At 59.3% G+C, this 230,686-nt stretch carries 173 protein-coding genes and 12 pseudogenes (2 of these 185 only partly in view); 63 read left to right on the forward strand and 122 right to left on the reverse strand.

All coding sequences use genetic code 11. From position 1 onward, the window contains the following. The 3 genes and pseudogenes from ACA054_RS15525 to ACA054_RS15535 form a co-directional block, all read right to left on the reverse strand. Positions 1 to 216, reverse strand: the start of a protein-coding gene (locus tag ACA054_RS15525) for a chromate resistance protein ChrB domain-containing protein (protein ID WP_497690173.1). It extends 237 nt beyond the left edge of the window; the window shows 216 of its 453 coding nt (coding positions 1-216); the start codon lies at positions 214 to 216; its stop codon lies off the left edge, out of view. An 82-nt stretch (positions 217 to 298) separates the two neighbouring features. After that, positions 299 to 1,657 carry a chromate efflux transporter gene (gene chrA / locus ACA054_RS15530; protein ID WP_497690174.1) on the reverse strand — a complete coding sequence of 453 codons (1,359 nt, stop codon included), beginning with the start codon at positions 1,655 to 1,657 and terminating at the stop codon, positions 299 to 301. Further along, positions 1,650 to 2,594 (reverse strand): annotated as a pseudogene (locus ACA054_RS15535) (chromate resistance protein ChrB domain-containing protein). The gene chrA and the pseudogene ACA054_RS15535 overlap by 8 nt, the downstream one beginning before the upstream one ends. 1,227 nt (positions 2,595 to 3,821) lie before the next feature. On the opposite strand from ACA054_RS15535, the pseudogene ACA054_RS15540 reads away from it, so the two are divergent. The 6 genes and pseudogenes from ACA054_RS15540 to ACA054_RS15565 all read left to right on the forward strand — a co-directional run. Continuing rightward, positions 3,822 to 4,049, forward strand: a pseudogene (locus tag ACA054_RS15540) (hypothetical protein); the annotation flags it as partial. Between the two features lie 73 nt (positions 4,050 to 4,122). Next, positions 4,123 to 4,557: pseudogene (locus ACA054_RS15545) on the forward strand (transposase); the annotation flags it as partial. A gap of 701 nt (positions 4,558 to 5,258) precedes the next feature. After that, positions 5,259 to 6,071: an ABC transporter substrate-binding protein gene (locus ACA054_RS15550; RefSeq protein ID WP_497690308.1), complete on the forward strand. Its 813-nt coding sequence runs from the start codon at positions 5,259 to 5,261 to the stop codon at positions 6,069 to 6,071. Then, the gene (locus ACA054_RS15555) at positions 6,068 to 6,913 is read left to right on the forward strand and encodes an amino acid ABC transporter permease (RefSeq protein WP_497690175.1); all 846 of its coding nucleotides are present in this window, start codon (positions 6,068 to 6,070) and stop codon (positions 6,911 to 6,913) included. Before ACA054_RS15550 ends, ACA054_RS15555 begins: the two co-directional genes overlap by 4 nt. Before the next feature lie 36 nt (positions 6,914 to 6,949). Next, positions 6,950 to 8,323, forward strand: coding sequence for an LLM class flavin-dependent oxidoreductase (locus ACA054_RS15560; protein WP_497690176.1), 1,374 nt, complete (start codon positions 6,950 to 6,952; stop codon positions 8,321 to 8,323). A gap of 53 nt (positions 8,324 to 8,376) precedes the next feature. Next, positions 8,377 to 9,171, forward strand: a complete 795-nt coding sequence (locus ACA054_RS15565; protein WP_497690177.1) for an HAD-IIB family hydrolase — start codon at positions 8,377 to 8,379, stop codon at positions 9,169 to 9,171. A 1,595-nt stretch (positions 9,172 to 10,766) separates the two neighbouring features. Here ACA054_RS15565 and ACA054_RS15570 read toward each other — a convergent pair. The 5 genes and pseudogenes from ACA054_RS15570 to ACA054_RS15590 form a co-directional block, all read right to left on the reverse strand. Beyond that, positions 10,767 to 11,555 carry an EAL domain-containing protein gene (locus ACA054_RS15570; RefSeq protein WP_497690178.1) on the reverse strand — a complete coding sequence of 263 codons (789 nt, stop codon included), beginning with the start codon at positions 11,553 to 11,555 and terminating at the stop codon, positions 10,767 to 10,769. Positions 11,556 to 11,626: 71 nt separating this feature from the next. Beyond that, positions 11,627 to 12,136 carry a methyl-accepting chemotaxis protein gene (locus tag ACA054_RS15575; protein WP_497690309.1) on the reverse strand — a complete coding sequence of 170 codons (510 nt, stop codon included), beginning with the start codon at positions 12,134 to 12,136 and terminating at the stop codon, positions 11,627 to 11,629. Positions 12,137 to 12,169: 33 nt separating this feature from the next. After that, positions 12,170 to 12,943, reverse strand: a pseudogene (locus tag ACA054_RS15580) (PAS domain-containing protein); the annotation flags it as partial. Positions 12,944 to 13,708: 765 nt separating this feature from the next. Then, positions 13,709 to 14,119: a hydroxyisourate hydrolase gene (gene uraH, locus ACA054_RS15585; protein ID WP_497690179.1), complete on the reverse strand. Its 411-nt coding sequence runs from the start codon at positions 14,117 to 14,119 to the stop codon at positions 13,709 to 13,711. 10 nt (positions 14,120 to 14,129) lie between these two features. Continuing rightward, complete coding sequence (locus ACA054_RS15590) at positions 14,130 to 14,633, reverse strand: GlcG/HbpS family heme-binding protein (RefSeq protein ID WP_497690180.1); 504 nt, start codon at positions 14,631 to 14,633, stop codon at positions 14,130 to 14,132. 146 nt (positions 14,634 to 14,779) lie between these two features. Between ACA054_RS15590 and ACA054_RS15595 the strand changes: the two genes are divergently transcribed. The 5 genes and pseudogenes from ACA054_RS15595 (at position 14,780) to ACA054_RS15615 (ending at position 17,987) form a co-directional block, all read left to right on the forward strand. Further along, a complete protein-coding gene (locus tag ACA054_RS15595; protein WP_497690181.1) occupies positions 14,780 to 15,451 on the forward strand; it encodes a heavy metal response regulator transcription factor in 672 nt (223 codons plus the stop codon). Continuing rightward, entirely contained in the window at positions 15,448 to 16,818 is a 1,371-nt protein-coding gene (locus ACA054_RS15600; protein ID WP_497690310.1) for a heavy metal sensor histidine kinase, read from the forward strand. Before ACA054_RS15595 ends, ACA054_RS15600 begins: the two co-directional genes overlap by 4 nt. Before the next feature lie 315 nt (positions 16,819 to 17,133). Next, positions 17,134 to 17,316: a DUF1289 domain-containing protein gene (locus ACA054_RS15605; protein WP_497690182.1), complete on the forward strand. Its 183-nt coding sequence runs from the start codon at positions 17,134 to 17,136 to the stop codon at positions 17,314 to 17,316. A gap of 284 nt (positions 17,317 to 17,600) precedes the next feature. Further along, a pseudogene (locus ACA054_RS15610) lies at positions 17,601 to 17,759 on the forward strand (helix-turn-helix transcriptional regulator); the annotation flags it as partial. A 99-nt stretch (positions 17,760 to 17,858) separates the two neighbouring features. Next, on the forward strand, positions 17,859 to 17,987 hold the full coding sequence (locus ACA054_RS15615) for a transposase (RefSeq protein ID WP_497690183.1): 129 nt from the start codon (positions 17,859 to 17,861) through the stop codon (positions 17,985 to 17,987). Positions 17,988 to 18,698: 711 nt separating this feature from the next. On the opposite strand, the gene ACA054_RS15620 is transcribed toward ACA054_RS15615, so the two are convergent. Further along, positions 18,699 to 19,628 carry a LysR family transcriptional regulator gene (locus ACA054_RS15620; protein WP_497690184.1) on the reverse strand — a complete coding sequence of 310 codons (930 nt, stop codon included), beginning with the start codon at positions 19,626 to 19,628 and terminating at the stop codon, positions 18,699 to 18,701. 179 nt (positions 19,629 to 19,807) lie between these two features. On the opposite strand from ACA054_RS15620, the gene ACA054_RS15625 reads away from it, so the two are divergent. The 5 genes from ACA054_RS15625 to ACA054_RS15645 all read left to right on the forward strand — a co-directional run bounded on the left by ACA054_RS15625 (position 19,808) and on the right by ACA054_RS15645 (position 23,673). Then, positions 19,808 to 20,836 (forward strand): alpha/beta hydrolase, encoded by a 1,029-nt coding sequence (locus ACA054_RS15625; RefSeq protein ID WP_497690185.1) that lies wholly within the window; start codon positions 19,808 to 19,810, stop codon positions 20,834 to 20,836. A 123-nt stretch (positions 20,837 to 20,959) separates the two neighbouring features. Then, complete coding sequence (locus tag ACA054_RS15630; RefSeq protein WP_497690311.1) at positions 20,960 to 22,090, forward strand: MFS transporter; 1,131 nt, start codon at positions 20,960 to 20,962, stop codon at positions 22,088 to 22,090. A gap of 24 nt (positions 22,091 to 22,114) precedes the next feature. Next, entirely contained in the window at positions 22,115 to 22,603 is a 489-nt protein-coding gene (locus ACA054_RS15635) for a cyclophilin-like fold protein (RefSeq protein ID WP_497690186.1), read from the forward strand. A gap of 79 nt (positions 22,604 to 22,682) precedes the next feature. Then, positions 22,683 to 23,180 carry a (R)-mandelonitrile lyase gene (locus ACA054_RS15640; RefSeq protein WP_497690187.1) on the forward strand — a complete coding sequence of 166 codons (498 nt, stop codon included), beginning with the start codon at positions 22,683 to 22,685 and terminating at the stop codon, positions 23,178 to 23,180. Continuing rightward, positions 23,158 to 23,673 carry a carboxymuconolactone decarboxylase family protein gene (locus tag ACA054_RS15645; protein WP_497690188.1) on the forward strand — a complete coding sequence of 172 codons (516 nt, stop codon included), beginning with the start codon at positions 23,158 to 23,160 and terminating at the stop codon, positions 23,671 to 23,673. The genes ACA054_RS15640 and ACA054_RS15645 overlap by 23 nt, the downstream gene beginning before the upstream one ends. Here ACA054_RS15645 and ACA054_RS15650 read toward each other — a convergent pair. The 3 genes and pseudogenes from ACA054_RS15650 to ACA054_RS15660 form a co-directional block, all read right to left on the reverse strand. Then, positions 23,609 to 24,133 (reverse strand): annotated as a pseudogene (locus ACA054_RS15650) (electron transfer flavoprotein subunit alpha/FixB family protein); the annotation flags it as partial. The gene ACA054_RS15645 and the pseudogene ACA054_RS15650 sit on opposite strands and share 65 nt — an antisense overlap. Continuing rightward, positions 24,134 to 24,883 (reverse strand): electron transfer flavoprotein subunit beta/FixA family protein, encoded by a 750-nt coding sequence (locus tag ACA054_RS15655; protein WP_497690189.1) that lies wholly within the window; start codon positions 24,881 to 24,883, stop codon positions 24,134 to 24,136. It abuts the pseudogene before it with no gap. 174 nt (positions 24,884 to 25,057) lie between these two features. Continuing rightward, positions 25,058 to 25,834 (reverse strand): enoyl-CoA hydratase, encoded by a 777-nt coding sequence (locus ACA054_RS15660; RefSeq protein ID WP_497690312.1) that lies wholly within the window; start codon positions 25,832 to 25,834, stop codon positions 25,058 to 25,060. 670 nt (positions 25,835 to 26,504) lie between these two features. On the opposite strand from ACA054_RS15660, the gene ACA054_RS15665 reads away from it, so the two are divergent. Then, entirely contained in the window at positions 26,505 to 27,650 is a 1,146-nt protein-coding gene (locus ACA054_RS15665) for an NAD(P)/FAD-dependent oxidoreductase (protein WP_497690190.1), read from the forward strand. 48 nt (positions 27,651 to 27,698) lie between these two features. Next, the gene (locus ACA054_RS15670; RefSeq protein ID WP_497690313.1) at positions 27,699 to 28,556 is read left to right on the forward strand and encodes a zinc-dependent alcohol dehydrogenase family protein; all 858 of its coding nucleotides are present in this window, start codon (positions 27,699 to 27,701) and stop codon (positions 28,554 to 28,556) included. Here ACA054_RS15670 and ACA054_RS15675 read toward each other — a convergent pair. The 5 genes and pseudogenes from ACA054_RS15675 to ACA054_RS15695 all read right to left on the reverse strand — a co-directional run. Continuing rightward, positions 28,469 to 28,763: pseudogene (locus tag ACA054_RS15675) on the reverse strand (acyl-CoA dehydrogenase family protein); the annotation flags it as partial. The gene ACA054_RS15670 and the pseudogene ACA054_RS15675 sit on opposite strands and share 88 nt — an antisense overlap. 48 nt (positions 28,764 to 28,811) lie before the next feature. Next, on the reverse strand, positions 28,812 to 29,870 hold the full coding sequence (locus tag ACA054_RS15680) for an enoyl-CoA hydratase/isomerase family protein (protein ID WP_497690191.1): 1,059 nt from the start codon (positions 29,868 to 29,870) through the stop codon (positions 28,812 to 28,814). Positions 29,871 to 29,872: 2 nt separating this feature from the next. After that, positions 29,873 to 30,763 carry a 3-hydroxyisobutyrate dehydrogenase gene (gene mmsB / locus ACA054_RS15685; RefSeq protein WP_497690314.1) on the reverse strand — a complete coding sequence of 297 codons (891 nt, stop codon included), beginning with the start codon at positions 30,761 to 30,763 and terminating at the stop codon, positions 29,873 to 29,875. A gap of 67 nt (positions 30,764 to 30,830) precedes the next feature. Then, positions 30,831 to 32,336: a CoA-acylating methylmalonate-semialdehyde dehydrogenase gene (locus ACA054_RS15690; protein ID WP_497690192.1), complete on the reverse strand. Its 1,506-nt coding sequence runs from the start codon at positions 32,334 to 32,336 to the stop codon at positions 30,831 to 30,833. 290 nt (positions 32,337 to 32,626) lie between these two features. Then, a pseudogene (locus ACA054_RS15695) lies at positions 32,627 to 33,285 on the reverse strand (N-methylproline demethylase); the annotation flags it as partial. On the opposite strand from ACA054_RS15695, the pseudogene ACA054_RS15700 reads away from it, so the two are divergent. Continuing rightward, positions 33,286 to 33,649: pseudogene (locus tag ACA054_RS15700) on the forward strand (MFS transporter); the annotation flags it as partial. It lies immediately after the preceding pseudogene. Between the two features lie 65 nt (positions 33,650 to 33,714). Here the strand turns inward: ACA054_RS15700 and ACA054_RS15705 are convergent. Both ACA054_RS15705 and ACA054_RS15710 read right to left on the reverse strand, forming a co-directional pair. Beyond that, positions 33,715 to 35,007, reverse strand: a complete 1,293-nt coding sequence (locus ACA054_RS15705; protein ID WP_497690193.1) for a tyrosine-type recombinase/integrase — start codon at positions 35,005 to 35,007, stop codon at positions 33,715 to 33,717. Positions 35,008 to 35,184: 177 nt separating this feature from the next. Then, entirely contained in the window at positions 35,185 to 36,414 is a 1,230-nt protein-coding gene (locus tag ACA054_RS15710) for a site-specific integrase (RefSeq protein ID WP_497690194.1), read from the reverse strand. A gap of 631 nt (positions 36,415 to 37,045) precedes the next feature. On the opposite strand from ACA054_RS15710, the gene ACA054_RS15715 reads away from it, so the two are divergent. From ACA054_RS15715 to ACA054_RS15725, 3 genes are all read left to right on the forward strand, one after another. Further along, positions 37,046 to 37,651, forward strand: a complete 606-nt coding sequence (locus tag ACA054_RS15715) for a class I SAM-dependent DNA methyltransferase (RefSeq protein WP_497690195.1) — start codon at positions 37,046 to 37,048, stop codon at positions 37,649 to 37,651. A 721-nt stretch (positions 37,652 to 38,372) separates the two neighbouring features. Continuing rightward, positions 38,373 to 38,891, forward strand: a complete 519-nt coding sequence (locus tag ACA054_RS15720) for an arsenate reductase (azurin) small subunit (RefSeq protein WP_497690196.1) — start codon at positions 38,373 to 38,375, stop codon at positions 38,889 to 38,891. Positions 38,892 to 38,905: 14 nt separating this feature from the next. After that, positions 38,906 to 41,401 carry an arsenate reductase (azurin) large subunit gene (locus ACA054_RS15725; protein ID WP_497690197.1) on the forward strand — a complete coding sequence of 832 codons (2,496 nt, stop codon included), beginning with the start codon at positions 38,906 to 38,908 and terminating at the stop codon, positions 41,399 to 41,401. A 172-nt stretch (positions 41,402 to 41,573) separates the two neighbouring features. Here the strand turns inward: ACA054_RS15725 and arsJ are convergent, their stop codons facing one another. The 10 genes from arsJ to ACA054_RS15775 form a co-directional block, all read right to left on the reverse strand. Further along, entirely contained in the window at positions 41,574 to 42,794 is a 1,221-nt protein-coding gene (gene arsJ, locus ACA054_RS15730; protein WP_497690198.1) for an organoarsenical effux MFS transporter ArsJ, read from the reverse strand. Positions 42,795 to 42,803: 9 nt separating this feature from the next. Continuing rightward, on the reverse strand, positions 42,804 to 43,808 hold the full coding sequence (locus tag ACA054_RS15735) for an ArsJ-associated glyceraldehyde-3-phosphate dehydrogenase (RefSeq protein ID WP_497690199.1): 1,005 nt from the start codon (positions 43,806 to 43,808) through the stop codon (positions 42,804 to 42,806). A gap of 23 nt (positions 43,809 to 43,831) precedes the next feature. Then, positions 43,832 to 44,344, reverse strand: coding sequence for a cyclin-dependent kinase inhibitor 3 family protein (locus ACA054_RS15740; protein WP_497690200.1), 513 nt, complete (start codon positions 44,342 to 44,344; stop codon positions 43,832 to 43,834). A gap of 10 nt (positions 44,345 to 44,354) precedes the next feature. Next, complete coding sequence (gene arsH / locus ACA054_RS15745; protein WP_497690201.1) at positions 44,355 to 45,071, reverse strand: arsenical resistance protein ArsH; 717 nt, start codon at positions 45,069 to 45,071, stop codon at positions 44,355 to 44,357. Continuing rightward, a complete protein-coding gene (arsB, locus tag ACA054_RS15750; protein WP_497690202.1) occupies positions 45,064 to 46,137 on the reverse strand; it encodes an ACR3 family arsenite efflux transporter in 1,074 nt (357 codons plus the stop codon). The genes arsH and arsB overlap by 8 nt, the downstream gene beginning before the upstream one ends. Positions 46,138 to 46,154: 17 nt before the next feature. Beyond that, on the reverse strand, positions 46,155 to 46,625 hold the full coding sequence (locus ACA054_RS15755; protein WP_497690203.1) for an arsenate reductase ArsC: 471 nt from the start codon (positions 46,623 to 46,625) through the stop codon (positions 46,155 to 46,157). Positions 46,626 to 46,660: 35 nt separating this feature from the next. After that, a complete protein-coding gene (locus ACA054_RS15760) occupies positions 46,661 to 47,023 on the reverse strand; it encodes a metalloregulator ArsR/SmtB family transcription factor (protein WP_030131004.1) in 363 nt (120 codons plus the stop codon). A gap of 8 nt (positions 47,024 to 47,031) precedes the next feature. Then, entirely contained in the window at positions 47,032 to 47,445 is a 414-nt protein-coding gene (locus ACA054_RS15765; protein ID WP_497690204.1) for an arsenate reductase ArsC, read from the reverse strand. A 345-nt stretch (positions 47,446 to 47,790) separates the two neighbouring features. Further along, positions 47,791 to 47,961 carry a hypothetical protein gene (locus tag ACA054_RS15770; protein WP_497690205.1) on the reverse strand — a complete coding sequence of 57 codons (171 nt, stop codon included), beginning with the start codon at positions 47,959 to 47,961 and terminating at the stop codon, positions 47,791 to 47,793. A gap of 188 nt (positions 47,962 to 48,149) precedes the next feature. Further along, positions 48,150 to 60,785 carry a peroxidase family protein gene (locus tag ACA054_RS15775; RefSeq protein WP_497690206.1) on the reverse strand — a complete coding sequence of 4,212 codons (12,636 nt, stop codon included), beginning with the start codon at positions 60,783 to 60,785 and terminating at the stop codon, positions 48,150 to 48,152. Between the two features lie 679 nt (positions 60,786 to 61,464). On the opposite strand from ACA054_RS15775, the gene ACA054_RS15780 reads away from it, so the two are divergent. From ACA054_RS15780 to ACA054_RS15800, 5 genes are all read left to right on the forward strand, one after another. After that, positions 61,465 to 63,201, forward strand: a complete 1,737-nt coding sequence (locus ACA054_RS15780; protein WP_497690207.1) for a type I secretion system permease/ATPase — start codon at positions 61,465 to 61,467, stop codon at positions 63,199 to 63,201. Between the two features lie 6 nt (positions 63,202 to 63,207). Further along, positions 63,208 to 64,548: an HlyD family type I secretion periplasmic adaptor subunit gene (locus ACA054_RS15785; RefSeq protein WP_497690208.1), complete on the forward strand. Its 1,341-nt coding sequence runs from the start codon at positions 63,208 to 63,210 to the stop codon at positions 64,546 to 64,548. A gap of 1 nt (position 64,549) precedes the next feature. After that, positions 64,550 to 65,878, forward strand: a complete 1,329-nt coding sequence (locus tag ACA054_RS15790) for a TolC family outer membrane protein (protein ID WP_497690209.1) — start codon at positions 64,550 to 64,552, stop codon at positions 65,876 to 65,878. A gap of 513 nt (positions 65,879 to 66,391) precedes the next feature. Then, positions 66,392 to 69,433 (forward strand): Ig-like domain-containing protein, encoded by a 3,042-nt coding sequence (locus ACA054_RS15795; protein ID WP_497690315.1) that lies wholly within the window; start codon positions 66,392 to 66,394, stop codon positions 69,431 to 69,433. 335 nt (positions 69,434 to 69,768) lie between these two features. Further along, positions 69,769 to 71,241 (forward strand): sensor histidine kinase, encoded by a 1,473-nt coding sequence (locus ACA054_RS15800; RefSeq protein WP_497690210.1) that lies wholly within the window; start codon positions 69,769 to 69,771, stop codon positions 71,239 to 71,241. A 17-nt stretch (positions 71,242 to 71,258) separates the two neighbouring features. Here the strand turns inward: ACA054_RS15800 and ACA054_RS15805 are convergent, their stop codons facing one another. After that, positions 71,259 to 72,140, reverse strand: a complete 882-nt coding sequence (locus ACA054_RS15805) for a DNA-binding protein (protein WP_497690211.1) — start codon at positions 72,138 to 72,140, stop codon at positions 71,259 to 71,261. 78 nt (positions 72,141 to 72,218) lie between these two features. Between ACA054_RS15805 and ACA054_RS15810 the strand changes: the two genes are divergently transcribed. The 6 genes from ACA054_RS15810 (at position 72,219) to ACA054_RS15835 (ending at position 78,786) form a co-directional block, all read left to right on the forward strand. Continuing rightward, the gene (locus ACA054_RS15810; protein ID WP_497690212.1) at positions 72,219 to 73,310 is read left to right on the forward strand and encodes a site-specific integrase; all 1,092 of its coding nucleotides are present in this window, start codon (positions 72,219 to 72,221) and stop codon (positions 73,308 to 73,310) included. Positions 73,311 to 73,562: 252 nt separating this feature from the next. Continuing rightward, a complete protein-coding gene (locus ACA054_RS15815) occupies positions 73,563 to 74,414 on the forward strand; it encodes a sugar phosphate isomerase/epimerase family protein (RefSeq protein WP_497690213.1) in 852 nt (283 codons plus the stop codon). 14 nt (positions 74,415 to 74,428) lie between these two features. After that, entirely contained in the window at positions 74,429 to 75,499 is a 1,071-nt protein-coding gene (locus ACA054_RS15820) for an isopenicillin N synthase family dioxygenase (protein WP_497690214.1), read from the forward strand. A gap of 45 nt (positions 75,500 to 75,544) precedes the next feature. Next, complete coding sequence (locus ACA054_RS15825; protein WP_497690215.1) at positions 75,545 to 76,339, forward strand: ABC transporter substrate-binding protein; 795 nt, start codon at positions 75,545 to 75,547, stop codon at positions 76,337 to 76,339. A 64-nt stretch (positions 76,340 to 76,403) separates the two neighbouring features. After that, entirely contained in the window at positions 76,404 to 77,951 is a 1,548-nt protein-coding gene (locus tag ACA054_RS15830; protein ID WP_497690216.1) for an amino acid ABC transporter permease/ATP-binding protein, read from the forward strand. 46 nt (positions 77,952 to 77,997) lie between these two features. Next, a complete protein-coding gene (locus tag ACA054_RS15835) occupies positions 77,998 to 78,786 on the forward strand; it encodes an SDR family oxidoreductase (protein ID WP_497690217.1) in 789 nt (262 codons plus the stop codon). A 159-nt stretch (positions 78,787 to 78,945) separates the two neighbouring features. Here ACA054_RS15835 and ACA054_RS15840 read toward each other — a convergent pair whose 3' ends face one another. Further along, entirely contained in the window at positions 78,946 to 81,132 is a 2,187-nt protein-coding gene (locus tag ACA054_RS15840) for a methyl-accepting chemotaxis protein (RefSeq protein ID WP_497690218.1), read from the reverse strand. Between the two features lie 304 nt (positions 81,133 to 81,436). Between ACA054_RS15840 and ACA054_RS15845 the strand changes: the two genes are divergently transcribed. After that, a complete protein-coding gene (locus ACA054_RS15845; RefSeq protein ID WP_497690219.1) occupies positions 81,437 to 82,117 on the forward strand; it encodes a Type 1 glutamine amidotransferase-like domain-containing protein in 681 nt (226 codons plus the stop codon). A gap of 483 nt (positions 82,118 to 82,600) precedes the next feature. Here the strand turns inward: ACA054_RS15845 and ACA054_RS15850 are convergent, their stop codons facing one another. Continuing rightward, a complete protein-coding gene (locus ACA054_RS15850) occupies positions 82,601 to 83,905 on the reverse strand; it encodes an IS4 family transposase (protein ID WP_497690236.1) in 1,305 nt (434 codons plus the stop codon). A gap of 1,149 nt (positions 83,906 to 85,054) precedes the next feature. On the opposite strand from ACA054_RS15850, the pseudogene ACA054_RS15855 reads away from it, so the two are divergent. The 5 genes and pseudogenes from ACA054_RS15855 to ACA054_RS15875 all read left to right on the forward strand — a co-directional run. Next, positions 85,055 to 85,366: pseudogene (locus tag ACA054_RS15855) on the forward strand (PAS domain-containing protein); the annotation flags it as partial. A 225-nt stretch (positions 85,367 to 85,591) separates the two neighbouring features. Then, positions 85,592 to 86,620 (forward strand): methyl-accepting chemotaxis protein, encoded by a 1,029-nt coding sequence (locus ACA054_RS15860; protein ID WP_497690316.1) that lies wholly within the window; start codon positions 85,592 to 85,594, stop codon positions 86,618 to 86,620. 314 nt (positions 86,621 to 86,934) lie between these two features. Further along, a complete protein-coding gene (locus ACA054_RS15865) occupies positions 86,935 to 87,615 on the forward strand; it encodes a class I SAM-dependent methyltransferase (protein WP_497685075.1) in 681 nt (226 codons plus the stop codon). A 951-nt stretch (positions 87,616 to 88,566) separates the two neighbouring features. Next, positions 88,567 to 89,001, forward strand: coding sequence for a hypothetical protein (locus ACA054_RS15870; protein ID WP_497685076.1), 435 nt, complete (start codon positions 88,567 to 88,569; stop codon positions 88,999 to 89,001). 158 nt (positions 89,002 to 89,159) lie between these two features. Next, entirely contained in the window at positions 89,160 to 90,356 is a 1,197-nt protein-coding gene (locus ACA054_RS15875; RefSeq protein WP_497685077.1) for a GAF domain-containing sensor histidine kinase, read from the forward strand. 36 nt (positions 90,357 to 90,392) lie between these two features. Here the strand turns inward: ACA054_RS15875 and cydB are convergent, their stop codons facing one another. Together cydB and ACA054_RS15885 are read right to left on the reverse strand one after the other, a co-directional pair. Continuing rightward, complete coding sequence (gene cydB, locus ACA054_RS15880) at positions 90,393 to 91,394, reverse strand: cytochrome d ubiquinol oxidase subunit II (protein WP_497685078.1); 1,002 nt, start codon at positions 91,392 to 91,394, stop codon at positions 90,393 to 90,395. 12 nt (positions 91,395 to 91,406) lie between these two features. Further along, positions 91,407 to 92,783, reverse strand: a complete 1,377-nt coding sequence (locus tag ACA054_RS15885) for a cytochrome ubiquinol oxidase subunit I (protein WP_497685079.1) — start codon at positions 92,781 to 92,783, stop codon at positions 91,407 to 91,409. A gap of 215 nt (positions 92,784 to 92,998) precedes the next feature. Here ACA054_RS15885 and ACA054_RS15890 point away from each other — a divergent pair, with 215 nt between their 5' ends. Then, entirely contained in the window at positions 92,999 to 94,222 is a 1,224-nt protein-coding gene (locus ACA054_RS15890; RefSeq protein ID WP_497685080.1) for a zinc-dependent alcohol dehydrogenase, read from the forward strand. A gap of 1,176 nt (positions 94,223 to 95,398) precedes the next feature. Here the strand turns inward: ACA054_RS15890 and ACA054_RS15895 are convergent. The 7 genes from ACA054_RS15895 to ACA054_RS15925 form a co-directional block, all read right to left on the reverse strand. Further along, positions 95,399 to 96,565, reverse strand: a complete 1,167-nt coding sequence (locus tag ACA054_RS15895; RefSeq protein ID WP_497690317.1) for a carboxylate-amine ligase — start codon at positions 96,563 to 96,565, stop codon at positions 95,399 to 95,401. 69 nt (positions 96,566 to 96,634) lie between these two features. Further along, positions 96,635 to 96,883, reverse strand: a complete 249-nt coding sequence (locus ACA054_RS15900) for a hypothetical protein (protein WP_497685081.1) — start codon at positions 96,881 to 96,883, stop codon at positions 96,635 to 96,637. A 110-nt stretch (positions 96,884 to 96,993) separates the two neighbouring features. Then, positions 96,994 to 97,851 (reverse strand): ZIP family metal transporter, encoded by an 858-nt coding sequence (locus ACA054_RS15905; RefSeq protein ID WP_497690318.1) that lies wholly within the window; start codon positions 97,849 to 97,851, stop codon positions 96,994 to 96,996. A 127-nt stretch (positions 97,852 to 97,978) separates the two neighbouring features. Then, complete coding sequence (locus ACA054_RS15910) at positions 97,979 to 98,863, reverse strand: manganese catalase family protein (RefSeq protein ID WP_497685082.1); 885 nt, start codon at positions 98,861 to 98,863, stop codon at positions 97,979 to 97,981. A gap of 1,364 nt (positions 98,864 to 100,227) precedes the next feature. Beyond that, entirely contained in the window at positions 100,228 to 101,049 is an 822-nt protein-coding gene (locus ACA054_RS15915) for a DUF3618 domain-containing protein (protein ID WP_497685083.1), read from the reverse strand. Continuing rightward, entirely contained in the window at positions 101,046 to 101,477 is a 432-nt protein-coding gene (locus ACA054_RS15920; protein ID WP_497685084.1) for a phage holin family protein, read from the reverse strand. The genes ACA054_RS15915 and ACA054_RS15920 overlap by 4 nt, the downstream gene beginning before the upstream one ends. Beyond that, complete coding sequence (locus tag ACA054_RS15925; protein WP_497685085.1) at positions 101,477 to 102,127, reverse strand: hypothetical protein; 651 nt, start codon at positions 102,125 to 102,127, stop codon at positions 101,477 to 101,479. Before ACA054_RS15925 ends, ACA054_RS15920 begins: the two co-directional genes overlap by 1 nt. A 233-nt stretch (positions 102,128 to 102,360) precedes the next feature. Between ACA054_RS15925 and glgX the strand changes: the two genes are divergently transcribed. Continuing rightward, on the forward strand, positions 102,361 to 104,541 hold the full coding sequence (glgX, locus tag ACA054_RS15930; protein ID WP_497685086.1) for a glycogen debranching protein GlgX: 2,181 nt from the start codon (positions 102,361 to 102,363) through the stop codon (positions 104,539 to 104,541). 141 nt (positions 104,542 to 104,682) lie between these two features. On the opposite strand, the gene ACA054_RS15935 is transcribed toward glgX, so the two are convergent. After that, the gene (locus ACA054_RS15935) at positions 104,683 to 105,513 is read right to left on the reverse strand and encodes a hypothetical protein (protein ID WP_497690319.1); all 831 of its coding nucleotides are present in this window, start codon (positions 105,511 to 105,513) and stop codon (positions 104,683 to 104,685) included. Between the two features lie 208 nt (positions 105,514 to 105,721). On the opposite strand from ACA054_RS15935, the gene ACA054_RS15940 reads away from it, so the two are divergent. Beyond that, the gene (locus ACA054_RS15940) at positions 105,722 to 106,855 is read left to right on the forward strand and encodes a saccharopine dehydrogenase family protein (RefSeq protein WP_497685087.1); all 1,134 of its coding nucleotides are present in this window, start codon (positions 105,722 to 105,724) and stop codon (positions 106,853 to 106,855) included. 56 nt (positions 106,856 to 106,911) lie between these two features. On the opposite strand, the gene ACA054_RS15945 is transcribed toward ACA054_RS15940, so the two are convergent. Together ACA054_RS15945 and ACA054_RS15950 are read right to left on the reverse strand one after the other, a co-directional pair. Next, positions 106,912 to 109,581, reverse strand: coding sequence for a helix-turn-helix transcriptional regulator (locus ACA054_RS15945; protein ID WP_497685088.1), 2,670 nt, complete (start codon positions 109,579 to 109,581; stop codon positions 106,912 to 106,914). A 120-nt stretch (positions 109,582 to 109,701) separates the two neighbouring features. Beyond that, positions 109,702 to 110,460, reverse strand: a complete 759-nt coding sequence (locus tag ACA054_RS15950) for an SDR family NAD(P)-dependent oxidoreductase (RefSeq protein ID WP_497685089.1) — start codon at positions 110,458 to 110,460, stop codon at positions 109,702 to 109,704. A 228-nt stretch (positions 110,461 to 110,688) separates the two neighbouring features. Here ACA054_RS15950 and ACA054_RS15955 point away from each other — a divergent pair, with 228 nt between their 5' ends. The 3 genes from ACA054_RS15955 to ACA054_RS15965 all read left to right on the forward strand — a co-directional run bounded on the left by ACA054_RS15955 (position 110,689) and on the right by ACA054_RS15965 (position 113,073). Then, the gene (locus ACA054_RS15955; protein ID WP_497685090.1) at positions 110,689 to 111,876 is read left to right on the forward strand and encodes a thiolase C-terminal domain-containing protein; all 1,188 of its coding nucleotides are present in this window, start codon (positions 110,689 to 110,691) and stop codon (positions 111,874 to 111,876) included. A gap of 41 nt (positions 111,877 to 111,917) precedes the next feature. Then, positions 111,918 to 112,172 carry a hypothetical protein gene (locus ACA054_RS15960; protein ID WP_497685091.1) on the forward strand — a complete coding sequence of 85 codons (255 nt, stop codon included), beginning with the start codon at positions 111,918 to 111,920 and terminating at the stop codon, positions 112,170 to 112,172. A gap of 94 nt (positions 112,173 to 112,266) precedes the next feature. Then, complete coding sequence (locus tag ACA054_RS15965; protein WP_497685092.1) at positions 112,267 to 113,073, forward strand: MBL fold metallo-hydrolase; 807 nt, start codon at positions 112,267 to 112,269, stop codon at positions 113,071 to 113,073. A gap of 26 nt (positions 113,074 to 113,099) precedes the next feature. Here the strand turns inward: ACA054_RS15965 and ACA054_RS15970 are convergent, their stop codons facing one another. After that, a complete protein-coding gene (locus ACA054_RS15970) occupies positions 113,100 to 114,242 on the reverse strand; it encodes an AraC family transcriptional regulator (RefSeq protein WP_497685093.1) in 1,143 nt (380 codons plus the stop codon). A 121-nt stretch (positions 114,243 to 114,363) separates the two neighbouring features. On the opposite strand from ACA054_RS15970, the gene ACA054_RS15975 reads away from it, so the two are divergent. The 7 genes from ACA054_RS15975 to ACA054_RS16005 all read left to right on the forward strand — a co-directional run bounded on the left by ACA054_RS15975 (position 114,364) and on the right by ACA054_RS16005 (position 124,212). Continuing rightward, the gene (locus ACA054_RS15975; RefSeq protein ID WP_497685094.1) at positions 114,364 to 115,368 is read left to right on the forward strand and encodes an AraC family transcriptional regulator; all 1,005 of its coding nucleotides are present in this window, start codon (positions 114,364 to 114,366) and stop codon (positions 115,366 to 115,368) included. Positions 115,369 to 115,485: 117 nt separating this feature from the next. Then, positions 115,486 to 117,012, forward strand: coding sequence for a DUF1254 domain-containing protein (locus ACA054_RS15980; protein ID WP_497685095.1), 1,527 nt, complete (start codon positions 115,486 to 115,488; stop codon positions 117,010 to 117,012). A 33-nt stretch (positions 117,013 to 117,045) separates the two neighbouring features. Then, on the forward strand, positions 117,046 to 118,539 hold the full coding sequence (locus tag ACA054_RS15985; RefSeq protein ID WP_497685096.1) for a DUF1254 domain-containing protein: 1,494 nt from the start codon (positions 117,046 to 117,048) through the stop codon (positions 118,537 to 118,539). A gap of 144 nt (positions 118,540 to 118,683) precedes the next feature. Continuing rightward, on the forward strand, positions 118,684 to 119,958 hold the full coding sequence (locus ACA054_RS15990; RefSeq protein WP_497685097.1) for an acyl-CoA dehydrogenase family protein: 1,275 nt from the start codon (positions 118,684 to 118,686) through the stop codon (positions 119,956 to 119,958). A 116-nt stretch (positions 119,959 to 120,074) separates the two neighbouring features. Beyond that, the gene (locus ACA054_RS15995; protein WP_497685098.1) at positions 120,075 to 121,643 is read left to right on the forward strand and encodes an AMP-binding protein; all 1,569 of its coding nucleotides are present in this window, start codon (positions 120,075 to 120,077) and stop codon (positions 121,641 to 121,643) included. A 229-nt stretch (positions 121,644 to 121,872) separates the two neighbouring features. Further along, positions 121,873 to 122,724: an SDR family NAD(P)-dependent oxidoreductase gene (locus tag ACA054_RS16000; protein WP_497685099.1), complete on the forward strand. Its 852-nt coding sequence runs from the start codon at positions 121,873 to 121,875 to the stop codon at positions 122,722 to 122,724. 39 nt (positions 122,725 to 122,763) lie between these two features. Further along, the gene (locus ACA054_RS16005; RefSeq protein ID WP_497685100.1) at positions 122,764 to 124,212 is read left to right on the forward strand and encodes an arylsulfatase; all 1,449 of its coding nucleotides are present in this window, start codon (positions 122,764 to 122,766) and stop codon (positions 124,210 to 124,212) included. On the opposite strand, the gene ACA054_RS16010 is transcribed toward ACA054_RS16005, so the two are convergent. The 9 genes from ACA054_RS16010 to ACA054_RS16050 form a co-directional block, all read right to left on the reverse strand. Beyond that, positions 124,187 to 125,878 (reverse strand): 3-(methylthio)propionyl-CoA ligase, encoded by a 1,692-nt coding sequence (locus ACA054_RS16010; protein ID WP_497685101.1) that lies wholly within the window; start codon positions 125,876 to 125,878, stop codon positions 124,187 to 124,189. The genes ACA054_RS16005 and ACA054_RS16010 overlap by 26 nt on opposite strands. Positions 125,879 to 125,919: 41 nt before the next feature. After that, on the reverse strand, positions 125,920 to 126,888 hold the full coding sequence (locus ACA054_RS16015) for a WD40/YVTN/BNR-like repeat-containing protein (protein WP_497685102.1): 969 nt from the start codon (positions 126,886 to 126,888) through the stop codon (positions 125,920 to 125,922). Positions 126,889 to 126,902: 14 nt separating this feature from the next. Further along, positions 126,903 to 129,263, reverse strand: coding sequence for an efflux RND transporter permease subunit (locus ACA054_RS16020; RefSeq protein ID WP_497685103.1), 2,361 nt, complete (start codon positions 129,261 to 129,263; stop codon positions 126,903 to 126,905). Positions 129,264 to 129,327: 64 nt separating this feature from the next. Continuing rightward, complete coding sequence (locus tag ACA054_RS16025) at positions 129,328 to 131,181, reverse strand: DUF1302 domain-containing protein (protein WP_497685104.1); 1,854 nt, start codon at positions 131,179 to 131,181, stop codon at positions 129,328 to 129,330. A gap of 30 nt (positions 131,182 to 131,211) precedes the next feature. Beyond that, the gene (locus ACA054_RS16030) at positions 131,212 to 132,576 is read right to left on the reverse strand and encodes a DUF1329 domain-containing protein (protein WP_497685105.1); all 1,365 of its coding nucleotides are present in this window, start codon (positions 132,574 to 132,576) and stop codon (positions 131,212 to 131,214) included. Between the two features lie 65 nt (positions 132,577 to 132,641). Continuing rightward, complete coding sequence (locus ACA054_RS16035; RefSeq protein ID WP_497685106.1) at positions 132,642 to 133,025, reverse strand: hypothetical protein; 384 nt, start codon at positions 133,023 to 133,025, stop codon at positions 132,642 to 132,644. A gap of 58 nt (positions 133,026 to 133,083) precedes the next feature. After that, positions 133,084 to 134,541 (reverse strand): flavin monoamine oxidase family protein, encoded by a 1,458-nt coding sequence (locus ACA054_RS16040; RefSeq protein ID WP_497685107.1) that lies wholly within the window; start codon positions 134,539 to 134,541, stop codon positions 133,084 to 133,086. 191 nt (positions 134,542 to 134,732) lie between these two features. Beyond that, a complete protein-coding gene (gene qhpR, locus ACA054_RS16045; RefSeq protein WP_497685108.1) occupies positions 134,733 to 135,818 on the reverse strand; it encodes an AraC-like transcriptional regulator QhpR in 1,086 nt (361 codons plus the stop codon). Between the two features lie 161 nt (positions 135,819 to 135,979). Then, positions 135,980 to 136,192: a hypothetical protein gene (locus tag ACA054_RS16050; RefSeq protein ID WP_497685109.1), complete on the reverse strand. Its 213-nt coding sequence runs from the start codon at positions 136,190 to 136,192 to the stop codon at positions 135,980 to 135,982. A gap of 45 nt (positions 136,193 to 136,237) precedes the next feature. Between ACA054_RS16050 and ACA054_RS16055 the strand changes: the two genes are divergently transcribed. Further along, positions 136,238 to 137,053 carry an acid phosphatase gene (locus tag ACA054_RS16055; RefSeq protein ID WP_497685110.1) on the forward strand — a complete coding sequence of 272 codons (816 nt, stop codon included), beginning with the start codon at positions 136,238 to 136,240 and terminating at the stop codon, positions 137,051 to 137,053. A 32-nt stretch (positions 137,054 to 137,085) separates the two neighbouring features. Here ACA054_RS16055 and ACA054_RS16060 read toward each other — a convergent pair whose 3' ends face one another. The 15 genes from ACA054_RS16060 to ACA054_RS16130 form a co-directional block, all read right to left on the reverse strand. After that, the gene (locus tag ACA054_RS16060; protein WP_497685111.1) at positions 137,086 to 137,346 is read right to left on the reverse strand and encodes a hypothetical protein; all 261 of its coding nucleotides are present in this window, start codon (positions 137,344 to 137,346) and stop codon (positions 137,086 to 137,088) included. 43 nt (positions 137,347 to 137,389) lie between these two features. Then, entirely contained in the window at positions 137,390 to 138,856 is a 1,467-nt protein-coding gene (gene tcuA / locus ACA054_RS16065) for an FAD-dependent tricarballylate dehydrogenase TcuA (protein ID WP_497685112.1), read from the reverse strand. 1,200 nt (positions 138,857 to 140,056) lie between these two features. Then, complete coding sequence (locus ACA054_RS16070) at positions 140,057 to 141,133, reverse strand: SMP-30/gluconolactonase/LRE family protein (RefSeq protein ID WP_497685113.1); 1,077 nt, start codon at positions 141,131 to 141,133, stop codon at positions 140,057 to 140,059. 99 nt (positions 141,134 to 141,232) lie between these two features. Continuing rightward, positions 141,233 to 142,078 (reverse strand): alpha/beta fold hydrolase, encoded by an 846-nt coding sequence (locus ACA054_RS16075; protein ID WP_497685114.1) that lies wholly within the window; start codon positions 142,076 to 142,078, stop codon positions 141,233 to 141,235. A gap of 368 nt (positions 142,079 to 142,446) precedes the next feature. Beyond that, the gene (gene dmpG, locus ACA054_RS16080; RefSeq protein ID WP_497685115.1) at positions 142,447 to 143,457 is read right to left on the reverse strand and encodes a 4-hydroxy-2-oxovalerate aldolase; all 1,011 of its coding nucleotides are present in this window, start codon (positions 143,455 to 143,457) and stop codon (positions 142,447 to 142,449) included. A 10-nt stretch (positions 143,458 to 143,467) separates the two neighbouring features. Then, positions 143,468 to 144,406, reverse strand: a complete 939-nt coding sequence (locus ACA054_RS16085; RefSeq protein ID WP_497685116.1) for an acetaldehyde dehydrogenase (acetylating) — start codon at positions 144,404 to 144,406, stop codon at positions 143,468 to 143,470. Between the two features lie 14 nt (positions 144,407 to 144,420). Continuing rightward, positions 144,421 to 145,209 carry a 2-oxopent-4-enoate hydratase gene (dmpE, locus tag ACA054_RS16090; RefSeq protein WP_497685117.1) on the reverse strand — a complete coding sequence of 263 codons (789 nt, stop codon included), beginning with the start codon at positions 145,207 to 145,209 and terminating at the stop codon, positions 144,421 to 144,423. A 27-nt stretch (positions 145,210 to 145,236) separates the two neighbouring features. Further along, the gene (locus tag ACA054_RS16095) at positions 145,237 to 145,692 is read right to left on the reverse strand and encodes a GlcG/HbpS family heme-binding protein (protein WP_497685118.1); all 456 of its coding nucleotides are present in this window, start codon (positions 145,690 to 145,692) and stop codon (positions 145,237 to 145,239) included. Further along, positions 145,689 to 148,109, reverse strand: coding sequence for an efflux RND transporter permease subunit (locus tag ACA054_RS16100; RefSeq protein ID WP_497685119.1), 2,421 nt, complete (start codon positions 148,107 to 148,109; stop codon positions 145,689 to 145,691). The genes ACA054_RS16095 and ACA054_RS16100 overlap by 4 nt, the downstream gene beginning before the upstream one ends. 30 nt (positions 148,110 to 148,139) lie before the next feature. Then, on the reverse strand, positions 148,140 to 149,201 hold the full coding sequence (locus ACA054_RS16105) for a WD40/YVTN/BNR-like repeat-containing protein (RefSeq protein ID WP_497685120.1): 1,062 nt from the start codon (positions 149,199 to 149,201) through the stop codon (positions 148,140 to 148,142). 58 nt (positions 149,202 to 149,259) lie between these two features. Then, on the reverse strand, positions 149,260 to 150,627 hold the full coding sequence (locus ACA054_RS16110) for a DUF1329 domain-containing protein (protein ID WP_497685121.1): 1,368 nt from the start codon (positions 150,625 to 150,627) through the stop codon (positions 149,260 to 149,262). A 9-nt stretch (positions 150,628 to 150,636) separates the two neighbouring features. After that, positions 150,637 to 152,313 carry a DUF1302 domain-containing protein gene (locus ACA054_RS16115; protein ID WP_497685122.1) on the reverse strand — a complete coding sequence of 559 codons (1,677 nt, stop codon included), beginning with the start codon at positions 152,311 to 152,313 and terminating at the stop codon, positions 150,637 to 150,639. Between the two features lie 105 nt (positions 152,314 to 152,418). After that, complete coding sequence (locus tag ACA054_RS16120; protein ID WP_497685123.1) at positions 152,419 to 153,639, reverse strand: acyl-CoA dehydrogenase family protein; 1,221 nt, start codon at positions 153,637 to 153,639, stop codon at positions 152,419 to 152,421. Positions 153,640 to 153,691: 52 nt separating this feature from the next. Beyond that, positions 153,692 to 154,228: a flavin reductase family protein gene (locus ACA054_RS16125; protein WP_497685124.1), complete on the reverse strand. Its 537-nt coding sequence runs from the start codon at positions 154,226 to 154,228 to the stop codon at positions 153,692 to 153,694. A gap of 28 nt (positions 154,229 to 154,256) precedes the next feature. After that, positions 154,257 to 155,147, reverse strand: coding sequence for a VOC family protein (locus ACA054_RS16130; protein ID WP_497685125.1), 891 nt, complete (start codon positions 155,145 to 155,147; stop codon positions 154,257 to 154,259). 416 nt (positions 155,148 to 155,563) lie between these two features. On the opposite strand from ACA054_RS16130, the gene ACA054_RS16135 reads away from it, so the two are divergent. Then, positions 155,564 to 157,423: a sigma 54-interacting transcriptional regulator gene (locus ACA054_RS16135; RefSeq protein ID WP_497685126.1), complete on the forward strand. Its 1,860-nt coding sequence runs from the start codon at positions 155,564 to 155,566 to the stop codon at positions 157,421 to 157,423. A gap of 85 nt (positions 157,424 to 157,508) precedes the next feature. Here the strand turns inward: ACA054_RS16135 and ACA054_RS16140 are convergent, their stop codons facing one another. From ACA054_RS16140 to ACA054_RS16150, 3 genes are read right to left on the reverse strand one after another with little or no spacing between them, the layout of a single operon-like run. Further along, on the reverse strand, positions 157,509 to 158,084 hold the full coding sequence (locus tag ACA054_RS16140) for a cysteine hydrolase family protein (RefSeq protein ID WP_497685127.1): 576 nt from the start codon (positions 158,082 to 158,084) through the stop codon (positions 157,509 to 157,511). A gap of 22 nt (positions 158,085 to 158,106) precedes the next feature. Next, on the reverse strand, positions 158,107 to 158,838 hold the full coding sequence (locus ACA054_RS16145; RefSeq protein ID WP_497685128.1) for an SDR family NAD(P)-dependent oxidoreductase: 732 nt from the start codon (positions 158,836 to 158,838) through the stop codon (positions 158,107 to 158,109). Continuing rightward, a complete protein-coding gene (locus tag ACA054_RS16150; RefSeq protein ID WP_497685129.1) occupies positions 158,835 to 160,289 on the reverse strand; it encodes an FAD-dependent oxidoreductase in 1,455 nt (484 codons plus the stop codon). Before ACA054_RS16150 ends, ACA054_RS16145 begins: the two co-directional genes overlap by 4 nt. Positions 160,290 to 160,386: 97 nt before the next feature. Here ACA054_RS16150 and ACA054_RS16155 point away from each other — a divergent pair, with 97 nt between their 5' ends. Next, positions 160,387 to 161,331: a LysR family transcriptional regulator gene (locus ACA054_RS16155; protein ID WP_497685130.1), complete on the forward strand. Its 945-nt coding sequence runs from the start codon at positions 160,387 to 160,389 to the stop codon at positions 161,329 to 161,331. A gap of 944 nt (positions 161,332 to 162,275) precedes the next feature. Here ACA054_RS16155 and ACA054_RS16160 read toward each other — a convergent pair. From ACA054_RS16160 to ACA054_RS16210, 11 genes and pseudogenes are all read right to left on the reverse strand, one after another. Next, positions 162,276 to 163,235 carry an electron transfer flavoprotein subunit alpha/FixB family protein gene (locus tag ACA054_RS16160; RefSeq protein WP_497685131.1) on the reverse strand — a complete coding sequence of 320 codons (960 nt, stop codon included), beginning with the start codon at positions 163,233 to 163,235 and terminating at the stop codon, positions 162,276 to 162,278. Further along, positions 163,232 to 164,020 (reverse strand): electron transfer flavoprotein subunit beta/FixA family protein, encoded by a 789-nt coding sequence (locus ACA054_RS16165; RefSeq protein ID WP_497685132.1) that lies wholly within the window; start codon positions 164,018 to 164,020, stop codon positions 163,232 to 163,234. Before ACA054_RS16165 ends, ACA054_RS16160 begins: the two co-directional genes overlap by 4 nt. Positions 164,021 to 164,022: 2 nt before the next feature. Then, positions 164,023 to 165,402, reverse strand: coding sequence for an FAD-dependent oxidoreductase (locus ACA054_RS16170; RefSeq protein ID WP_497685133.1), 1,380 nt, complete (start codon positions 165,400 to 165,402; stop codon positions 164,023 to 164,025). Then, positions 165,399 to 166,223 carry an aspartate/glutamate racemase family protein gene (locus ACA054_RS16175; RefSeq protein WP_497685134.1) on the reverse strand — a complete coding sequence of 275 codons (825 nt, stop codon included), beginning with the start codon at positions 166,221 to 166,223 and terminating at the stop codon, positions 165,399 to 165,401. Before ACA054_RS16175 ends, ACA054_RS16170 begins: the two co-directional genes overlap by 4 nt. Positions 166,224 to 167,361: 1,138 nt before the next feature. Then, positions 167,362 to 169,794: an efflux RND transporter permease subunit gene (locus ACA054_RS16180; RefSeq protein WP_497685135.1), complete on the reverse strand. Its 2,433-nt coding sequence runs from the start codon at positions 169,792 to 169,794 to the stop codon at positions 167,362 to 167,364. Positions 169,795 to 169,830: 36 nt separating this feature from the next. Further along, entirely contained in the window at positions 169,831 to 170,889 is a 1,059-nt protein-coding gene (locus tag ACA054_RS16185; protein ID WP_497685136.1) for a WD40/YVTN/BNR-like repeat-containing protein, read from the reverse strand. Between the two features lie 79 nt (positions 170,890 to 170,968). Then, a complete protein-coding gene (locus ACA054_RS16190) occupies positions 170,969 to 172,330 on the reverse strand; it encodes a DUF1329 domain-containing protein (RefSeq protein WP_497685137.1) in 1,362 nt (453 codons plus the stop codon). Positions 172,331 to 172,363: 33 nt separating this feature from the next. Continuing rightward, on the reverse strand, positions 172,364 to 174,193 hold the full coding sequence (locus ACA054_RS16195; RefSeq protein WP_497685138.1) for a DUF1302 domain-containing protein: 1,830 nt from the start codon (positions 174,191 to 174,193) through the stop codon (positions 172,364 to 172,366). Positions 174,194 to 174,261: 68 nt separating this feature from the next. Continuing rightward, the gene (locus ACA054_RS16200) at positions 174,262 to 175,401 is read right to left on the reverse strand and encodes a thiolase C-terminal domain-containing protein (RefSeq protein ID WP_497685139.1); all 1,140 of its coding nucleotides are present in this window, start codon (positions 175,399 to 175,401) and stop codon (positions 174,262 to 174,264) included. 261 nt (positions 175,402 to 175,662) lie between these two features. Next, a pseudogene (locus tag ACA054_RS16205) lies at positions 175,663 to 175,824 on the reverse strand (addiction module antidote protein); the annotation flags it as partial. A gap of 29 nt (positions 175,825 to 175,853) precedes the next feature. Next, positions 175,854 to 176,810 carry a threonine dehydratase gene (locus ACA054_RS16210; protein WP_497685140.1) on the reverse strand — a complete coding sequence of 319 codons (957 nt, stop codon included), beginning with the start codon at positions 176,808 to 176,810 and terminating at the stop codon, positions 175,854 to 175,856. 96 nt (positions 176,811 to 176,906) lie between these two features. Here ACA054_RS16210 and ACA054_RS16215 point away from each other — a divergent pair, with 96 nt between their 5' ends. After that, positions 176,907 to 177,743 (forward strand): helix-turn-helix transcriptional regulator, encoded by an 837-nt coding sequence (locus ACA054_RS16215; RefSeq protein ID WP_497690320.1) that lies wholly within the window; start codon positions 176,907 to 176,909, stop codon positions 177,741 to 177,743. 12 nt (positions 177,744 to 177,755) lie between these two features. On the opposite strand, the gene ACA054_RS16220 is transcribed toward ACA054_RS16215, so the two are convergent. Continuing rightward, positions 177,756 to 178,451 (reverse strand): tRNA (adenine(22)-N(1))-methyltransferase, encoded by a 696-nt coding sequence (locus tag ACA054_RS16220; protein WP_497685141.1) that lies wholly within the window; start codon positions 178,449 to 178,451, stop codon positions 177,756 to 177,758. 201 nt (positions 178,452 to 178,652) lie between these two features. On the opposite strand from ACA054_RS16220, the gene ACA054_RS16225 reads away from it, so the two are divergent. Further along, positions 178,653 to 178,952: a hypothetical protein gene (locus tag ACA054_RS16225; protein ID WP_497685142.1), complete on the forward strand. Its 300-nt coding sequence runs from the start codon at positions 178,653 to 178,655 to the stop codon at positions 178,950 to 178,952. Positions 178,953 to 179,365: 413 nt separating this feature from the next. Next, entirely contained in the window at positions 179,366 to 180,670 is a 1,305-nt protein-coding gene (locus tag ACA054_RS16230; protein ID WP_497690236.1) for an IS4 family transposase, read from the forward strand. Between the two features lie 870 nt (positions 180,671 to 181,540). On the opposite strand, the gene ACA054_RS16235 is transcribed toward ACA054_RS16230, so the two are convergent. Together ACA054_RS16235 and ACA054_RS16240 are read right to left on the reverse strand one after the other, a co-directional pair. Continuing rightward, entirely contained in the window at positions 181,541 to 183,097 is a 1,557-nt protein-coding gene (locus ACA054_RS16235; RefSeq protein WP_497685143.1) for a diguanylate cyclase domain-containing protein, read from the reverse strand. 151 nt (positions 183,098 to 183,248) lie between these two features. Then, positions 183,249 to 184,265: a M14 family metallopeptidase gene (locus tag ACA054_RS16240; protein ID WP_497690321.1), complete on the reverse strand. Its 1,017-nt coding sequence runs from the start codon at positions 184,263 to 184,265 to the stop codon at positions 183,249 to 183,251. 228 nt (positions 184,266 to 184,493) lie between these two features. On the opposite strand from ACA054_RS16240, the pseudogene ACA054_RS16245 reads away from it, so the two are divergent. Next, positions 184,494 to 184,922 (forward strand): annotated as a pseudogene (locus ACA054_RS16245) (TetR family transcriptional regulator C-terminal domain-containing protein); the annotation flags it as partial. Here the strand turns inward: ACA054_RS16245 and ACA054_RS16250 are convergent. The 5 genes from ACA054_RS16250 to ACA054_RS16270 form a co-directional block, all read right to left on the reverse strand. Then, entirely contained in the window at positions 184,878 to 185,888 is a 1,011-nt protein-coding gene (locus tag ACA054_RS16250) for a DMT family transporter (protein WP_497685144.1), read from the reverse strand. The pseudogene ACA054_RS16245 and the gene ACA054_RS16250 sit on opposite strands and share 45 nt — an antisense overlap. Beyond that, entirely contained in the window at positions 185,885 to 186,583 is a 699-nt protein-coding gene (locus ACA054_RS16255; protein WP_497685145.1) for an ABC transporter permease, read from the reverse strand. The genes ACA054_RS16250 and ACA054_RS16255 overlap by 4 nt, the downstream gene beginning before the upstream one ends. Positions 186,584 to 186,601: 18 nt before the next feature. Beyond that, positions 186,602 to 187,315: an ABC transporter permease gene (locus ACA054_RS16260; RefSeq protein WP_497685146.1), complete on the reverse strand. Its 714-nt coding sequence runs from the start codon at positions 187,313 to 187,315 to the stop codon at positions 186,602 to 186,604. A 129-nt stretch (positions 187,316 to 187,444) separates the two neighbouring features. Continuing rightward, positions 187,445 to 188,227, reverse strand: a complete 783-nt coding sequence (locus tag ACA054_RS16265; RefSeq protein ID WP_497685147.1) for a transporter substrate-binding domain-containing protein — start codon at positions 188,225 to 188,227, stop codon at positions 187,445 to 187,447. Between the two features lie 26 nt (positions 188,228 to 188,253). After that, entirely contained in the window at positions 188,254 to 190,257 is a 2,004-nt protein-coding gene (locus ACA054_RS16270; RefSeq protein WP_497685148.1) for an aminotransferase class I/II-fold pyridoxal phosphate-dependent enzyme, read from the reverse strand. A gap of 238 nt (positions 190,258 to 190,495) precedes the next feature. Between ACA054_RS16270 and ACA054_RS16275 the strand changes: the two genes are divergently transcribed. From ACA054_RS16275 to ACA054_RS16285, 3 genes are read left to right on the forward strand one after another with little or no spacing between them, the layout of a single operon-like run. Beyond that, the gene (locus ACA054_RS16275; RefSeq protein ID WP_497685149.1) at positions 190,496 to 192,052 is read left to right on the forward strand and encodes an efflux transporter outer membrane subunit; all 1,557 of its coding nucleotides are present in this window, start codon (positions 190,496 to 190,498) and stop codon (positions 192,050 to 192,052) included. Next, positions 192,045 to 193,166: an HlyD family secretion protein gene (locus ACA054_RS16280; protein ID WP_497685150.1), complete on the forward strand. Its 1,122-nt coding sequence runs from the start codon at positions 192,045 to 192,047 to the stop codon at positions 193,164 to 193,166. The genes ACA054_RS16275 and ACA054_RS16280 overlap by 8 nt, the downstream gene beginning before the upstream one ends. Further along, entirely contained in the window at positions 193,156 to 194,193 is a 1,038-nt protein-coding gene (locus tag ACA054_RS16285; RefSeq protein ID WP_497685151.1) for a DUF2955 domain-containing protein, read from the forward strand. Before ACA054_RS16280 ends, ACA054_RS16285 begins: the two co-directional genes overlap by 11 nt. A gap of 113 nt (positions 194,194 to 194,306) precedes the next feature. Here ACA054_RS16285 and ACA054_RS16290 read toward each other — a convergent pair whose 3' ends face one another. The 31 genes from ACA054_RS16290 to ACA054_RS16440 form a co-directional block, all read right to left on the reverse strand. Continuing rightward, positions 194,307 to 194,759 (reverse strand): hypothetical protein, encoded by a 453-nt coding sequence (locus tag ACA054_RS16290; protein WP_497685152.1) that lies wholly within the window; start codon positions 194,757 to 194,759, stop codon positions 194,307 to 194,309. A gap of 42 nt (positions 194,760 to 194,801) precedes the next feature. Next, entirely contained in the window at positions 194,802 to 195,149 is a 348-nt protein-coding gene (locus tag ACA054_RS16295) for a Rieske (2Fe-2S) protein (RefSeq protein WP_497685153.1), read from the reverse strand. A 2-nt stretch (positions 195,150 to 195,151) separates the two neighbouring features. Continuing rightward, entirely contained in the window at positions 195,152 to 195,463 is a 312-nt protein-coding gene (locus ACA054_RS16300) for a YciI family protein (protein WP_497634814.1), read from the reverse strand. Positions 195,464 to 195,466: 3 nt separating this feature from the next. Next, positions 195,467 to 196,339, reverse strand: a complete 873-nt coding sequence (locus ACA054_RS16305; protein ID WP_497685154.1) for a dioxygenase family protein — start codon at positions 196,337 to 196,339, stop codon at positions 195,467 to 195,469. A gap of 41 nt (positions 196,340 to 196,380) precedes the next feature. Continuing rightward, complete coding sequence (locus ACA054_RS16310) at positions 196,381 to 197,448, reverse strand: maleylacetate reductase (RefSeq protein ID WP_497685155.1); 1,068 nt, start codon at positions 197,446 to 197,448, stop codon at positions 196,381 to 196,383. Between the two features lie 8 nt (positions 197,449 to 197,456). Next, positions 197,457 to 198,920, reverse strand: a complete 1,464-nt coding sequence (locus tag ACA054_RS16315; protein ID WP_497685156.1) for an aldehyde dehydrogenase family protein — start codon at positions 198,918 to 198,920, stop codon at positions 197,457 to 197,459. Between the two features lie 102 nt (positions 198,921 to 199,022). Beyond that, positions 199,023 to 200,042, reverse strand: coding sequence for a hydroxyquinol 1,2-dioxygenase (locus ACA054_RS16320; protein WP_497685157.1), 1,020 nt, complete (start codon positions 200,040 to 200,042; stop codon positions 199,023 to 199,025). Positions 200,043 to 200,087: 45 nt separating this feature from the next. Beyond that, positions 200,088 to 200,582 carry a cupin domain-containing protein gene (locus tag ACA054_RS16325; RefSeq protein ID WP_497685158.1) on the reverse strand — a complete coding sequence of 165 codons (495 nt, stop codon included), beginning with the start codon at positions 200,580 to 200,582 and terminating at the stop codon, positions 200,088 to 200,090. Positions 200,583 to 200,827: 245 nt separating this feature from the next. Next, complete coding sequence (locus tag ACA054_RS16330) at positions 200,828 to 201,757, reverse strand: LysR family transcriptional regulator (RefSeq protein WP_497685159.1); 930 nt, start codon at positions 201,755 to 201,757, stop codon at positions 200,828 to 200,830. Positions 201,758 to 201,982: 225 nt separating this feature from the next. Further along, a complete protein-coding gene (locus tag ACA054_RS16335; protein WP_497685160.1) occupies positions 201,983 to 202,444 on the reverse strand; it encodes a nuclear transport factor 2 family protein in 462 nt (153 codons plus the stop codon). Between the two features lie 165 nt (positions 202,445 to 202,609). Further along, entirely contained in the window at positions 202,610 to 203,005 is a 396-nt protein-coding gene (locus ACA054_RS16340; protein ID WP_497685161.1) for a c-type cytochrome, read from the reverse strand. Positions 203,006 to 203,037: 32 nt separating this feature from the next. Further along, complete coding sequence (locus ACA054_RS16345) at positions 203,038 to 204,765, reverse strand: FAD-dependent oxidoreductase (protein WP_497685162.1); 1,728 nt, start codon at positions 204,763 to 204,765, stop codon at positions 203,038 to 203,040. A 49-nt stretch (positions 204,766 to 204,814) separates the two neighbouring features. Next, positions 204,815 to 205,726, reverse strand: a complete 912-nt coding sequence (locus ACA054_RS16350; RefSeq protein ID WP_497685163.1) for a transporter — start codon at positions 205,724 to 205,726, stop codon at positions 204,815 to 204,817. Positions 205,727 to 206,072: 346 nt separating this feature from the next. After that, complete coding sequence (locus ACA054_RS16355) at positions 206,073 to 206,783, reverse strand: NAD(P)H-dependent oxidoreductase (RefSeq protein WP_497685164.1); 711 nt, start codon at positions 206,781 to 206,783, stop codon at positions 206,073 to 206,075. A 9-nt stretch (positions 206,784 to 206,792) separates the two neighbouring features. Beyond that, positions 206,793 to 208,439 carry an ABC transporter ATP-binding protein gene (locus tag ACA054_RS16360; protein ID WP_497685165.1) on the reverse strand — a complete coding sequence of 549 codons (1,647 nt, stop codon included), beginning with the start codon at positions 208,437 to 208,439 and terminating at the stop codon, positions 206,793 to 206,795. A 2-nt stretch (positions 208,440 to 208,441) separates the two neighbouring features. Next, entirely contained in the window at positions 208,442 to 209,269 is an 828-nt protein-coding gene (locus ACA054_RS16365) for an ABC transporter permease (RefSeq protein WP_497685166.1), read from the reverse strand. 3 nt (positions 209,270 to 209,272) lie between these two features. Beyond that, a complete protein-coding gene (locus ACA054_RS16370; protein ID WP_497685167.1) occupies positions 209,273 to 210,232 on the reverse strand; it encodes an ABC transporter permease in 960 nt (319 codons plus the stop codon). 168 nt (positions 210,233 to 210,400) lie between these two features. Then, on the reverse strand, positions 210,401 to 212,002 hold the full coding sequence (locus ACA054_RS16375; RefSeq protein WP_497685168.1) for an ABC transporter substrate-binding protein: 1,602 nt from the start codon (positions 212,000 to 212,002) through the stop codon (positions 210,401 to 210,403). A 98-nt stretch (positions 212,003 to 212,100) separates the two neighbouring features. After that, positions 212,101 to 213,516: an aldehyde dehydrogenase family protein gene (locus ACA054_RS16380; protein WP_497685169.1), complete on the reverse strand. Its 1,416-nt coding sequence runs from the start codon at positions 213,514 to 213,516 to the stop codon at positions 212,101 to 212,103. Beyond that, positions 213,509 to 214,699: a pyridoxal phosphate-dependent aminotransferase gene (locus tag ACA054_RS16385; RefSeq protein WP_497685170.1), complete on the reverse strand. Its 1,191-nt coding sequence runs from the start codon at positions 214,697 to 214,699 to the stop codon at positions 213,509 to 213,511. Before ACA054_RS16385 ends, ACA054_RS16380 begins: the two co-directional genes overlap by 8 nt. Positions 214,700 to 214,729: 30 nt before the next feature. Then, a complete protein-coding gene (locus tag ACA054_RS16390; RefSeq protein WP_497685171.1) occupies positions 214,730 to 216,337 on the reverse strand; it encodes a 5-guanidino-2-oxopentanoate decarboxylase in 1,608 nt (535 codons plus the stop codon). A 10-nt stretch (positions 216,338 to 216,347) separates the two neighbouring features. Then, positions 216,348 to 218,447 (reverse strand): acetate--CoA ligase family protein, encoded by a 2,100-nt coding sequence (locus tag ACA054_RS16395; RefSeq protein ID WP_497685172.1) that lies wholly within the window; start codon positions 218,445 to 218,447, stop codon positions 216,348 to 216,350. An 18-nt stretch (positions 218,448 to 218,465) separates the two neighbouring features. Beyond that, positions 218,466 to 219,626: an acyl-CoA dehydrogenase family protein gene (locus ACA054_RS16400; RefSeq protein WP_497685173.1), complete on the reverse strand. Its 1,161-nt coding sequence runs from the start codon at positions 219,624 to 219,626 to the stop codon at positions 218,466 to 218,468. A 68-nt stretch (positions 219,627 to 219,694) separates the two neighbouring features. Further along, positions 219,695 to 220,486, reverse strand: a complete 792-nt coding sequence (locus ACA054_RS16405) for an enoyl-CoA hydratase/isomerase family protein (RefSeq protein WP_497685174.1) — start codon at positions 220,484 to 220,486, stop codon at positions 219,695 to 219,697. Between the two features lie 471 nt (positions 220,487 to 220,957). Beyond that, the gene (locus tag ACA054_RS16410) at positions 220,958 to 222,370 is read right to left on the reverse strand and encodes an amino acid permease (RefSeq protein ID WP_497685175.1); all 1,413 of its coding nucleotides are present in this window, start codon (positions 222,368 to 222,370) and stop codon (positions 220,958 to 220,960) included. Positions 222,371 to 222,578: 208 nt separating this feature from the next. Continuing rightward, a complete protein-coding gene (locus ACA054_RS16415) occupies positions 222,579 to 224,840 on the reverse strand; it encodes an ATP-binding protein (RefSeq protein WP_497685176.1) in 2,262 nt (753 codons plus the stop codon). Beyond that, positions 224,837 to 225,601, reverse strand: coding sequence for a substrate-binding periplasmic protein (locus ACA054_RS16420; RefSeq protein ID WP_497685177.1), 765 nt, complete (start codon positions 225,599 to 225,601; stop codon positions 224,837 to 224,839). The genes ACA054_RS16415 and ACA054_RS16420 overlap by 4 nt, the downstream gene beginning before the upstream one ends. Before the next feature lie 14 nt (positions 225,602 to 225,615). Further along, positions 225,616 to 226,332 carry a response regulator gene (locus ACA054_RS16425; RefSeq protein ID WP_459729166.1) on the reverse strand — a complete coding sequence of 239 codons (717 nt, stop codon included), beginning with the start codon at positions 226,330 to 226,332 and terminating at the stop codon, positions 225,616 to 225,618. 74 nt (positions 226,333 to 226,406) lie between these two features. Next, on the reverse strand, positions 226,407 to 227,054 hold the full coding sequence (locus ACA054_RS16430; protein WP_497685178.1) for a TetR family transcriptional regulator C-terminal domain-containing protein: 648 nt from the start codon (positions 227,052 to 227,054) through the stop codon (positions 226,407 to 226,409). Positions 227,055 to 227,266: 212 nt separating this feature from the next. Beyond that, entirely contained in the window at positions 227,267 to 228,058 is a 792-nt protein-coding gene (locus tag ACA054_RS16435) for a class II aldolase/adducin family protein (RefSeq protein WP_497685179.1), read from the reverse strand. A gap of 77 nt (positions 228,059 to 228,135) precedes the next feature. Next, complete coding sequence (locus ACA054_RS16440; protein WP_497685180.1) at positions 228,136 to 229,185, reverse strand: ABC transporter substrate-binding protein; 1,050 nt, start codon at positions 229,183 to 229,185, stop codon at positions 228,136 to 228,138. A 207-nt stretch (positions 229,186 to 229,392) separates the two neighbouring features. Here ACA054_RS16440 and ACA054_RS16445 point away from each other — a divergent pair, with 207 nt between their 5' ends. Continuing rightward, positions 229,393 to 230,686, forward strand: partial view of an oxidoreductase gene (locus tag ACA054_RS16445; RefSeq protein WP_497685181.1) — the 5' portion only. It continues 668 nt past the right edge of the window; the window shows 1,294 of its 1,962 coding nt (coding positions 1-1,294); the start codon lies at positions 229,393 to 229,395; the stop codon falls past the right edge of the window.

Here is a 230,686-nt window from a genome sequence, read left to right on the forward strand (position 1 = left end):
CTTCTTTAGAAACGCGTCAAAGCTGCACAACTCACCCTCGAGAGTCAGTTCAATACTGGGAATGTCGTAAGGTGCTGCGTCTTTCTCTGCTGCAATCCTCAGCACATCGGCGCTGGGCACGTATAAAAACTCGGGCTGGGGATCGATAAAGCGAGTGATCAGCCACGGGCAAGCGATGCGGTCGATCTTCGGTCGTTCACGGGTAATCCACCTCATGGAACACCTCCTGCCTAGCTCGGTAGGCTGGGTGATCTGGCGAGCCCAGCGCCCGCCAAAGACTGTTATCCAAATCGTGCTTTTACCGCAACAGATGCACTGCCAAGCCGACGAGTGCGCAGGCCATCAGCACCTGAATAACGCCCCGCTTGAAGCGGAACAAGGCAATTGCCGCCGCAATGGCGATCAGGGCTGAGGGCCAATCGAGGTTGCCGCTGAAGCCCTTCGGCCAAAGCACGTGATAGCCGAAGAAACACGCTAGATTTAGGATCACTCCAACCACTGCCGCTGTAATGGCAGTTAGCGGTGCAGTGAGCTTGAGTTCGTTGTGGGTCGACTCCACCAGCGGGCCACCCGCGAGGATGAACAGGAACGAGGGCAGGAAGGTGAACCAGGTCACCAGGGAGGCGGCGACAGCCCCAGCCAGAAACATTTGATCGTCACCGAACACCTGCGAGACATAGGCCCCGACAAAGCCGACGAAGGCCACTACCATGATCAGCGGCCCTGGTGTGGTTTCCCCTAGAGCCAGTCCGTCGATCATCTGTGTCGGAGTTAGCCAGCCATAGTGACCAACCGCGCCTTGATAGACATACGGGAGCACAGCGTAGGCTCCGCCAAAGGTCAGCAACGCGGCCTTGGTAAAGAACCAGCTCATTTGAGTCAGGGTGCCCTCCCAACCAAAGAGGACGGTCAAAATCCCCATCGGAAATGCCCATAACGCCGCGCCGATCAGTGTTAGTGACGCCCGTTTCAACCAGCTGAACCGGGCATGATCCGGGGATGGAGTGTCATCATCGATCAAGGCTGGGCCGAAAGACTTTTTGGCGGCGCTATGGCCCCCGGCTCGAAACATCTCGGGCGCCAGACGCCCTCCGACATACCCGATTATCGTGGCCCCCAGGACGATCAGCGGGAAAGGAACATTGAACGCAAAGATCGCGGTAAATGATGCCGCCGCTATTGCCCACAGCCAATTATTCTTCAACGCACGAGTGCCGATCCTGTGTGCCGCCTGCACTACGATGGCGGTCACGGCGGGTTTGATTCCATAGAAGAGCCCGGCCACCACGGGCACTTCGCCGAAGGCGATATACATCCACGACAAGGCGATCAAAATGAACAGCGAGGGCAGCACAAATAGTGCACCAGCAATGACGCCGCCCCAGGTTCGATGCATTAGCCAGCCGATGTAGGTAGCTAACTGCTGAGCTTCAGGCCCAGGCAGTAACATGCAGTAATTGAGGGCATGCAGAAATCGGCGCTCGGAAATCCAGCGCCGCCGTTCCACCAGCTCCTGGTGCATGAATGAGATCTGCCCCGCTGGCCCGCCGAAACTGATGAGTCCGAGCTTCAGCCAGAACCAGAATGCCTCACGCAAACTGATCGGTTCAGGCCTCGACAGATCCTCATCAACCACTGATGCCAAAACCTTACTCATTGGGTTGTTCCTCTTTCACAAAACCGGCGAGCAGGCCATCGAAGATGGCACTTGCAGCTGCCAACAGATGGTCGTCATGGGTAATGGTTTCGCTCAGTCCTGCCAGCACCCGCTCGATGCCAGCAGCCTCCGCTGGCTGAATGCCACCGATATCGAGGTAGTGCACCAGTGCAGCGATGCGGCCCAGCCCGGGTTCTTGAAGTTCAAAGCTCGCTTGCAGGGATTCGAAGGTCACGCGGTTGCCGACATGACTGAAGGTCGCATCATCGAAGTCAAAACCTAGCGCATCTACCGGACAGTCCTGTGGCGTGTTTAGCCAGAGAATCTGAGCTTGCGGGTCAATAAAACGTCGAATCAGCCAGGCAGATGCCAGACGGTCAACCCAAGGGCGCTTACGGGTTGCCCAGACTCGTCCCTGGTAGTCGTTAAGACTGAGGGCCGTGATTGGCTGGTCGCAGCTATGCGGTTCATCCGCAGACAAGGCTCTGCTGACAGCCGTCTCTAGCTCTAGCAAAGCCGAATCAATCTGCTGCTTCGGCTTACCTGGAAAGTAATCGATGTTGGTCAACTGATCGTAGGCTTTGCGCAGCTTGCGAATCTGTTTGGTCGTCGCCAGCGCATTTTCAGCGTTCAGCTTCCCACGGCATTCTTCGATCTCTGCACGAAGCTTGCTGTAGTCATCGCTACGGTCGAACAGCTCGATAAAGCGCTCACCGTTAGGATCGACGACGGGCAGGATAAAAGCGGTGCCATTGATGGCCAGGATGTCGCGTTCGACAGACGCCAACGCTTCACGACAAACACCGGTATCAGGCAGCAGATAGGCGCCATCGCGCAGAACCGCAGCACCTGAAGCTTTCAAGGCGCGCTAGGCTCGCATACGTTCGGTGGCGTAGGCGGTGGGTAATCCGAGAATCAGAGTCAGCCAATTATTCATGTAGAGATAGATATTTATTGTGTAGGTATTATTACATTGCTATTTATTTTGGCGTTTGGGAAGCCGCTCTTCAGAATTGAGGATTTGGCGAGAACAACCGTGGATTGGGGGAGCGCGCGAACAGGGTCAATAGGTGCTGTGCGATGCGAACAGTGTCAGAAAAGCATCTCTCATGCGCTTTAGACGTTAGCGCTGAAAGGCTGCTTTTATCCTTTAGATGCCTGTTACAGAGCACATCACACATGCTTTTTACGATGCAGCCAACCGTCTGGAGGCCCCTCGTGCTTCTCATCGGAAACTGACGACGGTCGCTTGCTATGGTGGCTTATAGCCGCTAAAGGTTAGTGAGTTCTTGGAGAGGGCGTGAAGATGATTTCGAGATTTGTAGTTGTCCCTGCAAACCCTACGGAAACGGGATCAATGCGTAATGGATCGCGCTTCCACTGCCAGACCTCACCTATAGGCTTCAACATCTATGACAACGAAGAAAAACTACGTCTGACGACTACCTATCAGACCCGAGAAGAAGCGGAGGTTGAGTGTCAGCGACTGAACATGGAGCGCCGTCAAATCGTACTTTCGGAACGAGATTCCATGACTGCGCGATAGGCACTTCTCACTCTCACAAAGGCAGCCGGTGCTTGGCGTTCCAAAACGAGTTGATCAAATGCTCAGGGACGTACGACCTACACCACTTTGACGCGGATGCTCGGCATTCAGGAGCGAACAAACAGCCTCTGCCTCTGTCCTGATTTTGAACACTCCGTGCTTGCTAGCTGAGCCGCCTTCTACGAGATCAACAACTCTGTATCGCTTGCTGCCATCGTCCAGTGTAGTGGTCTCAATCACTCTGAATCTTGCTTGCATGGTTGCTTTCCCTGCATGACATTCGTGACCTACAAGTACCGGCAAAACGAGACGATTTCAAGAACGGGACGGGCTTAAGCTGAGACAATTCATGACAGTGTAATGCGCTCGTTTTTGCAGGGAGGCCGGCTCAGCAGTAGGTGGCGTGTCGATGCATTTTGTTTAAAGTCGCTGCTTCGGGCCGGAGGGCCCGGCTGAGCCAGCTTGAATGACTTCGAAGTTTTCACGATTAAGGCACTGAGTAGCGACGGTAGTGCGGTGCCGTCATCGATCAAACCGTCCCAACCTTATGAGCAACTGCTAGTCGTATCCCGTCAAAATAAACACCAATCAAGAACTTGCTGAGGCGGAGAAATAGCGATGGAGTGTACTTTCACCCTGAAGTACCAATTGCCGTCTGACGACAACGATATGGACGCGCTTGTGGAACGCTTGGCTGAAGAAGGCTGTGATGATGCGTTGGTCGGGGTCGGACAACCAGGTCGCCTTGCGTTGGAGTTTGTCCGCGAAGCATCTTCTGCACATGACGCAATTGAGGGCGCCATAGAAGACGTGCGCCGCGCCGTACCTAACGCACGCTTGGTCGAGGCATGGCAGCTTTCGCTCCAGCCTGACTGAGGGCGCCTTTCATTGCGCAGTGCCGAGCATTAGGGCTTCCATGCGCAACGAGCAGTTGAATCCGCAGCAGGCCAGCTTGCTCGATGATCTGATCGATACCGATATCGCAGCGATTGAAGCTGAGCTTCAAGCCATGCAAACCGCTCCGACACCGACCGAGAAAAAGCAAAAGCCTAAACGCACTACGTTGCCGGCAGAGTTTCCACGCACGTTGATCCATCACGAACCGGGCAACACTCACTGCCCATGTTGCTGCGCACTCAAACGCATCGGTGAGGACGTCAGCGAGAAGCTGGAATATACGCCCGGCGTGTTAAGCCTCGAGTGTCATGTCCGGGACAAATGGGTCTGTGATGACTGCGAAACGCTGATCCAGGCGCCGGTTCCGGCGCAGGTCATCGACAAGGGCATCCCGACCGCTGGTTTGCTGGCCCACGTCATGATCGCCAAGTTTGCTGACCATCTGCCCCTTTATCGCTCAACGCTTCGAAGACACGACTGATCGAGTTTGGTCGTTTTGCTGCGAGAAATCGTAAGAAGCGAGGCTTGGGTAAACCGGAGACTTTTGTCTTCCAGAGCTTCACACACTGTTGTAGTACCAACAGAAGCGGTGGCTTTCAAATACTGCGGCTGACGGTCAAGAAGCGGATGCGTGCGACGCTGCTGGTCATTCAGGATGAGCTGAAACGCCGACGTCATGAGCCAGTTCGGGTCGTGTGTCAGTGGCTTAAGCGAGTGGTCAATGGGTACTCCAATTACCACGCAGTACCGGGAAATCTGATACGTATCGGCGGTTTTCGGTTGGCGGTATGCCGTCTATGGCTGCAAGCTCTCAAACGACGCAGCCAGCGTTACCGGCTCCGGTGGCCACGCTACGGACGCCTTTCCGACCTCTATATACCTAGACCTAGAAATGCACATCCTTACCCTGAGGATCGCTTCGCGTCACGTACCCAAGGCAGGAGCCGTATGCGGTAGTTCCGCACGTACGGATCTGTTTGGGGGGCGGCAGGTAACTGCCGTCCCTACCGCGACCCCTTTAGCCAACGTTCCGGCCATTGATTCGATATAGCCTGAAGCTAGCCTTTTATTCCATAAAACAAGTACAAACGTATTTTATAGTGCGTTTTAATCTATTAAGATTTTTTGAATTAATTGGAGTGTTTACTTTTGAAAACTATGGCGCTTCTACCTTATGGCTTGGCGTTACTGGCTACCTGCTCAACGGCTTTTGCTGGCCCTACTCTGGATCGGGTGACGAAAAAAGGGGAGCTGACCGGCGTCCTGATGGAAAACTATCCGCCGTTCTCTTTTCTGAATGAACAGAACCAGTTGGACGGGTTTGACGTGGATGTCGCCAAGGCTGTTGCGCAACGGCTTGGGGTAAAACTCAAGTTGGAAACACCGTCCTGGGATGTGATCGCTGCTGGCCGCTGGAGTGGGCGGTATGACATCTGCGTCTGCTCGATGACCCCGAGCAAGGCCCGCGCTAAAGTGTTCGATTTTCCGGTCGAGTATTACCAGTCACCAGCGGTCATCGTGGTGAATGCCAAGGACAAAGACATCACTGCGGGCAAAGACTTGTCCGGCAAAAAAGTCGGCGTGATCAGTGCGTCTACTTACGAAGCCTACTTGAACAAGGATCTTGTGATCGAGGGCGCCGAGGACAAGCCTTTGAGTTATCCATTCGATAATGTCCAAGTCGCGCCTTACGACAACGAAACGGTGGCCTTTCAGGATCTGGCACTGGGTACTGGCGTGCGTCTTGATGCCATGGTTACCAACCTCATCACCGCCCGAGAGCGTATTGCCCAGGATCCTCGCTTCAAAATTGCCGGCGACACGCTGTATGCCGAACCGAACGTAGTGGCGATTGAAAAGGGCGATCCGCAATGGAATGCCAAAGTCACTGAGATCATTACGCAACTCAAGACTGACGGTACGCTGAGTAAAATCTCCCAGAAGTGGATCGGCGCCGATATCAGCCAATGACAGCCCTCAATCCACACCCATCCAAGGCGACTGTCGCACCCAACACCGAGTCGCGTCGATTGAGCCAGCTCTTTGGCTTTCGCTCTCGCTTGTATCTGACGTGGGCCGGGCTGTTCGGATTGTGCGTCATGTTTTTCATGAGCTTTGATCTGAAGTTCTCGATCATTCTGGAGAAGTGGCCAAATCTGGTCGGCCTGCATTTGGGGCCAAACGGTTTCCTGCAAGGCGCCGCGCTGACGTTGTTTCTGTGCTTCTGTTCGATCTGGCTTTCACTGCTTCTTGGCTTCGTAACAGCGCTTGCACGCCTGTCACGTAGCGCAGTGGCGTTCGGTATCGCGAGTTTCTACGCATCTTTTTTTCGTGGTACTCCGCTGCTGATCCAGATCCTGCTGATCTACTTGGGCTTGCCGCAGTTGGGTGTCGTTCCAGGTGCAATCAGCGCTGGCATCATTGCCCTCTCACTCAATTACGGTGCCTATCTCAGCGAGATTTTTCGCGCGGGCATCCTCGCCGTAGCACCCGGGCAGCGCGAAGCAGCGATGGCTCTGGGACTTAGGCCCACAGCAACGTTTCTGCACATCGTTCTGCCGCAAGCCATGCGCACGATCATTCCCCCGACAACCAGTCAGTTCATTTCAATGCTCAAGGATTCATCGCTGATTTCGGTGATGGGTGTCTGGGAGGTGATGTTCCTGGCGCAGTCCTATGGGCGGTCTTCCTATCGCTATATCGAAATGCTCACCACCGCAGCCGTCATCTATTGGTTGCTGTCCATTGGACTCGAGTTGATACAGCACCGTCTTGAGCGCCACTACGGTAAAGGTTTCAAGAATCAGCGGTGACCCGCCCCGTTTAATGACTTTTTTACAGGAGCTACGATGTCCGATCCAAAACCTCTGTTGTTTGCGCTCTATGAGCAAGCTAGTGTGGGCTGTGGCGGTGCGCCAAGTCTGTGGACGCACCCGGCTGACGAGCGGCTGGCCATTAATTCTCTGGGTTACTGGTCGAACTTGGCGCGGATTGCCGATCAGGCTCACCTCGACATGCTGTTTTTTGGTGATGTACTGGGTTTCTACGACGTGTTTGGTGGCAACGCCGATGCAGCGATGAAATGGGCTGTGGAAGCACCGGCCAATGACCCACTGATGATCATCCCGGCATTGGCGGCAGTGACAGAAAACCTGGCCTTTGGCGTCACCGTGACTACCAGCTACGAACATCCTTTTACCCATGCCCGGCGCTTCAGTACGTTGGATCACCTCACCAATGGCCGGGTCGGCTGGAACATCGTCACCTCATACCTGTCCAGCGCCGCCCGCAACTTCGGCCTGGAGCAGATGATCAAGCACGATGATCGCTACGAGCGCGCTGAAGAGTTTCTCGATGTGGTCTACAAACTCTGGGAAGGCAGTTGGGCCGACGACGCCGTGGTCGCGGACAAGGCTCGCCAGCTCTACGCGCGGGGTGATCGTGTGCGGCCAATCAACCACGCTGGCGAACACTACCGAGTGGCCGGGCCGCACCTGACCTCGCCATCGCCCCAGCGTACACCTTTACTGATCCAGGCCGGCTGGTCTGGGCGTGGCCGTGAGTTCGCGGCCAAGCACGCTGAACTGATCTTCATCGCCAAATCGAACCCACTTGAAATTCGTCAGGGGCTGGAAGAAATCTGGGCCCAAGCCCAGGCACGTGGCCGTCAACCTGAGGATGTGAAGTCTCTGACGGTGCTGCGTATCGTCACGGCCAAGACCGAGATCGAAGCTCAGCGTAAATATGACGAACTGCAAAGCAACTATCACTTGCAGGCGCAACTGGTGAGTTACGCGGGCGACACCGGTATCGATATCAGCCGTTATGCCGACAGTGACGCGCTTTCGACCCACACTGAAGGCATGACCTCCTACGTGATGCGTCCTGATGGCAGTGGCAAACCCTTGACCGCCGGTGACGTGAAACAGCGCTTTGCCAATGTAACCCGAGGGAGCGACCTTATCCTTGTGGGTACCCCTCAACAGGTGGCCGAACGCATTGGGGAACACGCACGCATTTCTGGCACCAGCGGCTACATGCTCAATCCGCTGATCAGCCCTGGCAGTCTTGAAGACTTCGTCGAGCTGGTCATCCCAGAGCTGCAAAAACGTGGCCTATACCGCACCCGACCGCAAAGTGGCACCTTTCGTTCGCGGTTACGGGATGATGGTTCGAGCCATTTGCCAGCGTCAGCTTATGGCGCTTCATTCCGTTTCGACTGAGCCCTCCAGAGGGGGGCGGCTCGCCCCCTGCGGCCTATATGTATGGAAATCCAATGCACCCATTGATTGATCACGCTCCGAACGCATTCACCTCCATAGAATTCGTTCTGACTGATATGGATGAGACGCTGACTCACCATGGACGCTTGGCAGCTGCTACCTACGACGCGTTGGAGCGCCTACAATTTAGCGGCATTAAAGTAATTCCCGTGACTGCCGCGCCTGCCGGATGGTGTGATCAAATGGCGCGAATGTGGCCGGTGGATGGCGTAATCGGAGAAAACGGAGGACTGTTTTTTAGACGCGGTACCGATCCGCACAAGCTTGTGCGGGAATACTGGCATGAAGTCGATCAAGCCGCAGTCGCGCGACAAAAACGGAAGCAGCTCATTGAGTTTATCCAAGATCACCTGCCTTGGGCCCTTCTGGCCGCAGACCAGGATTTTCGGCAAACCAGCGTGGCTTTTGAACTACCCAGAGAGGAGGCTCGTCGCCAGGCTCTAAGCGATGCCTTGAGTAAAGCCGGCGCGGAACATACCTTCAACAACCTATGGGCGCTGGGCTGGTTTGGGGGCTACGACAAACTGGCTATGGCGCAACGCGTCCTGCACCAGGTATACGGACTCGGCGCAGAACAATCGTTAAATAAGGTCTTCTACAGCGGTGACTCTCTCAATGACGCCCCAATGTTTGAATTTTTTCGGCATACCTTGGGTGTCAGCACCATTCGAGACTGCCTGCATCAGTTACCGAAAGCACCGGCATGGATTAGCGCCGGGCCCGGAGGTGCGGGGTTTATCGAGGCAGTAGAGGCAATCTTAGCCAGTCAGCATTACTTGAAGAGATAGTAAAACGGCAGCGGATGGAATGGCTGCTTATCGATAACTATGCTGACGTTTGACGTAAATGGGGAGGTCGCTACTTCGGGCCACCGAGGGCCGGCTATGCTTGATCTGTAACGTGTCAACCGTGATGCCAAGCGGTCTGTTGTTTCTTGTTGACGAAAAAAAGCCCGCGATGGGGAGGGCGGGCGGGGAATCACAAAAGGAGCTAGATCTACCGTACGCCAAAGCATGTGAAAATATTGTGAGAGGTAGAAAGTTACTTCTCGGCACGAAAAATGGGGCTGGGTTGACGAATTTCATTTTGGAAGTTGCCTTCAGGCTGATCCTCTAGCTGAGGAAGGCTAGGCACAGTTCCTGGCCAATCGGGTGCAAGATTGAGCTCTACTGGAGAGGGAAAGATTTTTTCACGCATGTACTCAACCTGCTCTACCAGCCATTTTTTATATTTCACTACGACTATAGATAATTATGCAGGTGTGTTCGTACAGCTTGGAGAGTAGGGTAAATTAAAGGGCTCCGCCGCTCTGGCTCCCAGACACTCAATAGGTCGACAGGATAAGATCCTTTGCGCTGTCAGAGTTCAGGTGTCCCGGTTCGGCCATCAGGCGACCTGCAGTGCTCGAAATAGTCCAGGTTGTCCAGTCATTCAAGAGGGTGAGTGACCAGCCATCAGTCTCCACGTGCATGAGGCCGTGATAGATCTCCTGACATTACTGGATGGAGATTCGCATCATGATGTGTTTACCGAGCGCGACGTCCATCGCGGACTTCGCGGGCTGTGAGAGGTGAGGTTGAGTTCAAATCATTCTCCGCTCGAGTCATCGCTCGCCCGTAGAAGCGTCCACTGGATATGATAAGGACGAGAGTGGGAACGAAAGCTGTCATCGGTATGATCGATCAACTGGAGAGCGTAGTGCTCGTTTGAGTTTCGTCACGCACTCCACTCAGCCATAGACCCTTACGTTGTTGTAATCGCTTAATCGGGCAAGGCCCGGCTTAATGGTAGCGTTTTAACTACATCACTGATCGGCGCGACAAGCGTAATTGACCTCTCATGGGCGCCCTTCAGCTAGCCTCAAACCAGCCCGAGTTGGTGATTCAAAATCTGCTCGTGCAACTTAAACACTGACGAAGCACTCCAGCCATATGATCGCGTCACTGAAACCTGGGAGGGTGGAGATGAATCGGCCATCAAGACGCATGCGCAAACTGCTCAACTGCGTCGCCACCCACAATGAGGTTGCGGCGTTTTATGAGATGCGTGCTGCGGAGTAGCTCCAAATGAGTTGTTTCGCCGACGATTGCTCAACGTGATTCATCGGCTCAACCAGGACGCCTATGACTTGCGAATGGCGCGGGACGACATCCAGGGCGGAGCCATCAAGCTCGCGTGACTCGCGTCCAGCACTTTTAAACTGGTTAGCCCAAGCCACGCATTGGTGGCGCTATGAACAGCTTTGCCTCAAACCCGTTCGCTTGTGATGGTTGAAGAATTTTCAGGTGTATTTTACGTAGGTGTGATTATCGCTCTGCTTTCGGTGCCTATCCATTGAAATCAAATTAAGGCCTCGCTTTTTACCGGCGCGTCGCCTAGTTATTCAAGATGAGGACATCCTATGGCCAATGGTTGGGGTTGGCCAATTCACCTTTGGCAGCGTTTCATACTCGGGCTTTGCGAACAGATAGCCTTGAAAGAAGTTAATGCCGAGGGCTAGTAACTGCTGTAATTCAGCATTGGTCTCCACGCCCTCTGCAATCACTTCAATATTGAGCGCTTTGCACACACCGAGAATGCCCTGAACGATTGCCTGTCGCACCGGGTCAGTGCAGATGCAACGTACCAGGGCCATGTCCAGTTTGATGATGTCGGGTTGAAACTCTGCCAGCAAATTGAGCCCCGAGTACCCAGCACCGAAATCATCTATCGCTGTCTTGAAGCCTTTAAGGCGATATTCTTGAATGATGCTTTTTAGATGTGCTTTGTCCACCAGTTCTTCGTTTTCGGTGATCTCAAAAATCAGCCTTTCGGTGGGGAACCCAAATCTGCGTGCGGCTTCAAGCGTCGCACGAATGCACGTGGCGGCTTGATATACCGCATTGGGTAAGAAGTTGATGCTGACAAAGCAGGGGATTTGCAAGCGTGAAGCAAGCTCAACAGCCTTGACCCGGCAGGCTTGGTCAAAGGCATAACGGTTCTGTTCGTTCACCTTTCCAAGAATGGCTGCGGCTCCACTGCCATCGCAACCACGTACCAAAGCCTCGTAGGCATAAATACTGTTGTCGCGCAGATCGACGATTGGCTGGAACGCCATACTGAACTCAAAATCCAGTTCTTTACCCTCCCTGCAGGCACTACACGGAGGGACTGGTCGTGTTTTTCCGTTCATTCAATCCCTACTCTTCAATAACCACCAATGTGTCGATCAAGCCAAGATTTTGTGCATGCTAAAAGGCTGAATCATCGTGCTAATGTCGACGAGAAATTGCTGATCGCCTGTACGACTTGGCGAGCGCTATCCTGAATATCCAGGATCACTTGACCAGCCTCACCGGCTAATTTGACTCCTTGTTCTGCCTTGCCTTTACTCGCCTCCATCCTGGTCACTGCCCCCTTGGCCAATTTACGATTGTGCTGCACCACCTCGACAATCTTGATGGTGGCTTGGCTTGTGCGCGAAGCCAGATTGCGCACTTCGTCAGCGACCACCGCAAAACCTCGACCCTGCTCTCCGGCACGAGCCGCTTCGATGGCTGCGTTTAGCGCTAGAAGATTCGTTTGTTCGGCGATGCCACGGATGGTCTGCACTATGCTGCTGATTACTTCCGACTGCTGACTGACAGCATTGATACCTTCGGCTGCGTGATTCAATTCGCCAGCCAGGCTTTGCATGACATCCACTGTCTCCTGCACCACTCGGGCACCTTCGTGTGCTGTATCGTCGGTTTTCAGTGAAGTCTCATAGGCCATGCGTGCGGCTCGTGACTCAGCTTCCTGCTGGAGCACCTGAGCAGTGATATCGCTCGCAAACTTAACGACTTTGTAAAGGCTGCCGTTGGCGTCGAACACCGGATTGTAAGTCGCACGTAACCAGACGGTGTGTCCTTGGTTGTTGAGGCGTTTGAAGTTACCAGAGAAAAATTCGCCGTGATTCAGGCGCTCCCAGAACTGGCGATACTCGTTGGATTCACTTTCGCTACGCTCACAGAACAGACGATGGTGCTTGCCAACAATCTCATCGAGGCGGTAACCCATCACTGCAAGGAAGTTTTCGTTGGCGCTGATGACTTCTCCCTGCCGGTTGAACTCAATGGTTGCCATGGAACGGTTAATCGCTTTGATTTGGCTCTCCTGCTCTTGTTCCTTCAACACCCGGGCAGTGACATCAGTTGCAATTTTGACGACCTTGATCACCCGTCCGGAGGTGTCGCGAACAGGGTTATAACTGGCCTCCAGCCAGATCTCACGTCCCTGTTTGTCCAGGCGCAGGAAGCGGTCGTTTATGAACTCACCACTACTCAGGCGTGACCAAAAACCTTGATAAGCGGCGCTGTTGGCGTATGTCGGCGTACAGAATAAGCGGTGATGCCGGGAGTGAATTTCCTCAAGGCGATAGCCCATTAGTCTCAGGAAATGGTTATTGGCGCCGAGAATCGTGCCATCAGGTTGGAACTCAATCAGAGCCATGGAGCCACCTAATGCTGCGAGGGTGGCTTCGCAGTCAGTCAGGCGCTGCTGGCTGATGGTCAGTTCTTTTTTGATTTGCGAGTTGAACATACGTACCTCAGTGGATATGGACTGCTTGGCACTTTCATCAAGCTAACGCAAAACCTATACAGCGCGATAGTGATTGTACAAGAAAATTCGTGGTTGAACACGAGGGATGCATGTTGAACGCGGGTCATGCATTGATCGGGTAGGGGATTGAGCATCGGCAATTGACCATCGGTTTACGCAGCTGTCGCATAATCGGCAGAGCACTCGATAACCGACTGAAAAGGGCGCACAGATTGCGCCTCAAGTCATTTTAGTAGCCGAAATGCTTGAGGTTTGCAGCGCGCTAGCACCATGGCGCGGGTTCAAGCTCATCACAACGGACGCCGACAAATAACGGTTGGGACTGCTTGGCGCTTCTGCGCAGGACATTGATTTAGAGAGTGCAGAGCGGGCATTCATCGTCAAAGTAAAGCGTCACCGCCTTCTGATCAGTCTTATGCGTATGGCAGTATTTTGTATAGGTTTGTATCAAGTACGCCCAAGAATAGGCTGAGGATGGTCGCTATTCTTTGCGCCGTGAAATCGACCGTATGCCCTTGTCTCAGCATGGCCAATCGGGGGGGGATGAGCGGCACGCAAACCATGGTCAAGGATCAGAAAGGTGCTGTCACCGGCATCATCCCCTGTAACGAGAACCAGGCTAAGGAGTGAGCGTGGTCATCGCAGAAGGTTTTGATGCCGAAAAGTTAAGCGACAGTGCCGCCCTTTCGAGTTGGGGCGGCTGTCTTCACCTTCGGGTGGTATCCATTTGGTATCGCTTAACTATCAATTTCCTCGGTAGGTGGAGAAACCGTAGGGGCTGAGAAGCAACGGGATGTGGTAGTGCGGGACTGTACCGTCCACCTCAAATATGACGGGTACCTCCGGAAAGAAGCTGGACGTTTTGTGCGCCTTGAACCACTCACCGGTTTTGAAGGTGACACGGTAGGTACCTTTCTCCAGTTCCCGACCTTCCGGATACAGCCCGGTGATACGACCTTGCTCATTGGTTGCCGCGCTGTTGAGCATGTCCCAGTTTTTCCCATCCTGTTTTTCCAACGTGACATTGACTCCAGGGGAGGGCAGGCCATCCTGCAAGTTGAGTACATGCACGCTCAATGGATTTGCTGCCGCTGATGCAAGGAATGAAAGGGCACTCAATACAGCGCCAGCGAAGAAACTTTTCAAAACAGTCATGGTGATGTCCTTAATTTTTAACGGCAGGTAAAACTTTGTTGATAGCGACCTCTGCACAACCTTCATCGTTTGCAGCGCCCCCTGCACCGGCCACTCCGATGGCGCCGATGACCTGACCATCGAATTTCAATGGCACGCCTCCGCCCAGCAGCAACAACTCATCAAGTGTGTTGAGGTTTTCAGCATCCGGATTAGCGCGAGCACGTTCAGCTAACAAACGCGTCGAAGTCTTGGTCGAGAGGGCGGTATAGGCTTTGCGTTGCGCGGCTAACGTGTTGTGCGGGCCGACATTGTCATCGCGTTGCACGGCAACCAGATTGCCGCCACGGTCAACAACTGCTGCAACGGCTGTGCGGCCATCAGCGTGACAGGCTGTCAGCGCGGCATTTAGCAAATCGTTGGCCATTGCAAGTGACACGTCCTTGCGCTGCGCAACTTGATCCGGGGCTGCAACGGCGAATGCAGAGCTCATTGCGAGTGTGATCAGCAATGAAGTCGATAGGCTTGTACGCATGCTGTTTCCTTGATTGAGTCTGTCTGAGTCATTGCCAGACATCATGACCAGCGCACCCCGTCAGAATGATTGCCTCCGGATTACCAATATGTAATGTGAGAAATCAGCGAAGCGGGCTAGCCTGTGCTCCAGTCTTGGAGGAAAAAATGCGTATCCTGGTGGTTGAAGATGAAACGAAAATGGCGGATTACCTGCGCAAAGCCCTGACTGAATCGGGCTATGTCGTAGAGATCGCCCTTGATGGGCTGGATGGCCAGCATTTGGCACAGGAGAGTGAGTTCGATCTGATCATTCTGGATGTCATGCTGCCGCGATTGGATGGCTGGCAATTGCTGCAAATCATCCGGCATAAGTGGCAGACCCCAGTACTGTTTCTCACCGCACGCGATTCGGTTGATGATCGGGTCAAAGGGCTGGAGTTGGGGGCCGATGATTATCTGGTGAAACCCTTTTCCTATGCCGAGTTACTGGCACGCGTACGCACTTTGCTGCGCCGTGGCCCGCCTCGCGAGGTTGAGCATTTTGTGGCTGGTGATCTGAGCCTGGATTTGTTGCGACGCAGGGTAACGCGCAACGGCGAGCGTCTAACCCTGACCAACAAGGAGTTCGCCCTGCTGCATCTGCTGCTCAGTCGTGAAGGGGAGGTGCTATCGCGCTCGCTGATTGCCTCCCAGATCTGGCAGATGAACTTCGACAGTGACACCAATGTGGTGGATGTCGCTATCCGTCGACTGCGGGCCAAGGTTGACGATCCATACTCACTTAAGTTGATACACACAGTGCGTGGTATCGGTTACATGCTTGAGGTGCAATCCTGAATCTGTTTCCGCGCACCCTGAGCCTGCGCCTGGCGATCATGTTCGCATTGGTCAGCGCATTGTTACTGGGCTCCATTGGTTTTTATCTTTATCAATCGTTGCAGCGAGAGATTGCCTGGCGCGATGACCAGGCCCTGCTGGGGCGACTGGAGCGAATGCAAGCATTGATCAGCGATAGCGACAGCATCGAGCAACTGCGAGGTCGGCCCAAGCTCTACGAAAACATGTTGGGCAATCGCGACAATTTGCTATGGATCGTCGATGACACTGGCAAGGTGTTGATCGAAATCAACCCAGTGGGGATGACGTTTCCAAAGTTGCCGGCTGCACCCCATGCTCGCCTCGTTGACGATCACTCTTCCGAGCCAGTGCGGCTTGCCTGGCAGGATGTCATGCAGGGTGATCGCGGTTTGACCCTGATCGCTGGCAAGTTGTTGGCAGAGCGCGAGCAGATGATGGGGGTTTACCGGCTCAAGCTATGGCTGGCCATGTCCGTCGGTGCGCTGCTGGCTTTCGTATTCGGCTGGTGGGTTAGTCAACGAGGCTTGCACCCTGTGCGCCTGCTTGCCAAGCGCGCTGCCGCAATTGACGTGCAGCATCTGCATCTGCGGCTGGATGAGTTCAATGAACTGAATGAACTCAAACTGCTCTGTAGTGCCCTTAACCAGATGCTTGCACGCCTTGAGGACGGATTCGCCCAGCTTTCACGCTTCTCGGAAGACCTCGCCCATGAGATGCGAACCCCGCTCGGTAACCTGATGGGTCATACCCAGCAAGCCCTGAGGCGCAGTCGCTCGATCGAGGACTATCAGAACTTGCTGGTTTCCAATCAGGAAGAGTATGAAAGGCTGGCCCGAATGATCGACAGCATGCTGTTTCTGGCTCGCACCGAACAGCCAAACGCTTGCGTAAAAGTCGAGCAAATCAACCTGCACGATCTGATTGAGCAACTCTGTGAGTATTTCGACGGAGTGGCACAGGAGCGAGATGTGCAACTGCTTAACCAGACCCAGGATCAGTTGATGGGTGATTCAGGCTTGATCCGTCGAGCATTGGCAAACTTGCTGGCCAACGCATTGCGCTACGCAATTCCCGAATCTGCAGTGACGATCAGCAGCAGGGTTTCGCAGGACACACTCGAAATTACGGTGCACAACCACGGCGAGCCGATTGCAGCAGAACATTTACCGCGATTGTTTGAGCGCTTTTACCGGTGCGACCCTTCACGTAATCAGCCCGACGACTCTGGTGGTCTGGGATTGGCCATTGTGCGCTCAATCATGCAACTGCATGGTGGTTGTGTAACCGTTGATAGCACTGAAGCAGGTACGAGCTTTCACTTGGAGTTTCCCCTTAAAAATGCCTGAACTCGAACCGAAGGAATTGCACCTGACACAGTGGATGCCGGCAAAGTGCCCTAGAATGAATTTCGTTGCAGTGGTGACCACATAAGAAGCATGCAAATGGGGCTCGAAAAGTTTTTTTTCGGGCACATGCGAAATCTGTAGAGGCAGTGCTGAGGATGAATCCGAAAGCCTACTTCGCCATTTTTAGGGAGATGTATTCACATCAGCGAAGTGATGGCTCACCTGCACTTCGATAGTGAAGAGCAATGTCGGCGGGTGAACGCTGGTGACTGGCAGCAGCGCCTAGCGCGCAAACGCTTTGCGGGGAGTTGAAGCATGGCCAAGGATATCGAAAATCCCTGTATTTCTGTTTGCCAACTGAACAGCGAACTGTGCCTGAGCTGTGGTCGAACCAGGGACGACATCAAAAAATGGAAGCGCATGAAGCGCCCAGAAAAGATGGCCGCCGTGCAGCGTGCGATTCTGCGTCTGAAAAGCCTGCAAAAAAAGAACGCTTAAACCTCTTTGATTATGGTTAGGCGAGCTGATACTGCGAGTTACGCGTTGTGATTCGCGGTGACAAATAACGGTGACAGTGATGCAAAAAAGCAAAGCCCCGAAGGTTCGCGACTTCGGGGCTTCTATTTTCGCCTTCATCCCTTAATGATTGGCGAACGTGGCGGCGAGAATACCAGTGTTGAATCGGTGATTCACTACGGTAGGAGGAGAGTGCCTTCGGTCGGTAGGGCGTCGTACGAGTGAATGAAGCTAGTACCAATTTTTTACTGGTCTCTTATTAATAAATGCGCACATTGAGTATTCAGAAGGCACGAAGGGCCCGGCTGACATCTGACGAGAGCAACATAGACGCGCTTGTGGAACGCTTGGAGGAAGAAGGCTGCGATGATGCATTGGTCGGAGTAGGGCAGCCAGGCCAACTGGCTTTGGAGTTTATTCGTGAGTAAGCGTCCGGCAAACACGCCTTCCTGACGCCATCGCTTAAGGCGATGGTGTCCACCTATTTAAGTGGACACCATTGTTAGCCCCACAAGCGGATCACCATGCGCCAACGAACCTCTTATCCAAAGCTCTTCAAAAACCAAGTCGTCCAAGAATGCCTCCAACCGGGCGCCTCTGTTGCCAGTGTCGCGATGAATCACGGCATCAACGCTAACGTCGTGCGCAAATGATTGCCGCTTTACCGCGATCAAAAGCTCACTGACTTGCCCGCTTTTTTGCCGGTGAAGCTGGAACCAAACATTCAGAGCGAGAAGTCCGTCAGCATCGAGTTGTCATGCGGGCAAAGAACGATGACCGTGAAATGGCCGGCCTCCGATCCTGATGGCTGTGCCCGATTTGTTCGCGGACTAACGCAATAATCCGCATCGACTCCGTCTGGCTCGCCACCGAGCCCATGGACATGCGCGCCGTGATGAGCTACAGAAGCTGTCCGCAAAGCCTCTAATAGTCTCTAGGCAAGCGTTTCGCGGATCTCATGCAAAGACTGGGTGGAGCTTCGCATCATTATGCGTCTGCCCAGCGCGACGTCCGTCAGTGCTTGGTCGACCTTTAGTGCGGTAAGTGGATAGGTTGCGCTTGCTCAAAGCTAAGCTGTGGTGTGACGTAAATGCAGACGTTGTTATTTCGGGTCAATGGCCCCGGCTACAGATGAAAAAACCATCAGTGCATTCCCTCCATTGCAGAGTCAAAGCCTCATCTTGAACCCCTTCGCGTCGGAGTCCTGCGCACTGCCCTCGAAGCTTTGCTGATACCCCTTAGAAGCACTGAGCTTTCAGCACCTCAAGCGGGTTAACTAACCGCCGAGTTCGGCGAGAACGGCAATCTGTATGTGACCTTGCAAACGCTAGGCGTTTCTCCGGTGCTCGCCCGAATCGTCGCGGTCACACTTGCGTGGCAGTCAGGCTGTTATCTGGTGGCAAGCGATCCACCCGTAATGCATCAACGACCAGCGAAAATGCCTGGGAAGGTTGCCGGCGGCTGGGGTAGTAAAGGTGAAATCCGCCGAAAGGCTCACACCAGTCTTCGAGAACCCGAACCAGACGGCCTTGAGCCAGTTGTAAGGCAAACTCGTCCTCGGGCAGGTAAGCGATGCCCAGCCCGCTGGCCGCTGCATCGGCAATATGGGTCGTGGAGTTGAATACCAATTGGCCAGCTACCCGCACTTTCAGCTTCTTGCCCTGGCGCTCGAATTCCCACGCGTCCATGCCGTCATAAGTCGGGAAACGTATGTCGATGCAGCGATGTGCTGCCAGGTCGCGAGGGTGTTCAGGGACGGGGTTTTGGGCGAAATAGCTTGGCGCTGCCACGACCGCCATTCGTATAGCCGGGCCGATGGGCACGGCAATCATGTCTTGGGCCACCGTGTCGCTGAAGCGCACGCCGGCATCGAAGCGGTCGGCGACGATATCGCGAAAGCCATAGTTGATATCAAATTCCAGCTTGATATCCGGGTACATCTGCAGCAGTGGCGTGAGCTTGGGTAGCAGCGTGGTCTTGATGATGTTGTCACCGCAGGTGATCCGCACCGTGCCGGCCGGCTTGTCGCGCAGCTCGGTCAAGGCTTCCACTTCGGCCTCGATTTCATCGAAGCGATGGCCCACCGCTTCCAGCAGCCGCTCACCCGCTGTGGTCAGAGAAACGCTGCGCGTGGTGCGGGTAAGCAGGCGAATTTTTAGACGTGCCTCCAGGGCCGAAACCACCTGGCTAACTGCCGATTGGGTCACCCCCAGTTGCACCGCCGCGCGGGTAAAGCTGCCCACGCGAGCCACGGTCACAAAGGCCAGAAGATCGTTGAAGTTTTGTTTAGCCATCGCGATAGCACTCGGGCGATTGATTAGGCTTTCTTATATCCGCATTAAGCATTCATTAGCTAATCAAAATCCCGTTAGTCAGCAACAATAGCTGCAATCCCAGCCCCTGCGTGAAGAGGGTGCGAGCTCGGCACTTACGGCGAACGTCGTTGTTAGCTTTCCCCTGATAAGGACGCCTCATGAAAAAACTTCTCGTAATGCTCGGTTTTTTGCTCAGTTCATTTACCGCGTCAGGAGCCGATATGTCCAACGGTGCAGATAATTTCTTCAAAAGTGACAAGGTGACCGTGCAGAAGGTCAGCTTCAAAAATCAATACCAGCTCAATGTGGTGGGCAATCTGTTCATCCCTAAGGGTCTGGACAACGCCGCCCGCAGCCCGGCCATTATCGTTGGCCACCCCATGGGCGCGGTAAAGGAGCAAAGCTCCAACCTGTATGCGCAAAAACTCGCGGAACAGGGCTTCGTTACTCTGGCGCTGGATTTGTCGTTCTGGGGCGAAAGCGAAGGCAGCCCACGCAATGCGGTGCTGCCGGACATGTACGCCGAGGACTTCAGCGCCGCCGTGGATTATCTCGGCACGCGGCCCTTTATCGACCGTCAGCGCATCGGCGTGCTGGGTATCTGTGGCAGCGGTAGCTTTGTGATCAGCGCGGCCAAGATCGACCCGCGCATGAAAGCCATCGCCACTGTCAGCATGTACGACATGGGCGCGGCCAACCGCAACGGTCTCAAGCATTCGCAAACCCTTGAGCAGCGCAAGCAGGTCATCGCAACGGCGGCCGAGCAGCGTTATGTGGAGTTCACCGGCGGCAAGACCGAATACACCGGCGGCACCGTGCAGGAACTCAATGCCGACACCCACCCCATTCAGCGCGAGTTCTTTGACTTCTACCGCACCCCGCGCGGCGAATTCACGCCGGCCAGCTCCACGCCGCAACAAACCACCCGCCCGACGCTGAGCAGCAACACCAAGTTCATGAATTTCTACCCATTCGTAGATATCGAGAGTATTTCGCCCCGCCCGATGCTGTTTGTCGCAGGTGAAAACGCCCACTCCCGCGAGTTCAGCGAAGAGGCGTTTCGCCTGGCGGGTGAACCTAAAGAGTTGGTCATTGTGCCTAACGCCGGCCATGTCGATCTGTATGACCGGGTGAACCTGATCCCTTTCGCCAAGCTGACCCAGTTCTTCCAAACCCACCTGAAGTAACCGGCAAGCACCACAGAGGCTATTCAATCTACGATGAACAACACTTGCGCTGACACCCAATTGGGCGCTACCTCCGCCAGTGAAACAGGCACGCGTGCCAGTAGCTGGGGCGGCGTTTATGCGATGACATTGTGCGTGTTCGCGCTGATCGCATCGGAGTTCATGCCCGTCAGCCTGCTGACGCCGTTGGCAGCCGACCTGCAGGTGAGCCAGGGCTTGGCAGGCCAGGGGCTGGCCATCTCCGGCGCGTTTGCAGTGTTGGCCAGCCTGTCCATCAGTTGGATCGCCGGCAGCGTCAACAGAAAGACCCTGCTGTTGGCGCTGACCGGTTTGATGGCAGTGTCGGGCGCCGTTGTGGCACTTGCCCCGAACTACCTGACCTACATGGTCGGGCGCGCCCTGATTGGCATGGTGATCGGCGGCTTCTGGTCGATGTCGCCAGCCACCGCGATGCGCTTGGTTCCGGCCAGGCAGGTGCCCAGGGCGTTGGCGGTTTTCAACGGCGGCAACGCCCTGGCAACGGTGGTGGCGGCGCCACTGGGCAGTTATCTGGGATCGGTCGTAAGTTGGCGTGGTGCATTTCTCTGTCTGGTTCCGGTGGCGCTGATCGCCCTCGTCTGGCAATGGATCAGCCTGCCAAGTATGCCAACGCAGGAGCGCTCGCCGGGTGCTGGCAATGTTTTCAAGCTGCTGAAAAATCGTACGGTGGCGCTGGGAATGGCTGCCAGCGGCCTGTTTTTTATGGGCCAGTTTGCACTGTTCACTTACCTGCGGCCGTTTCTGGAAACAGTCACCCTGGTCAACGTGCCGACCCTTTCTCTGCTGCTTTTGGTGATCGGCATGGCTGGCTTTTGTGGCACGGCGATGATCGGCGGGGTGCTGAAACGCAACCTCTACGGCACCCTGAGTACCATCTCACTGCTCATGGCCGTGATTGCTTTGGCGCTGATTCCTTCCGGCACTTGGGTTATCGCCGTGGCGGTGCTGTTGGGGCTCTGGGGATTTATTGCGACGGCAGCGCCCGTGGGCTGGTGGAGTTGGATCGCGCACGCCTTGCCACATCACGCCGAGGCGGGCGGTGGACTGATGGTGGCAATCGTGCAGTTGGCCATCGCAGTGGGTTCCACCGTGGGTGGCGTACTGTTTGACACGCTCGGCTACCAGAGCACTTTTATCGCCAGCGCAGCGCTGCTGATGCTAGCCGCCTTATTGACGTTTCTAACCTCCCGTTCGCCGGTGTCGCACACCCGGTGACCATCCATTCGACGGAGCAAGGCCATGCATACGCGCAGTCTCGGCACCGATTACTCCCAAGGCTGGAAGGGCTTCTGGTTGGCGGCATTGATGCCATTGGCCCTATCGGTTTTACCCCTCGCAGCTGCGACGGATATCGCAGGCCCGTCAACAGGCATGGAGAACACCACGATGTGGATGACCGTCGGCCAACAGCGTTTCGGCATATCCCTTGAAGATAACCCGACCACTCGGGAGCTTGTCGCCCGATTGCCGCTCAGCCTGGACATGACCGAGCTGCACAGCAACGAAAAGTACGCCACCTTGGATCATCCACTCCCCACCCAAGCCTACCGGCCGGGAACCATCCACAACGGCGATTTGCTTTTGTACGGCACCGACACCTTGGTGGTCTTTTATCAAACCTTTACTTCGTCCTACGCCTATTCCCGTCTCGGCCGCATCGACAAGCCGGCAGGTCTTGCCAAGGCCCTGGGTCGCGACGATGTACGTGTGACATTTTCCGTTGATTAGGGTTGCCATGGTCAGCGCGACCTGCACTTCTCAAGCGCTGCACACCAGCCCCCACTAAAACGTGACACCGGAGTTTTCCATGACGCCCATACACTCAACCTCACCCCTAGCCGCACTGGCGCTGCTCGCTGCCACGTACTTCGCGCCAGTTGTCGCGGCAGAGCAGAACCCGAACAGCCAGCAAATCACTCGTGCGGGAGAGCAGGCCTCGGTGACGGGGCCTGCCGAATATTTCACTGGCCGCGTAAGGGTCGACCCCTTGACGGCTGCAACGGCCGAAATCAGCACCTCAACGCTCTACGTCACCTTTGAGCCTGGTGCGCGTTCGGCCTGGCACACGCACCCTGCTGGACAATATCTGGTGGTGACAGCGGGGGTAGGGCGTACTCAGGAATGGGGCAAGCCCGTGCAAGAATTACGTCCCGGTGATGTGGTTTGGTGCCCGCCGGGGGTTAAGCACTGGCATGGCGCCGCGCCGTCGACTGCCATGACGCATATGGCTATCACCGGCACGAAAAACGGTAACAACGTAAATTGGATGGAGAAAGTGAGCGATGAACAGTACCCCGCCAAGTAAGCGCTGCCATGTCCGGTTGGGGGCGCTGGGCTTCGTACTCCTAGCCACTTTTGCCTGGGCCCCGATCTCCAGCGCCAATACCTCCCATAAACCGGAGATACAAACAGTGCGAGAGAAGACTTTAACCGCCAAGCAACAGGCCATCGCCCCTATCGGCGCCAGCATGGCCGTCGGCGATATGCCCCGTTTGCAGGACGCGCTCAATCACGGTCTCGATGCCGGGCTGACGATTAGCGAGAGCAAGGAGATCCTGGTTCAACTCTATGCCTATGCTGGGTTCCCGCGCAGTCTCAATGCCCTGTCGCTGCTGATGAAAGTCCTGCAAGAACGTGCCGCACGGGGTATTCATGATGCGCCGGGACGCGATCCAGGCCCTGTTCCCTCGGGGCGCGCTTTGCTCGACCTGGGCACCGAACGCCTCACTGGCGCTGGTGAGGAGCCGCCGAACCGCCTTGCGCTGCAACCGGTTCGAAACCGGTGGCGCGTACGGTGATGACTTTGACCGAAGCGTTGGACTGTACGGTAGCGATGGCGTTACCGGCGTAGATTGGGCGCTTGAAGGTATCGGCGCTTTCCACCGAGATGATCTCGGAGATCTGGTCGACGTCCAGCGCTGCGGCAACGCGCGGCAGGATGTTTTTGCCGTTGGAAGTGGCAGGTGCCAAGACGTGGTTGTAAATAGTGCGCTGCTCGATCACCAGATCTGCTACTAACGGAGCGACGTTTTCCGGCAGCTGGTGAGCATAGGCGGCGTTGTCGGCCACCAGCACTTTAGCCACACCCGCGATTTTCGCAGCGGCTTCAGCGACAGCGCCAACATTTTGGCCCGCTACCAGTACGTGAATGTCGCCACCGATTTTGGTGGCAGCCGCCACGGTGTTCAGCGTGACCGGGGCCAGCACTTTGTTGTCTTGCTGGTCGGTTGAAAAGTCAGCAATAACCAGGATAGCCATTCAGATCACCTTCGCTTCGTTCTTGAGTTTTTCAACCAGTTCAGCCACCGACTTGACCTTGATACCCGCACTGCGTGCAACCGGCGCTTCGACTTTCAGGGTCTTGTGGGTGGAGGCGGTGGAAACGCCCAAAGCGTCCGCAGTCACTACTTCGAGAGGCTTCTTCTTGGCTTTCATGATGTTTGGTAGGGACGCGTAACGCGGCTCGTTCAAACGCAGGTCGGTGGTGACGATGGCCGGCAGTTTCAGGGAAACCGTCTGCGCGCCGCCGTCGATTTCGCGGGTCACGGCGACGGTGTCGCCGGACACTTCGACTTTCGAAGCGAACGTGCCCTGACCGTAGCCGCTCAATGCCGCGAGCATCTGGCCAGTCTGGTTGTTGTCGCTGTCGATGGCTTGTTTGCCAAGGATCACCAGCTGAGGCTGTTCCTTGTCGACAACAGCTTTCAACAGCTTGGCAACGGCCAGGGAAGTCAGATCTTCGGCGGATTCGACGAGGATGGCGCGGTCGGCACCCAGAGCCAGCGCGGTGCGCAGTTGCTCTTGAGTGGTGGACGGGCCGACGGAGACGACGACGATTTCAGTCGCAACACCTTGCTCTTTCAGGCGTACGGCTTCTTCCACGGCGATTTCGCAGAACGGGTTCATCGACATCTTGACGTTGGCGAGATCGACGCCGGAATTGTCCGCCTTGACGCGAACCTTGACGTTAAAGTCGACCACTCGTTTGACAGCTACAACGACCTTCATGGCGTTCTCTTTTTTATAGATAAGAAAAAGCAGACTTACTAGGAGGCTGCCCGTTTAAACTCAAAGGGAGTTTCGCTGGTACTCATGCTTGGACGTCTCGTCGGTATAGCTTGATGATGGTGGAAAAGTCCGGGATGTCGTGTCTTTTCACCTCGCGCATCCAGGAGAGGGCGGTTAGCGGTTTTTGAACGCCGGCTTGCGCTTTTCGCTGAATGCGGCCATGCCTTCCTTCTGGTCGTGTGTGGCAAAAGTGCTGTGGAACATCCGGCGCTCGAAGCGGATGCCTTCGGCCAAGGTAGTCTCATACGCACGGTTGACCGATTCCTTGGCCATCATCACGACCGGGGCGGACAGTTCGCTGATCCGTTCGGCCGCCTTCAGCGCCTCACTCAGCAGTTGCTCAGCTGGCACCAGGCGGCTAACCAGTCCGCAGCGTTCGGCTTCCTGAGCATCCATCATGCGGCCGGTCAGGACCATATCCATCGCCTTCGACTTGCCGATGAAACGAGTCAGCCGCTGAGTACCGCCGGCACCGGGAATAGTGCCGATGGTGATCTCCGGTTGACCGAACTTGGCGGTGTCGGCTGCAATGATGAAGTCGCACATCATCGCCAGCTCACAGCCTCCGCCGAGGGCGTAGCCGGCGACGGCGGCAATGCTCGGCTTGCGGAAGGTGGCGAGACCTTCCCAGGTGGCGGTGATGAAGTCAGCCTTGTAGACATCCATGTAGGACCAGTCTTTCATCACTTTGATGTCAGCACCGGCGGCAAAGGCTCGCTCGCTACCGGTCAGGACCACCGCGCCAACGTTATCGTCGGCTTCCAGACGTATGAGCAGGGCGCTCAGCTCGCTGGTTAGTTCCGGCGAGAGAGCGTTAAGCGCCTGCGGGCGGTTGAGGGTTACTAGCGCCACTTTGCCGTGCATTTCCAGCAACAGATTCTCATAGGTCATGATGTTGTCCATGGCTTTGGTCGCGATCTCGGAGGAGGCGCGGTAATCGCCTTGCTTGAATTTGATGGAGGTGTTGACGGAGCCACAACCTGGCTCATGGCCCGTAATCTCAACGATCAACGGGCTTGTGCGTCCGATCATTCTTCTGGCCCAGGACCAGGAAACAGCGGATCACAATGTCCCGCGATTCTGGTTGCCCGGGCTTCGTCCAAAATGACGATTTTTTGCATGGAGTGAAGGCGGGGCGCGTTTTTAGACCGTGCCTGCTGCGACCGATGCAGCGGTTAGTCATTTGCCCCGCAAGGTCTGGAAGGTAGAGAGGCTCTGGCGTGGCAGGCGGAATCGTCGTCTTCGACGACGAGTTTGGTAGCCATGAACGGTACGCTCTGGATCAACTGCTTGGGCGAACGATCCCATAGGCCGGATCACTTGGGCGCTGCAAAGTGCACGTACAAACGCACACTTTCCGTTTGCTCATTGATTGCCGCGTAGAAGCTGGCCGAGATTCTGCTCACCTTGAAGTTGGAATTTTGTGTGGCCAGCTTATTGCCATTGGAGCATACCGCCCGCAAGCGCTTCAGATGCACAAAGCCATCGGTCGATTGGCGAGAAGACAAAAAAAGGCCGAGGTCAAATCAATTTTCTATACAGCAGTGGATGAGGAACCGGTATGAGCTTTCAGTACGGCGGCACGAATAAGGCAGCAAAGCGCCGCGTCATTATATTTGGCGGCGGTGTCGCCGGTGCATTGCTTGCCAAGCAACTTTCGCGTAAAGCCAACGTGACCTTGGTTGACCCGCTGGACTATTTCGAGGTGCCGATGGCTGCGCCGCGCAATCTTGTGAAGCCTGGTTTTGCCGAACGCTCGATCCTTCCGTTCGCGTCCGCACTGCCGGAGGTGGAGCATATCCACGCAAAACTGGTGGAGCTCAGACCGGACGGCGGCCTTGTTGAGGATCGTGACGGTGTCCGGACATTGGTGTGCGGCGATGTATCGATTCTGGCGACAGGAAGCCATTTTGCTAACCCACTGATGCGTGCGGTCGCAGGTTCAGACGTCGACAGGAAAGCATTCTACAAACGTTTCAACGCTCGCCTGCTGGAGGCTCGGCGAGTGCTGATTATTGGTGGAGGTCCGATCGGTATCGAAGTCGCGGGCGAAATCAGCGAAAACTGGCCGGACAAGTCGGTGACCATTCTTGAAGCGGCCCCGCGCATACTGGGTGGTACTTCCGAGCGTGCTGCTGAACATGCTGCCGCCGTTCTCGGCAAGCGCGGTGTGAATATCATTACGGGTGACAAGCTCGACGGGCAGGCTCGTCCATCCGATTACATCTTTGCCGATGGCGGTGAGGCGATAACTGTCGCCAAGCGGCGCATCGCCTACGATCTTATTCTCTGGTGCACTGGCGGACGGCCAAACACCGCCTACATGCAAAGCCATTTTTCGGGTGTATTGGATTCTGCCGGGCGTATCAAGGTATCTCCGGATCTGAGAGTTCAGGGTCAGAACAACCTCTTCGCGCTTGGCGATATCACTGATCTGGCAGAGAACAAGATGGCACTGCATATCTTTGGCCAAGTGAATGTTGCCCACGCAAATGTTCGTGCCTTGCTCATGAACGGGAACGACCGAAAGCAAATGACTACCTACAGTCCACAGACCGGCAATCCAATGATGGCGATTACGCTAGGCAGCCGCACGGGTGTCGCGCACTTGCCATTCTTTGGCGTGGTCCGTTGGCCTTGGTTGAACCGTAAGGCAAAAGCTGAACAGATGCTCGTACCGAGATTTCGCAAGACGTTCGAGTTGTAACGGCTGTGCCAGATGGACTGACGAAAAGGAAACGAACTAAAAACTGTCATAACGCAAAAGCCCGGCGGCATTGACCGCCTGCAGGTGGTTGAACGAAACGTGCGTCGTCCCGGTCCTGGCGAGATTCTGTTGCGCGTGCGCGCCAGTTCGCTGAACTTTCACGACTACGCCGTCGTCACCGGTCGCCTCCCGACCGAAGACGGACGCATTCCGATGTCCGACGGCGCTGGAGAGGTGATCGAAGTGGGCGAGGGTGTCACGACCTTGGCCGTCGGCGATCGCGTCGTCGGTACCTTCTTTCCCGAATGGTTCGATGGCGAAGCACGACCCGAACTGCTCGGCGCCGTGCCCGGCGACTACGTCGACGGCTACGCCTGCGAATACGCCACGATGCCAGCCACGTCGTTTACGCTCATTCCATCGGGGTATTCCTACCTGGAAGCAGCGACTTTACCCTGCGCGGCACTCACTGCCTGGCGCGCCCTCGTGGTCAATGGTCAGGTTAAGCCGGGTGAGGTGGTGTTGGTGCAGGGCAGCGGCGGTGTATCACTGTTTGCGCTTCAGTTCGCCAAAGCCGCCGGCGCTACCGTGATCGCGACCTCTTCGTCCGATGCGAAGCTTGAGCGGCTGAAGGCACTGGGCGCTGATCATCTGATTAACTACCGCGAACAGCCGGAATGGGGACGCGTGGCGTTTGAGCTGAGTGGCGGCGTCGATCACGCCGTCGAAATCGGCGGTGCTGGCACGCTCGATCAGTCGGTCGCTGCCTGTCGCATCGGCGGCCACATCGCGTTGATCGGCGTGCTGGCGGGCCATTTCGGCCCACAACCCACAGAACTGTGGATACTCATGACTGCGCCTAACGCACCGTCACCTGCCGAAATTTCTTCGACCGCCAAGGCGTAGGCAACATAGTCGATGTAAGTGCCGCCCCATTGTTCAGGAACGACCATGCCGAGCAGGCCAAGTTCGCCCAAGTGCGCGATAGTTTGATCATCGATCCAGCCAGCCTTTTCCCAGGCTTGGGCCTTGGGTGCGACTTCGGCCCGGGCGAAGTCACGGGGCCATGTCGCGGATCATGCGTTGTTCTTCGGTCAATTCGATGTCGTGCATGGGGTGCTCTTTTGTATTCTTGTTTAGGAAGGTTCTGGTAGTCGCGGCTTATTTGAATCCAGCGAAGAATGCCTCGACGCGTTGCGGCGTCATCTCTACGAGGGTGGGAGGACTCCATTGCGGCCTCTTGTCCTTGTCGACCAGTAATGCCCTTACGCCTTCCATGAGGTCGCCTTTCTCGAACCACTGCCCGCTGAGGTGCTTCTCCAGCCTGAAGCAGTCGGCCAGCGACAGCGTCCGGCCTCTGCGTAACAATTCAAGGGTGACGCTCACCGCCAGGGGAGAGTGGTTGTTGATCAGTTTCAGCGTCTGTTCGGCCCAGTCCTGAAATGCGTAGCGCTCTTCGGTTTTGAGGGAATTACAGATTCCTTCGACTGTGTCGAACGAGAAATGCAAATCGATGGCTTCGGACATGGCCTTGAGTTCGGCGCCTAGCAGCTTCGTGGATGCCATCGATGCCAGCAGGCTGGTTAGGCAGTCCATGGCGGGCATGTTCCAGTCCAGGGTATTCATCTGGCGTTCAAACTCTGCGAACTGATCGCGCGGTAGGCACCAATCTGCCAGGCCGGTGAATAAGGCATCGGCCGGCCGGATGTGCAAACCGGTGATTCCCAGGTACGTTCCCAGCTCGCCAGGCAGGCGCGTCAGAAAGTGGCTGCCGCCGACATCCGGAAAGAAGCCGATGTTAGTTTCCGGCATGCCCATGCGCGTGTCATCGCTGATGACACGTAACTGCGCGCCTTGAACCAACCCCATGCCACCACCGAGGACGAAACCGTGTGTCAGTGCGAGGATGGGTTTGCTGTAGGCATGGATGTACTGATCCAGGTCGTATTCTTCTTCGAAAAATACGTTGTGCAGGTTTTCACCGGCTTTATGGCTGTCGTAGAGCAAGCGAATATCACCGCCTGCGCAGAAAGCTTTGTCGCCATTGCCACGCAGCACCACGGCGTATACATCTGGATCGTCAGCCCACCGATGAAGATATTTGTGCAGTAGACGAATCATGGGCAGGTTCAGCGCGTTGAGCCCCGTGGGGCGGTTGAGCGTCAGATAGCCCAGGTGATTGCTGACGTGCGCCAGTACCGGATCTTCTTGCTGGTTCATTCTCAAGTGTCCTTGCGATACGTGTCGATGATCGCTGAGAAGTCCAGTGCTCCATTGCCTTGGTTACTGAAGCTTTGATAAAGCTGCTGGGCGAGAGCACCAAGAATCACCGGTTGCCGGATCTGCCGGGCAGCTTCGGTTGCCAGGCCGAGGTCCTTGAGCATCAGGTCGGTACCAAACCCGCCGCTGTAGTCGCGTGACGCCGGTGATTTTTCCAGCACGCCGGGGAACGGGTTATTGACCTCCGAACTCCAGCAACGACCGCTCGAGGTATTGATGACGCCAGCCAATATGCTGGCATCCATACCTAGAGCGACACCGAAAGCCATGGCTTCTGAAACGCCGATCATGGAGATGCCCAGCAGCATGTTGTTGGCTACTTTAGCGACCTGGCCATTGCCTGAGTCACCACAGTGAACGATGTTCTTGCCCATCGCCGATAATATCGCTTGGGCCTGTTGGAAGCTTTCCAGAGTGCCTCCAACCATGAAGGTCAGGGTTGCGGCTGCTGCACCGACGGTTCCGCCTGAAACCGGGGCGTCGACCATCGGGTTACCATGTTTGAGAGCCGCGGCCGCTACTTCCCGAGCGCTCAGAGGATCAATGGTGGACGAGTCGATCAGCAGCACGCCAGTCGGTACATGGGCCAGTAGACCTTCATCACCCAGGTAGACCTGCTTGACGTGTGACGCCGCCGGCAGCATGGTGATAATGGCCTCCACACCGGAGGTAGCGATTGCCTCCGGAGAGTTTTTGGCGGTGGCGCCGGCCTTGACCAGATCCTCGACCGCAGTGGCGCTAAGGTCGAAGACGCTGACGCGATGGCCAGCCTTGAGCAGGTTGTGGGCCATTGGGCCGCCCATGTTGCCCAGCCCCAGAAAACCAATGTGCATGGTCGTATCCTTGTTCTTGTTATAGCCATCATGCAGCCGCTGTAACAGCGGCTGCATCCATGAATGCTTACTTCAACGTAATGGTGGTGTTGACTGGTCCACCGACTTCGTTCTCATCGAACCAGCGTTCAGTGATGGTCTTAGTCTGCGTGTAGAACTGCACAACCTGTTTGCCGTACGGGCCCAGGTCGCCCAGTTTGGAGGCGCGGGAGCCGGTGAAAGAGAACATCGGTACGGGCACCGGAATCGGAACATTAATGCCAACCTGGCCGATGTCGATCTCCTCTTTGAAATGCCGAGCGGCAGCGCCGGAGCGGGTGAACAGGGCGGTGCCGTTGCCGTTCGGATTGGCGTTGATGATCTCGATGGCTTCATCCAGCGATTCGGCCTGCAGGACACACAGCACCGGGCCGAAGATTTCTTCACGGTAGATGACCATGTCTTTGGTTACACCGGAGAAAATGGTCGGGCCAACGAAGTTGCCCTTGGCGTAGCCGCTAACCTCGGGGTTGCGTCCATCAAGTTCCAATGTCGCACCTTCCTCGATCCCCATGGCGATCAGACCGCTTATGCGGTCCAGGGCCGCACAGGAAACCACCGGACCGATGTCGGTACCCGCTTCAGCACCAGCGTTGATCTTCAGCGTTTTGGTTTTTTCGATCAGCTCCGGTAACCAACTGTGTGCTTCACCCACCAGGATGACGACGGGCAGTGCCATGCAGCGTTGGCCAGCGGCACCGAACGAGGCGCCGAGCAGGTTGTTCAGGGTCTGCTGTTTGTTCGCGTCTGGCAGGACGATCGCGTGGTTCTTGGCGCCCATCATGCACTGTGCACGTTTACCGTTCTGGGTCGCGCGGTTGTAGACGTGGGTACCCACCTTGGTCGAGCCGACGAAGGACACCGCTTTGATATCCGGGTGATCGCAGATCAGGTTGACCGCGTCCACACCACCGTGGATCACGTTCAGCACGCCTGGGGGCAAACCGGCCTCCATAGCCAGTTCGACCAGGCGCATGGTGACCATGGGATCCTGCTCCGACGGTTTGAGAACGAAGGTATTACCGGTGGCGATAGCCATTGGGAACATCCACAGAGGGATCATCGCGGGGAAGTTGAATGGGGTGATGCCGGCGCATACACCCAGCGGTTGCAGCAAGGTATAGGTGTCGACACCGCTGGCCACGTTGTTGGCCAGCTCACCCAACTGCAGGTTGCCGATGCTGGCTGCATGCTCGACCACTTCCAGGCCACGGAACACATCACCTTCCGCGTCCGGCAGGGTTTTACCCTGTTCGGCGGTGAGGATCGCCGCCAACTCCTTGATGTTCTCGCGGATCAGTTGCTGATACTTGAGGAAGATGCGCGCACGAGTGCCGATCGCCGTCTTGCGCCAGGTTTTGAAGGCCTCCTTGGCACTGGCAACGGCGGCGTTCATTTCCTCAGGAGTGGCGAAGGGGACGCGCGCGAGGACTTCTTGAGTGGCCGGGTTGACCACGTCGTGCCATTGCGTGGCAGTGGACTCGACCAGTTGGCCGCCGATCAGCAATTTGACGGTAGGGACTGCACTTGTCATGGGATCTCCAGCCTGTTTCAGGCCTCTTGTTCTTATGAACGATCTCGACGCGCGGGTCGCGTCGAGGCAACTGACGTGATCCTAGCAGCGCAAATTTGCTTGTTGTATCAGGATAAATGCAGGTCAAACCTGCATTTATGCATGTAAAATTTTCCGCGTGATGCAAAATCGGTGGATATACAGGCGAGTAACCATGTTTTTTAGACACCGTTTTTTTTGCGAAATTAATATTATCCAGGATGTAATTTCATCTTTTTGCATGGTGTTCTCCACCCCGGCAACGGGATCGTTTACAAGTCCTTGACCCGTATCAAGGCATCGTAGATAGCCGCGTGTGTATTGCGCGCAGCCACCGCATCGCCAATGAGAAACACATGGAATTTGCCGTCCGGGTTGATCAATTCGTTTTGTGGGTTGCCGACGATCAGGTCTTGATTTTCAACCACACCGCCATTGCTGGAGACGGTTTTCAGCTCGAAATACAGCTCGTCCAGCGGTCGGGTACCGTGGTTGACCACCACTTGATCGACGCGTCGGGTTTTGCGCGCGTTGCCGTAGTCACTGTCGATGGTTGCCAGTAGATTTTGGCCGTCGCATTCGACGGCGAGCAGCGGGAAGGTGACGGTGAACGTGGTGTCCAGGGCTTGCAACGAGCGCATAGGGCACCAAGTTCATCGCCATGACTTCCGGTGCGAAGGTTTGGTCTGGTGTCATGATTTCGATTTTTTGCGCCGCTTTTAGTGGTGAACTCGGAGGCTTGCAGGCTGGCGTGATCACCCGCATCGTCGAACAGCAGGACATTGCGCCCAGGTTTCACATCCCTGGAAATGATGTCCCAGGCCGAAGCCACCAGATCATTTCCGGCCGAGAGAATCTCGGTGTGGGGCAGGCCGCCTGTGGCGATGATCACCCCGTCCTGGGGTTCGTCGTGGACGGTGCAGGCCTTCGCCAGGTATTGAGCACTTTGCAAAGCGCCTGGGCCGTGGGTCGGGGCCTGGCGGTCGGGGTGTTCGCACTGATTTATTCCCTCGTGCCACAAGACATGGCCTGGCGGGTGATGTTTATCGTCGGCTTGCTTCCGTCGTTCCTGATCATCGGGGTGCGACGCAATGTAGAGGAACCCGACAGCTTCCAGCGTCTGTAAAAAAGAAAAAGCCATCCCGAAAAGCTTTTTTCAGATCCCTGGCCGGCATCTTCCGCCCGGAACTGCTCCGAGTGACGCTGTTCGGTGGTCTGTTGGGCCTGGGGCGCATGGTGGTTACCACGCGGTGATGACTTGGTTGCCGACGTTCCTCAAGACTGAGCGCAACCTCGTCGCTTGGCCCTGCGGTCGTGATACCACACTGGGAGAATGGGCATCGGTAACCTGCCCGGAATGCTACCTGCGCATTTTGAGTCCTTTGACTGAGCGAGCTCTTTGCTCATCAAGGCTGTTGTAGTAGGTGTTCTGTGTTGTGCTGAGACTGTTATGACGCAGATCCGCTTGGAGGTCTTTCATATCGCGAAGCGGCGCATCGAACGTCGCGGCTGTATGGCGTAGCCAGTGGAGCGAGGCAGAGCGGAGTTGGTCAATCTCATCCTCACTCCAACCTTCACTCTGCATACGTTGCAGTGCCCGATCAAACAACGCTTGAAGAAGCGATCTTACGTGTCGATCCGACAGCCCGCCGCGTCCTTTAAGCGTCGCGATCAACGGCGTTTTTTCTTGTGGTGAGGGCAGGGGAGACAGCTCCAGTGATCGGCGATAACGCACGAGATAGTCCTGGATATATTCGTCCCGCACACTGATTTTAGCCGCTTTGTTGCCTTTGCCGACGACGTGAAACCACCAGTTACCCGTCGTGTCTCGCCGTATATCTCCCATAGTTGGCCGCCAGTTGTCACGGCCGACCAGATCAGACACTCGGAGGTACATCGCGAAGAGCGTGGCCACGATAAACAACGTGCGCTCATGGCGAGCGTCTTCGTCAGCCATCTGTTCTGCCGTGTCGATTACAAAACTCCACTGCAGCTCAGTGAGCGATCGAGACGCGACGTCCAGTATGTTCCGCTGCTTATAAATCGACTTCTGCTTGATGGCGCGGAACGGGTTAGCCTCTGTAAGGCCTTCATCCATTGCATGCTGAAAGAAACTTCCGCAGACAGCGAAGACCTGAGCCACCGACCCTTGGGCCATATGGTAAGTACCTGAGGCGAGATCGCTCATCGTCTCAGTCGCCAGCTTGCGCTCACGTTTAGAAACGGTGCCACTGAATGGTCGCCAGTCAGGATTCACGACGTACTCATCTGATTCAAGCCGTTTTCGCCCACCGATGCGTTTGAACCGAGATTTGATCATGGGGCCGACCCAGTCCGCGGGCGGGTTAAGACAGAATTCCATAAATTGCTCCGCATCAGAGCGGCGCAGATCCAGCAACGGTTTACGCGCAACAATCAGCGACCAAAGCAACAGGCGCTCGACGTGCGTCCTGAAAGAATTGAAGGTTGATTGATTGCCGGCGTATGACTTTAGGAAACTACGCACAACCAGATAACTGTCAGCGGCGCGGCAACTGTCATCAAAGCTCTTGAGATATGCCTGAACAACAGGACGCTCAGTACTGAGCTGGAGAAAATTGAGCTCATGGAAACACTCGAAGGTGTCGAACAGCGGCTGGGGTAGGCGTGACATAAATGGGGCCAATGCGGGATTCGAATGGCCGTAGCATGTGTGCCCCACGCCTTTTATGCAATATCCGGGTCTGACAGTTATCGGATATTGCAGCTAAATCTTTCCAACCTGACTTGGTTGATCCTCTTAGAAAATGCTGGCCAAAAGAATGCTGCACATTTTGTCTACCCCGACAGGCTAGAGCCTTTGTATTCCTTTGCTGCAGTACCGGTCCAGCGTATACGCGAGTGACGCATGGCGGAGATCTCGTTGAAGGTGTCTAAGATCCCTAAACTCAGCAGCGTTCATTGCCCCAGTTTCCCGCAGCCAAGCTACAGAAGCAGCACGAAGGGAGATACATTGCTCATCGCTCGAGCCGCTTCGTACCATCTTCTCAAGCGTTAAATCAAAAATTTTCTGAACGATTTTTCTGATCTGGCGACCCGTTAATCCCGGTCTACCATGTACCGTTTCAAGCAGCGAACTACTGTCTTCAGGACTTGGTAAGGGCGGCAGATTCCGGCTTTCTCGATAGCGGATAAGATATGGAATAAATGCGGGGTCCACAGAAATTATCTGAGACTTGCTTCGTCCGGGTAGTTCAAACCACCAACAATCGTCGCGCTCAAAAAAAGAACTCATGCATGGTGTGGTTTCACTAGAGCAAGCGAGGTCAGCACCCCGCAGATATAAGTAATACGTTGCCATGATAATGAATAGCGATCGCTCATATCTAGCATTGCATCGCGCCATGGTTTCTGCAGTTTCTACAACCAGCGCCCATTGTTCGCGCGTTAATGATGGCCTATTTTTTTTAATAGAGTTCGATCTATCAGCGAATCTTTTACTTAGTAGAACTGCAGGATTCGATTTGCCAACGCCTATCTCGATCAAATAGTTATAAAATGAACTACATCTACTAATTAACTGGACCATGCAACTAGCAGACATGGCGAGCTGAGAAGCTGAGTTTTCCGCGCTCTCTCTATTAATATATTTTTCTTCCGGATTGGAGCGTCGATTACTTATTGGTCGCCAAGCGTCATTGAAGTCGACACATCCATCATTATCAATGAATCGCTGTCTCGGACAGCTTCCTACCCAATCGCTTGCAGGGCATTCGTTAAAATTAACAAAATCTTTGATTTCATTGACGCTCAAATCTAATGGTGATTTCTTCGCGTATATCCAACTCCAGAGAAGTAAGCGCTCAATGTAATTTCTGTAGTTGCCGAATGTATTAGGCTCTACGCAACGCGCTAATAAAAAGGCGCGCGCATAAACGTAATCTTGCTCGATATCAATATAAGACTGAAAGTTCTCAAAATATTTGCGAACCGACGGATGACTACCATAGAAGATCAATAATGGGGTTTCCAGGGACGCTTTATCATCGAAAATTGGGCGAGGTCGCAAGTAAATTTCCAATTTAACACTCCGCATCTATTGTGGAATGGGGCGCGCCGTAAATACGCTGAGGTTATACAACGCTCACAGACTCATTCAACGCTAAATGTCTCATTTCAATTAGTCAATTGATTGATGTCAATCTTAGGATGATTTTTGATATTTCCACCGATAATCGGTTACGCGTGAAAAACTATCAAGCGGACTGTCCCTACAAAGAAATCACCAATAACGTGGAGTTTCTTGCCGTTATTACGTACGTGGTGGATTTATTTATCAAAAAAAGTGGAATTAATGTGCGTTAATCGATGGAATTACTCGTTGTTAGGCGGAAAGAGAGGTCTAGGCAGGTGTATTCAACTGATAAATCTAAGTTCAATTCCGGCGATTAACGACCGAAGATGACTAATAAATCGGCAGCTACAATTATAACCGAATAAAAACGTTAGCTTTATCGCCAGCCGTTAGGATTCCATTTAATTGTGGTCGGTCACAGCTGCAGGTCGGCTGGATGCTTGTGTTACGTTTCCATATACTGCATTTAACATAATATACATTATGCGTACTAATAGGTATTCCACACAGGGCATCTCCCAGGTACATTTCAAAGCTCAACCACATCCCCCGACCACATTCCCCTGGATCCTCTCCCATGCATGAAGCAGCCCATCAAATCATCGATCTCTACGAACGCCACGCTCAAACATGGGATCGAGTTCGCTCTCGGCGCCTCGTTGAGCAATCATGGCTGGATCGTTTTCGTCAGGCCATGCCTGTCGCCGATGGTCATGTCCTCGACATCGGTTGTGGTTGCGCCGAACCCATGGCCAGTTACTTGATCGACGCAGGACATGCTGTGTGTGGGATTGATTCATCCATGGCGATGATCAGCTTGTGTCAGCAACGTTTCCCGCAGCACGATTGGCGTATTGCCGATATGCGCCAGTTGGCACTTGCTCAGCGTTACGCTGGCATTCTGGCGTGGGACAGTTTCTTTCACCTGACGCCTGAGGATCAGCGTCGAATGTTCCCGATTTTCCAGGCCCATGCCCAACCTGGTGCTGCATTGATGTTCACCAGTGGAACGGCCCATGGCATTGCGTTGGGCACCTTCGAAGGTGAAACGCTGTATCACGCGAGCCTGGACCATGATGAATATACCGCGTTGCTCAACGCCCATGGTTTCAGCGTCGTTGAGCAAACAACGGAAGATCCGGCTTGTGGTGGGCACACGATTTGGCTGGCTGTTTTCGGATAGAAACGTCACGCTGCCCTGCGCACTTATATAGATAAATCTTATAGCTCAACTAAACGGCTATTTAGTTGAGCTATTTTTCAACTGATCATGATCGTAATTCACCGCTTTATCGTTCTCTTAAACTTCGCCCTATAGATCTTGTTCATTTCGACAAGAGGTTTCCGGGAGAAACGAAGTAAACGAAATCCTGGCTTCCAGCGTGGGCTGCTTCGCGCGCAACCTTGGCTATATCGCCTTTTCCTCGTTTAACTCGCGGTTTTGTCTTCGCGGATTTTGATGGGTTTGGATTGTTAAAGTGCCTCATATCTCGCTTTTATAGGTTTCGTTATTGTCAATGTTAAGGCTGGTGATTTTAGAGTAGGCGTACTCTGTTTTCATTATGATGATCCTCTGTAAGCGAACCCGTTCTTGACCGCTATCGCGAGCACCTAACAATCTCGCCCCTACCCTCCAGAGCCTTGACCACAGGCTCAGGCTGGTCATACAGGTCGCAATGGGTAGCCCCTTCGACGACCTGCAGTGTCTTGTTAGTGGCGACAACAAGCAGATGACTCAGCAACCCGCCAGTCGGAAATATCGACGAAATCGTGCACGGATCACTCGATGTTCGACCCATTTCGCCACAGATTCGGGCGGTCAACTATGCTCAATGGGTTGAAGTAAAAGTCGCTTGCGACACAGCCAGGGCCGACTGCATCGCAAGTGTAATGCGGAGGCAGAGATGGCATCGATATCCAGAAGACTCTTCTTGAAAGTTGGAGGCGGGGTTGCTGCAAGCGTGGCGATAGGACTGCCCGAACTCACACAAGCTGCGACACCCAAGCCAACGGTAGAGGGACGAGTCAATCTCCCCTACCAAACGAAAGCGCTCACCAAAGCTCAAAAATTGCAGGTCAACACGCCAGTCCTGTTTTCCTATCCCGACGCGGCCTCACCTTGCGCATTGATCAAGATGGGCGCTCCCGTTCCGGGTGGTGTCGGCCCGGAACGCGACATTGTCGCCTACAGCACGCTATGCACTCACATGGGTTGCCCGGTCGCCTATGACGCGGGACAGAAGTTGTTCAAATGTCCCTGCCATTTCAGCATTTTCGACCCTGAGAATATTGGCCAAATGGTTTCCGGCCAAGCCACAGAGAACCTGCCGAGCATAGTGCTTGAGTACAACCCCAATGACGATTCGGTTCGTGCAGTTGCCGTCGAAGGGTTGATCTACGGACGTCAGTCCAACCTCCTTTGATAAGGAGATTAAAAATGGCAACCAACAAAGATCGTATGGCACTGCCTCCGACAGATGCCCAAAAGACCAACCTGACATGCCACTTTTGCATCGTGGGTTGTGGCTATCACGTGTACAAATGGCCGGAAAATCAGGAAGGTGGACGAGCACCCGATGAGAACGCGCTAGGGCTCGACTTTCGCAAACAATTACCCCCCATGGCCATCATCATGACGCCGGCAATGCAGAACACGATTACCGACAAGGACGGTAAGCGCTACAACATCATGATCGTGCCGGACAAACAATGCGAAGTTAATAAAGGACTCTCGTCCACGCGAGGGGGACAACTGGCCAAGGTCATGTACAACCCCGATGGCGTAGGCAAGGAGCGGTTACGCAGCCCACGCGTTTATGTGGCTGATCAGTGGGTGGATACCAGCTGGGATGATGCACTGGCGCTTTACGCCGCGGTGACTAAAAAGATTCTTGATAATGATGGGCCTGCCTCGCTCGCCTTCGACTGCTTCGATCACGGAGGCGCGGGAGGCGGATTCGAGAATACCTGGGGCACCGGCAAGCTGATGTTCACCGCACTGCAAACGCCATTGGTACGCATCCACAATCGCCCCGCCTATAACTCCGAATGCCACGCCACACGCGAGATGGGCATCGGAGAACTCAACAACAGTTATGAAGATGCCGAATTGGCCGACGTTATTGTTGCCATCGGTTGCAACTCATACGAAACCCAAACCAACTACTTCCTGGCGCACTGGCTGCCCAATTTGCAGGGGCAGACGCTCGACAAGCGTAAGCAGCGTTTTCCTGGAGAAACCGTTGCTCCAGCCAAGGTGATTTTTGTCGACCCTCGCAGGACACCGACCATCGCTATAGCGGAGCAAGCAGCCGGTAAGGACAACGTGCTGCACCTGGATATCGAACCGGGCACGGATATCGCTCTGTTCAATGGACTACTAACCTACGTAGTTGATCAAAAATGGCATGACGAGGAATTTATCGCGGCCCATACCAAAGCGTTTGACCAGGCACTTCAAGCCAATCGAATGTCGCTTGAAGAAACCAGTCGCGTTACCGGGGTCTCGGTGGACAAGCTCAAGCAAGCAGCCGAATGGGCTTACAAACCCAAGGCCTCTGGTCATCGCCCCCATGCCATGCACGCCTACGAAAAAGGGATCATCTGGGGCAATGACAACTACCTCATCCAGTCTGCTTTGGTCGACCTGGTGCTTGCCACCCACAACGTCGGGCGACGAGGTACGGGGGTGGTGCGCATGGGTGGGCATCAGGAGGGTTACACACGCCCCCCTTATCCAGGCAATACCAAGATCTATGTGGATCAGGAGATCATCAACGGCAAGGGAATGATGTACACGGCTTGGGGAGCCAACCCGTTCCAGACCACGTTGAATGCTGAGCAGCATCGTGCGGTCATCCTGAAACGCGCCAGCATTGTCAGGGAGGCCATGGCCAGCGTTCGCGGCGGTACAACCGCGCAGATGGTGGACGCGGTATACGACGCGGTAAAAAACAAAGGCGGGCTTTTCCTCGCCAATATCAACCTCTACCCCACCAAGCTGGCAGAAGCCGCCCATGTGATGCTGCCGGCAACCCATCCGGGTGAAATGAATCTCACCTCGATGAACGGGGAACGGCGGATGCGCCTTTCACAAAAATTCATGGATCCTCCCGGTTCGGCGAAAGCCGATTGCCTGATCGCAGCGGCTATCGCTAACACCCTTCGACAGATGTATACGGACGAAGGAAAACAGGACATGGCGGCGCGCTTTGCAGGGTTCGACTGGAATAGCGAGGAGGACGCCTTCAATGACGGCTTCCGTATGGCTGGCCAACCCGGCGCTGGCCCAATCGATAGTCAGGGCGGGACCACAGGCAATCTTGTCACCTACGAGCGGCTGAAAGCCATGGGCAACAATGGTGTCCAGTTACCCACAAAAGAATACCGAGACGGCAAACTGATCGGCACCGAAATGCTCTACACCGATTACAAATTCGACACGCCGGACGGCAAAGCAGAGTTCAAGCCAGCAACATGGCCCGGATTGCCGAAACCGGTGGCAGAACAGAAGGAAAAACACCAATTCTGGGTCAACAATGGACGTATCAACGAAGTGTGGCAAACGCTCTACCACGACCAATACAACGATTTTGTACAGCGGCGCGTGCCGATGGCTTATCTGGAGATCAATCCCGACGATGCCCAAGCGTTGGCTATTAAGTCCGGAGACGTGGTCGAGGTGTTCAACGATTACGGTTCGTCCTACGCACTGGCCTATCTGGAGCCTGACATCAAACGGAATCAAACCTTTATGCAGTTCGGCCATTTCAACGGTGTGATGGGAGATTTGACTACGCCATGGACCGACCGCAATGTGGTGCCCTATTACAAAGGGACATGGGCGAGTATCCGGCGAATTGGTCAGGTGGAGGAATTCAAAGAGACGATCAGCTTCAAGTCGCGCCGGTTTAACGTGATCGCGGTCGGTTAACAGCAAAATCGTTAACCAGATGCCGAGCCCCCTTCCCACCTGCATCGCGTGGGATGGGGCTGGGCGTTACGTCCACTTGAAGGCGTTCACCTTGCCCAAACACAGGTTGCTAGCACCAGGTGTGGATTCAACCAGTCGCTGGCTCTTGAAGTTGAGTAGCCTTCAAAAAGTATCACGAACCTTCGGCATGCCTGGGTAACCCGATAGAAATCAGTGCTGCGAGCAGGACAAAGGCGCTCGATATCCACAAGCACGCGCTCAACCCATACACCTGATAAACCCAGCCGGAGAGTACCGTGCCGATCAGTCGCCCCATGGCGTTCGACATGTAATAAAACCCCACGTCCAGCGACACGCCGTCTTCCTTGGCGTAGGAGACGATCAGGTAGCTGTGCAGCGACGAATTCACGGCGAACAGCGCGCCAAAGACCATTAATCCGCCGAGCAGTACCATCTGCTGCGACAAACCAGTGTTCAGCCCGAGCGCAATGGCCGCGGGCAACCCTGCCAGTGCTAGTGCCCACAAAAATGCCGCACGACCATCCGGTACGTGCCCACGTTTCTTGCCGGTGATGTTGGGCGCGAAGGATTGCACAATTCCGTAGCCAATCACCCAAGCCGCAAGGAAGCCGCCAACTTGCCAGAAGTCCCAGCCGAACACGCTGCTCAAGTAAACCGGCAAGGCCACCACAAACCAGACATCGCGAGCGCCGAACAGGAACATTCGGGCCGCTGAGAGGATATTGATCGCCCGGCTCTTGGACAGGATGTCGCGAAATTTAGGCTTGGCTTTGGCTTTGCCCAGGTCCTTCTTCAGCAGGATCAGGCTGCTGATCCAGATCAGCGCCAGAACACCCGCCATGGCCAGCAAGGCGCCTTTGAAGCCGATCAATGCCAGCAAGGCCCCACCAAGGAAGAAACCAACACCCTTGAGTGCGTTCTTCGAACCGGTGAGGACGGCCACCCACTGGTAGAGCTTGCCCTGCTGCCCATCAGGCACTAGAAGCTTGATGGAGCTTTTGGCACTCATCTTGTTCAGGTCCTTGGCAATCCCCGACAGCGCCTGAGCACCCATCACCCATGGGATGGTCAACAAGGCCGAGGGCACTGTCAGCATCAGCAGCGCTGCGACCTGCATGCCCAGCCCGATGTTCATGGTCCGGTTCAGGCCCAACCTCGCACCGAGATAACCACCCACCAGGTTAGTGATCACGCCAAAGAGTTCGTAGAACAGAAACAATGCCGCGATTTGCAGTGGGCTGTAGCCCAACGCGTGAAAGTGCAACACCACCAACATGCGCAAGGCGCCGTCGGTGAGGGTGAAGGCCCAGTAGTTGCCCGTGACGAGCAGGTACTGCCGCACTTGCGGAGCGAGGGCTGACAACGCTTTCATGACCGCTCCTTAGACTGCCAGACCGACCATTTTGGCCAGTTCGACAGTGCGGTTGGCATAGCCCCATTCGTTGTCGTACCAGGCATAGAGTTTGACCTGGGTACCGTTGATGACCATGGTCGACAGCGCATCGATGATTGATGAGCGTGGATCTGTGCGGTAGTCGATGGACACCAGTGGACGTTCCTCGAAGCCGAGGATGTCTTTCAGCTCGTTCTCGGAGGCGTCCTTGAGGAACTGATTCACCTCCTCGACAGTGGTTGCCCGCTCGACCTCGAAGACACAGTCGGTCAGCGAAGCGTTGGCCAGCGGCACGCGTACCGCGTGACCATTCAGACGCCCACGCAGCTCCGGAAAGATTTCGGCAATGGCGGTGGCCGAACCCGTACTGGTTGGGATCAGGCTCATGCCGGAGGCACGCGCACGGCGCAGATCCTTGTGTGGCTGATCGAGGATGCTTTGGGTATTGGTCAGGTCATGGATGGTGGTGATCGAACCGTGGCGAATACCCAGCTTTTCGTGGATGACTTTCACCACCGGCGCCAGACAGTTGGTGGTGCACGAAGCAGCGGTGACGATGCGATGTTCCGCCGCATTGAACAGCTGATGATTGACGCCCATGACGACGTTCAGCGCGCCTTTTTCCTTCACCGGAGCGCAGACCACCACACGCTTCACGCCTTGGTCGAGGTAAGCCTGCAACACCGCCACGGTTTTCATCTTGCCGCTGGCCTCGATCACCAGATCGCAACCCGACCAGTCGGTATCGGCAATCGCTTTGTTCGCGGTCACCTTGATGCGCTTGCCGCCAATCACCACCTGATCGCCTTCTGCGCTGGCTTCGTTGTACCAACGACCATGCACAGAGTCGAAGTTGATCAGGTGCGCATGGGTTACTGCATCGCCTGCCGGATCGTTGATCTGCACGAATTCAAACTCTGGCCAGCTCCAGGCTGCTCGCAGAGCGAGGCGACCAATCCGACCAAAACCATTGATGCCAACTTTGATAGCCATGTTGTTGTGCTCTGTATCTGTTGTCAGAGGGAGTTCGACTGAGGGTCGAACTGGCCGATGTATTCAATATGGGCAGGATGCTGAATGGCGCGTGGACGCAACGACTGAACATCGCGGATGGCATCGCTGAATGGCATACCGCTCTCGATCAACAGTTGAGCGGCGACCAAACCGGTACGGCCCGAGCCGCCCTTGCAATGAATGGCGATGGTTTTCCCTTCGGTCAGCAGCTGCTTGAGTCGTGGATGGTGCTGCTCCCATGCGGCTTTGAATGCTTCGCCAGGCGCTTGATCATCTTCTACGGGCAGGTGAAACCACTCGATGCCGAGCATCTGGCACTCTTCGGGCAACAGGTCGATCTCGTTCTGAAGCAACTCCTCGGTTGGCATCAGCGTCAGTAACGCCGACGCCCCTGCATCCTTGAGGGTTTGCAGCGCTTCGAAAGTTCGGGTGCCCTTCGTGCCTGGGCACGGGGTGAAGATCAATTGGCCATTGAACTGTGCCAGAGGCAGCACGGAATAAGGGTGTAGTTGCACGGTGAAATCCTCAGATGGAGCGCTGATTGACACGTTTCATGAGTTCTTCCGCCGACTCTTTGCGCTCGGAATAACGATCAACCAGATAGTCCTGACGGTCGCGAAGCAGCAGCGTGAATTTCACCAACTCTTCCATCACATCAACGACGCGGTCGTAGAACGGAGAAGGTTTCATCCGGCCGTTGTCGTCGAATTCCATATAGGCCTTTGGCACGGAGGATTGGTTGGGGATGGTGAACATCCGCATCCAACGCCCCAGCACTCGCAGCTGGTTGACCACGTTGAACGACTGCGAGCCACCGCACACCTGCATGACGGCGAGGGTTTTGCCCTGGGTCGGGCGTACTGCGCCCATCGCCAGTGGCACCCAGTCGATCTGCGCTTTGAACACTGCGCTCATGGCCCCGTGACGTTCTGGAGAGCACCAGACCTGTCCCTCGGACCACAACACCAAGTCACGCAGTTCCTTCACACGTGGGTGAACGTCGGGTGCGTCATCTGGCAGCGGCAAGCCTGACGGATTGAAGATTCGCGCCTCGGCGCCGAAGTGCTCCAGCAGTCGAGCGGCCTCCTCCACCATCAAGCGACTGAAGGAGCGTTCACGGGTCGACCCGTACAGCAGCAAAATGCGCGGCTTGTGGGTGCAGGTCTTTGCGATACCGAGCTTGTCTGTCGATGGGAGATCAATCAGTTCGGTATCGAGTTGGGGCATATGGTCATCAAACATAGTCTTTGTCCTGCGCAACGGCGCTCTTGGATTCATCGAACCAGCGGCGTTTCAGCCAAAGGGCTACACCGACCAGGGAAATCAGTACCGGCACTTCCACCAGGGGGCCGATCACCGTGGCGAAGGCGACCGGGGAAGCCAGACCGAAGGTGGCAATGGCCACGGCAATCGCCAGTTCGAAGTTGTTGCTCGCGGCTGTGAAAGCCAGTGCGGTGGTGCGTGGGTAATCAGCCTTGAGCAATTTGCCCATCCAGAAGCTGATGAAGAACATCACCACGAAGTAGATCGTCAGCGGAATCGCGATGCGCAATACATCCAATGGCAATTGCAGCACCACGTCGCCCTTGAGGCTAAACATGGCCACGATGGTCAACAGCAGTGCCACCAGCGTCAGCGGGCTGATCTTCGGAATGAAGCGCTCTTGGAACCAAGCTTCACCTTTACGGGCGATGAGGATCCTGCGGGTCAGGAAACCCGCCAGAAACGGCACACCCAGGTAGATCAGGACGGACTCGGCAATGCTGACAAAGCTGGTCTCAATCACACTGCCTTCCAACCCGAACAGCGGCGGCAGCAGACCGAGGAAGACCCAGGCATACACACTGAAAAACAGGATCTGGAAGATGCTGTTGAACGCCACCAATCCGGCGACGTACTGATTGTTGCCACCTGCGATCTGATTCCAGACCAGCACCATCGCGATGCAACGCGCCAAGCCGATCAGGATCAGGCCCGTCATGTATTCCGGTTGGTCTCGAAGGAAGATGATCGCCAGTGCGAACATCAACACCGGGCCGATGACCCAGTTCTGGAGCAAAGACAAAACGAGGATGCGCTTGTCCTTGAAGACCTCCGGCAGTTCCTCATAACGAACCTTGGCCAGAGGCGGATACATCATCACGATCAAGCCGATAGCGATGGGGACGTTGGTTGTGCCCACAGAAAGACTGTTGAGCCACTGCGGCCAGCCTTCGAACAGACTCCCCAGGCCGATGCCCAGGACCATGGCGAGAAAAATCCATAGCGTCAGGTAACGGTCCAGGAAGGAAAGGCGGCTTTTACTCATGATCATTGCTCTTGTGATTACAGCGTGCCAATCAGGGCCAGCTCTGCCTTGAGCTGTTCGGCACTCAGTTGGGATAGCGGTAAAGCCAGGAAGGCTTCGATACGGGTTTTGATCTGCTCCAAGGTGGCTTCAAAAGCCGCCTCGATTTCTTCTTGAGTCCCGTGGTATTCCGAAGGATCAGCCAGTCCCCAATGGGCCTTGGTGGCCGTCCCGAAAAATACCGGACAGGCCTGGCCGGCAGCCTTGTCGCACACCGTGATGACGAAATCAGGTGCCAAATTCACATGGACATCGCTGGACTTACTGAACAGCCCAAGCGTCGACATACCAGCGCTTTCCAAAGTCTTGAGACTCAGCGGATGCACTTTGCCTTTGGGTTGACTGCCAGCGCTGCAGGCTTTCATGCCTTGCGGTGCCAAGTGATTGAAGACCGCTTCACAAAGGATGCTGCGACAGCTATTGGCAGTGCAGAGGAACAGGATTTTCATCGAGCGATCTCGTAGTCGAAGGCGGAATCGGCGATTTAGCTTTCACAGCAGGCCAGTGCCCGTTCAGGACGGTCGCCCATTTCATCAAGGCGTTTGGCGTCAGGGCTCAACCAATGCTTGTTGCTTTCGAGCACAGTGGTGAGTACTTGATGGACCCAATCTGGGAGATTTGGGTGCAGTCGGTAATACACCCATTGGCCTTGCCGACGGTCCGACAGCAAACCGCAACTGCGCAACTGCGCCAGATGTCTGGAGACTTTTGGCTGACTCTCGTTCAACGCACAGGTCAGCTCGCAAACACATAGCTCCCCTTCACGGGTGATGAGCATCATCGTGCGGACCCGAGTATCGTCAGCCAGGCATTTGAAAACAGTGGTCGGTGTCAGATGGTCAGCCATATCGTTTCTCAGTGTTTGTTTTTGACCAAGACGAACATCTTGATGCGCTCATGAATTTCGTGAAGGGTGTGACGGAAGGCATCGGGTTTGGTGCTGGTGATCGGGTCCTCAAAACTCCAGGCCAATGCCTCACCGACTCCCGGTAAAGACAGGCATTGCGCTGCGGCTTTATCACACAAGGTGATGACGTAATCGAAACGCTCACCACGAAACTCGTCTATCGACTTGCTGCGTAATCCTTCGCTGCTCACACCGATGTGTGAGAGCGCCTCAAAGGTACGCGGATCTACCTGAGTCGGAGTTGTGCCGGCACTGAATGCCTCGAAATGCTCTGAGTCGGTATGTCTCAGCAACGCTTGAGCCAACTGGGAGCGTGCAGTGTTGGCGGTGCAGACGAACAGGACACGGGATTTGCTGGTCATTGTGAAGCCTCAGCTCATATGCGGCTTAACAAATATATGACTTTCCGTATGCGATGTAAAGATTCAACGACAGATTAACCATCACAGTGATTGGATTCCGCCGGCCACCTTCAATGAAGGCCCTGTATTTCAGCGCTAGGCACGTAAATCGCTTGCCGGGCCTCTTCAAATACCTGCGACATCGTATATATGGTTTTTGTAATGAATCTGCAACTCACGTGCTCCGCCTTCCCGTTGCGTTGGGTCAGGCTTTCATTGCCCGCCACGTGCAGACCTGCCAAAAAACCAAGGTTCGGACGAAACCCGGTCGGGAAAACCAAACTGTCCACGTCAGTGTGCTGCCCATCAGCCCAGTACAGCTGAGTTGGCAGCACCTATGACCACAACTCGTTGATCACTGAAGCCGTCGACATTTCGGTAATCAGCACTGTGTAAACGTTGCCCGCGAAAACTCCCCAGTCCCTGAATGAATGCAGGGATGAACGGCTGATTGAGTCCGCCAGTGCAAACGATCAATGCTTTTGAGCGGACAATACCGGCCTCTAGCGGATGACTATATGTGCAGATCTATGCACACGTCAGTTGTCCGAATGAACGTCAACACCAGATATCAAGTGCGCCTGATCAATGCATAAAAAAAGGGAGGACATCCAGTGTCCTCCCCTCCTCTGTCCATGCTCCTTGCGACAATATCGATCAGGACCTCAAGTAGCCAGAATGAAGTCTGTGGCAGTGACGGTTGTTGCGTCGGCCACACCTACCAGGCGGATGGTGTCAGCTCCTCCGAAGCTGACCATGGTATCCGCACCGACATCGGCGATAGTGACGCTGCCGGCAAAGGTTGCAGCAGTGATGTTGAAAGCGGAAATATCGAGCCGATCCTGGCCTCCCGCCGGGTTGGCATCGAAGCTGGTGATCTGATCGGTCCCGAAGCCCGCTGCAAACAGGAAGACATCGTTGCCAATGCTGGCAACCATCGTGTCGTTGCCGGCACCGCCTGTGACCGTGTCGTTGCCGGTACCGCCATCGATAAAGTCATTACCGATGCCACCCAACAATGTGTCGTTACCGATACCCCCGAGCAACGTGTCGTTGCCATCGCCACCCTGCAGCAGATCGTTGCCGGTACCGCCATCGAGGCTGTCATTACCCAGCCCGCCCAGCAGCGAATCGTTGCCTGTGTCACCATTCATTACGTCGTCCCCGTCACCGCCGTCGAGGCTGTCATCGCCAGTGCCACCGTTCAGGGTATCCGTGCCAATGCCACCCAACAGTTGGTCGTTACCGAGGTCGCCATTGAGCGTGTCGTTACCGCCGTTGCCGATGAGGATGTCATCGCCGCTCTCACCACTGAGGGTGTCATTACCTGCTCCTGCGGTGATGACGTTGTTCAACACGTTGCCGTTGCCAACGAAGTTGCCAACTCCGGTATAGGTCAGATTCTCGACATTGGCACCCAGCGTGGAGCTGGCCAGCGCCGTCTGTACGGTATCCGTACCGCCACCCGCCACCTCGACCACCACGTCGGCGGCTGCATCGACGACGTAGGTATCGTTACCGGCGCCCCCTACCAACCGGTCAGCACCCGCGCCGCCATTGAGGACGTCGTTACCGGCACCGCCGGTGAGGGTGTTGGCCAGCGCATTACCGGTACCGGTGAAGTTACCGGCACCGGTATAGGTCAGGTTCTCGACGTTGGCACCGAGCAGGTAGCTGGCCAGGCTGGTTTGCACCAGATCGGTACCGCCACCCAGCGCCTCGATGACCGTGTCACCGACGTTGTCGACCACAAAGGTGTCGTTGCCGGCACCGCCATTCATGACATCCGCGCCGAGCCCACCGTTGAGGACATCGTTGCCGTCGCCGCCATTGAGGACGTCGCTACCGACCCCGCCGGTGAGGGTGTTGGCCAGGGTATTGCCGGTACCGGTGAAGTTACCGGCGCCAATATAGGTCAGGTTCTCGACGTTGGCACCCAGGGTGTAGCTGGCCAGCGCCGTCTGCACGGTATCCGTACCGCCACCCGCCCCCTCGACCACCACGTCCGCGACTACATCGACGACGTAGGTGTCGTTGCCGGCTCCCCCCACCAACTGGTCAGCACCCGCACCGCCATTGAGGACGTCGTTACCACCCCCGCCGGTGATGGTGTTGGCCAGGGCATTACCGGTGCCAGTGAAGTTACCGGCACCGGTGTAGGTCAGGTTCTCCACGTTGGCAGCGAGCAGGTAGTTGGCCAGACTGGTTTGCACCAGGTCGGTACCGCCACCCACCGCCTCGATCACGGTGTCACCGACGTTGTCGACCACAAAGGTGTCGTTGCCAGCACCGCCATTCATGGCATCCGCGCCGAGCCCGCCGTTGAGGGTGTCGTTGCCGGCACCGCCACTGAGGACGTCGCTGCCGACCCCGCCGGTGATGGTGTTGTCCAGCGCATTACCGGTACCGGTGAAGTTACCGGCACCGATATAGGTCAGGTTCTCGACATCAGCACCCAGGGTGTAGCTGGCCAGCGACGTCTGCACGGTATCCGTACCGCCACCCGCCCCCTCGACCACCACGTCCGCGACTACATCGACGACGTAGGTGTCGTTGCCGGCTCCCCCCACCAACTGGTCAGCCCCCGCGCCGCCATTGAGGACGTCGTTACCGCCCCCGCCGGTGATGGTGTTGGCCAGGGCATTACCGGTGCCGGTGAAGTTACCGGCACCGGTATAGGTCAGGTTCTCCACGTTGGCAGCGAGCAGGTAGTTGGCCAGACTGGTTTGCACCAGATCGGTACCACCACCCACCGCTTCGGTGACGGTGTCACCGACGTTGTCGACCACAAAGGTGTCGTTGCCGGCACCGCCATTCATGGCATCCGCGCCGAGCCCGCCGTTGAGGATGTCGTTACCGACCCCGCCGGTAATGATGTTGTTTAGGGCATTACCGGTACCGGTGAAGTTACCGGCACCGGTATAGGTCAGGTTCTCGACATCAGCACCCAGGGTGTAGCTGGCCAGCGACGTCTGCACGGTATCCGTACCGCCACCCGCCACCTCGACCACCACGTCCGCGACTGCATCGACGACGTAGGTGTCGTTGCCAGCTCCCCCCACCAACTGGTCAGCACCCGCACCGCCATTGAGGACGTCGTTACCACCCCCGCCGGTGATGGTGTTGGCCAGCGCATTACCGGTACCGGTAAAGTTGCCGGCACCGGTATAGGTCAGGTTCTCGACGTTGGCACCGAGCACGTAGCTGGCCAGAGTGGTTTGCACCAGATCGGTACCGCCACCCACCGCCTCGGTCACGGTGTCACCGACGTTGTCGACCACAAAGGTGTCGTTGCCGGCACCGCCATTCATGGCATCCGCGCCGAGCCCGCCGTTGAGGATGTCGTTGCCGTCCCCGCCATTGAGGACGTCGCTGCCGACCCCGCCGGTGAGGGTGTTGGCCAGCGCATTACCGGTACCGGTGAAGTTACCGGCACCGGTATAGGTCAGGTTCTCCACGTTGGCACCGAGCACGTAGCTGGTCAGAGTGGTTTGCACCAGATCGGTACCGCCACCCACCGCCTCGGTGACGGTGTCACCGACGTTGTCGACCACAAAGGTGTCGTTGCCGGCACCGCCATTCATGACATCCGCGCCGGTTCCTCCGTTGAGGGTGTCGTTGCCGTCCTCGCCATTGAGGACGTCGTTGTCGGCTCCGCCGTTGAGAATGTCATTGCCAGTGCCGCCCAACAACAGGTCAGCACCCGCCAGGCCATTGAGCGTATCGTTCCCGCCCAGGCCATTGAGCACATCGTCACCCGTGCCGCCCGTGAGGGTGTTCGCCCCAGCGTCCCCCGTAAGTATCACGCCAGGCGGCACCAGCGCCGTCGCCGCAGAGGTCACCGACTCCAGCGTGCCGAAGCCATCGGTGTAGCGCACGATCACCCGCAGTTGCAGATTGCCCTGCGCGCCACCAGGGGTGAAAGTCGCAGCGGTCGCGCCGTTGATGTTGGTGAAGGAAGCGCCGGTACCTTGCTGCCATTGGTAGCTGAAGGTGCCCAGCCCATCCACATCGGCAATCCCGGCCGTCAGCGCGGTCAGCACCTGCCCTTGTTCCGGTGTCGTATCGCTGATCAGCAACGCGCCTGTCGGTGCATCGTTGACGTTGGCCACCGGGTCCGAAGGGTCGGACGCAACGCTTTCGGCCACACCGAAGCCATCCACGTAACTGACCACCACGCGCACCTGATCGCCGACCTGATCCTGAGTCAGCGTAAACGTGCTACCTGTAGCGCCGGCGATGTTGACGAAGCTGACCCCGTTGGTCGCCTGCCACTGATAGGTGAACTGCGGATTGCTCAGACCATCAGCATCGATGATGCTCGACGGGTCAGCGGTCAACACCTGGTTCTGCGCCAAAATCCCCATAACGGTCGGCCCTACTGTCGGTGCGCTGTTCCCCGCCGAGTCGACGATCTCCAGCGTGCCCTTGGCATCCTGATACACCGCCCGGACGCGGATGTTCAGGCCCGCCACATCGTCCGCCACCCGGTAGGTGGTGCCGGTCGCCCGCGAAGCTTCGCCGGCGTCGACAACGGTGATGTCTTCATAGATGCCCGTGCCAGGAATGTTTTCCACCTGCCAGTAGTAAGCCACCGCACCGGTTACCGCGCCGGTCAGATTGCCCCCGCTTACGTTGTCCGCGTCGTGTACCGCCCGATCGCTGACGCGCAGCAACTGGCCGGCCACAGGCGTATCGTCACGCAGACCGGTAGCATTATCGAGGATCGCCAGATGACCCGATGGGCCCTCGTTCAAGGCGGTGCCAACGCCGGACGACTGCGCCAGGTCAGAGAACTGCAGACGCTCGATGCCTGTCAGGCGATCGACACCATCACGCCCCGCCACCAGGTCGGTCACGATGACAGTATTGCCCTCGACAGAGACGAAGTACTCCGACGAATTACCGGAGTACACCGCGGTGTCGAAGCTGTCATTGCCGGTCAGAATCTCCCGCTTGATGATCAACTGACCCGGGTTGTACGTACCGTTGAGCATGAACGGAACCAGCGGCTCCATGCTGTCGAACGTGGCGATTTCCGGGCCGGTGCCATCAATGTTTGCCCGTACGCTGATGCGTACGTTCAGCCACTTGTCACCATCGATGATGTCGTCGCCACCGCGACCTTCAATCAGGTCGCTGCCGCTGCCACCGAGGATGATGTTGCCGCCGTCGAAGAACGTCGCTCCGGCCGGCAGCACATCCGCCAGGCCGTCGATCAGGTTGATGTTGGTCAGCACACTGCCGGTTGCACCCGCGCCAGGTAGCGATGCGGCATCTTCGTTGTCACCGCGCAGGAAGTCACCGTGCGCTGAACCCGACAGACCTTCCATGATGTCGAAACGCACCAGCGCCGAGGCCCCCGAGCCCGGTACCAGCGGTACATCGAAAAAGCGGTCGCTCATATCGATGCTCACGCCCTGGGCGAGATCCTTGAAGGTCGCCCAGTCATAGCCGGAGCCGCCGATATAGCGATCACCGAGGCCGAGACTGCCGACCATGATGTCGTCGCCGCCTTCACCGTTGAACTTGTCGTTCTCGCCACCGCCAATGTACACATCGTTGCCGATGATCGGGTCGTTGCCCAGCGGGTCGAAGTTATCGCCAGGTGCACCGTCGGACGTGCCCTTCTCGATCCAGTCGTCGCCTTCGTTACCCATGTCCTGTTCGTTGGCCTTGCTGCCCAGGATGAAGTCGTTGCCCTGGCCACCAATGGCTTCGGAGGCGTCCTCACCGGTCACGATGAAGTCATTGCCGAACCCGCCGATGATCAGGTTGACGCCGTTACCACCGTGCAGCACGTCGTTGCCGTCGCCACCCTGGATGTTATCGTCGCCGCCCATATCGCTGATGATGTCGTCACCGGCACCACCGCGCAGTTGGTCGTTGCCGTCACCGCCTTCGATGCGGTCGTTGCCGCCGTCACCCCAGACGGTGTCATCGCCTTCACTCGCGATGAGGATGTCTGCACTGTTGGTACCGCCCAGCACGATGTGCTCATCACCCGAGTACCGGATGTAGTTGCTGTCCGGCCCCGCCGTCAGCGGGTTGTCGCGGAACACGACCTGATGGCCGTTTTCGTCGAGCGGATCGGCATTGCCCAGGCCATCGTTGTACTGCTTGGACTTGTCCACTTCCAGATAGAAGCCCGGGTCCGAGAACACCAGGCCCGGCAGGTGCGTGGCCGAGGTGTTGGCCATGATCAGCTTGGCGAACGAGTTGCTTTCCAGCTCGGCATTCATCGACAGGCCAGAGGTACGCTCCAGATAGTAGAAGCGATCGCCGTCCTGCAGTTTCTCCATTTGATTCTCGAACACGAAGTTGAAGGTCGAACCGAGCATGCCACCAAACGGCGTTATCTGTTCGGCCAGGCCGCCGATCCATAGATCGATGGCGTCGACCCCGGTGATCGTCACACCCTTCAAGTCATCGGCAGTCCCGAGGACCCCATCCTTGCCCGCCCGCGTTACGTTGGCCCAGGTGCCGGTGCCGTTGAGGAAGTCCAGGCGATCAGATGGCTCGTTAACATTCCCATCGCCAAATACCAGCAACATCGCCGCGGCGCGCTTGGCTTCTAAAGTGGTTGCTGAGGTAATCGTGCCATGGGTGCCATAGGCCGCGATGAAGTTGATCAACGACTCCGGATGCTTGAGGTGCTGCACCAGGTCGACCCAGCTGCTGTACGGCTTGAGTTGGGTATCTCCGGTCTGGCTGTAGATGTCACGGCGAATCGCATTGAGCGAGGGAATGCCCACGTCGCGGCCACGGGCGATGTTGATCGCCGGCAGGTCGAGCGGCAGGCCCAGCAGGTTGTTGCGCAGCGCCTCGGTGACGAACTCGTCGATTTCGTTACCGGCTTGCCGAGTCACCCCACGCACGATCGCACTGGTCGCATCTTCTGGCGTCACGCCACTGGCGGCATAGGCCAACGGGTTGAGGAACGCCGCGATCAAGCCCAGTTGTTGATCGGGGTTAGTGCTGTTCGGATCGCCAATCACGTCGAAATTGACGTCGTAGCGATCGACGGTCTCGGTCAGCATCGAGTGGCCAAACCGGTACACGGTGTGGGCGAACTCGGCGACGATCGAGGCATCGAGGTCGACGTCATAGACCTGGGTCGGTGCGAAGAACAGGTCAACGCGGGGCTGGATGGTCCGCGCGAACTCCTCGAACACCAGGTGCTGGTACTGCATCTCGGTGCCGAACTTGGCCGCCTGGAACAGGCGCTCGCCGTTCCACACCAACGCATCGATCTCAGCCTGGTTCGCTGGCAAGGCAGCCACCGGCGTGAGCAGCCACTCGTTGAGGAAGGCTACGTCCCCTGAATCGAGCACGGTGTCCTTGGTCTGCGCGACCAGCCGGTTGTGCTCGGCGTGGAAGATCGCATGCACCGCGGTCAGGCCGATGTTCTCGTTGACCCGGCCGTCGCCGGCGATGTAGTGAGCGTCGAGCAGTTCGTTGTCGTAGGTCAGGTTGTTGCCGCGATCGCCAACGAGCTGCGCATTGCCGACATCGGCGTCACCATCCGCCTGCAGAACCCCGCCGGCGACCACCGGCACAGCGTTGTGGGCGATGTCGTTGAGGAAGGCATGGCCGGTGCGTACCGCGTTCGCGAGGCTGACCGGGTTGGCCGGATTGCCTTCGACAAGGGTCGTGACGTCGTCGGCGTTGCCGGCAATGCCGTCCAGCCCGTTGTTGAGCCGTATGACAACCTGCGGGAAGCCGTTCGGCCCCTTGATGAAGTTGCCATAGGCGTCCGTGGCCAGCAGCGGACCGCTGTCGATATCGGCGTCGGTGAGATTGATGCCCAGAACGTCACGCGCCTGCGCCTTGACCACCTTCCAGGTCGCCATGCCACCGATTTCAGTGTCGTCTGTGGTACCGAACTTGCCGTCCAGCCCCAGGTCACGGTTAGTGATCAGGTTGCCGGTCGCTTTAGGGCCGTCATCCGTCATCACGTATCCGCGCAGGAACACCTGGTGCGAGGGGTGCGAGCTGTACGTCTGGTTCTGGTCCACGAACGGCGTGGTGGTGTTGGTGTGCTCATGGATGTCGTCGGCCGTGCCGAGCACGCCATCCGCCCCTGGCTGGTTGGTCGCGCGGGTCAGTACCATGAAGTTGGTGTGGCCGCCTGGCACATACAGCGGATCGTCCGGTTGCAGCGGGATATAGATGGTGCCTGAACCGCCCTTGGTCACCAGGTCCAGGCCATGGTCGAAGAACTGCCCGAAGAAGGTCATCCAGGCGTTGAACGGCGCGGACAATCCCGCATCCGCCGCGGTGTTCTCGAACAGGTACACATCGTGGTCGTCGCTCGTACCGAACTGACCATCCATCCCAGGGCTGGCGACTATCCGTACGCCATCCTTGAGCACGTCGTCGTTACCGCTACCCACTACGCCGAAGTCGAGATGACCGTTCGCACCCGGGTCGTAAGCCGTGGCATAGGCCGCCGGGTTGTTCGACGTCTGGTCGACGATCAGGTTACTGATGGTGCGCGGCTGCGAGTCAAACACAGCGCCGCTGTTCTGTGCATACGACGTACCCGGAATGGCCGGCGAACCGGGGCCGAAGAAGCCGGCAGGCGCACCTTGCGCCGGATTAAAGACCGGATCGGACACGCGCGGGAAGGTGTTGTCGGCGGCACCATACTGGGTGTGGTTGTTGCCGTTGAGGTTCAGCAGGTTGTTGTTCGACCCGTCGACCGAACGCAGGCCCAATGGCGCACGGATGTTCGGGATCAGCGAGAGGATGTCCTGACCGGCCGCGTCAGCCTCGGCAATCCTGATCTGGTCAAGGATGAAGTTGAGGTCGGAGCGGACCATGTGAAGGCCCTCGCCACCCGCCGTGGCATCGGCCACGGGTGTTGGTGCCGTCGGCACGACCGGAGCGCCGGCAGCCACCACGGCAGTCGGCTGTGAGAACACCATTTCAGTCGTGCCATGACCATCCTGGTAGATCGCCTTGACCCGCAACGACAACCCGGCGAGGTCAGGAGAGACCTTGAACGAGGTGCCGTCGGCACTCTGGAACGCCAGGTCGCCAGCGGGCAAGAGGATGATGTCCTCGAAAACGCCGCTGCCTGGATCCGACTCGAATTGCCAGTAGTAGGACACCGAGGAGTTGTTGAGACTGCCCCCGATGTTATTGGCGTCGCTCACCCCGGCCACGCTGACGGTCAGCATGTCGCCCACCGTAATCGCGCCGCCGTTGCCATCGGCGATGGTCGGTCTGCCAACCGGTTGTGCATTGAGCCCCGAAAGCAGCACTTGCTGGCCATCGGCGAACTGCAGGCGTTCGATATGCAGCAGGGTATCGGTGCCGTCGCGACCCGCTTCGGTATCCGCCACCGTCCAGACATCGTCCGCCACGTTGAGCGTGCCACGGTCGTCGCGCGTCACCACATAATCGGCCTGGTTCCCGGAGAAGATCGCGGTATCGAAGGCCGCCCCGCCAGTAGAGGTACCGGGCAGGATTTCTCGCACGGCCTTGAGTTGACCCGGGTTATAGGTGCGGTCCAGCATGAACGGAATCATATCGACCATGCTGTCGAAGCTGGCGATCTCGGGACCGGTATGGTTGACATCACCCGGGGCATAAACGGCAATCCTGACGTTGAGCCATTTGTCGCCGTCGATCAGGTCATCGCCACCGCGGCCCTCGATCAAGTCACTGCCATTGCCACCAAGGATGATGTTGCCCGTGGCAAAGCCGGTGGTCGGCAGCCCGGCATCGGCAAGGAACTGCGCCAATCCGCGGATCAACGCCACATTGGTCAGCGCACTGCCCGTGGTACCGCCGTGGTTGATGATAGTGTCTGCATCAACATTATCGCCCTTGAGCACATCGGCGAATTTCGAACCGGACAAGCCTTCGACCTCGGCAAAACGGTCGAGAATCGAGGCCGGCGAGGCGCCGACCGGATTGAACACCCCGTTGTTCTGGTTTGGCGCATTGCCGTGTGGCTGTGCCAGCTCGGCCATGGTCAGGTCGACGGTCACGCCGACTCTGTCATTTTTGTGGGTCACCCAGTCGAAACCGGACATGCCGTCCATATTGTCCTGGGCATCGCTGCCGACAAAGATGTCATCGCCACCCTCGCCGATCATTTCGTCGAAGCCACCACCGCCGATAAAGATATCGTTGCCGATCACATCGTCATTGAGCAACGGCGAGGCGTTATCGCCAGGCGCGCCGTCCTGAGTGCCTTTTTCGATCCAGTCATCGCCTTCGTTGCCGGTAGCTGGCAGGTTGGTCTTGGCGCCGAGGATGAAATCATCACCCTGACCGCCGAAGGTGGTGCTGACGTCCTCGGTGGTGATGATGAAGTCCTGGCCATCGCCCCCCAGGATCAGGTTGCCGCCAGCCAGCATGCTACCGGCGATGATCACGTCGTTACCGGCATTACCTTCCAGACGGTTGTCGCCGAACGAGTCGGTGATGATGTCATCACCCGCGCCGCCCAGTACCGCATCGTTGCCGGCACCGCCTTCGAGGCGGTCGTTGCCGCCGTCGCCGTAAAGGGTGTCGTCACCGTCACCGGAAATGATGATGTCATTGCCGGCGGTGCCGCCCAGGACCACGTGGTCTTCACCGTTGTACCGCAGATAATTGCTGTCTGTGCCGGGGGTGTCGGGGTTGTTGCGGACCACCAGCTTGACGATTTCCACGCCGTCGATCATGAGGCCGCCGGTTGGATCGGCTTTGCCGTCCACACCAAGGTTGGTGAACTGATTGGCCTGATTCACTTCGAGGGTGAACGTCGGCGTCAGGAACACCGTGTTCGACAGGTGGGTGACATCGCTGTTGAGCATGATCAGCTTGGCGAAGGAGTTGTTCTCAAGCTCGGTGCCGAAGTTCAGGCCTGCGACGCGCGACAGGTAGTAGAAGCGGTCGCCGTTCTGCAACGCCTCCATTTGGGTTTCAAACACGAAATTGAACGTCGAGCCGAGCATCCCGCCAAACGGCATTTTCTGCTCGGCGAGGCCACCGACCCAGAAGTCGATGTCGTCCACGCCGGTGGTGGTGACGCCATTGACCATGGCGTAATTGCCTGAACTGTTAAGGAATGCCACGCGATCGGCCAGATTGGCGGTAAAGGTACGCTCATTGGCAGTACCTGCGTTGATCACCGCGCTGCCGCCGAACACCAGGGCCGCAGCGACCGCACGCATCTCGACCAGCGTATCCACATCGGCCGCGATCAATGCGCTGTGGGTGCCGAAAGCGGCGATGAAGTTGACCAGGGATTCAGGGTGCTTGAGGTGGTCCGCAAAGTCAGACCAACTGATGTACGGCGTGAGTTGGCTGTCGCCAGTGGCTGCGTACATCTCACGGCGCGCTTCATTCAACGTGGGGATGCCGGTGTCGCGACCGCGCGCCAGGTTCAGGGCCGGCAAATCGAGCGGCAGACCCAGCAGGTTGTTGCGCAACGCTTCGGTGACGAATTCGTCGATCTCATTGCCGACCTGGCGGGTCGCACCGCGAATGATCGCCCCTGCCGCTTCGTCCGAGGTCGCTCCGCTGCCGGCGAACGCCAGCGGGTTGAGGAAGGCCGCGATCAGCCCCATTTGCGAGTCCGGGTTGTTCGGGTCAGTAAGGAGCGGATTGAACTCGGGGTCGAAGCGATCGACGGTTTCGGTCAGCATCGAGTGACCGAAGCGGTACACCACGTGGGCGAACTCGGCAAGGATGGCCGGGTTGATCGAGGTGTCATAACCGTTGGGGGCAAGGAATTCGTCGACCTGCGGTTGAATGGTCCGCGCGAACTCCTCGAACACCAGGTGCTGGTACTGCATCTCGGTACCGAACTTGGCGGCCTGGAACAGGCGTTCGCCGTCCCACACCAACGCCGCGATCCCGGCGGGTGTAGTCGGTATCGCGGTCACGTCGACCACCAGCCACTCATTGAGGAAGGCCAGGTCGCCAGCGGCAAGGAGGGTGTCCTTGGTTTGCTGGACGAGGCGGTTGTGCTCGGCGTGGAACACATGGTGCACAGCGGTCAGGCCAATGTTCTCGTTCACCCGGCCGTCGCCGGCAATGTAGTGGGCATCGAGCAGTTCGTTGTCATAGGTCAGGTTGTTGCCGGCATTGCCAACGAGCTGCGCGTTGCCGACATCGGTGTCGCCATCCGCCTGCAGAACCCCGCCGACGACGACCGGCGCAGCATTGTGGGCGATGTCGTCGAGGAAGCCATGCCCAGTGCTCACGGCGTTGGCCAGGCTGATCGGAGTATCCCGGTTGCCTTCGACCAGTTGCGTGACGTCATCCGCCGTACCGGCAGTACCGTCAGCACCGTTGCTGACGCGCATCACCACCTGCGGCATGCCGCTCGGCCCTCGGATGAAGTTGCCATACGCATCGGTTGCCAGCAGCGGCACGCTGTGCACATCGGCGTCGGTCAGGTTGATGCCGAGGATGTCACGGGCCTGGGCCTTGACCACCGCCCAGGTCGCCATGCCGCCATTTTCGCCATTGCCATCATCGGAGGTGCCGAACTTGCCATCGGCGCCGAGATCGCGGTTGGTAATCAAGCGCCCCGTGGCAATCGGGTCGCCCGCCGCGTTGAGGGCGTACTCGCGCAGGAACACCTGATGCGAGGGGTGCGAGCTGTAGGTTTGGCTCTGGTCCACGAACGGCGAGGTGGTGTTGGTCTGGCCATCATCGGCAGTGCCGACTATTCCGTCCGCGCCGGCGGCACGCACTGCACGTGACAGCACCATGAAGTTGGTCGGGCTGCCCGGTACGAACAACGGATCGTCCGGCTGCAGCGGTACAAACACGATGTCGGTACTGCTCTTGGTGAGCAGGTCCAGGCCGTGGTCGAAAAACTGGCCGAAGAAGGTCATCCACGAGTTGAAGCTGGCAGTCAGGCCGACGTCCGGCGACTGGTTGGGGATGAAGAACACTTCCTTGTCGTCTTCCGTGCCAAACACGCCATCCAGCCCGGGACTGATCACCGGGGTGGCCCCGCCGTTCGCCGCAACCGCGGCCGGGTTATTGGCGGTCTGGTCCACGATCAGGTTGCTGATGATGCGTGGCTGCGGGTCGACCACATTCCCTGACGCGGCATAGGCCGCTCGATACTGGGCATCAAGCAGGCGCAGGAAGGAATTGTCCGCGGCGCCAAACTCGGTTTGCCCGGCGACCAGGTTGTTGTAGCTGCCATCGACGGTTCGCAGACCGAATGGCACCTGACTGTTAGGGAGCAAATCAATGAGGCTGGTGCCATTGGCATGCGCTTCTGCGATGAAGATTTGCTTGAGTATGAATTCCAGGTCCGACTTGTTGAAATTGGCCATTTTTTATCGTCCTCGTTCTCTCTGGGGGAAAGGCACGGGACGAGAAAATCCTCCCACGCCCAGTCAGGTGCTGGCTTGCGTAGTTCATTGGTTCAGTTGTATGGCGAGCGCAGGCGTGGGTTAGGCAAAGCCGTCCCCCGGCGCCCGGAAATGCGCGCCTGGAATTCGCGAAATGAATTGTTCGCTGAGCGATTAGGCAGAGCGATCCCTAGCCGGAGGTGGGCCATGGCATCTGGAAGTCGAAGCGAACTTCCTGAACAGCTCCGTGCAAGAGAACGAAATGATCGACATGTTTGCTCCTTCAGGACAATCACCGCGCCTTGCATTGCCAAAGTGTTGGCTGGCGTCCCGCGGGCGATCTCCCAACATGACTAAAGTTCCATAGCAAAAAACTGTCAATATTATGCCGCAAAAACAGACGACCGGCATTTGACCTGCCAACTAGCTGTTATTAAACGATATATAGATAATGCTAAGCACTAATAGAGCAAAATGTTATTTCAAAGTGTATCGCTAGAGAAACAAACGCCACCTACGCTGCTGCATGTGAATTGCCAAGATAACCACTGCCTGTGTCGAAGAGTTACTTGGGGAGCTACATCTACTTGATAGTCAATTACATTTACCGGTAGCTGGTGCGCCGCTAGGGCAACAGGCTTTTCGGTGAGGGAGGACTCAGATGCAAAAGCAGTCGAGCACCCGCTCAGAACTGGCCGACACGATATTTCGCCTGCGCCGCAGTTTTTACTCGCTGGCAGCGTTCAGTGGCGTTATCAACGTCATGATGTTGACGCCAGCGGTGTACATGCTGCAGGTCTATGATCGGGCCTTGGTCAGTCGCAACGTCACAACGTTGACGATGTTGACCTTGCTGGTGATCGGGCTGTTCTTGCTGATGTCCACGCTGGAAATGGTCCGCACCCGCGTATTGATCCGGGTCGGCAACTGCCTCGATATGGACCTCAACCGGCGTATCTTCACCGCCGCCTTCGAGCGCAACCTGAGCCGCGCCGGAGGCAATCCGGCCCAGGCCCTGCAAGATCTCTCGCAGGTTCGGCAGTTCCTCACCGGCAATGCCCTGTTCGCTTTCTTCGATGCACCGTGGACGCCGATCTACCTGCTGGTCGCCTATCTGATCCACCCGCTGCTGGGACTGCTCACGCTGATCGGTTCGCTGATCCTGGTGGGCCTGGCTTATCTCACCGAAAAGGCCACGCAAAAGCCGCTGGCCGAAGCCAATCAGGCCGCCCTCTCCTCCGCCACTTACGCCAACAACAACCTGCGCAACGCCGAGGTCATCGAGGCCATGGGCATGCTGCCGTCGATCAGCAAGCGCTGGTTCCAAAGCCATTTGCGCATACTGGAAATGCAGACCCTGGCCTCCGACCGCGCCGCCATCATCAGCAGCACCGGGCGCTTCGTGCGTATCACTTTGCAGTCGCTGATCCTCGGCGCCGGCGCACTGCTGGCGATCGAAGGCAAAATCACCCCGGGGATGATGATTGCCTGCTCGATCCTCACCGGCCGCGCACTGGGCCCGGTGGAACAGGTCATCGCGTCATGGAAGCAACTGCTCGGCTGCCGGTCGGCCTGGGGCCGGCTCAACGAGATGCTGCACGACTATCCGCGCCGGCCACCGAGCATGCCACTGCAGCGTCCGTTGGGCATGCTCGCGGTGGAGAATGTGTATGCCGGTGCCCCCGGTACCAACAACACGATTCTGCGCGGGGTGAGCTTCAGTCTTGTCCCCGGCGAAAGCCTTGGCGTTATCGGCCCATCCGCCTCGGGCAAATCCACCCTCGCCCGTCTGCTGGTTGGCGTCTGGCCGGCGCAGGCCGGCAAGGTGCGCCTGGACGGCGCGGACATATTCACTTGGAACAAGGGCGAACTTGGCCCCTGGCTCGGCTACCTGCCACAGGACGTGGAGCTGTTCGAGGGCAGCATCGCCGACAACATTGCGCGCTTTGGCGAAGTGGACAGCGATGCGGTCATTCGCGCCGCCAAGATCACTGGTGTGCACGAGATGATCCTGCGCTTTACGCAGGGTTATGACACCCGCCTGGGTACCGATGGCAGCCCGCTGTCTGGTGGTCAGAAGCAACGCATCGCCTTGGCCCGCGCGCTGTATGGCGAGCCCAATCTGATTGTGCTGGATGAGCCGAACGCCAACCTCGACGACCTCGGCGAAAAGGCCTTGGTCGATGCCCTGGCCGAACTCAAGGGTCGTGGTGCCACCGTCATTCTGATTTCCCACCGTCCCAACGTACTCTGTGCCGTCGACAAGGTGCTGATGCTGCGTGACGGCGGCGTGCAGATGCTCGGCACGCGCGATGAAGTATTCGCAGCGCTGCGCAAGGCCAGTGTGATGCCTGCAGGCGCGCCGACCCCGCTGGCCTCCGTCAAAGCACGGGAGTGACCGATCATGCAATTGAGCCAACACACCGAGATGATTCAAGCCGATCCCAGGAGCGTGGTAGACCTGGACGTCGGTAAACCCGCGCGTTGGGGCGTGTGGCTGGTGCTCGCCGGCTTCGGCGGCTTCCTCCTGTGGTCCTGGCTGGCGCCGCTGGATGCCGGGGTAGTAGCGACAGGCACGGTCAAAGTCACCAGCAATCGCAAAGCCGTGCAGCATCTGAGCGGTGGCACCGTGGAGGCCATACTCGTTCGCGAAGGCGATGTGGTGACAAAAGGCCAGGAAGTGGTCCGCCTCGACTCGTTACGTGCCGCTGCCGAACAGGGTGCGGTTGGCGCCCAGTACATCGTCAGCAAGACGGTGGAAAACCGACTGGAAGCGGAACGTGACGCCCGCGATGTGGTGGAATTCGATCCAGAGTTGCTCAAGCGCTTCGGCAATGACCAGCGCCTGGTGGCCGCCATGGACCTGCAACAGCGCCTGCTGGACACCCGGCGCGCCGGTCTCGCGGGTGAAATCAGCATCCTGGAGGAAAACCTGGCCGCGTCGACGGTGCAGCTCAAGGGCCTGCAGCAGGTCTATGGCGCCCGCGCCTCGCAAATCAACTTCCTCAACCAGGAACTGCAAGGCACCCGCGTTCTGGCGGCCGAAGGCTATGTGCCGCGCAACCGCTTGCTTGAGCTGGAACGCAGCAACGCCGACCTGTCTGCCGGCCAGGCCGAGAACCTCAACAACATCGCTCGCGTACGTAGCCAGGCCACCGAAATCAAGTTGCGCATCCTGCAGCGCCAGCACGATTACCTGAAGGAAGTCGAATCGCAGCTGACTGACACCGCCAAGGAAAACACCACCCTGGCCGACCGCTTGCGCGCGCTGGACTATGAAGTGACCCACACGGTGATTCGGTCGCCCATCGATGGCATGGTCCTGTCCCTGAGCATTGCCACAGTCGGGGGGATCATTCAGCCCGGCTTCAAGATCATGGAAATCGTTCCGGTCAACGAACCGCTGCAAGTCGACGCGATGATTCCCGTGCAGGCCATCGACAAGATGGTTCCCGGCCTGCCCGTGGACATTGCCTTCCCGGCCTTCAACCATGCCCAGACGCCAAACATTCCCGGCCGCGTGAAGACCATCTCCGCCGACCGCCTGCTCGACGAGGAAAGCAAGCAACCGTTCTATCTGGCCCAGGTGGAAGTCACATCCGATGGCATGAGATTGCTTGGCAGCAATCACATTCGCCCCGGTATGCCCGCCAGCGTCACCATCAAGACCGGCGAGCGCAACTTGATGAGCTATCTACTCAAACCGATGCTCGAGCGTGTGGACAGCTCCTTCAAGGAACAATGAAATGGACCGTCATTGCATACTCTTCTGCCTGCTGGGGCTGTCCCTGCCGGCCAGCGCCATGGACCTCAAACAAGCCTGGGATCTGTTGCAGTACCAAGGTCCTGTTTACCGCGCCGCCGTGCATGAAAAAGCGGCCGGCGAGGAAAACCGCGCCATCGGCATGGCCGGCCTGCTACCGCAGATCAATGCCTCGGCCTACGACAACAAGGTCAATGGCACCCAACGTCAGAACAGCATCGACAGGGATCTCGACTACGACTCCAAGGGCGCTAACGTGCGCCTGCGCCAGCCACTGTTCAACAAACAGAAGATGGCCGAGTACCGCCAGGGTAAGCAGCGTGCCGACTACAGCGTCGCGGTGTTCGATGCCAAGAGTCAGGACGCCGCGGTGCGCCTGGCCGAAAGCTATTTCGACGTGCTCCTGGCAAGCGAAACCATCATCCTGGCCAAGTCCAAGCTGAGCGCCTTCGATGAGCAACTCGCCTCGGCGAAACGGCGCATGGAGCTGGGGGCCGGCACCGTCACCGACATCGACGAGTCGGTCGCTCGCCGCGACCTCGCCGAGGCCGAACTGATCGAAGCGCAGGACAACCTGGTCAACGCGCGCCGCAAGCTGGAGGAATATATCGGTGAACCTCCCGAATCGCTGACCACCTTGCAGCCGGGCTTCGATACACCACCGCTGCTACCGAGCAACCTGCAGGACTGGCTGGTCAAAGCCCAGGCCGATAGCCCGCTGATCCTTGCGCGCCGTCATAGCAGCAACCTCGCCGAAGAAGAAGTAAAGCGCGCCAGGGCCGGCCACTGGCCAACTCTGGATTTCGTTGCCGGCTACACGGCGGGCGATAGCCAGTCAATCTCCGAGTTGAATCAACGCAACCGCTACAGCTCTATCGGGCTGGAAGTCAATGTCCCGCTATTCAGCGGTGGAGGCGTCAGCGCACTGACACGCCAGGCCAGTGCCAATAGCTACAAGGCCCAGGACGAACTCGACGCCACGCGCCAGGAGGTCATCTCCGGAACCACCCGTGAATATAACGGTGTACAGAGTGGCGCCAAACGTGTTCGCGCGCTGGAGAAGGCAGTAGTGTCCAACGAGCGCTCACTGATTTCGACGCGCAAGGGCTTCAAAGAGGGGGGCACCAGTACCAACTCGGACGTCCTCAACGCCGAAGAACTACTCTTCGTTGCGCGCCACGATCTGTTCGAGGCCAAGTTGCGCTATTTGATGTCGCGCCTGCGCCTGGCCTCTTCGGTGGGTAGTCTGGGCGACGACGATATCGACCAGATCAACAGATACCTCGGCCCGGAGCTATTGGTCCTCAACTAACTTTCTCCTGCCGGCCGGTCGCAAAATGATGGCTGACCGGCGCTCCACCCCGGGGCAACTTCTATTCAGATTTACCAAAATACGGCTCGCGGCCAGGTAATGGCTGATGCGCGATTCAATTTATTCCGTTCGCCGCCTCAATAAGGCCGAGTTTACCCATATCTGCTTGTGGGAGGCAGGTTCAACCAAAAAAGCGGTCGGTGAAACGGGGCCGCTACCATCTCCATTAATGGGGAACCACACCCACTCAGCGGGGAATTTTCCACCAAATATGAGGAATATCCCCCACTACCGTTTCTGCCATTTTTAACACTCAGAACAACTTGTTAATTAATTTGAACTTTTATTTCGCCCTGCTGCAGTGGCTCGTTAGTTGCTCCATCCCTGCTACCCGCACAACTATCGTCCCGGACTTGGAGACGGCGGGCATCACGCGAGGGGTGAACAATGAAACGCAAGACACCACCATGCAATTCCATCGACTTGTTGCGCAGGTCCAGCCTGCCCTGTGCAATGCTCCTCACCCTGACCACCGCCAATGCCGTGCCGCTCGACGATGTCAGTCAGCCGTCACCGACGGACCCTTCGGCGTATAGCAATCCTCCGGCCGACCCGGCGGCCGCGCTGGAAGCCATGAAAACAATGCCGTCGGCCAACCAGGGCGCGCTTGCCCTGCCCAACGGCGTGTACGGCGACCGCTACACCCCACGCGCCGGCAACGTGCTGCCGCCAAGTCTGCAGACATCATTCAAAATCCCCACCAACGGCAAACCCAGCCCGTTGTTCGGAGCCCAGCCCTACACCCAACAATTGCTGTTGTTCGAAGAATTCGGCACGGAAAAACTCGACCCGACCCTTCCGCCACCGCCGCTGACATTCCCTGTGCCCCTTGCCGGCCCGGCGCCACAGCAGGACCCGGACAGCATCGCTCGCAGCGGCCCGTCGAAGGCGGCACTGGAAGCCTTTATGCGCCAGCCCGGGCTTTACCCGTTTCCGTCTCAGTACTCCAACGTGCTGGACCGCAACCCTTGGAAATCGCAGATCGAAGCCTTCCTCAACCGCCATCCGGTAGGTTCGCCGGCTGAGGGTCGTCCGCCAGGAAAGGGTTGGTCGCATCAACGCTGGAACGAGTTCTACCCGCAGGTCGCCTTCAAGACCGTGCAAGCCGGCGCCAAACTCAACGGCGGCATGCGCGACCGCCGACAGTTGCACAACTACGCCGTCGGTGAGTTCGGGCCTGGCGGGCTCTACTACCAGACCTCGGACATCCCGGCCACGACGGGCACGACCAAAGGCATCGACACCCGCTTTCATCCCAACATGCCGATTCAGAACCACAAGGCGCTATGGACCTTCGACGGCACCTTTCCGACAAAACTGCTGATGGTGCGTTACGGCCAACCGGTGCTGATGCGTCACTATAACGCCCTGCCGATCGACCCGGCGGCCAACATGGGTTTCGGACTGCACACCCTCAGTACCCACGAACACAACGGTCACAACCCGGCCGAAAGCGACGGCTATACCAATGCGTTTTTCTTTCCGGGGCAGTACTACGACTATCGCTGGCCGATGCAACTGGCCGGCTACGACACCATCAACACCAAGGCTGAAGACCCGCGCGCGGCGTTCCCTTGCGCACCGGGCGAGACGCTGTTCGTCAACGACGCCAACCCGGGCCTGAAGACCTGCAACAACGGCAGCATCAAGATCCGTGGCGACTGGCGTGAAACCATGAGCACCCACTGGTTCCACGACCACATGCTCGATTTCACCGCACAGAACGTCTACAAGGGCAACGCGGTGATGATGAACTACTACAGCGCCCTGGACCGTGGCAACGAAGCGCTGCAGGACGGCGTCAACCTGCGGCTGCCCAGCGGCTCGGCGCTGCCATGGGGCAACCGCGACTACGACGTCAACCTGATGGTGGCCGACAAGGCCTGGGACAAGAACGGTCAACTCTGGTTCAACCCGTTCAACACCGATGGCTTCCTCGGCGATCAGATCCTGGTCAACTGGCAGTACCAGCCGCGCCTGAAAGTGCGGGCGCGCAGTTATCGTTTCCGCATTCTCAACGGCTCGGTGTCGCGCTACTTCAGGATCGCGCTGGTGCGTGAAATCGCCGGCACCGGTGGCGAATTTCCAGGGCCGACAGGTTCCGGCCTGTCTTATACCCGCGTACCGTTCCACCTGATCGGCAACGACGGCAACCTCATGCAACACGCCGTGCCGTTCGACGGCAGCATGGACCTCGATGGCGACGGCGATACACAGGACCACAACGCCATCCTGCCGACCCAGGGCATCGCCGAGCGTTTCGACATCATCGTCAACTTCGCGAAAAACGGAATCAAGACTGGCGACAAGCTGTACTTCGTCAACCTGATGGAGCACCAGAACGGCAAGGGGCCGGAAAATACACCGCTGAGCCTGGCCGATGTACTGTCCGGAAAATACAAGGCAGTGCTCAAGCTGGGCAGTAAAGGGTTGGAATGGGACAACGGCGACCCGGTGGTGGGCAAGTTCATGCAAATGATCGTGCAGTCTTATTCCGGCCAGGACGTGAGCATGAACCCGGCCGACTATGAACCCGCCAAACCGGGCAAGCCGGTCGGTAAAACCATGATCCCGCTGACCCTCGACCGTGATAACCCCACCGACATGGCCAAAATCAAAGTGGCGCGGCATCGCGAGTTCATTTTCGGCCGTTCCGACGGCACCGACGAAGAACCGTGGACCATCAAGACCGACGGCGGCTTCGGCTACAGCATGGACCCGCGCCGGCTCACCGCCGCTCCGCAACTGTCCACCGGCCCGACCGATGCTGGCTACAGCGGCGACAGCACCCTGGAGGTGTGGAAAATCAGGAACGGCGGCAACGGCTGGCACCACCCGGTGCACGTCCATTTCGAAGAAGGCATTGTCCTCAACCGCGACGGCAAGGCACCGCCGGAATGGGAAAAGTGGGCGCGCAAGGACGTTTATCGCATCGGTGAAGGCATCGACAGTTCGGTGGACGTGGAAATAGCCATCCGCTTCCGCGAATTCGCCGGGACCTACATGGAGCACTGCCACAACACCCAGCACGAGGACACATCAATGTTGCTGCGCTGGGACATCGAGAAGCCCGGCCAATTCCAGTTGATGCCAACACCCCTGCCCGGCTGGGACGGCGTTACCTACGTGAACTCTGCGGCGCTGCCGACCTTCCGCACTGGCGCTAAAGATGGCGAAGATGTAATCGAGAATAAAAAACCGATCGCCAAACCCGACAGCGCCATCAGCAACAACGGCCAGCCGGTGACCATCAACGTGTTGGCCAACGACACCGACCCGGACGGTCATGTGCCGCTGAAAGTAGTAGGTCTTGCGCAACCGGACTCCGGCAAGGGCACGGTCAGCACTGACGGCTTACGTGTGAGCTATACACCACCGACCACAGTCGCCGCGCCATTCACAGCGACCTTTACCTATCAAGCCAAAGATACCAAGGGCGCGGAGTCGCCAGCAGCGACGGTTTCCGTGGCGGTCTCGAAACCAGCAACCCGCTGACAAATGTCAGTAACGACCACCGTCGCCGGCCCGAGCCCGACGGTGGTCATCCTTCGCAATGCAGGATCTGCTAAACCTCCACGACGCCATCGCCTTCCCCATCACATGGGTATTGTCCCCAGTGTTGGCGGTATTTCCCCAGGCATGCGTGTTCTTTCGCGCTGGCGAATGCCGGAAAAATTCTATTTTTCTCCGTCTCAAGCCCTAAACAGTACGATTACTGATTGCCTGAATAACGTTATGTACGTCCTGAATTCTTGGCACAGAGAATGCTCGGTATTCATCCAGGATTCATTGAGTGGTTCGAGTAGCTGGAACTGCATAGGACGCTCCCCATGCAACTAACTTCATCTTCTTTCAGCCCTCTGCCTCCAAGGGGAGTAGCCGACCCAATTGCGCCGACAAAATCGCCCAGCCTCCTGCGGTGGTTTTCGATCGTCAGCTTCATCCTGATCAGCGTGATAGCTGTCGGGTTGGGGTCGGTGTCGACCCGTTTCCTGGTCATCGAGAGCCTGGAGCGCGACGCCCTGTTATCAGCACAATTTATCCAGACCATCGCCAAGGGTGAGATACGCCACCACGGTTTGGACGGGATGCGGATGGGCGACGTTTTGGCAGCCACCCAATATGGAATGTTGTCGCAAGAAATGGCGCAGAACAGGCACCGTGCCCGCTCCGAGTTCCTCGACCACCTTTCGCACCTCCCGGACTCACTCCTGATCAGCATCTACTCCCCTCTTCGGACAGTGATGTGGTCGACAAATCCGCAGCTTATTGGACAACGATTTCTCAACGACGAGGCGCTTGAAGCGGCATTCAGCTCGAAAGACCGGGTTTCCACCAAATACAGCAATGCTGATGAACGCCGGCCCGAACAGCAATTTTTGCTCGCTCCCAAAATGTTCTTCATCGAGAGCTACATCCCTCTGGTAGATGATCTGGGGAATACTCTGGCGGTGGTGGAGATTTATAAGGAACCGGCCGATCTGATCGAACGCCTCAACCGCGGCCATTGGATAATCTGGTTGTCCACCGCAGTGGGTGGGCTGCTCCTTTACGTCGGGCTGTATTGGATCGTTCGACGCGCATCGATTCAGCTGGCATCACAGGAGGCCCAACTCGTCGCCAACAAGACCTACGTTGGCCTGGTCGAGATGTCCACGGCGGTCTCTCATAGTCTGCGAAATCCCTTGGCCTGCATCCGCTCCAGCGCTGAACTGGCAAACGAAATGGACGACCAACCGGCCAGGAAGAATATCGACGATATTGTCAGCCAAGTGGATCGGATGTCGCAGTGGGTACATGAATTGTTGCTGTGCTTGCGACCGATCCATGGAGAAGCGGAAATGGTGGAACCGATGATCGTGGTACAGGCCACGTTGGCCGGCTTCAGCGCGCAACTGGCTCAATCAAAAATCCAGCTCGAGTTCAACAATGAGCCCACCGCTCGGGTCATCAGCAATCCACTTTTGCTGTCGCAAATTCTCAATAGCGTCATCGCCAATGCCATCGAGGCAATGCCGGGCGGCGGGAAGCTATCCATCCAGGCAAGTGTGGATGATACCCATCAATGGCTGCATCTGATCATTGCCGACACCGCGCAAGGGACGTCACGACAACAGGAAATGATGGCATTCAAGACCTTCTACACCACCAAGCAAGGCAAGCTGGGTATAGGGCTGATCATGGTGAAGCAGATCATGGAAAGTTTTGGTGGAGAAGCCACCCTGACGGACCACGAAGATCAGGGAACATCAGTGCGTTTGAGTTTCAGGGTGGTGGAAAGAAGAGCCAGTGGGTTGCGCTAGTCAACGCCTGCGATTGTTTAATGTTCTGAGGGGGCGCTCTTCGACGCCGTCGGTTTGCGACTGCGCGGTTTACGCTTGACGGCTGGAACCTGACGCACTTGTGTCAATTGTTGCTCCAGCGTTTCAGCACGGGCCTGCTGTGCCGCGGCACGTTGCTGGGTTTGACTGAGTTCGATCTGGATCGACTCCAGCCGCCGCTGCAACTGCTCCACGTGCCGACCGGCCTCTTTGAGCTGGGACGACATTGCCTTGCCCTCCTCCCGCGCGCGGTCGACCTCTCGGTGCGCACGATCTTCGACTCCGCGAACGTAGCTCTCCTGCGCGACGCGCTCCTGCTCGGCCTTGAGCCGCAGCGCTTGCAGATCTTCCTGTAACGACAGATTTTGCTGCTGGGCCTCCGCGCGCTCGCGCATCAAGACGTCACGCTGATGCTGCAAATCCTCGATCTGCATCTGGCGCTGGGATAACAGCAATTCCAGATCAGTTAAACGCAACTCGACAGCCTGACGGCCGGCCGCGGCTTCTGCTACCTGTTGGCGACCCTTTGCCACGTCCTGACGCGCCTGGTCTTCGACCGCCGCTATTCGTTCGCGCTCGGTAGCCAGCACCTCACGTTGTTGCGCCAAGGTCTGCTCGGCGACGCCCTGTGCGAGATGGATGGCCTGCTGCCACACCGCGACAAAAGCCTGCGAAACCTCGCCCGGCAGTGCCGGCAGGCGTGTTTCGCCGTTCAGGCGCTCCGCCAGACGCGACCACCATTGATCGAGCAGGCCGCCAACCCGTGCCGGACTGCCCCGACCGAGCTCCAGGCGCACACGCTCCACTGTTGGCCGCTCACCACGGGCCAAAACCGCATCCGCAGCGGCAAACACATCGTTTTCCGGCACCCCTACTGCCATGACTCACCTCCGGGTATATTAGGTCTGATAATGAAAGATTATCCGACGTTATTTTATGAATAATGGAATTATCATACGTTGAACGTATTAAATATTACAGATCAATTATCTTTGGTGGACGAAACCCCGCTAAACCCGCATTCCTTGGCGATTAACGCCCAGGAAGCGGCGGCGGCCTTTCTCGCTGCCGGCACCGCGGCGAATACCGTGCGCAGCTACCGCAGCGCCCTGACCTACTGGTCGGCCTGGTTGCAGTTGCGTTACGGCCAGGCCTTGGGCGACGCGCCACTGCCGACCACGGTGGCGATTCAGTTTGTCGTTGATCATTTGGCACGCCCCCTGGCCGATGGCGGCTGGACGCATCTGTTACCGCCCAGCATCGACGCGGCGCTGGTAAAGGCGCGAATCAAAAGCGAACCCGGAGCCCTGGCGTACAACACGGTCAGTCACCGCCTGGCCGTGCTGGGCAAATGGCACCGGATCAATGGCTGGGAGAGTCCGACCGAAGCGTCGGCGTTGAAGACCCTGTTGCGTGAGGCACGCAAGGCCCAGTCACGTCAGGGCATCTCGGTGCGCAAGAAAAACGCGATCGTGCTGGAACCGTTGCAGGCGCTGCTCGCCACCTGCACCGACGGCGCGCGCGGCGTTCGCGACCGCGCACTGCTCCTGCTCGCCTGGAGCGGTGGCGGCCGGCGCCGCTCGGAAGTGGTGGGCCTGCAAGTGGGCGATGTGCGCAAACTGGATGCCGACACCTGGCTTTACGCCCTGGGCGCGACCAAGACCGACACCGGCGGCGTGCGCCGTGAGAAGCCACTGCGCGGCCCCGCGGCGCAAGCACTGACGGCTTGGCTGAAGGCTGCCCCGGCGGAGTCGGGCCCGTTGTTTCGGCGCATGTATAAAGGCGGCAAGGTCGGGACAGCAGGCTTGTCGGCTGATCAAGTGGCACGCATTGTTCAGCGCCGAGCCAAGTTGGCGGACCTTGAGGGCGATTGGGCGGCGCACAGCCTGCGCTCGGGGTTTGTCACCGAGGCCGGACGCCAGGGGGTACCGCTCGGCGAAGTGATGGCCATGACCGAACACCGTAGCGTGACCACGGTAATGGGTTACTTCCAGGCGGGTTCACTGTTGAGCAGCCGAGCCACGTCACTGCTCGGGGATGGCGAGGAGTAATAGCGGGCCGAAAACAGAGCATCAGCGCCCAGCGTAGCTTGGGACTCTTCAAAATGATGTCGTAACAGTGGCGCCTCTCGCTAACACCCAACGTAGACGCCTACCCGCTCCTAAAATAGCGCTTGGAGAACATGATAAGTAGTGAGCTATTCGTTGATGAAAGTCTGAAGTATTGATTTGAATTTTCCGATTCTTTCACGCCGCCGCCTGTGCCTAACATCGGCTCCACAGCGAACTAGCCGAGGATCACCGATGAAGCTGGAAATTTTCCGCACGCTGTGGGGTTACACCGCCAGCAAGGCTCAGGCGCTCGATGAGTTGCTGCGGGCGGGCTTTGATGGCATGGAAGCACGCCTGCCTCTGGACGCCGGTGAACGGGCTGAGTTTGGCGCGTTTCTCCAGGCCAATCGCCTGGGCTATATCAGTACGGTATTCACCGCGTACGACGTGCTTCCAGAGCAGTCGGCGACGCCTGCCGTCCATCTTGATGACCTGGACCGAAAACTTGCCTGGGCCGCCGAACTCGGCCCACGCTTCGTCAACGTGCTGGCGGGCAACGACCGCTGGTCCTTGCCACAACAAGTGGAATTTTTTGGCCAGGCGTTAGATCTGGCGCGCAAACATGGTCAGGTCTGCAGCTTCGAAACCCACCGCTCGCGTTCGTTATTCAACCCCTGGATAACCCTGGAGTTGATCCGGCAACTGCCCGACCTGTTGTTCACCAGTGACATCAGCCATTGGGTAGTGACCTGCGAGCGCCTGTTGAATGACCCGGCCGATGATCTAAGCGCCTTCATCGAGCGGGTTCACCATATCCAGGCCCGGGTCGGCTATGACCAGGGCCCGCAGGTTCCTCACCCGGCGGCACCCGAATATGCAAAAGAGCTGGCTTTCCATCAGCAGCATTGGGAAAGCATCTGGCGCTCGCAGCAAGCCCGCGGTTACCAGGTCAGCACCCTGACCCCGGAATTCGGCGCCGACGGTTACCTGCATCATTTGCCCTTCACCAATGTCCCGGTGGCCGACCTGTGGTCATTGAACGTGTGGATGGGCCAGACCGAGCGCGAACACTTCGAGCGTTTCCACCACTCAAGCCATCCTTAGGGAGCCGATGCGTCATGCCTGACAATAAAAACAACAGCGCCAGCACTGACACACTCAAAGCCAACTTCAATAGCATCCCGGTGGTCAACATCGCCGGCCTGTTCAGCTTTGAACTGGAACACCGCCTGGCCGTGGCCGAACAGTTGGGGCGTGCCGCCAGCGAAGTCGGGTTCCTCTACATCACCGACCACGGTATCGACCCGCAACTGATCGCCAACCTGCGCAAGGCTGCCAAGGACTATTTCGACCAGCCCCTGGACGCCAAGATGCAGCACTACATCGGCACCTCGCAAACCCACAAGGGTTTTGTACCCGAGGGCGAAGAGGTCTATTCCAAAGGCAAGCCGGACCATAAGGAGGCCTTCGACGTCGGCTTCGAAGTCCCGGTCGATGACCCGCTGGTGCTGGCCAACACCCCGTTGCTGGGGCCCAACGACTGGCCGCAGCTGGCAGGTTTCAAGGCGTCGGTGCAGGCCTACTATGAAGCGATCTTCGCCTTGGGCCGGCGCCTGTTCGGCGGCTTTGCCCTGACCCTGGGCCTGGAAGAAAACTATTTCGACAGCCTGGTCACCCGTCCACCGTCCAAGCTGCGCCTGATCCACTACCCCTTCGACGGTGCCGCCCATGACGCACCGGGTCTTGGCGCCCATACTGATTACGAGTGCTTCACCATCCTCCTGGCCGACAAACCAGGCCTTGAGGTGATGAACAACCTTGGACAATGGATTGATGCACCACCGATTGCCGATGCCTTTGTGGTCAACATCGGCGACATGCTGGAAGTGATGACCGCAGGCGCATTCGTTGCCACTGCGCATCGGGTGCGCAGCGTGAAGGAGGAGCGTTACTCCTTCCCGTTGTTTTATGCCTGCGACTATCACACCCAGATCAAACCGCTGCCCGGATTCGCCCAGGCAGGCAACGACTACGAAGAAATCACGATCGGCGAACACATGTATGGCCAGGCCCTGCAGACCTATCAGTATCTGCGCCAGAGGGTGGCCAATGGGGACGTTCAACTGCCAGGCAAGGCACGCAAGCCCGCCAGTTTCGGACATCTGAAAAATCAGGCTCAACCGTCCTGATTGAAGTTTTCAGCTACACCCCTACCTACGCCGGAGTCAGTAAAAATGAAAAACAATAAAAAAAACCTGTTGGGCCTGGCTGTATTGGCAGCCGGTATGCTCGGTGCCTCGGTGAGCATGGCCGCGACAGACACGTTCAAGGTCGGCATGGAAATCACCTACCCGCCTTTCGAGTCCTATGACAAGGACAAAAACGTTGTGGGGTCGGACCCCGAAGTGGCAACGGCGCTGGCCAGGCACATGAACGCCAAGGTGGAGTTCGTCGACACCAAGTTCCCGAGCCTGATCCTTGGCTTGAACTCCGGCAAGTACGACGCGATCATTTCCGGCATGTACATCACGCCGGAGCGCCAGACACAGGCCCAGACCATCGCCTATGCCAACACCGGTGCCTCGGTCATGGTGCCCAAGGGCAGTGAGATCAACGCGAAAAAGCCTGAAGATCTGTGCGGGTTGAAACTGGGCCTGGAACAGGGCACTACCTGGGTCAAGGAATTCAGGAAGCTGTCCGATGACTACTGCGTGCCCAACAACAAAGGCGCCATCACCGTCAGCGAATACCCCTCGGCGCCGGAAGTGACCCAAGCCCTGTTGTCCAAAAACATCCAGGCCCAGGTTGAAATCGCCGGCGCCGCAAAAATGATCGCGGAAAAGACCAATGGCCGGGTAGTAATCACCACCGAGCACCCGATTTATCAACAAACCCTGGGCATCTTCGTCAAGAAAGGTAACGACGAAACCTTCCAGGCCGTGCAAAAGGCCTTCGAGGAAATCAAAAAGAGCGGTGAGTACGCCGCGATTCTAAAGAAATATGGCCTGGAAGAACCGACCGCAAACTAAGAACCTGTCCTTGTAGTCTGGTCATCTGCCTCCCCTGCACGGGGGCGGCAGATCGAGGTGCCCCATGCAATTCGATTGGTCGTATTTCTTCTCCCTGTTCTCCCTGCCAGACTTCTGGAATGCCTGCGTCACCGTGGTCCAGCTCAGCGCCCTGGCCTGGTTCATCGGCATGCTGCTGGGCTTTGTCCTGGCCACGGCCAAGCTCTCCCAGTCGCCTTTGCTGCGCATTCCTGCGGCGGTCTACATCTGGTTCTTCCGCAGCATCCCGTTGTTGGTGCTGGTGGTCTTCGTCTACAACTTGCCGCAATTGTTTCCCGGTAGCGGCCCGATTCTCTCCAACCCCTTCTATTCCGGCTTGCTCGCTCTGGTGGTCACGGAAGCGGCGTACATGGCGGAAATCCACCGGGGTGGACTGATCTCCGTGGCAAAGGGCCAAAAGGAAGCCGGGCGCGCGCTGGGTGTCGGCCTGCTCGGCATGCAGCGCTTGATCGTGATCCCCCAGGCTTTCCGTATCTCGCTGCCGACCTTGATCAATGAATACATCACGGTGGTCAAGCTGACGTCGCTGGTCTCGGTCATCTCCCTGACCGAAATCCTCACGGTCGGCCAACGCCTCTATGCCACCAACTTCCTGGTCATGGAAACCCTGGCGGCGGTAGGCGTCTACTACGTGTTGATCGTTACCGTGTTCGGCTTTTTCCTGCAGCGCCTGGAACGCTACCTGGACCTGAACTTTCGCAAGCCGCACACGCTCGATGACGCCGCTGTGGCCAAGTTCAAGGCCTGCGCCGAAGCCTTGCCCGACAGTGCGCGCAAAGCAGCCGGCAACAACGCGACACCCATCCTGCAACTGAAGAACATCCAGAAGAGCTACGGCACGCACAAAGTGCTGCTGGGTATCGACCTGAATGTCGACTACGGCCAGGTGGTCTCGATCATCGGGCCATCCGGCTCCGGCAAGACTTCGCTGATCCGCACGGTCAACGGCCTGGAAACCATCGATGCGGGCGACGTTCTGTTGTTCGGCGAAAAATTCATCGAAGCGTCGGACAAACCCAACAGCGCCCGCCTGCGCAAAGGCGTGCGGCACATCGGCATGGTGTTCCAGAACTTCAACCTGTTCCCGCACCGCACCATCCTCGACAACGTCACACTGGCACCGCGTTACCACGGCCAGCCGGGCGAGCTGAGTGAACATCGTGCTTATGCGCTACTGGACAAGGTCGGCCTGCTGGCCCATGCCCACAAGTACCCGCACCAGCTCTCCGGCGGGCAGCAACAGCGCGTGGCGATCGCTCGCGCCCTGGCAATGGAACCGCAGATCATGCTGTTCGACGAGCCGACCTCGGCCCTCGACCCGGAATTGGTCAACGACGTACTCAACGTGATCCGCGACTTGGCCAAGGAAGGCATGACCATGCTGATCGTGACCCACGAAATGGACTTTGCCATGTCGATCTCCGATCGGGTGATCTTCATGGAGAACGGCAATGTTCAACTCGATGCCGCACCTGAAACCATACTGTGCGAGGCCGAAGGAGAGAGAGTGCGGCGCTTCATGGGGATCGCTGCCCGATCGCCACACCTGTCTGCAACGGTAAATCATGCATGAATAGCCAACCACTTTCTTTGAGCTTCTTTCTTTCAGGAAAACCCGCATGAATCTTGGAATAGCAGGACGCTGGGCGCTGGTGTGCGCTGCCAGCAAAGGTCTGGGTAAAGCCTGCGCACAGGCACTCGTCAGCGAAGGCGTGAACGTGGTGATCACTGCCCGAGGCGAACAGACGCTGAATGAAACAGCCCGTCAGCTCAGAGCGATAAATCCTGAAGTGACTGTCATCGCCGTCGCCGGAGACATTTCAACGCCTGAGGGTCGTGCGGCAGCCCTCGCGGCCCATGAGCATTTCGATATCTTGATCAACAACGCGGGAGGCCCTCCTCCCGGGGATTTCCGCGAATGGAACCGCGACGCCTGGCTCAAGGCGCTGGATGCCAACATGCTCACCCCCATCGAGTTGATCAAGGCAACGGTTGACGGTATGGCTACACGCGGATTCGGCCGCATTATCAACATCACGTCGAGCGCGGTGAAATCCCCTATCGAAAGCCTGGGTCTGTCCAATGGCGCCCGCAGTGGTCTGACGGGGTTTATCGCAGGGCTTGCCCGGCAAGAAAACATTGCCAGCCGTAATGTGACGATCAACAACCTGCAACCTGGCTCATTCGACACCGATCGACTGCGTGACAACCTGGTCGCCGCTGCCGAAGAGTTGGGGCAAGACAGTGAGGCATTCCTCGGCGAATGCCGTAGCGAAATTCCTGCGAAACGCTTCGGCTCACCCGAGGAGTTCGGTGCGCTTTGCGCCTTCGTCTGCAGCCGTCATGCGGGCTACCTGACCGGGCAGAACCTGTTGATTGATGGAGGGGCCATTCGCTCCAGCCAATAGATACGGCAGGCACGATTGGGGCGGATGGCATGGATGATTTCGCCATTCGCCTCCTTTGTATCGCCGATACCATCCTGTTCCGATGCTCAGCCAAATATCCCATCAGGGTTGAACTGAAGGAAAGCACCGCTTCGGGGTTGAGTGCGGTATAGAACGGCCTCAAGCGACCGCCACTCGCTCGATGTTGCTACTCACCTCGAACTGCCCCACCAGCTTCTGCAGTTTATTGGCATTGAGCCTGACTGTTTCGGCACTGTTTTGCAGCACCACTACGGTCTGGCGCATTTCCGTGGAGCAGTGATCGACCTTCTTGATCGTCTTGCCGCAGTCGAGGCTGCGCTTGTTGAGCTGCTGAATGATCGCGAACATGCTTTCTACCGCTTGATGCAACTGCACGTTCTCCGAGGATGCATCTTCGGCCAGGCGCAGGCTGTTATCGACGTCCTTGACGCCCTCCTCCATGAAACTGACGGCCTTTTGCGTTTCGTTCTGCAAGCCCTCGACCATCTGCCGAATGTCGTCGGCAGCGCGTGATGTGCGTGAGGCGAGACTGCGTACCTCGTCGGCGACCACCGCAAAGCCTCGCCCATGTTCACCCGCACGGGCGGCCTCGATGGCCGCATTGAGCGCCAGCAGATTGGTCTGGTTGGTGATGTCACTGATCAGGCCGGTGATCTTGCCGATCTGCGTCATCCTGCTGTCGAGCAACTGCACGCTCGAAGAAGAACGCTCGACCACATCCCGAATGGACTGCGTTCCTTCCTGCACGGCGAGAAATTGCTCGCGAGCACGGGTGACCACTTCATCCATCGCCTGCTTCATTTGTTCCGCGCTGGCAGAGGCCTGCTGGATCTCGCCCAGTTGGTCTTCAACGATAATCATCATGCCATGCACCGCTTCGGCCACCTCGGTGGAAGTGATACTGGCCTCCTGGCTGCGGCCCAGCATCATTTGATTGGTGGTGCCGACGTTGCTGCTGGCCTTCACCACTTGCCCTACCACCGAGTCCAGATGGTCGATGAAACTGTTGATCCAGCGCCCCATGTCGCCGGTCTCATCGTTGGCCATGTGCTTGATGTCCAGGCGCTGACGCAGGTTGCCCTCGCCTTCGGCGATGGTCCTGATCACACCCGTCATCTCGTTCAACCTTGCCGCGAGACGTTTGGGCCCGAGCCGGCTGAACAGGAGCGTGGCGCATAACATGCTCACAACCTCGACGGTATCGATCACGCCCTGGGCCAGGCCGCTGTAATGCTGGACCATGTAGTTGCAGGCAAACAGTCCGCTCATGGTTGCGATGTAAGGCTTCATCAAGCCATGGCTGAGCGAGCGCCGGCGGTAGACTTCCTCCAGATCGGCCTCACACATCATGCCCCAGCGGTCCGGTGAACCTGGCAACTGGAAGGTAACGCCCTTGCCCACCACTGGAATGTGCCGGTAGTCCGAGTAACCGGGATACGTCACGAACAGGTTGGAGCCGGCGCGAATGGTCTCGCGTACGCCCGGGTGCAGTTGTTGCGTCGCCGGGTCGGTGAAGCGCAGCTCCAGTTCGGTATGGCGCTGGATCTGCACGGTCTTCCAGGGCGTGTGTACGCCACTTTTCAGATTTTCACCATGGGTGAACGTGCCGTCCTCGAAACGTGAGCGCGACAATGCGGTTCCGGGCTCGATGGCGGGATCAAAACGCGATTGCGCCATGAACAGATAGTTGTCGCCCGACTCGGCAAAAATGTGCCCGGCCTCACGCTGGATGAGATCGCCCAACACATCGTTGGGCACGCGACCGCAGAGGCAACCCAGGATTTTTCCATCGACCCGCAAGGGCTGATAGAACATCAGCGTGACTTCATCAAAGAAGCGCGAAGATGAGGGGCCGATCTGCAAGGTCAGTGGATCGCTGTAAGGGCCATGGAGAAACGGCGCCTTCAGTCCTTCTGCCAAAGCGCGGGTTTGCTCGAGCCGGGTGTTGCCGCGGCGACTCCAGGTCGAAACGATGACACTGCCGCTGGGGTCAACGACAAACAACTCCGAAAAGTCTTCTGCCTGGCTGAGCTTGTCCATCAATGAAGTGCTGTCGAGGTTGGCGAAATCACGACCCAGGTTTTCCGCCAGTTCCGCCAGGTGTTCCCACTGCTCGCGCGTCCAGTTCTGCAGCAACTGCGCCCGGGTTTCAGCGATGGCTTCGAAGGTTTGTTCAATCACCGGATAAGCCGACTGATTGAGCCAGCACGACCAGCCCATCATGATTTTTCCAGTTTTGCCGAACCAGGGTAGCCAGCGTTTCTCGCTGGCGGACAACGGCATGAAATTACTTGATAGCGACATCCACTTCATCCACTGCGACATTCAGGTGGCAATTTGATAGCAAATACCAAGCCAGCTCGGGATGGCGCTGAGCCAAAGGACTCTCAGCGATCAAAACCGCGGCTAGACCTGCGCCACGACAAGGGGAAACGCCCCATTTTGTGCATTCGACAAGCGCCTATCTTTTCCGGCCAAAAAAAGTGGAACCGGGCAAGTATTTTGTAGGAATCATCTCTCGCAATAAATGGAAAACGAACTGAAAAGTTAGGAACAAGCCTACTTAACAGCTCCTCAACTACCGTGGATGATAACCCCGTCTTATGGAACATGATGAGTGGTGATATAAATGAATAAAAATTTTGTTGTCATTGGTGGCGAGCCCACTGAAGAAATGAAGTGCATGACGCCAATTGATGAGTATATATGCTCATTAACAGATAGCGTGAACCCAACGATTCTTTATATCCCTACAGCCAATGGCGATGATCCAATTAAAATCATCGAATTCATTGGCAAATATGAAATCGCAGGTTTCACTGTCACCCAGTTGACATTTTTCACACCGCCTTCCCCACGTACAGAAGATATTTCCTCGCTGATTGACCAAGCTGACATCATCTATGTCGCTGGCGGCAATACGCGTGCGATGTTGGCTATTTGGCGCGAATTTGGCGTAACCAGTTTTTTGAAGGAGGCATGGGCAAAGGGCAAAGTCTTGTGTGGGGTCAGTGCCGGAGCTATTTGCTGGTTCGACTATGGCCACTCTGATTCAGGGGGAGTTTTCGCCTTGATCAGCGGCATGGGTTTACTCCCCGGAGCGCTGTGCCCTCACTTCAATTCAGAAGCAGGACGAGAGACATCCTTTGTTAAATTTATCTGCGATAAGGGTATTCACCCCGCCTACGCGGTAGACGACGGCATTGCACTGCATTTTAAGGATGGTCAATACCATAAGACGATTCATAACGACGTGCTATGTAGCGGTTACGAAGTCAATGCGGTGTCTCCACATGTAAAGTCATTGTGATCCGGAATGGGAACACGTTAAATGTTGAGATGATTAGCTTTGTTAAAGACTTGCCAAAAATCCTGCAGACTATGCAGGCAGGCACGCTTGAAAGAGCCATAAAAAGCTGTCGGACAATACCGAAACAGTTACTACACTTGACAACTTCAAACAAGCATTCAACGTAAGGACAAACTTACATTCGTACTCGCCCCCTTCATCGACGACGAGAAAGTTGAGAAAGCCATCAGCGAGCTTTGGTGTAACAGTTCGATGCATTCCACTCGCTCAACCCAAGGTTGCAGCTGCCTGCTTATTTTCGGGTCAGTCCACCAAATCCTTGGCACTGTATGCGAAGTCATATTGATCCTTGATCACCAACAGCCCGGTTACCAGGGCAATGCTGTTCACTTAATCTTGAGGTTGTATATAAGAACTGGATTGGGGGGATATCCATTGCTGCGGTAACGGCCACTTAGGGTTTCGCCCTTACGGCCATCCCTTTCAAGGTCTTTTGACTTTTGCGGCCTTGAGCACCCGATCCGTCGACACATGGGCATGCACTGCCTTACCTTCAAGCCACTCCTTGGGCTTGGGCACCTTGGGCCCGCGTGTGCTTTTGGCGACCTGTTTGGGCTTGATATTCCTGGCCAGCGCCAACAGGCGCTGTGCCGTAGTTTCTGAGCTCGATTGAAGTGATAAGTAATCTGCAGGCAACGCGATCTGCATGCCCTCATAACCGCTACGCACTTGCACGGTCAGGTGGAAGATCGAAGCCTCCCATCCCTCTGGCTGCGTTTGGCGATGAGCCTGCTCAACGCTGCGCTTAAGCACTGACAACACGTTGTAGGCCAACACCGCCGAAGCAAACCCGAGCAGGGCCGCCTTGGGGTTGCCCAAGGTTCCGAGTTCACTGTCCAGCACCGACTCCAGGCGCTGGAACATCCCTTCGATACTCCAGCGACGACGGTACAAATCGGCGATTTGCTCAGCGCTGATGGTCTCGGGCAAGTTGCTCCAGAACAACAACGTGGTGTCGCCTGATTCGGTAGCTTTTTGCAGATTCAGCTCGACACGCCGCCACTGACGTCCACCTTTCACTTCGATGATTTGCTCACGCACGCTTCCGGTCGCGACCGCGACAGGTTCCTGCCAGTCGCCTTCCTGAAACAGGCGCGGATGTTTACTCGGCTCACGAACAATGAAGGCAGCCCCGGCGTCTTCACAGGCCTCCATGACCGGGAGCGTGCAGTAGAGTCGATCGGCCATCCACAACTGGCCGGCACGGGCGTTTTCCAGCAACGGCAGCACACCGACACGCTCACTGGCATAAGCATCTTCACAGGGCTGGAGGTCGACGACCTGGTCCAGATCAGGGTCGTAAACCACGACCGAAAAACCAGGCCGCGCGGCACCTCGTTCACGGCGCAAAGCATCCAGACGTTTTTCACTGGCAGGCAGGTGGTTACCGTCAACGACCCGCAGTTGCCAGCCGGGCAAAATGGCAGAACAGCCCAACTCCTCAATCGTCGGCGTCAGGCGCTGCGCACTGCCGCTCACCAAGGCGCGCAGCAGCGCGGGCTCTGTGCGGCTGACCTTGTCGTAAAGCGCCGCCAAGCTGACGGGCAGATCATCCATCTGCCGTGCGGCGGCATGCAGCGAAGGGCGCAACCCCAGTGAAACAAGGGACATCAGCTCAACGATGGTCGAAAACAAAAGCTCGCGCGGGTACTGCCGTTGACGGTGTTCTTCGAACACCTGATCGACCCACTCAGCTGGAATGGCCTGCTCCAACACCAATTTGGCCATGACACTGGCCGGTGTTTTTTTCTCGAACCGCGCTAAAACCTCTGCCCACATCGTCTCGTCTTCCTGACCGGAGTTTTTGGAGGATTTTAACAAAGACCTTGAAAGGGGTGGCCCTTACGGCGAGTCCCTTTTTCAAACGCCGGAGTGCCGGCCCAGCAAAAAGGAACCAAAAGGCTTTGCCCCACCACTCGGTGCCTCGCTTAGGCTCGGCATGCCCTCACTCCGGCATTGCTCCGTGGGTCGCCGCGATGGGCCATCCCTGGCCCAGCGCGGCTAAACCGGCGTCCTGCCGGTTTACCCACTGCGCAATGCCTGCGTTCGGCCATCGTGGTTTAACGGGGCGCCCAAATCTAAAGCCAAAGCGAGGCGGCCTGACAGCCGACCTGACTTTTACGGCTGTACCTGACCCTCTGTGGGAGCGAGCCTGCTCGCGATGGACGTCAACGATTGCGCGCCCTGTCTGGATGATCGCGTTGTCTGGGCGTTTTTCGCGAGCAGGCTCGCTCCCACAGAGGGTCAGGTACAGCTGCAAAACCAGGTCGGCTGTCAGGCCGCCTCGCGTTGCTTTGGCTTTTGATTTTCTTGCCCCATCGAGAGGCCGAGTGGAGGTTCTGCGCAGTGGGTAAACCGGCATGGATGCCGGGTTAGCCGCGCTGGGCCAAGGATGGCCCATCGCGGCGGGCCCACGGAGCAGGACCGGAGCGAGGGCATGCCGAGCCTTAGCGAGGCACCGAACGTCAGGGGCAAGAGCCCTTGGTTACTTGGGGCTTTTCCAAGTGACTCGCTGTAAGAGCGAAACCGCCAGTGGCCGTTACCGCAGTAACGGATATTCACCCAAGCTAAATAGCAACACCAGCAAGTACAAAAAAATACAGCGGATTGAAGCCGGCTAGAATGAATCCACACACCACCAGATAGTTGGCGATCAACTGCAACGCGACCGCGCAGCCAACTCACCGATGTGGAATTGTGGTGATCCCATCGAGCAGCCCGAAAAAACTCAGGGCTTGTCTGCAGTTGTCATCAAATGAAAAGAAAGTGTCGTCAATTGCGGGTCGGCGATCACTGAATGCGCGTAGAACACGTCGCGTGTTGTTCTGAATTACATGCTCAAGACCATAATAATAATCCGTATAGGGATCGCATTTTATGCGTGTGAATTTGCCCGTAACCGACCATGAAAGATTGTTTCCCGCCGAACAACGTCTGATCTCCACAACCGATCTTGATAGTCGAATCACTTACTGCAATGACGCCTTTGTTGCCATCAGCGGTTTCACCTACGACGAACTGGTCGGTCAGACTCATAACCTGGTTCGACACCCCGATATGCCGCCTGGGGTATTCGTGCATATGTGGCACACCATCAAGCAAGGCAAGCCCTGGATGGGCATTGTGAAAAATCGCGCGAAGAATGGTGATTTCTATTGGGTCAGTGCCTACGTCACGCCCATCTATGAAAACGGCCGCATGAGTGGCTACGAGTCGGTTCGTTCGGTGCCCAGCCGCGACCAGGTCCGTCGGGCAGCCGCGCTCTATGCAAGGATGCGGGCCGGCAAGCCGATCGTTGCGCTGAGTGCGCGGATTTTCCGGCCACTGCAACAGGGTTGGCCATTACTGGCGGCAGGTGCGGTTTCACTGCTGGCTGATCAATGGCTGGCAAAAGCGGCGGCCCAGGGGGTCCTGATGGTGAGCCTGGGTATTGCCTGGTACCTGATCGTGTCCCGACAACGCAGCGCCATAAAGCGCACTCTGGACGAGCATCCGAAAGCGTTTACCGACCGCTTGGTAGCACTTACCTATAGCGACAATCATGGTCCTCAGGGTCAACTGGACATGGCCATGCTCAGTGAGGAAGCCCGCTTGCAGACCGCCTTGAGCCGGCTCGTGGATGCAGGAGTCAGTGTAAAGGCCAAGGCGGCGCAGTCATCCGAACTGTCCGGATTGCAAGCGCAGTCGCTTGATCGCCAGCGCAGCGAAACGGATCAGTCCGCCGCCGCCATCTCGCAAATGGCGGCAACCAACCAGCAAGTGACGCAAAACGTCATCAGTACAGCGCATGCCGCCTCCGAGGCTGACCAGTTGACGCGGGACGGCAGCGAGTTGGCCCGGCAAAGTCTGCGCGCCATGGAGGCCATGAACGCGGCGGTCAACGAAATCGGCCAGGCGGTCAACGCGTTGGCGAGCGAGATGCAATCGATCGGCAGTGTCGTGGATGTCATCACTTCAATTGCCGAACAGACCAACCTGCTGGCGCTCAATGCGGCGATCGAGGCGGCCCGGGCCGGTGAGCAAGGTCGCGGTTTTGCCGTGGTTGCCGACGAGGTGCGATCCCTTGCCCAGCGCACCCGCACATCCACCGAACAGATACACGGCATCATTGCTTCCCTGCACATGGGTGCCGATCGCGCAGTCTCAACGGCGACCCGGGGTGAGCAGATTTCCCGCGAGAGCATGCAGCGTGTCGAGGCGGTGCAGGCTGCCCTGATTGGTATCAGCCAGGCCGTCAGCCGGATCACCGATATGAGCCAGCAGATGGCGTCGGCGTCGGAAGAGCAAAGTCACGTGACTGAAGATATCAATCAACAGATCACGCGTATTGCTCAATTGTGCGATCACAGTGCCGGACAGGCCAAGCAAGGCGCCGCCATCAGCCAGGACCTTGAAGAGATGGCCGAGTATTTGCACAGCCTGGCGGAGCGCTTTAACCGATAACCCTTAGCTCAGCGACGGGCTGGCTCAGACCGTCGCTAGGGCCAGGTCTTGCGAAACAGGATTGACTCCGGCTACGCGAATCCAAGGAACGACAGGACCACCACGACGATCACAATCAGCCCGACGATGTAAATAATGTTGTTCATCAGTCCACCTCTCAATCTGAACAGGATTGCGAAACAAGGGTGCGACAACGCCCAGCTCATGCACCATTGCTTGTCACACCATTCGACAACGCACAGGGCGCATTGTCCCAATCAGGCGCACAGCACCTGTCCTATGCTTCTATCCAGCCAACCACTCCGGACACCGACATGCCCGCCGACGAAACCACCCTCCTGCAAAGCTGGCACCACAATGCCCGGGCCTGGATCGAAGCCGTGCGCAGCGGCGCCATTGAAAGCCGCCTCAAGGTCACGGACCAGGCAATCCTGCTGGCGATACTGGGCCGCCAGCCCGAGCGCGTGCTCGACCTCGGCTGTGGCGAAGGCTGGCTGTTGCGGGCACTGGCGGAACGTGGCATCGAGGCCGTCGGTGTGGATGGCGACGCGACGCTGGTCGAGGCGGCGCGGGCGGCGGGCGCCTCAAAGGTGTACCTGGCCAGTTATGAACAGCTGGTGGAGGCGAACGTGCAGATCGGCAGCGACTACAACCTGATCTGTGCCAACTTCGCCTTGCTGCACCAGGACATCATCCCTTTGCTCGCGGCCATGAACGCCCTGCTCGCCCCCGGCGGCGCGCTGGTGATCCAGACGCTGCATCCGTGGACCGTGGCCGCGGGCGACTATCAGGACGGCTGGCGGGAAGAGACCTTCGGCGGATTCGCGGGGCAGTGGCAACCCATGCCGTGGTACCTGCGAACCTTGTCCAGTTGGTTCAATGCGCTGGACATGGCCGGCTTTCGGCTGGCCGGCCTACAGGAGCCACAGCACCCGCAAAGCCCCGTGCCGCAGTCGTTGCTGTTGGTGGCCGAGCGGCGGGATGCTTCGATATAGAGCATTTCGTCCAGATTGATCGTGTGGCTGAGCCAAGCCCGCTCAGCCTACGCAATAGATGACGGGATTGGGTGTATATCCATTGCTGCGGTAACGGCCACCTATGGTTTCGCCCCTACAGGGCCCGCCGCGATGGGCCATCCTTGGCCCAGCGCGGCTAAACCGGCATCCATGCCGGGTTGCCCACTGCGCAGAACCGGAACGAAGCCTCTCGAGGGGCAAGAAAATCAAAAGCCAAAGCGAGGCGGCCTTAAAGTCGACTTGATTGCAGGTTTGTCCGCGATCCAACTGTGGGAGCGAGCCTGCTCGCGAAAAACGTCCGGCAAACGCGATCCTTCAGGCAGGGCGCGTTATCGTTGGCGTCCATCGCGAGCAAGCTCGCTCCCACAGGGGATCAGGTACAGCCGTAAAAATCAGGTCGGCTGTCAGGCCGCCTCGCTTTGGCTTTAGATCTGGGCGCCCCGTTAAACCACGATGGCCGAACGTAGGCATTGCGCAGTGGGGAAACCGGCAGGACGCCGGTTTAGCCGCGCTGGGCCAGGGATGGCCCATCGCGGCGACCCACGGAGCAATGCCGGAGTGAGGGCATGCCGAGCCTAGGCAAGGCACCGAGTGGTGGGGGCAAGAGCCTTTTGCTTACTTTTCGCTGGGCCGGCATTCCGGCGTTTGGAAAAGTGAGTCGCCGTAAGGGCGAAACCATAAGTCGCCGTTACCGCAGCAATGGATATCCCCCCAATCCAGTTCTGATATACAACCCCATGCTTAAGTGAACAACATTGCCCTCTAACCGCCCTTGGCGGTCTATCCGAAATATGGCAGCGCCATGAAAGGTGCGATCCGGGATTCGTCGAGCCAGGTACCCATCCCAGTTTGGTTTTTTCTTCATAGAGGCTATTGGCTTCCATGGATGAGCTACCATAGCTAAACCGTTTTTTTATTCAGGAGAAGATTATGCATCGATTGGTTAAGCCGTCGGATTATGTTCTTCAGACTGCAATGGACAAAATGGTCTACATTCTTCCCTGGGAGCGACGACAATGTCCCGGAAACCCTACGGATGAGCCCGAGCAAGGCGCCCTGCTCTATAACCAATACATCCTGAATTTCATCCATGGCGTGGCACCGCGGACACCCAGTGAACGAATCATCGAAATTGCCCAATGGTGCCTGGCGTTAGCCGGAGAACCTGCCAGGGCGTTGGCCGATGATTTGTCTGCGGCCTACCTCTGCCGATACAGCTTTGTGCTTGCCGACATTTCAAAATACGATGATGAATCGAAAGAGTTACGGGGGCACTTGGCGCTCTGGCCTGACGAAATCAAAAAAATGCCAGCGAATCTGGTGATGGCTTTGCGAGCAAGAGCTGCAGGGCTTTTGTTGCGCTGACGCCTTGGGGATAGCCAAATAATGGGGGCAGGGCTACAAATAAGTCGGGTGTTGACCTGCTCACCCCTCATTGGTCTTGGTTTGTCAGTCTTCGTGAAGTGGTCAGGCTGGGAGATTAGGGATAGTCTCTGAGCGAAATCATTTCGAACATCCGAGCCATGACCCGCGCAGAGTTTTCGCTAGACGTTGAAGCCATCCGCACCATCGATGCTGTTCCGGTCATCCTGAGCATGGTCAAGCATCTCACGGGGATGCGATTTGCCGCTGTAGCGAGAGTCACCGAAAGAAGCTGGGTGGCCTGCGCCGTCGATGATTCAATCGATTTCGGTTTGAAGCCCGGTGGCGAGCTGGTCCTCGAATCGACCATCTGCCACGAAATCCGGCAACACAGGAAGCCTGTCATCTTCGGCCACGCCAGTGCCCATCCGGTTTTTTCCTTGCATCACACCCCCAGGACCTATGGATTGGAGAGCTATATCTCCATCCCGATCATCAGGGCCAATGGCGATTTTTTCGGCACGCTATGTGCCATCGATTCCGTACCGGCGAATCTCGATGAGCCCGCTATCGCCAAGACACTCACCCTCTTCGCCCAACTGATTGCGATGAGTCTCGACGCCCACAGCAATCTGCAGGCGACGCAAGCCGCGCTGGTCAACGCCAATGAACACGCAAGGCTTCGCGAACAGTTCATCGCCGTCCTGGGACATGACCTGCGCACACCCCTGAGCGCCATCCGGATGAGCGCTGATCTGCTGGAAATCAAGACAACGGAAAAACGATCACTGAATCTGATTGCTGCGATCCGCAATAGCTCGACCCGGATGGGCGTCCTGATTGAAAACGTGCTGGATTTTGCGCGGGGAAGGATGGGTGGCGGGATTCCAGTCAAGCGACAGCTGGTCGATGACCTGGGGCGCACGCTCAGACTGACGCTGGATGAAATACAGGCCTCACACCCCGAAGCGAAATTTACCCATGAGCTGGATGTTCCGAGCGGCGTCTATTGCGACTCGCTGCGGATCAGCCAGTTGCTTTCAAACCTCTTGGGGAATGCAGTGACGCATGGCTCAACAGCGCAACCTATCAGTGTGCAGGCCTACTCCGAGGGTAATGAGATTGTTATATCGGTGAGCAATCAGGGCGCGCCCATTCCATCTCATTTGATGCCATTGCTTTTCGAGCCTTTTACCCGGTCAGAAGCTGGCCAGCGCGGCGAAGGCCTCGGATTGGGACTTTACATCGCCTCTCAGATCGCCACCGCGCACAACGGTAGCTTGAGCGTTACCTCGACGCTGGAAGCAGGAACTTGTTTCGTTGCGAGATTCCCGGCTGACTTCAAATGGATAAGTTGAAGTTTTTGCCAGGAGCTTATTCTGCAGCATGGACAATCAATCCCGAGCAGCACGTACCTTCCCGCTAAAGACGCTAAAGCCGTAGGTGTTGTAGATGAGCGTCACCGGTATCAGCACGGCGAAACCGATCAACATGAACATCTGACTGGTCGGACTGGAAGCAGCAGCTTGTAACGTCAGCTGCGGCGGGACAATCAGTGGATAAAGCGCTGCGATCATCAATGCGAAGGACAGGACAAAGATACCCAATGCGGCGAACAAGGGTAGATATTCCCGGTGGCTTCGAAATCCCGAAATGAAGCCGACCAGCAATGCGAAAAGCAGTATTGAAGCAGGCAACCAGACAAGAGGATCTGCAAGCCGCTGCGCATATCGAGTGTCCAGTGTCACTGTCCAGGTCACCAACACGGCCAATAGCACCAGCGTCATGAATGCCAGCGCCCTCGCCTGACGCGCTGCTCGCCGCTGGAGTTCTTCTTCAGTGCGCCAATACAGCCAGCAGGCACCCAGCCACGTGTAGCCAACTACCAGCACGGCGCCGCAATACAACGGAAACATGCCCAGCCACTCCCAGCCGTCACCGCTGTACTGCCTGCCATCATTGGGGATGCCTTGTACCAGCGTACCCAACACGATGCCCTGACAGGCGCCCGTGAGCAGTGAACCGCCCAGCAACAAGCCGTCGACCGCGCGCTTGATTCGGTCATTGGGCGAGTAGTCACGAAATTCCAGGGCCAGCGCTCGAAGAATCAACGCCAGGAACATCAGGATAAATGGCAGATAAAGTGCCGGAAGCAAGATCGCGTAGGCCAGCGGAAACAAGGCCAGCAAACCGCCGCCACCCAGTACGAGCCAGGTTTCATTGGCATCCCAGATCGGCAAGATGGTCACGGCCATGGTACGACGTTGCTGACTGCAACGGGTCAGGCCCATCAATACGCCAACGCCAAGATCAGTGCCGTCCAGTAGCACGTAATTCAACACCGAAAAGCCCAGGGCTGCGGCAGAAAGCACTGTAAGCCAGTCATTGTCCAACATGGTTTGATGCCCTCAGGGTTCACCCGTCTCGTCGGCCAACGTCGGTTGCGGCCCGGGTTCGCCCGCGTGAGGCGGCTCACGCAACAATCGCAGCAGCACCCACAGACCCACACCGAAGATCACCAGGTAAAACGCCAGGATTGTCCATGTCGCCCCTACCACCTGTTGTCGAGACACCGACGACAGGCTGTCAGCCGTGCGCAGCAATCCATAGACGGTGAAGGGTTGGCGACCGACCTCGGTCACTACCCAGCCACTGAGCATCGCAAGAAAGCCCGCCGGCGCCATCAACACGCCGAATCGGAGCATCCAGCGCGTTGCGTACAATCGTTGGCGCCATCGCAGTACCAGACTGATCATGCCCTGCCCCAACATCAGAAGGCCCAGGCCGACCATCAAACGAAAAGCAAAGAACACCGCTGGCACAGGGGGGATGTCCTGAGGTGGGAATTCGTCCAGGGCGGCAATCGTGCTACTCAGGTCATGCTTGAGGTACAACGAACCTATGCGTGGAATTGCCACTTCCCAATGGTTTTTTCGCTCAGTCATGTCTGGCAGGGCGAACAAGCGTAACGGCTCCCCTGCCCCTTGCGCCGGGCGAGTCCAGGAGCCTTCGATGGCGGCGACCTTCTGTGGCTGTACTTTGAGACTGTGCAGACCATGCAGATCTCCCACCACGATTTGCACAGGGGTGAGCACCACTATCGCCCACAGCGACATGGAGTAGACAAGCCGTGCCCGCGGGTTTTCAGGCGCACGCAACAGCTGCCAGGCGCTGACACCGGCCAGCAGCGTAGCGGTGCCGAGGAACGTGGCCAATGTCATGTGCGCAAGCCGATAAGGAAAGGAAGGATTGAAGATGATTGCCCACCAATCCTCGGCGATGAAGCGACCATCGATGCCAATGGCGTAACCGGCGGGTGTCTGCATCCAGGAATTGGCCGACAGGATCCAGAAAGCGCTCATGAGCGATCCGGTTGCTACGGCGCAAGTGGCAAAAAAATGCAGGCGCGGGCCGACCTTTTTCAAGCCGAACAGCATGATGCCAAGGAAGCCTGCCTCAAGAAAAAAGGCCGCGAGCACTTCGTAGAACATCAATGGACCGAGGATATCTCCCGCCTGGATCGACAACCGCGACCAGTTGAGCCCGAACTGGTACTCCAGAATCAGACCCGAGGCGGTGCCCACCGCCACGGTGAGCGCGAACACTTTTAGCCAATACCGGTAGACGTCCAGGTAGATCTTTTGCCCGCGCCACAGCCAAAGCGCTTCAAGCGCCATCAGGAAGTTGGCCAGGCCAATCGTCAGTGCGGCAAGAACTATATGAAAGCTGATGGTGATCGCAAACTGGGCGCGTGCAGCCATCAGCGCCGAATCAACCGCGTCCATGAGGACCACTCACCGTTAACCAACGCGGATAACCGAAGTTGCTGGAGGAAATAGGCATGACCCCGGTCCGATGCAGTATTTGTCGGTTGACTGTTTCCAGTGCCAATGATTCCGCAAGAAGACCGCTAGTCACGTCCTCCGCCATATCTCTGAACTAACCTCCTTCCTTGCTCCTCTCCCACTTACCATCAAGCTAATGAGAGGGGCAGCACGTCATGAGAGCACTCACCTATCACGGCGCGCATAGCGTAAAAGTCGACACAGTCCCCGATCCGGTCATTGAGGATAGCGACGACATCATTCTTCGGGTCACGGCCACTGCAATTTGTGGTTCGGACCTGCACCTGTATCGCGGGAAAATTCCGACCGTCGAGCACGGCGATATCTTCGGCCATGAGTTTATGGGAATCGTTGAAGAAGCGGGCTCGGCTGTCACTGCCGTGCAACCAGGCGACCGCGTGGTCATCCCTTTCGTTATCGCTTGCGGCAGCTGCTTTTTCTGCCTGATGGATTTGTTCGCCGCGTGTGAAACCACCAACACGGGTCGTGGAGCGATTTTGAACAAGAAAGCCATTCCATCGGGTGCCGCACTTTTTGGTTTCAGCCACATGTATGGCGGTATACCTGGCGGCCAGGCAGAGTACGTACGTGTTCCAAAAGCCAACACCGGGCCGTTCAAGGTGCCGGGCACCCTGTCAGACGAGAAGGTTCTGTTCCTCTCGGACATTTTGCCTACCGCCTTCCAGGCCGTGACCAACACCGGCATCGGCAACGGGTCAAGCATCGCCATCTATGGCGCTGGCCCTGTCGGGCTGTTGAGTGCGGCGTGCGCCAGGATGCTCGGTGCCGAGCAGGTTTTCATGGTCGATCACCACCCCTACCGCCTGGCTTACGCCCAGAAAACCTATGGCGTGATACCGATCAATTTCGATGAAGATGAGGATCCCGCAGACACGATCATTCGCCAGACCAAAGGCATGCGTGGTGTGGATGGCGTGGTGGACGCGGTGGGTTTTGAAGCCAAAGGCAGCACTACAGAGACATTGCTCGCCACGCTCAAGCTCGAAGGCAGCAGCGGCAAGGCATTACGTCAATGCATTGCGGCGGTCAGACGTGGTGGGGTCGTGAGCGTGCCGGGTGTGTATTCCGGATTCATTCATGGCTTCCTGTTCGGCGACGCCTTCGATAAAGGGCTGACCTTCAAGATGGGACAGACCCATGTGCAGCGTTATCTGCCAGAGCTTCTCGAACATATAGAGATGGGTCGCATGTCCCCCGAGGTCATCATCAGCCATCGAATGTCGCTGGAGCAGGCCGCTGAGGGATACAGGATTTTTGACAAGAAGGAAGACGATTGCAGGAAGGTCATCCTGACACCCGACGATAACCGGATTGCGTTGCCTGAGAGCGACGACGCCGCCATAGTCCTTGCCACTTGAAGTACTCTCCAGGAAAAAGGACGAGATGGATCTCGTCCTCTTCCACTCATTTTTGGCAGGCCTGAGAATCGCGGAGGATTACCGTAATGCTGCTCACTTAAGAATGGGCACTGGATAGGGGCGCATATCCATTACTGCGGTAACGGCCACTTAGGGTTTCGCCCTTACGGCGACTCACTTTTCCAAACGCCGGAATGCCGGCCCAGCGAAAAGTAAGCAAAAGGCTTTGCCCCACCACTCGGTGCCTCGCTTAGGCTCGGCATGCCCTCTCTCCGGCATTGCTCCGTGGGTCGCCGCGATGGGCCATCCTTGGCCCAGCGCGGCTAAACCGGCGTCCTGCCGGTTTACCCACTGCGCAATGCCTGCGTTCGGCCATCGTGGTTTAACGGGGCGCCCAAATCCAAAGCCAAAGCGAGGCGGCCTGACAGCCGACCTGATTGCAGGTCTGTCCGCGATCCCATTGTGGGAGCGAGCCTGCTCGCGATGGACGTCCAGACAACGCGATCCTCAAGACAGGGCGCGTTATCGTTGACGACCATCGCGAGCAGGCTCGCTCCCACAGGGATCAGGTACAGCCGTAAAAGTCAGGTCGGCTGTCAGGCCGCCTCGCATTGCTTTGGCTTTTGATTTTCTTGCCCCCTCGAGAGGCCGAGTGGAGGTTCTGCGCAGTGGGCAACCCGGCATGGATGCCGGGTTAGCCGCGCCGGGCCAAGGATGGCCCATCGCGGCGGGCCCTGTAGGAGCGAGCATGCTCCGGGCGGCGTTCCGACGAAAAACCTGAGAGCACCACGGGGAGTCAGGCGCCCCGCGTCATCGTTGACCTCCATCGCGAGCAGGCTCGCTCCTACAGGCCGGGCGGCGTTCCGTTTTTCCAAGTGACTCGCCGTAAGGGCGAAACCCTAAGTGGCCGTTACCGCAGCAACGGATATACACCCAATCCAAATATGCACCTGCAGCCCCCCAACCTAAAGTGATCAGCATTAGGGGATTACCGAGATTTTTCCATTGCGCTCAAGGATCGCAAATCGGAGTGCGCAGTTTTGTCGGTCATGTTTTCCGGCCGTGCACGACTCCGCCGTTGTGACCAGCAATGATTGCTCGCGCAGATATTGAACAGTGTCGTCGGCAATAGGCATGGCGCCTCCCAGGAACGCTTTGCGTCGCTCTAACGTTTGCTCATGACTCACACACCGCTCGTTGCAGGTCATCGCTTATGCAGGGATCTTGCGACGTTTCCATCAGCAACTGATCCACTACGTGCGACAGAGCGGCGTGAACATCCCCTGTGTTGCGCAGAACCCGCTCGAAGGCGCTTCGCTGTCGATCTGCACTGGTACCGTTGCGCAGAATTCGGCGGGCCTGAGAAAAGACGTCTTCCACTCGCAATTTGCGCGCCGCATCGCCAAGGATCTGCTGCGCCAGGAAAAGCCACTGCTCAGCGGAGAAAGGTCGGTCGTACCCTTCAACGATGAATGAGGCATGTATTCCACCCCGTTTCGCTCGCCAACGATTTTCCTTGAGGATCCAGCGAGACTCTTGCGAATAGGCCAATCCAGGTCGAGGTTGATCAATAGCGTGGGCAACCAGCAGTCGAAAAAACGATGCGATGCACAAGGCATCTTCCAGGCGTGGGCAGGCATCCGTCATGCGCAATTCCAGGGTCGGATACCGGGAAGCGGGGCGTAATCCCCACCAGCAGTCGCTGGCCTGCCTAATGGTGCCGGTACGCATCAGCAATGCGACGTAGGCGTCATAGGCAGGCTCATCCTGAAGGAACTCCGGAATGCCCATCCTCGGCCACTCGTCACAGGCCGTTTGCCGGTAGCTCATGAAGCCGCTGTCGGCGCCGTCCCAAAATGGCGAAGAGCTGCTCAGTGCGAGCAACAAAGGCGTCCACGGCAAGACTTCGTTCATCACCTGGACGCGGTCAAGGTGACTCGGAACTTCAACGTGTACGTGCAGGCCGGAGAGCAAGCTACGCCGAGCTACACTTTTGTAGTCTTCAAACAGTTGAAGAAAATGATCCTGCCCGGTGGCCTGTTGCATGCGCCAGTCAGCCAAAGGATGGCTTCCCGCACTGAGCAATCCCAGGCCATAAGGTTCCAGAGTACGACGCAGCCCTTTGCGCGCCGTCGCAAGGTAGTCCTGTGCTTGCGGCATGCAGGTGAAGATGGGTGAAGCCACTTCGATCTGGCCCTGGAACATCTCATACGCGAAACAATCGCCCAGCACCTCCTTGCACGCTTCAATCGAAGCGCTGGGCGGCTGCTCGGACATACGTCGAGTGTCCAGATCGGTGATGAAGTATTCCTCTTCAATTCCGAACCTCAGCTGTCTGTTCATCGATGCGCCCTCGGCTTGCACACTGCCCCTGGAGTTGCCCTCTCCTTCAACGCCCCTCACTCGGACCACTCAGTGATAATCCTCTCCCGCAACGGCGCGCAGATAAGCCTGATCCGCCTTTACGCGTAGATCTCGCCACTCCTGCCAGCTGACAAAACGCTGGCGATCCATCTCATCCGATTGTCGTAGCAGTTCTTCATGATAAGCATCGGGAGATTCCATGCGCAGCGCGATGTCATCGAGTGCTCGATGCCAGGCATCCAGTGCACACAATCTTCGTTCCTGGGCCGGCGTCAGCTGGTTTCTGAAGGAGTTCATGGCAGTGGAATCCCAGAGTTATTTCTGAATGGATCAACAGGGTTCGAGGTAGGTTCATGGGTGCCGACAAGAGGTGCTTCCCCAGCGCTGCCCACCCGCAGGAGACTCGTTCAGCCCAACGCTGTATCAAGAAACATCATGACGCCAAAACCCAGCATCAGCCCCAGTGTCGCGGGGGTTTGGTGCCCATTACGATGTGTCTCGGGGATGACTTCATGGGAGACGACAAAGATCATCGCCCCCGCGGCAAGACCTAACGCAACCGGGTAGCCCAAGGCAAAACTTGCGGAAATACCGAGGCCGACGACAGCCCCTAAAGGCTCCATCAGACCTGATCCAACGGCAACCAACGCTGCACGCAGTGCCGAAATACCGGTCACCCGCAGCGCCAATGCAACGGCAAGTCCCTCCGGGATATCCTGGATGGCAATCGCCGTTGTCAGCGGCAATCCCACCTTCATATCGCCATTGGCGAAGCTGACGCCGATGGCCATGCCCTCAGGCAAGTTGTGCAGGGTAATGGCCAGGACGAACAGCCAGACTCGATTGAAGCGCTGGGCCTCAGGCCCTTTGCGCCCACTCTGCAGATGCTCATGGGGTACGAACCGTTCCAGACCGATCATCAGCGCCACCCCCAATCCCAACCCCGACACCACCACGCACGCCGCCAACAGCTTGTTCTCGCAAATGGACTGGGCCGCTTCGATACCTGGCAGGATGAGCGAGAAGGAACTGGCAGCGAGCATCATGCCGGCGGCAAACCCAAGCATGGTGTCCTGGTTGCGTGCGGTGATGTCGCGCAAGGCCACTGCTACGACGGCACCGAGCGCAGTTGCGCCAAAGCCGCAGAGGCCGCCCAGAAATGCATAATGCAGGTTGAGCCGGTTTGCCCCGGTGAAAGCGCTGTACCCGCTGACTAGCAGCAGGACAGTGACCCCGACCAGGGTCGACCAAAAAAAGATGCTCATCCACCCGCCACTTTTTCCCGGGTCGAACCACGATGCTCTGGCAGGCGCGGACGGTTCGGACATGAGACCTCCTGTTTCCCGTTGCAATGAAAGCACCGCACGCCAGAGCGGCGTGCGGTGACCTCCATCAGGCTTCTTCACGTCCCTGGACACCCGCGCCCAGATCCGCACCCGTTATTGGATTGCTTTCGGGGTCAGACATCGTGCGGGCTTTGAGGTCCATCAGCAGTGAGTCTTCCTCAGCACTCAGCTCCACACTGGCTGTGCCGTCACCGCCATCGACTGCCGGCTGTGGATCTTCCACGTAATCCCAATCGTCACCCTGGTTCCACGGCCCTCGCGTGCTGCCTTCGCCCTGGGACAAGTTAAAGTACGCATTGGTAAACTCGGGCATGCCGGGCAGCTTGCCTTGCGGGAAGTTCGGCTGGATCGAGTGCAAGGCTTTTTCGAACGACAGTTGATGCGCGATTTCACGGGTCATCAGAAACCCCAGGGCCTCTTTCACACCGGGATCATCAGTGACGTTCATCAAACGTTCGTAGACAATCTTGGCGCGGGCCTCGGCAGCAATGTTGGAGCGCATATCCGCCGTGGGCTCACCGATGGTATCGACGTAGGCTGCCGACCATGGCACACCGGCGGAGTTGGTCAGGGGAGCACCGGCCCCATACAGCAGACAGGTGATGTGCGAGTCGTTACCGGCGCCGTTGATTGCGCGATACAGTTCGCCCTCCTCTTCCACGCCTTCTGCCAGGCGGCCCTTGGCACCCTTGTTGAGCATCACAATGATTGAACCGACGATCTCGAGGTGACTGAGCTCTTCGGTGGCAATGTCCATCAGCAGATCCTTTCTGCCTGGATCATCTTCAGCCAACGCCTGGGTGAAGTATCTGGACGCGGCGGCCAATTCCCCCTGTGCTCCGCCGAATTGCTCAAGTAAAAGGTTCGCCAAACCGGGATTGGGTTGGGCAACGCGCACCGTGTATTGAAGTCGTTTGTTATGCAGGAACATGACGAATCTCCTCAGGCCTGAAAGGCGTCGATACCCATTCGGTAATTGACCGAGTGCGGCGCCCACAGACATCTGAAGGTGATGCCCCTGGAAAAATTTTATATAGATTAATTGCTCGCGACGGGCGGCGTTTCGCGGAACCCATTACCCTGTTTTCTCGCCAGTCGTCGGTCACTGTTCAATCGATTAAAACTTTTCTTTGTTGCGCGATCTCAACCGTTGTCGCGGCAATGGGCAGGTTAAAAACTCAAGTAAAAAAAGGCTCTTCACGGAATCCCGGGAAACATAGACAACGCAATACCTGTAGGAGCCGGCCTGCTGCGGGCGGCGTTCCGACGATGGACTCAAGTGCGCCGCATTTAACCAGTTTCTCCCGCTTTATCGTTGACGACCATCGTCGGAACGCCGCCCGGAGCCGGCTCGCTCCTACAGGGGATCACGGACCAGCCTGCAATCAGGTCGGCGTACATATCCATTGCTGCGGTAACGACCACTTATGGTTTCGCCCTTACGGCGAGTCCCTTTTTCAAACGCCAAGAAGGAACCAAAAGGCTTTGCCCCACCACTCGGTGCCTCGCCTAGGCTCGGCATGCCCTCTCTCCGGCATTGCTCCGTGGGTCGCCGCGCTGGGCCATCCTTGGCCCAGCGCGGCTAAACCGGCATCCATGCCGGTTTACCCACTGCGCAATGCCTGCGTTCGGCCATCGTGGTTAACGGGGCGCCCAAATCTAAAGCCAAAGCGAGGCGGCCTGACAGCCGACCTGATTTTTGCAGATACCCCCAATCCCCTGTGGGAGCGAGCCTGCTCGCGATGGTCGTCAACGATAACGCGCCCTGTCTGGATGAACGCGTTGTCTGGACGTTCATCGCGAGCAGGCTCGCTCCCACAATTGTATCGCGGACAGACCTGCAGTCAGGTCGGCTGTCAGGCCGCCTTGCTTTGGCTTTGGCTTTTGATTTTCTTGCCACCTCGAGAGGCCGAGTGGAGGTTCTGCGCAGTGGGTAACCCGGCATGGATGCCGGGTTAGCCGCGCTGGGCCATGGATGGCCCAGCGCGGCGGGCCCACGGAGCAGGACCGGAGCGAGGGCATGCCGAGCATTAGCGAGGCACCGAACGCCAGGGGCAAGAGCCCTTGGTTACTTGGGGCTTTTCCAAGTGACTCGCCGTAAGGGCGAAACCATAGGTGGCCGTTACCGCAGGAATGGATATGTACTCGGTCAACAACATCCAAGTCGGCTGTCAGGACGCCATCGCCAGCAAGCCGGCTCCTACAAGTATCGCGTTATCTGTTTTCCCCAGGATTCCGTGAAGAACCAAAAAAAAGGGAGGCCGGCGTTCGACCTCCCGTCTTTCACACGATGCCTTACGACGTACCCAATCCACGAGAAAGATCGGATGCTTGACTGGATACCTCTGGACGATCCCCTTGTGGCTTCTCCACCTCCGTGTGCTCAGTGGTTTTAGTCACCGTATCGCGCACCGCTTCGAACCCCTCCCGCGCTTGCTGTTTTACCTTGTCGGCCAAGCCAGCGCTGGTCTTGCCCATGTAGCGCTGTTCGGTCGCTGTCGAGGGTAATGCCGCCCCCAGCATGGCGCCCAATGCAACGCCGGCAGCAGCAACCATCAGCGGCTGCTCCTTCAGCAATTGGCTCAATTGATTGCCCATCACCTGCGTGCTGCGTACCAGGCGATCGCTGGCGTCATGCATTGCATGGCTGATGTTTTCGCTGGCAGCGCCCAGGTTGTCACCCAGGTTCGACGCTTTGCCTTTCACACTCTGGTAGCCCTCCTTCAGGGTATCCGCCGTCTGGTGTAAATGCTCGCGCGCGCTGTCGAGGCCATCCGCCAGGCCATCGGTCCACTCCCCTACTTTGTTCTGCTGCGGGCCCGCTCGATAAACGGGACGAGGGCTCGGCGGACGGTTCTGGCTCATCATCAGCCACAACAGACCCACCGACGTCACCACCGCAGGAACGGGATTGTTGCGAACGCTCGTGCCAAGGTTGCTCAGGAACGTGGTGCCGTTGCTCTGCATGAAAGACAACGCCTGGTCGAAGACCTGTCCTGGGGTGAATTTGCTTTCCAGCGCGTCGACGATATTGCCAATGCTTGCACGCTGCGCATCGATTTCACGCTCGATGGCCTCGGGGCTTTTCTGCGACTCGATTTCGAATTCACTGTTCATGAGACTTTCCTCCGCAGCGCTTCCTGGTCTTTATTCAAGGCGTCCAGCGTGCGATCAGGCTTGAAGTGGGACGGCTCGAATTGTTTTTTTCCGGACTGCAGCATGGCGAACCCTATGATCATCACCACGACACCGACAATCAGCGCTGCCAACCACGGAGCCATGACCATGCTCAAGCCGTAGACGACGGACATCAACAGGATGATGAACCCCGCCAGCAGCACAATCGCACCACCGGCGACGCCGGCAATGCCTGCCTTGAGTGTTGTGAGGCTCTCCTGCAGCTCAGCCTTGGCCAATGCGAGTTCCTTGGTGAACAGCGCGGGCACTTCGCGCGATAACTGACGTAGGAGCCCGACGACTGACGCATCGGGTTCAGGCGTGGGCACCGGTCTTACACCCGGCAGATCTGGATTTTCTCTGTTCATCACAGCGCTCCTTTGTAGGATGTGGTACCAGGTGTCGAATTCGTCGCGAAGTCTGATGGATGATCCTGTTCATCCGACGAAGCCGGCGTGATGCCGGTGGCCAGGCCAGGGCCTTGATCGGTGCGAGATGGCACGGAGGTATCAAAGGGTCGTTGAGCACCAAAACCGCCTGATGGCGGCGTTGAATGGCCTGCTGCCGGATCGCCGGCATCGGTGAATGTTGCGGCAGGCGCGGCACCGGCCTTGAGAAAGCGCGACAGGCCGAAGCCCAGCGCAATGCTGCCCGCAATGAACAATGCCGGATTATTGCGCGCCAGCTCAGCTGCGTCGTGAAGCAGCTGCTCCGCACTTTTCCCGCGCAAATTCCCCGCCAGCCCGCTCATGGACTCCGCCATGTCTGAGAGGTAGTCGGACATGCCCAGCGTGTCCTTGTCTTCCAGTTCTGAAACGAAAGATTTTGCCCCTTGGGCCAGTGCCTCGATTTGTTCTGCTGCCGTGTCACGGTATTGGCCAAACTGCTCATCCGCCTGCTGTCTTGCGTCGCCAAGCGCCTCTGTCACGTTTTCCTTGAGGTGTTCAAAGTTCGGCCCTGGCCCTGCGGAGTTGGGCTTATCGGGCTGGCTGCCGGTCGTGCTGTCTGTAGTATTCATGTCATCCCTCGCCTTCTGAGTGAAGAAAAGCGTTATCAGGGTTCGCCACGAAATACCCGCAGCCCCCCTCATTGCAGATGACGGAGCAGTGTCACGGGGAGTTCCAATGGAATGATGAGTGATGCGTTCATCACATGAGGGCAGCAAATATCCGGAACTGTCAGGCGCCGTGAGCTTCTATCGATAGACCGCGTGGGTCATCCATCCCAGAACTAACTCCGGAGCGCTTGTTCATGACGGATCAACCAGTGAGCGACAGTGCGTCAAGCCAAGAACGACCAGCCAGCCGCGTCAGTGAGGGCCTGCCCTATCCATTAGGTGCGACCTGGGACGGTTCGGGCGTCAACTTCGCGATTTTTTCCGCGAATGCCACGAAAGTAGAACTGTGTCTGTTCGACGCCGATGGCCAGGAAGAAATCGAACGCATCGCCCTGCCGGAATTCACCAACGAAATCTGGCATGGATACCTTCCCGACGCCCGGCCGGGAACACTGTACGGCTATCGGGTGCATGGCCCGTATGATCCGGCAAACGGTCATCGCTTCAATCACAACAAATTGCTGATCGACCCTTACGCCAAGCAGATCTCGGGCGAATTGCAATGGGACGATGCGCTGTTCGGCTACACCGTCGGGCATGAAGACGGCGACTTGTCGTTTGATGAACGTGACAGCGCACCTTTCATGCCTCGCTGCAGGGTCATCGACCCGGCATTCACTTGGGGCAACACCGCAAAGCCCAACGTACCCTGGGAAAATACGGTGTTCTACGAAACCCATGTGCGCGGCTTCAGCAAGCGCCATCCTTCGGTGCCAGAGCCGGAACGTGGCACCTTCGCCGCCTTCCATCAGAACGATGTGGTGGAATACATCCGCTCACTCGGCGTGACATCCGTGGAACTGATGCCGGTGCACTACTTCCTTGATGACAACCACCTCCTGGAAAAAGGACTGCGCAATTACTGGGGCTACAACACCCTGGGCTTTTTTGCCCCGCATGCGCGCTACATGGCGGGACAGTCCATCGGCGAGTTCAAGATCATGGTCTCGCGCTTTCATAAAGCAGGGTTGGAGGTGATCCTCGATGTGGTCTACAACCACACTGCCGAAGGCAATGAGATGGGGCCAACCCTGTCGCTCAAAGGTATCGACAACGCCAGTTACTATCGACTGATGCCCGACGACGCGCGCTATTACATCAACGACACCGGTACGGGTAACACACTCAACATGAGCCACCCTTGCGTATTGCAGATGGTGACTGATTCCTTGAGGTACTGGTGTTCGGAGATGGGCGTGGACGGATTCAGGTTCGACTTGGCGACGATCCTTGGTCGCGAGCCTGAAGGATTCAGTGAGGGCGGTGGCTTTCTCGATGCCTGTCGCCAGGATCCGGTTCTGGCCAAGGCCAAGCTGGTGGCCGAGCCTTGGGACTGCGGCCCTGGCGGTTATCAAGTGGGTAACTTTCCACCAGGGTGGATGGAGTGGAACGACAAGTTCAGGGACATCTCCCGTGCCTTCTGGAAAGGCGACGATGAAATGCTGGGCGACTTCGCGAAGATTTTTCTCGGGTCGGGCGAGCAGTTCAATCGACGTGGCCGCAAGCCTGCTTCCTCGGTCAATTTCATCACCGCGCACGACGGGTTTACGCTCAATGACCTCGTCTCCTACAACGACAAGCACAACGAGGCCAACGGCGAAGACAACCGCGATGGCCACTCCGATAACAGGTCGTGGAACTGCGGTGTCGAGGGGCCTGCCGAAGACCCTGCCATCATCGACCTGCGCTATCGGCAAATGCGCAATCTTCTCGCCACGCTGTTCCTTTCACAAGGTACGCCCATGCTCCTGGCGGGTGACGAGTTTGCCCGTACCCAGGGTGGAAACAACAATGCCTACTGTCAGGACAGCGAGATCGGCTGGATAGATTGGAATGTCAGTGAAAAAAGTAGCGAGCTACAGGAGTTTGTCCGATACCTCATCGAGTTGCGCAATCGCCACCCATTGCTGCGCCGCAATCGCTTCTTCACTGGCGAATATGACGAAAGCCTGGGCGTCAAGGATGTGAGCTGGCTGCAGCCTGGTGGCGATGAAATGGGTGTGGAGCAGTGGCATGACGGCAGTAACCGTTGCATGGGAATATTGCTCGATGGACGCACGCAGACCAGCGGCATTCGCCGCGAAGGCGTCGATCGTTCACTGCTGATCATCGTCAACGCACATCACGACGTGGTGAATTTCACGCTGCCGGAAGTACCACAGGGCCAACAGTGGATTCTTCAGCTGGACACCAACCAGACGGAGCCCGATCCCGGCGAATCATTTTCCTTTGGCGATGAGTATCAGGTAACCGGACGTTCGATGCTGATGTTCGAACTGAAAAAACCTTCGACGAAAAAACGCAAGGCCAGCTAACGACGTAGACCTGTAGGCGCGAGCCTGCTCGCGAAAAACTTCAGAACACCGAGGTCATTCAGGCACCCCGCGTCATCGTTGACGACCATCGCGAGCAGGCTCGCTCCCACAAGGGATCTCTGGCGGCCGCAGTTCTGGCGTTCACTGAAGATCAAAACTGTGGGAGCGAGCCTGCTCGCGAAAAAACCTGAGAACACCGAGGTCATTCAGGCTGCCCGCGTCTTCATTGACCACCATCGCGAGCAGGCTCGCTCCCACAAGGGATCTCTGGCGGCCGCAGATCTGGCGTTCGCTGAAGATCAAAACTGTAGGAGCGAGCCTGCTCGCGAAAAACTTCAGGACACCGAGGTCATTCAGGCTGCCCGCGTCATCGTTGACCACCATCGCGAGCAAGCTCGCTCCCACAAGGGATCTCTGGCGGCCGCAGATCTGGCGTTCACTGAAGATCAAAACTGTGGGAGCGAGCCTGCTCGCGAAAAACTTCAGGACACCGAGGTCATTCAGGCTGCCCGCATCATCGTTGACCACCATCGCGAGCAAGCTCGCTCCCACAAGGGATCTCTGGCGGCCGCAGATCTGGCGGTAGCTGAAGATCAAAACTGAGGGAGCGAGCTTGCTCGCGAAAAACTTCAGAACATCGAGGTCATTCAGGCTGCCCGCGTCATCGTTGACCACCATCGCGAGCAGGCTCGCTCCCACAAGGGATCTCTGGCGGCCGCTGATCTGGCGGTAGCTGAAGATCAAAACTGTGGGAGCGAGCCTGCTCGCGAAAAACTTCAGGACACCGAGGTCATTCAGGCTGCCCGCGTCATCGTTGACCACCATCGCGAGCAAGCTCGCTCCCACAAGGGATCTCTGGCGGCCGCTGATCTGGCGGTAGCTGAAGATCAAAACTGTGGGAGCGAGCCTGCTCGCGAAAAACTTCAGGACACCGAGGTCATTCAGGCTGCCCGCGTCATCGTTGACCACCATCGCGAGCAAGCTCGCTCCCACAAGGGATCTCTGGCGGCTGCAGATTTGGCGTTCGCCGAAGATCAGATGCCCCCCGGTGTGGGGGGGCTAAAGGGTGTCGAACTCACTATTTTTGACTGGCGCAGGAAGCGGTGGCCTCTACCGCTTTGCCTGTATTGATGACTTGAAGTTACAGCCTCAATACCCAACAACATCTAGAGAATAAAAAATGGCTAAGTATCCCGTCGTTGTCTATGGCGCCAGTGGTTACACCGGCATGCTGATCATGGATTGGCTGATCGATCAGAACATTGCGTTTACCGCTGTGGCGCGCAGTGCCGGGCGCACGCAGGAAATGATGGCGCAGCGTGTAGTGCGACTGGAGTCTGCGACTTACGAAATCATCGAAGTCGATCACACCGTCGAATCGCTGACCCAGGCATTCAAAGGTGCCAAGGTCGTTTGCAATACCGTCGGCCCCTTCGCCAAATTCGGTCTTGTCACCGTTGAAGCCGCGCTCAATGCCGGCTGCCACTACCTGGATACCACTGGCGAACAGTCGTTTGTGCGCAATGTGCGCGACCAGTTTGGTGAGCGTTTCGCCCAGGCCGGCCTGCTGGTCTCGCCTTCACTGGCGTACATGAATACCTTCTCGGAGATTGCCGCCGAACTGGCGCTCGAACACCCCGGTATCGACTCCCTGGAAACCTCGGCGCTGTGCCGTGGCCAGCGCGGTATCGGTGCCGGCGTAACGGTCGGCTCCACTGCTTCGATTTTCGAGATGTACCGCGCCGAGCATTGTTACCTGTGGGACAAGAAACTGGTGTCACACCCGGTCGATGCTTCGTTCTTGATCCCTTCGCCCCACTTCATGCAACCCGTGTTCGCCTTGCCATGGGGCGGCACCTCGTTGCCGATCTATTTCGAGAATGATCCGCGCGTACGTTCCTGCGTGTCCTGCGTCGGCTTCTACGACAACGACGCGATGAAGATGGTGCATTCGCTGCACAAGAAGTGGGAAGCCGAATACAAGCATCTTCCGGCTGATGCTCAGGATGAGGTGCTCAAGGATATCGTCCAGGCGACGACCCCGGCGATGCCGCCACGCGAGCGCACAACGTTGATGCGTACAGTCGATACCGCGATCGGCCGCGGGCAGCTCTCGGCGGTGCGCGCCGAAGTACTCGGCACCACCGCCTACATTGCCACCGGTGCCTTGCAAGTCGCGGGCGTGATCAAGCTGCTCGCCGGCGATACCGCGAAAGTGGGCTTCGCGTCTGGTTCCAAGGCGTTCGGTCACCGCTACCTGCTGGGTTTCTGCGAAGAACGCGGTTTGGCTCGTGCTGTTGTCACCAAGCTCTGATCAGCAATGAAGGGTACTTCGCGCCAGCCTGCTGGCGCGATTCAGACGCGTCTCTCTCAACCAGACGTCTCGAGAATGCCCAGCATGTAGGCGCGGTCCACCACATGCTTGCGGGTGCCGGCATGAAATTTTCCGTAGAGGTTTTTCAGATGCCACTTCACGGTTTCATCGCCGACGTTCAGTGCCAGGGCTATCTGTTTGTTCGTCAGATTGCGTGCCAGCAACTGCAGCACTTCCCGCTCTTTGGGCGTCAACAGCCGGCTGGGCGAAACGCCGGTGGCGACTGGCTCCTGCCGGCGAGGCGCAATGATTGGGCTGGCTTGCTGCGCAGTCATCCGGGCATCCTTGTCGTGGACCTTCTGCACCCACGTCGCGAGATCGGGATGGGTGTCCTGCAGGACCCGCTGCAGGCCGTAGGTCTCGGCCAGGCTGACCGCTTCGAGCAGACAGGGCAGTCCATCCCCTCCTGAATCCTTGAGCGCCAATGCCTTTAGCAACTTGACCTGAACGATTTCGCGACCGCGCTGCAGACGCTCGGCAAGCTCGTTTGCCACGGCGAGCACGCTCAGCATGGCCTGCCAGTCGCGCTGGACGAGGCAAACGTAGGCGTTGCTCAACCCGGCTAACAGAGCCAGTTCCTGTCCCAGCAGGCCGTGCTGACGGCGAGCGACATCAGGCACCAGTGCATCCAGCCGCTTCCAGAGTGCCTGGCAGGAATCGCCTCGGCCACGCAGCGCATGCAGACGAATCTGTTCTCCCAGGGCCACCATGCAGAAACGTGCGATGCCCCGTTCTTCGCCGAGCGCGAACAATGCCGTCAGTAAGTCATGACCCCGATCTGGCTGTCCCTGCAATACGGCCAGGCGTGCCGCCGTGAGAAATCCCATTGCAATCGCATCCGGCGACGCCAACCGCTCGACGACATCCAGCCGGTTGGCGAGTACCGTCGTCGCCTCCTGGATCTCACCGCGTTCCAGTAGCACCGTGGCCAACCCACAGGCGAGCATCACCGCCACCGAGCTGCGCCTGCCGATATCCTGATCGGCACGCAGCAAACTTTTGCGAAAAGCGCCCTCGGCGGGCGGCATACGCCCTTCGTACAGGTAGGTCATGCCCACGACCCACTCACCATAGCCGCGGATGCCGTCGAGCCCAGGCGTCCACGTATAGTGCGGCGCGCGCTGAAAGATGCGCCGGGCTTTTTCCGGTTGTCCCTGGAACAGGGTTATGCGGGCCACCAGATTGGCAACGATGGCTTGCAGCTTGATCGAACCGCAAGACAGTTTGTCCATCCACGGAGCGAGCAGTGCCATGGATTCGTCTGGCCGGTCGGCAAAATAAGCGGCAGCGGCGGCTATCGCTGCTGCTTCGCAGCGCGTTTCGTCATCCGCGGCCGGATCCTGTTCGATGCAGGCGATCAACCTGGCCGCCTCGATATGTCGCTCGCTCATCGCCAGGGCCCAGGCCGCTGCCAGACACAGACGTGGACGGGACTCGACTTCCTCGGCAGGCAGCTCTTCGACCCATTCCAGCACCCGGCTGAACTGGCCGCGCAGCATGACCTCGTAAAGGCATTGTTCGATCATCAGGTAGCCTTGCGCGGCTTGGCCTGCCAGTAAGTATTGGCGCGCCGCCTCCTCGAAAAAGGCATTCGCTTCCAGCCAGCTCGCTGCCCGCTCATGGAGGACTTTTCGTTGCGTTTGCGGGACGACTTGAAAGCGGCTCTGCAAGAACTCCCTGGCCAGGGGATGGAAGCGCACCCAATCGCTGTCGACGCCTTCGGCGAAGATCGGCGTCGAGGCGCATAACTCATGCAGCATCTCCCCTGCCCGCTCACTGCCGGTCAGCGCGTCGCACAGTGAAGGATGAATCACTTCCAGCAAAGAAAGGCTGGTAATGAAATCGACCTGTTCGGGCGACAGGCGGGTGATCAGTCTGTCGACGAAATAACCCTGGATATCACCGGAACAGGCCGAGAGATCCTCGACGGCGGTTTGCAGATCGGCACTCTTCTCGATCGCCGCAATCGCCAGTTGCAACCCCAGTGGCCAACCTTCAGTGATTTCATGCAGGCGCAGGCACAGATCAGCGTCGATACGTGATCCGAAGCGATTGCTCAGTAGCGCGACAGTCTCTTCGGCATGGAATCGCAAGGCATCCACCGCGACCCGGACATAGAGCCCGCGGGCCACAAGGTCAGCGGTATTGAGGCTCAAGCGACGACGCGAAGACATGATGATGCGCAGGTTGGCCGGGGCGTTGTGCAGCAGGTAAGTCAGACAGTGGCGAACGGTAGCCTCCGGCAGTGCGTCCGCCTCGTCGAGAATCATCACCGTCTCGCCGCCGAGTTCGGCCACTTCCGCCAGCCAGTGGGTCAGCCCTTCCAGCTCATCGCGACCATGGCCGGACGTTCCATCGCTGGCACTGGTGAAGGACGGCCGGCCGCTGCCCAGGGCCATGGCGGCCGATAGCCCAAGGGCAAGACGGCTGCCATCGTCACGCGCATCCAGAGTCAGCCATGCAACCACGGCTCCGCGGGACAAAAATTCGCGTCGCCATTGCGCCAGCAGCATCGTCTTTCCGAAGCCGGCCGGCCCCTGCACGCTGATCGCCACCTTGTCCGCCAGTTCGGGAGTATCGATGCTCAGTCGATCGCGCAATTGCGCGCCCCTCTGGGTGCGCGGAGGGGTTGTCTTGAGCACCAGTTCAGGCTCTATGCGATCCACGTTGGCGATGCCTCTGTGCAGTCCCGTGCCCGGTGTCAGAGAGTCCGGGTGTCGATAAGACGATAGCCCCGGAACGGCTTGCGCGGCTTCGTTTTCGTCAGCTTGCTTGCGCCCTCGAGCTTACTCCGGCAGCGCAAACCCTGAGGTCAACCCCCCGTCCACAGTGTGGCACGAACCATTGATATAGGCAGCCTTGTCCGAAGCCAGCCATGTCACCAGGTTGGCGACATCCTCCGGGGTACCTGCACGGCCACCTTGCGGCACCATGGCTTCCAACATGGTCTGCTCGTTCTTGCTGAGGTTGTCCTCGGTCATGGCGGTGCGGATGTACCCGGGAGCGATGGCAACGCTGCGAATGTTCTGCCGCCCATGCTCCAGCGCACAGGCCTTGGTCAGCCCGACGACGCCATGCTTGGCGGCCGTGTAGTGCGGCAGTGTCGCCATGCCCACCAGGCCATCTACCGACGCCGTGTTGATGATCACCCCGCCGCCATTGGCCAGCATGGCCGGAATCGCCGCCCGGGCGCAGAAGAAGACGCCGTTCAGATTGATGTCGATGACACGGCGCCAGTCGGCCACGGACACTTCGCCCGTCCGTGCGCGAACCCCGCAGATGCCGGCATTGCTGAACAGCACGTCTACACGCCCGAATTTGCTGACCGCACTGTCCACCATGGCCTGGCAGGCGGCTTCATCCGCGACGTTGGTAGGAACAACGATCGCGTTATCGCCAATCACTTCAAGGGTCTCGCGCAACCCTTGTTCATCGACGTCCGCCAGCACCAGCTGCGCACCCAGGCGGGCAAACTGGATAGCTGAAGCACGACCAATGCCGTTGGCGGCGCCCGTTACGATGACAACCTTTCCGGTAAATTCCACGGTCAATCTCCTCACTCATGCCAGATGGCTTTTTTTGTTCACCGCCAAACTATCCCTCCTCCTGCCCCCGGGCTTGTCCTTGCAAGCACAAGTCTTGTCCCAGGCACGACGGCGCCGCGCAAGGTCGATTTGTCCCGGCGTGCCTGACTTGTTATCAGCTCGCTGCCCTTGCAATTACTAACGTCGAACATTGTGGATACTGGCCGCCACGTTGATGGAGGAGTCGCTATGAGTACCGATATTGTTATCGCCGGAGTTGGCATGGTGCCCTTCCGCAAACCGGGTCAGTCGGACAGTTACGATGTCATGGGGGAAAAAGCCCTGCGGGCGGCGCTCAAGGACGCCGGCATTGACTATGCGCTGATCGAGCAAGCCTTTTGTGGCTACGTCTACGGGGATAGCTGCGCAGGGCAGACCGCGCTCTATCGGGTGGATATCAGCGGCATTCCGATTTTCAACGTGAATAACAATTGCGCCAGTGGCTCTTCGGCGTTTGCCCTGGCGGTCCAGGCCGTCCGGGGGCAGCAGGTCGAATGCGCACTGGCGCTTGGATTCGAACAGATGCCCGCAGGCGCGATCGACATGGTCTTCCCTGACAAGGTCAGCCCCTTGGCGCGGCATTCGCAGGTGATCGCCAACCTCATGAACCTCAGCGACGAGGAGCGCGATACGCCACCGGCGGTCTGCATGTTCGGCGCTCAGGTCGACGCCATGCTGGAAATGGGCGTGACCGAACAGACCCTGGCCGAGGTGTGCGTCAGATCCCGCGAGCACGCTGCCCATAATGAAAACGCCATTTTTCGCACGCCGTTGACGGTCGAAGAGATCCTGGCGACGAAACCGATCTTTCGCGGGCTGCGCAAGAACTTCGCTTGCCCACCGAGTTGTGGTGCCGCCGCGGTGATTGTCTGCACGCCGGAGTTTGCCCGCGCCCATGGCATTCGCTCCGATGTGCGCCTCGCTGGTCAGGGCTGGTGCAGCGATCAGCGCAGCTTTTTCGAAGGCAGCGTCATGGATGTGATGTTTCAGGCGCTGAGCCGTACTGCGGCCAACAAGGCTTATGAAGATGCCGGTATCGGGCCGTCGGATGTCGACGTCATCGAGTTACACGACTGTTTTGCCAGCAATGAATTGGCCACTTACGTCGCGCTGGGCCTGTGCAAGCAGGAAGAGTTGAATGATTTTGTCGCGTCCAGGCGCGGTACCTATGGCGGGCAATGGGTGATCAACCCATCGGGCGGCCTGCTGGCGAAGGGACACCCGTTGGGTGCGACAGGGTTGGCGCAACTGACAGAACTGACCTGGCAATTACGCGGCCAGGCTGGCGCACGACAGGTTCCGGGGGCACGGGTCGCGTTGCAGCACAACGGCGGACTGGGCAGTGCGGGATTCGTGCACATTCTCAAGAAGTATTGAAACCCCGGTCGAGTGGCAAATTTCAAGAGGAACTCATTTTGATGGCACTACTGAAACTCCTGTGCATTGGCGTCTATGTTCTCGGCGTCGCAAGTGCCGTGGGCTTGCTGCCCGCTGCGTGGTCATTGTGGAAAGCCATTGCAGTGGTGCTGCTGGCCGCCCATCTGCTTGAGATCATCGTCATGTTCAAGTACGTCAAGCGCTACCGGGGCTCGTTGGGAGCAAGCCTGGTCCTGACGCTGCTCTTCGGTTTTCTGCACTGGAAACCCTTGATGCAAGCCAAAGAACGCGCCTGAGCATGGTCATCGGCTTGAGCTTGAAGAGGTACAGAGTGTGAGTTGCACGATTTCCACGCTTGATGGCAAGCGACGCAAGCTCGACGGGGGTGCCATGTTCGGCAGTATCCCGCGTGAGTCCTGGGCCAGCTGGGTCAAGCCCGATCACCACAATCAGGTGGAACTGGCCTCCCGTGGTTTATTGGTGCGTCAGGACGGGCGCAATATCCTCGTGCTGGCCGGTGCCGATGCCCTGCTCGCTCCACCGCCACGCACCTGTCGTTGCCAGCCGGGGAGCCCTGGCCTGCTGGATTCCCTGGGTCGCTATGGCCTGAATGAGCATGACATCCATGTGGTGCTGCTGACGCATCTTCATGCTCGATTGCCAGCCGATGTCAGCGCGCTGATCAAGGAAGGCGAGACACCTCGCCTGCTGTTTCCCGCGGCGCGCTACATCACCGGCAAGCGCCATTGGACACGGGCAAACCAACCCCATCCGCGTGACCGGGCGCTGTTCGTCCCGCAGATATTGCGACAACTGGAAAGCAGTGGTCGACTGGCGCTGATCGAAGGCCCCGAGTGCGAGGAACTCGGCGCTGGTTGGCGCTTCCATGTCAGCGATGGCTACACCCCAGGGCAAATTTTGCCGGAGATCGACATGCCAGGTGGTCCGGTGATCTTTGCCGGTGACCTGGTGCCGGGGAGGCAATGGCTACAACTGGACGTGACCAGCGCCTACGACCGCAACCCCGAATCCTTGATCGACGAGAAAGAAAGTCTGCTGGACCACCTGGTGGCCTGCGGAGGTCGGCTGATCATGTCGCGTGACCCCGAGGTCGCGATGGTCAGCGTCCTGCGTGACCGGCAATCGCGTTATGTGCCATTCGATCCGTATCAGGTGCTCAATGGTTTCGACACTTGATCCCGATTGCGTCCTGCCCTGCCCTGTCAGCGCTCCAGCCCGAGGCTCTGGCGATATTGGCTCGGTGCCATGCCGGTCCAGCGCTTGAAGGCACGAGTAAAATTGCTGACTTCGGAAAATCCCAGGGAAAAGGCTGCCTCCGTCACCGACACCGAGCTGCGCGACATGAAGGCGAGCGCATGGGTGCGCCGTGTATGGTCGAGGATTTCCTGAAAACTGGTGTCCCTGGCCGCAAGCTTCAATTGCAAGCCGCGGGTGCTGATGTGCAGGCGCTCAGCCACTCGATCCTTGTTCAGGGCGCGCGAGGACAATTCGCAGCTGACAATGGCCCGGACGCGATTGACGATATCACCCCGTTCAATGCGCTGAAGGTACTCCATCACCGTACGGTCATGGCTCAAGGCAAGCTCCTCGTTGGCACCCGGGAGCCGCTTGTCCACCAGGTCCAGATCCATCGCCATCACGATCTCGGGTCGGCCGAATTCGACGTCGCATTGGAAGTATTCGGTAAAGACCTGTGCCATACCTTCAGAGGCAGGTCGGATCAATTGCAGTGCGCTCAAACGGAACCGATTGCCGGAAATGGTCCGCAAAAGCGTAAAGATCAAGGCGATGTAGGCGTCGTGTGTTTCATGGCACACCTGCGCCCCCGCTACGTTTGAAGTGATGAGCAGGAATCGGTTGTTTCGCTCCTCCACGCGGATGTTGGCATTCTGCGAAATGACACGGTAGAGCGAACTCAAGCGTTGCGCGAAGTCCCGTATCGAAATGCTGGCCAGCAGGGCAAAACCCATCGCATGGAGATTGGCCGGACGCAAGGTTTCCCCGGCCCGCAGGCCGAAACACGGATCGCCTGTGGCCTGCACGGCCGCTGCATACAGTTTTGCAATGGTTTGATTATCGATGCGCAGCATCGGATCGGTGGTCGCGGGCAACATCACCCCGCACGAGCGAAAAACCTGATCGGCGCAAGCACCCTGATTTTCCAGCGCTTCGGCAATCGCAATGGCATAGGCGCCAATGATCGATGATCCACGGCTTGAATTGTCCGGCGCAAAGCCGTCTTTCGGCGACCGATGCGCTTCAAACGCTGCGCTGCACTCATTGCTTGTCGTCACGGGAAAAACCCTCTGATTGTCCAACTCGGCAAAAAGCGCTATCGCCTCCACCGACAAGGTCCATTTTAGGCCCCGGTGCAGATGTCAATTTTGTTAATGCACGCCAAACATTTGTGATTGAATGCCGCTTGTGGCAGCCACATGATCAAGGAGAAGTGGTATGACGCCATACATGCGCGGCTGGGTGCTGCAGGGCTTTGCGAACCTGATAGAAGAACTGGGTGGCGATGTCGCGGGTTACGAAAAACGCTTCCAACTGCCGCTGCAAGGGCTTGATAAAAGTGAAGTAGCGATTTCTGGCGCAGCGCTGATCCGCTTGATGGAAGCTTGCGCCGACGACCTGCAATGCCCGGATTTCGGTATTCGCCTCAGTACGGTGCAGGGTCGCGCGCCGCTCGGCCCGGTGATGCTGGCATTGACCCAATGCGCCACCGTAGGCGAGGCGATCGGCGCGGCGGCGCGCTTCATCAGCCTGCTGAACCCGGCCGTGGAACTCAAATGCGAAAGCATCGCCAACGGGCTGCGCCTGACCTATCAGATCAAAGTGCCCAGGGTTGGCATCGCGCGCCAGTTCGAACAATGGTGCCTCATGGCGGGCGTCAATGTTTTCCAGATACTGGCCGGTACCCATGCCCGGCCGCGGGCGATTTTCTTCACCCATGCACCCTTGCAAACCAAGGATTTCTATTCCCGTACCTTCGGTTGTCCGTCGAAGTTTTCGCAAGCGACTTTCGGGCTCGAATTTTCTGCAAGTGATACCACACGCCCGATGGATGGCAACGACCCGGAGATGAAGGCACTCGTCACAGACTATCTGGAGCGGATCGCCGATGCGTCAGGGCTAGACCTCGAGCACCAGATGGACGCGCTGATCCGAAAACTGCTGCCGACTGGCCGCTGCACGCTCGACACTATCGCCAGCCATTACTTCGTCAGTGTGCGTACCCTGCAGCGGCGCCTGGAAGATCAAGGGTTGGCATTCGAGACGCAGGTGGACGCTATTCGCCGCGAACGTGCGGCCTTATATCTCAGTGATCCGACGCTGCGCATCTCTCAAGTGGCGTTGTTACTCGGTTATGCCGAGCAAAGCTCATTGTCACACGCGTTCAAACGTTGGTATGGGATGTCGCCCAGTGCCTGGCGTCGCATCCATCCAGGCTCGCTTCAGGCCGTGTGACATCCAATCACAAATGTTTGTCGTGCATTAACAAACCATTGATGCGGTGCAGTTCCCAAAATAGGGCAACCAACATCGGCTGGATGACTTCGTCCGCATCAATGGAGAACAACAACAATGACATTGCCTCACACGAGCCATGCCGGCGTCATACGCAGACTTGAGTCTTCCCTCTGCATCGTGCTCGGTTTACTCATGGCTTCGACGGCAGTTGCCCAGTCCTACAAGACCGATATCCCGCCTTCGATCGTGACGCCCGACACCCTCGAGACACGGCTCGGCACCCTGCGCTTCACCGACGGTTTTCCCGATGAGGCGACGGTGCAGAAGGTCTACGACAACCTCGACTTCCAGCGCGGCGTGCAGGCGTTCCTCACGACCATTCCTGCGGCGTCGCAGGCGGCAATGCGCAGAGCCATCAGGACGCTCGGTCCAGACAATGGAACAGTGTTCATCGCCGAGACCCTGCTGGACTCCAGGTCACTGTTCCTGACGGGCAACAGCGAGAACGTCTACGCATCGGGCTGGATCGATCTGAAGAACGGGCCGGTGGTGATCGAAAGCCCGCCCAATACCCTCGGCGTTGTCGATGACTTCTGGTACCGCTACGTCACCGACCTGGGCAATGCCGGGCCCGACAAGGGCCAGGGCGGCAAATACCTGTTGCTCCCTCCAGACTACGAAGGGGATGCGCCGCAGGGTTACCACGTATTCAAGTCCCGCACCTTCAACAACTGGTTCGTCAGCCGTGGCTTTCTGGTAAACGGTGACACCAAACCTACGGTCGAAAACTTCAAGACGAAGCTGCGCATCTATCCCCTGGCGCAGGCCGCCAATCCACCGGCGACAACCTTCATCAACCTCTCCGGAAAAACCATCAACACCATCCACTCGATGGACTTCTCGTTCTTCGAGGAGGTCAACGAAGTGGTGCAGGAGGAGCCGAACGCGGCGCAAGATCCTGAGACGCTCGGATTGCTCGCCGCCATCGGTATCGAAAAAGGCAAGCCGTTCGCACCTGACGCGCGGATGAAGAAGATCCTCACCGAAGCAGCCGCGGTTGGCAGTGCCACGGCGCGCGCCAACGCCTACAAGGCCCGTTCGCCTGACGCGTATTTCTACCCGAACAGCGCGTGGCGCAGGCTGTTCTCCGGTGCTGACTATCAATTCCAGCGCGACGGTGTCCGCCAGCTGGACGCGCGCTCGTTGTACTTCTTCTACGCCACGGTCAATACCCCCGCGCTGGTCAAGAAGATGGTCGGCGTCGGTTCGCAATACGCGGCGGCATTTGTCGACGCGAAGGGTCAACCACTCGATGGCGCCAAGCACTACCGCCTGCATCTGCCGCCCAACATCCCGGCGAAGAACTTCTGGTCGATCGTGCTCTATGACAATCAGACGCGCTCGATGCTGCAGACCGACCAGCAGTTCCCGAGTATCGGCAGCCAGAGAAAAGGCATCGTGATCAACGATGACACTTCGGTAGACCTGTACTTCGGCCCCAAGCCGCCACCCGGCAAGGAAAGCAACTGGGTGCAGACCCTCCCCGGCAAAGGCTGGAACACCCTCTTCCGCCTCTACGGCCCGCTCGATGCCTGGTTCGACAAGACCTGGCAACCGGGTGAAATCGAAGAGATCAAGTGAGCCTTTGGCGCGGACAATGTAAGGAATAAATTGATGAACTCCAGACTTGCAATGCTGATGCTGCTCGGAGCCTCCACGGTGTCTTCGGCATTCGCCCAGACTTACAAGACGGACATCCCGCCTTCGATCGTGACCCCCGACACGCTCGAGACGCGGCTCGGCACCCTCAGGTTCACCGACGGTTTCCCGGACGAGGCGACGGTGCAGAAGGTCTACGACAACCTAGACTTCCAGCGCGGCGTGCAGGCTTTCCTCACGGCCATGCCGGCGGCTTCGCTGTCGGCAATACGCAAGGGCATCACCGGGTTCGGACCGGCCAACCAGACCGTTGCGCTGTTCGAAAACCTGATGGACCCCAGGTCGCTGTTCCTGACCGGCAACAGCGAGAACATTTACGGATGGGCCTGGATCGACCTCAAGGACGGGCCGATCGTCATTGAAAGCCCACCCAATTCACTCAGCATCGTCGATGACTTCTGGTTCCGCTATGTCGGCGACCTCGGCAACGCCGGACCGGACAAGGGCAAGGGTGGCAAGTACCTGCTGCTGCCACCGGGCTACGACGGCCCCGTGCCGGAAGGCTACTTCGTATTGAAGTCACCGACCTTCGGCAACGTGTTCCTCACTCGGGGTTTTCAGGTCGATGGCGACCCGAAACCGGGCGTCGAGAACATCAGGCAGCACCTGCGTATCTATCCGCTGGCCCAGGCCGCCAAACCACCGGCGACGACCTTCGTCAATGTCTCCGGCAAGGCGTTCAATACCACCCACGCCCTGGACATCACCTATTTCGACGAGGTCAACGAAGTGGTGCAGGAAGAACCGAACGCTGCGATGGACCCGGAAACGCTCGGCCTGCTGGCCGCCATCGGTATCGAAAAGGGCAAACCGTTCGCGCCTGACGCGCGGATGAAAAAGATCCTCACGGAGGCCGCAGCCGTCGGCAGCGCAACGGCGCGCACCCTCACCTACCGTACGCGCATCAAGGAGTCTTATTTCTACCCGGGTAGTGCCTGGGGTACGCCTTTCATCGGCGGCAGCCATCGTTTCGAGCATGACGGTATTCGCCTGTCCGACGCACGCACGTATTTCTACTTCTATGCCACCGGCAACACACCGGCGATGACCACCAAAATGGTCGGCGTCGGGTCGCAATACGCGACGGCATTCGTGGACGCCAAAGGGCAACCCTTCGACGGCGCCAAGACCTACCGGCTGCACCTGCCACCCAATATCCCGGCGAAGAACTTCTGGTCGGTCGTGCTCTACGACAATCAGACCCGCTCGATGCTGCAGACCGACCAGCAGTTCCCCAGTATCGGCAGCCAGCGCAAAGGTGTCGTGATGAACTCCGATACCTCGGTGGACCTGTACTTCGGCCCCACCGCGCCGCCCGGCAAGGAAAGCAACTGGGTACAAACCACGCCGGGCAAAGGCTGGAACACGCTGTTGCGTCTGTACGGCCCGCTTGAGCCGTGGTTCAACAAGACCTGGCGGCCGGGCGAGATTGAGGAGGTGAAACCGTAACCCCATCGTGTCGACCCCGGTCTATCGAGCCCTATCAAATGAGGGTCGCAGGGACAAGCGCTGTGCCCGATTCGATAAGCCGGGGTTTTCGTTACGGGATTACTCTCAATCAATCGGTTGGAACAATAACAAGAGGAATTATCGATGTTCGATCTGGAGAAAATTGTCGAGCCTGTGCTGGGTCTTAGCGGCCTGGAAAGTGACTTGACGGAAGAAGAACGGGCCATTCAGGAAGTGGCGCACAGCTTCGCCAAGAACGTCATGCGCCCGATCGGCGCTGAGCTGGACAAAATGACTGCCGAGGAAGTGGTCGCGCCCGGCTCTCCCCTGTTCGACTACATGCGTCAGGTGCACGAATCGGGGCTGCTCGATCTCGGCGCACTGGCGGCGATGGACAGCCAGCAGAAATCGCGCATCATGCCGATTATCTTTGAAGAGCTTGGCTGGGGCGATTCGGGGCTGGCCATCGCCACGTTGGCCTCCTCTTTCCCGGCCTATGCAGCGCACAACAGCGGCAACCCGCAAATCATCGAGCGATTCGGCGCGCTCCCTGGCTGCTGGCTCGCAACCCAGCCCGACCGTGGCAGCGACATCGTCGACATCGACGCCGACCTGGTCCAGCGTGGCAACAAGCAATCGCGTGGCAACCTTTACGCGCGGGTCGACGGCGATGAAGTGATCATTCAAGGCCAGTCCTCGGCGTGGGTTTCCTATGCGCCCCTGGCCCAGACTGCCTTGGCCTACATACCTTGCGACTACGGCAATGGCCTGGAACATGAAAATGGCGCTGGCCTGAATCACATCGCCATCCTCATCCCGCTCGACCTGCCGGGTGTCTCGAAAGGCAAGCCGCTGGAAAAACTCGGCCAGCGTGCCCTGCCCCAAGGTGAGATCTATTTCAATGAAGTGCGTGTGCCGAGGAAATATGCCCTCGCCGAGGGTGAAGCGGCCATCACCAGCTTTTTCGGCGCCCTGACGTTCGGCAACATGGAAATGGCGGCAACCTTCACCGGCGTGGCCCGCGCAGCCTTCGAGCACGCGCTGGCGTACGTGCACGAGCGCAAGCAAGGCGGTACACCGATCATCAACCATCAGAGCGTGCAGCTGCGCACCTTCGACCTGTGGCAGAAAGTCGAACTCTCGCGCGCCATTGCCCATCGCGTGTTCGCCTATAACTACAGCGAAAAAGGCCCGCACCTGCTGGCCTCGATCACCAGCAAGACCTATGTCACCGAGACTGCGTTCCAGGTGGCCAGTGAAGCGCTGCAATTGTTCGGCGGCAATGGTCTGACCAAGGAATACCCGATCGAGAAGCTCATGCGCGACGCCCGGGCATCGATGATCGAGGATGGCGAAACCAACGTGCTCAAGCTCAAGGGCATGCGCTGGCTGAGCCGCGCCTACCAACGCGCCAACTGATTCCCCTAAAGACCCAATCAACCACATTCCCGGGCTGCCACCTGTGCAGCCCGAGGATAACGCTGTGTCGAAAAAGCCAGTCGATGTGGAAACCTGTTTAATGGAGTGCATTTGCCATGCGGATCATCGATCACTTCGATAACGCCGTTCGTTTTTACCCGCACAATCTGGCCTTCGTCGACGTCGGCAACGATGCCAGCGCAGTGACCTATGCCCAGGCGGCGCCCGTGACGCAAGCCATTGCCGGCGCGATCGCCCACAACGGGTTCAGTGCCGGTGGCCATGTCGGCGTCTTGGCCCCCAATAGCACGGTCGCCTTCCTGGCGCTGCTGGGCGTGTTCCGCGCACGTTGCGTGTGGCTGCCGGTCAATCCGCGCAACACGGTGGCGGCCAATGTGGATTTGTTCAATGACTTCGAAGGCGAGTTGCTGCTGTTCCATAGCACCTACGCCAATGAGGCAGCTGAACTGAAGGCACGTTGCCCCGGCCTTCGCGAGCTTGTTTGCATCGACGGCGATTGCGGCGTGGGGACCTCCCTCGAGGCGTGGTCGCAAGGTGCACCGGCGAGCTATACCCCCGCCGTGGGAGCCGGCAGCCTGGACGACACCTTTGCCTTGTACCCCACCGGTGGCACGACCGGAAAGTCGAAGGGGGTGATGATTACCCATCGCAACATCCATACCTTCTTCAGCAACTTCTACGCGCACTTCGATTATCACGACAGCACCTGCCATCTGGTGGTGGCGCCAATGACCCACACCGCCGGTCTCACCGGATGCCTGCATTTCGCGCGCGGCGGGACCAACGCGATCATGGCGGGTGCCGTTCCTGAAGCGGTGGCCGATGCGATCGAAAAATACCAGGTCACCCATCTTTTTCTGCCGCCGACGGTGTTGTATATGCTGTTGGCGTTGCCCGACATCCGCCAGCGCGACTACCGCTCGCTCAAGCATTTCCTGGTCGGCGCTGCGCCGACGTCACTGGAGAAGCTGAAGGAAGCCGTGCAGGTGTTTGGCCCGGTCATGTCCGAGGCGTTTGGTCAGTCCGAAGCACCGGCGGCGATTACCGCGAAGGCGCCCTGGGACTACATCGGCGCGGACGGCACCATCAATGAAGCGCGCCTGCAATCCATTGGCCGGCCTTGTGTACTCAACACCGTCGCCATCCTCAATGACGAAGGCGAGGAAGTGGCGCGCGGTGACGCGGGGGAAATCTGCATTCGCGGCGATCTGGTGACGCCGGGCTATTTCAACAATCCCCAGGCAACTGCCGAAGTCCGTCAGCAAGGCTGGCACCACACCGGCGACGTCGGGGTCATGGCCGAGGACGGCTATATCACCATTGTCGACCGCAAGAAGGACATGATCATCACCGGCGGATTCAACGTTTATCCGAACGAGATCGAACAGGTACTCACCACCCATGACGCCGTTCAGGATTGCTCCGTGATCGGCATTCCTGACGACAAATGGGGCGAAGCGGTGAAGGCAATTGTCCAGCTCAAGCCTGGCAGGAGCTGCACGGGAGACGACCTGATTGCGCTGGTCAAGGAACGGCTGGGAAGCGTCAAGACTCCGAAGAGTGTGGACTTCACCGAACAATTGCCCCGCAGCCCGGCGGGCAAGGTGCTGAAAACCGAACTGCGTAAAGCCTATTGGCAGGGCAAGACCAGGGCTGTGCATTGAGCAATCTGTGGCGAGGGGATTCAGCGAAACGTCGCACCGCCCCGTTGGGTCGCGAAGCGGCCCCCAGCGTCCGTTCAGACCGACTGAGTTGATCTGATATACGACTGCTTCGCAGCCGAACGGGGATGAATCCCCTCGCCACAATAAATCCCCTCGCCACAAATGTGGGCATCGGCTCTACGGCTACCCCCGGCTAATTTCAGTAACGACAACGGCATTGCGAGCAATCATGAAACTCGAACAAAAATACCCGGCAAAACGTGCCTTCGTGACAGGCGCTGCCAGTGGTTTTGGCCTGGCCATCTGCATGCATCTGGCAAGCAGGGGCTGGAAACTGCTGATCGCCGACATCAACGCGACAAGACTGGAGCAGGCTGAGGCGCAGTTGCGCAAACAGGGTGCCGAGACCTTCAGCATGGTCTTGGACGTCACCCGGCAAGAGGCCTTGCAGGACGCCGCCAACACCGTCAAACAACTGTGGGGCGGCGTCGACCTGGTGTTCAACAATGCGGGCATTGCGTCTGCCGGCTTGATCGATGACCTTCCCCTGGAAGAGTGGGAAAAAGTCATCAATGTCGATCTGTGGAGCGTAATTTATGGTTGCCGCGCCTTCGTGCCTTTGCTCAAGGCTCAGGCCGGCGGCTGCATCATCAATACTGCGTCGAGCGCCGGTACCTTGTCCGGGCCTGAAATGTCGCCCTACAACGTGGCCAAGGCTGGCGTTGTGTCTCTATCGGAGACCCTCAAGTCCGAGCTCAGCGGCTATGACATCGGCGTCACCGTGGTGTGCCCGACCGTGTTCGCGACATCGCTGGGCGACTCGCTCACCAGCGAACGCGCCATGGAGAAACGCCTGCTGGCCCAACTGAAAAAGTCCCGATTCACCTCCCAGCACATTGTCGACGATGTGATTCGTGCACTGGAAAAGGACCGCCTCTACGTCATGACTCAACCGGATGCCAAATGGGCCTGGCGACTCAAACGCTGGATGCCGGAAACCTATTTCCGTTTGATCGCCTATCTGTACCGCAACCGCAAGTGGCTTTACGCCGAACAGGATGAAGCCAAGCGATTGGTTTGAAAAACTGTTAAGTCAGCGCGCACCCGCGGAGAGGAAACAATGCAACGTATCCGGCTACTGTCGTTCCTGATCGCATTCACGGGCTGCGCGCAGGCCCAGGACAAACCCAACGTCGTCGTCATGCTGGCCGACAACGTCGGATATGGTGACATTGGCGCCTATGGCGCGGGCGAGATCCGGGGTATGCCGACCCCGCGCATCGACCAGTTGGCCAGCGAAGGCGTGCGCTTTACCCAGTTCCTCGTGGAGCCCGGTTGCACGCCCTCCCGCGCCGCGCTGCAGACCGGACGCTATTCGCCACGTTCAGGCCTTGGCAGCATCATCGTCGCGGGCACGCCGAATACGCTCCAGGCCAATGAAGTGACACTGGGAGAACTGTTCAAAAGCCAGGGCTACGCCACCAGCTTCATCGGCAAATGGCATCTGGGGTCAAGCGAGCAAAGCTGGCCGACCCGCCAGGGCTTCGACCAGTACCGGGTTGGCGTTATCGAAACCAGCGATAGCACCCTGTATCGCGACGGCATGCAGCGCAGCGGGCTTGCCGAAGCGCTTATCTCGGCATCCGAGCCGGCGATCTGGGAGTCCGAGGCGAACGGAGTTCTGAACAAAGTCCGCCCTTATACGGTGGATTACCGCCGCCAGGTGGAGGCAGATATTGCCCATTCGGCGGTGCAATACATCCAGCGCCAGGCCAAGGAGAATGAGCCGTTCTTCCTCTTCGTCGGCTGGACGAATACCCATTATCCGTCCCTGGTCGCCCCCGAGTTTGTCGGCAAGTCGCGGATTGGTCCCTATGGTGACGCGATCATGGAGCTCGATCACCGCACCGGCCAGGTGTTGGACGCCATCAAGAGCGCCGGCGTCGAAGACAACACCATCGTGATCTGGCTATCGGACAATGGCGCTGCACCGACCGAAGGGCCGGCCGAGTTCCGCGGAGGCTCGAACGGCCCGTTCCGTGGCGAGCTCGGCGATGCGCTGGAAGGGTCATTGCGTGTGCCGGCCATGATCAAGTGGCCAGGCAGGATCGCGCCACGGGCGAGCAACGCGATGGTGTCCATCCATGATGTCTTTCCAACGCTGGCGAAGATCATTGGCGCCGCGGTTCCGGCGGATCGGCCAATCGACGGCGTCGACCAGAGCGATGTCGTTCTCGGCAGGCAGGCCGCTTCCAGGCGTGAAAGCTTGATCACCTTCATCGGTGACGAGATCGTTGCCGTGCGTTGGCGGCAGTTTCGCATCTATCCGAAACAGTTCATCAGCTCGGCCGGCAATCCAGCCATGGCGGGTGTAGGCGGCTACCGCGCCGAACTGACCGGTTATCCATCGATCTTCAATATCGAGCAGGACCCCCGTGAGGAGGTCAATACCGTCGCTGTGAATGCCTGGACCCTTGCTCCGTATATGAAGTTGATCGGCCAATACATGAAGTCACTCGAGCACTATCCCAATCCAAAAGCCGTCAATCTGACGAAATTTGGTGGTTGATGTCCGTGCACAATCCCCCCTCTGTAAGGCGATAGTCGCGAAACTGCTCGCGCAACTTCATTTTTTGCAGTTTGCCCGTTGCCGTATGCGGCAGTGCCTCGACGAAAGCGACATCGACCGGCAGCCACCACTTCGCTACCCGTGTTTCCAGGTATGCCAGCAGTTCTTCCTTGCTGGCGGCCTTGCCGGGCTTGATCACCACGATCAGCAGCGGGCGCTCCTGCCATTTGGCATGAGCAATACCAATGACGGCCGCCTCGGCCACCGCTGGATGGCCGACGGCGGCGTTCTCCAGGTCGATCGAGGAAATCCATTCGCCACCGGACTTGATGACATCCTTGGCGCGGTCGGTGATCTGCATGTAGCCATCGCAATCGATGGTGGCGATATCACCGGTGTCGAACCAGCCGGCATCATCGAGAATGCTCGCGCCCTCCCCCCGGAAATATTGCTTGGCGATCCACGGCCCCTTGACCAGCAGATGACCGGAGGCCTTGCCATCACGGGGCAACTCGGCGCCCTCCTCGTCGACGATCTTCATGGACACGCCGAACAGCGCTCGCCCCTGCTTGGCCTGCAGGTCAAGCAATTCAGCCGGCGACGCATCGCGATGTTTGGGCAGCGGGTTGCAGACAGTGCCCAGTGGCGACATTTCGGTCATGCCCCAGGCATGCAGCACCCGGGCACCGAAACGGGTTTCGAACGTCTCGACCTGGGTCCTCGGTGCCGCAGCGCCGCCAATCACCACCCGATTCAGGCACAGGTCCGCCACCGGGTCCAGGCCACGGGCTTCGACGTGTTGCTGCAACATCATCCACACCGTCGGCACACCCAGGGCCAGCGTCACCTGTTCGGTACGCATCAGCTCGTAAAGGCTCTCGCCGTCCAGCGCCGGGCCCGGTAGCACCAGCCTGGCGCCGCACATGGCCGCCGCGTAGGGCATGCCCCAGGCATTGACGTGGAACATGGGCACCACCAGCAGCGCCGAATCCGCCGACGACAGGCCAAAGCCCTCCGATGTGCACAGCCCCAGGGAATGCAAAATCGAGGAACGGTGCGAAAACAACACGCCTTTCGGATTGCCGGTGGTGCCCGAGGTGTAGCACATCGAGGAGGCCGCCCTTTCATCGAGCACAGGCCAGTCGAACACACTGCTCTGGCCGTCGATCAAGTCCTCGTAACACAGCAGATTGGGCACCTCGATGTCCGGCATCCGGCTGCGATCCGTCAGGGCGATGAAGGCTTTGACGGTCTTCATTCGCGGCGCGAGCTGCTCTACCAGCGCGGCGAACGAAAGGTCGAAAAACATGTACTGATCTTCAGCGTGGTTGGCAATGAATTCGATCTGCTCGGGAAACAGGCGCGGGTTGATGGTATGCAGCACTGCACCCATACCCGACACACCGAAATACAGCTCCATATGCCGGTAACCGTTCCAGGCCAGCGTGCCAATCCGTTCACCGGGTTGCACCTCAAGTGTGGTCAGGGCATTGGCCAGTTGTTTGGCACGCCGGCCGATATCGGCATAGGTGCAGTGATGCATCGGCCCTTCGATCGTGCGCGAGGCAATTTCGATCCTCGGATGCGCCGTGAGCGCGTGTTCGAGAACCGATGAAATCAGTAGCGGTTGATCTTGCATCAATCCCAGCATGGTTTCGTGCTCCATTCAGATTCTTGTTTGAGTGCGCCGGTCGGTGCCGACGCGGATTAATCGGTATCTGTCAGATCCTGGCTCAGCACACCCTGTGGGCCGAACAGCGCCAGTTGGCTATCGCCCAGCGGCGCGAGTGCGGCGAGGTTCTGCCGGTCGGCGCGGACCTGCGCCTGGAAGTGCTGCAGGCCCTGATCGGCAACGGCTACCAGCCCGCCATTGCCCACCAGCGCTACGCGACCGTCGCTGAGTTGGCCGACCGCAGTGATGGCTTCCTGGCTACCGCTGTCCCTGGCGTGCCAGGTATCGCCCAGGTCGTCGCTGACCAGCATCCGCCCGCTCATGCCTGCCAACAGAACGCGGCCATCGCGCAGGCTCGCGCCAGCCCACAACGAACCGCTGACGCCGGTATCCAGGGTTTCCCAGGTCGCTCCATTGTCAGGAGACCGGTAGGCGCTACCGCCCTCCCCGGCGATGAACAGGTGGCCATCGCGCCCGGCAAAGATCTGGTTGAGGTGGTAATCGTCGCCGTCACTGCTCACGCTCAGGCGCTGCCAGCTGCGACCACCATCGCGGGTTTCGCTGGCGTAGCCGTAGGCGCCGACGACAATGCCGTGCCGGGTGTTCTCGAACCAAACCGACAACAGCACGGGTTTACCTTCCAGGGGCGATTGCAATGACCAGGTGTCACCGCCGTCTTTGGTACGCAGCAACACCCCGCCATGCCCCACGGCCCAGCCGTTTTGCCCATCGGCGAAACTCAACGCCGTCAGCAGTCCATCCACCGGCACGGCCTTGGCCTGGTGCCAGTGCTTGCCATCGGCAGACAGCACCACCACACCGTGATCACCCAGGGCGACAAACCCCGAGCCCGCCTTGCTGACCGCCACCAGCGGCGCTAGTTGCGTCTGGGTCAGGCGCATGGCGGGTAGCTCGGCACCCTGGCCATGCAGTACCTGGCCTGCCAGGCCGAACAACGCAGCGATAGCTAACATGCGTGGCAGCGAAATCGTTTTGTTCGACATTTCACATCCCCCCATCAATGCGCAATCAGAGGCGCACGGACAGGCCCCCGTCGCGGAATCAGCACGTCCAGCATCACGGCGATGGCCGGCAGCAGGGTGATCGCCATCAGCATGTTGACCATGAACATGAAGGTCAGCAGCAACCCCATGTCGGCCTGGAATTTCAAGGCCGAGAACAACCAGGTCGCCACGCCGATGGACAAGGTGATGGCGGTGAATATAGTCGCCACCCCCACCTCGCGCAGGGCAAGCTTGAACGCCGTGACGATGTCCAGCCCTTCGGCCAGGTGCAGTTGCAGGCGGTTGTAGATGTAGAACGCGTAATCCACACCGATGCCCACGGCCAGCACCATCACCGGCAAGGTCGCGACCGTCAGGCCGATGTCCAGCGTCTTCATGAACCAATAGCCAAGGAAGGTCGCCAGGGTCAGCGGCACACAGCAGGCGACCATCGCCCGCCAGTCGCGGTAGACCAGCAACACCAACAGCACGATGGTCAGGTAGACGTAGAGCATCATCGGCAACTCGCAGGATTCGACGATTTCGTTGGTAGCCGCCTGCACCCCGGCGTTGCCACTGGCAAGCCGTACCGTGATGCCGTGCACGGGGTGTTGCGCCCGATACTGTTGCACCGCTGCGACCACGGTTTTCAGGGTGGTCGCCTTGTGGTCGACCAGGTACAGGTTGATCGGCAATACCGTACAATCGGCGTTGTACAGGCGCAGCACCTCGGGCACCTGGCGCACGGCTTCGCCGATACTCAGTTCATCGACCGGCAGCGCTGCCCATTTCGGGTTGCCCTCGTTGACACCCGAGGCCGAGAGCTTGGTCAGTGCCGGCAGCGATTGCGCCGACAACACCCCCGGCACGTTGGCCAGGAACCAGGTCAGGCGGTCGGCGTAAGCCATGACTTCATGCTGGTAGCAACCGTTTTTCGGCGTTTCCACCACCACGGTAAACAGGTCCAGCCCCAGGCCGAAATGACCGACCACGCTTTCTACGTCCCGGTTGTAGCGCGAGTCGCTGTGCAGTTCGGGCGCGCCCGGTAACACGTGGCCGACATGCCGGCCCTGGCTCTGCCAGACAGCGATGCCGAGCAGCACCAGGCACAACACCGAGCCGATCGCCGCATTGCGGGTCTCGGCCAGGCGCCCGAGTTTGCTCATGACGCCATCGCGCCAGGTTTGCAGGTGTTTGACCCGGTTGACGTAGGCCTGGTCGAAATGGAAGAAGCTGGCCAGCACCGGCAGCATGATCAGGTTGGTGACGATCTTGTAGGCGACCCCGACCGAGGCGGTAATCGCCAGTTCGCGAATCATTGGAATCGGTACCAGCACCAGGGTGGCAAAGCCAACGAAGGCGGTAATAAGCGCCAAGGTGCCGGGGATCAGCAAACCACTGAAACTGCGGCGAGCAGCGGTCATTGCATCGGCACCGTTGCACACTTCCTTGGAGATGAAGTTGACCTGTTGCACGCCATGGGACACGCCGACGGCGAACACCAGGAACGGCACCAGAATCGCCAGTGGGTCAAGGCCGAAGCCAAGCAAGGTGATGGTACCGAACTGCCAGACCACCGACACCAGCGAACAGCACAGCGGCAGAAAGGTCAGCACCCAGGAGCGGGTGTACCAGTACACCGCGGCCAGGGTCAGCAGGAAAGCCAGCGCAAAGAAACCCATGACGCTCGTCGCGCCGGCGCCGATGTCACCCATTTGCTTGGCGAAACCGATGATCTGCACGTCATAGGCGCTGTCTGCAAACTTGGCGCGGACATCGTCTTCCAGGCGTTTGCTGAATTCCAGGTAGTCCAGGCGTTTGCCGGTCTGCGGGTCCGGGTCGGCGAGCTCGGCCACCACCATGGCCCCCGAATAGTCGTTGGCCACCAGGCTGCCGACAAAGCCGCCGACGATGGTGCGATCACGGATGCCAACAATCGCCTGCTCATCAAGGGTGCCGACCGTGACGTCACCGCCGATCACATCTTCGGCCTTCATGCCCTCCTCGGTGATCTGCACCGCGCGGGTATTGGGGGTCCACAGCGAAGTGACCGTGCGCCGGTCGATGCCCGGCATGAAAAACAGCGTCTGGGTCAGGTCGTAGAGCCGGGTCATGGCCTGGGTGTTCCAGATGTCGCCGTTCTTGGCGTGCAGCACCACGATGACGCGGTTGGCACCGAACAGCACGTCCCGGTACTTGTTGAAGGTCTGAATGAATTCGTGCTGCTGGGGCAGCTGCTTGTCGAAACCGGCGGACATGCGCAGCTGCGAGGCGAAACCGGCCATGACCAGTGTGACCAGGGCCAGCACCGCCAGGGTCGACAGACGACGTCGAAAGAACAACCGCTCGAGACCGAGCACAAGAGAAGCCAGCATGATGAGCCTTCCTGAAAAACGCGAATAAGCTTCCCTCAGCCCATGGCCGAGGGAAGCCACGACGTCAGAACGAGTAGGAAATGTTGCCGCTCAAGAAGTCGCGGTCAGCCATCAGGTTGTTATCCCCGCCTCCCCAGTACTGCACCCATTGCAAACCACCCTTCCAGCGGTCGCGGTAGTTGAACAGCAACGAACTGGTGAGTGACTTGCGACCTTCGACGAAAGGCAGGGCATTTGGCGTGGTGCCGTGTACGTCGTGGGCGAAGTCCAGTTGCGGCGTCAGGGTAATCCCGCTGTCAAAAAGGTTCGGGTAGTTGATACCCAGCTCGGTGATGTAACCCCATGAGGTTTTATCCGGCAGCGAATAATCCGGCAGGAAGTAAGGCGTCTCACCCGAGGTATCCAGGTCCGGGTAATGGGTCACTACCGCCTCAGTCAGCAGGAAACCGTCGGAAGCACCCAGGCTGGTCGGGATAAACCCGAGCGGGTCGTTGGCCGAGAAGGTGTAGATAGCATTCACGTGAGCCTGCCATTTCTTCTCTTCGACAAAGCCTTTGTTGGTGCCAGTGTCGTACACACTGAACTTGTTGAACTCCCCGGTGAACGCCTGGCCAAAGGGCACCGTGGGGTCGATGCCGACGCTGTCGTTGGGCCGATAGGACAACTCCGCTCCAACGGCCACCGGACCGGCCATGGTATTGAGCGACAACCCGTACAGGTTCTTGTCTTCGCCGTAGTTCCAGAAGTAGTTGTCGACCACCAGCCCATCCGGGTTGGAAGTAGCGGTGTATCCCACGAAGGGCAGTTTGTCGTGATAGCGCTGGTAGAAGAAACCGAACTCGGTGGCGATCTCCTCCACCGTCCAGCGCAGGGCGACGCCATATTGGCCGCTGTTCTTGGCCGAGCGCTCGCCGGCAAACGGAACCGCCAGGCCATTGGCGACCAACGTGGCGTCGTCCAGGCCGCTGATCAACGGCTCGCCGCAACGACCGGTGGGTGTCAGCGAGGCACAGGTACCGGCGCCGAGAAGGCCGTCGAGTGTACTGGTCGAGTAGTAGATCGGCCGGTTGCCCTCACCCACCACGTCGGAGTTGGAATAGTAGGTGCCCACCGGGTCGATACCGTAGGCGTTCCACTTGAATTGGTAATAGGTCTCCAGGTTCAGGTTTTCACTCAATCCCAGGTTGAACGAGGCCATGGGGGCCGGGACGAAGACCTCCTTCAATTGGGTGCCGGGCGTATGGTATTTCGTCAGGTTGAGGGCATTGATCTGGTTGATGCCGCCGGTGACGAAAATCTCTTCGCCCCAGCTGATCACCTGGTTGCCGACCTTGACCTTGGCCGGCATCTCGCCCAAATCGAAGCTCTTGGCCACCCACAGGTCGAGCAGGTCGATGCGTTCGGTGGCTTCACGATCGGCATTGTCATCGAGCTCGGTACGCCGGGTGTTATCCATCTTGAAGTCTTTCGACCAACTGACCCGACCCAGAGCGCTCCAGCCATCACCGAACTTCAGGCTCAGCTCATGGGTGCCCTTCACCACCTCGGAGAACACATCGTGCTTGTTGTAGTTCAGATCGCCGTCGTCGGAGTTGGTGTAATTGATATCGGCATTGGCGTAGCCGTTGCCGCGGCTCAAGTTGTAGAACTCCCCCAACCCGGTATTGGTGCCGTCGTTGCAGCCGCCGCTGTCACCGCCGAGCAAATGGCAGTCAGGCGATTGCAGGCGCGTGGCGAAGCCGTATGACAGCGTGGAGTCGAAACTGCCGGAAATGCCGTCCTCTGAGCCAAAGCGCATGGCATGACTGGCATCCATCCACATCAGGCTTGAAGCGGCCATGACTGCCAGGGCCAGACTGTTTTTTGCGCGCGCGAAGCCCGGCGCGGCTTGGGCCGCGCCTTTTTTATTGTTGTTCATAGCTCTACCTTTACGCGAAGTGACTGCTGCTTAACGTTCGCCGCTGCGGCGCAGTTCGTTGGAGTTGAACAGTTTGTCGCTGACCCGGCCTTCGAGTCCGGCGGTCAGGTCGAGCACCTCGCCCTCTTGGGTGAAGCCGTCGGCGATGTAGCGTCGTGCCACGAGGTCGTAGCTCACGTACTCGAAGCCGGTGCAGGACTGGGTCTGCGGGTTGGCCCAGACGCTGCCTTCCTGCACGCGCCAGAGATTGCCCTTGGCGTCGTACATGTCCACGTGCAACAGCGCCCAGCTGTCTTCGTCGACGAAAAACACGCGCTTGGCGAATGAATGGCGCTTGTCCGCCTTCACCGTGGCTTCCACCACCCAGACCCGGTGCTGCTCATAACGTTGCGCATCGCGATTGAGGTAGTCCTGTCCCATCAGCTTCTCGTACGTGTTGCTCTTGTCGATCAGCTTGTAGGAGTTGTAAGGCACCATCATTTCCTTCTTGCCGATCAGCTTGAAGTCATAACGGTCCATCGCCCCGGTGAACATGTTGATCTGGTCGACGAAGTACAGGCTGTCGGTGCCGGCAATCGGATTGTCGTAAGCGAAGGATGGCGCACGGCGCACGCGGCGCTGGCCGGGGAAATAGATCCAGGAGTCCTGCGGTTTGTCGAGGTAGCCGTGCACCAGATACATTTCGCCAGCGCGCGATGGCGGTGTCAGCACGTCGTAGAGCATCTTCGCCTCGAAGTCGCCGGCATCGACCGGGCTTTTGACCGCCGCATCGTTGTAGGGGTAATACTCGCTGGCCCACTGCTTGAGCTCGGACAGCTCACCGCTCTTCTCGCGAAGCAGCATCGATACCTGGGCGCGGCGCCCCTTGGCCATGTAGCGCAGCTTGTAGTTCCACATCACCTCGATGCCACTTTGCGGTACCGGGAAAGGAATCGCAGCGCCGGCCGCTTGCTCCAGGTTCCAGCCGTCGCTGCCGATCTTGCTCTGTGCGGCGAATGCTTTGGTGCGCTGGGCAATTTCGGTCGGGAAGGTACAGCTGCGGTGCGTCGGGTAGACGTCCAGGCGGTAACCCGGATAGGCCTTGATCAGTTCCACCTGACCAGGAGGCAACTGTGCCTGATATTGCGCAAGGTTCTTGGCATCGATGGAGTACAGCCGCTTGTCAGCGCTGTAAGGGTCGCCGTGGCCGGGCTTCCAACCGGCCGGTGCCTGGGTGAGTCCGCCGCTCCAGGCTGGAATGCTGCCGCTGGCATTGCCGGCTTTTTCTGCACCGAACGGCGTCAGCTCGTTGCCTAACTTGCCCAGGTCGGCCGGGGTTGCCGCGTGGGCGCCGCAAGCGCTGAACAGTGCAACCAGGGCGCTGGCGAGCAAGGACTTGTTGAGTTGAATATTCATGTCACTCTCCCATTGTAATTATTGTGCAGGAGCGCCCGGCGCCTGACGCCGGGGTGAAACGTGGTTCAGGCGCAGACTGGCCTGGCGGCAACCCGGCTGGCGCACCAGCCGAAACCCAGGGCTGAACCCAGGTAGACCGCTGCCAGGCCCCAGCCGAGCGGGTTCATCGCACCCGCCGTGACTGCGTGAACGATGATGCCGGCGCACACAAGATCGGAGCCGATCAGCAACAGGGCGTCGCGGCGTGGCAGGTCTTCGAGACGGCGGATGAACCAGAAGCCCAGACCGACAGCAAGGTACGTAGCGCCGAGGAGACGGCCAAGGAGCATGCCGTCGGCCCCCAGTGGCATGCCCACCCATTGGAAGATCAGGCTTGGGTCGACCAGCAGCACCGCAGCGACAGCTACGGTCAGCACGCACTTGGGTTTGGTGTAGATCGTGATGCTCATGACGTGGGTCCTTGTTGACTGAGGAAACATGTAAGGGCCGGATTTGCGTAGCGGCCCTTCATCCCAGCAGCTTCCGGGTTCGCATGGCTGCCTTGCCGCCAGCGGCGATCGCTCCGTCAATGCAGCCGCGCCAGCCCTCACCGTGGTCGCCCTGGCCGAAGAAAATTCGGCCGCTGTCCTTCTGGAAGTGCGCGTAGTACTTCTCGAACCATTGCGATTTGTAGCTGGCGTAGGTGCCAAGGCTGTAAGGGTCGAGAGTCCATTCGTGGCCGTGGGTGCTTTCGACCTGGATGCCTGGAAAGAGCGGCTCCAGAATCGACTGGACGGCCTGGATGTCGTGGAAATCGACCTTGGCCGGATCGTTGCCGAAAGCGACGAACAGGGTGTGGTCGTCGCTCACGTAGTGCGCCATTACCAGGTTGACCGGGTAATTGGAGTCGGCCATGGCAGTGACTTTCGCCGACTTGGTATATCCGCCCCTGGCCTTGACGTAGAACTTGATCCCCTGGCCACTGTGTCTCTGCTTGCCCGCTTCGATCAGCTCAGGATCCAGCGCTGGGGAAAATTCCAGGTTTGGCAGGACGTTCATTGGCAGCGCGATGATGACGCTGGCAGCGATGATTTTTTCGCCTTTCTGAGTGGTCACCACGGTGTGGTCGCCCTTGTCTTCGATCTTTTTGACCGGGGTCGACAGGCGCACTTGCGGCTTGCCGTCTTCGATCATCTTGTCGATCAGGGCGACGGTGCCGTCCTTGAGTTTGTAACGCACGACAGCGTCGTTGAAACCCTGCAGGTTCCAGCCTGAGAGCGCCCAGTAACGCAGCATGTCGACGTAGGACACCTGATCCAATGGCGAATTGGCCGTTGCGCCGACGAAGCTGTCGATTGCCACCCGTTGGATCGGGGTGAGCTGGAGCTCATCCAGGCGTTGCCGGGCGGTCCGCTGGTCACGGCGGATGATTTCGTTCCAGGTGTATTGAGCGTCGTAAGGGCGGTCCCAGACCTGGCGCGCCTCGGTATAGAAGGCATCCAGGGCTTCATACAGCGGCAACAACTGCTCGCCGCTCAGCGTGTGGGTCGTGTCCCCGACCTTGACCACATACTCTTCTTTATCCAGCACCACGCCGCTGACCGGCGTCTCCAGCACCTCAAGGCCATAGCGTTCTTTCTCGGCCCAGACAAAGGGCTGCGTCTGGTGAATCCAGGTGCCACCCATCTCGACCTTGTGGCCGTCGAATTCGGAGGTGAAGGTGCGCCCGCCCAGGCGGTCGCGCGCCTCCAGCAACAGGGTTTTGTAGCCGTTCTTGCGGCTGTCGCGAGCCGCCGTGACACCGGCGAAGCCACCACCGATCACCACCACGTCGTAGTCGCAACCCGCGGTCTTGCAGTGATCGCCCGACGCTGCGGTGGCATGGGTCACGACCCCTGCCCCGGCGACAGCCACCGCGCCCACTCCGGCACCGTGCAAAAACTTGCGACGGCTGACGCCCTTGGCGCCGCTCTCATGCTCTGCCATTCACCCACACCTCGTGTTTTTGTTAGCGATGGAGGGCATGCAGCACAGCTGAAACGACCCCCGCCGAGCCAGACGAAGCCAGCCGGGACAGGTCATGCCCACCTCAGGGACAGAAGCTAACAGTGGAGGTGCGCAGGGGCTTGCCAGCGCGCGTCAAGGCGGTTGACATCTGACGTCAGCCGCAAAAAAAATTACGCGTGGCTGGCCTGGGCTTGCAGGCGATATTGCTGTGGAGAGAGTTGGGTCCAACGACGAAAGGCGCGGCTGAATGAGCTGCATTCGGCGTACCCGAGCAGCAAGGCGACTTCTGTCAGGCTGTATTGGGCCTGCGCCACATAGGCTTCGGCCAGCGAGCGGCGCACATCCTCGACCAGCAACCTGAATTCCACCTGGTGTTCGGCCAGACGCCGTTGCAGTGTGCGCGGTCCCAGGCCCATGCTCTGCGCCACCATTTCCAGGCTGGCCCCACCGCTGCTCAGGCTGCTGGCGATATGGCTTGCGAGTTGGGCGAGCAGATCGCTGACCGGTGCCCTGATCTGTCGCTGCTGTTCGAGGAAAGGTTCCAGTGCCTGGAACAGGCGTGGGTCGGAGGTGCGTACAGGCATGTCCAAAAGAGCAACCGGAAAATACAGGCGATTGTCCGGCTGTTTGAAGTGCAGCGGGCATGCAAGCACGTCTCGATGTAACGACAAATCGGCCGGCCTTTCATGCTCGAAGTCGGCCCGCTGCGGCGTCAATCGCGGGTTGTCGGTGATCTCGCGCAACAGGCTGAGGAAGAAGCCGATCGTGAACTCGGAGTCCTGGCGGCGCCGCACGATGCTCGGGTCGGTGCACTGGTAAGACAGGATGACCTGCCCGCCGTCGATTTCGAAATCCACCCGAATGGCATGAGCAAACACCACGGCAAAATGACTCATGCAACGCAGTGCCAGGAGCACGGTCGGCGCACTGCGTATCGTTTGACCATAGGCGCCAAGGGCGCTGCTGACGGTCTGGATGCCGATTTGCAAGCCGATCGACGCATCCACCCTGCGTCCGAGGATCTCCCAAAGCTCGACATAATTCGCCGCGGGAATCTCTACATCGGGGGCATGCAGAATACGTTCGTCCAGGCCCGCCTCGGCCAGGAACGGGGCGAACAGTTGTGCATTCACGCGGAAGAAGCTCTCGGCGAAGATGGTCTGGGCACTGTGTCTGGACATGCTGGATAACGCCGAGTGACGCCCTTTTCCGGGCAGGTAGTTCTTATAGGGCTCACCGCCCCGTCGCGATGACATGGCCGAACCTGAAGTCATCCTAAAGGCCATGAAACATTTTGCAAAGACTCTTCGGCCAGGCATCTATCAGGGATTTTGAGTCAATCGTCGCCCCCCCACCAAGGGGGGTGAAGTCGTTTTCAGCCTCGATAAAGTCAAGACACAACAGTACGTTCCATCACTCAGTGCTTTCGAGCAGGTGAACCGATGAAAATAATAATAATGCTGTGTGCCATCGCCTCATTAGCAGCAATGGTAGCTGTCGTCACCACACGTTTTAACGACGTTTCGCTGGAGTCGCTACGCCAGGCCCGGAATGAATGCCAGGCGGTGAATCCATACGCCTGCCTCAGACCTTCGGTGAATTTTGCCTCGCTGCATTGATCGTGCTCCAAGCATCTAATTCCAGGTTATTGCACACCCGATAAATGAGGTAGTCCGTGAATCACCGATCCTTTTGGCTGGGAACCAGTCTTGCACTTTGTGTAGCTGCTGCGTATGCCGATGCACCTGCCCAACCGGCAGCCGTACCAGAGTTGCGCCCCGGTCTGTTGACCGGGTATCTGTCGCCTGAATCCTTACCCAACAGCCGCGCACTGCTTCCGGCCCCTCCCGAGCAGAATTCCGCAGACATGGCGCGTGACCAGGCGATTTCTCGCGCCACCCTCGCCTTACGGGAGACACCGCGATGGGCGCTGGCAACCGCCGACAATGATTTGCGGTTTCCGCAGGCCGCCCAGACGTTCAGCTGTGCATTGAATGCCCCGGTCAGCAGCGAAGACACACCCTATCTGTATCAACTCTTGCGTCGCTCGCTGACGGACGCTGGATTGGCAACCTATGCAGCGAAGAACTTTTACGTTCGCACACGGCCCTTGGTGGTGAATCAGGCGCCTATCTGTGCCCCGGACGCGGAACCCTTGAAAAAAGACGGCTCCTACCCCTCCGGACACAGCGCCGTCGGCTGGGCATGGGCGCTGATCCTGTCCGAGATGGCGCCTGAACGTACCGATGCCCTTCTGGCACGGGGTTTTGCCTATGGACAAAGCCGGGTGGTTTGCAATGTGCACTGGCAGAGCGACGTCGACGCGGGGCGGCTCATCGGCGCGGCCGCAGTCGCCCGTCTGCACGCTGATCCGGTATTCCTCGCCGACCTGGATATCGCCAGGCGGGAACTCGCTGCGGTACGCGCGAAAGGTCTTAAGCCGCCAAGTGACTGCCAGGCAGAGGCACAGTCACTCGCCACTCACCCTTAGTGGCGCCCATCTCTACAACGGGAAACCAATGCTCAGTAACTATGCGGTAGCCATTGAGTCCCTGCCCATTGTTCAAACTGTTGAAGGTAGGCATCGGTGCTAACAATCTCCGCCGCGGGAGCAGGTTCAGATTCTGCTGTGTTTTCTTCAAGCAAGAACAAGTCGACCTCAAAGATCCACTGAGAGATTCGTCCGTCACTCACCTCAAAAAAAATCAGCATGAATACCGACAACATCCAGAAAAGCACACATCCGCCTGGCAGCCTGCGCCGCACCGTCAGGCGGGTGATCATTTGCCACCTTGGAAGGCGCATGGCCCAACGCACCATCTGTGCATCAACGGCATTGTGCAGCAGCCTCTGCGCCGGCGATGCGTCCCAGCACTGAACCTGATGTCAGGCCCGCCCCACCCGCGTATTTAACGTAGTAAAGGTTGCCCACCAGCTCACCCGCGGCATAAAGCCCGTCGATCGGTCGGTCCTCTTCGTCCAACACCTGGGCCTGGCTGTTGACCTTCAATCCACCGAACGTGAAGGTGATGCCGCAAGTCACCGCGTAGGCCACGAAGGGCGGTCGATCCAACGGGTTGGCCCAGTTTGACTTGGGCAGTTCCAGTCCTTGAGTCGAACGACCGTCACGAACGGCGGGATTGAACGGCACATCGAGCTGCACTGCTGCGTTGTAGGTTTCGAGGGTGTGCAGAACGGCGGGACCGTTGATGCCCTCCATCTGCTCGATCAGCCCCTGCAGGGTCGCAGCCTGGATCCGTGTCACCTGGCGCCCGCGATACTCATCGGGCAGCAGTTCGTGGCTGTGCTGGTCGAAGATCTGCCAGGCCACACCTCCAGGTTGCGCCATGACCTTGGCGCCCATGCTGGAGTAGGTGTAGTTGCGAAAATCCTGACCTTCGTCGATGAAACGCTTGCCGTCCGCATTGACCACGACGCCGAGGTGGAAGTAGTTTTTTTGCTGGTTGAGGCAATTCAAGTCGCCCATTTGCGGGGCGTTGACGTCATAGAAAACGGCATGGCAACCGGACCAGTTACCGTGTGCCACGGCGCCCGCCTCCAGGGCCATACGGATTCCGTCACCGGTGTTATAGCGCGACCCACGAACCTTGGCCAGGTCCCATCCGGGGCCCAGGTACTGGGTGCGCCATTGCAGGTTGGCATGGAAACCACCCGTTGCCAGGACCAGGGCCCGAGCGCAAAACTGGCTGCCGTCCGCACAGTGCAACTGCCACATGCCGTCAGGATCGCGGCTGATGCGTTGGGTCCGACAGCCGTAGAAAACCTCAACGGAGTCTTTTTCCACGCGGCGAAACAGGGCATCGACCAACCCCAGGCCGCCCCCGGAAACCTCGACGGTCAGGCCGCCCCAAAAGCGGAATTTGCCATCCACCTTGAAAGCCTGACGACCATAGATAGGCATGAAGCGCACCCCCTTGCCGGTCATCCACTGCAAGGTCTCCAGGCTCTGGGTCACTACAGTGTCCAACACCTGCGGGTCGGTGCGGTATTGGCTCATGGAGGCCAACTCAGCGAAAAAATCGTCCTGGGTATAAGCGCCGAAATCACTGCTCTGGATTTCACTCTCCAGCAAGTCCGGCATCAGGCATCGCAAGTCCTCAACGCCCCGATAAGCCACGCGAAACGCGCCCCCGGTGTGCGCTGAATTACCGCCCCGCTGATCTTTCGGTGCGCGTTCAAGCAAAGCCACTCGCGCCCCTTGTTCGCGAGCCGAGAGGGCTGCGCAAAGCCCGGCATTGCCGCTGCCCAGCACGATGACATCGTAAGGTTGCATACCCGCTCCTGATCGGTGAACTTCCCAGCCGATTATCAACAGACCCCAGCAGAAGAATTAGCCTGCCCGGCCAAATAGGCTTTTCACCAAATGCGCAAGGTGATGCGCTGCATCGAGTGCGTGGGGAGCAGCCGGGGCTGACCGGTCGCGATCTTTGATCTTGTTTTTTTAAAAGCAAAGTCAAACGATCGCAGCGTTTGCTTTGGCTTTGATCTTCTTGCCCCTCGAGAGGCCGAGCGCAGGTTCTGCGCATGCGGCCTGAGAGGGCCGTTTTTTTTGCTGGATTTTTTTGGCCTATATATCCATTGCTGCGGTAACGGCCACTTATGGTTTCGCCCTTACGGCGAGTCCCTTTTTCAAACACCAAAAAGGAACCAAAAGGCTTTGCCCCACCACTCGGTGCCTCGCCTAGGCTCGGCATGCCCTCACTCCGGCATTGCTCCGTGGGTCGCCGCGATGGGCCATCCCTGGCCCAGCGCGGCTAAACCGGCGTCCTGCCGGTTTACCCACTACGCAATGCCTGCGTTCGGCCATCGTGGTTTAACGGGGCGCCCAAATCCAAAGCCAAAGCGAGGCGGCCTGACAGCCGGCCTGACTTTTACGGCTGTACCTGATCCCCCTGTGGGAGCGAGCCTGCTCGCGATGGTCGCCAACGATAACGCGCCCTGTATGGATGAACGCGTTGTCCGGACGTTAATCGCGAGCAGGCTCGCTCCCACAGGGGGATGAGTACAGTTGCAAAAATCAGGTCGGCTGTCAGGCCGCCTCGCTTTGGCTTTTGATCTTCTTGCCACATCGAGAGGCCGAGTGCAGGTTCTGCGCAGTGGGTAAACCGGCATGGATGCCGGTTTAGCCGCGCTGGGCCATGAATGGCCCATCGCGGCGGGCCCACGGAGCAGGACCGGAGCGAGGGCATGGCGAGCCACAGCGAGGCACCGAACGTCAGGGGCAAGAGCCCTTGGTTACTTGGGGCTCTTCCAAGTGACTCGCCGTAAGGGCGAAACCATAAGCGGCCGTTACCGCAGGAATGGATATGTACTCCAGCCAACAAAATCCACGTTGGCCGTTAGGACGCCTTCGCCGGCAAGCCTGGCTCCTACAGTATTTCACTCGCCGTAAGGGCGAAACCTTAGGTGGCCGTTACCGCAGGAATGGATATGTACACCTGAAAGAAACGGTCGGCTGTCAGGAATACGGTATCTACAAAGCAGGTATCGCGTCGGGCAACAGCAACAGACGATCCCCGGCAAATGCCCCGACAAACACATCGCGATCGACCTGCAATGCGGTAGACGCGCCATACAACACCCCTTCCGCTGCCCGCAGCAATTCCCGACTGGAACCCTTGAGCGGATCAATCAACGCCACCACCGCAGCGCTGGGGCAAAACTCGTCGTGGCTGAGGAAACACCTGCGAAAGGTCTGCACATCCGGCACACCGGCCGTAAGCAGCTGACCACCCGCTGTCCAGCTCAGGTTGTCCGGCAAGAAGTCGAGGACGATCTTGCTGACGACTTTTTGCCGCTTGAAATCGTACTGCCAGACTCCGCTCCCCGGCCACGCAGCAAACCATACCGACTGACCGTCCGGGCTGACCTGAATGCCATTCGGTGCCGGAGCCTGGCTGTTGGGCAGGCGGCGCAATCCCTCGCTGGGGTGCCAGGCAAGCAAATGTCCGGTGGCACGGCCATCGAGCAGTTGTTCCAGGCGCGGATCGTCTTTCATTGCACTGAAGCTGAACATGGCCGTGACCACGAAGCCGCCGTCGGGCGTAGCGGCCACATCATTGAGCATCGTGCCGTCCTGGCTGTCGACGCAGCCGCGCCAGATGGCCTTCCAGCTGTTGCCGTCGATGACTGGCTCAAGAAACTCCACAGCTTCTCGACCGTTGTGGTTGACCACCAGCAATTGCGCTCGACCATCGGCACGTCTGGTTAAATGGATGCCGTGGGCACCTATGGCGCCTTGCGGCTCCTCGCACGAAGGTTCTCCCCAACCCGCTGTTGCCTGGCGCTCGATGACCATATCGGTGACGTTGCGGGAGGCCAGCTCCATGACTCGCAGACGACTTTGATGGCTGGCGGCCAGCCCCGGTGTGGTGCTCAGGAACAGGAAACCGCCATCCGGCGAAAGCTCCAGATCCTCGGGCGGCGCCATGCCGCAGATCGGTGTGTAAGCGCTTTGCGCCACGCAGGCGGGCACTTGTGATTGAGCGGCATAGGCAGCGGTGCTGATAGCCAGCGCCAGGGCAGCACTGGCCAAACATAAATTGTTCATGATCCAACCCCGGTTTTATTTTGGTTATGCGTCCATGTGCGGGGCACAAGCCAGCCGCAGGCCTCTCGCGCCATCGCAACGAGAGGGATGCGCCGGGGCTTAGTTGTCCAGGAAGTCGATGACCAGGCGGTTGAAGGCGTCCGCGTGCTCCCACTGAGCCCAGTGGCCACATTGGCTGAACACGTGCAAGCGCGCGTCCGGCAGGCCGTTGAGCAGCTTCAGGCTCCAGTCGATAGGCACGAAACGGTCATCGCGGCCCCAGGTGATCAGGGTTGGATGCTTGATGTCCGGTAGGTTGGTAGAGAAATCGCCCATCTGGAACTTGCTCAGGTCAATGCTCTTGAGGAAGTTTTCCAGGTGCTGAGGGTTTGCCAGGATGCTCTTGTGACGCAGGCCGATAAGCTCTTCGGTCAATGCGCTGGAGTCGTAGACAAACACATTCAGCATTTTCTTCAGGTTTTCCAGGCTCGGGTCCCGGTACACGCCAAAGAGCAACTTGATGCCTTCCATCGGTAAGGGTGTGAACAGGCTGGTACGCCCTACTCCGCCCGAGCCCATCAGGATCATTTTTTCCAGGCGCTCTGGATAGTCCACGGCAAAGCCCAGCGCGCTACCGCCGCCCATCGAGTTACCCACCAGGTGGGCCTTGTCGATGTCCAGGCCATCCATCAACGCCTTGATCGCCCGCGCGTTGATCACGAAGCGTGGCTCGGCGGTGACCAGCGGGTCCGACTTGCCGAAGCCTGGGCAGTCCATGAGGATTACCCGGTAGCCGGCATCCACGAATGCATCGACGTTGCGATGAAAGTTGGCCCAACCCGTGGCACCTGCACCTGAGCCGTGGACCATGATCACGGCAGGACCTTCTCCGGCCTCGTTGTAATGCATTTTCCACTCAGGGGTCTGCACGAATTTACTGGTGTTTTCTTGGGTGAAACGACTCATCTTTTTAGTCCTTGTTGTTATGGATATAAGGTCGAGAGCAACGACTGTGCCAGTCTTGTTAAAGTGATTGATAATTCAAATTAAATACTTAATAAACAACTAGTTATGCGTTTACCTCAGGATAGAAAAGACGCTGACTGGATGATCTGATCGATATCTCTTGTTCAGAACTTTTCAAAGATTCATGAAAATCGAGATGAAAAACATGAAGACGTTGAACGCATACCCTGTAGGAGCGAGCCGGCTCCGGGCGGCGTTCCGACGAAAAACGTCCAGACAACGCAATCATGCAGACAGGGCGCGTTATCGTTGACGTCCATCGTCGGAACGCCGCCCGGAGCAAGCTCGCTCCCACAGGTTGTCAGGCGTTAACGTTTGAGCAAATCCAGCGCGACGTCGACGATCATGTCTTCCTGGCCGCCGACCATGCGCCGTTTGCCCAGTTCGACGAGGATGTCGAGGGTCTTCAGGCCGTATTTCGCGGCAGCGATTTCGGCGTGGCGCAGGAAGCTCGAATAGACCCCGGCGTAACCCAGCGCCAAGGTCTCGCGGTCCACCCGCACCGCACGGTCCTGCAGCGGACGCACGATGTCATCGGCGGCGTCCATCAGCGTGTAAAGATCGGTGCCGTGGTTCCAGCCCAGGCGCTCGGCAGCGGCGATGAACACTTCCAGTGGTGCGTTACCGGCGCCAGCGCCCATGCCGGCGAGGCTGGCGTCGATGCGGTCGCAGCCTTCCTCGACCGCAGTGATGGAGTTGGCCACCCCCAGGCTCAAGTTGTGGTGAGCGTGCATGCCAGTCTCGGTTTCTGGCTTGAGCACCGCCTTGAACGCGCGGAAACGCTCGCGGATGTCCTGCATGTTCATCGCGCCACCGGAGTCGGCCATGTACACGCAAGTGGCGCCGTAGCTCTCCATCAGCTTTGCCTGGGCAGCCAGCTGCTCGGCCGGGATCATGTGGCTCATCATCAGGAAACCGACGGTGTCCATGCCCAGCTCGCGGGCATACTCGATGTGCTGCTTCGAGACATCCGCCTCGGTGCAATGGGTGGCGATGCGCACCACCCGGGCTCCGGCGTTATAGGCCGCTTTGAGGTCATGCACGGTGCCGATGCCGGGCAATAGCAAGGTGGTGATTTTCGCGTGGCTGATCACGTCGGCCGCCGCCTCGATCCATTCCAGATCGGTGTGCGCAGCGAAGCCATAATTGAAGCTCGAACCTTGCAGGCCGTCGCCGTGGGCCACTTCGATCGAGTCGACGCGGGCCTTGTCCAGGGCCCGGGCAATGTCCTGCACGTTCTGGATCGAGTACTGATGACGAACCGCATGGCTGCCATCGCGCAGCGTCACGTCGGAGATGTAGAGTTTTTTGCCGTTCATGTCGGTCTCCTCAGGCGTTAAGCATCGACTGCGCCATGCGCTCGGCGGTGGCCAAGGCTGCGGAGGTCATGATGTCGAGATTGCCGGCGTAGGCTGGCAGGTAATGGGCGGCGCCTTCGACTTCGAGGAACACCGAGGTCTTCAGCCCGGAAAATTTTCCGAGGCCAGGAATGTTCAGCGGCGCATCCTCCGGGATCACGTCGAACTGGACTTTTTGCTTCAGGCGATAGCCCGGCACATAGGCCTGCACGGCGGCGGCCATCTCGACAATCGAGGCTTCGACCAGCGCCTGATCCGCCGCCTCGGACAGCACAAACACCGTGTCGCGCATCATCAGCGGTGGCTCGGCCGGGTTCATCACAATCATCGCCTTGCCCTTGCTCGCCCCGCCAATCACCTCGATGGCCTTGGAGGTGGTCTCGGTGAACTCGTCGATGTTGGCACGGGTGCCGGGACCGGCGGATTTGCTGGCAATGGAGGCGACAATCTCGGCGTAGTGCACCGTGGCCACCCGCGACACTGCCGCGACCATGGGGATGGTCGCCTGACCACCGCAGGTGACCATGTTGACGTTGAGCTGATCCAGGTTCTGCTCGAGATTCACCACCGGCACGCAATACGGGCCGATGGCTGCCGGTGTCAGGTCGATCAGGCGGATGCCGGGCTTGATCGAGCGCAGGAACGCATCATTCTTGACGTGGGCGCCGGCCGAGGTGGCATCGAAGACAAAGTCGATGTCCTTGAACACCTCCATGCGGGTCAGGCCTTCAACGCCTTCATGGGTGGTGGCCACGCCCATGCGCTGGGCGCGGGCCAAACCGTCGGAGTCCGGGTCGATACCCACCATCACCGTCATTTCCAGGTGTTTGGCGTTGCGCAGGATCTTGATCATCAGGTCGGTGCCGATGTTGCCGGAACCGACGATGGCGACTTTCAATTTGTTGTTCATGATGTTGTGCAACCTCAGTCGAAACGCACCGAGCAACTGCCGATGCCGGCAATGCTCACTCGCAAATTATCCCCGGCCACCACTGGCACCATCGCCGATAGCGCACCGGACAGAATTACTTCACCCGCCTTGAGGCTCATACCTAGCCGGCCCAGGGTGTTGGCCAGCCACGCCACGGCGATAGCCGGCGAGCCCATGGTCGCGGCCCCGGCGCCGGTGCCGACGATCCGGCCGTTTTTCTCCAGCACCATGCCCGTTGTATACAGGTCCAGTTCACGAGGGCTGACCAGGCGATCACTGAGCACGAACACACCGCACGACGCGTTATCCGCCACCGTGTCCTGGATCTTGATTTTCCAGTCGCGGATGCGCGAATCAACGATCTCGAAACACGCCATCACCCCCTCCGTAGCCCGTAAAACGTCAGCGACGGTGATGCCGGGGCCTGACAGATCGTGCTTGAGGACAAAGGCAATTTCGCCCTCGGCCTTGGGCTGGATCAGCCCGGCCATGGCCACGCTGCCGCCCGGTGCGACGACCATGGCATCGGTCAACTGGCCGAAGTCCGGCTGGCGCACGCCGAGCATGTCCATCACCGCCTGACTGGTAACGCCGATTTTTTTGCCGATGAGCCGCTCACCGCTGCTGACGCGGCGGCCGATCAGGTGTTGCTGGATCTGGTAGGCCTGCTCCAGGGTCAAGTCCGGATGGCTTTCGGTCAGTGGCGCGATGGCCTGCGCTTCGATAAGGGCATTGAAAAGCTTGTCGCCCAGCTGTTGCGTGTCGACGCTTGAATGGTTCACGTAATGACTCCTGCCCTCTGGCGAAAATTATCGGTACATGTTTTGGGTGATGGCATCGACGCCCGCCATCGCACAGTCGCAGTCCTGCTCCTCACTGGCGCCGGACACGCCGATTGCGCCGACCAGGCGATCGCCCAGGTGCAAGGGCAATGCACCGCCCATGGGCACCAGGCGTGGCCGCAGAATCAAACACTGGCGGACATGCTCGGGGGCATCACGCAAGCGCTTGCCGACATCCGCGGTGGGCAAGGCGAAGGACACGGCGGTCAACGCCTTGTCCTGGGCCAGATCGATGGTATGCAGGGGCGCCTCGGCACTTCGACCGAAGGCCAGCAAATGCCCGCCACCGTCCAGCACCGCAACGCTGACCCGCCAACCATGCTGGCTGGCGTAGTGCAAAGCCGTGTCCAGCGCCAACCGGGCCGTGGCCATGCTCAGCGGATCGGCCAACCGGGTGTCGGCCAGGGGAATGTCCGGATTCATGCGCAGATTTCCTTGAGAGAGGTGGCGGGCTGTGCGACCGGTATGGCCGGACGCAGCAGATAGCAGGCCAATGCAGGCACCAGGACCAGCGCCACCAGCATGTTGCACAGGAACATGAAGGTGAGCAGAACGCCCATGTCGGCCTGGAATTTGATCGGTGAGAACACCCAGGTGACGACACCCAGGGACAACGTCAGGCCGGTGAATACCACCACTCGACCGGTAAACATCAACGCCTGCCGATAGGCCATCGCCAGGCTCTCGCCACGGCGCAACCAGAACAGCGTCACGCTGAGGATGTACAACGCGTAGTCGACGCCGATGCCCACGCCCAGCGCCACCACCGGCAAGGTCGCCACTTTCAGGCCCATATTGAGCTGGACCATCAGCGCCTCGGCCACCAGCGACGTGAGGATCAACGGCAGCACGGCACACAGCACCGCACGCCATGAACGAAAGGCAACGAAGCACAGCAGCGTCACCACCAGATACACCCCCAGCAGCATCCGGGTGTTGGCGCTTTTCACCACCATGTTGGTCGCGCTTTCAATCCCGGCATTGCCGGCGGCCATCAGGAATGTGGTCTGCTCGTCGTTGTATGTTTGCGCGAAGGCAGCCGTGGTCTCGACCACCGACGTCAGGGTGTCGGCCTTGTGATCCTTGAGGTAGGCGTAGATCGACAGCAGGCTACAGGTGCCGTTGAACAGCTCGCGCGGTGAGCGCATGGCCGCGGCATTGATCATCGATTGGTTGGGCGGCAACTCGTCCCATTTGAAGTTGCCCTCGTTCATCCCGACGTTGATTTTGCGTGACAGCCCGGCGATGGATTTGGTGGTTTCCACGCCCGGCAATTCACGCAGGCGCCATTCCAGTTCTTCAACCTTGCGCAGTGTTGAGTAGTCGACGCATTGTCCGGCCGGGGTTTCGACCATGATCACGAACACATCGCTGCTCGCCTGGTAATGCTCGATGATGAAGTGGTTGTCCTGGTTGTAGCGCGAATCGGCACGCAACTCTGGCGCTCCGGGGTCGAGGTCACCGACCTTCAGATCCTTGCCCATCCACACCGCGCCAAGCGCGATCAACAGCGCCACGCCAATCGCCAGCCGCGCCGAACGTTGACCGGTAAAGTGCTCGAACAGCCGCACCAGTAATGGCGGCGATTGCCCTTCAAGGAGGGTTTCGGGCTTTAGGCTACGGGCGGCAGCGACCGGTGAAACACCGGTGAAAGACAGCATGATCGGCAGCAGGGCCAGGTTGGTGAACACCAGGATGCCCACGCCCAGGCTGGCGATCAGCGCCAGTTCCTGGATGACGGGCACGTCGACGAGGGTCAGCACCGCGAAACCCACGACGTCCGCCAACAGTGCGGTGATGCCCGCGGCAAACAAGCGGCGAAAGGTGTAACGGGCGGCAATCAGCCTGTGGGTACCGCGCCCGACATCCTGCATGATGCCGTTCATTTTCTGCGCGCCGTGACTCACGCCAATGGCATAGACCAGAAACGGGACCAGGATCGAATAGGGATTGAGCTCATAACCCAGCAGCGGCAACAGGCCAAGCAGCCAGATCACCCCAACCAACGTGCAGCCCTGCACCACCAGCGTACTGCGAACGCAGCGGGTGAACTGGTAGAGGATCGCACTGGTGATCAACACCGCCACGGCAAAAAAAGCCAACACCGCGTACAGGCCATCGATCAGGTCGCCCATCACCTTGGCGAAACCGATGATGTGGACGTCGACGCCGCGCTGCGCATAGGTACTGCGCAGCGTTTCCAGACTGTCGGAGAGTTGCTTGTAGTCCAGCGCCTGGCCGGTCTTGGGGTCGATCTCCAACAGCGGCAAGTAAATGATGCTCGAACGCAGGTCACGCGCCACCAGTTGACCGGTTTCTCCCGAACGCTCGACGTTAGCGCGCAGGCTGTCCAGGCTTTCTGCGCCGCCATCGAAGCCATCCGGGACCACCGGGCCGCCATCAAAGCCTTCTTCAGTCACCCCCTGCCAGCGTGTCGCCGGGGTCCAGAGCGAACGCATGAAGGCGCGGTCTACACCGTTGACCAGGTACAACTCGTCGTTGAGCTGGCGCAGTGTTTCCATGTACCGGGCGTTGAAAATATCGCCCTCTTCACGCATCGACACCGCCACCCTTACCGCGTTGCCGGCACCCTTTAAATCGCGGGCGTGCTCCAGGTAGTTGAGGGTGAAGGGATGGTTCGCGGGGATGGTTTTCAGGTAACTGGCGTTGAGCCTTACCTGACTGGCCGCGATCGCGAGCAGCAGCGTGACAATCAGGCAGAAGCCGACCACCAGGAAACGGTGGTTGAACAACACGCGCTCCAGGCGATTGCCGGAAAATTTGTCGAACTCCGCCAGGGAGGCGATAGCGGTAAAGCCATCGGAATTGCTGATAGCCATGGTCAGTTTCCTTGTTCTATACGGGCCGACTTAGCGCAACGCGCTCGGCGGGAAACGAGTGATGCCCTGGGTGCCGACAGCCAGGCTGCCGCCATCGGGCAACGCCAGCAGAGCGATCAACGGGAATCGTTGTTCAGGCGCCACCGGACGAAAGCTGCGACCGTCATCACGGCTGAGCCAGCCCTGCCCCGACTCGTCCGCCAACAGCAACGCGCCGTCGCGCAACTCGATGGCTGCCGTCAGGCTTTTGCTCGATGCCAGGGTCACAGGCTGCCAATTGGCCCCCTGATCGACGGAGCGGAACACGTGCCCGCGCAAGCCGACCGCCAGCAGGCTGTTATTGCGCGTGGCCAACAGGCCAAAGAAGCTGCCCTCGTAGGGGCTCGCAAAACGGTTGAAGCCGCGCAAGTCATGGTCGACGCGCATCAACGCGCCCTGCTCCCCGGCCACATAAACCCGACCGCCCAGGACCTGTACCGCATTGAGGTGTTGTGACTCGCTGCCATCGAGCAACGCCAGCGCCGGCTGCCAGCCCTGACCGTCGTTTTGCGTGCTGAACGCCAGCCCGTAGGCCCCCAGGGCCAACACACGTCCATCGCCCATGCACTGCACGGTCAAAAACGGTTTGTCCGCGCCTTCGGCCACGAGGCGGCGCGCCTCGTCGATCCGGGCAGAACCCTGACGCGCCTGCAAAATCGACTGGGCGACTTGCCCGCCCTCCAGTTGCCGAGTCCAGTGGACGCCACCATCGCGGGTGGCGAGAATCACCCCGCGATGTCCCACGGCCCAGCCATAGGCGGCATCGGCGAAGCACACGCCGGTCAGGCTGACCGTGACCGGAACACTGGCTTGCTGCCAATGCTCGCCCTGATCGTCGGAGTAAAGAATGGTGCCGCGCATGCCGGCGACCACCAGGCGCTCACCCGCCATCGCGGCCGCATTGAATGCGAAACGGCTGGCGGATGCCGAGACTATGGCGCCCTGCTCCAGCGTATCGGCCACGTTTCTTGAACCGGCCTTGCTGGTTGGTACCAGTCCCGCGAGCAAGCTCAAGCCGAGCACACAAGCCAACGCATATTTATGTTTATTCACTGCATACCTCCGGTAAGACAGGCCAGCCCCTCCAGGAAGGAAGGGCTCACCACGAGCGTCAGCGTGCGCTCATCTTCGTCAGCGACTCCGGCGAGAAAAAGCTTTCACGTCGACGTTCGGTGATTGCGTATTGCTCGTTGCCCGCGTCGCCCAATGCACAGTTGTACATCCAGGCCTTGGTCCGATGGTCATGGAAGAAACCGGTGCAGTAGTTCACGGTGGCCGGGATGTCCGGGGCCACGAATGGCGTGCTCAGCGACGTGCGCCACAGGGTGCCTTCAGCGTCCCAGCCGTCGATGATGGCGTTACCCCAGGTGTCTTCGTCGTAGTAGAACTTGCGCTTGGGCACGGCATGACGCTTGCCGGCCTTGAGGGTCGCCTCGACCTCCCAGACACGATGCAGTTCCCAGCGCATGTAGTCCGGATTGACATGACGCTGGGCCATGACTTTTTCATCGGCGTTGGCCAGCAACTGATTGTTGTTGTAAGGGATGATCATTTCTTTCTTGCCGATCAGCTTCCAGTCGAAACGCTCCGGCGAACCGCTGCCACCGAAGTTCTCATCGACAAAGTTGACGCCGGAGGCCACCGAGTTGGGCGTGTCGAAGTTGATGCTCGGGGCACGACGCACCCGGCGCTGGCCCGACAGGTATTGCCACAAGGTGCGGCCCTGCACGTAGTTCGTCACGTTGTGCACCATCAGCGCTTCACCTGCGCGGAATGCCGGAGCGTAGGTCAGCTGGATGGCCATCATGAAGTTCGGCCCGGCGGTCTCCACCGAACCTTCCTTGTAGTAGTACGGGTATTGCGCGTCGTCCTCTGCGGCCGTGGCCAGGACACGCTGGCCGTCCGCCGTCGTGGTCCAGACCTTGTACTTGGTTTTGGTGGCCTCGCCACGCCACAGCAGCTGGTGGTTCCACTGCACTTCCATACCGGATTGTGGCAGCGGGAATGGCACACCTCCGTAAGCGCCCTTGACCACCAGCCCGTCCTCTTCGAGCGATGCGCGGGTGGCGTTTTTCAAGGTGTTGTCATACACCCACTGCGGTGCGGAAGACGTACGCCGCGTGGGGAACACGTCGATGCGGAACGTCTGCGGGTTGTCCTTGAACAGCTGGATGACGCCCTCGCTGAGCTTGTCCTGGTACTTGGCCAGATTGGCGGCGGTGATGGTGTACAGCGGCTTGTCCTGGGCGAACGGGTCGAACGCCCGATGGCCCTGCTGATAGCCCGCCGGTACCGTGGAGTAACCGCCGGTCCAGGCCGGGATACTGCCGTCGGCATTGCCGGCACGCACCGCGCCCATCGGCGTCAGCGTGGTGTTCAACACCTGAGCGTCAGCCGCGCTGACGGCCGCATGGGCGGACATGACCGACACGGACAGGGTGAAACAGGTCAACAGCTGAGTGATCTTATTGTTGTGCATGGCCAGTACTCAGAATGTATGGGAGACGCTGAAGGCCACGAAATCGCGGTCAGCATTGGTCTGCTTGAAGGTTTTGATCCCGTTGATGTTGATCGGCGCCGAGGGGCCGTAATAGCCGGTGTAGGCCAGGGTGAAGGTGACCGATTTCAGATAGTCCGCCGTGAGACCGATGTTGTAGTCGCCGCCCTTGGTCTGGCTGAATCCCCCCACTGCCGAGGAACGGCCGTCGATGCCGTAGCTGACACCCATCGGCACGGTGAGGTCGACGCCATCGATGACCTGGAAGTAAGTCGGAGAGAAGGCGACCCGGATCGCCGTGGCATCACGCGTGGCATTGGGGTCGAGGTTGTCCTGGTTTTTATCGACACTCAGCGTCCGGTTCCAGGCCAATTCGCCCAGCAAGGCGGCGGTGTCCCAGAACGTGGCGGTGGGCATGATGTAGATCATGTTGACCTGGGCGTGAGCGGTCCGGCCTACCGCATACAGCGGGTTACCGTCGTTGTCGCCGTTACCCGCCAGGTCGGTCATGGTCAGGCTGACCAAGGGGGCGTTGTCGCGGATCGAGGTTTCAAAACCGAAGTTGATGTCTCCAAATCCGCGGTTGGCACTGAAGCCGTAGGCGCGGATGTCCTCGGGGAACACCAGCATGTACTCGCCGATCTGGTCCGGGCGGGCACCCGCGCCAACCCCGGGACGCACCTGAACCTGGAAGTTCTTGTCGTGGTAGTTGATGGCGTACAGACCGAAGTCGGTGTCCAGTGCCTCGGAGCGGTAGCGCAGTTGCACGCCCCACTGGCCACTGTCTCGAGCCTCGATGTCTTTACCGCGATAGAACGACGCCGCGGGCACACCGTTCGGCAGGCGTCCCACGACAATCCGTTCACCGCCTTCGTCAAGCAGGTCGGCCGGGCTGAAATAGCTGCCCGCCCCGGGAATGCGCGTACGCTCCCACTCGAACTGGTAGTAACCGCCGACCGAAATCGTCGGCGTGATCTGCAGTTGCGTGGAGAACTGTTTGACCGGCAGCCCAAGCTCCTTGAACTGCGAGTTGGGTACGGTCAGCGCACGTACCGCATCGATCGGTTGCTGGCCGGCGGCGATGCCGTTGCCGCCGTAGAACAGGCTTTCACCGTAGAGCAACGAGTGCTGGCCAAGTCGCGATACGCCCCACATGTCCTCGCCCAAATCGTAGTTGGCGTACACAAACGCATCGCGGAACTCAGCGTCGCGCCCGTGCAGGTCGCGCGTGTCCTTGGTGAACTGGTCATAACGTACGCTGTAGGAGTTGACGGTGCCCGGTGAGGCGTTGTCGTTGCCCTTGTTGTACACATCGTCGTACCAGGCCGCACCAGTCACGCGCGCACCGACTTTCTGGTAAGAGATGTCGAACTCCGAAAACAGGTCCAGGCGATTGGAGATCATGCCTTTGTCGAAGTTACGGTCGCCATCGTCCAGGTTCGCGTCCGCGACCAGCTTGTCGTGTTGGTCTTTGACGCGCCAGGCATTGGAGTACTTGACGTTGGTATCGAAACGCAACTTCAGGTCGGTATTGCCGGTATCGAACTGCATTGCTTGCGCGCTGGACAACACTGAACAGCCGAGTAAAGCCGTTGCCAGGCGGGACAATCGTGGACACCGGGCAGCCGAACGGACACAACCGAGTTCTCGGTTCTGATGAATAGTCATTAAAAGACCTCTGCGACAGTAAGCCGTTTTTGTTTTTATGAGTGACCGCCATTAAGCGGTCATCAGGTCTTGCCGGGAGGAACAGCGCCCTCCCGGTCCAGCGACTCAGTCGTTGAGCGACACGGGCTCCAGGCCGAACAGCATCGGTGGCAATGTCTGCCCCAACAGATAAGCCCCGAGCATGCCCGCGGTGTCATCGGCATTCTGGGTAATGTGGTTGGATGCGGCGATGACATCGCGCAGGATTCGCTGCAGTGGATTGCTCAGGTAGATGCCACGGGCCGACGTGGCCTTGAACAACAGCATCACCGCCTCTTCGCAGTCGCGACCGACACGGGCGATGTCGAGCATGTAGTGCACGCGGTCAGAGACCGGCACCAGTTCGCGCCGCTCGACGTATTCGCTGCTCTCGGCCAGCATCTGCAGGAGCCGTGCACGGGCTGAACGCACGCGGACCACCGCATTGCCCAGGCGATCCTTGACGTACGGGCTCAGTGCAGCGCCCGCGCCGTCCGTGGTGTTGGTGCGCACACTCATCTGGCGCACGTACTCATCGATCCCGCCTTGGCCGATACCGACGATCAGCGCCGAGACGGCACCGAAGAAGATCTGGTTGAACGGATACAGGTAGTTCGCCGGACGCTCGCTGTAGGTGTACTGAATCAGGCTGTGGGCGCGGTGATGCGGTACGAACGCATGCTTGATCACCAGGCTCTTGCTGCCGGTACCGGCCAGGCCGAAGGTGTGCCAGTCGTCTTCGATGACCCATGCGGAGCTGGGTACCAGCATCGACATGCGATCAATCACCTGACCGCTGGCATCGCGCCGCAGTCCTCCGAGGAACGCCCATTGGCCGTGATCGCAACCGCTGGAGGTTTTCCAGGTGCCGCTGATGTTGAAACCGCCTTCGACTTCTTCGACCTTGCCGAACGGCGGGTAGGACGAGGCGGTGATCACCGCGTTGTTTTCGCCCCAGGCATCCAGGCAAGCCTGCTCTGGCAAGGAGCCGTATTCCCACTGGTGGATGCCCAGGATCATCATGTTCCAGGCGCTGCTGCCGCAGCCACGACCCAACTCCATCAGAACTTTGTAGAACACCGCAGGGTTCATCTCCCAGCCGCCATATTCCTTTGGCTGGAGGATCTTGAAAAAACCGGCTTCAACGAACGCCGCGATGGTCTGGCTGGACACCATCCGGTTGTTTTCCACCGACTCGGCTTTTTCCAACAGCATCGGGATCAACCCACGCGCGCGCTCCAGCAATTGCGCTTCGGTTGGAATCGCCTGGGCATCCACAGTCTCGGTTGGCGTGACGAAGTTGTTCATGGTCTGTGATCTCTTATTTATTGTTGTGTGTGCATGTCGCTAGTCGTCAGGGTCACTTGAGTGCGGCGAACCTGCTGTTGAAGTACACCAGGGGGCCGTCCTGCTCCTGCAGGCCTCGAACGCCAACGACTTCACCGATGAACATGTCGTGGGTGCTGGCCGGTATCACTTGCTCCAATCGGCACTCAAAGCTCACCAGCGCGTCTTCGAGCAACGGCACGCCGGTAACCCCCGACTCCCAGCAACCTTCGGCAAATCGCGCCTCGCCGCTGACGCCCTCGACCATCCCGGCAAAGCGTTTGGCAATGAACTCCTGGTCATGGGCCAGCACGTTGATGCTGAAAGCGCCGGCGCGCTGAATCACTTCATGGGCACGAACATTGCGGTTCACGCAGATCAGCAGGCGCGGCGGGTCAGCGGTGATCGAACACACCGCCGTGGCTGTCAGTCCGGCCCTTTCGCTGTCGCTGCCACTAGCGATCACCACACAGGCGCCGGCCAGGTGCCGCATGCCTTTACAGAAATCAGCGGTCGCGACCGTCGGCGCAATCACTGCTGGCGTACTGCTCGATTGAATGGCGTTTAACATCTGGAAAACCTCACTGTGTCGCTACGGATCAGAGAACGACGTTGCGTTTGTGACCCCAGTCGCTCATTTTGTTGAACGCCTTCACTTCCCAAAGCTGATCGTCAATGACGACGCCACCCCAACCCATTTCAAAGTTGAAACCCGATGGGGTCTGGGCGTAGAAGGAAAAGGTCTTGTCGTTCGGGTGATGACCGAGTTCGAGAATGATCGGGATGCCCGCCTTGACGCAGCGGTCGTAGGCCAGGCCGACGTCGTCCATGTTCTGCACCTGGACCATGAAGTGGTTGAGCACCTTGGGGCTGGGTGCCTGCGCGGTGGCAATGGAATGGTGGCGACCCGTGGCGGTATGGAAAAACGTGGCGTCCACCACCATGCCCGGCTGCACTTCCTCGCGGATGTAATCGCTGACTCGCAACTTCAGGACATCCTTGTAGAAACTCACCGTTTCCGGCCCGTTCTTGGCAAACGGCAAGAGGTGGCCGATGCCAAGATCGCCGGTAACGAAACTGCCCTTGAGCACTTTTGAACGAAACGCGTCGTTGAGCCCGGCTTCGCTGTGGCCGAAGAAAAACTCGTGGGTAAAACCGTTCGGGTCCTGGCAGCTGTAGGCCTTCTCGACCTTGCGTCGCTGCAGCACGTCCCGGGAAAGCACTTCGACTGGCACGCCTTTTTCACGCAGTTCACTGACGTAGTTCTCAAGCTCCAGCTCGCTGCGAAACTGCCAGCCGGCCACCAAAATGTCGTCGATCGGATTTTTTTCCAGGAAGAAACGCTGGGCGTATTCATCCATGCGCAACGTCAGTCCCTGCTCGTCGCGATGGGCCACCTGCATGCCGATAATATCGGTGGCCAGCCACTGCCATTTATCAAGGTCGCTTACACCGAATCCTGCGTAGGCCAACGAGTGAATTTCTGCCACTTGCCTGCACCTCATCTTGTTTTTGTTGTTTTGTTCTTTTTGGGAAAGCCCTGGAAGAACAACTGTTGAAAGGACAAGAGCAAGCGCTGTGCCAGCATTTTGAAGCCACAGAAACAAAAGTTTTATTACTTAATAATCATATAGTTACGAAATACCTGCGGCGACTTTAGCGCCTTGATCAGTCTTCGCACGCCGGCAGGAAGATTTCAGAAAATTCGAACTTTGCGAATTTCATTCAAGGATTTTCGCGAATACCAGGCTGGGGAAAAAATATTGCCCGAATGCAGAGAATGGATAGCGTACCCATCGCGCCTTATGTTTCAGTGCGATCAGCCCGCTTGAGCGCTGCTGGTGTTTGCAACAGGCGCCTGGCATCGGTTTTGCCTTCAATAAGTAAAAAAACACAGGCTCATTTGATGACGACTCTCCCTATCGATGATGAAGCGCATTCGCGACAGTCGCGCAATCGCAACGGCATTAACATCATCACCGACCTGCGCTTCCCGGACATGCAGGACCTGGTCGACCGGCTGTATTTCAACCCCAAGGAGGGACTGATCTGGCTGGGTGACAAACGCATGATGCTGATGCATGTCGAGGCGTTTGGCGCGTTGCGCCAGGAGCTTCTGGAAAGCAACGGCGTGGAGTTCACCCGCGGCGTGCTGACCCGTGTCGGCTACATGACTGGCCAACGCGATGCCGACCTGGCAATCAAGGCCCGTGGGACCGGTAACGAACTGGACATTGCCGCGGCCGGGGGACAATTGCACGCCTTGTCCGGCATCGTCGAAGTCGCACCGGTATGCATCGAGTTCGACCATGCCAAGGGCTTCAAGTACGGCGAATTCACCTGGAAGCGCTCTGTCGAAAGTGACGTGCATATCGCCGCCAACGGCGTCAGTACCGACCCTATCTGCTGGATGGAAGTGGGCTATAGCTCCGGCTTCATGAGCCGCCTGATGGGTCGTCGATTACTGGCCAGGGAGACCCAATGCCAAGGCTGCGGACATGATCTGTGCCGGGTCATCGTCAAACCGGTCGAGGACTGGGACAATACCGAAGAAGACCTCAAGTACTTCCAGCCGCGGGTCACCGACCACCGCCGGGCACAGCCGCTCAAGCCTGTGAAAAACACCCCCGTCAAGGCGGCGCCCTCGCCGTTCGGACTCGAAGAGAGCCAGCCATCGGTGACCGAACTCGGCCGGCCGGTGGGCAGCTCCGCCGCCTACCACATCACCATGCACAAGATTCTGCGGGTGGCTGGCACCAATGCCACCGTCCTGCTGCTGGGTGAGAGCGGTGTCGGCAAAACCATGTTCGCCCACGAATTGCATTCCAACAGCCTGCGGGCCAACACGCCTTTCGTTGAAATCAACTGCGCAGCGATCCCTGAGCAACTGATCGAGTCAGAACTGTTCGGCGTGCAGCGCGGTGCTTATTCGGGTGCGACTGACCCGCGTCCCGGGCGTTTTGAAATTGCCCATGGCGGTACGATCTTCCTCGACGAAATTGCCACCTTGAGCATGACCGCCCAGGGTAAACTGCTGCGTGTGTTGCAAAGCGGCGACCTGGAACGACTAGGCAGCAACAAGACCATCAAGGTGGATGTGCGGGTCATCGCCGCGACCAACGAAGACTTGGCCAAGGCGGTCAAGGCCGGACGCTTTCGCAGCGACCTGTTTTATCGGCTGAACGTGTTTCCGATCACCATCGCACCCTTGCGCGAACGCAAGGACGACTTGCCATTGTTGCTCGACACGGTGATGCACAAGTTGTGCGCGCTGCACGGTCGGCACTTGACGGGTGTTGCGCCGAGGGCCCTGCAAGTGATTCTGGATTACCACTGGCCGGGCAACATTCGCGAGTTCGAAAATGTCATCGAGCGGGCCATCATCCTCTCCGACGACGGTGACATGCTCGATCTTCGTCATCTTTCGGGGCTGGATGCCTTGGGCGGGCAACTCGAACGCATCGGTACTGTCAGCTGGGACAGCGGCCCGGCCATCGGTATCCGCATGCCTGACGTCGAGACCCCGAGCGTAGGCATGGCGCAACAGGACAATGCCAGCCGTGAACAACTGCTCGCGGTCGCGCAACGTGCGCTGCAACGTGGGCCGGTACGCCTCAGTCAAATCGAGGAGGTGTATATCGAAGTGGCGATGCAACAAAGCGAAAACAACATCTCACGCGCGGCCACGTTACTGGGGCTGAGCCGTGCACAACTGGATTACCGGCTGAAGAAAATGTCCTCGGACGATGCCAGCGTTACCCCCTGAAAGACCGGGTGACCACACCTTTGCAAATCGCGGACAAGAAAAAACCGGGATCGCCGCTGTGGCGAATCCCGGTGGATTTCATCGATTAGTCGAAAGCGATGGCTGAGTTAACGCTGGTGCAAAAACGCGCGATGCTGGCCATGGAGTTTGCATGCTCTTGTGCCGACGGCGATGCGCAGCAGTCTTCCAGTACCATCACTTCAAAATCACGATCGTGGGCGTCACGTACGGTGGCCTGGACCACCGCTTGAGTACTCACACCGCTGCAGTAGATGCGTTCGATACCTTCGCGACGCAAGAGCACCTCAAGCGAGGTGCCATAGAAGGGTGAAACCCGGTGCTTGACGATGTTCCACTCGTTAGCCAGCGGTGTCAGATCATCATGTACAGCGCCGCCCCAGGCGTCCTTTTTCAAGATGCCATTCCGGGCGATCGGGCCGAACACTTGAGAGTCGGGATTAGCTTCACGATGGTCATCGGAAAACGCGACCCGCACATAAGCCACCGCTATCCCTTTGCTGCGTGCCTTGGCAATGGCCGCTGCCGTGCGCGCGATCACTTCGCGGCTGCGTACCTGCTCGCCCAGCGGGCCTTTGCCACTGGCACCGTCGGGGTGAACCAGATCGTTTTGCATGTCCAGAACCAGATAAATACTTTTCATCATGCTTTTCCCTTGGTTTGAATCAGTCGCACCACAGTGCACCGTTGATATCGAGGATTTCCCCGCTGATAAATCCTGCTTTGTCCGACAGCATGAAGCTGACCGCCGCCGCCACTTCGTCGGCTCGGCCCATGCGCCCCAGTGGGATCAGTGCGCGCAAATTGTCCGGGAAGGAAGTGGTCATTTCAGTGGCGATCGGGCCTGGCGCCACGGCGTTGACCCGAACCCCGGCACTCGCCAGTTCCTTGGCCAGGAACAGGGTCATGGTGTGGACCGCCGACTTGGACATGCCGTAAGCGACGCCACCGGCCCGCATCTGTTCATTCGCATCCAGCCAAGGGCGGGCATTGCCGCCGTTCTTGCCGACCACTGAACCAATGTTGACGATGCTGCCCTGCTTGCGCTCGGCCATCAGTTGACCAATCAACTGGCAAGGAATGAGCGTGCCCTGCACGTTGACCCGCATCACCCGTTCAAACTCCGAGACCTTCAGGTCCAGCGCGCTGCCGGTGGACAGAACACCCGCGACATTGACCAGAGCAGTGATGGGGCCCATCTCTTCTTCGATCTGCTCGACCACATCGCGCACGGCGATGCGCGAAGCCACATCGCAAGAATAAAAGCGCATGTTCAGGCCCAGCAGCCGGGGTTCGGCCAAGTCCAGCGCCGCGACCTGGTAACCTTCACTGCAAAGCTGCTTGCACACTGCACTGCCAATGGCGCCGCCGGCCCCGGTCACGACCGCGACGTTCATTGCGCACCCAGCTGTTGCACCGCGGCCCGCCCCGCCAAGCGACCGAACACCAGGCCTTTGAGCACTGAAGTGCCGCCTGCGTAGTTGCCAAAGTACAAGCCCACCGTTTCACCGGCGGCGTAGAGGTTGCCAATCGGCTGACCGTCGGCGTTGATCACCTGGGCGTGCTCATCCACTTTGAGGCCACCGAAGGTGAATACATTGGCGGAAATAATCGGGTAGGCGAAAAACGGGCCGGCATTCAACGGCAGCGCCCAATTGCTTTTAGGCGGCTGCAGGCCCACGGTGGCTACGCCATCGAGCTGCAACGGCTGGTAATCCCCGGGACGACAGGCTGCGTTATAGCTGCTCACTGTTTCTTGCAAGGTGGTGGGGCAAACACCCAGTGTGGCGGCGAGCTCGGCCAGGGTCGCTCCTTCGATCGCGGCCTGATCGGTGCGGATCGCCAGGCGGTAGTTGGGTACATCCTTGACCTTCTGATCGAGAATGACCCAGGCAATGCCTTCGTCCTGCTGATAGATCTGCCGAGTCACCCGTTCGTACCAGGCATCAACCGTACCCGGTGCTTCGTCAGTGAAGCGCAAGCCCTGTTTGTTGATCAGGATGCCATAAGGAAAAACGAAAATTGATGGCTCGGAAATGCCCGAGCGCGGGTCCACGGGTTCGGCGTGATAGCTGCCGTAATCGCCGCTGGCCGCGGCGCCCACGTCCAGTGCCATCTGGATACCCTCACCACGGTTGTAATAGGCGCCCTTGCACACCGGGCGTAAATACACTGAGCGCGGCCCAAGGTAGCGGCTGAGCATTTCGGTATTGCCTTCAAAGCCACCGCTGGCCAAAACCACGGCACCGCGAAAGACCAGATCGCCCTGCAGACGTGAAAGTGCCCGAATGCCGAGAACCTTCGCATACCCTTCGGTCAATAATTCACGCCCGGCGGTTTCATAGAAAAACTCCGCGCCCAAGGCCTCGGCCTTTGCCGCCAGGGCTTCGACGATGGCCTCGCCGCCGCCGACCGGCAACAACCGCGGCTGGGTGCTGGTCAGGAACTGGGTGGGCAGGAAGTCGAACTTCACGCCGTTGTGCTTCAACCATGCGATGGTGCCTGGAACCTGCTCGGCAAAGGCGCCGATCACACTGGCATCGACGGAACCCAGCGCGCGCGTCTGTGCGGACCAGTCAGCGCGATCAGCGAGGGTTTCGGCGACGAAATCCGGGTCCTGGTAATACCCGGAATGCTCGGCCAGGAACACGTCGAAGTCGTCGGTCACCTCGGTATGGCTCTTCATACGCAGATAGGCTTCGGTGAAGCGGCTCTGCCCTCCCCGCTGTTCACGACTGGCGCGTTCCAGAACCGCCACGCGCAGTCCACGTTCGGCGCCCGCCACTGCCGCCGATAAACCGGCAACACCGCAGCCCACCACAATCAGATCGAAGTTTAATTCAGCCATGGGTAGTTCCTCTCTTGGTGGCTGGTACTATAGAAATCGCTGACCCAGGGTTCGAGCATGACGCGGCTAATGGGCTATTAGAAAAAGGTGAAAACCAATGGACAGACTCTGGGCAATGCAGGTGTTCGTGCGCGTGGTGGAATGTGGCAGTTTCAGCCGCGCCGCCGAGTCGCTGGACATCGCCAATGCCACCGTGACCTCCAGCGTGCGCAAGCTGGAAGACTACCTGGGGGTGACATTGTTATCGCGCAACACCCGCTCGTTGCGCTTGACCGACGACGGCGAAGGTTACTTCGAGCAGTGCAACCAGGTGCTGCGGCAGATCGCCGATATGGAAGCCCAGATTCGTCAGAAGAAAGGCGAGATCAGCGGACAGCTGTGCATAGAGTCGCCAGCGGCGTTCGCGCGTGCCTTGCTGTGTCCGGCGCTACCGGCATTCACTGCGCAGCATCCCGGTTTGTCCGTGGCTTTGCGCCAGACAGACCATGCTGAAGACCTGATCGCCACGGGCACCGACGTGGCCATTCGCATCGACTCGGTCAATGACTCCGACCTGGTCGCCCGACCGCTGTATCAAGCGCACTACGTGGCTTGCGCCGCGCCCGGATTGCTCCAGCGGATCGGTACTCCCGAACAGCCGCAGGATCTGCAGCCCAAGCACTGCCTGGGGATTTTCGGCGCAGGTCGCTACACCGTATCGGACTGGACTTTTGCCTGCGAAGGCGAGCAACACCAACTGACGCCGCGTGGCGACCTGCACTTCAACAGCACTGACGCGCTGATCCAGGCCGCCTTGGCCGAGCAAGGCGTCATCTATGTCCTGGACGTGTTCGTCAATGGGCTGATCCGCAGCGGCGAACTGGTGGAACTGTTTCCCGACTGGAGCACCGGTAGCCGCAGCTTTTACACGGTGACGCCCAAGGCGCGCTTTATCGCACCGCGAACTCGGGCGTTCATCGATTTCATCCTGGCAACCCTGGATGCGCAGCGCCGCCCGGCTTCGGGGGCAAGCATCGCGATAAAGCAAGGACGACGCGGGTAATGCTGTTCACTTAAGCATGGGGTTGAATTTAAGAACTGGATTGGGGGGATATCCGTTGCTGCGGTAACGGCCACTTGGGGTTTCGCCCTTACGGCGAGTCCCTTTTTCAAACGCCGGAGTGCCGGCCCAGCAAAAAGGAACCAAAAGGCTTTGCCCCACCACTCGGTGCCTCGCCTAGGCTCGGCATGCCCTCTCTCCGGCATTGCTCCGTGGGTCGCCGCGATGGGCCATCCTTGGCCCAGCGCGGCTAAACCGGCGTCCTGCCGGTTTACCCACTGCGCAATGCCTGCGTTCGGCCATCGTGGTTTAACGGGGCGCCCAAATCTAAAGCCAAAGCGAGGCGGCCTGACAGCCGACCTGATTTCAAGTGAACACGTTTCCCTGTAGGAGCGATGCTTGCTCGCGATGGACGTCAACGATAACGCGCCCTGTCTGGATGATCGCGTTGTCTAGGCGTTCTTCGCGAGCAAGCATCGCTCCTACAGGGGGACGAGTACAGCTGCAAAAATCAGGTCGGCTGTCAGGCCACCTCGATTTGTTTTGGCTTTTGATTTTTTTGCCCTATATCGAGAGGCCGTGCGCAGGTTCTGCGCAGTGGGCAACCCGGCATGGATGCCGGGTTAGCCGCGCTGGGCCCTGTAGGAGCGAGCATGCTCGCGAAAAACCTGAGAGCACCGCGGGGTGTCAGGCTCCCCGCGTCATCGTTGACCTCCACCGCGAGCAGGCTCGCTCCTACAGGCTCTTCCAAGTGACTCGCTGTAAAAGCGAAACCATAGCTGGCCGTTACCGCAGGAATGGATATACACCCAATCCAAATATGCACCTGCAACCCCCAAGCTAAATGAACAGCATTAGGGACGACGCGGGCACGCTTAGATCCCTCGTCCCCATAAAAAATGCCAGTCACTTGCCTGGACTGGCATGTGTTTTACGGTGCCCCGGGTTTATCGCAACTCATCCAGCAACGCAGGCAGCAGCGTTTCCCAAGGGGCAACGATGCCCAGGCTTGCGACCTTGAAAATATCCGCCTCGGGATCCTGGTTTATGGCCACGATACAGCTGTCCAGGCTGACCCCGGCCAAATGCTGCAGGGTGCCGGAGATACCCACCGCCATATAGATCTGCGGGCTGACGAACTTGCCTGACACACCCACCTGACGCAGCACCGGCACCATACCCGCATCCACGGCAGGCAAACTGCCGCCCAGGGTGCCTCCCAAGCCCAACGCCAATTCCTCAAGCAACGCAAAGCCTTGCTCATTGACCCCTCTTCCACCGGATACCACCAGCCTTGCGCCCTCCAGAGGCGGCAGGCGTTGGCCGCTTTCGCGTTTTTCCAGGGTCAGCGCCCTGGGCAAGTGGCCGTGTAACTCGATCGTGAAAATATCGGCGTCGACTGGCGCATTGAACAGTGCACGTCCTGCCCGCAAACAGGCGAACGCTGGCCCTCTGCTGATCTGCAGGCACAGGCGCATGCGCCCACCCCATGCCGCACGTTCGGCCAGCAACTCATCGCCCGCAAAGCGCAGTGCGACACAACGCCCCAACGCCTGACCATCGAGATCGTCAGCCAACAGTGCGGCAAGCTCTTCACCTTGAGGGCCGGGTGGCAGCAACACCAATGGCACCTCACCGCCCAGCCGGGGAATCGCCCGCAGTGCTTCGCTGACCGCCGCGACCAGAACCTGCGGCTCGTCACACTCACCTAAAGCCGCATGCACGGACTGATACACCTGGCGTGCCCCAGCCCGCGTCGCCCACTCGGCATCCTGCGCACTGGGCTGGCTGCTGATCAGCACCGCGGCAAAATCTTCGCCGGCACTGACCTGTTGCGCCGCACCGAGTGCCGCCTCAAGCGCCTGCGCGCCCCAGGCTTGGGGAATGACCGTTAGCACTCTGCTCATGAATTGACCCCTTGCTCTTTCAACCAGCAGGCCAAGGCTTTGGCCTGCTCTGCGACGTCCCCGCTCAACAGCCGACACTGCCCGAGACGAGGGATCAGCGGCGCGGCTTGTAGCTGTGACAAGGTCATCCCCGCACGCACAGGGGCCGAGGCAGCGACATGGGAAAATGTCATGCGTTTGGCCTGCATGACGTTTTTCATCAGGGGGTGTCGCAGCTTGTTGCGCCGATCATTGGTCACACTCGCCAACAAGGGCTGATCAACCCTGAGCCACTCTTCACAGGTGCCGCGCTCGCGCATCAGCCACAGTTGCTCGCCTTGCCACTGGCCGGACTGGGCCATGGAAAACTGCAATCTGCCCAGCCTGCGTGCCAGCAATACCGCGATGCTGCCTTCGTCCACATCACCCATTTCACGCCCCACCAGCACCAGTTCGTGCCCGCAGTAATCGCGCTGGATCAGCCCGGCAATCTGCGCGGCAGTCTGACGGGCATCCCACAGTTGCAAGGGTTTGAGCTGCAGGCATTGCAATGAGTCGGGACGAAATGCCGCGACGCTACGCAGCAGGTTTTCACTGTTAGGGCCGTCCAGCAGCAACACATCGACCTGCGTTGCAGTGCTCGCGTCACGCAGTTTCAATGCGACTTCCAATGCAGCCTCATCAAATGGGCTGAGCACACGCCGGGGCGATCCTTGCTCATCGATCGTCGCCTGGCTACTTAAACTGATGGGGTGCAACGGGAAGCGGATATCTGCCACTCCCGCCAACAGGACAAGAATCTTCATGTTCAGACCTCGCTCGCATTGCCGGTCCGGGCGCCGGCCAAACGTCCGAATACGGCCGCCTTGCCAAGCGCCGAACCCGTCATATAGGCGGCACCGTGAAAGCCACCGATCATCTCACCCGCCGCCAGCAACCCTTCGATGGGCTCTCCAAACACATCGAGTACGCGCAAACGCGTGTCGACGATCACCCCGCAGTAGGTGCCGAAAACCGCAGCCGTCGATGGGTAGGCATAAAAAGGCGGGCGCTCGATAGTGCGCAATTGGCCGTGATTGTGAACCAGATGCCGGCGGCCGAACGCCGGTGGCTGCCCCTGGCGTACGGCATCGTTGTAAGCGGCAACTTCGCCAAGCAATACGTCTTCAGGTACCTCGATCAGGCGCGCCAGCTGTTCCAGCGTCTGCGCCTCGACGAACAGCCCCTCTTCCAGCCGCCTTGTGAAGTCGAGGATACGCACCTGGTTGTCACCACTGTCCAGAATGTCCCGGTCAAGGATCTGGTAGCCCACGCCGAATGTCTGTTGCATCACCGCATCGCCGAGCAACTTGTAGGACTGCGACTCGTCGACAAATCGCCGACCGTCCTGGTTCACCGCAATGGCGCCTTTGTAGACGGCCAGGCAGGCGTGATGGTTGTGCTCGTCCATCGGGTGTTTGCCAAACGTGCCCTTGATGTATGGCAGGTCACGCACATCCGCGCCCAAGGCCCAGGCCATGCGCAGACCGTCGCCTTCATTGCCTTCGCCACCGATGAATACTGCATTGTCGTATTGCGGGACAAAGCGGTGAATCAACTCACGGTCCTGAACAAAGCCACCGCTGGCCAACAACACGGCACTGCGGGCCATGACTTGCTCCTGCTCACCGTTACGCTCGACACAGGCCCCTACCACCCGGCCACCGTCGTTGCGCAACAAGCGCCGGGCACGGCTGTGCAGCCACACTTCGACCTTGTTGGTTGCGAGCGCGGCCAGTTGCAGTTGACGCACCATGTCGGCCGGGTCCACGTTGTGCACCCGTGGTACCGACTGCCCTGAGGCGGTCTCGATGACATCGGCAAACACAACCCCGTTGTCCTTGAGCCACTGATAGGTCTCCAGTTGGTGGTCTGTGTACAGCTTGACCAGGGATTCGTCGCATTCACCCTTGCCGACATCGACCAGGTCATCAAAGAGCAGTTGCGGCGAATCCTCAATGCCGTGAGAGCGCTGTAGATCGGTGCCGGCGAATGCCAGGCAACCGCCGCTCATAGCCGACGAGCCACCGGTTTGCGCGGTTTTTTCCAGCAGTACCACATGCAAACCCGCTTGGGCTGCCGTCAGGGCTGCGCAAAAACCCGCCAGCCCGCCACCGATGACCAGCAGGTCGCATTCGTAACGATTCATACCTGCTCTCCAGTCTGCAAAAACGAGGCTAAGCCATAAAACTCGAAAATCTCCCGAACCCGGTCAGGCGCTGGTTGAGCCGAAAAATAGCCACGATTACAAGTCTTGGTTCCATTGGCGCGGCGCAAGTCCACCATGGCTTCCGCTTGCTTGACCCATGCGCCGAGCGAATCGAGTACCGGCACACCGTCGACATCGTTGATGCCATGGGTAGCCAGCAACACGTTAAGCGGAGCCTCTCCGGGAATGATCACCTCGGCACCTTGCGCGATCAGGCCGCGTGCCGCACTGCGAAAGCGCTCGATCAGGACACCCGGGTCGGTGAAGGCTGCCAGCACATCGGCAAAGTGGAAGCCGACATGCCGCACCCCGGTCAACCGCCCGGAGAGACCATGGCGCGCAGCATTTTCAGTGATCTGCTCAGCCAGTTCGTTGATAAAGACCAGGACCCCGAAGGTGCGACCCAACATGCACGCGGTCAGCATCGCCGATTCGCCATAGCCCACCACCGGAATATCCAGCAGGCTGCGGGTCTCCCTGAGCGCAGGTTCTGGCAGCGTGCTGATCGCGTAGGCATCGAAGCCCTGATTCTGGGCATTGATACCCGCCGCCATGAACTGAATGCCATGCAAGTACTGAAGCGCCGAATACTTGATGTCATCGCCTGGATAGTGGTTGCGGTACGTGCCAGGGAGCATCCCGTGCATATGGATCTCGGTGCCTGGGCGGGCAACCTTGCGAAAATGTGCGCGCAACGCGTCGTCGTAAGCACCCAGGTCGCTTAGAACAGTGAAACTTTGATGCCAGATACGGATGCTCATAGGTGTCCTCATTCAAGAGCCAGGTCCTGGATGCGCTAGCCTTGCGGCCAGCTCACCGAGCTACCATGGCGGATATTTGATGAGGAATTATTAGCGGTGGGTCGCGGGGCTGAGTAGGCGCTGACGTTGAACGGGCCTTTCAAAAAAACTGCAAGATCGGAAAGTAACGAGGCTCGAATTGGCAGTTTTTCTTACTGCCCGCCCTTCGGGGGTTGTATACAAGCACTGGATAGGGTGCATATCCATTGCTGCGGTAACGGCCGCCTATGGTTTCGCCCTTACGGCGAGTCCCTTTTTCAAACGCCGGAGTGCCGGCCCAGCAAAAAGGAACCAAAAGGCTTTGCCCCACCACTCGGTGCCTCGCTGTGGCTCGGCATGCCCTCTCTCCGGCATTGCTCCGTGGGTCGCCGCGATGGGCCATCCCTGGCCCAGCGCGGCTAAACCGGCGTCCTGCCGGTTTACCCACTGCGCAATGCCTGCGTTCGGCCATCGTGGTTTAACGGGGCGCCCAAATCTAAAGCCAAAGCGAGGCGGCCTGACAACCGACCTGGCTATGGATGCTTGCGCTGTGATCGTTCCCATGCTCTGCGTGGGAATGCATCCCGTGACGCTCCGCGTCACCATTGCGCAGGACTCAAGCCCTGCGTCGTAAGCGGAACGCGGAGCGTCCCCGGCGGCATTCCCACGCAGAGCATGGGAACGATCACATCACGGACAGACCTTCAATCAGGTCGGCTGTCAGGCCGCCTCGCTTTGGCTGTTGCTGTTGCTGTAGCTTTTGATTTTCTTGCCCCATCGAGAGGCCGAGTGGAGGTTTTGCGCAGTGGGTAAACCGGCATGGATGCCGGTTTAGCCGCGCTGGGCCAAGGATGGCCCATCGCGGCGGGCCCTGTAGGAGCGAGCATGCTCCGGGCGGCGTTCCGACGAAAAACCTGAGAGCACCGCGGAGTGTCAGGCTCCCCGCGTCATCGTTGACCTCCATCGCGAGCATGCTCGCTCCTACAGTAAAAGCGAAACCCTAAGTGGCCGTTACCGCAGCAACGGATATACACCCAATCCAAATATGCACCTGCAGCCCCCCAACCTAAAGTCAACAGCATTACGGCAGCGTACCGGGCTTGGTTTCTCGCGACTTCAGCTACGCGCGTCGCAGCAGGAAATGCGACAAAGCAGGAATCAGAACCAACGCCCCTATCATGTTCCAGATGAACATGAAGGTCAGCAGGATGCCCATATCCGCCTGGAACTTGATCGGCGACCAGGCCCAGGTAATGACACCTGCTGCCAGGGTGATGCCCACCAGCGCCACGACCTTGCCGGTGAACGCGACCGAGTTTTTATAAGCCTCGGTCAGCGACAGACCGGCACGTTGTTGGGCCAGCTGGACGCTGAGCAGGTACAGCGCGTAGTCGACGCCAATGCCGACGCCCAGGGCGATCACCGGCAAGGTGGCGACCTTTACGCCCATGCCCAGCCAGACCATCAACGCTTCGCAGAGAATCGAGGTCAGCATCAATGGAACGACCGCCACCACCACGGCGCGCCAGCTGCGGAAGGTGATGAAACACAGCACGATCACCGCGCCATACACGTAAAAGAGCATGGTGCGGTTGGCGTCGCGCACGACGATGTTGGTCGCGGCTTCGATCCCGGCGCTACCCGCGGCGAGCATGAACTGGCGTTCGCCGTTGCTGTGTTCGCGGGCGAACTGATCGGCCATCTTCACCACATGATCGAGGGTTTCAGCCTTGTGGTCCGAGAGGTACGCGATCACCGGCATCATCGAGCAATCGTTGTCGAACAGTTCAGGGTTGTTCACCGAGGCCTGTTGCGCGCCGTAGTTCAGTACGTTCTGGTTGCGCGCGATGGTCAGCATTTTCGGGTTGCCTTCATAGGAACCCGCCGTGATCTGTCGCACCGCATTGACCAGCGATACGGTGGTCTGCACGCCTGGTTGCTGCTGCAGCAACCAGCCCAGGCGGTCCGCTTCGACCAGGGTTTCGTACTTCAGGCAGCCTTCGCTGGCGGTCTTGACCATCACCGCGAACTGGTCGCTGGACAGTGAGTAGTTGTCGGTGATGTAGGCGTTGTCGCGGTTGTAGCGCGAATCCGCACGTAGCTCAGGCGCACCCGGATCGAGGTCACCGATCTTCAAGTGCGTGCTGACCACAAAACCACCCACCGCCATCAACCCCGCAACCACCACCGCCACCGTCGCCCAGCGGCGCTCGGTAAAACGGTCGAGCAGGTTCCACAGACTGCCGAGCCCTTTGCCTTTGAGCTCGTTGTTTTCCTGGCGCAAGCTGCGCGCCGCCGCTTTCGGACTGACACCCCAATAGGACAGCAGCACCGGCAACAGCACCAGGTTGGTGAAGATCAGCACCGCCACGCCAATGCTCGCGGTAACGGCCAGATCCTGGATGACTGGAATGTCGATCAGCATCAACACCGCAAAGCCCACGGCATCGGCCAACAGCGCGGTCAGCCCGGCGAGGAACAACCGGCGGAAGGTATAACGCGCGGCGATCAACTGATGGGTGCCGCGTCCGACGTCCTGCATGATCCCGTTCATTTTCTGCGCGCCGTGGGACACACCGATGGCGAACACCAGGAACGGCACCAGAATCGAAAACGGGTCGAGCGCGTAGCCGAACAAAGTGATCAGGCCCAGCTGCCAGACCACGGCCACCACCGAGCACAGAATCACCAGCGCGGTGCTGCGCACGCAACGGGTGAAGGCATAGATGATCGCGGTGGCGATCAGCGCCGCTGCGCCAAAGTACATCATGATCAGCATCAGGCCATCGATCAGGTCGCCCACCAGTTTGGCGAATCCGATCACGCGGATCTTGATCGGGCCCTTGCCCTCTTCACCCGCCTTGTGAATCGCGCCGCTGCCGGCAAACTCGAACTTGTCACGCAGTTGTTCTTCGAGCATCCGCGAAAAACGGTGATAGTCGATGGCGGCGCCCGTGACCGGGTCCTTCTCCAGCAGCGGCACCACAATCATGGTGGATTTGAAGTTGTTGCCAACCAGACTGCCGATGATGCCGGAGCGGGCAATGTTCAAGCGCAGCTGCTCGACGCCACTGCCCGAGCCGTCGTAGGAGTCCGGCATGACCGGGCCGCCACGGAAGCCCTCCTCCGTGACCTCAGTCCAGCGCACGGCGGGGGTCCACAACGACTTCATCCAGGCCCGGTCCACACCCGGCGTGAGGAACAACGTGTCATTGACCTGCTTGAGCACCTCCAGGTATTTCGGGTCATAGATGTCGCCATCGGTGTTTTCCACCACCACCCGAACCGTATTGCCCAATCCGCGTAGCGATTGGCGATTCTCAAGATAGTTTTTGATGTACGGCTGGCTCTGCGGAATCATCTTTTCGAAGCTTGCGTTGAGCGTCAGCCGAGTGGCCGCGAAATAGCTCAGCAATATCGTCACGATCAGGCAGGTCAGCACCACCAGCAGGCGGTTATTGAAGATCAGGCGTTCAAGAAAATTGCCGGAGCGCGCATCGAAGCCCTTGAGCTCCCGGATCACCGGCATCGTATCGAGGTTGTAGTTACCCATGACGTGGCTCGTCTCTTTTTATTCTGTGAAGTGGGCTCATTCGACAGGCAACTGGCGCAAGCCCTGTGCACCCGCGATCACCACGGAACCTGACCCGACGGCCTGCGCCGCAGCGGCAGGTCCCAAGCGCTCTTGTGGCTTTTGCGTGAAACTTGCGCCTTCATCAGTGCTGACAAGGACATGTCCGGCCTGGCTGACCAGAATGATTCGGCCATCGGCCGTGACCGTGCTTGCGGTGATGCTCGAGGACAGGCCCAGTTCAACCTTGGCCCAGTTCGCACCGTGATCGGCGCTGCGATACACATTGCCCCGCAGGCCATAAATGAGCACGGCGCCCGGCGTGCCGGTGATGCCGAAATAGCTGCCGCTGTAGGGAGTAGGCACATTGACGAAACGCTGGGTTGCCGGGTCCAGTTTCAGCACCAGGCCTTGCTCGCCGACAATCAACAAGTCGTCGCCGATTGCACGCATTGCATAGAAGTTCAGGGCGCCCGGGTTGTCGGTACGCTCCATCAACGGAACCCAGGTCTGGCCGCCATCGTCGGTGCGAAAAATCAGGTTGAATGCGCCGACGACGTAGCCGGTTTTCTCATCAGCGAACCACACGTCCAGAAAGGGCTTGTCCGCCCCGTCGTCGATCATTCGCTGGGCTTCGGCTAATAAGGCGTCATCCGGCGCCTCTTGCCGCTGATAGTGTTCGAGCATGATCTGCCCGACCTGACGGCCATCGAGCTGACGTTTCCAGGTTTCGCCATTGTCATCGCTGTGCAGCACGACGCCGTCATGCCCGACGGCCCAGCCCTGCTTTGGGCTCGGGAACTGCACGGCTACAAGATCGGAGCTCACCGGCACTTCTGCCTGGCGCCAGCGGACGCCGCTGTCATCGGAATAAAAAATATGCCCGCGCTGGCCCACGGCGACCAGGCGTTTACCGGCACTGGTCAACCCGGTAAACATTGCGTTAATGGCTTTTTCACTCTGAAGCGCCGGACTCGACAGCGTGTCGACAAAATCCGCGGCGACCACGGCCCTGGTAAAGGGCACGGCCAAGGCCACGGCTAGCGCAGTGAGCGTTATCCATCTAAATGTATTCATGAGGTTTTACTCGGCAAAAAAGGCCGCCGAACAGTGCAAGACGCACTGCCGGCGACCAAAAAACACCTGCGTTTATGGCTTAGCGAATACCCGTGCCGGCCAGTGACTCAGGTGCCCACTGCGCTTTCGAAAGCGGGTCGATGTACTTGATGCCGCCGTACGGGCCGTAGATGCCGGTGATGTTGTAGCTGCCCGAGACAAAGTCATAAATCATGTGGTTGTCGCTATTCGGTGCCTGCACGTCATAGCTGTAGGCCAAGTGTGCAAAGGAGCCGCGGTACAGCTTGCCGCTGGCGTCGTATTCATCCGAAGCCAGGGCGATCCAGCTGTCTTCGTCGAGGTAGAAGGTGCGCTTGCTGTAGATGTGGCGTTTGCCCGGTTTCAGCGTTGCCTCGACTACCCACACACGGTGCAACTCCCAGCGCACCAAGTCCGGATTGACGTGATGCGCCGTGGTGATATCCGCCGCTTCCTTGTGATAGTTCAGCTTGTAGGTGTTGTAAGGAACGATCATTTCCTTCTTGCCGACCAGCTTGAAGTCGTAGCGATCCATTGCGCCGTTGAACACCCAGGCATCGTCGTAGGTCGAGGCACCGGCCGAACCAGGGTTTGGCGTGTCGTAGGCGATGTCCGGCGCAAGTTTCACGCGGCGCTGACCTGGCAGGTATTGCCAGCCACGACGCTCCATTTTCAGCGGATTGACGGCATCCTGCACCAGGATGGCCTCACCCGCGCGGCGGGCCGGGGCCTGGTAGTAGAGTTTGGTCTTGAAGAACAGGTCGCTCTCTTTGGCCGCGTCGGTACGTTTCGGATCGTAGAGCGGGTATTCCAGATAGGCGTTACCGGTCGTGGCCAGAATCGCCCTGCCGGAGCCGTCGACGTTCCAGGAGTCGTATTTGAAGTTGGTGGCGTAACCCTGATAGCGCAGCAGGTGGTTCCACATGGCCTCATAGCCATCTTTGGGGATCGGGAACGGAATGCCCGGCAGCGCGTTTTCCAGTGCGACACCGCTCTCCAGGGTTTTGGTGCCGACGGCGTTTTTCGCGGTGTTATCCAGCAATCGCTGCGGCAGCGCGACGCTACGATGGGTCGGGAAGACATCGACCCGGAACGTCGGGTAACGCTTGAGCAATTCCTGGGTGCTGGCGGTCAGTTTACCGGCGTACTGAGCGATGTTTTTGCCATCGATAACGGCACGCGGCTTGTCGGCCTCGAAAGGGTCCGGGCGAAACGAGCTGCCCGACTGGTAGCTGGCGGGCGGTGTGGTGATGCCGCCGGTGTAGGCCGGAATGGTGCTGTCGGCATTGCCGGCCTTTTCCGCGCCAACGGCGGTCAGGCTGGTCCCCAGTTTTGCAGCTTCGTCCGGAGAAACTGCCGCGTGAGACGCGCCTGCGATGGTAACGGTCAAGGCAGTGAACAATAGAGAATTTACGAACTTCATGGAGTGACTCCTGCTATCAAGCAAAGACTTCGATCAAATGGTCGTTTTGAACGTCAACGTGACCATGCCCCGATCCTTGAGCTGAGGCTGAGTACCGCCAAAGGCAGTGGTCTGCCCCGGTACGCAGTTGTACTGCCCGTTGGCACCTGGTGCGGCGCCCTGGCCCTGTGCGCCCGCACCGCCTGCTGAGTCGCAGGTGTCGAACGGACCAAAGTTGTCTACGTATTTCAGGTCAAAGCGATACTGGTTGTGGACGTCCATGCCGACCCCCACCGAGTAACTGCCGGAGTCTTCATTACCGCCTAACTGGATGGCGGAATTGCCGTTGAGGCCAACGTTGTAGGTCATCGGCATGAACATATCGATGCCGGGGAACACCTGATACCAGGTCGGGTTGAAGTTGACGCCGACGATGTAGTTGTCCTTGGTGACCTTGTCGACACCGCGATACCAGTCTTCGCCCTTGAACAGTTGTTTGTTGTCGGTGACGTCCAGCCAGCGGCTGTAGGCGAGCTCAACCAGCAAGGACGAGCTGTCCCAGACCGGTGTGTCGCCAAAAGTGGTCAGGCCGTTGAGCACCGCATGCACGGTATTGCCTCGGGCTACGCCGTTTTCACCGTCAAAGCTGCTGATGAACCCTGGCAGACCGGCAGCCCCGGCGGCTGGGTTGACGGTTGCCGCGACGCTGGCCAACGGCATGTTGTGGCGATAGTTCAAGTCGAATCCGACGCTGACGCCACCGAGGCTTTTCGACAGGCTGATGCCATAGATATCGATGTCATCGACGTAGAACTGGTTGTAGCCGCCGATGTTGCCGGAGATCAGTTGCGCAGGACCTACAGCGGTTGGCTGCAGGGCCAGGTTCGGCAAAATGTCGGAGGTTTTGCGGTAGTAGACACCCAGGGTGCCTTGCAGCCAGTCCGGGCTCCACTTGGCCATCAAACCGAAGTCGCCGCGCTTGTCCGGCTTGTAGGTGTGGCCGTTGTTGAGCCGCAGAAATTGATTGGCACCCAATGGGCCGGGCGTACCAAAGCGCGGGTTCTGTGCGCCGATCAGGGACAGGTTGTGCCCACCACTCTGGATGCCGTCGTTGAAACCCAGGTAGGTGCCCGATTCCGGCAGCCGTGCGGCGTCCCAATCCAGAAAGTACTGCGCACCAAGGGTCAGTTCCGGGTTGAGGGTGAAGCTCGCGGACAACTGATTGCGCGGGATGAACAACTCTTTGGCTTCGGTTCCGGGTACCGCCAGCGCCTTGGACAGATCGAGCCCTGACTGCCCGTAACTGTTGCCGTGAGCAAACGCCAGAAGGCTCTCGCCCCAGTAAAGGGTGTGTTTGCCTGCCTTGCCGCTGAGCAGGGACTCTTCGCCTACTTCCATGCTGCCAAAGACGAAGGCATCAAGGATTTCGGAGGAAGGACCGTTGTAATAACGATCGGCGTAACCGCTCTGGTGCCGGGAGTCCGGTACACCGTGATTGAGCTGGTTGGTCGACGCATTGTCGCTGCCGACATCATCGTAGGCATGGTCGTACCAGGTATTGGCACTGACGCGAAAACCCGCCTTCTGTTTGTAAGTCACGTCCAGTTCGGACAGCACATCCATACGCTGGGACACGGGACTGCCAGAGGAGAAGTTGCGATTGCCGTCGTTGTTGTTCCACGAATTGGCCAACTTGCTGTTGGCTGATTCCACCCGCTGCGCGTAGTTGAGCTTCACCGTGTTGTCGAAGCGAACCGCCAGGTCTTCGTTCCCTGTGTCGATTTCCAGTGCGTGTGCCGGTGTAATGCCCAGACCCGCCAGGATGGCTGAAGTCAGCAACCCCTTGCGGAGGTTTGCATGGCAGATCTTATTATTTTTGTTCATCTAACTTGCCACCTGCTCTTTGGTTTACGAAAAACTTGGGTTGAATTCACAGCTCGCGACACCTGCGATCAAGTGCGCTGCAAAAGCGTGACCGACACGGATCGACCCAGTGCGGCACTGTGCTGGAGTGCCGTGCGGGCACCTGCGATTTGCCTGCCCTTGGCCGTGCCACGCAGTTGCCACACCAGCTCGACCAATTGCGCCAAACCGGTGGCACCCGGGGCGTGACCACGTCCCAGCAGACCACCCGACGGGTTCACTGCATTCATCTGTCCTTTGAGGCGATGTCCTTGCTGCACAAAACGGTCGATCTCTTCCTCTGGGCAAAAGCCCAGCGCCGCGCTGTTGACCATGAAGTCACCAACGCTTTGGTCGTGCAGCTCCACCACATCGATGTCTTCCGGTCCCAGGCCAGCCTGCTGATAGGCGTGTTGCGCCACGCGCCGGGTGGTCGCCCGTCCCAGCACATCAAGCACGCAGCCCGATTCCTGTTCCGACGTGCAGTCGCTGCCCCTGGCACTCGCCAGAACGCTTACGTCAGCGCGAGCACCAAAACGCAATGCGAAGGTCGGGGAACAGATCAATCCTGCCGCCGCACCACAGGCCGGCGGGCAAAGGTACGGAGGGAGCCAGCCATCACGATCAGGAGCCCGGTGCAATAACGCGTTGGGATTGATCGCGGCTTGAGCCCGCGCCCGACCGAGCACGTCCTCGAATCGACGTTCGGCGATGCCCATACGGGTCAATAGCCAACTGGTTTGAGCCGCAAAAAGCACAGCCGGATGCTGTCGACGCTCGAGCAATGAGTCCCTGAACTGCCCATGAACCGGATCCTTCAATCCAAAAAACTCACGATTGGAAATCCGTGCGCGCATGCACTCGACACCCACCACCAATACACACTCGGCTTCACCGCAAAGCACACTGTGGCGAGCCAGCTGAAAGGCACTGCTGGCCGACGCACATCCATCGCTTAGGCTGTAAATCGGCACGCCCGAATAGCCGATCCCGGACAGCATCCGGTCTGCGATACTGGCGTCACCCTGCACACACGAGGTAAAGACCTGATCGACCAGGTCATAGTCGATTCGTGCATCCTCCAGCGTCGAGCGAATGGCCTGCCCCGCCAGTGAACCGTGATTGTCACAGCCACCCAGCGGCCGAAATGGCGCCATACCCACGCCGGCGATCAGCACTCTTTCAGTCATAAATCCTGCTCCCGCCAGCCGATACGCAACGACCCGTTTGTTGGGTCCAGACTATTGCGCAGCCGATTAGCCACCCCCCCAGCGTCGGGGGGGGCCAGGAATCAGGTGAAACAGGGCAAAGGGTTATCCGAATGGAGTTTCAAGGATCGGGCGCGGAGAATCGCCAAGGATGCGCTCCGCACGGGACTCCGTTCGCCGCGACGGTGATGCTGTCACGACGAGCCGGGGTCGCGAGGGAGACCAGCGGTGTGGTCGGGGGGGTTACAGCGGGGATACGTGCGGTCGAGTGGTCATGTCGATGCCCAGGGCTCGCATAACGACCAACATGGTTTTAAGCGTGGGATTCCCTTCTTCGCTGAATGAGCGATAAAGCTGCTCACGGGAAAGGCCTGTTTCGCGTGCCAGCTCAGTCAACGCCCTGGCCTACCGGCGACACGTCACCCAACAAACCGTCACCCAATCACTCGCGCATACACCGATCTGTCGATATTTCCCCCGGACAGAATCACACCCACCCTTTTGCCCCGCATTGTTTCACGCTCCTGAATGAGCGCTGCCAGGGCTGCCGCGCCGGCCCCTTCAGCGAGATTGTGGGTATCGGTGTAATACACGCACATGGCCTCGGCAATCTGCGCCTCACTGACCGACACAATCCGCGCCGCACCTGCCGCGTAGATGGCAAAGGCTTCAGCAATGGGCTTGCGCACGGCAAGTCCATCGGCAAAGGTATCGGCCGAGGCGGTTTCACGTAGGGCGCCAGCGTCAAACGATAACTTCGCTGCCGCCGCCTCAGTGGAAACCACGCCCACTACCCGGGTTTTCAGACCCAACGCGTCGCGGGCGGCGATGACCGCGCAGATCCCCGAGCCACAGCCAATCGGCACATAGACGGTATCCAGGTCCGGCGCGGCATTGAACAGCTCGAGCGCATAGGTGGCCACGCCTTTGACCAACTCAGTGTGGAACGGCGGCACCAGGTAGAGGCCATGGGCGTGCGCCAGGCGTGCGGCCTCTTCACGGGCCTCATCGAAGTCGCGGCCATGCTCGACCACATCGCCGCCAAAGCCGCGCATGGCATTGTTCTTTTCCAGCGAATTTCCTTGCGGCACGACAATCAGCGACTTCAAACCCAGCGCGCTTGCCGCCAACGCCAGGCTCTGACCATGGTTGCCGCGGGTAGCGGTGACAATGCCCCGCGCGTCCGGGTGCATGCGCTTGAGCCAGTGCATGAAGGTAATGCCGCCACGCACCTTGAATGCACCCGTAGGCGTGTGGTTTTCGTGCTTGACCCACACCGTGCAACCCAGCCGCTCGGCCAGCAAGGGCCAAGGGTACTGCGCGGTGGCAGGCATCACCTGGTAAACGAGGCGTGCAGCGTGTTCGATATCGTCGCGAGTCAGTGTGTACATGAGTTTGCTCCCTGAGGTGTTGCCCAGTCTAGGCACGGGCGCCACCGGCCGGCTTTCAGAAAACTGACCTGACTTTTGGGCTCCCACTTCACTACTATGGTGTTCATGAATCCTCATAACCGCCTGCAACCGCCATTCCCGCCTGAACCGGTGCGCCTTGTCGAGGCCGGGCCATGGGCGATCGAACTGCTACCCGGCTGCGCCTACGCGACCCGATATGTAGCGAGCCAGGCGGCGATTGGCTTTGCCTTCGACAGCCAGCACGGCCTGCACGCCATCGGCAGCGATCGGGTGCAGCCCTTCGTTGCCGTGCCTAACGGCCTGGCGTTCGTCCCCGCGGGGTGTGACGTGTTGTCCGAATCGCCCAAGGGCGGTGAATACCTGCGGGTGATGCGCACCGACGGGTTGGCGCTGCCGGGGGATCGTGCTTTCAACAATCGCATCGATGCGCAAGCGACCGCCCTCGCCCTGCGAATGCGTGGCGCGCTGTTGCAGGACAGGCTCTTGCTGGACAAAGTGACGGACGATTGGGAGGCCTGGGCACTCGCATTGGCTGAACGAGCCCAAGGTAACGAAGCGTTGTCGGCACCGCTGCATGGCTCGATAACCGCCAGCCGGATGCGCTTGCTCGATGAGTTTATCGACGCCGGCCTCGACGGCCCGCTGGGTGTGCAGGCGATGGCGCAGTTGCTCGGATTGTCCGAAGGCTATTTCATGCGCGCATTCAAGCACACGACGGGCAAAAGCCCGCACAGTTACCTGATCGACCGCCGCCTCGCCAAGGCGCGTGCCCTGATGCGCGATTCGACAGCGAGGCTGGCGGAGATCGCCCACGCCTGTGGTTTTAACTCCCAGGCGCACATGACGACCGTGTTCAAGCAGCGCCTTGGCGTGAGTCCAGCGCAGTTGCGTGATTGTTCGAGGTTCTGGTAGTGCCAGGCCCCGTTAAGTCAGCAGCTCGGTGATCCACCGGGCCTGTCGGGCGATGTCCTGCACCTTATCCTCGGGCACGGCCTGCCGCGCCTGGGAGAAATGGCTCAGGGTCTTGTGCTTCACGCGCAGCATTCGCTGCCACTTGGCCAGGAACGCCGGGCTGCGGGCCTGCATCTGCAGTGGGCCGAAGTACAACTCCTGGGCGGTATACACCACCGGCCCGGCGCGTTCGGCGACGATGATTTCGTAATCGAAGCGATTTTCCCGCAGCAGTTCCTCGCAGAGGATGCGGTAGCCATTTTCCATCAGCCATTGGCGCAGTGGCTGTTCGCCGCCGTTGGGCTGCAGGATCAGGCGCTCATACGCGCTCAGGCGTGCCTTGCCGCTGTCGAGGATATCGCGGATCGTCTCGCCGCCCATGCCGCAGAGGCTGATCGCCGTGATCCCGTCTCCCGGCTCGATCGCCGCCAGGCCATTGGCCAGGCGTACCGTGATCCGCAGGTCCTGGCCGCTCTCGCGCACGGTGCGTTCGGCCGCGCGGAACGGCGTCAACGCCACCTCGCCGGCCACCGCCGCCGTAATGACGCCACGGCGCATCAGCGCCACCGGCAGATAGCCGTGATCCGAGCCGATATCGGCCAGGCGCGCACCGGCTGGCACATGCGCCGCCACGCGCTCCAGGCGCATGGACAATGTCTGTTCGTTCAACTGCAGCCCCTTTTGACCCCGAACATGCGGCACCTTTGGCCCAATCGGGGGGGCGATTCTGTCGAGTAACGCGCTGCATTTCAAATTTATGCGACAAGGGTGCCATGACTGTTGATCGGCCGCACGCTCACCAGGGCCCAGGCCGTCTAGACTGAACAGGCATGACACCGGTTGCCAGCCGCTTGAGCCAGGGGAAACGCGATGACCGCGATTACAGTGCGCCAATGCTCGTCATGGGTCCTGCCCTCTCTTATCGCCATCAACCTGGTGCTGACAGGGGGATGTTCGGGCAAGTCCGCCACGGCTCGCTACTCAGCCTCGAACATGGGCTCAAGCTGCTATGCCAAAGCGCTGCCCAGCGCCGGCGAGGGCGGCCTCGCCTTTGGCTCCACCTTGAGCATCGCGCGGCAGAAGTCCCTGAACAACTGCATCCGCTATGCTGGCCGCTCGGGTGGCACGCCCAGTACCTGCCAGGTGGTTTTGTCGGAGTGCAAGCATTGATCGGACGGCAGCGAGGTGAGTCAGGTTTCCCGCGTCATCGTTGACGTCCATCGCGAGCAAGCATCGCTCCTACAGGGGGCGCGTTCACGTGAGATCAGGTCGGCCGGTCGGCCGCCTCGCTTTGGCTTTGGTTTTTGATTTTCTTGCCCCCTCACGCCCTGAGCCTGTCCGTCAACCTGTGACGACCGCCATCGGCGCCTCTACCAAAGTTGATCCATGCCGCGTCGAAGCCTCTGGGAGATTGTTGTCGGAGTACATATCCATTGCTGCGGTAACGACCACTTAGGGTTTCGCCCTTACGGCCACCCCTTTCAAGGTCTTTGTTAAAATCCTCCAAAAACTCCGGTCAGGAAGACGAGACGATGTGGGCAGAGGTTTTAGCGCGGTTCGAGAAAAAAACACCGGCCAGTGTCATGGCCAAATTGGTGTTGGAGCAGGCCATTCCAGCTGAGTGGGTCGATCAGGTGTTCGAAGAACACCGTCAACGGCAGTACCCGCGCGAGCTTTTGTTTTCGACCATCGTTGAGCTGATGTCCCTTGTTTCACTGGGGTTGCGCCCTTCGCTGCATGCCGCCGCACGGCAGATGGATGATCTGCCCGTCAGCTTGGCGGCGCTTTACGACAAGGTCAGCCGCACAGAGCCCGCGCTGCTGCGCGCCTTGGTGAGCGGCAGTGCGCAGCGCCTGACGCCGACGATTGAGGAGTTGGGCTGTTCTGCCATTTTGCCCGGCTGGCAACTGCGGGTCGTTGACGGTAACCACCTGCCTGCCAGTGAAAAACGTCTGGATGCTTTGCGCCGTGAACGAGGTGCCGCGCGGCCTGGTTTTTCGGTCGTGGTTTACGACCCTGATCTGGACCAGGTCGTCGACCTCCAGCCCTGTGAAGATGCTTATGCCAGTGAGCGTGTCGGTGTGCTGCCGTTGCTGGAAAACGCCCGTGCCGGCCAGTTGTGGATGGCCGATCGACTCTACTGCACGCTCCCGGTCATGGAGGCCTGTGAAGACGCCGGGGCTGCCTTCATTGTTCGTGAGCCGAGTAAACATCCGCGCCTGTTTCAGGAAGGCGACTGGCAGGAACCTGTCGCGGTCGCGACCGGAAGCGTGCGTGAGCAAATCATCGAAGTGAAAGGTGGACGTCAGTGGCGGCGTGTCGAGCTGAATCTGCAAAAAGCTACCGAATCAGGCGACACCACGTTGTTGTTCTGGAGCAACTTGCCCGAGACCATCAGCGCTGAGCAAATCGCCGATTTGTACCGTCGTCGCTGGAGTATCGAAGGGATGTTCCAGCGCCTGGAGTCGGTGCTGGACAGTGAACTCGGAACCTTGGGCAACCCCAAGGCGGCCCTGCTCGGGTTTGCTTCGGCGGTGTTGGCCTACAACGTGTTGTCAGTGCTTAAGCGCAGCGTTGAGCAGGCTCATCGCCAAACGCAGCCAGAGGGATGGGAGGCTTCGATCTTCCACCTGACCGTGCAAGTGCGTAGCGGTTATGAGGGCATGCAGATCGCGTTGCCTGCAGATTACTTATCACTTCAATCGAGCTCAGAAACTACGGCACAGCGCCTGTTGGCGCTGGCCAGGAATATCAAGCCCAAACAGGTCGCCAAAAGCACACGCGGGCCCAAGGTGCCCAAGCCCAAGGAGTGGCTTGAAGGTAAGGCAGTGCATGCCCATGTGTCGACGGATCGGGTGCTCAAGGCCGCAAAAGTCAAAAGACCTTGAAAGGGATGGCCCTTACGGCGACTCACTTTTCCAAACGCCGGAATGCCGGCCCAGCGAAAAGTAAGCAAAAGGCTCTTGCCCCACCACTCGGTGCCTCGCTGTGGCTCGGCATGCCCTCACTCCGGCATTGCTCCGTGGGTCGCCGCGATGGGCCATCCCTGGCCCAGCGCGGCTAAACCGGCGTCCTGCCGGTTTACCCACTGCGCAATGCCTGCGTTCGGCCATCGTGGTTTAACGGGGCGCCCAAATCTGAAGCCAAAGCGAGGCGGCCTGACAGCCGACCTGACTTTTGCAGCTGTACCTGATCCCATTGTGGGAGCGAGCCTGCTCGCGATGGACGTCAACGATAACGCGTGCTGTCTGAAGGATCGCGTTGTCCGGACGTTTTTCGCGAGCAGGCTCGCTCCCACAATGGGATCGCGGACAAGCCTGCAATCAGGTCGGCTATAAGGCCGCCTCGCATTTGTTTTTGATCTGGTTTTTGATTTTCTTGCCCCCTCGAGAGGCCGAGTGGAGGTTCTGCGCAGTGGGCAAACCGGCATGGATGCCGGTTTAGCCGCCGCCGGCCATGAATGGCCGATGGCGGCGGGCCCACGGAGCAGGACCGGAGCGAGGGCATGCCGAGCCACAGCGAGGCACCGAACGCCAGGGGCAAGAGCCCTTGGTTACTTGGGGCTTTTCCAAGTGACTCGCCGTAAGGGCGAAACCATAAGCGGCCGTTACCGCAGGAATGGATATGTACTGAGTCAACAAAAGACAGGTCGGCTGTCAGGCCGCCTTCGCGAGCAGGCTCGCTCCCACAGTTTGATCGGAGTGCATCTGCGGGAGATGGGTCGGCTATAAGGCCGCCTTCGCCGGCAAGCCTGGCTCCTACAGGGCCTTGGTCATGGCAATGCCCTTGCGCCCCAGCTGCTTGACCCCATACATCGCCTGGTCAGCAGCCTTGAGCAAGGTATCGAGCGTCTGCCCATGCAGCGGACACAGGGCAATGCCGATACTGCACGAGAGTGAGATCTCCCCCGCGCTGGTAATAATTGACTGGCCGATCGCCTCAAGCATCTTCGAAGCCTTGATCTCGGCGTTTTCAGGGTCAGCCAGGTCGGTAACCAGCACCACGAACTCATCGCCCCCGTAACGGGCAACGGTGTCCCCCGCACGCGTGGCCCCCAGCATGCGACTGGCCAGCGCGCGCAGGACCTGGTCGCCGACCTCATGGCCGTAGTGGTCGTTGATGTCCTTGAAATGATCCAGGTCGATCAACAGCACGGCAAACGGAACCCGCTCAAGCTTCCAATGGGACAATGCCTGTTCGAAGCGATCGGCAAACAGATAGCGGTTGGGCAGATCGGTGAGCACATCGTGGGTGGCCAGATAGGTTGAACGCTGATGCTCGACTTCTGCCCGCTCCAGCGCTTTGAAATGCCGGATCAGCAGCAACGGAATCAGTACAAACGCCGCGCCCAGTAGCACCAGGAGCATCAAGGTCTGCCCGCTCAGGACGTCTGCCAGACGCAACTGCCGTTCAAACAACAACGTCATCGGCTGGGAAGCACTGCGAATCTCGACCCGCTCTTCGAGCAATGGCAGGAAAAAACGATCGACGTAACCGGCCTGCCCGGTCCCCGTCGCAAATACATGGCTTTCAGACCCGGCAGCGGTCTGCAGCACAGCGCGGATGTGCACTCGCGGGTCCACGTTCGCATGAATCACCGCATCCAGCAGCGACCCCGTCCTGACTAGCAGCAAGGCGACCATGGTGCTGCCGAAGAAATTCGGCCGGGAGCTCTCGCGCACCCGTTCAGGCCGGCTGACCGATTGCATCAGAATGAACGCATCGCCGCCCTCGTACATCGAGAACACCGGCGATACGACCGGCTTGGGATTGTTGTAGGTTCGGGCCAGGGCATGGGACAGGTAGTCGACGGTTTCCAGCCTGACGCCGTAGATCGCATTGGCCTCCGAGAGCACCGGATACATGAAAAGCACCGGCCAGGTCTCTCGCATAAAGGCCTGGTACCGGGCAGGTTGCCGGGTAAGGGCAGGAAAATCCTTGAGCGTGAAGTCCGGTCGCCAGGTGCGGCGCAGCAGCGCTTCGAAGGCTGACTGTTCGGCCACGGGCACCGCGCGTGCCGCTTCGAGCATGTACAGATGCGGGTAAGCCGACATCACCGCGGCGGCATAGCGCGCCGCCGCTTCGGTGTCGCTCTGGTCGACCGCCTGGAGAAATGCCGAGAAGCCGGCCAATACCGCTTCGTTGGTATCGAGCTGATTGCGCACGATACCGGAAATATTCTGCACGTATTCGTAGAAGCGCGTTTCCCGGCGCTGTGTTTCGGACTTGAGCAGCAACAGCGCAGACATGCCCATCAAGCCTACGGCCAAGAGAATGAAGCCTGCAAAAGAACGGTGGCGTTTCGTCAATTTCATTCAGGTTTTCCGCCGCAAACCGTTACAAGGCTCTGGACAGGGGTCCGTTTCGCAGCGTAGTTCAGCAATGAGCGGTTGTCAGATATCCGCAACCGGCGTTCGCCATGAACGCCGGTTTTGCGCGGTGATCGGCCATTATTGCGGCGTCGACTCAATTGGGGTCCAGCAACCCGCCGCTCCAGTGACGCGACAGGCGACTGCCGGTGAATTTCGCCACCCCCATCCCCTGGGCGATCAAGCGATCGCGATAACGTGTGACCAGGCGCCCGGTCTGCTCTGCATACAGCACCACTTCGGAGGACGGATCGCCGGGGCGGCGCAGGATACGCGCGAAGCGCTGCCCCTGCTCGACGAGATCGCCCAGTTCCTTCTCGAAGATCAGCACTCCGGGCTGCGGTGCGAGAATGGTCTCCATGTGGCCCATCTCCACAGCCTCGACGGGCCAGTCGGCAGGCGACAGCTCCTCGTCGATCACCCCATAGCCACAGAGCCAGGCGTAAAGCCCCTGTGCATCCTGCTCGGCGAAACGGTCGCTGACGTCACCCTGCCCGCGCAACTCCAGGGTCGCGGCCATGCGTTGCCCGGTCGTGCCGTCGCGCAGCCAGGGCGCAATGATGGTTTCCTCGAAAGAGCCATCGCCACCGTCATCCCAGATGATCGCCACGTCCATCTGCAGCGCCGCCGCCAGTTCACGACCACGCGGCCAGAAACTGCGGTGCACGTAAAGGTAGGGAAGCGCTTCGTCATCCGTGTGCAGATCCAGCATCACATCCGCCGGGGCCGCCAGTTGCACCAGTTTCTGTTGCCACTCCTGGACATTGGTCGAAGGCCGCTGCATCGCGGCCGACTGATCGAAGCCACGGTTGAAGTTATGTCCGGTCGCATCGTGATAGCGCCCCAGGATCCGCCCCTGGCGATACTGGCCGATGCCCAGCGGATTGGCCTGTGGCACCACGGTCACGCTGCCTTTGAGCCGGCCCTGGGACTCAGCCACTTCAAGGCGTTGCATCAACAGATGCAGCACCAGCATTCCGGCGATTTCATCGGCATGCACCCCGGCCTGCAGGTGTACCTTCGGCCCACCGCTGGCGCCTTCGAAGCGCCAGGCACCAACCTGAACCGCATCGCCATTGTTGTTGCGAACATTGAACGAAATATCCTGCGCCATACGCTTGCCCTCGCCGTCATGCCCGTTAAAAACCGTAGCGCCGTCGCGGCCGAGACTGGTGATTGAACACACGTTCAACTAAGCTCGCCAGCGTGGACCACCGCCAAGGACTTCTTTGTGACCACCATCGCCCCGAAAAACCGCCGCGCCGAACCCGACGAGCGCCGCGAACTGTTGGTTGCTGCCACCCTGCGTTGCCTGGTCCGCGATGGCCACGCCGGGATTTCCGTGCGGCGCATCGCCACCGAAGCCGGGGTGTCCGTCGGCCTGCTAAATCATCATTTCGGCAGCATCGATGCGTTGATTGCCGATACTTACCAGAAGCTCGCCAGCGAACTGACCAGCGCCCTGCTCCACGAGATCCGGCAGGCTGCTACGCCGGCAGAAAAAATCGACGCATTCCTCGTTGGCTCATTTTCGCCGCGGGTCATGGACCCGAAACTGCTGGGTGCCTGGGTGGTGTTCTGGAGCCTGATCCGTCATTCGGAACACGTCAGCCAGTCCCATGAAAAAAGCTACGGCGCCTACCTCGATCTGCTGCGCCAGCTACTGGATGAGCTGGCGGCCAGCGAAGGCTTCGTGATCCACGACACCCGCCTGGCCGCCATCGGTTTATCGGCGATGCTCGACGGTCTCTGGATCGAGTGGTGCCTGAACCCCGAGACCTTCAGCCCCGCCAACGGTCTCCATATCTGTCGCTGCTGGATAAAGGGGCTGCGACACGGAGCATTCAGCACCGACGACGTCCTGTGACGGGTGCCGACCGAAAATCATCGCCAGGGTGCCGCTGACCGCGATCAACCCGGCGCCGATCATCAACGACACATCCATCAGCGTGCCCCAGATCAGGCTCGACAGCAGGAACGCCCAGATCAGCCCGGTGTACTCGAACGGCGCCAGCACGGTCGCGGTGGCACGCTGGAAACTGGCGAACAGCAGGAACTGACCGATGCCGCCCATCAGCCCTGCGCCGAGCATGCCCAGCCAGGCCGGGACCGGTGCCGGGGTGTGGGTCCAGGGCAACGCCAGCGCCATGCAAATGACAAACACCACATTGGTGATCAGCATCTGTTCCAGCACCGAGGTCTGCTCATCCACCTGGCGCAACTGGATATAGGTGAACGCCCAGCACATCGCGGCCAACAGCGTCAGGACAATCGGCAACGGATCGGCCATGTTGCTGGGGCGACAGGCGATCACCACCCCGATAAAGCCGATGATCAGGGTGAACCACTGCCAACCGTTGACGCGCTCCTTGAGAATCGCCGTCGCCAGCACCGTGACCATGATCGGCGCCGAGAAATACAGGGTGGTCATCTCCGCCAGGGTCAGGTCGCGGGCCGCCGTGTAGTACAGCAGCCAGGCAGCGATCGACAGCAAGCCGCGCACCACCAGCAGCCGCCGGCTGGACGAACGCCAGGCACGCCGCACCAGTTGCAAGCGCCCGATCAGCAAACAGGCGAGCACCACCACCAGGGCGCGCCAGAACAAGATGGTGAACACCGAATAATCGGCCACCAGCCACTTGATGCCGGCATCCTGCAAGGACAGGAACGCATAGCCCAGGGTGCATAGGCCAATGCCTTGCAAGGAGCGGTCAACCAATGGCGTGTTCTTCATCATGCGGACCTGCGTACCGGGGTGCCACGGCGCTCGGCGAAGGCGAAAAGTGCCTCGATCACGAACGTCAGGCACACGTAGACACCGGCCACCAGCAGCAACGGCTCATACACTTGCAGGGTTTGCGCGCGCACCACGTTGGCTGCGCCCAATAGATCGATCACCGCAATGGTCGAGGCCAGGGCCGTGGATTTGAGCAGCATCACGGTTTCCCCGGCCAGGGTCGGCAACAGCAAGCGCAGCGCCCGGGGCAAACGCACCCGCAACAGGGCCTGGCGCGGGGTCATGCCAAACGCCGAAGCCGCTTCCATTTCACCTTTGGGCACCGCCAGCAGGCCGCCGCGGATCACTTCGCCGACATAGGCCCCCACCGACACCACCAGGGCGAACACGATGTACCAGTAGCCATCACGCAGGTACGGCCAGAGGAAACTGCCGCGAATCAGCGGAAACTGCGCGAAAAGGCTGCCCAGGCCGTAGTAGAAAATGTAGATCTGGATCAGCAAGGGCGTGCCGCGGGTCACGCTGGTGTAGAACAGGCTGACCTTGGCGATCACTTTGTTCTTCGAGATCCGCGCCAGCGCCACCAGCACCGCCAGGACAAAACCGAACACACTGGAAATCAACAGGATCGCAATGGTCGTTTGCAGCCCTCGGACCAACAGCGATGCGTATTCAACTATCCACGCTGGAATCATTTCATTCTCTCTGCCGGTTTAGTCAACAAGAGGCATCCAGCGACGAATGCGTCGCTCCAACCGTCCCGATAGGTAGTTGGACACCAGCGTCACCGCGTAATACAGCGCCGCGGCCGTGAGGTAGAACAACAGATAATGACGCGTCGAACCCGCCCCTTGTCTGGCGGTGTACAGCAGTTCGTTGGTGCCGACCACGCTGATCAGGGCGCTGTCCTTGATCAGGTTGATCCACAGGTTGGCCATCCCCGCCATCGCGTAGGGCGCCATGATCGGCAGCGTGACGCGGCGGAACAGGCCGAAACCGTGCAGGCCGAAGGCTTTCGCCGCTTCGATCTGGCCGAAGGGAATGGCCTGGATCGCCGCCCGGAAAATCTCCGACGCGTAGGCGCCCTGCACCAGGCCCAGCACCACGATCGCCGCCAACGGTCCGCTGACATTCACCGCGCCGTAACCCAGCGATGTCATCAGTGAGTTGAGCAGCATGGAGCCGACGTAGTACAGCAACAGGATCAGCAACAGCTCCGGAACCGCCCGGAACAACGTCGTGTAACCGCGAGCCAGCGCCGCAATCGGTCTTGGCCCACCCAACTTGAGGCAGGCCACCACCAGGCCGATGGCCAGCCCGAGCACGAAGGCTCCGGCGGATATCTGCAGGGTCATCCACAGTCCCTTGAGCAGCGCTGCGCCCCATCCTTGCTCGCTGAAATTGATCAAATCGAACATTGCTGGCATTTCAGTCTCCAAATCACCACCGTCCCCTGTAGGAGCGAGGCTTGCCCGCGAAGGGGCCCTTGAAGCCGCCAAAAGCTTCGCGGGCAAGCCTCGCTCCTACAGGGGGTATGTGTTGGCTACAGGCTCCGGTCAGAACGCCGGCTTCACGCTGGTCCCGAAGTAGCTCTGGGACAGGTCGTCATAGTCCTTGCTCGCCAGCAACTCCTGGATGGCCTTGTCGAGTTTGGCCTTGAGTTCGGTGTCGTCCTTGCGCAGGCCAGCGCCCACGCCCTTGCCGAAGATCGGGTCGTACGGCACGGCGCCCAGGTAGGCCAGGTCCTTGGCATCGGGGGTCTTGACGAAGGCCGCCATGGCCGTGCCGTCGGCCATCATCAGGTCGAGGCGCCCGGCAATCAGGTCGGCGTTGGCCGAGTCCTGGGTGTCGTAATACTTCACGTCGGCGATTTTTTCGTAGTAGGTCTTCAGGTAGCTGGCGCTCACCGTGGAGTTCTGCACGCCGATGGTCTTGCCCTTAAGGTCATCCGGGTACTTTTTCACCGAAGCGTCCTTGGGCCCGACGACAGCGATCACCGAGTCGTAGTACGCCTTGCTGAAGGCAATCTGTTTTTCCCGCTCTTGCGTGACCGACATCGAGGAAAAGATCACGTCGATCTTCTTCGCCAGCAGCGACGGAATGATCCCGTCCCACGCCACTTCCTTGATCTCGCACTCGGCTTTCATTTCGCTGCACAGCTTGTGGATCAGGTCCACTTCAAAGCCTTTCCATTCGCCGTTGGCCTGTTTCTCGGTGTACGGCGGATAGGGTTCGGCGGCGACCGCGAAGCGGATCGGCTGCGCCTGTGCGGTACTCATGGCGGCCAGTAACAAACAGCCTGCACCGGTCAACCAGTGTGCAAAACGTCGATTTCCCATGTTGTTTTCCCGTCTTTTTATTGGTGTTAGCGAGTTTGATGAGCGTTGACGAATTGCCGGCAACGCTCGCTGCGTGGGTGTACGAACACTTCGTCCGGCGTACCGGTTTCCTCGATCAGCCCTTGATGCAAAAAGGCGACTTTGGAAGAGACATCGCGGGCGAAGGCCATTTCATGGGTCACCAGGATCATGGTCCGGCCTTCTTCGGCGAGAGAGCGGATCACCCGCAGCACTTCCCCGACCAGTTCCGGGTCGAGTGCCGAGGTGGGTTCATCGAACAGCATGACCTTGGGCCGCATGGCCAGGGCCCGGGCGATGGCCACCCGTTGTTGCTGGCCCCCGGAGAGAAACGCCGGGTACTCGTTGCGCTTGGCCGCCAGCCCCACGCGCTCGAGCAAGGCTTCGGCGCGCTCGGTCGCCTCCGCCCGGCTTTCACGCAGGACCTGGGTCGGCGCTTCGATGAGGTTTTCCAGCACCGTGCGATGGGGCCAGAGGTTGAAGTTCTGGAACACCATGCCCAGGCTCGACCTGATGCGCACCAGCTGCCTGGCATCGGACACTAGCGGCGCGCCGGGGCGGGTGTGGTTCAAGTGAATGCTTTCGCCGTCCACCAGGATCCGTCCCTGGTCCGGGACTTCGAGCATGTTGATGCAGCGCAGCAAGGTGCTTTTGCCCGAGCCGCTGGCGCCGATCAGCGAGATCACCTCGCCTTCGCGGGCCGCCAGGGACACGCCCTTGAGCACCTCGATGTTGCCGAAGCGCTTGTGCAGGCGATCGACTTCGATCATGGTCCTGGCCGCAATCGGTTCGACCGCCGGCTCAGTGGCCACGCTGGTGATGACCGGTCTTGGCGCTTCACCTTTGAGTACCAGGACAAACTTGCGAATGCGCTGACAGGCTTCGGCCAGGCGCTCTTCACCGAGGGTGAACGACAGCCGCACAAAACCCTGTGCCGGCTCACCGAAGGCCGCCGCGTCCAGCACCGACACCCGCGCCTCGCGCAACAGCCGCCAGGCGAATTCCAGCGACGTCAGGCCGGTGGCGCGCACGTCCACCAGCACGAACATGCCGGCATCGGGCTTGAGCACGGCAATCCCCGGACAATCAGACAGACCCGAGACCACCAAGTCGCGACGACGACGGTAGATATCACGCATGCCGTGGGTCACTTCGTCGTGGGCCTCCACGGCTTTCAGCGCGGCCTCCATGACAAACCCCGGCAAGCCGTAGAGCATGCTCAACACCAGGGTTTCGGCATGCGCGACCAAGGCGGGATTGGCGACGATCCAGCCGATGCGCCAACCGGTCATGGCGTGGGATTTCGACAGGCTACCGATCACCACGCAACGCTCGGCCATGCCCGGCAACGCCGCCAGGCTCAGGTGGTCACGCTCGAACGCGAGGCTTTCATAGACCTCGTCGACCACCACCCACAGGTCATGGGCAACGGCGAGTTCGGCGATAGCTTGCAGCTCTTCGCGATTGAGCATTACGCCGGTGGGATTGTTCGGGTTGGACAGGAAAATCGCCTTGGTGCGCGGGGTGATGGCCTTGGCCAGCACCGCCGCATCGACACGGAAATCATCGTCCGCCGAGCACGGCACCCGCACCAGCGTGGCACCGGAGGCCTTGAGCGTCGCCTCGTAGGTCACGTACATCGGATCGAGGGCGATCACCTCGTCGCCGGCACTGAGCAGGCACATCGAGGTGACGAACAAGGCGTTCTGCGCCCCGGCCACGGTGATCACGTTGGCGGCTTGAACCTCGCGGTCGAACAATTTGCCATAGCGCGCGGCAATGGCTTCGCGCAACGCCAGGCGACCGGCAATTTCGGTGTAGTGAGTGTCACCTTCGCGCAGCGCCTGGATGGCGGCGTCGGTGATGAAATCGGGGGTGGGGAAATCCGGGTCGCCGACACTGAGAATGATGACATCCTCGCCCCGGCGCCGCGCTTCGAATGCCGCGTAGTGAATATCCCAAGCGGCTACGCCTTGGCCCGAGATCCGCTCAACAAAGGGTGAAAACCGCATGCCAGTGCCTCGTTCGAAATGAAGAAACGCAAGCCCGCAACCAGCCGGGAGAGAAGGTGGAACGAACATAGTCCAAGCTGAACACTCGTTCAACAGAAAACTGACGAAGGTTCGCGTTCAGCGTAAACAGGTCGTTTTTACGACAGTCGAGACGTTTTCGCGTATTGACCGTACAGGCCATGCAGAAGGCATCTGGACGACTATGCTGCTGTGATGTCCTTTGGTTGGAAAACACCCAATGCAATCAGGTACATCCACGCGGATGCGGCGCCGCCAGCTACTGCTGTTCGGCGTAGTGGTCCTCGGCGGTTGCGTACGGCTGGGGCCGGACTTCCAGCCGCCCGGCGAAGCCTGGGTCGATCACTGGAACACCCCGTCCCTGGAGCACGCCAGCCAACGTACCCTGCACCCGGACATGCGCCAGTGGTGGCAAATCTTCAACGACCCGGTGCTCGACCGGTTGATCGCCGAGTCGGATGCGCACAACTCCAGCCTGAAGATCGCCGGTTTGCGCGTGATGGAGGCCCGCGCGCAATTGGGCATTGCGCAAAGCGGGCGCTACCCGCAACTGCAACAGATCAGCGCCGACAGCGTCTACATCAACCGCCATCAATCCGGCGGAGATAACCCGGTGGACAGCCACCTGTGGCAACACAGCGCCGGCTTCGATGTGGGTTGGGAACTGGATTTCTGGGGACGCTTCAGCCGCGCCATCGAGGCCGCCGATGCCAGCTACTTCGCGGCTGAGGCCAACTATGACGACGTGCTGGTCCTGTTGCGGGCGCAGGTTGCCGACAGTTATTTTTTCCTGCGCACCACCGAGGCGCGCTTGCGGGTCGCCAACGAAAACGCCCGGCAACAGCATCGCAACTTCGAAATCACCGAAAGATTGTTCAATAGTGGTCAGACCGCCGAACTCGACTTGCAACAAGCCAGGACTCAATACCTGGGCACGTTAAGCACCATCCCCGTTCTGGAAGATCAGCTTTCTCGCACCCGCAATGCGTTGACTGTGTTGATTGGCCAGCCACCCGGTGCGCTGCCACTGGTGGTCGACAACACCCAACTGATCCCGTTGGTGGATCGCGCCGTGCTGCAGGATGTCCCGGCCAACCTGCTGCTGCGCCGGCCCGATGTGCGTGCGGCCGAGTTGAATGTCGCGGCACAGTCGGCGCTGATCGGCGTAGCCGAAACCGATTTCTACCCGGCCCTGACCTTGCTGGGCAGCATCGTCTGGTCGACCGATACCTTGAGCGGAACGTCCCGCAGCCTCGACCTGATTGGCGGTCCGAGTCTGCGCTGGAACGTGTTCGACTACGGCCGCATCAGCAACAACGTGCGCGTGCAGGATGCGCGCTTGCAGCAGTTGATCGAAGCCTATCGCGACAAGGTCCGCCAAGCCGCACGCGAGGCGGATGACGCCGCCAACGGTCTGACCTTTTCCCTGCAACGCGAACGCATCCTGCGCGAGGCCGAAAGCGCCGCGAAACGCTCGCTGGCACTGGCCAACACGCTCTACCGCGAAGGTTACTCGGACTTCCAGCGAGTACTGGATGCCCAGCGAGCGCTGCTCGAACTGCAGGACAGCTACCTGCTCAGCCGTGGCGATGCCGTGAGCAACGTGATTGCCCTGTACAAGGCGCTGGGCGGCGGATGGTACAGCGCCCAGCCCAAGGTCGATCGCGCCACGCGCCAGCAGATGGAACACCGCACCGACTGGGGCGACTTGCTCGCCGAGCCCCCGGCTGATCGACCCGCCTTCCCTTTGCCCAATCAGGTGAAAGACCATGACTGAAGCCGCGCCCTCCCCTCAGCCAGCGCAGCCTGCCACCGACCCGGCGAAAAAAGGCATCAAGTGGGTATTGCTGCTGATTGTCCTGAGCTTGGCCTGGTACCTGCTGGCTGACCGCTTCACCCCTTATACCCAGCAGGCACGGGTGGGCGCGTTTGTGATTCCGGTGGCGGCCGAAGTCGCCGGCCGGGTGATTCGCGTCAACGTGCGCAATAACCAGGATGTAAAAGCCGGCGAGGTGATTTTCGAAATTGACCCGCAGCCCTACCAGATCGCCGTTGATCGGGCACGCGCCGACCTTGAATCCACCCGCCGACAGATCGGCGCCAGCACCGCCGGTATCGCCTCGGCGCAAGCCAGTCTACGCGCGGCGCAGGCCAACGAACTCAAGGCGCGGCAGGACAATCAGCGCCTTGAGGGCTTGTACCGCGAAGACCCCGGGACCATTTCCGTACGCCTGCTGGAGGTGTCCCGCGCCAACCGCGAGGCGGCCGTCAGCCAGGTCGCCGCGGCCCGCGCCGAAGTGCAGCGCGCCCGCGAGCAGGAAGGCGGCAGCGAGGAAGACAACGCCCTGTTGCGCAGTGCCGCCACCGCCCTGTCGAAAGCTGAACTGGATCTTTCCAACACACAGATTCGCGCCCGTTCGGCCGGGTTGATCACCGACCTGCGCACCGATGTCGGCCAATTCGCCGCGGCCGGCAACCCGGTGATGACCCTGATTGCGATCCACGATGTATGGATCAGCGCCGACATGACCGAGAACAACCTCGCGCTGGTCCGGCCCGAAACCCCGGTGTCGATTGCCCTTGATGCGCTGCCCGGCGAAGTGTTCGCGGGCCGCGTGCGCAGTGTCGGCTACGGCGTCAGTGTGGGGCAGCCGACCGCGCCCGGCAGCCTGCCCACGGTGCAGAACAGCCGTGACTGGCTGCGCCCGGCCCAGCGTTTTCCGGTGGTCATCGAGTTTTCCCCCGAGTCACTGAGCATGCTCAAGGACAACCGCGCCATCCGTTCCGGTGGCCAGGCCGAAGTCATGGCCTTCCCTGCCGAAGGCAACGTGCTCAACCCGCTGGGCCGCTTGTTCCTGTGGCTGATGAGCTGGCTGTCGTATGCCTACTAAGCACACGCCGAGGGTGCAGCGCGCGCTGCGCCTGGCCTCTGGCACTGCGTTGTGCCTGGCCACCAGTTTTGGCCTGGGGTTGCCGATCCCCTTCCTGGCGCCGGTGCTGGGGGCATTGTTGCTGGTCAGCCTCAATCGCCCGTTGTCGTTCAAGGCCACCCTGGTGTTGGCGTTGACCGCGATGCTAACCACCGGCATCGGCCTGCTGTTGATCCCGCTGCTGCGTTACTACGCCTTCAGCGGCGTGCTGTTGATCGGCCTCGGCCTGCTGATGGTGTTTCGCTTTGGCCAGCGCGGTGGCAACAATCTGGTGGTGACCTTCCTGGTGATCGGCCTGACCATGATACCGGCAGCCGGGGTCGCCGACTTCGGGCTGGCGGCAATGGTGATCAAGGCGTTGATCAGCGGCTTGCTCCTGGCAATCATGATCGGCAGGTTAAGTCACTGGCTATTCCCCGAACCGGACAATGCCCCAACGCCCCCGCCCGCCCCGGCACTGTCGGCGGCAGACGTCGACCGAGTAGCGTTGCGGGCAACCCTGATCGTGATGCCGACGTTCCTGCTGGCACTGATCGACCCCGCCAGCTACATGCCCATCGTCCTGAAGGCCGTGGGCCTGGGACAGCAGAGTTCCAGCACCAACGCGCGCGACGCCGCACGCGAGCTGATTGGCTCGACCTTGCTTGGCGGCCTGTTGGCGATTCTGTTCTGGAGCGCCCTGACTGTGTTTGTGCACCTGTGGATGTTCTTCCTGTGGATGCTGCTGTTCGGCCTGATCCTGGCGCGCAAGCTCTATGGCCTGAGCCCGGGCCAGTTGAGTCCGGGCTTCTGGCTCAACACCTTGATCACCCTGATCATTCTTTTAGGCCAGTCGGTCCAGGACAGCCTGGCCGGCAAGGACGTATACACCGCCTTCGCGGTGCGCATGGGGCTGTTCATTGCGGTGACGCTGTATGCGTGCCTGATGGTTCGTTTGCTGGATCAGCGGCAAAAAAACCAGGTGCTGGGGCCAATGCCGATCAGGTAATGCTTTGAACACCGCGATCCTTGTGGGAGCGAGCTTGCTCGCGATAGCGGACTATCAGGTAACACAGTGTTGACTGTGCCACCGTCATCGCGAGCAAGCTCGCTCCCACAGGTTCAGGGATTGACCTGATACCCTTTGCCCTGCAAGCAACTGGTATACGCCGTAGCAGTGTTCGCTGTGTTGGTCTTCTCCTGCGCCCGGCGCTCCTGACGCTGGCGCGAGCCGCCGACCACGGCACCCGCCACAGCCGTTTCCTTGGCACGGTTCTGCCGGTAGTCCTGCTTGGTATCGTCATCGACACGATCATAGAACTCATCATGCTGGCGGCCGCGCACCTGGGCCCCTGCCGCACCGGCAGCCGCGCCCGCTGCGGCGCCTTTCAGCCGTCCACCAGAGGGTGTCGACGTCGTTGATGCACTGCTGGCGGCGATGCTGTTGCATTCGTTGATATCCAGTTGAGTCTGTTGCGAAGTCTGGCCCTTCATCGGTACTACCGTCTGGGCCCATCCCTGGGCACTGAAAAACGACAATGCGACGCACAGGCCGATGGGCGACAACCTTTTCATGATGATCTCCTAATGGCGTGATTCACCCTGAAAGAGTGTAGTTCAGCCCTCCCCGCCCACCTCCATGACCAGACGGTTTTCCACCCAGCGCACCGGCACAGATTCCAGCCTCGCGCCTTTGCACGGTCCATCGATGCAGTGCCCGTCGTCGAAACGAAACATCGCACTGTGATGCGCGCACATCAGCACCTGGCCGCGATAGGTGCAGAATTCCTGCGGGCGATAGTCCAGCGGCACGGAAAAATGCGGGCAGCGGTTGATGTACACCCACACCTGCTCGCCCTGGCGCACTGCAACGAGGCCGGCGGGATGCAGTTGCTGATGCTGCGGCAGGCCCAGGGCGCCGCCGTCGGCGATGTCTTCGCGTTGGCACAAGGTGATGAGGGTCATGGTCAGCCACGCAGTTCCGGGTTGCCGAGACTCCAGTGCCAGGGGCGAATCTGGATGCTCGCAAACAGCCCGGCCTGGACATAGGGATCGTCCTCGATGAAGGCTTCCACTTCCGCCAGGCTGCCGGCTTCGATCACCAGCAGCGTGCCATTCATCGCGGTGCCGACATCATCGAGGGTCGGGCCTCCCAAGCGCACGACCACGCGGTGCGTATCGGTCGCACGCAAATGCGCCTGGTGACTGGGCCGCAGGCGCTGGCGCAAGGCCAGGGAATCCGGGTGGTCTGTGGCGAATACCGCAAAAAACTGGCCCATGATTCACTCGACTTCCATGACGAATTCGTAACACGCACGCTTGAACGGCAATGGCATACACAGCCGTGCGGACACGTCATCGTGGGTGATGCGGTCTTCATAGATCACCTGCAGCGACTGCTTCACGCCGAACACCGCATCGGACGCCAGGTACGGATCGTCGTGATTGAACAGGTGGGTCACCAGTTTGCGATGCCCCGGCACCTCGATCATGAAATGCAGGTGCGCCGGCCGCCAGGGATGCCGGTTGGCGGCGTTGAGCATGCGCCCCACCGGGCCATCGGTCGGTATCGGATAACACACCGGGACAATCGTGCGGATCGCAAAACAACCGTCGGCGTCGGTGCGATAGCGACCGCGCAGATTGCCGAACGGCTGTTCGCTGTCCTGGCCCGAGTACATGCCGTTTTCGGCGGTCTGCCAGACGTCCAGCACGGCGCCGGCCAGGGCATTGCCCTGGGTATCGACCACGCGTCCGCGCACCAGCGCCGTCTCGCCTGGGGTGAAGGCCATGTTCTCGCCGAACGCGCGCTCGGGCATGCCTTCGATGTAGAACGGCCCGAACACCGTGGTCTCGGTGGCGGTGGCGCTGTGTCGATGATTGATCGCGTCGACCAGCATCGACACACCCAGGGTGTCCGACAGCAGAATGAATTCCTGGCGCACCAGGCCATCGCACATGTGGCCGGTTTCGGTCAGGAAACGTATCCCTTCAAACCATTCCTGTTCGGTCAACTCGACTTCGCTGACAAACGCGTGCATGTGCCGGACCAGGCTTTGCATGATCTGTTTGTAACGCGCATTGGGTGCATCGCCGAAGCTGTTCACTGCCTGCTCGGAGATCAGTTTTTCTATGGCTTTATCTTGATCGGTCATTGTTTTTATTCCGACATGTGCTGACTGCACGGCATGGTTAGTCAGGCTGGCGCCAGGCCTTGCATCGCGCGGGTCAGCAGCGCTTCGATCGGGCCTTGTTCGAACGGCCGTGGATTGTAATAAGGGCTGGCACAGGCGATTCGTGCCGCCTCGGCCGGGCCGTTTTCTGGCAGGCCGATGTCGGCCAGTGCCAATGGAATACCCAGTTTCTGGTTGAGTGCATACAACAAGGCGCCCACCTCACTGGCCTCGCTACCACCCAGGGCGCGCGCGGCACGTTGCAACGGCCCGGCGGCGGCTTCGCGGTTGTAATGCGCGGCATGCGGCAGAACGATGGCGTGGGCCTGGGCGTGGGGCAGATTGAACGTCCCGCCCAGGGTGTGGCAGAGCTTGTGGTGCAAGGCCATGCCGACCGAGCCCAGGCAAATGCCCGCCAGCCACGCGCCATACAACGCCTGGCTGCGAGCTTCAGGATCATTGGGGTCATTGACCACCCCCGGCAACGCCTGCGCCAGTGAGCGGATCGATTCCTCGGCCATGAAGCCGATGATCGGGTTGGCGTCCTCGGCGTACAACGCTTCCACCGCGTGGGCCATGGCGTTCATGCCCGAACAGGCGGAGATCTGCACCGGAAGGGTCAGGGTCAATTGCGGATCGTAGATCACGGTCTTGGGCAAAACCCGAGGATCACGCCCGGTTTTCTTCAGGCGATTTTCGGTAAGCCCGTAGATCGGCGTCATCTCCGAGCCAGCGTAAGTGGTCGGCACGGCTACTATGGGCAGCCCCGAGTCCATGGCAATTGCCTTGCCCAGACCAATGGTCGAGCCACCGCCAATGGCAACACAGCAATCGGCATCCAGACGCGCCGCTTCAACGCGCGCCGCTTGCGCCACTTCCAGCGGCACGTGCATCACGGCGTGCGGGTACACACCCGCCGCGCGATCACCGAGCAACGCCGCGACGCGTTCGCCGAGGCCGTGTTGTTCCGGCGTGGTGAGGATCAGCGCCCGTCGGGCACCCAATCGCTCGATTTCTTCAGCCAGCGCCGAGAGCTTGCCCCAGCCGAACACCACACGGGTCGGCAGGCTTTGGTAAACAAAAGGATTCATGGCCGGCCTCAGCGCTTGAAGTGTGGTGGGATTTTCGCGTCGACGTTGACCCACACCGAACGGGCTTCGGTGTAATCGTGGATCGCTTCGAAGCCCATTTCACGGCCATAACCGGATTGACCGACTCCGCCGAACGGGCTGCCAGGGCTGACGCGTTTGTAGCAGTTGATCCAGCACATGCCGGCATGAATGGCGTCGGCCATTTTATGCGCACGGCTAAGGTTCTGCGTCCACAGGCCGCTGCCCAATCCGTACTCCGAGCCGTTGGCGATGGCCAGCGCTTCCTCGTCGGTGCTGAAGCGCACGACGGTGACGAAGGGACCAAAGACTTCTTCCTGGCAGACACGGTCACCCGGCTTGGCCTCGACCACGGTGGGTTCGACATAGAAACCCTTGGCCAAGGCCTTGTCGTCCGGTGCCTTGCCGCCGGCGAGGATCTTGCCGCCCTGCTCGATGGCGATATCGATGTAGGCCATCACACGGTCGCGGTGCAGTGCAGAGGTCAGCGGGCCCATTTCGGTCTCCGGGTCCATCGGATCACCGAGGCGGATGGACTTGGCCAGGGCGATGAAGCGCTCCAGGAACTGGTCAGCAATGTCTTTATGCAGAATCAGCCGCGAACCGGCGATACACGCCTGGCCCTGGTTATGGAAGATCGCCCAGGCTGCACCGTTGACCGCTGCTTCCAGATTGGCGTCTTCAAACACAATGTTCGCACCCTTGCCGCCCAGCTCCAGCTGAATGCGCTTGAGGTTGCTCTTGGACGCTTCAACAATCCGCCGACCGGTCGCGGTCGAGCCGGTAAAGGCAATCTTGCCGACGTCCAGGTGTTCCGCCAGCGCCTGGCCCGCGGTATGGCCGTAACCCGGCACCACGTTGACCACGCCTCTCGGGAAGCCGACTTCGGTCATCAGCTCGACAATGCGCAAGGTCGACAGCGGCGTGATTTCCGAGGGCTTGATGACGATGGTGTTGCCCGCCGCCAGCGCCGGGCCCATCTTCCAACTAGTGAACATCAGCGGAAAGTTCCAGGGCACGATCTGCCCGACCACGCCGATCGGCTTGCGCTGCACGTAATTGAGGAACCCGGCTTCAACCGGAATCACTGAGCCTTCGATCTTGTCGGCCATGCCGCCGAAGTAGCGAAAGCACGCGGCGGTGCGCGGTACATCGAGGCCACGGGAGTCACGGATCGGGTGCCCGGTGTTTAGGGATTCCAGCTGCGCCAGTTCTTCAGTGCATTCTTCGATCCTGTCCGCCAGTTTGAGCAGCAGGCGTCCGCGCTCGGCAGCGCCGAGGGCCGACCAGGCCGGAAACGCACGTTTGGCGGCGGCCACGGCGAGGTCGATGTCAGCGGCTTCGGCGGCGGCGATGCGGGTGATCAACGAATCGTCATGGGGCGACACGACGTCGATGGTGCCGCCGGCGACCGCATCCACGAAGCGGCCATCGATATAGAGCTGATTTTGCATAATGGTTTCCTCGCACCGCGCCTGAGGCGCAGTGTCTGACTTGATGGCTGAGAGCATGGCTCAGAGAATGGCCTGGGGCGATGCCGGGCAAGACACGCGGTCTTAGAACTCGATCGGATACGGAGCCAGCTCGCCGCTTTCATAGCGTTGCGGCAGGTTCGGCGTGGCGTTTTCCCAGACCAGCAGCATCGAGCGCTTGGTCGAATAGCCCTGGTGGCGAATGTCGGCCGGCATGGCGCAAATGTCGCCGGCACGCATGGTGATACGCGCACGCGGGTTGCCGTCGTCCTTGTCTCCGACATCCCAGATGATCTCGTCCGAGAGCTGCAGGAACCACTCGATCCGGTCATTGCCATGGAACACCGGCAGGATGAATTCTTCGGTGGTCGGGCAAAACAGGCTGGCCTTGCACACCGAGGTCACCGACGGGTTCCAGGTCACGTCGGAGCGCGACAGGTACTTGTGCAGGTTGAACCCATGCAACTCACCTTCGAAACCTTCTGCAGCGTGGATTTCCGGCTCGTCCTGAGGCACATCGATGAACTGGCGATTGACCGGCAGATCGTTGCGCAGCGGTGAATCATCCGGCAGGCCGGGCATGCGCTTGGTGGCGATACGGAAGCGTTCGATGGCTTCGATGTTGTTGCCGTTCTTGCGACCGAATGCGCTGCCGGTTTCTTCCGGCGCGGCGAACGGGTCGAAGGTGGCGTTGGTCCAGTCGCGCAGGATCGCCTTGAATGTCGCCATGATCAGCGGCGTTTCGAAATTTTCGGTGTAGTTGACCCCTGCCGCCTTGAGCGTGCCATTGAAGGTGCCGGCGTACAGGTCGACTTTACCGTAGTAGTTGCGGGTGCCGATGACGTGGTCGAAGTTGACCCAGCCGTAGAAAAAGCCCCAGGCCACGTCGCGCATTAAGGCGCGCAAAAAGGCATCAGCCGGAATCAAGTGCGAACGGGTCTGACCTTTGGCGGGCCAGGTGATGCGGGCGAAATACTCGTCGCGCGACAGTTCGAACGCGCCGAGTTGAAATGAGCAGTAGCCGGTGACCGCGTGGGGCGAGCTGATCTTGACTTCGTCGTCGGCAAACAGTGGACTTTCGGCAGCGGTTTCAAGCATGGCCATGATGGAATTCCTCTTGTTTTAGTTGGCGGGGGTCAGCTGGGCAGATCACTTGAAGCAGATGTCGGCCCACTTCTCGACCGACAACGGCCCTTTGATCGTCTGCTGCAGGATCACGCCCGGGCGACTGGCTTCGAAGCGATACGCGGTGCCCACCGGCAACAGGCACTGGTGACCGCGCTTGAGCAGGACGTAGCCCATTGGTTTGCCCTCCGGCACTTCACCTGCCAGTTGCGTGCCCTCGCCTGCTTTCAATGGCGCATCGAGCTTGAGGAAATCCACCCGCACTTCACCGTCCATGACGATGGCGAATTCGTCGTGCGCGGCCGTGTACCAGGGTGATTGGCCTTCGGCGCGCAGGGTTTCAATGACGTAGCCGAGGTTGAGGCCAACGACGACTTTTTCGTAAGGGAGGGATTTTTCCGCCACCTCGAATACGTTGGAAAAGGCGTAGTGACTGGCCTGGCCGCTGATGATTTCAACCGAGCCCTTGGTGTACTTGTCCAGCGAGCCGAAGACCGTTTCGATTGCCGCGCTACTCATGGTTTTCACCGTTTTGTTGTTGTAGTAACAGTGAGCCAACAGTACGTCGCACCAGACCCGGGAACAATTAGAGGACCGGCGACAACAGTGTTTGCGAAACGCAAACACTGGGGTCACTGCGATCCTTGTGGGAGCGAGCCTGCTCGCGAAGGCGGTTGTCAGCCAACATCCCTGCCGGATGTAAAACCGCATTCGTCGGAACGCCGCCCGGAGCCGGCTCGCTCCCACAGGTTTGGTGTATTGACTCAGCGAACCCAGCCCCGCTCCAGCAAGGGTTTATCCCAGCATGGTTCATCGCCGAAGTTCTCCACCAGAAAGTCGATCAACGTACGGACTTTCAAGGCCCGGCGCTGGGTCGCGGGATACACCGCGGAGAAATTGAAGGATGACAACGCGTACTCCGGCAGCACCGGAATCAACCGCCCGCTGAGCAGGTCGTCACTGGCCACCAGCGTCGGCAGGCAGACAATACAAACGCCGGTCTGCGCGTAATCACGCAACAGATGCACCGAGTTCGAGCGCACCTGACCCGGCAGGCTCAGTTCCACCTGCTCGTCTTCGCGGTTGAACAGCCAGCGGTTGCGCGACGGATAACCCTCGTACAGGGCGATCTTGTGTTGCAGCAATTCCTGGGGATGGGTCGGCACGCCGAACTCGCTGGCGTACTCGGGGGACATGCAGAACAACCGCCGAACGCTGAACAATTTGCGCTCGATCAGGGTTTCCGCCATGGGCGGGAACATCTGGAACGCCACGTCAAAGCCTTCTTCGATCGGGTCCACCACCCGGTCGTTGACGATGACGTCCACTTCAATGTCCGGGTACAGCCGCGTGAACTCGGCCAGCATGCGGCCGAAGTGCCCGATGGCAAAACCGGGCAGCATTTGCACCCGGAGTTTGCCGGTGGGTTTGGCGCGCAGTTCGCGCATGTGCTCGGTCAGCGAGTTGAAACTCGCGACCATGTCCGCGCACTCCTTGTAGTACGTCTCCCCGACCTCGGAGAGCCGCACATGGCGCGTGCTGCGATGGAACAGCGGCGCATTGATGAACTGCTCCAGCTGTTGGATGCGATGGGTAATGACCGAGCGGGTCACGCCAAGTTGCTGGGCCGCCCTGGCGAAGTTGCCGGTTTCGGCAACCCGCACGAAGGCTTCGACACTGAGTAAACGATCCATGGGGCAGGTTCTCTGGATGTTTTTGTTCTTATAGAAATACCAGGTTAGCCTTTCGGCACCTCGCACTCCACATCCCGGACGAGAACTTGTCCTGAACTCAAATGGGAAACCACTGTAGGAGCGAGCATGCTCGCGATGAACTCAAGAGCGCCGCTGGGTGTCAGGTTCCCCGCGTTATCGTTAACGACCATCGCGAGCATGCTCGCTCCTACAGGGGGTCAGCGGTTACCGATTGAGCCAAGGATAGCGCGCGGTGTCCTGGCTGCCGTAGTCAGGGTCCAGGTAGATGAAGCAGCGCTGGATCTTGAAGTCACGGATCTCGAACACGTCGGCCCAGTAACCGGCACCGGCCGGTGAAGGGACGCCTGCACGCCAGTGGCCGTCGACGTGTTCACCAAAACTGGTGCCTTCGCAGACCAGCGTGTCGGTGCCCGTGAGAATCCAGTTGAAGTGCGCGTAGTCGTGGGTAATCGATTTCAGGCGGCTGCCCAGGTCGCCGAACATCTGGCCGATCTGGTCCCGGCCGGTGGCCAGTCCCCACTTTGGAAAGAGGACCTGCGCATCATCGGCGAACAGCTCGAGGATGCTGCCGCCAGTGGAGGTGATACCGCCGTTGTCGAATGCCTTGAGGTATTCCAGGGCGACCGATTTGCGTTGCTCGTCGGTCATTGTCAGGGTACTGATCATGCTGTCTCCGAACTGCTTTTGGGATGATGGAAAACCGATACACATCCCTGTAGGAGCTGCCGCAGGCTGCGATCTTTTGATCTTGATTTTGTGGCGATCTCAAGTCCGCCGAAGATCAAAAGATCGCAGCCTGCGGCAGCTCCTACAGGGGAATTGCGGTGATTTTTACTGCAGGGACTTGATGTAGGTGATGATCTTCTGCCGCTTGGCCGGGTCGTCCTGGGAATAAACCATGGCACTGCCCGGCGCCACGCTCTGGGCATCGGTCAGCCAGGCGTCGAGCATCGGCTCATCCCAGACCTTGCCGGACATGGCTTTGGCGTAGCCGTCGCTGTACGTGAAGTTGGATTCGCTGGCGGCCTTGCGACCCAGCAGCCCGAACAGGTTCGGTCCCTGCCCCGGCGGCCCGCCCTTGTCGAAGGTGTGGCAGACCGCGCAATGGTTGTTCGCCAGTTTCTGTGCCACCGCCAGGTCATCAGCCTGAGCGATGCCGGACAGGCCAAAACTGGCTGCCAGCACCAACAGCGCTGGGGCCCGCCGGAAGAAGTTGAAGTGCGTCATATCGTCGATCTCATGCAGTCATGGGGCTTGATTCAGCTTCGGCTCGGTTCTTTGTGCGCCTGGTTCGCGGCGCGATAGGCAAAGGCGATGATCGGGCCAAGCGTCGAACCGCCGGCCCAATAGGCGCGACCGGATGCCGACGCCACGCAGTTGCCGACGCCGTACAGGCCCGGGATCGGTGCATCGGCGTTGTTCAATACCTGGCCGACGGAATTGGTTTTCGGGCCGCCCTTGGTGTCGAGGTTGCCGCCCGTGATCAACGCCGCGTAGTACGGACCTTTCGCTGCCAATGGGTACATCGTCAGGTTGCCGGTGCGGTCAGGTTTGACTGGGCCGGTGAACACGCCCTGGATCACCAGTTCGCCGCGATGGAAGTCCAGATCCTTGCCCTTCTTCGCCAACTCGTTAAAGCGCTTGAGCGTGGCTTTCAAGTTGAGATTGAAATCCGCGCCGAGCTTCATCCCGCCAATATCGGCGGCGTGTTTATCCAGCCGTTCGGCGATGTTCTTCGCCAGCTCTTCCAGGGTTTCTCCCTTGACCACATGGCGGTCGTTGCCGCCCTTGGGCACGATCGGCGAGCCGTATTCGTCGCTGCTGCAGAAGTCCTGGGCGCGCTGGTCCCAGATTGAGAACATCACCAGGTTCGGGTATTCGGCTTTATCGCCGTCCCACTGGAAGAAGGTCGGGACCAGTTCGTTGTAGACGGTTTTTTCGTTGACGACGCGCTTGCCGTACTTGTTCACCATCAACATCGAGTCGCCGTTCATGGTGAAGATGCCGGACATCGAACCGTCCTTGGCCAGGGCTTTTTCCAAGAGGATCGGGCACGACCACGCGTAGTTCATGTTGCGCAATTGCACACCCAGTTCACTGGAGATGCGGATGAAATCGCCCTCGTTGGTCAAGGCCGCGCAGCCACCGTAGACCGGGGCGTTGAGGAAGTTGCGACGCAGTTCCGGATCGTGGGTAAAACCACCCGTGGCGAAGATCACCGCTTTGCGCGCCTTGACCCGTTGCCGCGTGCCCTCTTCGGTTTCGACTTCGACACCGATCGCTTCGCCTGTGCCGTTGAGGATCACTTTCACCACGCGCTCGCCGGTACGGATCTGCACGCCGTCACGCTTGGCGGCGGCGGTCAGCGTACGAATCGCCACGCGACCGCCGTCCGACATGCTGGGCCGGGCGTCCTTGGGCACCAATACGCGACCTTTCTTGGCTTTGTCTTCGGACAACTCTGCCCAGTAGTCCGGCACGTCCGGGCAATGGCGATAAGGCAGTGCGTCGCGTTCGGCCAACAGTTCGGCAGCAGGCGAGGCGCTCTCGTAGATCGCTTCGCACATCTCGTATTCCCAATCCGACAGGCCGAGTTTGGGCAACGAGGCGTCGTAGGATTGCGGGCGTGTCAGACGGGCGACATAGCGCAGGTAGTCGGCTTTGTCATCGACGATGCCGGCGTCACGCATCGGCTTGTTGTTCGGTACCCAGTACCAGAACGCCGCTTTCGCTGCGGTGCCACCAGGGCTGCCGGCTTTTTCCAGGATGACCACGTCATTGCCCAGCCAACGGGAGAACAACGCGGTCGGCAAACCGCTGCCGCCACCGCCGACCACGACAATGTCGTGCTCTCTGTCGAAGGGCAGCTCGTCGCTGGCCATCGCACGTGCGGCCACACCCGACAAGGCGGCGACAGCCGTACCGGCGGCACCGGCCTTGATGAAGCTGCGACGTGACAGTGCAAGTTTCTGGTTTTCTTCGTTCACTTTTTATTCTCCGGAATGAGTAGCGGCGACGCAGGCAGGCGTCGGTGTTTCACCAGTAATGCCAGAGCTGCACAAACAAGCCGTCGGTGACGGTGGTGTTGCGCCCTTCCACGCCTTTGGAATAGTGGATGGATACCTGATCCCACATTTTCTGGGCGAACACCTTCTGCACGCCGGGCTTGAGCTGGAACAGCACGCCGGCGCCGAGCGCGGTTTCGTTGGATTCAGAGAATTCGATGTAATTGTTGTTGCGATCATCGGAGCCGAAGGTTTTCTGGTAATCGGCACTGACGAAGGGCGTGACCTGGTAGGTCGGGCGATCGACGATGTTGTAACCCAGGCGCAGGTTGGCGTGGCCTGTATTGCCAGGTTCAGTGTGGTGCGGGCCATCGCCACGAAGGATCGCGCCGACCAAGAGGTCGATGTTCACTTTGCCCAGCCATTCGTTGTAGAACAGCGAAGGCCACAAGGCGTAGGTGTCGCTGCTGACCGAGTCCGCACCGGTCGGCAGCTGCACATAGGCTTGTGCACCGATGGTGCGTAGCGGTGTCGGGTTGTACCAGACCAGGCCGCCGACCAACGGATCGCCAAGCCCGCTGACCCGCGTGCCGTTGCCGCGCACCGCGATCTCCGGGAGGGTGATACTGGCGATAAAGCCGGTATTGGGCAGACCGTCCATCTTCCAGTAGTGCAACAACGAAGTCAGGCCAACGTAAGTCTCGGTCTTGCTGCCGGCGACCTTGTTGCCGTGATCGTCGAAGCGTTTGCGGTCGTCGTTGTATTCAAACTCCTGACCGACCGAGTTGTAGGGCTCAGTGAAGTCCGAACTGAACTGAAAGCTTTGCGGCCTGTTACTGGCATAGGGGATGCCCGATGCTTGCGCCATCGCGGGAAACAAAATGCCAGCCCCCAGAACGGGAGCGAACAGGGTCGCAGCGCAACCCCATGCACGAATACTCATACCTGCCTTCCTTATTTTTATTAGGCGCCAATCCCCCGAAGGGGCGTAAGGCCGAAAGCAAGGTATGACGTCTTGATGAGCCCTGGCTGGGGCTCCACTGGATCGTTGGCGGATCCTGGTGTTCGGCGTGATGGAGGCTACAAGCCCGCCACTACACCAACAATTCCAATCTCGGCGACTTCAGTGTTTGCGTATTCAGAACAATGCTGCGGGGATTCGAACGCGCTGAAGATCAAACTGTAGGAGCGAGGCTTGCCCGCGAAGGCGTCAGGACAGTCGGCATCGATGTTGGATGTGCCGCCCTCATCGCGGGCAAGCCCGCTCCCACAGGGTTTTGGGGTGTCTATCAGGCGTTCGTAAGCAGCGGATAGAGCTGTTCGTCGAACTGCGACAGTTTCGGAAACACCAAGGGCTGGTCGTCGCTCAGGTGTTGCAATCGCTGACCGTAATCGACCAGAAATTGCTGCCGAGCCTCATCGCTGATGTACGGCACATGCCAGGCCACGAACGGTTCCAGCACGTCGAAGCCAACATACGCCAGCGTACCGCGCAAAATCGGCCGCAACATATCCTCCAACGGACCATGGATCGCGTCTTCGCCAAACATATGTTCGCGCCCGCCTAACGTCACTGTCACCAGAGCCTTCTTCCCGCTCAAGCCACCCTGATCGTAGAAACGCTTGCCGCCGTAGCAGATGCCCGACACCAGCACCCGGTCGATCCAGCCCTTGAGCATGGCCGGGGTGGAGAACCAGAAGATCGGGAAGTTGAGGATCAGCAGGTCGGCCCACAGCAGCTTGTCCAGTTCAGCCTGGATGTCCGCCGCCAGCGACTGGCTTTTCACGCCGAGGCGTTGTTCCAGCGCATAGACCAGGTACTCGGGATTCTCCCGCGACGAGAAGTCATCGGCGCTGGCCACCGGGTTCCAGTTCATCTGGTACAGGTCGCTGACCTGCACTTCGTGACCCTGGGCTTCAAGCGTCGCAACGGCCTGGTCGCGCAAGGCAGCGGTGAAGGATTGTGGCTCTGGATGAGCGTGGACGATCAGTACTTTCATGGGAATTCCTTAGACTTTTTCCAACATAGGGTTTGAATTCGGGGTAGCGCGGCTGGCCAGCAAGCGGTCGAGCCAGTCGGGGTCCATTTGTGGTTCGGAGGAAAACAGCAGTCCGGTGTAGTCCTGGTGCGGTGGCGTGAAAATAGCACTGCGCGAGCCATGATCCACCACCCTGCCCCGTTGCATCACCAGCACTTCGTCGGCGATCGCCCGCACGGTGGCGACGTCATGGGTGATGAACAGGTACGCGACGCCGAGCTGTTGTTGAATGCGGTTGAGCAACTTGAGCACGCCTTCGGCTACCAGTTGATCGAGGGCCGAGGTGACTTCGTCGCAGATGATCAGTTGCGGATCGGCGGCCAGTGCCCGGGCGATGCAGACCCGCTGTTTCTGGCCACCGGACAGCTCGCGGGGCTGACGCTCCATGAAGGTCGCAGGGTCCAGTTCGATCATCTCCAGCAGCTCGGCTACCCGAGCACGCATGGCCTTGCCCTTGAGTCCCAGATAGAACGTCAGCGGCCGGCCGATGATGTCGACGATGCGCTGGCGCGGGTTCAGCGCCGTATCGGGGATTTGGTAGATCATCTGCACGCGCCGCAGTTGCTCCTTGCTGCGCTGGCGAAAGTCCGCTGGCAGCGGTTTGCCGTCATACAGCACTTGCCCATGAGTCGGTGGCAACAAACCGGTGATCAGCCGCGCCGTGGAGCTTTTACCGCTGCCGGATTCGCCGATCACCGCCAGGGTCTGGCCGCGATACAATTTCAAGGAAACATCATGCAGCACCGGTTGCTGCCCGTAGCTGGCGCAGCTGTTGCGCAGTTCCAGCAGCGGTTTTTCCTGCTGCGGGCAGGGTTTGGGCTCGGTGCGGAAACTGCGCACCGCCCACAACGACTTGGTGTAGTCCTCCTGCGGATCGCCGAGCATCTTGCGGGTCTCGGCCTCCTCCACCAGTTTGCCGTGGCGCAGCACCATGATACGGTCGGCCATCTGCGCCACTACTGCCAGGTCGTGGCTGATGTAGATCGCCGCGCTGCCGTAAGTCTTCACCGCATCGCGAATCGCCGCCAGCACTTCGATCTGGGTGGTGACGTCCAGTGCGGTGGTCGGTTCGTCGAAGATGATCAGGTCCGGGTGGCAGGCCATCGCCATGGCGGTCATGACCCGTTGCAGCTGCCCGCCGGAGACCTGGTGCGGGTAACGCTGGCCGATCTGTTCGGGATTGGGCAAGCGCAGCACGCGATACAACTCCACAGCCTCGGCCATGGCTTGGGTTCTGCTCATGCCACCGTTCTTCACCGCTGTTTCCACGTGCTGATCGATCAAGCGATGGGCCGGGTTGAAGGAGGCGGCCGCACTCTGCGCGACGTAGGCGATGCGCAGGCCGCGCAACTTGCGCAAGGCTTCGGGCTTGGCCTTGAGCAGGTCGATGCCGTCGAAATGCACCGTGCCGCCGGTGATTTTGCAGCCGTCGCGGGTATAACCCATGGCGGACAAGCCCAAGGTCGATTTGCCCGCCCCGGATTCACCGATCAGCCCCAGCACCTCACCGCGTTGCAGGGTCAGGTCGATGCCCTTGATCAGCGGATGCCAGGCATCCTCGTAATGGCCTTCGATGTGCAGGTTGCGGATTTCCAGCAAAGGTTTGGATGTCGTCATGTTCAGCATTCCTTGAGGCCGCTGGATTTGTGCAGCATCCAGTCGACGACGAAATTGACGCTGACCGTGATCAAGGCCACGGCCAGGGCGGGCAGTAATGGACTGATGTCGCCGAAGGTGATCAGCACGGCGTTGTCGCGCACCATGCTGCCCCAGTCGGCGGTGGGCGGCTGGATGCCCAGGCCGAGGAACGACAGCGCACTGATGAACAGGAACACGAAGCAGAAACGCAGGCCGAATTCGGCAATCAGCGGCGCCGCTGCGTTGGGCAGTACTTCGCGGGTGACCAGCCAACCCAGGCCTTCACCGCGCAGGCGCGCGGCTTCGACGAAGTCCTGCACTACCACGTTCATTGCCACGGCGCGCGACAGACGAAACACCCGGGTCGCATCCAGCAGCGCGATCACCAGCACCAGCGACGTGGCCGTGGTGCCGACAACACTGAGAATCAGCAAGGCAAAGATCAATTGCGGAATGGCCATCAGGATGTCCACGACCCGCGACAGGCCCTGATCGATCGCACCGCCCTTGATCGCCGCAACCAGGCCGCAGGTCCCCCCGAGCAAGAACGCCAGAACCGTGGTCAGGAAGGCGATGCCCAGCGTGTTGCGCGCGCCATAGACCAGGCGGCTGAACATGTCGCGCCCCAGGTTATCGGTGCCCAACAGGAACTGCCCGCCCCACGGCGCGAAGCCCTCGCCCACCACCTGGGTCTCGCCAAACGGCGCCAGTACCGGGGCGAACAGCGCCACCAGAATGTACACAACGATCACCAGCAATCCGAACTTCGCACTCAGCGGCGCCCGGACCAATTGTTTAAGCAAGCTCATGGTCTACCCCTTTGGATGCATCAGGCGTGGGTTGCTGGCAATCGACAGCACGTCGGCACTGGTATTGAGCAGGATGTAGGTCGCGGCAAAGATCAGGCTGCAGGCCTGCACCACCGGGATGTCGCGCTTGGCTACAGAGTCCACCAGCAACTGGCCGAGGCCCGGATAGACAAACACCACTTCGACCACCACCACGCCGACCACCAGGTACGCCAGGTTCAGCGCCACCACGTTGACGATCGGCGCCAGCGCGTTGGGCAAAGCGTGACGGAAGATGATGCGCGACTGGCTGATGCCCTTGAGCCGGGCCATTTCAATGTACGGGCTGGCCAGCAGATTGATCAGCGAGGCGCGGGTCATGCGCATCATCTGCGCGATCACCACCAGGCTCAGGGTCGCCACCGGCAGCACCGAGCGTTCCAATACCTCACCCAGCGTGGCGTTCGGCGAGAGATTGGAAATGCTCGGGAACCAATTGAGCTTCACCGCGAACACCAGGATCAGGATGTAGGCGACGAAGAACTCTGGGAACGACACCGCACTCAGGGCCGAGGTGTTGAGCAGGCGGTCGAACCAGCTGTTGCGGTACAACGCCGCGAGCATGCCCAGCAACAACGCCAAAGGCACTGACACCAGTGCCGCCAATAGCGCCAGGCTGAAGGTGTTGCCCAGGCGGGTGCCGACCAGTTCGGCGATCGGCCGCTGGTTGGCCAGCGACACGCCAAGATCACCGTGCAGCAACTGCCAGATCCAGTGGCCGAAACGGGTCAGGGGTGGCAGGTCCAGGCCCAGTTGCGCGCGGTAGGCCGCCACGGTTTCCGGGGTGGCGGACTGGCCGAGCATGGCCTGGGCGATGTCGCCCGGGAGCAGGCCGACTGCGAGAAAAATGATGACTGATACCGCGAACAGCGAAAGCAGGCCTAAAGCCAGACGCTGCCCTAACAACTTGAAAATACTTCTCATCGCGCAGTTCCTTGAATTGGGCACGCTAGTGAAGACCACACACATAACCTGTGGGAGCGAGCCTGCTCGCGAAAGCGGTGTGTCAGTCACCATAAATGTGAGCTGACAGGGCCTCTTCGCGAGCAGGCTCGCTCCCACAGTTGATCTCCACCGTTCAGATTTTCCGGGTTATGCCTGCCACCAGCGCTCGATTACGCGCAAGCCGTCGAGTTCACCGTATGGCGCAGTCTGCCCGCCGTGAGCCACCCGGTTGGAACGCGCCGCTACGGAGCTGGCGAACAACGGCACGATCGCCCCGCCCTCGTCCCGGCACAGCGCCTGCATTTCGTTGTACATCTCGCGGCGCAGCGGATCGTTCATCTCGCCCCGGGCGGCATTGAGCAGCTTGTTAAACCTAGGGTTGTCCCAATGGGTTTCGTTCCAGGCCGCGCCTTTGGCGTAGCCGATGCTGAACATGCGGTCGGCGGTCAGGCTGCTGTACCAGAACGAGGTGGTGAAGGGTTGCTTCATCCAGACGTTGGAGAAGAAACCGTCGGCGGGCTCGCGCACCACGTCGATGTCGATCCCCGCCGCACGGGCCTGCTCCTTGAACAGCACCGAGGCATCCACTGCCCCGGTGTACGCCGCGTCGGAGGCCTGCAGCCGGACCTTGAGCGAGTCCAGGCCGGCCTTTTTCAGGTGAAAGCGCGACTTGTCCGGGTCGTAGGTGCGCTGCTCCAGCGCCGTGTTAATGAAGCGGCTGCCGGGCTGGATCGGGTGATCGTTGCCCACCAGGCCATAGCCGTACAGCACCGAAGCCAGCAGGGTTTCGCGATTGATCGCGTGCTTCATCGCCAGGCGCACGTCGTTGTTCTGGAACACCTGGCTGTCGGTGAGCATCGGGAAGGTGTAGTGCTGGGCGCCCTTGGTTTCTTCGATGACCAGGTTCGGGTTGCGCTTGAGCAGCGCCACGGTCTTCAGGTCGACCTTGTTGATCACGTCAACTTGCCCGGTGACCAGCGCGTTGATTCGCGCGGCGCCATCGCCAATCGCGACCAGCTCGGCGCCGGCGAAGTGCGCCCGTCCCACCTTCCAGTAATCAGGGCTGCGTTCCAGGGTCATGCGCACACCCGGCTCGAAGTCTTTGAGGCGATAACCGCCGGTGCCGACAGCCGCCTGCCAATCCGGCACACCGTCCTTGCTCGGCATGATCACCAGGTGGTAATCGGCGACCACGTAGGTGAAGTCGGCGTTGCCCGAATGCAGCTCGAACACCACGCTGTCGCTGCCGTTGGCGCTGACCTTGGCCACATCGCCCAACACGGTCTTGGCCGCTGAGCTGGATTTTTCCCCGAGGTGATGCTGGATCGAGGCGACCACATCGTCGGCGGTCAGGGTCTTGCCGTTGTGGAAGGTCACGCCTTGGCGCAGTTTGAAGGTCCAGACCCGTGCATCCGGGGTCGAGGTCCAACTTTCAGCCAGTTCGGGGATTGCCGTGCCGTCGACGGCAATTTCGGTCAGGGTGTTATAGATTGCCGAGAAACCGACAAAGGTGAAGGTATCGACCCAGGAACCGGGATCCTTCGAGTCGGTGGTGCTGGCGCCGGCCAGGCCCAAACGCAGTACGCCACCGGGTCTGGGCGTGGCTTCTGCAGCGAAGGCGCCAAACGGCAGGCCCATGGAGAATGCCCCGGCCACCGCTGCGGCGGTTGCGCTGTACTTCAAGAAGTCTCTACGCGGGAAACTGAATTCGTGGTTCGCTTGAGTAATCTTGTTTTTGTTATCGCTCATTGCATTGCCCCTGATCAAAAACTAATGGAATACCGGTTCAAAACCACGCAAGACACCGGGCCAGGGCCCGGTGCGCAAAACCTTTGAATCGCCAACAGTCACACCTGGATCGCCTTCACTTCGACGAATTCGTTAAGCCCCTCTTCCCCCCATTCACGTCCGTTACCGGATTGTTTGTAGCCGCCGAACGGCGCCTGATAGTTGAATGCCGCGCCATTGAGGAAGCATTGCCCGGCACGCAGTTGTCGGCCCAATTGCAAGGCACGCTCGGCACTGCCGGCCCAGACCCCGCTGGACAGGCCGAACGGCGAGTCGTTGGCGATCTGGATGGCTTGCGCCTCGTCGTCATAAGGGATCAGGCACAGCACCGGGCCGAAGATTTCTTCCTGGGCGATGCGCATGCGATTGTCGACGTCGGCGAACAGCGTCGGGCTGACGTAGTAGCCACGCTCAAAGTCCGACGCCGAGTCGCCGCCGCACAGCAGGCGGGCGCCTTCTTCCTGGCCGACCTTGATGTAATCGAGCACCGTGCGGCGTTGCCCGGCGGAGCACATCGGGCCGAGGAAACTTTGTGGATCGAGCGGATCACCCATGCGCAGGCTCAGGGTTTCCTCCAGCGCAATCTCCAGCGCCTCGGCGTAGCGGCTGGCTGGCAGCAGCATGCGGGTCAGCGCGGTGCAGGTCTGCCCGGAATTGATCATCACGTCCTGCACGCCGTAGCGCACGGCGGCGTCCAGATCGGCGTCTTCGGCAATCAACAGCGCCGACTTGCCACCCAGTTCCAGGCACACGCGTTTCACCGAAGGTGCAGCTGCTTGTGATACTCGAACGCCGGCGCCGGTGGAGCCGGTGAACGACACCATGTCCACGTCCGGGTGTTTGGCCAAGGCTTCGCCGACCTTGGAGCCCGGCCCGCTGACCAGATTGAAGACACCGGCCGGCAAGCCGATGTCCTCGATCATCTGCGCCAGCAGAAACGCGTGCAGCGGAGTTTCCTGACTCGGCTTGACCACCACCGTGCAACCAGCGGCCAGTGCCGGGGCGAGCTTGCCGATCAACTGGTGCAGCGGGTAATTCCACGGGTTGATGAAGGCACACACGCCCACCGCTTCGCGAATCACCAGCGAGTTGCCGACCTCACGCACTTCGTCCATATGGCCGGCGAGTTCGACGTATTGCTCAAGACCAATGATTGGCCCGTCCACTTGTACCGAACGGCACCATTGCACCGGCATGCCCAGTTCAGTGGTGATCACCGCGGCCATTTCATCGGCACGGGTCTTTAGTTGTTCCGCCAACGCGCGGATATAACCAGCACGGACGCTGGACGGTGTGCGCGACCATGGACCAAAGGCCCGGCGCGCCGCTGCAACGGCATGATCAACATCGCGTTCATCGCCCAACGGCACGCTGCCGGCCACTTCTTCGGTGGCCGGGTTGATCACCTCGGCGATGCCCTGCCCCGACGGGGTTTGCCAGCGGCCATCGATAAACAGTGCCTTGTGGTTAAGCATGTAGCTGAGCCTCCATCAGTTCGTGAGCACAACGGGCGATGCGCTGGCAGGCATCACGCAATGGCGCAGCCCCCACCACCAACCCGAGGCGAATGTGACCGGCAGCGCTTGGACCAAAAGCCTCACCGGCCAATACTGAAACGCCGTGGCGATCGAGCAAGCGGTCGGCGAACGCCTGGGCGCTGAGCCCGGTTTCGCGAATATCGACCATCACGAACATCCCGCCATCGGGCTTCAAGGCGCGCACGCCGGGGCAATCGGCCAGGCTCTCGCACACCAGGTCGCGGCGTTGGCGATAGGCTTCGCGCATGGCTTCCAGTTCCGGCAGGTTGCTTTCCAGCGCCACCACGGCGGCGTCCTGAATGAAGTCCGGCGAACCATAAAGCATGCACAGCGCGAGGTTTTCCAGGTGCGCGGACAGGGATGGCGGCGCCACCACCCAACCGACCCGCCAACCGGTCATGGCGTGGGATTTCGACAGGCTGTTGAGGGTCGCGGTGCGCTCGGCCATGCCGGGCAGACTCGCCGGGCTGACGTGTTCGCCTTCAAACAGCAGCTCGCTGTAGACCTCGTCGGAAATCAGCCACAGGTCGTGGGCGATGCACAGCTCCGCCAAGGCTTCCCAGGTGCTGCGCGGCAGGCTTGCGCCCGAAGGGTTGTGCGGACTGTTCAGCGCCAATGCACGGGTACGCGGGGTGATGCGGGCGGCGACGTCTTCAGGCAGCACACGGAAACCGTTTTCCGAACGCACCGGCACCGGAACTACCACCGCACCGCAGGCACCGAACACGGCTTCGTAGGTGACGTACATCGGTTCGGCGACGATCACTTCATCACCGGGATTGAGCACGCACTGGGCGACGCTGAACAGTGCGCATTGCGCGCCGGCCAGTACCGTGACCTCGTCCGCCGTCACCCACTGACCGCTGCGTTGCCGGTGGCGTTTGGCGATGGCCTCACGCAAGGCGCGTTTGCCGCGCACCTCAGCGTAGTGAGTGTTGCCGGACAACAAACTGTCGATGGCACCCTGCACAATGGGCTGCGGCGTATCGAAATCCGGATCGCCCACCGACAGCAACAGGATGTCTTTGCCCTGCTCCATCATGGCCAGTGCGCGGTAGTGAATATCCCAGGCGGCAGCGCCGTCACCGGCGATGCGTTGAGTCAGATCGGAAAAGCGCATGGTGCCGTCCCCCTTTTACAAAAGTGAAAATCAGTGCGCACAGGCATGCTTGAGTTCGATCAGGGTCACGCCGTTGCGCTTGAAGCCGTGGCGCAGGTCGGTTTGCAACTCGGCCAGGCTTTGCGGCTGAGTAACGGTGCAGCCGAATGCACGGCCAAGGGCGGCGAAATCCGGGTTGCGTGGCAGTACACCGATCGGCTCGATGTCCAGGCCGAGCATGTCGTCGCGGATCTGCCCCAGGGCATCGTTGTTCCACAGCAGCACCACCAGCGGGCTGTCCAGTTCCTCGACCGCCGTCGCCAGTTCCTGCGCGGTGTAGAGGAAACCGCCGTCGCCGACCAGCACCAGGCCTGGCCGTTGCGGCGCGCCGAACTTGGCGCCGATCCCGGCCGGCAGGCCATAACCCAGGGTGCCGTAACCGGTCGGGTGCAACCAGCTGCGTGGTGCCAGTGAGTTGAAGGCGTAGTTGCCGGTGTAGGCCAGTTGGGTCATGTCGGTGCTGATGAAGGCGTCGGTCGGCAGTTCGGCGGCAATGCGCTGCAGAATCGCCTGATGGATCGACTGCAACGGGCCATGGCCGGCCTGTATTGCTTCACGCAGTGCTGCAACCTTGGCAATGGCTGCGCCGGCGTCCCGTACATCGGGTGACAGGCGCTCCAGCAAGGCGGCCAGCGTCTGTTGCGCATCGCCGTGCAACGCTACGGCGCACGGATAGAAGTCGTTGAACTTGCGTGGATCGATATCCACTCGCAGCAGCTCGGCATTGAGCGGCAGGCGTTCGCGCCAGAAATCGGTGTCGGCCATTTCTGTGCCGACCGCCAGCACCACATCCGCTTCGGCGATCAGGTTCCAGCCCGGTTCCACGCACAGCGATGAACCGGCATTCAGTGGCGCGTCCGGTGGCAGCAGGCCTTTACCGGCGACGCTGGTGAACAGCGGCGCGGCCAGTCGGGTGCTGAGTTCCTGCAACTGCGACGCGGCATTCAAGGCACCGCCGCCGGCGATGATCATTGGCCGTTTGGCGCCCTGCAGTTTGGCGACCGCTTCGTCCAACATCGTGGCGGCCGGCGTGCCGCGGCCCGGACGACGCACGACTTCGTTGCTCCAGTCACGTGCGATCGGCGCCGACAATACGTCCAATGGCACCGAAATGTGCACCGGGCGCGGACGCTCGCTGTCGAACACCGCATAAGCACGAGCGATCAGCTCCGGCAGGTCTTCGGCAGTCAGGGCCACCGCCGAGAACGCGGTGATCGGCGCGGTCATGGCGCGCTGATCCTGACACTCGTGCAGGATGCCCCAGCCCTTGCCAAGGCTGGCCGTGTGGTTAACGCTGGAAATCACCAGCATCGGAATCGAATCGGCATAGGCCTGGCCGATGCCGGTGGCGGCGTTGGTCACACCCGGGCCGGTAATAACGAAGCACACCCCGGGTTTGCCGCTGACCCGGGCATAGCCGTCGGCCATGAAACTGGCGCCTTGTTCGTGGCGGGTTAGCACGTGCCGAATGCCGCTGCCGGGCAGGCCGCGATACAGCTCAAGGGTGTGTACGCCGGGAATGCCGAACACGGTATCGACGCCGTAGTTGGCCAGCAGGCGCACCAGCGCCTGGCCACCGGTCAAGGTTTTGTTTTGCATGTTCAGGTCCTCACGCATGAGCGATGCGAATCAACGCATCGACTGCGGTCGTGCCTTGGGCGCCGACCAACAATGGGTTCACATCGAGTTCGAGCAACTGCGCGGCGTTTTCGCAGGCGTAATCGGCCACGGCGCGAATCGCCGACACCAATGCGTCCAGGTCCGCCACCTCGCGTCCGCGAAAACCTTGCAGCAACGCGGCGCTGCGCAGGCTCAGCAAGGCCTGGCGGATCGCGCCGTCGGTGGTCGGCAGCAACAGGCTGCGACTGTCCTTGAGCAACTCCACCAGAATGCCGCCAGCGCCAATCACCAGTGCCAGGCCGAAATCGTTTTCGCGCTTGATGCCGACGATCAGCTCCGCCAATGGCGGTGTAGCCATCGGTTCCAGCAACAGTTGATCGAACGGCACGCCCGGCGCGTACGCGGCGATGTTCGCGCGCATTTTTTCCAGAGCAGCGGTCAGTGCTGCGCCGTCCTTGAGGTTCAGTGCCACGGCACCGGCTTCAGTCTTGTGCGGCAGTTGGGCGCTGACGGCTTTGAGTACCAGCGGATAACCCAGTGCTTCGGCATCCTTCAACGCATTGTCGGGGGTGCTCAGTTTGCCGTTGGGGGTTGGCAGGCCAAACGCACGCAACGCCTGCTTGGAATCCCATTCGTTGAGCAACTGGCCTTCGCCTTCCAGCGCTTGCGGACACAGCGGTACCAAGGCCGATTCGCCCAGCGCCAGCAACGCCTGACGGTTGCGCTGATACCCGGCGATGCGTCCCCAGGCAGCCAGCCCGTCTTCAACACCCTGCAATGCCGCAACACCTTGAGCATGCAGCTGCTCACGGGCGTGGGCCGGCAACAGTTCCGGGAACGCCGAAGTGACGAAACCGGTCTTGCTGTGACGGACCAGCGCTTTGCAGTACAGGTCCAGCAGCAGGTCGCACTCCTTGCGCTCACCGGTAAACTCCGCTGGATAGTCGAGCACCAGCATCGCCGCATCAGCTTCAGTGCGCAGGGCACTGTCGAGCATGCGGTTCAAGGCTTCGCCGTCGCCCCAGATGGCGGTGGTGAAATCCAGCGGGTTGACCAGGTTGGCGTAGCTCGGCAGCACCTGCGCCAGTTCCGCGGTTTGACCGGCATCGAGTTTCGGCAAACTCAGCTCGTTGCGTTCGGCGTAGTCGGCGATCAAGCCGGCGTCGCCGCCCGAGCAGGCCAGCGCGATCAGGCTGTCGCCCGCCGGCAGGTTGCCGCAGGCCGCCGCTTTCAGGGTTTCGACGAAGCTCACCGGGCCGCTGACGCGGATCACCCCGAGGCGATCGAACAGCGCGTCGTACAGCGCATCGGAACCGGACAACGAACTGGTGTGACTGAGGGCCAGTTCGGCACCGATCTGCGACACGCCGGTTTTCAGCGCAATGATCGGAATGCCCTTCTCCAGCGCCTTGTGCGCGGCGCGGGCGAATCCCGGGACGTTCTTCAGGCCTTCGAGGTGCAGGCCGATGGCGGTGACACGTGGCTCGTCGAGCAGTACGTCCATCAGTTCGGCCACCCCCAGTTGCGCCTGATTGCCGACCGAGGCCATGTAGGCCACCGGCAGCGAGCGGTCGCTCATGGACAGGTTGTAGGCGAAGTTACCGCTCTGGGTCAGCACCGCGACGCCCTTCTCCACCGCTTTGCCGCCATGGGCCACCGGCCACAGCGCGCTGCTGTGCAGGTAGTCGAGCAGGCCGTAGCAGTTGGGGCCGAGCAAGGCCATGTCGCCCGCGGCTTCGAGCAGTTGCTGTTGCAGGGCCTGGCCTTCGGCGCCGGTTTCGGCGAAACCCGAGGCGTAGCAGATCGCGCCGCCGGTGCCGATGGCGGCAAGTGTAGCGACGCAAGTCAGGGTCAGATCGCGGTTGGTCGCGATGAACACCGCGTCCGGCCCGCATGGCAGGTCGGCAATGTTGCGCACGCAAGGCACGCCTTCAAGGCTGTCGTGCTGCGGGTTGACCAGCCACATTTGCCCTGGGTAGCCGCCCTCGGCGCAGCGCTTGAGGGCGCGGGCCATGCTGCGGCCACCGACGAACGCCACGTGGCGCGGCGCTAGCATGCGTTTGAGATTGTCACGAATCGTTTGCGACATGGGAGTTCTCCGGGCGGATCAGCGCAGCAGCGGCCGCAGCAGTTCGCGGGAAATGATGTGGCGCTGGATTTCCGAGGTGCCTTCCCAGATCCGTTCGATCCGGGCGTTACGCCAGATACGCTCCACCGGACCTTCGTTCATCAGGCCCATGCCGCCGAAAATCTGCACCGCCTCATCAGCCGCGCGACCCAGCACTTCGCTTGCAAACAGCTTGGCCATGCCGGCCTCGCCGTCGGTCATGGTGCCCTGGTCCATTTTCCACGCGGTGTGCAGGGTCAGCAGTTCGGCGGCGCGGATTTGCGTGGCCATGTCGGCCAGCTTGAACGACACCCCTTGATAGGTGCCGATCGGCTGGCCGAATTGCTTGCGATCGGCTGCCCATTGCAGCGAAACGTCCAGCGCCCGTTGCGCCTGACCGACGCAGTTAGCGGCGACCATTACCCGGCCAGCGGTCAGCCAGGCGTTGGCGACTTCCCAGCCCTTGCCGACTTCGCCCAGCACTTTATTGGCCGGCACCCGGCAGTCGTCGAAGAACATTTCGAAGGTGTGATAACCACGGTTGCTTACGCACTTCGGTCCACGGCGAATGGTCATGCCGGGAGTGTTGCGGTCGACCAGGAACGAGGTCACGGCGTTACGTTGGCGGCCGTTGTGTTCGTAGGTGTCGGTCACTGCGAAGACGATGGCGAAATCGGCGTGGCCGGCGTGGCTAATGAAGTGCTTGCTGCCATTGAGGACAAAGTCGTCACCGTCACGCACGGCGCGAGTCTTGATCGCGTTGGCATCGGAACCGGCGCCCGGCTCGGTCAGCGCGAAGCAGTCGATTTTCTCACCCTGGATGCATGGCAACAGGTAGTCGTTGATTTGCTCGCCCTTGCAGGCCATGAGGATCTTCGATGGCCGCGCAACGAAGACGTGCAGTGCCCACGAAACTTTGGACAGCTCACGCTCGATCAGCGCCTGGGACAGGTAATCCAGACCGCCACCACCTACCTCTTCCGGCATGTTGAAGGCGTAGAAACCGGCGGCGATGGCCTTGCCGCGGATCTGTGCTGCCAGCTCCGGGGAGACTTCGTCGGCAGCATCGACTTCATCTTCATAAGGCAGCAGTTCCTTGGTGACGAAGCTGCGTACCGAGTCCACCAACATTTCTTGTTCTTGGGTCAGTTGGAAATTCATGGTGCTACCTGTTGTTCGTTAACTGCGAAATGGGCGAGATGCTAAAAGCTTCGCTGGCAAGCCAGCTCCTACCGACCGATGAAGCGTGCCGGGCGTTTTTCCACGGCGGCGCGCAGGGCTTCGTTGCCGTCTTCGCTGCGACCGCACAACAGGCCGGCGGCCAGTTCCGCTTGCAGTTGTTCGGGCAGGCTGCGGTCGGCGCCCTCACGCATGAGTTTTTTGGTCTGGGCGAAGGCAAAGGTCGGCCCGGCGGCCAGGCGTGCAGCGAGTTCTTGGGTAACGGTCACCAGTTGATCGTCGGCGCAGACGTCGCCGACCAGGCCGGCATCAAGCGCACGGTCGGCGCCCCACAATTCGTCGAAGAACAACAGGCGTTTGGCTTGCTCGGTGCCGATCAGCCGTGGCAGGTGCCAACTGGCGCCTGCGTCTGGCGAATAGGCCATGCTGGTGTAGCCGGCCTTGAACCGTGCCGATTGCCCGGCGATGCGCAGGTCGCAGCACAGGGTCAGGTCCATCCCCGCACCGACGGCAGTGCCGTTGATGGCGGCGATGGTCGGTTTATCCAGGCTGTGCAGGCGAGTCATCAGGGCGTGGGCGGTTTCGGTCCAGCCGTAGGTTTCCAGTGCGCCACGCGCTTCGGCTTCGGCCCATTCAGCCAGGTCGGCACCGGCGCAAAAGCTGCGACCGCTGCCGGTCAACACCACCACGCGTACCGCAGGATCGGCGTTGAAGGCGTCGAGCAAAGCGTGCAGGTTTTTCAGGGTCGGGATGTCCAGCGCATTGCGCTGGGCCGTGCGATTGAGGGTGATCCAGGCAACGCCAGCTTCGACCTGACTGAGCAGAGAATCGTGAGTAGTCATGCGAGTCCTCGAATTATTGTGATTGGTCTGAGGTGATGCGACTTGAGGCCATACTAAACGAGTGTTCAGTAAGGCGGCAATTGCTGGTGAAATAAGCTGTAACAGGCTTATAAAGTGCGTAACTAACTGTTTTCTATAGTTTATTTGTCCATATTCGGGAATTGGCGACTGGCGCTGTTACAACTTCGAACAACTACCAACAGACGGTTTCGGGCAACGCATCCCCCTGTAGGAGCGAGCCTGCTCGCGATGGACGCAAACGAAAACGTGGGATGCCTGAATGCCCGCGGTGCTCGGACCTCCATCGCGAGCATTCGAGCGTCGACCGGCTGCTCCTACAGAGAGGCCAGAAACAACTGTGGGAGCGAGCTTGCTCGCGATGAGGGAGTCACATTCAACATCTCTGTTGACTGAACCACCGCCATCGCGAGCAAGCTCGCTCCCACAGGGGGGATGTGTTGAATCAGGGAGCTATGCGCTCGGCAAGCTTGGCGCCAGCACACCCTCACGCTTGCGATGAATCAGGAAGTACGCGCCATAACACAGCGCAATAAATCCAAAGCCCCAATACAGCGATGGTCGCTGGGTTTCATCCAGTGCCAGGAACACGAACAGCGAGCAGCACAGTGTGATGCACATCAGCGGCAACACCGGGAACCATGGGGCGCGGTATTTGAGGTCGCTGAGTTTGCCGCCGTCGCGCAGGTAGGCCTTGCGGAACTTGTATTGCGCCAAGGCGATGACAATCCAGGTCACAGTGCCAGACATCCCGCTCACCGCCATCAACACCATGAACAAGGTGTCGGCGGCGATGAAGCTGGTCATCAGCGACACCAGGGCGAAACACAAGGTGATGCTCAACGCGCGCAACGGCACGCCACGCTTGCTCAACGGCGCCAGGCTTTTGGGCGCCATGCCGGTTTTCGACATGGCCCACAGGATGCGCGTCGAGGCGTACAGGCCGGAGTTGCCCACCGACAGGATCGCCGTGAGGATCACGAAGTTCATCAGGTCGGCGGCATAGGGAATGCCGACCATGTCGAACACCTGCACGAACGGGCTTTCCATCAGCCCCGCCTGCTGCCACGGCACGATGGCCGACAGTACGATGATTGCCAGTACGTAGAAGATCAACACGCGAAACACTACGTTGCGCACGGCCCGGGGAATGCTTTTTTCCGGCTGATCGGTTTCGCCCGCCGCCACACCCATGATCTCGCAGCCCTGGAAGGCGTAGACCACGGTCATCATCACCGCGAACACCGCGGACATGCCGTTGGGGAACAAGGAGTCGCCAATCAGATTGGTCATCATCGGCGCCGGTGCGCCGCTGGTGAGCGGGATTGCGCCGAAGATCACCAGCACACCCACTACGATGAACCCAAGAATCGCCGCGACCTTGATCCCGGAGAACCAGTACTCCGCCTCACCGAAGGCACGGGTCGCCAGGGCGTTAAGGCCGAACAGCACCACCACGAACAGCGCCGACCAATACCAGATCGGCACCTCCGGGAACCAGCGCGTCATCAGCATGCCGGCAGCGGTGAATTCCAGGCCGACGGTGGTGGCCCAACTCATCCAGTACACCCAGCCGATCATGAAGCCGGTGGCCGGGCCGATGAATTTGGTCGCGTGGGTCTGGAACGAGCCGGACACCGGCATCTGCACTGACAGTTCGCCGAGGCAGACCATCACCAGGTACATCAGGAAACCGGCGACCAGATAGGCCAGGATCGCTCCCACCGGCCCGCCCTGGTTGATGGTCACTCCGGAACCCATGAACAGTCCGGTGCCGATCACGCCGCCCAGGGACAGCATGAAAATGTGCCGGCTTTTCAGGGCACGGGTCAACTGGATGCCTTTACGGTCGATGTTTTCGCTCATGTCGGCACCTCAGCAGTCAGAGAGGTGCGCAGCACCTGACAGGACGTCATGGTGCAAGACGGGATCAGCTTTACGGCAATTCATTATTATTATCTCCAATAAGCTTCGAAGACCGCGCTGCGGCGGTTGCGTCGATTATTGGAAAGCCATGTAAGGTCGCGTTGTACGTAAAGATCGAAGTTGTAGAAAGTCGTAACAATATTGTACGTCAGCTCTGCAACAGGCCTTTGAGGGTGTGCAACGAACGTTGCAGCTGCGCTTCAACGGCGGGCACCAGCGATCGGATCGCTGATTCGTCATTGGCAAGCGCCGCTACTTCCAGCGTCCGTAATACCGCAGCCAATGCACGAAACCCCAGGGAATCGCTGCTGCCGGCCAAGCGGTGCGCCAGTTGTGCAACTTCGGTGCAATCGTCGGCCTCGATGGCTTCGCTCAGTGCCTCACGGTGTTGCAGGACCGAATCGCGCAGCACGGCCAGCAGGCCCTGTACTTTCTGTTCGCCGAGCAACGTGCGATGGGTTTGCAGCAACGGCCAGTCCATCGCTTCGTCGTCTGCCTCAGGCTGGGCGGTCGTTGCCTGCCCCGCCAACACCTGTCGCAGGTTTTCCAGTTTCAATGGCTTGGCCAGGATGCCGTCCATACCGGCATCCAGATAACCGCGCACCAGCGACGGCTGCACGCTGGCGGTCAGGGCAAAGATGCGCGTGTGACGGTTCGGTCCGTCGTTGCTGCGGATCTGTCTGCACAACTGGACACCACTCATCCCCGGCAGATGCACATCCAGCAACATCAAATCGAAGCTGCGTGCAGCGCATTGCACCCATGCCTGTTCAGCATCAATGGCCAGCCAGACTCGATGCCCGTCCCGCTGCAGCAGGCCCTCGGCCACTTCGCGGTTGAGCGTCACGTCCTCGACCACCAGGATGTCCAGCGCCGGGCCCGCCGCATGAGTGGGCGTCGGGGCAACGGCTTCAATGGCCGACTGCAACGTCAACTCGAACCAGAAGCAACTGCCGCGCCCGACTTCGCTGCTGACGCCGATGCAGCCGCCCATCTTCTCCACCAGATGCTTACAGATGGCCAGGCCCAATCCCGTGCCGCCATAACGCTGCGCGACTTCTTCGCTGGCCTGGGTGAAACGTTCGAAGATCTTCGCCTGCATCGCCGGGGCAATTCCAATGCCGTTGTCGGTGACACTCACCCGCAGACGTTGCCCGTCCTGATCTTGCGCCTGCGCGAGCAACGCCACTTCGACACTGACGTCACCGCCTTCAGTGAACTTGATTGCGTTGGCCAACAAGTTACTCAACACCTGGCGCAAGTATTGCTCGGCGCCGTGGTGATGGCCGGCCACCCGTTGATCGACCCGGCAATGGAGGATCGTGTCGTTGTCCAGCGCCTTGGGTTCCAGCAGCGTGAGGACTTCGTCGAGCAACTGGCGAATGGAGAAATTCACCGGCTCAGGGAGGCTGGTACCCTCCTCCAGCTTGGCGAAATACAGCACTTCATTGAGGATGGTCAGCAGCCCCTCGCCAGCCTTGTGCAACGCATCCAGACGTTTACTGTCCTGCGGGGCCAGACTGGCACCGCGGAGCAATTCGGCCATGCCCAGGATGCCGTTGAGCGGTGTGCGCAGTTCGTGGCTCATGGTCGCCAGAAACCGCGATTTGGCGAGGTTGGCCGCTTCGGCTTCGTCCTTGGCGCGCATCAGGCTGGCCGTGCGGCGCTCGACCCTGCGCAGCAATTCGTCGCGGTTGTCCTGCAGGGCCAGGCGGTCGGTTTCCCGGCGGTCGATGTCACTGAGGATCGCCCTGCGCATGTCGTCGAGGGCATGGGCCACGGTGTCGATTTCGTCGTTCTGCGCGCTGCGCCGCTTGTCCAGGCGCAGCGGCTCGTGCCATTGCCCGGCGGCAATGCGCCGGGCAAATTCGGCCATGACTTTCAGGTGGCGGGTCACCAGCCGATAGAACAGACCCGACAGCGCTACCGCCAGACCGCAGAAAAACATCGCCATCCACAACAGGTTGGTCAAGCCGGTGGCATACAGGCGTTGATACACCGCCCCCAGATCGGTGCTGACTTCCAGTTCGCCGAGATGACGCAACGGGCCGGATGGCGGCTGGTAATCCAGGGCAAAACGCTCGATGCGCAACGGCCCTGCAGGCGTGGGATTGCCTTGCACCAGATCGAAATCAGGACCGGTCAAATGCACCCTGGCGACGTCGGAGAAGTCCACCAGACCACGCAACTGCACGTTCAACTGTTCCTGGTTCAGATCCCAGAGACTGCGCTCGAGACTGGCCAGGTAACCGGCGCGGATCAACTCCATGCGCGAGTCGATCTCACGCATTTCCCGGCGATACTCGATGTACAGCTGCACGCTGCTGGCAAGCACGGTAAAACACAGGCTGAACAGCAGAATGAACCACAGCAGGCGCCGCAACAGTCCACCGGGACGAGCGCGAATCATGGCGCATTCGCCGGCAGGTTGATCATGTCGCGGTAGGTGACTTCGCTTTCATTGAGAAGGCGCTCGACATCACCGGCATCCACCATGCGCTGCAACTGCGCATCAATCTGCGGCATGTGTGCGGACAACGGCGAACGGCGGGAAACGGCGACCCGCAAAAAGTCCACGCTCAGGGCCTTGGGCAAGGCGACGATGTCTTGCGCGCCAGGCAGGTTTTCCACGTATAGCTCGCCGGTGCGGCGCTCCTGGGTGATGAAATCTATACGCCCGCGAATCAGCTTGCCGAAGTTCTGGCGGCTATCGGAGACCCATTCGATGTTGTTGTTCTGCGCGACCATGCGATCGAACGCCACGCCGTAGCTTTCACCGAACAGTAAGCCGCCACGGTAATGGGCCAGATCCTGCAGTTGTTCGAACTTCACCGGATGCCGACGGTTGATGAACAACGCTACCTCTTCGCGCAGCACAGGTACCGTGGAAAACAGCATGCTCTGTTCCCGTTGCGCAGTGCTGTAGGCCAGCACCACATCGACCCGGCCTTCGGCAGCGTCCAGCAGACAGCGTTTCCAGTTACCCAACACCACGATCTCGACCTCGTAGCCGAGCTGGCCGAACAACTGCTTGACCACGCTCGGTGCCAGGCCACGCACCTGTTTGCCGTCGCTCCAGGAAATCGGCGGGTAGACCGGGTAATCGCAATAGCGGATCTTGTCCGCTGCCTGCACGCTACCGGCCAACAACATCAGCAGCGCCCAGAGCATACGTCCCACCGCCGTCACGCCGCCAGGCTGGCAGTGAACAGGTAACCGGCGCCGTGGATGGTGATGATCAGTTGTGGTTCGGCGGGATCGTCGTGCAGCTTGCGGCGCAAGCGCCCGACCAGCACGTCGATCGAACGGTCGTTGGGCACCCACTCGCGGTTGCGGATCTGGTCCATCAATTGGTCGCGGCTGAGGGTGTGGCCGCTGTTGCGCAAAAATACGCTGAGCAACTGGTACTCACCGTGGGTCAGCAACGTCTCGCTGCCGGCCGCGTCGATCAAGCGCCGGCGGTCGGTGTCCAGTGCCCAGTCGGCGAACTGTTTGACCGGTTTGGCGACGGCGGCAACCGGTTGCGGCGTCTGCGCATGGCGTACCCGGCGTATCAGGTTTTTCGCCCGAGACACCAGTTCCCGCGGATTGAGGGGTTTGATCACGTAGTCATCGGCGCCGCATTCGAGGCCGACGATGCGGTCGATTTCGTCATTGCGCCCGGTGATCAGGATGATCCCGACTTCCGATCGCACCCGCAGTTCGCGGGTCAGGGTCAGGCCGTCCTTGCCCGGCAGGCGGATATCGAGCATGACCAGGTCGACGGCCTGGCTGGCCAGGAAGGTTTCGGCCAGTTCCGCCGTGGCGGCGCAATGCACGTCGTAGCCTTCCTGGGACAGGTAGGCATGCAACAGTTCGCGAATCAGCGGATCGTCATCGACGATCAGTACCCGAGGAGTCATTGCTGGGTGTCCTGCTTGTTTCTTATTAGAGGGCCTGCATCAGCGGCAGAGAGTAGCCACTGCTGAACGGGTGATCAACAGCTGCTCGTCTGCGCGCAAAACCGCTGCCGGCCACCGGCCTGCAAACCGTCGACCCAGGCCTCGCAAATCTGGATGCCCTGCTCGGGGGTAAAGGTCCCGGGATTGAGCCCGGACTCCAGCCACAGTCCATCGAGCAAGGCGCTAAGGCTGATGGCGGCCAGATCGGCGTCGAAATTCTCCCAGCCCTCCTCTTGCGCCAACTCCCTGAGCACCTTGCCCAGTATCGCGCGGTACTCGCCATAGGAATGCTCATGGGCCTGATTGATCGCCTCGGCGGTTTTCACCGCGCCCCAGAAGGCGAGCCAGGCATCGATCAGTTGCGGGTCGAGCAATTCGGCGCAGAACGAACCACGGAAAAACGCCGACAAACGCTCACGGGCATTCGGTGCCGCTTGCTCCATGGCGTCGCGCAGCAGCGTCATGACGCGCCCGGTGATCGCCATGTAGGCCTCGGCCACCAGTTCGTCCTTGCCTGAATAGTGATGGCTGATCAGCCCCACCGAAACACCCGCCTCGGCGGAAATCTTGCGGATCGACGCACCCTGGAAACCATGGCGCTTGAGGCACACCAGCGTCGCCTCGATCAGATTGGCCTTGCGCAACTCCGGTTCCATGCGGGAAAAACGGGCTTCCTGATTCATCGCGACATGCTCCTGGGTTCAATCATTGGGGCTCGCGTTTAGCAACGAGCTGAACGACTGTACAGCAAGAATATACCCGCCTGAAAGACCGCCTTCGCGAGCAGGCTCGCTCCCACAGGTTTCGTGTCATGCGCGATATTTGCCAACGACTCGATCAATTGTGGGAGCGAGCCCGCTCGCGAAGGCGTCAGCCCATTCAACACAGAATCCGATCAGTCCCGATACCCCGGCGCCACTCGCTCCAACAGTCGCAACAACGCCGCCCAAGCCAATTGCATGGCGTCCGGATCATTGAGCTCTCCCTCTTCCAGCGGCCGTCCCGGGTCATTGAACTGACGCTCGGTATGCGCACAAACCTCGACCGGCGGCAACACCAACTCCCCAGCCGCTTGCGCCGCCAGCTGGATTTCACAGGCTTTTTCCAGGTAATACATACGCAAAAATGCCTGGCTCACGGTTTCGCCGACGGTCAGCAGGCCATGGTTGCGCAGCATCAGCACCGGCTTGTCGCCCAGATCGGCCACCAGCCGCTGTTGCTCGCTCATGTCCAGGGCCACGCCTTCGTAGTCGTGGTAGGCAACGCGGCCGTAGAACTCCATGGAAATCTGGTTCACCGGCAACAACCCGCACTTCAACGCAGCCACCGCGCAACCGGATCGGGTATGGGTGTGCAGCACGCATTGCGCGTCTTCGCGGGCGCAGTGAATGGCGCTGTGAATCACAAATCCGGCGGGATTCACCGGATACGGCGACGGCTCCACGGCATTGCCATCGAGGTCAATCTTGACCAGATTGGACGCAGTGATTTCATCGAACATCAGTCCGTAGGGGTTGATCAGGAAGTGATGTTCGGGTCCTGGAATACGCACCGAGATGTGGGTGAAGATCAGGTCGGTCATGCGAAAGTGGGCAATCAGGCGATAACAGGCCGCCAGTTCTTCACGCAGGCGCTGTTCGGTGGCGCTGCGCTCAGGGGCGGTCAGGGCAGTGGCGATGCTGTTCATCGTTCGGGTTCTCCAGGCGGTTCGGCTGGGCAGACAGTAAGGCTGGACGCTTCGACACGTCCAGCCATCGTCCCTGTTTATTTGCTGGCCCAGGCGTTGAAGCGCTCTTCCAGTTCTTCGCCATGGTCGACCCAGAAACCGACGTTCATCGACAACGCGCCCTTGAGGTTCTGCGGCGCCGTGGGCACCCATTGCGCCAGTTTGTCATCGAGCCGCGCGGCGGCCTGGATGTTTGTCGGGCCGTATGGAATTTGCTCGACGTATTTGACCTGTGCATCCGGCTGGTTGGCGAAGGCAATGAAGCGCTGGGCCTGGTCGACGTGCCTGGAGCCCTTGATGATCGCCCAGTAGTCCATGCCGTACAGGCTGCCGGGCCAGACCAGCGCCAGATGGCTGCCATTTTGCGCGGCGGCCGCGATGCGCCCGCTATAGGTCGACGTCATCACCACATCGCCAGCGGTCAGCCATTGCGGCGGTTGCGCCCCGGCTTCCCACCACTGGATGTAGGGCTTGAGTTCAGTGAGCTTGGCAAACGCACGATCCACGCCCTGTGCCGTGTTGAGCACCTTGTACACGTCATCGACTTTCACCCCGTCGGCCAGCAAGGCGAACTCCAGGTTGTACACCGCGCGCTTGCGCAGCCCGCGCTTGCCGGGGATTTTCTGCACGTCCCAGAAATCCGCCCATGACGTCGGGGCCTTGGCCAGCTTGTCGGTGTCGTAGGCAATCGCCACGCTCCACACCAGCGCGGCGGAGCCACACTCCTGCGCGGCCTCGGGGATCAACTGCTCGCTGTGCCCCAGGCGAGCCCAGTCCAATCGTTCATACATGCCCTCTTCGCAACCGCGCATCAGGTCCGGGCCTTCGATCTGCACCACGTCCCAGTCGACGTTGCCGGTGTCGACCATGACTTTGATCTTGGCCATCTCGCCGTTGTATTCGCTCTGGATCACCTTGCTTTGATCCACGGCGGCAAAAGGCTGGAAGAACGCCACGTCCTGGGCTTTTTGTCCGGCGCCGCCATAACCGACCACCACCATGTCCGATGCTGCCTGTGCGCTGCCCAGGCCCAAGGCCAGGGTCAACGCCAAGGGATAAAAACCGTGCTTGAGCGTATTTGATTTCATCAGTGGTTCCTCGTGAAGGTGCCAGGCGACTAAAGGTCGACATGGCCCTTTTTTATTGTTGGTGAGGTTCGCCCCAGGAGCGGGCTCGACACGAAACTACTGAAGGCCTAGTAAAAAAACAAGTTGATTTTTTACTGAAGGTAAATTTCTATAGCGCAATAATAACAACGCCGAAATCGGCTTCAGCCTGCCTGGAGTACCTGCACCATGCCGACCCCGACACCTGCCTTCGCGCACCTGTTCGAACCCTTGCAGATCCGTGGCAAGCGCCTGAAAAACCGCATCATGTCCAGCGGTCACGACACCTCCATGCCCACTGACAACCTGGTCAACGAGCAGCTGATTGCCTATCACCGGGCACGTGCCGAAGGCGGTGCCGGGCTGATCGTTCTGCAGGTGGCCGGGGTGCATGACAGTGCGCGGTACACCTCCCACGTGCTGATGGCCACCGACGATGAATGCATCGAGGGCTACCGCAAACTGGCGCAAACCTGCCATGCCCACGGCACCGTGGTGCTGTCGCAGGTGTTCCATCCCGGGCGGGAAATCATGGAGTCCAGCGATGGCCTGCTGGCCGTGGCTTACTCGGCGTCGGCGGTGCCTAACGAGCGTTTCCGGGTGATGCCACGGGCGCTGGACCAGGCGATGATCGACGAGATTGTCGCTGGGTATGCCGCCGCTGCCCGACGCCTGCATCAGGCTGGAATCGATGGCGTGGAAGTGGTCGCCAGTCACGGTTACCTGCCGGCGCAGTTCATCAACCCGCGAGTCAACCGACGCACCGACGGCTACAACGGCGAGCTGGAACAGCGCCTGCGTTTCCTGCGTGAAGTCATCGCCGCGATCCGCGCCAGCACCGATGAGCAATTCATCATCGGTCTGCGCATCTCCGCCGATGAACGCGATCCTGAGGGGCTGACCGAAGACGAGTCCCTGGCCGCCGTGCAAATGCTGCAACCGCAACTGGATTACGTACACATCGTCGCCGGCACCTCGGCATCGCTCGGGGGGGCCGTGCATATCGTGCCGCCAATGGCGATCGAAGCGGCGTACCTGGCCAAGGAGGCCGGCACCTTCAAGGCTGGCTTGAGCATTCCTTTGTTCGTCACCGGGCGCATCAACCAACCCCAGGAAGCCGAGCTGATTCTGGCGCGTGGCCAGGCCGATGTGTGCGGCATGACCCGGGCATTGATCTGCGATCCGCAAATGCCCAACAAGACCGACGTCGGCCGCGTTGAAGATGTGCGTGCGTGCATTGCCTGCAATCAGGCGTGCATCGGGCACTTCCACAAGGGCTTGCCGATTTCCTGCATCCAGCACCCGGAAACCGGCCGTGAACTGATTTTTGGCCAGCGCCAACCGACTGCAAAACGCAAACGCATCATGATTGCCGGCGGTGGCCCGGCCGGGATGAAAGCCGCCGCGGTGGCCGCCCAGCGCGGGCATGACGTGACACTGTACGAAGCCAGCGCGCAACTGGGCGGCCAGGTGTTGCTCGCGC

The sequence above is a fragment of the Pseudomonas sp. LBUM1653 genome, from assembly GCF_059716115.1.

What these genes read in the sequence shown, in the direction of transcription:
- chrA (WP_497690174.1), bottom strand. Translation starts at nt 1,657, where the DNA reads ATGAGTAAGGTTTTGGCATCAGTGGTTGATGAGGATCTGTCGAGGCCT.
- ACA054_RS15550 (WP_497690308.1), top strand. Translation starts at nt 5,259, where the DNA reads ATGGCGCTTCTACCTTATGGCTTGGCGTTACTGGCTACCTGCTCAACG.
- ACA054_RS15555 (WP_497690175.1), top strand. Translation starts at nt 6,068, where the DNA reads ATGACAGCCCTCAATCCACACCCATCCAAGGCGACTGTCGCACCCAAC.
- ACA054_RS15560 (WP_497690176.1), top strand. Translation starts at nt 6,950, where the DNA reads ATGTCCGATCCAAAACCTCTGTTGTTTGCGCTCTATGAGCAAGCTAGT.
- ACA054_RS15565 (WP_497690177.1), top strand. Translation starts at nt 8,377, where the DNA reads ATGCACCCATTGATTGATCACGCTCCGAACGCATTCACCTCCATAGAA.
- ACA054_RS15570 (WP_497690178.1), bottom strand. Translation starts at nt 11,555, where the DNA reads ATGAACGGAAAAACACGACCAGTCCCTCCGTGTAGTGCCTGCAGGGAG.
- ACA054_RS15575 (WP_497690309.1), bottom strand. Translation starts at nt 12,136, where the DNA reads ATGGCCTATGAGACTTCACTGAAAACCGACGATACAGCACACGAAGGT.
- uraH (WP_497690179.1), bottom strand. Translation starts at nt 14,119, where the DNA reads ATGACTGTTTTGAAAAGTTTCTTCGCTGGCGCTGTATTGAGTGCCCTT.
- ACA054_RS15590 (WP_497690180.1), bottom strand. Translation starts at nt 14,633, where the DNA reads ATGCGTACAAGCCTATCGACTTCATTGCTGATCACACTCGCAATGAGC.
- ACA054_RS15595 (WP_497690181.1), top strand. Translation starts at nt 14,780, where the DNA reads ATGCGTATCCTGGTGGTTGAAGATGAAACGAAAATGGCGGATTACCTG.
- ACA054_RS15605 (WP_497690182.1), top strand. Translation starts at nt 17,134, where the DNA reads ATGGCCAAGGATATCGAAAATCCCTGTATTTCTGTTTGCCAACTGAAC.
- ACA054_RS15615 (WP_497690183.1), top strand. Translation starts at nt 17,859, where the DNA reads ATGCGCCAACGAACCTCTTATCCAAAGCTCTTCAAAAACCAAGTCGTC.
- ACA054_RS15620 (WP_497690184.1), bottom strand. Translation starts at nt 19,628, where the DNA reads ATGGCTAAACAAAACTTCAACGATCTTCTGGCCTTTGTGACCGTGGCT.
- ACA054_RS15625 (WP_497690185.1), top strand. Translation starts at nt 19,808, where the DNA reads ATGAAAAAACTTCTCGTAATGCTCGGTTTTTTGCTCAGTTCATTTACC.
- ACA054_RS15630 (WP_497690311.1), top strand. Translation starts at nt 20,960, where the DNA reads ATGACATTGTGCGTGTTCGCGCTGATCGCATCGGAGTTCATGCCCGTC.
- ACA054_RS15635 (WP_497690186.1), top strand. Translation starts at nt 22,115, where the DNA reads ATGCATACGCGCAGTCTCGGCACCGATTACTCCCAAGGCTGGAAGGGC.
- ACA054_RS15640 (WP_497690187.1), top strand. Translation starts at nt 22,683, where the DNA reads ATGACGCCCATACACTCAACCTCACCCCTAGCCGCACTGGCGCTGCTC.
- ACA054_RS15645 (WP_497690188.1), top strand. Translation starts at nt 23,158, where the DNA reads ATGAACAGTACCCCGCCAAGTAAGCGCTGCCATGTCCGGTTGGGGGCG.
- ACA054_RS15655 (WP_497690189.1), bottom strand. Translation starts at nt 24,883, where the DNA reads ATGAAGGTCGTTGTAGCTGTCAAACGAGTGGTCGACTTTAACGTCAAG.
- ACA054_RS15660 (WP_497690312.1), bottom strand. Translation starts at nt 25,834, where the DNA reads ATGACCTATGAGAATCTGTTGCTGGAAATGCACGGCAAAGTGGCGCTA.
- ACA054_RS15665 (WP_497690190.1), top strand. Translation starts at nt 26,505, where the DNA reads ATGAGCTTTCAGTACGGCGGCACGAATAAGGCAGCAAAGCGCCGCGTC.
- ACA054_RS15680 (WP_497690191.1), bottom strand. Translation starts at nt 29,870, where the DNA reads ATGAACCAGCAAGAAGATCCGGTACTGGCGCACGTCAGCAATCACCTG.
- mmsB (WP_497690314.1), bottom strand. Translation starts at nt 30,763, where the DNA reads ATGCACATTGGTTTTCTGGGGCTGGGCAACATGGGCGGCCCAATGGCC.
- ACA054_RS15690 (WP_497690192.1), bottom strand. Translation starts at nt 32,336, where the DNA reads ATGACAAGTGCAGTCCCTACCGTCAAATTGCTGATCGGCGGCCAACTG.
- ACA054_RS15705 (WP_497690193.1), bottom strand. Translation starts at nt 35,007, where the DNA reads ATGTCACGCCTACCCCAGCCGCTGTTCGACACCTTCGAGTGTTTCCAT.
- ACA054_RS15715 (WP_497690195.1), top strand. Translation starts at nt 37,046, where the DNA reads ATGCATGAAGCAGCCCATCAAATCATCGATCTCTACGAACGCCACGCT.
- ACA054_RS15720 (WP_497690196.1), top strand. Translation starts at nt 38,373, where the DNA reads ATGGCATCGATATCCAGAAGACTCTTCTTGAAAGTTGGAGGCGGGGTT.
- ACA054_RS15725 (WP_497690197.1), top strand. Translation starts at nt 38,906, where the DNA reads ATGGCAACCAACAAAGATCGTATGGCACTGCCTCCGACAGATGCCCAA.
- arsJ (WP_497690198.1), bottom strand. Translation starts at nt 42,794, where the DNA reads ATGAAAGCGTTGTCAGCCCTCGCTCCGCAAGTGCGGCAGTACCTGCTC.
- ACA054_RS15735 (WP_497690199.1), bottom strand. Translation starts at nt 43,808, where the DNA reads ATGGCTATCAAAGTTGGCATCAATGGTTTTGGTCGGATTGGTCGCCTC.
- arsH (WP_497690201.1), bottom strand. Translation starts at nt 45,071, where the DNA reads ATGTTTGATGACCATATGCCCCAACTCGATACCGAACTGATTGATCTC.
- arsB (WP_497690202.1), bottom strand. Translation starts at nt 46,137, where the DNA reads ATGAGTAAAAGCCGCCTTTCCTTCCTGGACCGTTACCTGACGCTATGG.
- ACA054_RS15755 (WP_497690203.1), bottom strand. Translation starts at nt 46,625, where the DNA reads ATGAAAATCCTGTTCCTCTGCACTGCCAATAGCTGTCGCAGCATCCTT.
- ACA054_RS15760 (WP_030131004.1), bottom strand. Translation starts at nt 47,023, where the DNA reads ATGGCTGACCATCTGACACCGACCACTGTTTTCAAATGCCTGGCTGAC.
- ACA054_RS15765 (WP_497690204.1), bottom strand. Translation starts at nt 47,445, where the DNA reads ATGACCAGCAAATCCCGTGTCCTGTTCGTCTGCACCGCCAACACTGCA.
- ACA054_RS15775 (WP_497690206.1), bottom strand. Translation starts at nt 60,785, where the DNA reads ATGGCCAATTTCAACAAGTCGGACCTGGAATTCATACTCAAGCAAATC.
- ACA054_RS15780 (WP_497690207.1), top strand. Translation starts at nt 61,465, where the DNA reads ATGCAAAAGCAGTCGAGCACCCGCTCAGAACTGGCCGACACGATATTT.
- ACA054_RS15785 (WP_497690208.1), top strand. Translation starts at nt 63,208, where the DNA reads ATGCAATTGAGCCAACACACCGAGATGATTCAAGCCGATCCCAGGAGC.
- ACA054_RS15790 (WP_497690209.1), top strand. Translation starts at nt 64,550, where the DNA reads ATGGACCGTCATTGCATACTCTTCTGCCTGCTGGGGCTGTCCCTGCCG.
- ACA054_RS15795 (WP_497690315.1), top strand. Translation starts at nt 66,392, where the DNA reads ATGCTCCTCACCCTGACCACCGCCAATGCCGTGCCGCTCGACGATGTC.
- ACA054_RS15800 (WP_497690210.1), top strand. Translation starts at nt 69,769, where the DNA reads ATGCAACTAACTTCATCTTCTTTCAGCCCTCTGCCTCCAAGGGGAGTA.
- ACA054_RS15805 (WP_497690211.1), bottom strand. Translation starts at nt 72,140, where the DNA reads ATGGCAGTAGGGGTGCCGGAAAACGATGTGTTTGCCGCTGCGGATGCG.
- ACA054_RS15815 (WP_497690213.1), top strand. Translation starts at nt 73,563, where the DNA reads ATGAAGCTGGAAATTTTCCGCACGCTGTGGGGTTACACCGCCAGCAAG.
- ACA054_RS15820 (WP_497690214.1), top strand. Translation starts at nt 74,429, where the DNA reads ATGCCTGACAATAAAAACAACAGCGCCAGCACTGACACACTCAAAGCC.
- ACA054_RS15825 (WP_497690215.1), top strand. Translation starts at nt 75,545, where the DNA reads ATGAAAAACAATAAAAAAAACCTGTTGGGCCTGGCTGTATTGGCAGCC.
- ACA054_RS15830 (WP_497690216.1), top strand. Translation starts at nt 76,404, where the DNA reads ATGCAATTCGATTGGTCGTATTTCTTCTCCCTGTTCTCCCTGCCAGAC.
- ACA054_RS15835 (WP_497690217.1), top strand. Translation starts at nt 77,998, where the DNA reads ATGAATCTTGGAATAGCAGGACGCTGGGCGCTGGTGTGCGCTGCCAGC.
- ACA054_RS15840 (WP_497690218.1), bottom strand. Translation starts at nt 81,132, where the DNA reads ATGTCGCAGTGGATGAAGTGGATGTCGCTATCAAGTAATTTCATGCCG.
- ACA054_RS15845 (WP_497690219.1), top strand. Translation starts at nt 81,437, where the DNA reads ATGAATAAAAATTTTGTTGTCATTGGTGGCGAGCCCACTGAAGAAATG.
- ACA054_RS15850 (WP_497690236.1), bottom strand. Translation starts at nt 83,905, where the DNA reads ATGGCCAAATTGGTGTTGGAGCAGGCCATTCCAGCTGAGTGGGTCGAT.
- ACA054_RS15860 (WP_497690316.1), top strand. Translation starts at nt 85,592, where the DNA reads ATGGTGAGCCTGGGTATTGCCTGGTACCTGATCGTGTCCCGACAACGC.
- ACA054_RS15865 (WP_497685075.1), top strand. Translation starts at nt 86,935, where the DNA reads ATGCCCGCCGACGAAACCACCCTCCTGCAAAGCTGGCACCACAATGCC.
- ACA054_RS15870 (WP_497685076.1), top strand. Translation starts at nt 88,567, where the DNA reads ATGCATCGATTGGTTAAGCCGTCGGATTATGTTCTTCAGACTGCAATG.
- ACA054_RS15875 (WP_497685077.1), top strand. Translation starts at nt 89,160, where the DNA reads ATGACCCGCGCAGAGTTTTCGCTAGACGTTGAAGCCATCCGCACCATC.
- cydB (WP_497685078.1), bottom strand. Translation starts at nt 91,394, where the DNA reads ATGTTGGACAATGACTGGCTTACAGTGCTTTCTGCCGCAGCCCTGGGC.
- ACA054_RS15885 (WP_497685079.1), bottom strand. Translation starts at nt 92,783, where the DNA reads ATGGACGCGGTTGATTCGGCGCTGATGGCTGCACGCGCCCAGTTTGCG.
- ACA054_RS15890 (WP_497685080.1), top strand. Translation starts at nt 92,999, where the DNA reads ATGAGAGCACTCACCTATCACGGCGCGCATAGCGTAAAAGTCGACACA.
- ACA054_RS15895 (WP_497690317.1), bottom strand. Translation starts at nt 96,565, where the DNA reads ATGAACAGACAGCTGAGGTTCGGAATTGAAGAGGAATACTTCATCACC.
- ACA054_RS15900 (WP_497685081.1), bottom strand. Translation starts at nt 96,883, where the DNA reads ATGAACTCCTTCAGAAACCAGCTGACGCCGGCCCAGGAACGAAGATTG.
- ACA054_RS15905 (WP_497690318.1), bottom strand. Translation starts at nt 97,851, where the DNA reads ATGAGCATCTTTTTTTGGTCGACCCTGGTCGGGGTCACTGTCCTGCTG.
- ACA054_RS15910 (WP_497685082.1), bottom strand. Translation starts at nt 98,863, where the DNA reads ATGTTCCTGCATAACAAACGACTTCAATACACGGTGCGCGTTGCCCAA.
- ACA054_RS15915 (WP_497685083.1), bottom strand. Translation starts at nt 101,049, where the DNA reads ATGAACAGTGAATTCGAAATCGAGTCGCAGAAAAGCCCCGAGGCCATC.
- ACA054_RS15920 (WP_497685084.1), bottom strand. Translation starts at nt 101,477, where the DNA reads ATGAACAGAGAAAATCCAGATCTGCCGGGTGTAAGACCGGTGCCCACG.
- ACA054_RS15925 (WP_497685085.1), bottom strand. Translation starts at nt 102,127, where the DNA reads ATGAATACTACAGACAGCACGACCGGCAGCCAGCCCGATAAGCCCAAC.
- glgX (WP_497685086.1), top strand. Translation starts at nt 102,361, where the DNA reads ATGACGGATCAACCAGTGAGCGACAGTGCGTCAAGCCAAGAACGACCA.
- ACA054_RS15935 (WP_497690319.1), bottom strand. Translation starts at nt 105,513, where the DNA reads ATGGTGGTCAACGATGACGCGGGCAGCCTGAATGACCTCGGTGTCCTG.
- ACA054_RS15940 (WP_497685087.1), top strand. Translation starts at nt 105,722, where the DNA reads ATGGCTAAGTATCCCGTCGTTGTCTATGGCGCCAGTGGTTACACCGGC.
- ACA054_RS15955 (WP_497685090.1), top strand. Translation starts at nt 110,689, where the DNA reads ATGAGTACCGATATTGTTATCGCCGGAGTTGGCATGGTGCCCTTCCGC.
- ACA054_RS15960 (WP_497685091.1), top strand. Translation starts at nt 111,918, where the DNA reads ATGGCACTACTGAAACTCCTGTGCATTGGCGTCTATGTTCTCGGCGTC.
- ACA054_RS15965 (WP_497685092.1), top strand. Translation starts at nt 112,267, where the DNA reads ATGTTCGGCAGTATCCCGCGTGAGTCCTGGGCCAGCTGGGTCAAGCCC.
- ACA054_RS15975 (WP_497685094.1), top strand. Translation starts at nt 114,364, where the DNA reads ATGCGCGGCTGGGTGCTGCAGGGCTTTGCGAACCTGATAGAAGAACTG.
- ACA054_RS15980 (WP_497685095.1), top strand. Translation starts at nt 115,486, where the DNA reads ATGACATTGCCTCACACGAGCCATGCCGGCGTCATACGCAGACTTGAG.
- ACA054_RS15985 (WP_497685096.1), top strand. Translation starts at nt 117,046, where the DNA reads ATGAACTCCAGACTTGCAATGCTGATGCTGCTCGGAGCCTCCACGGTG.
- ACA054_RS15990 (WP_497685097.1), top strand. Translation starts at nt 118,684, where the DNA reads ATGTTCGATCTGGAGAAAATTGTCGAGCCTGTGCTGGGTCTTAGCGGC.
- ACA054_RS15995 (WP_497685098.1), top strand. Translation starts at nt 120,075, where the DNA reads ATGCGGATCATCGATCACTTCGATAACGCCGTTCGTTTTTACCCGCAC.
- ACA054_RS16000 (WP_497685099.1), top strand. Translation starts at nt 121,873, where the DNA reads ATGAAACTCGAACAAAAATACCCGGCAAAACGTGCCTTCGTGACAGGC.
- ACA054_RS16005 (WP_497685100.1), top strand. Translation starts at nt 122,764, where the DNA reads ATGCAACGTATCCGGCTACTGTCGTTCCTGATCGCATTCACGGGCTGC.
- ACA054_RS16010 (WP_497685101.1), bottom strand. Translation starts at nt 125,878, where the DNA reads ATGGAGCACGAAACCATGCTGGGATTGATGCAAGATCAACCGCTACTG.
- ACA054_RS16015 (WP_497685102.1), bottom strand. Translation starts at nt 126,888, where the DNA reads ATGTCGAACAAAACGATTTCGCTGCCACGCATGTTAGCTATCGCTGCG.
- ACA054_RS16020 (WP_497685103.1), bottom strand. Translation starts at nt 129,263, where the DNA reads ATGCTGGCTTCTCTTGTGCTCGGTCTCGAGCGGTTGTTCTTTCGACGT.
- ACA054_RS16025 (WP_497685104.1), bottom strand. Translation starts at nt 131,181, where the DNA reads ATGAACAACAATAAAAAAGGCGCGGCCCAAGCCGCGCCGGGCTTCGCG.
- ACA054_RS16030 (WP_497685105.1), bottom strand. Translation starts at nt 132,576, where the DNA reads ATGAATATTCAACTCAACAAGTCCTTGCTCGCCAGCGCCCTGGTTGCA.
- ACA054_RS16035 (WP_497685106.1), bottom strand. Translation starts at nt 133,025, where the DNA reads ATGAGCATCACGATCTACACCAAACCCAAGTGCGTGCTGACCGTAGCT.
- ACA054_RS16040 (WP_497685107.1), bottom strand. Translation starts at nt 134,541, where the DNA reads ATGGCAGAGCATGAGAGCGGCGCCAAGGGCGTCAGCCGTCGCAAGTTT.
- qhpR (WP_497685108.1), bottom strand. Translation starts at nt 135,818, where the DNA reads ATGTCATCGCGACGGGGCGGTGAGCCCTATAAGAACTACCTGCCCGGA.
- ACA054_RS16060 (WP_497685111.1), bottom strand. Translation starts at nt 137,346, where the DNA reads ATGATCACCCGCCTGACGGTGCGGCGCAGGCTGCCAGGCGGATGTGTG.
- tcuA (WP_497685112.1), bottom strand. Translation starts at nt 138,856, where the DNA reads ATGCAACCTTACGATGTCATCGTGCTGGGCAGCGGCAATGCCGGGCTT.
- ACA054_RS16070 (WP_497685113.1), bottom strand. Translation starts at nt 141,133, where the DNA reads ATGAACAATTTATGTTTGGCCAGTGCTGCCCTGGCGCTGGCTATCAGC.
- ACA054_RS16075 (WP_497685114.1), bottom strand. Translation starts at nt 142,078, where the DNA reads ATGAGTCGTTTCACCCAAGAAAACACCAGTAAATTCGTGCAGACCCCT.
- dmpG (WP_497685115.1), bottom strand. Translation starts at nt 143,457, where the DNA reads ATGAACGGCAAAAAACTCTACATCTCCGACGTGACGCTGCGCGATGGC.
- ACA054_RS16085 (WP_497685116.1), bottom strand. Translation starts at nt 144,406, where the DNA reads ATGAACAACAAATTGAAAGTCGCCATCGTCGGTTCCGGCAACATCGGC.
- ACA054_RS16095 (WP_497685118.1), bottom strand. Translation starts at nt 145,692, where the DNA reads ATGAATCCGGACATTCCCCTGGCCGACACCCGGTTGGCCGATCCGCTG.
- ACA054_RS16100 (WP_497685119.1), bottom strand. Translation starts at nt 148,109, where the DNA reads ATGGCTATCAGCAATTCCGATGGCTTTACCGCTATCGCCTCCCTGGCG.
- ACA054_RS16110 (WP_497685121.1), bottom strand. Translation starts at nt 150,627, where the DNA reads ATGCACAACAATAAGATCACTCAGCTGTTGACCTGTTTCACCCTGTCC.
- ACA054_RS16115 (WP_497685122.1), bottom strand. Translation starts at nt 152,313, where the DNA reads ATGACTATTCATCAGAACCGAGAACTCGGTTGTGTCCGTTCGGCTGCC.
- ACA054_RS16120 (WP_497685123.1), bottom strand. Translation starts at nt 153,639, where the DNA reads ATGAACAACTTCGTCACGCCAACCGAGACTGTGGATGCCCAGGCGATT.
- ACA054_RS16125 (WP_497685124.1), bottom strand. Translation starts at nt 154,228, where the DNA reads ATGTTAAACGCCATTCAATCGAGCAGTACGCCAGCAGTGATTGCGCCG.
- ACA054_RS16135 (WP_497685126.1), top strand. Translation starts at nt 155,564, where the DNA reads ATGACGACTCTCCCTATCGATGATGAAGCGCATTCGCGACAGTCGCGC.
- ACA054_RS16140 (WP_497685127.1), bottom strand. Translation starts at nt 158,084, where the DNA reads ATGAAAAGTATTTATCTGGTTCTGGACATGCAAAACGATCTGGTTCAC.
- ACA054_RS16145 (WP_497685128.1), bottom strand. Translation starts at nt 158,838, where the DNA reads ATGAACGTCGCGGTCGTGACCGGGGCCGGCGGCGCCATTGGCAGTGCA.
- ACA054_RS16150 (WP_497685129.1), bottom strand. Translation starts at nt 160,289, where the DNA reads ATGGCTGAATTAAACTTCGATCTGATTGTGGTGGGCTGCGGTGTTGCC.
- ACA054_RS16155 (WP_497685130.1), top strand. Translation starts at nt 160,387, where the DNA reads ATGGACAGACTCTGGGCAATGCAGGTGTTCGTGCGCGTGGTGGAATGT.
- ACA054_RS16160 (WP_497685131.1), bottom strand. Translation starts at nt 163,235, where the DNA reads ATGAGCAGAGTGCTAACGGTCATTCCCCAAGCCTGGGGCGCGCAGGCG.
- ACA054_RS16165 (WP_497685132.1), bottom strand. Translation starts at nt 164,020, where the DNA reads ATGAAGATTCTTGTCCTGTTGGCGGGAGTGGCAGATATCCGCTTCCCG.
- ACA054_RS16170 (WP_497685133.1), bottom strand. Translation starts at nt 165,402, where the DNA reads ATGAATCGTTACGAATGCGACCTGCTGGTCATCGGTGGCGGGCTGGCG.
- ACA054_RS16175 (WP_497685134.1), bottom strand. Translation starts at nt 166,223, where the DNA reads ATGAGCATCCGTATCTGGCATCAAAGTTTCACTGTTCTAAGCGACCTG.
- ACA054_RS16180 (WP_497685135.1), bottom strand. Translation starts at nt 169,794, where the DNA reads ATGGGTAACTACAACCTCGATACGATGCCGGTGATCCGGGAGCTCAAG.
- ACA054_RS16185 (WP_497685136.1), bottom strand. Translation starts at nt 170,889, where the DNA reads ATGAATACATTTAGATGGATAACGCTCACTGCGCTAGCCGTGGCCTTG.
- ACA054_RS16190 (WP_497685137.1), bottom strand. Translation starts at nt 172,330, where the DNA reads ATGAAGTTCGTAAATTCTCTATTGTTCACTGCCTTGACCGTTACCATC.
- ACA054_RS16195 (WP_497685138.1), bottom strand. Translation starts at nt 174,193, where the DNA reads ATGAACAAAAATAATAAGATCTGCCATGCAAACCTCCGCAAGGGGTTG.
- ACA054_RS16200 (WP_497685139.1), bottom strand. Translation starts at nt 175,401, where the DNA reads ATGACTGAAAGAGTGCTGATCGCCGGCGTGGGTATGGCGCCATTTCGG.
- ACA054_RS16210 (WP_497685140.1), bottom strand. Translation starts at nt 176,810, where the DNA reads ATGTACACACTGACTCGCGACGATATCGAACACGCTGCACGCCTCGTT.
- ACA054_RS16215 (WP_497690320.1), top strand. Translation starts at nt 176,907, where the DNA reads ATGGTGTTCATGAATCCTCATAACCGCCTGCAACCGCCATTCCCGCCT.
- ACA054_RS16225 (WP_497685142.1), top strand. Translation starts at nt 178,653, where the DNA reads ATGACCGCGATTACAGTGCGCCAATGCTCGTCATGGGTCCTGCCCTCT.
- ACA054_RS16230 (WP_497690236.1), top strand. Translation starts at nt 179,366, where the DNA reads ATGGCCAAATTGGTGTTGGAGCAGGCCATTCCAGCTGAGTGGGTCGAT.
- ACA054_RS16235 (WP_497685143.1), bottom strand. Translation starts at nt 183,097, where the DNA reads ATGAAATTGACGAAACGCCACCGTTCTTTTGCAGGCTTCATTCTCTTG.
- ACA054_RS16240 (WP_497690321.1), bottom strand. Translation starts at nt 184,265, where the DNA reads ATGGCGCAGGATATTTCGTTCAATGTTCGCAACAACAATGGCGATGCG.
- ACA054_RS16250 (WP_497685144.1), bottom strand. Translation starts at nt 185,888, where the DNA reads ATGATGAAGAACACGCCATTGGTTGACCGCTCCTTGCAAGGCATTGGC.
- ACA054_RS16255 (WP_497685145.1), bottom strand. Translation starts at nt 186,583, where the DNA reads ATGATTCCAGCGTGGATAGTTGAATACGCATCGCTGTTGGTCCGAGGG.
- ACA054_RS16260 (WP_497685146.1), bottom strand. Translation starts at nt 187,315, where the DNA reads ATGCCAGCAATGTTCGATTTGATCAATTTCAGCGAGCAAGGATGGGGC.
- ACA054_RS16265 (WP_497685147.1), bottom strand. Translation starts at nt 188,227, where the DNA reads ATGGGAAATCGACGTTTTGCACACTGGTTGACCGGTGCAGGCTGTTTG.
- ACA054_RS16270 (WP_497685148.1), bottom strand. Translation starts at nt 190,257, where the DNA reads ATGCGGTTTTCACCCTTTGTTGAGCGGATCTCGGGCCAAGGCGTAGCC.
- ACA054_RS16275 (WP_497685149.1), top strand. Translation starts at nt 190,496, where the DNA reads ATGCAATCAGGTACATCCACGCGGATGCGGCGCCGCCAGCTACTGCTG.
- ACA054_RS16280 (WP_497685150.1), top strand. Translation starts at nt 192,045, where the DNA reads ATGACTGAAGCCGCGCCCTCCCCTCAGCCAGCGCAGCCTGCCACCGAC.
- ACA054_RS16285 (WP_497685151.1), top strand. Translation starts at nt 193,156, where the DNA reads ATGCCTACTAAGCACACGCCGAGGGTGCAGCGCGCGCTGCGCCTGGCC.
- ACA054_RS16290 (WP_497685152.1), bottom strand. Translation starts at nt 194,759, where the DNA reads ATGAAAAGGTTGTCGCCCATCGGCCTGTGCGTCGCATTGTCGTTTTTC.
- ACA054_RS16295 (WP_497685153.1), bottom strand. Translation starts at nt 195,149, where the DNA reads ATGACCCTCATCACCTTGTGCCAACGCGAAGACATCGCCGACGGCGGC.
- ACA054_RS16300 (WP_497634814.1), bottom strand. Translation starts at nt 195,463, where the DNA reads ATGGGCCAGTTTTTTGCGGTATTCGCCACAGACCACCCGGATTCCCTG.
- ACA054_RS16305 (WP_497685154.1), bottom strand. Translation starts at nt 196,339, where the DNA reads ATGACCGATCAAGATAAAGCCATAGAAAAACTGATCTCCGAGCAGGCA.
- ACA054_RS16310 (WP_497685155.1), bottom strand. Translation starts at nt 197,448, where the DNA reads ATGAATCCTTTTGTTTACCAAAGCCTGCCGACCCGTGTGGTGTTCGGC.
- ACA054_RS16315 (WP_497685156.1), bottom strand. Translation starts at nt 198,920, where the DNA reads ATGCAAAATCAGCTCTATATCGATGGCCGCTTCGTGGATGCGGTCGCC.
- ACA054_RS16320 (WP_497685157.1), bottom strand. Translation starts at nt 200,042, where the DNA reads ATGGCCATGCTTGAAACCGCTGCCGAAAGTCCACTGTTTGCCGACGAC.
- ACA054_RS16325 (WP_497685158.1), bottom strand. Translation starts at nt 200,582, where the DNA reads ATGAGTAGCGCGGCAATCGAAACGGTCTTCGGCTCGCTGGACAAGTAC.
- ACA054_RS16330 (WP_497685159.1), bottom strand. Translation starts at nt 201,757, where the DNA reads ATGGATCGTTTACTCAGTGTCGAAGCCTTCGTGCGGGTTGCCGAAACC.
- ACA054_RS16335 (WP_497685160.1), bottom strand. Translation starts at nt 202,444, where the DNA reads ATGATCAGTACCCTGACAATGACCGACGAGCAACGCAAATCGGTCGCC.
- ACA054_RS16340 (WP_497685161.1), bottom strand. Translation starts at nt 203,005, where the DNA reads ATGACGCACTTCAACTTCTTCCGGCGGGCCCCAGCGCTGTTGGTGCTG.
- ACA054_RS16350 (WP_497685163.1), bottom strand. Translation starts at nt 205,726, where the DNA reads ATGAGTATTCGTGCATGGGGTTGCGCTGCGACCCTGTTCGCTCCCGTT.
- ACA054_RS16355 (WP_497685164.1), bottom strand. Translation starts at nt 206,783, where the DNA reads ATGAAAGTACTGATCGTCCACGCTCATCCAGAGCCACAATCCTTCACC.
- ACA054_RS16360 (WP_497685165.1), bottom strand. Translation starts at nt 208,439, where the DNA reads ATGACGACATCCAAACCTTTGCTGGAAATCCGCAACCTGCACATCGAA.
- ACA054_RS16365 (WP_497685166.1), bottom strand. Translation starts at nt 209,269, where the DNA reads ATGAGCTTGCTTAAACAATTGGTCCGGGCGCCGCTGAGTGCGAAGTTC.
- ACA054_RS16370 (WP_497685167.1), bottom strand. Translation starts at nt 210,232, where the DNA reads ATGAGAAGTATTTTCAAGTTGTTAGGGCAGCGTCTGGCTTTAGGCCTG.
- ACA054_RS16375 (WP_497685168.1), bottom strand. Translation starts at nt 212,002, where the DNA reads ATGAGCGATAACAAAAACAAGATTACTCAAGCGAACCACGAATTCAGT.
- ACA054_RS16380 (WP_497685169.1), bottom strand. Translation starts at nt 213,516, where the DNA reads ATGCTTAACCACAAGGCACTGTTTATCGATGGCCGCTGGCAAACCCCG.
- ACA054_RS16385 (WP_497685170.1), bottom strand. Translation starts at nt 214,699, where the DNA reads ATGCGCTTTTCCGATCTGACTCAACGCATCGCCGGTGACGGCGCTGCC.
- ACA054_RS16390 (WP_497685171.1), bottom strand. Translation starts at nt 216,337, where the DNA reads ATGCAAAACAAAACCTTGACCGGTGGCCAGGCGCTGGTGCGCCTGCTG.
- ACA054_RS16395 (WP_497685172.1), bottom strand. Translation starts at nt 218,447, where the DNA reads ATGTCGCAAACGATTCGTGACAATCTCAAACGCATGCTAGCGCCGCGC.
- ACA054_RS16400 (WP_497685173.1), bottom strand. Translation starts at nt 219,626, where the DNA reads ATGAATTTCCAACTGACCCAAGAACAAGAAATGTTGGTGGACTCGGTA.
- ACA054_RS16405 (WP_497685174.1), bottom strand. Translation starts at nt 220,486, where the DNA reads ATGACTACTCACGATTCTCTGCTCAGTCAGGTCGAAGCTGGCGTTGCC.
- ACA054_RS16410 (WP_497685175.1), bottom strand. Translation starts at nt 222,370, where the DNA reads ATGAGCGAAAACATCGACCGTAAAGGCATCCAGTTGACCCGTGCCCTG.
- ACA054_RS16415 (WP_497685176.1), bottom strand. Translation starts at nt 224,840, where the DNA reads ATGATTCGCGCTCGTCCCGGTGGACTGTTGCGGCGCCTGCTGTGGTTC.
- ACA054_RS16420 (WP_497685177.1), bottom strand. Translation starts at nt 225,601, where the DNA reads ATGCTCTGGGCGCTGCTGATGTTGTTGGCCGGTAGCGTGCAGGCAGCG.
- ACA054_RS16425 (WP_459729166.1), bottom strand. Translation starts at nt 226,332, where the DNA reads ATGACTCCTCGGGTACTGATCGTCGATGACGATCCGCTGATTCGCGAA.
- ACA054_RS16430 (WP_497685178.1), bottom strand. Translation starts at nt 227,054, where the DNA reads ATGAATCAGGAAGCCCGTTTTTCCCGCATGGAACCGGAGTTGCGCAAG.
- ACA054_RS16435 (WP_497685179.1), bottom strand. Translation starts at nt 228,058, where the DNA reads ATGAACAGCATCGCCACTGCCCTGACCGCCCCTGAGCGCAGCGCCACC.
- ACA054_RS16440 (WP_497685180.1), bottom strand. Translation starts at nt 229,185, where the DNA reads ATGAAATCAAATACGCTCAAGCACGGTTTTTATCCCTTGGCGTTGACC.